This window comes from Psychrobacter fulvigenes (assembly GCF_904846155.1).
In the GTDB taxonomy this organism is placed as follows: Bacteria; Pseudomonadota; Gammaproteobacteria; order Pseudomonadales; family Moraxellaceae; genus Psychrobacter; species Psychrobacter fulvigenes.
Map to the genome: position 1 here is coordinate 3228836 of NZ_CAJGZP010000001.1, position 175453 is coordinate 3404288.

Annotated in this window: 134 protein-coding genes, 7 tRNA genes, 6 rRNA genes and 4 pseudogenes (1 of these 151 only partly in view); 61 read left to right on the forward strand and 90 right to left on the reverse strand. The window is 44.1% G+C overall.

Going from position 1 to position 175453, the window contains the following annotated elements; genetic code table 11:
- Positions 1-463: the 3' end of a cardiolipin synthase gene (gene cls, locus JMX03_RS13700; protein ID WP_201597452.1), read on the forward strand. Its footprint begins 1070 nt before the window's first position; only the last 463 of its 1533 coding nucleotides appear in the window; its start codon lies beyond the left edge, outside the window; the stop codon is at positions 461-463.
- Here cls and JMX03_RS13705 read toward each other — a convergent pair.
- The 7 genes from JMX03_RS13705 to rsmH form a co-directional block, all read right to left on the reverse strand.
- On the reverse strand, positions 444-1430 hold the full coding sequence (locus JMX03_RS13705) for a putative RNA methyltransferase (RefSeq protein WP_201598158.1): 987 nt from the start codon (positions 1428-1430) through the stop codon (positions 444-446). The genes cls and JMX03_RS13705 overlap by 20 nt on opposite strands.
- A gap of 117 nt (positions 1431-1547) precedes the next feature.
- A complete protein-coding gene (gene mraY / locus JMX03_RS13710; protein ID WP_201597453.1) occupies positions 1548-2666 on the reverse strand; it encodes a phospho-N-acetylmuramoyl-pentapeptide-transferase in 1119 nt (372 codons plus the stop codon).
- Positions 2667-2669: 3 nt separating this feature from the next.
- The gene (locus JMX03_RS13715; protein ID WP_201597454.1) at positions 2670-4121 is read right to left on the reverse strand and encodes a UDP-N-acetylmuramoyl-tripeptide--D-alanyl-D-alanine ligase; all 1452 of its coding nucleotides are present in this window, start codon (positions 4119-4121) and stop codon (positions 2670-2672) included.
- 123 nt (positions 4122-4244) lie between these two features.
- Positions 4245-5912 (reverse strand): UDP-N-acetylmuramoyl-L-alanyl-D-glutamate--2,6-diaminopimelate ligase, encoded by a 1668-nt coding sequence (locus JMX03_RS13720; protein WP_201597455.1) that lies wholly within the window; start codon positions 5910-5912, stop codon positions 4245-4247.
- A gap of 157 nt (positions 5913-6069) precedes the next feature.
- Positions 6070-8178: a penicillin-binding transpeptidase domain-containing protein gene (locus JMX03_RS13725; protein WP_201597456.1), complete on the reverse strand. Its 2109-nt coding sequence runs from the start codon at positions 8176-8178 to the stop codon at positions 6070-6072.
- The gene (ftsL, locus tag JMX03_RS13730; protein WP_201576895.1) at positions 8171-8608 is read right to left on the reverse strand and encodes a cell division protein FtsL; all 438 of its coding nucleotides are present in this window, start codon (positions 8606-8608) and stop codon (positions 8171-8173) included. Before ftsL ends, JMX03_RS13725 begins: the two co-directional genes overlap by 8 nt.
- 201 nt (positions 8609-8809) lie before the next feature.
- Positions 8810-9868: a 16S rRNA (cytosine(1402)-N(4))-methyltransferase RsmH gene (gene rsmH, locus JMX03_RS13735; RefSeq protein WP_201598161.1), complete on the reverse strand. Its 1059-nt coding sequence runs from the start codon at positions 9866-9868 to the stop codon at positions 8810-8812.
- Between the two features lie 383 nt (positions 9869-10251).
- On the opposite strand from rsmH, the gene gltX reads away from it, so the two are divergent.
- Positions 10252-11796 (forward strand): glutamate--tRNA ligase, encoded by a 1545-nt coding sequence (gltX, locus tag JMX03_RS13740; RefSeq protein WP_201597459.1) that lies wholly within the window; start codon positions 10252-10254, stop codon positions 11794-11796.
- A 74-nt stretch (positions 11797-11870) separates the two neighbouring features.
- On the opposite strand, the gene trhA is transcribed toward gltX, so the two are convergent.
- Positions 11871-12497 (reverse strand): PAQR family membrane homeostasis protein TrhA, encoded by a 627-nt coding sequence (gene trhA / locus JMX03_RS13745; protein WP_201597466.1) that lies wholly within the window; start codon positions 12495-12497, stop codon positions 11871-11873.
- A gap of 111 nt (positions 12498-12608) precedes the next feature.
- On the opposite strand from trhA, the gene JMX03_RS13750 reads away from it, so the two are divergent.
- The 3 genes from JMX03_RS13750 (at position 12609) to JMX03_RS13760 (ending at position 14244) form a co-directional block, all read left to right on the forward strand.
- Positions 12609-13490 carry an IS982 family transposase gene (locus JMX03_RS13750; RefSeq protein ID WP_201594757.1) on the forward strand — a complete coding sequence of 294 codons (882 nt, stop codon included), beginning with the start codon at positions 12609-12611 and terminating at the stop codon, positions 13488-13490.
- Between the two features lie 457 nt (positions 13491-13947).
- Positions 13948-14023: transfer RNA gene (locus JMX03_RS13755), tRNA-Ala, on the forward strand.
- A gap of 145 nt (positions 14024-14168) precedes the next feature.
- A tRNA-Glu gene (locus JMX03_RS13760) sits at positions 14169-14244 on the forward strand.
- A gap of 245 nt (positions 14245-14489) precedes the next feature.
- On the opposite strand, the gene JMX03_RS13765 is transcribed toward JMX03_RS13760, so the two are convergent.
- A complete protein-coding gene (locus JMX03_RS13765) occupies positions 14490-15035 on the reverse strand; it encodes a rhodanese-like domain-containing protein (protein WP_265089877.1) in 546 nt (181 codons plus the stop codon).
- A 779-nt stretch (positions 15036-15814) separates the two neighbouring features.
- Here JMX03_RS13765 and JMX03_RS13770 point away from each other — a divergent pair.
- The 5 genes from JMX03_RS13770 (at position 15815) to JMX03_RS13790 (ending at position 19594) form a co-directional block, all read left to right on the forward strand.
- A complete protein-coding gene (locus tag JMX03_RS13770; RefSeq protein WP_201597469.1) occupies positions 15815-17194 on the forward strand; it encodes a solute carrier family 23 protein in 1380 nt (459 codons plus the stop codon).
- A 95-nt stretch (positions 17195-17289) separates the two neighbouring features.
- Complete coding sequence (locus tag JMX03_RS13775; RefSeq protein ID WP_201597471.1) at positions 17290-17943, forward strand: LysE family translocator; 654 nt, start codon at positions 17290-17292, stop codon at positions 17941-17943.
- 221 nt (positions 17944-18164) lie between these two features.
- The gene (locus tag JMX03_RS13780) at positions 18165-18650 is read left to right on the forward strand and encodes a winged helix-turn-helix domain-containing protein (RefSeq protein WP_201594969.1); all 486 of its coding nucleotides are present in this window, start codon (positions 18165-18167) and stop codon (positions 18648-18650) included.
- Positions 18651-18694: 44 nt separating this feature from the next.
- On the forward strand, positions 18695-19201 hold the full coding sequence (locus JMX03_RS13785; RefSeq protein ID WP_201597472.1) for an IS630 family transposase: 507 nt from the start codon (positions 18695-18697) through the stop codon (positions 19199-19201).
- 42 nt (positions 19202-19243) lie between these two features.
- Complete coding sequence (locus JMX03_RS13790; RefSeq protein ID WP_201597473.1) at positions 19244-19594, forward strand: glutaredoxin family protein; 351 nt, start codon at positions 19244-19246, stop codon at positions 19592-19594.
- A gap of 10 nt (positions 19595-19604) precedes the next feature.
- On the opposite strand, the gene JMX03_RS13795 is transcribed toward JMX03_RS13790, so the two are convergent.
- The gene (locus JMX03_RS13795) at positions 19605-20339 is read right to left on the reverse strand and encodes a Fic family protein (protein ID WP_201597474.1); all 735 of its coding nucleotides are present in this window, start codon (positions 20337-20339) and stop codon (positions 19605-19607) included.
- 8 nt (positions 20340-20347) lie between these two features.
- Positions 20348-20728 carry a Fic/DOC family N-terminal domain-containing protein gene (locus JMX03_RS15210; RefSeq protein ID WP_201597475.1) on the reverse strand — a complete coding sequence of 127 codons (381 nt, stop codon included), beginning with the start codon at positions 20726-20728 and terminating at the stop codon, positions 20348-20350.
- A 313-nt stretch (positions 20729-21041) separates the two neighbouring features.
- Between JMX03_RS15210 and JMX03_RS13805 the strand changes: the two genes are divergently transcribed.
- A complete protein-coding gene (locus JMX03_RS13805; RefSeq protein ID WP_201597476.1) occupies positions 21042-24056 on the forward strand; it encodes an HD domain-containing protein in 3015 nt (1004 codons plus the stop codon).
- A 382-nt stretch (positions 24057-24438) separates the two neighbouring features.
- On the opposite strand, the gene acnA is transcribed toward JMX03_RS13805, so the two are convergent.
- The gene (acnA, locus tag JMX03_RS13810; protein WP_201597477.1) at positions 24439-27246 is read right to left on the reverse strand and encodes an aconitate hydratase AcnA; all 2808 of its coding nucleotides are present in this window, start codon (positions 27244-27246) and stop codon (positions 24439-24441) included.
- A 410-nt stretch (positions 27247-27656) separates the two neighbouring features.
- Positions 27657-28664 (reverse strand): DUF3025 domain-containing protein, encoded by a 1008-nt coding sequence (locus JMX03_RS13815; RefSeq protein WP_201597478.1) that lies wholly within the window; start codon positions 28662-28664, stop codon positions 27657-27659.
- Between the two features lie 257 nt (positions 28665-28921).
- On the opposite strand from JMX03_RS13815, the gene JMX03_RS13820 reads away from it, so the two are divergent.
- Together JMX03_RS13820 and JMX03_RS13825 are read left to right on the forward strand one after the other, a co-directional pair.
- Positions 28922-29638, forward strand: a complete 717-nt coding sequence (locus tag JMX03_RS13820; RefSeq protein ID WP_201597480.1) for a metal-dependent hydrolase — start codon at positions 28922-28924, stop codon at positions 29636-29638.
- 45 nt (positions 29639-29683) lie between these two features.
- A complete protein-coding gene (locus JMX03_RS13825) occupies positions 29684-30265 on the forward strand; it encodes a YchJ family protein (protein ID WP_201597481.1) in 582 nt (193 codons plus the stop codon).
- Positions 30266-30269: 4 nt separating this feature from the next.
- On the opposite strand, the gene JMX03_RS13830 is transcribed toward JMX03_RS13825, so the two are convergent.
- From JMX03_RS13830 to JMX03_RS13840, 3 genes are all read right to left on the reverse strand, one after another.
- A complete protein-coding gene (locus JMX03_RS13830; RefSeq protein ID WP_201576866.1) occupies positions 30270-31166 on the reverse strand; it encodes a class II glutamine amidotransferase in 897 nt (298 codons plus the stop codon).
- Positions 31167-31239: 73 nt separating this feature from the next.
- Positions 31240-31548, reverse strand: coding sequence for a putative signal transducing protein (locus tag JMX03_RS13835; RefSeq protein WP_227695827.1), 309 nt, complete (start codon positions 31546-31548; stop codon positions 31240-31242).
- 53 nt (positions 31549-31601) lie between these two features.
- On the reverse strand, positions 31602-32795 hold the full coding sequence (locus tag JMX03_RS13840) for a homoserine kinase (RefSeq protein WP_201597483.1): 1194 nt from the start codon (positions 32793-32795) through the stop codon (positions 31602-31604).
- A 178-nt stretch (positions 32796-32973) separates the two neighbouring features.
- On the opposite strand from JMX03_RS13840, the gene hisF reads away from it, so the two are divergent.
- The 7 genes from hisF to glmS all read left to right on the forward strand — a co-directional run bounded on the left by hisF (position 32974) and on the right by glmS (position 40631).
- A complete protein-coding gene (gene hisF / locus JMX03_RS13845; protein WP_201597484.1) occupies positions 32974-33756 on the forward strand; it encodes an imidazole glycerol phosphate synthase subunit HisF in 783 nt (260 codons plus the stop codon).
- 135 nt (positions 33757-33891) lie between these two features.
- Positions 33892-34428: a 6,7-dimethyl-8-ribityllumazine synthase gene (gene ribH / locus JMX03_RS13850; RefSeq protein ID WP_201576863.1), complete on the forward strand. Its 537-nt coding sequence runs from the start codon at positions 33892-33894 to the stop codon at positions 34426-34428.
- A 218-nt stretch (positions 34429-34646) separates the two neighbouring features.
- Positions 34647-35447, forward strand: coding sequence for a transcription antitermination factor NusB (gene nusB, locus JMX03_RS13855; RefSeq protein WP_227695829.1), 801 nt, complete (start codon positions 34647-34649; stop codon positions 35445-35447).
- Positions 35448-35449: 2 nt separating this feature from the next.
- Positions 35450-36526, forward strand: coding sequence for a thiamine-phosphate kinase (gene thiL / locus JMX03_RS13860; protein ID WP_201597486.1), 1077 nt, complete (start codon positions 35450-35452; stop codon positions 36524-36526).
- Positions 36527-36529: 3 nt separating this feature from the next.
- A complete protein-coding gene (locus tag JMX03_RS13865) occupies positions 36530-37111 on the forward strand; it encodes a phosphatidylglycerophosphatase A family protein (protein WP_201597488.1) in 582 nt (193 codons plus the stop codon).
- A 134-nt stretch (positions 37112-37245) separates the two neighbouring features.
- Positions 37246-38628 (forward strand): bifunctional UDP-N-acetylglucosamine diphosphorylase/glucosamine-1-phosphate N-acetyltransferase GlmU, encoded by a 1383-nt coding sequence (gene glmU, locus JMX03_RS13870; protein WP_201597490.1) that lies wholly within the window; start codon positions 37246-37248, stop codon positions 38626-38628.
- 149 nt (positions 38629-38777) lie between these two features.
- Positions 38778-40631 (forward strand): glutamine--fructose-6-phosphate transaminase (isomerizing), encoded by a 1854-nt coding sequence (glmS, locus tag JMX03_RS13875; protein WP_201597492.1) that lies wholly within the window; start codon positions 38778-38780, stop codon positions 40629-40631.
- Between the two features lie 169 nt (positions 40632-40800).
- On the opposite strand, the gene JMX03_RS13880 is transcribed toward glmS, so the two are convergent.
- The 4 genes and pseudogenes from JMX03_RS13880 to JMX03_RS15060 form a co-directional block, all read right to left on the reverse strand.
- Complete coding sequence (locus JMX03_RS13880; protein ID WP_201597496.1) at positions 40801-41415, reverse strand: YceI family protein; 615 nt, start codon at positions 41413-41415, stop codon at positions 40801-40803.
- A gap of 114 nt (positions 41416-41529) precedes the next feature.
- Complete coding sequence (locus JMX03_RS13885) at positions 41530-44640, reverse strand: efflux RND transporter permease subunit (RefSeq protein ID WP_201597497.1); 3111 nt, start codon at positions 44638-44640, stop codon at positions 41530-41532.
- Positions 44637-45965 carry an efflux RND transporter periplasmic adaptor subunit gene (locus JMX03_RS13890; protein ID WP_201597498.1) on the reverse strand — a complete coding sequence of 443 codons (1329 nt, stop codon included), beginning with the start codon at positions 45963-45965 and terminating at the stop codon, positions 44637-44639. Before JMX03_RS13890 ends, JMX03_RS13885 begins: the two co-directional genes overlap by 4 nt.
- 318 nt (positions 45966-46283) lie before the next feature.
- Positions 46284-47633: pseudogene (locus tag JMX03_RS15060) on the reverse strand (NAD(P)/FAD-dependent oxidoreductase).
- Positions 47634-47930: 297 nt separating this feature from the next.
- Here JMX03_RS15060 and JMX03_RS13905 point away from each other — a divergent pair.
- Positions 47931-48095 carry a hypothetical protein gene (locus JMX03_RS13905; protein ID WP_201597504.1) on the forward strand — a complete coding sequence of 55 codons (165 nt, stop codon included), beginning with the start codon at positions 47931-47933 and terminating at the stop codon, positions 48093-48095.
- Positions 48096-48189: 94 nt separating this feature from the next.
- Here the strand turns inward: JMX03_RS13905 and recG are convergent, their stop codons facing one another.
- Positions 48190-50565 carry an ATP-dependent DNA helicase RecG gene (gene recG, locus JMX03_RS13910; RefSeq protein ID WP_227695836.1) on the reverse strand — a complete coding sequence of 792 codons (2376 nt, stop codon included), beginning with the start codon at positions 50563-50565 and terminating at the stop codon, positions 48190-48192.
- A gap of 267 nt (positions 50566-50832) precedes the next feature.
- Between recG and JMX03_RS13915 the strand changes: the two genes are divergently transcribed.
- The gene (locus JMX03_RS13915) at positions 50833-51825 is read left to right on the forward strand and encodes a patatin-like phospholipase family protein (protein ID WP_201597505.1); all 993 of its coding nucleotides are present in this window, start codon (positions 50833-50835) and stop codon (positions 51823-51825) included.
- A 358-nt stretch (positions 51826-52183) separates the two neighbouring features.
- Here the strand turns inward: JMX03_RS13915 and JMX03_RS13920 are convergent, their stop codons facing one another.
- Entirely contained in the window at positions 52184-52777 is a 594-nt protein-coding gene (locus JMX03_RS13920; RefSeq protein ID WP_201597506.1) for a hypothetical protein, read from the reverse strand.
- 436 nt (positions 52778-53213) lie between these two features.
- Here JMX03_RS13920 and argA point away from each other — a divergent pair, with 436 nt between their 5' ends.
- A complete protein-coding gene (argA, locus tag JMX03_RS13925; protein WP_201597509.1) occupies positions 53214-54536 on the forward strand; it encodes an amino-acid N-acetyltransferase in 1323 nt (440 codons plus the stop codon).
- 122 nt (positions 54537-54658) lie between these two features.
- On the opposite strand, the gene JMX03_RS13930 is transcribed toward argA, so the two are convergent.
- Complete coding sequence (locus JMX03_RS13930) at positions 54659-55390, reverse strand: FKBP-type peptidyl-prolyl cis-trans isomerase (protein ID WP_201576834.1); 732 nt, start codon at positions 55388-55390, stop codon at positions 54659-54661.
- Between the two features lie 436 nt (positions 55391-55826).
- Here JMX03_RS13930 and JMX03_RS13935 point away from each other — a divergent pair, with 436 nt between their 5' ends.
- Positions 55827-57482: a mechanosensitive ion channel gene (locus tag JMX03_RS13935; protein WP_201597510.1), complete on the forward strand. Its 1656-nt coding sequence runs from the start codon at positions 55827-55829 to the stop codon at positions 57480-57482.
- A gap of 92 nt (positions 57483-57574) precedes the next feature.
- On the opposite strand, the gene JMX03_RS13940 is transcribed toward JMX03_RS13935, so the two are convergent.
- A complete protein-coding gene (locus JMX03_RS13940; RefSeq protein ID WP_201597511.1) occupies positions 57575-57796 on the reverse strand; it encodes a hypothetical protein in 222 nt (73 codons plus the stop codon).
- Between the two features lie 16 nt (positions 57797-57812).
- Entirely contained in the window at positions 57813-59042 is a 1230-nt protein-coding gene (locus JMX03_RS13945) for a hypothetical protein (RefSeq protein ID WP_201597512.1), read from the reverse strand.
- A 317-nt stretch (positions 59043-59359) separates the two neighbouring features.
- On the opposite strand from JMX03_RS13945, the gene JMX03_RS13950 reads away from it, so the two are divergent.
- Complete coding sequence (locus JMX03_RS13950; protein ID WP_201597513.1) at positions 59360-60028, forward strand: SDR family NAD(P)-dependent oxidoreductase; 669 nt, start codon at positions 59360-59362, stop codon at positions 60026-60028.
- 130 nt (positions 60029-60158) lie between these two features.
- Here the strand turns inward: JMX03_RS13950 and JMX03_RS13955 are convergent, their stop codons facing one another.
- The 3 genes from JMX03_RS13955 to JMX03_RS13965 form a co-directional block, all read right to left on the reverse strand.
- Entirely contained in the window at positions 60159-60845 is a 687-nt protein-coding gene (locus JMX03_RS13955) for a lysophospholipid acyltransferase family protein (RefSeq protein WP_201597514.1), read from the reverse strand.
- A gap of 158 nt (positions 60846-61003) precedes the next feature.
- A complete protein-coding gene (gene parE, locus JMX03_RS13960) occupies positions 61004-62893 on the reverse strand; it encodes a DNA topoisomerase IV subunit B (protein WP_201597516.1) in 1890 nt (629 codons plus the stop codon).
- A gap of 155 nt (positions 62894-63048) precedes the next feature.
- Entirely contained in the window at positions 63049-63696 is a 648-nt protein-coding gene (locus tag JMX03_RS13965; RefSeq protein WP_201597518.1) for a YqiA/YcfP family alpha/beta fold hydrolase, read from the reverse strand.
- A gap of 188 nt (positions 63697-63884) precedes the next feature.
- Between JMX03_RS13965 and JMX03_RS13970 the strand changes: the two genes are divergently transcribed.
- Both JMX03_RS13970 and JMX03_RS13975 read left to right on the forward strand, forming a co-directional pair.
- A complete protein-coding gene (locus JMX03_RS13970) occupies positions 63885-64145 on the forward strand; it encodes a DUF1289 domain-containing protein (RefSeq protein ID WP_201576816.1) in 261 nt (86 codons plus the stop codon).
- 165 nt (positions 64146-64310) lie between these two features.
- A complete protein-coding gene (locus JMX03_RS13975; protein ID WP_201597520.1) occupies positions 64311-65204 on the forward strand; it encodes a pirin family protein in 894 nt (297 codons plus the stop codon).
- Positions 65205-65325: 121 nt separating this feature from the next.
- Here JMX03_RS13975 and JMX03_RS13980 read toward each other — a convergent pair whose 3' ends face one another.
- The 12 genes from JMX03_RS13980 to JMX03_RS14035 form a co-directional block, all read right to left on the reverse strand.
- Positions 65326-66150, reverse strand: coding sequence for a Shedu immune nuclease family protein (locus tag JMX03_RS13980; RefSeq protein ID WP_201597530.1), 825 nt, complete (start codon positions 66148-66150; stop codon positions 65326-65328).
- Positions 66151-66317: 167 nt separating this feature from the next.
- On the reverse strand, positions 66318-67148 hold the full coding sequence (locus JMX03_RS13985; protein ID WP_201597532.1) for a TIR domain-containing protein: 831 nt from the start codon (positions 67146-67148) through the stop codon (positions 66318-66320).
- Positions 67149-67274: 126 nt separating this feature from the next.
- Positions 67275-67389: ribosomal RNA gene (rrf, locus tag JMX03_RS13990) — 5S ribosomal RNA — on the reverse strand.
- Between the two features lie 116 nt (positions 67390-67505).
- A 23S ribosomal RNA gene (locus tag JMX03_RS13995) occupies positions 67506-70357 on the reverse strand.
- Between the two features lie 355 nt (positions 70358-70712).
- Positions 70713-70788 (reverse strand) — tRNA-Ala (locus JMX03_RS14000).
- 7 nt (positions 70789-70795) lie between these two features.
- Positions 70796-70872, reverse strand: a tRNA-Ile gene (locus tag JMX03_RS14005).
- Positions 70873-71030: 158 nt separating this feature from the next.
- Positions 71031-72569 (reverse strand): 16S ribosomal RNA (locus tag JMX03_RS14010).
- A gap of 991 nt (positions 72570-73560) precedes the next feature.
- Positions 73561-73675: ribosomal RNA gene (gene rrf, locus JMX03_RS14015) — 5S ribosomal RNA — on the reverse strand.
- 116 nt (positions 73676-73791) lie between these two features.
- Positions 73792-76644, reverse strand: a 23S ribosomal RNA gene (locus tag JMX03_RS14020).
- 354 nt (positions 76645-76998) lie between these two features.
- Positions 76999-77074, reverse strand: a tRNA-Ala gene (locus tag JMX03_RS14025).
- A 7-nt stretch (positions 77075-77081) separates the two neighbouring features.
- A tRNA-Ile gene (locus tag JMX03_RS14030) sits at positions 77082-77158 on the reverse strand.
- Positions 77159-77317: 159 nt separating this feature from the next.
- A 16S ribosomal RNA gene (locus tag JMX03_RS14035) occupies positions 77318-78853 on the reverse strand.
- Together the 16S, 23S and 5S rRNA genes with 4 tRNA genes alongside form the textbook arrangement of a ribosomal RNA operon.
- Positions 78854-79964: 1111 nt before the next feature.
- Between JMX03_RS14035 and thrS the strand changes: the two genes are divergently transcribed.
- The 4 genes from thrS to rnr all read left to right on the forward strand — a co-directional run bounded on the left by thrS (position 79965) and on the right by rnr (position 86403).
- Positions 79965-81899, forward strand: a complete 1935-nt coding sequence (thrS, locus tag JMX03_RS14040; protein WP_201597534.1) for a threonine--tRNA ligase — start codon at positions 79965-79967, stop codon at positions 81897-81899.
- A gap of 23 nt (positions 81900-81922) precedes the next feature.
- A complete protein-coding gene (gene infC / locus JMX03_RS14045) occupies positions 81923-82426 on the forward strand; it encodes a translation initiation factor IF-3 (RefSeq protein ID WP_201576801.1) in 504 nt (167 codons plus the stop codon).
- A gap of 327 nt (positions 82427-82753) precedes the next feature.
- Positions 82754-83998, forward strand: coding sequence for a toxic anion resistance protein (locus tag JMX03_RS14050; RefSeq protein WP_201576799.1), 1245 nt, complete (start codon positions 82754-82756; stop codon positions 83996-83998).
- A gap of 146 nt (positions 83999-84144) precedes the next feature.
- Complete coding sequence (rnr, locus tag JMX03_RS14055; protein WP_201597542.1) at positions 84145-86403, forward strand: ribonuclease R; 2259 nt, start codon at positions 84145-84147, stop codon at positions 86401-86403.
- A gap of 89 nt (positions 86404-86492) precedes the next feature.
- On the opposite strand, the gene JMX03_RS14060 is transcribed toward rnr, so the two are convergent.
- From JMX03_RS14060 to hisA, 3 genes and pseudogenes are all read right to left on the reverse strand, one after another.
- Positions 86493-86786: a hypothetical protein gene (locus tag JMX03_RS14060; protein WP_201597544.1), complete on the reverse strand. Its 294-nt coding sequence runs from the start codon at positions 86784-86786 to the stop codon at positions 86493-86495.
- Positions 86787-86852: 66 nt separating this feature from the next.
- Positions 86853-88532, reverse strand: a pseudogene (locus tag JMX03_RS14065) (mechanosensitive ion channel domain-containing protein).
- Between the two features lie 118 nt (positions 88533-88650).
- The gene (gene hisA, locus JMX03_RS14070) at positions 88651-89388 is read right to left on the reverse strand and encodes a 1-(5-phosphoribosyl)-5-[(5-phosphoribosylamino)methylideneamino]imidazole-4-carboxamide isomerase (RefSeq protein ID WP_201576777.1); all 738 of its coding nucleotides are present in this window, start codon (positions 89386-89388) and stop codon (positions 88651-88653) included.
- Between the two features lie 707 nt (positions 89389-90095).
- On the opposite strand from hisA, the gene JMX03_RS14075 reads away from it, so the two are divergent.
- The 15 genes from JMX03_RS14075 (at position 90096) to JMX03_RS14145 (ending at position 107979) form a co-directional block, all read left to right on the forward strand.
- Positions 90096-91448, forward strand: coding sequence for a Na(+)-translocating NADH-quinone reductase subunit A (locus JMX03_RS14075; RefSeq protein WP_201576776.1), 1353 nt, complete (start codon positions 90096-90098; stop codon positions 91446-91448).
- Between the two features lie 5 nt (positions 91449-91453).
- A complete protein-coding gene (locus JMX03_RS14080) occupies positions 91454-92689 on the forward strand; it encodes an NADH:ubiquinone reductase (Na(+)-transporting) subunit B (RefSeq protein WP_201576774.1) in 1236 nt (411 codons plus the stop codon).
- Positions 92670-93548: a Na(+)-translocating NADH-quinone reductase subunit C gene (locus JMX03_RS14085; RefSeq protein WP_201597546.1), complete on the forward strand. Its 879-nt coding sequence runs from the start codon at positions 92670-92672 to the stop codon at positions 93546-93548. The genes JMX03_RS14080 and JMX03_RS14085 overlap by 20 nt, the downstream gene beginning before the upstream one ends.
- Before the next feature lies 1 nt (position 93549).
- Positions 93550-94221, forward strand: coding sequence for an NADH:ubiquinone reductase (Na(+)-transporting) subunit D (locus JMX03_RS14090; protein ID WP_201576766.1), 672 nt, complete (start codon positions 93550-93552; stop codon positions 94219-94221).
- Positions 94221-94829: an NADH:ubiquinone reductase (Na(+)-transporting) subunit E gene (nqrE, locus tag JMX03_RS14095; RefSeq protein ID WP_201576763.1), complete on the forward strand. Its 609-nt coding sequence runs from the start codon at positions 94221-94223 to the stop codon at positions 94827-94829. The genes JMX03_RS14090 and nqrE overlap by 1 nt, the downstream gene beginning before the upstream one ends.
- Positions 94830-94992: 163 nt before the next feature.
- Positions 94993-96228, forward strand: a complete 1236-nt coding sequence (gene nqrF, locus JMX03_RS14100) for an NADH:ubiquinone reductase (Na(+)-transporting) subunit F (RefSeq protein ID WP_201576759.1) — start codon at positions 94993-94995, stop codon at positions 96226-96228.
- Positions 96229-96525: 297 nt separating this feature from the next.
- Entirely contained in the window at positions 96526-97326 is an 801-nt protein-coding gene (locus JMX03_RS14105; RefSeq protein WP_201597554.1) for an SDR family NAD(P)-dependent oxidoreductase, read from the forward strand.
- 120 nt (positions 97327-97446) lie between these two features.
- Positions 97447-98577 (forward strand): FAD:protein FMN transferase, encoded by a 1131-nt coding sequence (locus JMX03_RS14110; protein WP_201597556.1) that lies wholly within the window; start codon positions 97447-97449, stop codon positions 98575-98577.
- Positions 98578-98911: 334 nt separating this feature from the next.
- Complete coding sequence (gene nhaD, locus JMX03_RS14115; RefSeq protein WP_201597560.1) at positions 98912-100414, forward strand: sodium:proton antiporter NhaD; 1503 nt, start codon at positions 98912-98914, stop codon at positions 100412-100414.
- 120 nt (positions 100415-100534) lie between these two features.
- Positions 100535-100780 carry a (Na+)-NQR maturation NqrM gene (gene nqrM / locus JMX03_RS14120; protein ID WP_201597567.1) on the forward strand — a complete coding sequence of 82 codons (246 nt, stop codon included), beginning with the start codon at positions 100535-100537 and terminating at the stop codon, positions 100778-100780.
- A gap of 348 nt (positions 100781-101128) precedes the next feature.
- Complete coding sequence (locus JMX03_RS14125) at positions 101129-102385, forward strand: MFS transporter (RefSeq protein WP_201597568.1); 1257 nt, start codon at positions 101129-101131, stop codon at positions 102383-102385.
- A gap of 111 nt (positions 102386-102496) precedes the next feature.
- Positions 102497-103546, forward strand: coding sequence for an alpha/beta hydrolase (locus tag JMX03_RS14130; RefSeq protein ID WP_201597569.1), 1050 nt, complete (start codon positions 102497-102499; stop codon positions 103544-103546).
- A gap of 141 nt (positions 103547-103687) precedes the next feature.
- Complete coding sequence (locus JMX03_RS14135) at positions 103688-104512, forward strand: arylesterase (protein WP_201597570.1); 825 nt, start codon at positions 103688-103690, stop codon at positions 104510-104512.
- Positions 104513-104581: 69 nt separating this feature from the next.
- Positions 104582-105307 (forward strand): ABC transporter ATP-binding protein, encoded by a 726-nt coding sequence (locus JMX03_RS14140; protein ID WP_201597571.1) that lies wholly within the window; start codon positions 104582-104584, stop codon positions 105305-105307.
- Positions 105307-107979, forward strand: coding sequence for an ABC transporter permease (locus JMX03_RS14145; RefSeq protein ID WP_201597572.1), 2673 nt, complete (start codon positions 105307-105309; stop codon positions 107977-107979). The genes JMX03_RS14140 and JMX03_RS14145 overlap by 1 nt, the downstream gene beginning before the upstream one ends.
- A gap of 229 nt (positions 107980-108208) precedes the next feature.
- Here the strand turns inward: JMX03_RS14145 and JMX03_RS14150 are convergent, their stop codons facing one another.
- The 4 genes from JMX03_RS14150 to JMX03_RS14165 all read right to left on the reverse strand — a co-directional run bounded on the left by JMX03_RS14150 (position 108209) and on the right by JMX03_RS14165 (position 111970).
- Entirely contained in the window at positions 108209-108883 is a 675-nt protein-coding gene (locus tag JMX03_RS14150; RefSeq protein WP_201597573.1) for a hypothetical protein, read from the reverse strand.
- On the reverse strand, positions 108876-109307 hold the full coding sequence (locus JMX03_RS14155; protein WP_201597575.1) for a hypothetical protein: 432 nt from the start codon (positions 109305-109307) through the stop codon (positions 108876-108878). The genes JMX03_RS14150 and JMX03_RS14155 overlap by 8 nt, the downstream gene beginning before the upstream one ends.
- Positions 109308-109325: 18 nt before the next feature.
- Complete coding sequence (locus JMX03_RS14160) at positions 109326-110381, reverse strand: hypothetical protein (RefSeq protein ID WP_201597576.1); 1056 nt, start codon at positions 110379-110381, stop codon at positions 109326-109328.
- A 641-nt stretch (positions 110382-111022) separates the two neighbouring features.
- Positions 111023-111970, reverse strand: coding sequence for an NAD(P)-dependent oxidoreductase (locus JMX03_RS14165; protein ID WP_201597577.1), 948 nt, complete (start codon positions 111968-111970; stop codon positions 111023-111025).
- Positions 111971-112182: 212 nt separating this feature from the next.
- On the opposite strand from JMX03_RS14165, the gene JMX03_RS14170 reads away from it, so the two are divergent.
- Positions 112183-113529, forward strand: a complete 1347-nt coding sequence (locus JMX03_RS14170; RefSeq protein WP_201597578.1) for a valine--pyruvate transaminase — start codon at positions 112183-112185, stop codon at positions 113527-113529.
- A 218-nt stretch (positions 113530-113747) separates the two neighbouring features.
- On the opposite strand, the gene JMX03_RS14175 is transcribed toward JMX03_RS14170, so the two are convergent.
- The 10 genes from JMX03_RS14175 to JMX03_RS14220 all read right to left on the reverse strand — a co-directional run bounded on the left by JMX03_RS14175 (position 113748) and on the right by JMX03_RS14220 (position 122485).
- Positions 113748-114962, reverse strand: coding sequence for an IS256 family transposase (locus tag JMX03_RS14175; RefSeq protein ID WP_201597579.1), 1215 nt, complete (start codon positions 114960-114962; stop codon positions 113748-113750).
- An 81-nt stretch (positions 114963-115043) separates the two neighbouring features.
- Positions 115044-115433, reverse strand: a complete 390-nt coding sequence (locus tag JMX03_RS14180) for a hypothetical protein (protein WP_201597580.1) — start codon at positions 115431-115433, stop codon at positions 115044-115046.
- Between the two features lie 198 nt (positions 115434-115631).
- Complete coding sequence (locus JMX03_RS14185) at positions 115632-116897, reverse strand: RidA family protein (RefSeq protein ID WP_201597581.1); 1266 nt, start codon at positions 116895-116897, stop codon at positions 115632-115634.
- Positions 116898-117115: 218 nt separating this feature from the next.
- Positions 117116-117754: an urease accessory protein UreG gene (gene ureG / locus JMX03_RS14190; RefSeq protein WP_201597582.1), complete on the reverse strand. Its 639-nt coding sequence runs from the start codon at positions 117752-117754 to the stop codon at positions 117116-117118.
- Positions 117755-117803: 49 nt separating this feature from the next.
- Positions 117804-118529, reverse strand: a complete 726-nt coding sequence (locus JMX03_RS14195; protein WP_265090486.1) for an urease accessory protein UreF — start codon at positions 118527-118529, stop codon at positions 117804-117806.
- Positions 118501-119034 carry an urease accessory protein UreE gene (ureE, locus tag JMX03_RS14200; RefSeq protein WP_201597584.1) on the reverse strand — a complete coding sequence of 178 codons (534 nt, stop codon included), beginning with the start codon at positions 119032-119034 and terminating at the stop codon, positions 118501-118503. The genes JMX03_RS14195 and ureE overlap by 29 nt, the downstream gene beginning before the upstream one ends.
- Before the next feature lie 21 nt (positions 119035-119055).
- The gene (ureC, locus tag JMX03_RS14205) at positions 119056-120759 is read right to left on the reverse strand and encodes an urease subunit alpha (protein ID WP_201597585.1); all 1704 of its coding nucleotides are present in this window, start codon (positions 120757-120759) and stop codon (positions 119056-119058) included.
- The gene (locus JMX03_RS14210; RefSeq protein WP_201597587.1) at positions 120759-121091 is read right to left on the reverse strand and encodes an urease subunit beta; all 333 of its coding nucleotides are present in this window, start codon (positions 121089-121091) and stop codon (positions 120759-120761) included. The genes ureC and JMX03_RS14210 overlap by 1 nt, the downstream gene beginning before the upstream one ends.
- Before the next feature lie 11 nt (positions 121092-121102).
- A complete protein-coding gene (gene ureA / locus JMX03_RS14215; protein WP_201586177.1) occupies positions 121103-121405 on the reverse strand; it encodes an urease subunit gamma in 303 nt (100 codons plus the stop codon).
- A 153-nt stretch (positions 121406-121558) separates the two neighbouring features.
- On the reverse strand, positions 121559-122485 hold the full coding sequence (locus JMX03_RS14220) for an urease accessory protein UreD (protein WP_201597589.1): 927 nt from the start codon (positions 122483-122485) through the stop codon (positions 121559-121561).
- A 599-nt stretch (positions 122486-123084) separates the two neighbouring features.
- Between JMX03_RS14220 and JMX03_RS14225 the strand changes: the two genes are divergently transcribed.
- Positions 123085-124137, forward strand: a complete 1053-nt coding sequence (locus JMX03_RS14225) for a DMT family transporter (RefSeq protein WP_201597591.1) — start codon at positions 123085-123087, stop codon at positions 124135-124137.
- Positions 124138-124264: 127 nt separating this feature from the next.
- On the opposite strand, the gene hisH is transcribed toward JMX03_RS14225, so the two are convergent.
- Positions 124265-124900, reverse strand: a complete 636-nt coding sequence (hisH, locus tag JMX03_RS14230; RefSeq protein ID WP_201597593.1) for an imidazole glycerol phosphate synthase subunit HisH — start codon at positions 124898-124900, stop codon at positions 124265-124267.
- A gap of 153 nt (positions 124901-125053) precedes the next feature.
- Positions 125054-125680, reverse strand: a complete 627-nt coding sequence (gene hisB, locus JMX03_RS14235) for an imidazoleglycerol-phosphate dehydratase HisB (RefSeq protein ID WP_201597596.1) — start codon at positions 125678-125680, stop codon at positions 125054-125056.
- A 369-nt stretch (positions 125681-126049) separates the two neighbouring features.
- Between hisB and JMX03_RS14240 the strand changes: the two genes are divergently transcribed.
- Together JMX03_RS14240 and JMX03_RS14245 are read left to right on the forward strand one after the other, a co-directional pair.
- Entirely contained in the window at positions 126050-126472 is a 423-nt protein-coding gene (locus JMX03_RS14240; protein WP_201597602.1) for an acetyl-CoA sensor PanZ family protein, read from the forward strand.
- A gap of 132 nt (positions 126473-126604) precedes the next feature.
- Positions 126605-126680, forward strand: a tRNA-Phe gene (locus JMX03_RS14245).
- A 166-nt stretch (positions 126681-126846) separates the two neighbouring features.
- Here the strand turns inward: JMX03_RS14245 and JMX03_RS14250 are convergent.
- Positions 126847-127221 (reverse strand): hypothetical protein, encoded by a 375-nt coding sequence (locus JMX03_RS14250; RefSeq protein ID WP_201597604.1) that lies wholly within the window; start codon positions 127219-127221, stop codon positions 126847-126849.
- Between the two features lie 194 nt (positions 127222-127415).
- Here JMX03_RS14250 and JMX03_RS14255 point away from each other — a divergent pair, with 194 nt between their 5' ends.
- From JMX03_RS14255 to JMX03_RS14280, 6 genes are all read left to right on the forward strand, one after another.
- Positions 127416-127916, forward strand: coding sequence for a DUF4385 domain-containing protein (locus tag JMX03_RS14255; RefSeq protein ID WP_201597606.1), 501 nt, complete (start codon positions 127416-127418; stop codon positions 127914-127916).
- Between the two features lie 140 nt (positions 127917-128056).
- Entirely contained in the window at positions 128057-128734 is a 678-nt protein-coding gene (locus JMX03_RS14260) for a phosphoglycolate phosphatase (RefSeq protein ID WP_201597608.1), read from the forward strand.
- A 184-nt stretch (positions 128735-128918) separates the two neighbouring features.
- The gene (locus tag JMX03_RS14265) at positions 128919-130628 is read left to right on the forward strand and encodes a formate--tetrahydrofolate ligase (protein ID WP_201597610.1); all 1710 of its coding nucleotides are present in this window, start codon (positions 128919-128921) and stop codon (positions 130626-130628) included.
- Between the two features lie 930 nt (positions 130629-131558).
- Positions 131559-132983 carry a cytochrome c gene (locus JMX03_RS14270; protein ID WP_201597612.1) on the forward strand — a complete coding sequence of 475 codons (1425 nt, stop codon included), beginning with the start codon at positions 131559-131561 and terminating at the stop codon, positions 132981-132983.
- A 194-nt stretch (positions 132984-133177) separates the two neighbouring features.
- A complete protein-coding gene (locus JMX03_RS14275; protein WP_201597614.1) occupies positions 133178-134779 on the forward strand; it encodes a flavin monoamine oxidase family protein in 1602 nt (533 codons plus the stop codon).
- A gap of 90 nt (positions 134780-134869) precedes the next feature.
- A complete protein-coding gene (locus tag JMX03_RS14280; protein WP_227695838.1) occupies positions 134870-135514 on the forward strand; it encodes a c-type cytochrome in 645 nt (214 codons plus the stop codon).
- Between the two features lie 42 nt (positions 135515-135556).
- Here the strand turns inward: JMX03_RS14280 and JMX03_RS14285 are convergent, their stop codons facing one another.
- Positions 135557-137125 (reverse strand): YifB family Mg chelatase-like AAA ATPase, encoded by a 1569-nt coding sequence (locus JMX03_RS14285; protein ID WP_201597621.1) that lies wholly within the window; start codon positions 137123-137125, stop codon positions 135557-135559.
- A gap of 151 nt (positions 137126-137276) precedes the next feature.
- On the opposite strand from JMX03_RS14285, the gene JMX03_RS14290 reads away from it, so the two are divergent.
- Both JMX03_RS14290 and hemN read left to right on the forward strand, forming a co-directional pair.
- The gene (locus tag JMX03_RS14290) at positions 137277-138227 is read left to right on the forward strand and encodes an arylamine N-acetyltransferase family protein (RefSeq protein WP_201597623.1); all 951 of its coding nucleotides are present in this window, start codon (positions 137277-137279) and stop codon (positions 138225-138227) included.
- A gap of 196 nt (positions 138228-138423) precedes the next feature.
- Positions 138424-139947 carry an oxygen-independent coproporphyrinogen III oxidase gene (gene hemN / locus JMX03_RS14295; RefSeq protein WP_201597625.1) on the forward strand — a complete coding sequence of 508 codons (1524 nt, stop codon included), beginning with the start codon at positions 138424-138426 and terminating at the stop codon, positions 139945-139947.
- 240 nt (positions 139948-140187) lie between these two features.
- On the opposite strand, the gene JMX03_RS14300 is transcribed toward hemN, so the two are convergent.
- From JMX03_RS14300 to grpE, 7 genes and pseudogenes are all read right to left on the reverse strand, one after another.
- Complete coding sequence (locus JMX03_RS14300) at positions 140188-141570, reverse strand: esterase-like activity of phytase family protein (protein ID WP_201597628.1); 1383 nt, start codon at positions 141568-141570, stop codon at positions 140188-140190.
- Between the two features lie 163 nt (positions 141571-141733).
- Positions 141734-142594 (reverse strand): SPFH domain-containing protein, encoded by an 861-nt coding sequence (locus JMX03_RS14305; protein WP_201577690.1) that lies wholly within the window; start codon positions 142592-142594, stop codon positions 141734-141736.
- A gap of 312 nt (positions 142595-142906) precedes the next feature.
- Positions 142907-143362, reverse strand: a pseudogene (locus JMX03_RS14310) (NfeD family protein); the annotation flags it as partial.
- Positions 143363-143561: 199 nt separating this feature from the next.
- Positions 143562-144113 carry a porin family protein gene (locus JMX03_RS14315; RefSeq protein ID WP_201597630.1) on the reverse strand — a complete coding sequence of 184 codons (552 nt, stop codon included), beginning with the start codon at positions 144111-144113 and terminating at the stop codon, positions 143562-143564.
- Between the two features lie 217 nt (positions 144114-144330).
- Entirely contained in the window at positions 144331-144864 is a 534-nt protein-coding gene (locus JMX03_RS14320; RefSeq protein ID WP_201597632.1) for a porin family protein, read from the reverse strand.
- A gap of 380 nt (positions 144865-145244) precedes the next feature.
- A complete protein-coding gene (dnaK, locus tag JMX03_RS14325) occupies positions 145245-147185 on the reverse strand; it encodes a molecular chaperone DnaK (protein ID WP_201576564.1) in 1941 nt (646 codons plus the stop codon).
- Positions 147186-147439: 254 nt separating this feature from the next.
- Positions 147440-148045, reverse strand: a complete 606-nt coding sequence (gene grpE / locus JMX03_RS14330) for a nucleotide exchange factor GrpE (RefSeq protein WP_201576552.1) — start codon at positions 148043-148045, stop codon at positions 147440-147442.
- Positions 148046-148541: 496 nt separating this feature from the next.
- Here grpE and JMX03_RS14335 point away from each other — a divergent pair, with 496 nt between their 5' ends.
- Positions 148542-149969, forward strand: coding sequence for an alpha/beta hydrolase (locus tag JMX03_RS14335; protein WP_201576550.1), 1428 nt, complete (start codon positions 148542-148544; stop codon positions 149967-149969).
- A gap of 232 nt (positions 149970-150201) precedes the next feature.
- On the forward strand, positions 150202-150384 hold the full coding sequence (locus JMX03_RS14340) for a hypothetical protein (RefSeq protein ID WP_201597634.1): 183 nt from the start codon (positions 150202-150204) through the stop codon (positions 150382-150384).
- Between the two features lie 142 nt (positions 150385-150526).
- Here the strand turns inward: JMX03_RS14340 and JMX03_RS14345 are convergent, their stop codons facing one another.
- The 12 genes from JMX03_RS14345 to fmt form a co-directional block, all read right to left on the reverse strand.
- Complete coding sequence (locus JMX03_RS14345) at positions 150527-151600, reverse strand: metallophosphoesterase (protein WP_201597636.1); 1074 nt, start codon at positions 151598-151600, stop codon at positions 150527-150529.
- Positions 151601-151849: 249 nt separating this feature from the next.
- The gene (locus JMX03_RS14350; RefSeq protein WP_201597638.1) at positions 151850-152857 is read right to left on the reverse strand and encodes a TIGR01777 family oxidoreductase; all 1008 of its coding nucleotides are present in this window, start codon (positions 152855-152857) and stop codon (positions 151850-151852) included.
- A 40-nt stretch (positions 152858-152897) separates the two neighbouring features.
- Positions 152898-153086 (reverse strand): hypothetical protein, encoded by a 189-nt coding sequence (locus tag JMX03_RS14355; RefSeq protein ID WP_201597640.1) that lies wholly within the window; start codon positions 153084-153086, stop codon positions 152898-152900.
- A gap of 143 nt (positions 153087-153229) precedes the next feature.
- On the reverse strand, positions 153230-153595 hold the full coding sequence (locus tag JMX03_RS15215) for a fatty acid desaturase (protein WP_265090487.1): 366 nt from the start codon (positions 153593-153595) through the stop codon (positions 153230-153232).
- Positions 153577-154212, reverse strand: a complete 636-nt coding sequence (locus JMX03_RS15220) for a hypothetical protein (RefSeq protein WP_265090488.1) — start codon at positions 154210-154212, stop codon at positions 153577-153579. Before JMX03_RS15220 ends, JMX03_RS15215 begins: the two co-directional genes overlap by 19 nt.
- A gap of 124 nt (positions 154213-154336) precedes the next feature.
- Positions 154337-154858, reverse strand: coding sequence for a GbsR/MarR family transcriptional regulator (locus JMX03_RS14365; RefSeq protein WP_201576537.1), 522 nt, complete (start codon positions 154856-154858; stop codon positions 154337-154339).
- A 122-nt stretch (positions 154859-154980) separates the two neighbouring features.
- Positions 154981-155610 carry an L-threonylcarbamoyladenylate synthase gene (locus JMX03_RS14370; protein ID WP_201597646.1) on the reverse strand — a complete coding sequence of 210 codons (630 nt, stop codon included), beginning with the start codon at positions 155608-155610 and terminating at the stop codon, positions 154981-154983.
- A 156-nt stretch (positions 155611-155766) separates the two neighbouring features.
- Complete coding sequence (gene dprA, locus JMX03_RS14375; protein ID WP_201597649.1) at positions 155767-156999, reverse strand: DNA-processing protein DprA; 1233 nt, start codon at positions 156997-156999, stop codon at positions 155767-155769.
- 53 nt (positions 157000-157052) lie between these two features.
- Positions 157053-158150, reverse strand: coding sequence for a LysM peptidoglycan-binding domain-containing protein (locus tag JMX03_RS14380; protein ID WP_201576529.1), 1098 nt, complete (start codon positions 158148-158150; stop codon positions 157053-157055).
- 267 nt (positions 158151-158417) lie between these two features.
- The gene (gene thrC, locus JMX03_RS14385) at positions 158418-159833 is read right to left on the reverse strand and encodes a threonine synthase (RefSeq protein WP_201597650.1); all 1416 of its coding nucleotides are present in this window, start codon (positions 159831-159833) and stop codon (positions 158418-158420) included.
- 82 nt (positions 159834-159915) lie between these two features.
- Positions 159916-161421, reverse strand: coding sequence for a transcription antitermination factor NusB (locus JMX03_RS14390; protein WP_227695939.1), 1506 nt, complete (start codon positions 161419-161421; stop codon positions 159916-159918).
- A 119-nt stretch (positions 161422-161540) separates the two neighbouring features.
- Positions 161541-162638: a methionyl-tRNA formyltransferase gene (fmt, locus tag JMX03_RS14395; RefSeq protein ID WP_201597652.1), complete on the reverse strand. Its 1098-nt coding sequence runs from the start codon at positions 162636-162638 to the stop codon at positions 161541-161543.
- Between the two features lie 595 nt (positions 162639-163233).
- On the opposite strand from fmt, the gene JMX03_RS14400 reads away from it, so the two are divergent.
- Positions 163234-166029 carry a response regulator gene (locus JMX03_RS14400; protein ID WP_201597653.1) on the forward strand — a complete coding sequence of 932 codons (2796 nt, stop codon included), beginning with the start codon at positions 163234-163236 and terminating at the stop codon, positions 166027-166029.
- 68 nt (positions 166030-166097) lie between these two features.
- Here the strand turns inward: JMX03_RS14400 and JMX03_RS14405 are convergent, their stop codons facing one another.
- From JMX03_RS14405 to rpmH, 10 genes and pseudogenes are all read right to left on the reverse strand, one after another.
- Positions 166098-166772: a riboflavin synthase gene (locus JMX03_RS14405; RefSeq protein WP_201597654.1), complete on the reverse strand. Its 675-nt coding sequence runs from the start codon at positions 166770-166772 to the stop codon at positions 166098-166100.
- A gap of 419 nt (positions 166773-167191) precedes the next feature.
- A complete protein-coding gene (ribD, locus tag JMX03_RS14410) occupies positions 167192-168247 on the reverse strand; it encodes a bifunctional diaminohydroxyphosphoribosylaminopyrimidine deaminase/5-amino-6-(5-phosphoribosylamino)uracil reductase RibD (protein ID WP_201597656.1) in 1056 nt (351 codons plus the stop codon).
- Positions 168248-168290: 43 nt separating this feature from the next.
- Entirely contained in the window at positions 168291-168749 is a 459-nt protein-coding gene (nrdR, locus tag JMX03_RS14415) for a transcriptional regulator NrdR (protein ID WP_201576512.1), read from the reverse strand.
- A gap of 81 nt (positions 168750-168830) precedes the next feature.
- On the reverse strand, positions 168831-170219 hold the full coding sequence (mnmE, locus tag JMX03_RS14420; protein ID WP_201598186.1) for a tRNA uridine-5-carboxymethylaminomethyl(34) synthesis GTPase MnmE: 1389 nt from the start codon (positions 170217-170219) through the stop codon (positions 168831-168833).
- A gap of 245 nt (positions 170220-170464) precedes the next feature.
- The gene (locus JMX03_RS14425) at positions 170465-171394 is read right to left on the reverse strand and encodes an IS3 family transposase (RefSeq protein WP_201598189.1); all 930 of its coding nucleotides are present in this window, start codon (positions 171392-171394) and stop codon (positions 170465-170467) included.
- On the reverse strand, positions 171298-171813 hold the full coding sequence (locus JMX03_RS14430; protein ID WP_201597658.1) for a helix-turn-helix domain-containing protein: 516 nt from the start codon (positions 171811-171813) through the stop codon (positions 171298-171300). Before JMX03_RS14430 ends, JMX03_RS14425 begins: the two co-directional genes overlap by 97 nt.
- 87 nt (positions 171814-171900) lie before the next feature.
- Positions 171901-173583, reverse strand: coding sequence for a membrane protein insertase YidC (gene yidC, locus JMX03_RS14435; RefSeq protein ID WP_201597659.1), 1683 nt, complete (start codon positions 173581-173583; stop codon positions 171901-171903).
- Between the two features lie 202 nt (positions 173584-173785).
- Complete coding sequence (yidD, locus tag JMX03_RS14440) at positions 173786-174151, reverse strand: membrane protein insertion efficiency factor YidD (RefSeq protein ID WP_201598191.1); 366 nt, start codon at positions 174149-174151, stop codon at positions 173786-173788.
- Between the two features lie 18 nt (positions 174152-174169).
- Positions 174170-174523, reverse strand: a pseudogene (rnpA, locus tag JMX03_RS14445) (ribonuclease P protein component); the annotation flags it as partial.
- A gap of 189 nt (positions 174524-174712) precedes the next feature.
- Positions 174713-174847: a 50S ribosomal protein L34 gene (gene rpmH, locus JMX03_RS14450; protein WP_007394757.1), complete on the reverse strand. Its 135-nt coding sequence runs from the start codon at positions 174845-174847 to the stop codon at positions 174713-174715.
- Between the last annotated feature and the right edge of the window lie 606 nt (positions 174848-175453).

Consider the following 175453-nt stretch of genomic DNA (forward strand, 5'->3'; position numbering starts at 1 on the left):
TCAGCGCACCTTGATTATCTCGACCCCCTACTTTGTCCCCGATTACTCTTTAGTCAGCATCCTATGTGCCACTGCTTATCGCGGTGTAGAGGTGACGATGATTTTCCCCAAGCACAATGATTCTTTCGTCGTCGCCGCCACCAGCCACAGCTTCTATTGGCAATTACTTGAAGCAGGGATAAAAATTTATGAGTATAAGCCAGGCTTGCTTCACGCCAAGACCTTGACCGTCGATGGAGAGATTGGTCTCATTGGCTCAACCAATTTAGACTTGCGTAGTTTTGATTTAAATTATGAAAACAACGTGGTTTTTAGCGATGAAGCGCTGACTGCCAAAATTGTTGAGCGCCAATACCAGTACATCGCAGACTCTGAACAAATATTATTTGAACAGGTAAAAAACTGGCCGTTATCCTATCGGATTTGGAATAATATCGTCGCTACTATGGGGCCGATACTGTAGGACGCGTTTTTTGCAAAATATAAACCACAAATTTGGCTTCGGTGTCAAAGGCTTGCGTCTTAGCTGTTGCCAGTAATGCTTGACGCTTCTCACTACGCGCACGATACGCATAAGGGGTCATGGTCAATAAATCAGCGAGAACATCTGCCGACAGCGATAACGCCGTGTTGATGTAATGTGTTCCTATTAGCGTAAAATACGGCGCTAGCTCGTGCAAAAACTTATCAGAGTCGTGCTCACGGACACTATCAAATAACGCCTCGCGTATGGTTGTTAAATGCCCGACATCAGGCTTAGCAATGAGTAAATAACCCTCATCTTGCAGAGCTTTTGCAAAGGCTTCTGGCAATATCGGACTAAAGATACTGCTAATACCTGCCATGCTATGCGGCGCTAGTGGCAAATTGGCAGCACTGGTCACTAGTGGATAAATAGCGGCCATTTTATTTGGCGTATTGTTTTGTGTGCCTTTTTGCTCATCGCTTTGCTGATACCACAGTCTATTTGCCGTTTTACTCACCTTAGCCAGACTGGCAACGGCGGGCTTACTGATATCAGCAGCGACTAAGACATCCATCCCCGTTTGCGCCATCGCCTGCGTGTAATAGCCCTCGCCGCAGCCAATATCCAGCCAGTTGACGGATGTTTTATTCTGCTCAATTTTTGGTTCAGTAATGAGATTATCTTGCGCCAGCAGCTGTGCCATTTGCTGACAGATGAATACCTGTAGTGGCTCATAATATCCTGCATTTAAAAACCGTTGACGCGCATCGATAGACGCTTGGCTGTCACCGGGGGCTTTAGACTTTTTTTGTTGCACTGGCAGTAGATTGACATAGCCCTGACGTGCCACATCAAATGGATGCAAGGTTTGCTTGGGGCTCAGGCTACCGTCACAGCGCCACGTATCTGCAGCGGGTGTTAATGGTGACTGACAAAGTGGGCAAATAAATAAGGTCACTGGTATCTCGAAATCATACAAATATGGCTAGCATCTTAGCAAATTTTGCTATGCATAAGTGACAAAAAAGCCATCCCTGATGCTTCAGAAATGGCTTTTCATATACTGTCGAATATTTGCAGCTTAACGCAGTTTTAAAGTCATCAAACCTAATACCACCAGTACAATGGCAATAATCCAAAAACGCACCACCACTTGGGTTTCTTTCCAGCCAATTTCTTCAAAGTGATGATGTAATGGCGCCATGCGGAACACACGTTTTTTGCGCAGTTTATAGGAGCCGACTTGTAGTATTACTGACACGGCTTCGGCAACGAACAGACCACCCATGATCGCAAAAGCAATCTCTTGGCGTGACATCACCGCAATCGTACCCAGCATCGCGCCCAGTGCCAATGCCCCTACATCCCCCATGAATACCTGTGCAGGATGAGCGTTGAACCATAAAAAGCCCAGACCAGCGCCTATCATCGAGCCACAAACAATAATCACCTCAGAATTATAGGGGATATAAGGAACCGATAAATACTCTGAGAATCGTATGTCACCTGATACATAGGCCATCGCTCCCAAGCCTGCAGCAACTAAAACTACTGGCAAGATAGCCAAACCGTCCAAGCCATCCGTTAAGTTGACCGCATTAGAAGCGCCATTAATCACAAAATAGGTGAAGACAATAAAAGCAATGCCAAAAGGCACAGCGGAGAATGGAATAATCCAGTTCTTAAAGACGGGCAATAATAAATCCTGCATCTCACGGGTCGTACTGATATCCGGCTGCTGAGTGGCAATATAATATAAAGAAACGCCTACGAATAGGGCGCCCATTGACAGCCAAAAGTACTTTTTGCGGGCGATCAAACCTGTAGGGTTTTTATGTTTGATTTTGAGCCAATCATCAGCCCAGCCAACCGCTCCAAAGATGACCATCACTACCAGCAAAATCCAAACGTAGGGATTATTCAAGCGCGCCCATAATAAGGTGGACACGCCAATGGAGGTCAAAATCAACACCCCACCCATGGTAGGTGTACCTGTTTTAATCAGGTGCGACTGTGGTCCATCGTTGCGTATAGCCTGACCATACTTGAGTGTACGCAAATGCCGTATAACACGGCCACCAAACAGCAAGCTGAACCCAAGCGCGGTGATAACGGCCAATAGCGCCCGCAGTGTCAACGAAGAAACCGCAGTAAACGGCGTATAATACTGGCCAAGCCAGCCAAACAACCAAACTAACACCGCTTACTCCTTTATTAGCGCATCAATAAGTGTTTCCATTTCCATGGAACGAGAGCCTTTAAACAACACAGTACAAGGCTGAGCTTGCTGCTCCTGCAAATATGGCTGCAAGTACTGCAAGAGACTGCTCTTATCATCAAATGCATGTGCACTAATGCCGCCGATTTCGTCCGCGCCAGCCACGCTATATTTGGCATACTCACCTACACAGAGCAGCACATTGATACCTGCTGCTGCAATGGTACGACCGAGACTTTGATGCTCACTGATAGCCGCCTCACCAAGCTCAGCGATGTCACCGAGCACCATTACTTGCGTACCCGTCTGCGCCGCCAATACTTTGGCAGCTGCACGTACGGAGTGCGGGTTGGCATTATAAGTATCATCGATCAAACGGTGCATACCTAGCAGCTGACTGTTCAGGCGACCCTTGGCAGGGCGCGAGTTTTCGAGACCGATGACGATATCAGCGATATCGATCTTTAGGGCATGAGCACAGGCCGCAGCGGCAAGCGCATTATTGACATTATGCTCACCTGCCAATGGTAGATTGATATCCTGAACCTGACCGCCGACATGCAATTTAAACTCACTGCGCTCAGGCTCAACATCGAGGTGGCTGGCGCTGACATCAGTATTGCCAAAACCAATCACTTGTGAGGTATATTTTTCAGCGATACGGCGTAACTGGTTGGCATAGTCATCTTTATCAGGAACAATCGCAAATTGCGTATCACTTAAGGCATGATAAATCTCTGCTTTGGTTTGGCAAATACCATCACGGCTACCAAACTCACCCAAATGCGCTGTACCAATATTTAAAATACAAGCCACATCAGGACGGACAATCTCAGTGGTATAAGCAATCTCACCGATATGATTGGCTCCAAGCTCTAATATCGCATAACGATGATGGTCTGATAACTCAAGCAGCATCATCGGTACGCCCAAGTCGTTGTTCAAATTGCCGCGAGTGATTAGCGTTGGTGCAAGGCGACCAAAGATACTACCTAGCATCTCTTTACAAGTGGTCTTGCCACTAGAGCCAGTAATGGCAATCACGGTCAAGTCTTGATGTTGCTGGCGACGAAAAGCGGCCAGTTGACCCAATGCCAAACGGGTATCATTGACGATCAGCTGCGGGATTTTATTAGCAATGGAAGTAGTAATCGGACGCGAGACAATAGCAGCAATCGCACCTTTTTCTGCAGCGACATCGATATAATCATGTCCATCAAAATTATCGCCACTTAATGCCAAAAAGATATCGCCGGCTTTGATGGTGCGGGTATCGGTGGTGATACGCTTACTGGTGACGTTAGCGTCTGTCTTCGTTGGCGCTGTTGGTGCAGAGTGCCAGCGGCTCTCAAGCGTCGCTGTTGCCGCGAGCAAATTATCTGCTTGCCAGACATAAAGCCCTTGCGACTGGCTGCTGTTATCATTATCAGCTGTCATAGTTTTTACCTTGTATGGTGACTTGCTTATCTTTTGCTTATCGCATGTTGTCTGCTGTCATCATCTTTCTATTTATAGAAAATAAAACAGACAAAAAAGTAAATTTTGCACTCAACTTATTAGCTAAATACGTCCTGCTTGCTGCAGTGCTTGCTGCAAGATAATACTGTCGTCAAAATCATGACGCACGCCATGAATCTCTTGATAAGTCTCGTGACCTTTACCCGCGATGACGACGATATCATCAGCACTGGCATGACTTACCGCGTATGCAATCGCTGTTTGGCGTGCAGGTTCGATATGGGTGCGTTGATACTGCTCGTCATCCATGCCAACCTGCATGTCTTGCAGGATGGCATTTGGATCTTCACTGCGTGGATTGTCGGCGGTCAGTATGACTTGATCAGCACCTGCTAGCCCTGCTTGTGCCATTAACGGACGTTTGCCAGCATCACGATCACCGCCGCAGCCAAATACCGCCCATAGCTGCCCATGACAATGGGTTCTAAGGCTGTCTAATACTTGACTCAAGGCATCAGGCGTATGCGCATAGTCAACGATAAAGCAGCCATCATTTGATGGCACCCGCTGCATACGGCCAATAGCGCCTTGTAGTTGTGGCACTAAAGTCGCAATACGCTCAAGACTTATACCTAAAGCAACTGCCGCCGCAATCGCAGCGAGCAAATTGGCCACATTAAAACGCCCTAATAAAGGGCTGACAATATTTATCTGATTAAGCGATTTATTGGCAAATTGATTATCTTCAAGCTGAGTTTCTGCTTGACTGTGCAAGCTGATGTCTACCCCTTCTAAGCTTGGCGTAATAGCAGAGGCAACAAAGCTGGCATCTTTTGAGGCATACAAACTGTAGGTGAAAACAATCAAACCGCTCGCCTGAGCAGTCTCTAACATTATCTGAGCATGTTCATCATCGATATTGATAATGGCGTGAGTCAATGTCGGGAAATGACGCTTATCAAACAGTTTTGCCTTGGCAGCGGCATACTCTGCCATATCAGCATGATAGTCCAAATGATCACGGCTCAAATTGGTATAAATAGCTACCTTGACTGGCACACCCTGCAAGCGCTGCTGATCCAGACCATGGGAGCTGGCTTCAAGCGCAAGTACTTCAGCACCCTCAGCGCCCATCTGATACAAGAACTGCTGCACTGCCAGTGCGTCACCCGTGGTATGACTGGCTTGTACGAGCGCACCCAGCTTACCGTTGCCCGCTGTCCCCATCACTGCACTACTCATGCCTGCCAGCTGGGTTAATTGCGCCACCAGCTGACTGATTGTGGTTTTGCCATTAGTACCAGTAACGGCAACGACCGTCGGCAGTGCGACAGGCTGCTGAGATTGCAGACAAGCTTGAATCAGCTCACCTAAAAAATCACGGATATCGGGCACATAAATGACAGGACAAGGCAGCGCTGCCAATTGCTGCTGTGCGCTGGGCTGAGTGTCATCAAGTTGACGATCACTGCTACTAAACAACGCCAGTGGATCAATTTCTGCTAAGATAAATGCCGCTGTTTTAGCGGCCTGTGACACGTATTCACGGCTTTTTTGACAGTTTTTTGACTGGCTTTGTAACAGTACAAACACATCATTAGTCGCGACTTGGCGACTGTCTAAACGTATGTTACTAAAAGCGATATTGGTAATATCACTTGGATTCTCTAAGCCTTTGACCATCTGTGACAACTGTAGACCTAACGCATCACCACGACTGCTCTCCATGAGCTGTTGCAAAGTAACGGCGTGCTGTGATGATGTGGTCATAAGTAAATCCTAAACGGTGAAAAAATTAAAATTATTATTAGCGTCTGTTAAGTATTTATAAATATCGACAACAACCAATACAGCTAAGAAATCAGTCAATACTGATTCAATCAGTGTTTATAAATGATAAACACTGACATACCCGTTCTATTGTTAATTATTCAGTTTGTAGCGGCTTATCTAGGGGCACATTATACAGACGTAAGGCTTCTTTCATAACATTATGAAAGACTGGCGCGACCGTCAAACCTGCATAAATCTGACCACGAGGGTCTTCGATGAGCATCACACCCACCAGTCTAGGGTTCGACGCTGGTGCCATACCCGCAAAAACGTTACGATACTGATCAGTATAATAGCCACCGTCAGGATTCACTCGGCGTGAAGTACCCGTCTTACCTGCCACGCGATAGCCATCGATAGCCGCAGCTCTGGCTGTACCACCTTGCACTGTCACCGCCTCAAGCATCTTCACAATCGACATCGCTTGCTCGTGCTCCATAATACGCTTACTGGGTGGCTTCTCACCATCCTTGATAAGCGTTAAGGGATGCATCACCCCGCCCGAAGCCAATGCTGCATAAGCTTGAGCGACCTGTGCCAACGTCACTTGTAGACCATAACCATAACTCACGGTTGCCCGCCTAGCCGTTTCTTTTTCTTTTGGCGTCACTACCAATCCACTGCCCTCGCCTGGGAACTGTAGAGGGGTTTTTGCGCCAAAGCCAAACTGCTTTTGCATATTGGTGATCGCATCGGGCGGTAGCGACAGCGCAATCTTGGTCGAGGCGACGTTACTGGACTTCTGTAGTAGCGTGGCCATATTAATCATGCCTAGATTATTATGGTCACGAATCGTATAGCCACGGACGCGAATAGAGCCAGGGTTGGTATCAATTAAAGAGTTGGCAGTATATTTACCAGAATCCAAGGCCGCCGCTACTGTAAACGGCTTCATCACTGAACCAGGCTCAAACACATCAAGTAGCGCACGATTACGCTGGTTTTCACCCGTCATCTCATTGAGGTTGTTTGAGTTAAAGGACGGCCAAGTCGATAGGGCTAGCACCTCACCAGTCAGTACATCAACGACTATTCCGCTCGACCAGCGCGCTTTTTGTAAGCGACCTGCTTTTTCAAGCTCTTTATATAGTAAGTACTGCAACCGCGAGTCAATCGTCAACGCGACATCTTGACCAGCAATTTCTGGCTCAAGCTGTTTGATTTCTTTTAGGCTATTTTGCCGAGCATCTTTTAGCACCAAAACTTTACCGTCATAGCCGGCCAGCACTTTTTCGTACTGACGCTCAATGCCAGCGCGACCTTCATAGCCACCTTCAGGATCATTGGCGTTTTGCCCCATAAACCCTAACAATTGCGAGTTTGGTTGTGGCTGTGGATAATAACGCTGAAAGAAGTTTCTCTCATAAACGCCAGGGAAATTGAGCGAGCTGACACCTTGGGCAATTTCTGGCTGCACTTTATTAAGTAGCGGCAGATAGTGTGACCCTGCACCTGATGGTAACGCCGCCTTCACGGCTTCCTCATCCGTCACATCGACGCTAGCATCGATACCAGCTGCTTGTTGTAACTTATCCACTGGTATGTTGGCCGCCGCCGCCAGACGAGTCAGATCCATATTCTCCAAGCGCTCTTTTACCCGCGCTTGTAGTTGTGGCTGATTCGGATTTTCGACTTGTATGCGTCTTAGCTCATAGTACTCACGCGCATAGTCATGCGGGCTGAATGACACAGTGGACAGTGGCGCACTGATGGCAAGCGGCAGCTGATTACGATCCGTAATCATGCCGCGATAGGATGCCTGCGTGCGCACACTGGTGATGAGCTCATCCCCTTTTTCTTGATAAAACTGCGCATTTAGCACTTGTATGTAATAGGCACGGCCTATTAACAAACCTAATATGATCAGCGCAATCGCCCAAATGGTAATAAAGCGACCTTTATCATCTTCAAACCCACCACGTGATGAGGCACCAGAAGCCTTGGTAAAAATCACTTTCTTGCGATTCTTGACACTGGTATATGCCCCTTGAGTCTTATTCTTTTTTAGACGGCCGAGCAGCTTGGCACGATTACTTGCAGTGCCTTTTTTCGCTTTGGGATTGGCTTTCGTGTTTGTAGAGGTGGTATCTGACTTAGCAGTGCTGGCAGGGCGTAAAGGCTTGATAACCTTGCCACTGGCTGACTTTTTGCTGGTATTTTTGGCTGAGCCTTTGCCAGACTTAGTCGGTTTTTTATCACTCATTGCCAGCCTCCACTACTTCAGAAGTTGCAGCAGGTGGCATGGCTTCAATTGCCGCGACAGGAGCCGCCGCACCCGGTTGGATAATGAGCTTGTCTTTTAGCGTCGGTGAATACATGCCCAATTCAGAGACCGCTCGGCTAGCGATTTGCGGGGTGGCACTAAAGGTTTGCTGTTCAATTAACAAACGTTGGTGTTCTACTTGCAGCTTGCGTTCTTGCTTTTTCATATCTTGCAACGTTCTATAGTCTTGATGGTATTGTTGAACGTCTTTGGCAGTCTGAATACCGCTCCACACAATGGCGCCTGCTAGCAGCAGCAATACCACCACATAAATGTTCACCACACTAAAGCGGTGCACGAACAACTCGCCGATATCGGTATTGTTTGATGAAGCGGCACGACGGTTGGTGGGTTTGTCAGATATTGCCATGACGATCTCAAAAAAGTGAACTTAAATATAAAAGATGGGTGAGGTTACGTTTATGCTCATCATTACCATCAACAAAGGATAACTCTAATACCTGACTTATCACAAAGACTAAAAATACAGATGAAAACCAACCGATTAGCCTAACAGATAATGTTTACAGCTTTTTAACAGTTGCGTAATTATTACAGCGTTTATGACACATCATGACTCTACGACAGGCTGATAGCTGACATCCGTACGCGTCGCTGTGCGTAACCAAGCGCTGCGCGAACGTGGATTATGGCTGACCTCAGCTTTGCTCGGTGCAATCCGTTTTGGCTTGCTAAAATAGCGTGGGCGCTGTGGCGGCATCGGCAAATTCTCGTCTTCTGGATACTGCCCTTTACTATGACGCTGCAAAAACTGCTTGATACGGCGGTCTTCTAATGAGTGAAAGCTAATGACTGCCAGCTGTCCGCCCGACTTTAAAATCGGAATGCTTTGTGCTAAAAAGTCATCGACATCGCCAAGCTCATTATTGATAAAAATACGCATGGCCTGAAAGCTCTGGGTCGCTGGATGCTTGCCTTTTTGCCATTTCGGATGCGCTACCTTTATCACTTCTGCCAACTCAAGCGTGGATTCGTAGCTATCCATCTGCTTGATGGCACGGGCAATGCGCCGACTATGACGCTCTTCACCAAATTCATAGAGCACATTGGCCAAGGTTTCGTCATCGACTTGTTCAAGCCACTCAGCGACAGACTGGCCGCGGCTGGTATCCATACGCATGTCGACAGCGCCATCACGCATAAAGCTAAAGCCGCGGCTGCCATCGTCAATTTGCGGTGATGAGATACCCAAATCTGCCATCAAACCATCAACCTGATGAATGCCCATAGCGGCTAAGCTATCGGTCAATGTCGCAAAGCTGTCATGAACCACTGTGACGCGATTATCGATACTTGCCAGTTCATGAGCGACGGCAATGGCGGTTGGGTCTTTATCAAAGACGATCAATTGTGCATCATCGGCTAATTGCGATAATAATAATCTGCTGTGACCACCGCGCCCAAAGGTGGCGTCGACGTAGATGCCACTTACTTTTAGGCTGTTCTCATCTTCTACATTGTCTTTTTGCTTAGGTAGCGCTTTGACGCCCAGCACCGCTGCGACAGTCTCCTCTAGCAGCACAGCGTCATGCACAAAGCTCAATTCGTCAGCCCTAGTACCTTCCTGACTCGTTTCCTTAGCAATGGCGTGAGCAGAGGCTTCACCCATAGAAGAAGAAAGTGTCAACGATTCAGAGGTATCGGCGGCAGAAGAAGAGCTAACGTTAGATTTTGACTTAGATTTCGATAGGGACACAAACAACTCAATAAATGACGACCAACAAGGCCAGTAATAGTAAAAAATCAGATAAAAATAAACAAGTTATGATTTGCCTAGCATTATTATCGCAAGGATACACTGGTAGTCAAGCGCTAGAAGGGCTTTTCGTTAAAAATATCCCATCTCTCTGTTATACTAGCGATATATTTTACGCTATTTTTCTATATAAACGGCTATTGTTTCATCTGTATTTTTTATTCAAACCTCTGATTAACATTTATCATTGCTTTTTTCACTGCCCTATTCATTAACGACAACATTCTGAGATTTTTATGATACAAACATCAACTCAATCTACGACTGCTACTAGCGAAAAACGTCCTGTGCGTACTCGTATCGCCCCGTCACCGACTGGATTTCCGCATGTCGGCACGGCTTATATCGCACTGTTTAATTTGGCCTTCGCACAATCGCACGGCGGCGAGTTTATTTTGCGTATCGAAGATACCGATCAATCGCGCTCAACTGAGCAGTCAGAACAAATGATTTTGGATGCCCTGCGCTGGGTCGGTCTTGACTGGGCAGAGGGTCCTGATGTTGGTGGCCCTCATGCACCTTATCGTCAGAGTGAACGTAGCGACATTTACAAAAAACACGCTGAGCAGCTAGTAGAAAGCGACCATGCGTTTCGCTGTTTTTGTACCAGCGAAGAGCTGGATGCCATGCGTGCTGAGCAAATGGCCAATGGCGAAACCCCACGCTATGATGGTCGCTGCGCTCACCTACCTCCAGAAAAAACTGAGCAACTCATCGCTGCAGGCAAGCCACATGTGATTCGGATGCGCGTGCCAACCGAAGGCATCTGTCTGGTACATGACATGCTTCGCGGCACCGTTGAGATTCCTTGGTCACAAGTCGATATGCAGGTGCTGCTCAAGACTGACGGTCTGCCAACCTACCATCTGGCCAACGTCGTCGATGACCATTTGATGGAAATCACTCACGTCATGCGCGGTGAAGAGTGGCTCAACTCTGCGCCGAAGCATCAACTGCTTTATGAGTATTTTGGTTGGGAGATGCCTGTCCTCTGTCACATGCCACTACTGCGTAATCCAGACAAATCCAAACTGTCGAAACGTAAAAACCCCACCTCGATCACTTACTATCGTGATGCAGGCGTGCTTCCAGAAGCATTGCTCAACTATCTGGGTCGTATGGGCTACTCAATGCCTGATGAAGCTGAAAAGTTCACTTTGGATGAGATGATCGCAAGCTTTGACATTCAGCGTGTGTCACTTGGCGGCCCGATCTTTGATATCGAAAAGCTTAACTGGCTCAATTCGGAATGGTTGCGCGCCCTCACGCCTGAAGAGCTGAAGAACAAAATCCTTGCTTGGGCCAATGATAGCGACAAGCTCACGGCTATCGCTGCGGCTATCCAGCCTCGTATTGAGCTACTCTCAGATGCGGTCAATTGGAGCGGTTTTTATTTCCAAAACCTACCTGATATCACTGCTGAGAGCTTTGCTCATAAATCGCTTACTCCTGAGCAAATCATAGAGATGCTGCAACTGGCGCTATGGCAGCTAGAGACCTTACCTACTTGGTCTGAACAAAACATCTATGCCACGCTAAAAGGTCTTGCTGCCCATCTTGATATCAAAATGCGTGACTTTATGGCGCCTTTCTTCGTCGCCATTGCTGGTAGCACCTCATCGACACCAGTCATGAACTCTATGTGGATTATCGGCGCTGATATGACCCTGATTCGCTTGCGTCATGGCATTGAGGTACTTGGCGGCTTGGGTAAAAAGAAGTTGAAAAAGCTTGAAAAGCAAGCGGCAGAGTTGCCAGATTTTTTGGCTGATGGTGAATAAGCTTATTAAACAGCTTGCATAAAGATACGATTAACGTGGGTGGCGCAATAGCAAAACCCACATTTTTTTATGGCTTAAACCACATAATTTAATACCATTAAATAATGACAAACAGCCCCAGCTAAGACAAATAAATGCCAAATAACATGGTTATAAGGTATTTTTTCGATAGCATAAAAAACGATACCCACCGTATAAAACAGCCCACCAGCAGCTAGGTATAGCAAACCATTAAAAGGTACTGCCTCTTTTAGCGCCGAAAAATCTATGACAATCAGCCAGCCCATGACGAGATACAGTAAGGTCGAAAAAACCTCAAACCTTCCGGTAAAAAACAGCTTCATGATGGTACCCACTGCCGCGATAGTCCAAACCGCAATGAGCAAAAACACCCCATTACCATCTAATAGATTTATCACCAATACGGGCGTATAAGTTCCTGCTATTAATAGATAAATACTGACATGATCTAAAACTCTGAGTTTTTGTTTTAGACGTTGGTTGGTCACCCAGTGATACATTGCCGACGCTGTGAATAATAAAATAATAGATGAGCCATAAACCAAAATGCCAACTTGACTAAATTTTGTCTTATAGCTGTCTTTTAGCAAAAGCAGAACGAGACCGATTGCGCCTAAAAAAGCACCAATGGTATGAGTCAAGGTATTAAGACGCTCTTCTGACAAAGTTTGTGTATGCATAATCTACTTAACCCCAGTTCGGGATAAGGGCTCAAAAAAAAGATAAAAAAAGAAGTCCGAAGTTGCTAAAGTAAGTTTACCAAGACCACTTAAGCAAAAAGGACTTCTTACATGGACAACCTAACCGAACTATACTGCCATATTGACGACTTTTATCAGCAATTCAAACCTGAGTTTGACGCTCATTTAATCGCAACGGGACACCAAAGGTTAAGAGCATGCCAGATAAGTGTAGCAGAGATTATGACCATCTTGGTACTGTTTCATCAACTGCGGTATCGACAGTTTAAGGCGTTTTACTACCACCATATGCTTGGCATGATGAAACGGGAGTTTCCAAATCTGCCGAGCTACTCGCGATTTATAGAGCTTGTGCCGCGCAGTATCATGCCACTGTGCAGCTACTTGCAAAGCATGATGGGCGACTGTACGGGTATCAGCTATATTGATTCAACCAAGATAGCAGTTTGTCATAACAAGCGTATCTACCGTCATAAAGTCTTTAAGGGACTTGCAACCCGAGGCAAAAGCAGCATGGGCTGGTTCTATGGCTTTAAGCTGCACGCCATTATCAATCATAAGGGCGAGCTTGTATCTGTTAAAGTCACTGCGGGTAATACGGATGACAGAGTGCCTGTTAAGGATATGGCAACGCCTGTGTTTGGCAAGGTGTTTGGGGATAGAGGCTATATCAGTAAAGCCCTAAACGAGTGGCTCACAAAACACAGTGATACCACGTTGATAACCAAACTTCGGCGTAATATGAAACCCCAATTACTTGAGCCTATGGATGAGGCACTACTCAATCATCGCTCTTTGGTTGAAACGGTGTTTGGAGAGCTTAAAAACTTGTGCCAAATTGAACACTCACGCCATCGTAGTGTCACGGGGTTTATCACAAACTTGCTGTCAGGTTTAATTGCTTATTGCTGGTTTCCCTATAAACCCACCATCAAAAATATGCCTCAGCAGGGACAGGTAGCAACATTGTAAATAGTATCAATGAGTTACAATGTGGCTTATCCCGAACTGGGGTTACTTAGACCACTGTTATATGATTTAAAATAATCGAATCTTAATGCAGTCACGTAGGCTGTACGGAATGCACCTCCCAATAAAAACCACTCTAAACCTTCAAACACTTCTTTGATCAACTCATCATATCACCTCTCCGACTTGCTAGATACGTGCTCTCATTCACCTACTGACGAAAACCTCAATGACGACAGTTTACTGAGTTTTGCACCCACTCAAGCCTAAGCAAATTGTCAGAATATCGTTTTGAGCGTAAGCAATTCTTATCCTAAATACCTTTAAGGCACCTTCAAAATACTATAAAAAAGAGTAAATCCTTAACTTCTAGGTACTTTTCAGCACATTTATGAACTCTTTTTGAAATAGTTGTTGACAACACTGCCAGTCTTCCCTAAAATGTGCTCACTCTTAGCGAGGGGCTATAGCTCAGTTGGTAGAGCACTTGCATGGCATGCAAGGGGTCAACGGTTCGACTCCGTTTAGCTCCACCATACTATTTATAACGAAGCTCAGCACTGCTGAAACTTGATATAAATACTCGCTAGTAGGACGATATCAGCACCTAGGCAAGGCTTTTTATAAGCACTCTGATATTGTGAAGTACCGTTGTAGCCATTTGGTTATGACACTCTATGCGTCCCCATCGTCTAGAGGCCTAGGACACCGCCCTTTCACGGCGGTAACGGGGGTTCGAATCCCCCTGGGGACGCCACTATTCGGCGTCACTTATTAGCACTTTTGCTTAGCACCTTTTAAGCATCGGGTTAGACTAATAAGCGCACACTAAAAAACCCAGTCATCATACGGTGACTGGGTTTTTTTATGTCTGTTATCTTTTAAATCAAAAGCTGAACAGCTGCTGTTAGCGATTCGTTAGCAGCTTTTAGTTAGCGAAGTGGGCTACGCTGTCGCTAACCCACCTTTATATCTCAATACCATTTAAAGTATCTAAAAAGCTTACGGCTTATTGATCTTACTCGGATTAATCTTCGATGACCAAGGCAATCCAGAATTCTGCCAACCGTTCTTCAGACGAAACCCTTCTCTCTCACCGTCTTCAATCTTATCCCCTTGAAAACCATGATCGATATACTTCACGTTGGTAAATCCTTGGCTTAACAGATAGTCAGCGCTGGGCTTGCCGCGAGCAGAACCCGAGCGGCACATAGTAACGATGAGATCATCTTTGCCCAAACCTTTAGCCTTGAGTGCTTTTTCAACCTCGCTGGCAAAGTCTGGATTACTGGGCATGGCAAAGACAGCTTTTTCCTCATTGAACTGAGTGCGATCAACGCTCTTAAACGGGATGTTGATATCTACCGCATCGGTAAATCCGACAAACATGATCTCTACAGGGTCTCTGACATCAACGAATAATACCTCGTCAGCATCTTCTTGCACCATGTTCCAAACCGCTTGTGGGGTGACAGATAGTGCATCTTTAGCAATAGCATGAGAGGTCAGACCAAACATGATGAGTAATGACAATATAATGGCTTTCACTTTTTTCTCCATAGAACGCGGCAGTTTATTCAGCAATGTTAACCATATCTTATGACGATTAAAGCCATGATGCAATGAATACGGCAGTTAGGGTTCGGCCTGGTTATATAGTCGACCCACTACAAAATAAGTAAAGTACTACTGGGATGAATTTTTTGCAGCCTCTGGAGTGGCGAAGCCGCACAGCAAGCAAAGAAAATTTATACCAGTAGCACGCCGTAAAAGCTGTACTCTTTTTATTTAGAATTCACTATAAAAGTAGTGGTAAAGATGAGCGAAACTACAGTCAAATGAGAAAAATAGCTGTTTATTATGAAATAAAGTTTGGTATAAGCGGCAGGAGCCAACCTCAGACACTACCTAAAGCGTGGGCAGACTCATAAAACCCTAGCAAACTACTGATAAATAGTAACCTATCTCATTTATCTTTACTTTTTGCCAATTACTCGTTATTTAGACTGTCAACATTATTGCATTCTTTATTTTTACCACGTATCATACTCCGACCAAAAAATCTAAAACCAATGCCAGCATTTGATCTTATTGAATCAGCTCATATTGAGCTTTCGATATGCCCTAATTGCGATGCTTTTTATTGGCTCCACCTTGCCTCTCTTTATATCACCTTAATTTAACGTCATTTAAACGTTGTTCGCCAACTGCAAAACCCCTATTATCATATTCTCATGGTTTAAAGTTATCATGATTTAAAAGCAATAACTTCTACTCTAGACCAATATTGTTTATATCGAAAAACTCACTTAAAAGGACTTAAGACGATGGCTATCGTTCGTAAATACGGTGAAGAACAGCCTTATTGGCCTGCCGGCCCGTTCAAAATACGCCTGCCCTTTGTGCATTACCGCTGGGAAATCCCTGAGATGATTCAGGGGCTGTTCATGTTCGTGGTCAGCCTTGGTATGATTCCCTTGTTAGAGCAGTATCTGGGCATGCCATATGATGCTGCACTGGCGTTTTGTGTGGTCGCAGGGCTGATGTATCTATTGCCATCACTGCTTGGTGTACCACTGGTACCTGGCTGGATTACGCCCGCTATTCCTGTGGTGCTTTTATATCTGCAAGCGTTTGAACCTGGACCCCAAGCGGTACAAGCCATGTTTGTACTACAAATTGAGGTATTCTTAATTTTTATTGTGTTGGGTCTGACTGGGTTTGGTAATCGTCTGGTGAGTTTTATTCCCAACTCTCTAAAAGCCGGTATCATCATTGGTGCAGGTATCGCCGCCTTGATGGGTGAAATCAAAGTCGGTGGCCGTGTTGAAGCCACGCCAGTCTCCCTGATTATCGGGGCGATTATCTCCGCTTATGTGCTGTTCTCAGTTTCTTTTAAAGATAAAATTCAGAACAACCGCCTTGCCAAGATGTTCGCCAATCTAGGTATGATCTCAGGTATGTTAATCGCGATGGTCATCGGTTGGATCATCGGTGAATATCCTTTGCCCAATATTGAATGGGGCATCACTCAGCCAAACTTTGGTTTGATGACTGACTACCTCATCTTTAACGTCGGTATGCCTGATATTAGCGTGTTCTTATTGGCCTTTCCTACAGCGATGATCGCTTATGTCATTGCCTTTGGTGATATCTTGGTGGGTAAAGCGCTGAGCGAACGGGTCGATAGTATCCGCCCTGACGAAAAAATCGAGACCAATATCACTCGTATCCACGTGGTCACAGGTATCCGTAATGGCGTGCATGCGCTATTTGCACCTTGGCCAGGGCTGGCTGGGCCTATTTGGACCGCCGCTCATGCCACGCTTGCGGAGCGCTATGCGCTAGGGCGTAAAGCGATGGATTCTATCTATAGTGGTGGCGGCACTTTCTGGTGGACAGGTCTGATTGCTATATTTATGCTGCCATTGGTCACGCTGTTTAAGCCTGTGTTGCCTATTGCGCTGTCATTGACGCTATTGCTGACGGCTTATATTTGTATTATGGTGGGTATCGAACAGCTCAAAAACTCTGCTGAGCGCGGGGTTGCTGGTATCGTAGCGGTCACTTTAGCCATGCCAGCAGCACAATCGACCATCTATGCAATTGTCATCGGTATCGTGCTCTACGTTTTGCTCGAACGACCAAGCTCAGAGCAGAGAAAAAAGGCACAAGAAGCCTCTCTGACCAAAAGCAATCTGGAATAGATCACTAAAGACTGTTGCAATTAAGCTGGTACTGGCCGGGCATTTTGTTCCGCTGATACCAGCTTTTGTAGAACATCACTGACAAGGTGTTATTTATGTTTGGCATCGAAAACTATATAGGGTTTATCATAGACGCTATTTTGCTGAATCTGACGCCCGGCACAGATAGCATCTATATCATCACTCGAAGCATCTCTCAGGGACAGCAAGCGGGGCTTTACTCTGTACTTGGTATTACCTCTGGGATCTTAGTGCATACTTTATTGGCAGCGTTAGGACTGTCAGTATTACTCGCCAACTCACCAACAGCATTTATGATCGTCAAATATCTCGGTGCCAGCTATCTATGCTATCTGGGTTTCAAAATGCTAACGAGTAAACAGCAGCCTTTGCTGGCTAATAATTTGGCTGAGAATGAGACGTTAGCGACTGCCAAACTTACGAACCACTGGCAAATATATAAGCAAGGCGTACTGACCAATGTGTTTAACCCCAAAGTCGCCTTATTTTTCTTAGCCTTCTTTCCGCAGTTTATTGATACCCATTATGCTTATAGCATGCTGTCATTTTTAGTCTTAGGGCTGTCTTTTGCTACCACGGGCTTTATTTGGTGCTTATGTTTGGCACTATTGGCGGCAAGGTTTAGTGAAAAACTTAGAGCTCATCCAACTTTTGAGACGGTTTTGAATAGGTTTAGCGGTGTGATATTTATCGGCTTAGGTATTAAACTTTTGACTGAAAAAGGTTAACAGGCTGCAAACTACCAAGTGCATTTTTATGTCTCTCTACTCTGGCTGGATATCCCGTGACTTTGATTTAACCTCATACCAATACTGGCTACTGAGTATGAGGACATAGCGATTAGACTTCACGTCGTGACCCTACTATACTCGTCGTCAACATAATCTTGAAACATAAGCTTGAAACGCAAGAGTAATACCAAACCCAAAATATATAGTATAATCCACTTATGACTATACCAATACATAACCTAGAAGACCATGACTTTGGCAAACACTCAAAGACTGAGCGCAATCCCAGAGCCCGACTACGCCTGCTCATCTTATACCAATATAGTATAGGCAAAGCCACCAACGATATTGCCAAAGACCTCTGCATACATCCTGAAACTGCCAGATGGACATTGAAGCGATATTATGAACGAGGACTTGAAAGTCTCTACGATCGTCATCGTCGAGGTCGTCGCAGCAAATTGGCAGAAGCAGACACAGCCGCTTTTAAAGCCATGATAGTCTCTGAACAAGAAAAGCGCGCTGGCGGTCGTCTAACCGGCAAAGACATTCAGCAATTGGCTAAAGAACACTACAACGCTCACTACACCGTTAACGGTATCTACGAGCTACTCAAGCGTATTGATATGAGTTGGATAAGTGCTCGTAGTCAGCATCCAAAAGCCGACCCACAAGCTCAAGACGCTTTTAAAAAAACTTTATAGCACAGGTTAAGGCGTCACTGCCTACTGATGTGAGCCTAGATCAAGTGGACATCTGGTTTCAAGATGAAACTCGAATAGGACAACAAGGCTCATTGACCAGAGTTTGGCATTACCGCGGTGGGCGACCTCGACTGATCAAGCAGCAACAGTTTCATTCCGCTTATCTGTTTGGTGCCTTTTGTCCAGCGACAAAGAAGGCTGTCGGCTTAGTACTGCCTTTCGTTAATAAACACACCATGTTATTGCATATGCAAGAGATTAGTAAAGCCGTTCCAAAAGGACGTCATGCGGTGGTGGTGATGGACGGCGCATTATGGCATCAACCAAGCTTGAATCAGGCTAATGTCACTATGCTTAAACTACCGCCTTATTCACCTGAGCTTAATCCCTCTGAGAGGGTATGGCAGTACCTTAAGCAAAATGAGCTATCTAATCGTTGTTATGACAGTTATGAGGCTATTGTCGATGCCGCATGCTTGGCTTGGAATAATCTACTTAAACAGCCACAAAGGATTCGGTCTTTAACTACTCGTACCTGGGCGCAACTTTAATTGTTGGGTTTGGTATAAAAAACAGGGCTGAATAGGTGTGACATGAGGTTTGTAAAAGTATTTTCGTTCGTACTCGGCGCTATTGTGCTCATTAGTAGTGTCTATCTTATAAACGCCAGTACTGTCACTCCAGACTCCGTCGCCTGTGACGCCTCGAATGACAATGATATTGTACTATACGGTGCTGTCTGGTGTCCTTATTGCGAACAGACCAGACAATTACTCGCCTCGCACAATGTCGACTACTGTGAGTACGATATCGAACGCTCTGCTGAAGGTTATAGACAATATGAAAGTCTGGGTGGTGGCGGTGTGCCTCTAATGCTGTTTAATGGTGAAGTGATCCGCGGCTATAATAAACCTGAAATTGAGTGGCAGATTCAAAATCAGTGACTGTGCTTGCTTAAACCCGTACCAACTCCATCAATGGTTCAAAGGAATAAAGCGTAGAAGTCCTACCAGCGCCTTCTTCGACCACTTGCAAAATTTTACTTTCTTCTAAAACCTTACTGAATCTAGCTGCCGTAGAGGTAGGAATACCACTTTTACTGGTAAAGCTACTGTTCCTAAAGACAGGATTAGTAAAAATAAATTCTAGCGCATTTAACGACCATTTTGAGGACAGTAAGTCGCTAAACTCTCTTTTCATAGTCTCATACAGCTGACCAATCTGTTCAGCGATTTCTAGATTGTTGGTGGCTTGTTCTTTAACTGCCTCTAAGAAAAATATGCACCAATTATCCCAATTGCCAGTCTCTGAGACTTCTCGCATCAAATCAATATATCTATCTTTGTTTTCTTCAAAATAACCACTGATATAAAAATGCGGCGCAGAAATCGTCTGTGCTGACCATAATATTAAGGTAATCAACATTCTACCAATTCTACCGTTACCGTCTTGAAAAGGATGCAAAGCTTCGAACTCTAAATGACTGACGGCCGTTTTTAGCAGTATGGGTGAAGAGTCGTTATTAATATAGTCAAACAAATCATCCAAGCCACTTTGTAGCTTTTCAGGACTAATCGGTACAAACAAGATACTTTTTTTCGAGCGGTCAGCCAGATAGTTTTGCTCACTTTTGAACTGACCGGGCGATTTTTTTGCACCTCTACCCTTTGATAATAGCTGCTGGTGCATGGTTTTTATCAAAGATTTGCTGAGTGATAACCATCACTCATTGCCTGCTGTACGTTTTTTAGGGTGCGTTGATAAAGAATAGTTTCAATAATATCACTACGAACCTGCGCCGAATGCCCTTTTCCATCACCATAGTCTGCCTCGTACTGCATAATCTCATCTAGGGTACTGATGGTGCCTTCCATACGTGAAGAGATGACCGCTTCTTGATTGCGCAATGGCGCAAGTAAAATCTCGCTGTTGTGCATGCTTTTGAGCATTTGGTCAAAGCGAGAAATCGCTTCAGTCGCGCCTATCATAGCGTCCATAATGACTTGATAATCGATAGATTGAGGGGGAAAGCCGCCATAATGATAATGTACAGCGTGTTCCAAATTGAAATCGGTCATATTTACTTGCCTTGTCTCTCAAAATGAGCATTCTTTGATTCACAAGTTGTATTGTGGCTGGTATTTGAGAGACAAACAAGCTTGTCTCTCATAAATAACGGAAAGTGAGAGGCAAATAGGTTTGTTTCCTAGAGTAAGAGACTAAATGGACTATTACTTATATTTGGTATCTTTGGAGAGACAATGTGGTACTTTCAGTTTAATATAGTTGTTGGAATAAAATTTGCACTAGGTCTTTACCCTAGAGTATTTTTAAAAACTTATTTGATTGAATCACAATACAAATAAATATGTTTATAAACGGATATTAAGTATGAGCACCCAACTAATTAAACATCTCGAAAATAAAGCTGTAGAAGATTCCAATACGTCAATTTTACTTGCACAATGGAGCTTTGACGAGAAATTAGTTAGTAAATCATTAGAGAATATTGCTGGATATTTTCCACATTTTAGTAGTCACAACTCTTCTCATTCAAAGCAAATACTGATAAACATTGAAAGACTTTTAGGCAAAAACTTAAAACTACTGAGTGCTACTGATACATGGCTTATTCTCGAATCCGCATATTGGCACGATATAGGTATGCTATTCGATGCTAAAGAAGCGATTGCAGTAACAGAATCAGATGAATTTAAAGAGTTTGTCGAATCATTGGCGAACGATAAATCTACTGACTTAAATGAGTTCGCATCTAACTATTCAGAAAAAGGTTGGAAAATAGCATTAAGTAACTATGAACACCCTCAAATAGGTATTGAGCAGTACCGCCAAATGATAGCTGAATGGTTTAGGAGACATCATCAGGCAAATTCACAAAAAATTGTTAGAGATCCTTTCAATGAGTTAGGTATTAGCTCTCCACGCACTGAGCTCTTTCCGAATAGAATATATACTTATTTAGGTCAAATTTGTCTTGCACATGGAACAAGCTTTCAACGTGTTATGACAGAACTACCTTTTAGACAAACAGGTCTAGGTACGGAAAACTGTCATCCGCGCTTTGTAGCTTGTTTATTACGTCTAGGAGATATATTTGATATTGATGATAATCGCTTCTGTCCAGTTATGGCAAAACAAGTTTATGACACTCCTTCTTTGAGTCAGGCACATTTTGATAAACATAAATCTATCAGAGAGTTTCAGTTAGATAATCAAACTGTCAGCATTACTGCTGAGTGCAATAATGAAAGCGCCTATATTGAAACACAGTTATGGTTTGGTTGGATAAAAGAAGAGCTCCAAGACCAGATGTCTCAATGGAAGAATATAGTTCCTCATAGAAACTTTGGTTTATTACCGACGGTTGAAAAGCTAACGGTTGAAATGACAAACACTAAAAAGCTAATCAATGATAAGCCAATGAAATTTAGCATTGATGAGAAAAATGCTATTGAATTATTACAAGGTAAGAATCTGTACGACGATAAAACAAATATTTTTCGTGAACTCATTCAAAATGCAGTAGACGCTACTTTATTAAGAGCGTGGATTGAGCATGGTGAAATCAGCGAAACTAAAACGATACAGTCACACATGCATCCTTTTCATGAGACTGTTCAAAAAACTCTTTCAAACTACCCTATCGAAGTTGACTTAGCAAAACTATCCGATTGTGAAGACAGCCAATTCAGTATTTGGGAGTTTTCAGTATTAGATAAAGGGCTAGGTATAAGCCTTCAAGATTTACAATACATGCAACAAATAGCAGGTTCAAGTCGTAATATTGAAAAACGTAGAATTATTAAAACAATGCCTTTGTGGATGAGACCGTCAGGTGAGTTTGGTATTGGTATGCATAGTGCTTTTTTACTAATGGAAGGTTTACCTGATATAGATAAAAAAATTGTCTTAGAGACTAAAAGTAAGAAGGATAATAAATTATACAAAATTGAACTGACATCTCCATTAACGAAGCAGAGTGGATTCTGTTTCATTGAAGAGCTACCAGATGATATGAGTAAGGATTATGGAACTAAATTGACTGTTAAGGTTTCATTATCTAAGCATAGGTATCATTTAAGCAACTTTGGGTTTGAGGTTCACGATAAATTTGATAGGCTAAAGGGTTCTATTGCAGATTACGTTAATGCACATTATTACATCGAAAAGATATCTAACTCCATAGCTAGACAGACACCAGTTCTTGTTAAATTACATAGAAGGTGGAGTGAATTCCATAATAATGATCTTGAGAATGACTTTCGAATATGGGATGAAAAAAGAAATCTATACATTAAACTTGAGACTCATTCTGATGGAGTTGCATTGACTGACCTGCAAACCGATACCTATGGTTTATTCCGTGGTCAGAAGGTTGAATCTATGAACGTCTACTTTCTTCCTAGTTCGATTGATTACTACGGTTTTAATGCTAAAGAAGCACTTCAAATTGATAGAAATAAGTGGCAAAGACAGTTCATATTAAAGCTTATTGACGAAGGGTATTTTCGTAGTTTGTTTAAATATATTGTCGATGAGAAGACTGATTTGATTGAGGATAAGTTTTATGATAAAAAAGTGATTAGTGCCTACAATAGGATGCTTGGATTTAGAAGTGAAAAGTATAAAGATAATGATTCATGGAGAGATCTTAAATTTTTTAACGATAAAAACACATTATTTGGGAGAAAGGTAAAAGATAAGAATAGTTTCAACAAACTAATCTCTCTTGAAAAAGTAGTTATTCAATTTGACAAAACACATAGTATCTTTAATGGTAAAGACAAACCTAAGGCAAAAGAATTATTAACGACTGTAAATGAGAACAATTTTTTTCTAAGAGCATTTATTCAAGAGTGGTACGCTCTTGGTGGTTATCATAAAGTAATAGAAGGCCATAATAAGCTAAAAATGAAGTTTAATAGATCTAAAAATGATGAGTTTGATAATACCTTATTATTTTATTTAGAAGGGTTATTACATAAATCAAAAAGAATCTTTCTTGCTCCAGAAAAGTTGGATAGTATTGATAAGCTAAGACCATTCAAAGAGCTAATTTGCTCTAGCGATATTCATAAAAACTATTTTGGAACAGATGATAAAGAAACTACTGAATCACTATTAATTCCTTTTTTTTCCTTTAAGAATAATGACCTAGTAGTTATCACACTTGAATCATTAGATATGATTATTGATGCTGTTTGGATCGAAAAAAAGAAGCAAGATAAGGAGGTTAAGAAGGAATATATTAGTAAGCTTTATCAGGATCTAGCTATTATCTTAGACGAGACAATGCAAAATAGTAACGACTGGAAAGAAGCAAGAGAAAGAAGTAAAGAATTTAGTAGTTTCGATAGTTCTATACTATCTAAGTATGATAAATAAACTTGCATTTTATAAATGTTGTCTTCAACTGTGAAGTTCACCTAGCTTGTCATGTTTTATCTTGTTATAGGTGCGCCAAGCCGCACCATTATATATAAACTCATCTAAGCCACGATAAATATCAGCAAGAACACAATCTCACCGCTAGCCCTGATTGCAGCGGATATCCTGGCGGACTAGGCGAGTTGCGGGCGCTTGGTTTTGAGACGATATCGAGGCAACAGGAACGGCTCAAACCGTAGCGCCCGCCTCGCCTAGACTGGCAGATAGTAGCAAAAAGCAGGATAAGCTCCTAAAAAACCATTCAAAAACTACCACCCACAAAAAAGCCCAGTCACCACGACTGGGCTTTCTCTAATGCTAAACTAACGCTAATCAAGCATTACGCTGCGTCTTTGCTATCCGCTGCCAGCTGACGCAGTACATAGTGCAATACACCGCCATGACGCACGTATTCGCGCTCTTTTGGCGTCTGCAGACCAACATTCACTTCAAACACTTCCTCTGAACCATCAGCACGAGTAGCAGTCACTTTGGCAGTTTTGCTCTCGCCATTATCAAGCCCTGTAATGCTAATGACTTCTGAACCATCAAGCTTGTAAGTATCTGCGTTTTCACCATCTTTAAAGGTCAATGGCAACACGCCCATACCGACTAGGTTTGAACGGTGAATACGCTCGAACGAAGTTGTCAGTACTGCTTTTACGCCAAGCAAAATCGTACCTTTCGCTGCCCAGTCACGGCTAGAGCCAGAACCATACTCTGCACCGCCAAGTACTACTAGGGGACGCTTATCTTCTTTATACTTCATTGCCGCATCATAGATGGCCATTTCTTCGCCGTCTTGTAGCGTGGCTTTGTCGTCTTTGAAGTAATACGTATAACCACCCTCTTTGCCATCCATCATAGTATTTTTGATACGGATGTTGGCAAAGGTACCGCGAGTCATGACCGCGTCATTACCACGGCGTGAGCCATAACTGTTAAAGTCGGCTTCCATTACACCGCGCTCTTGCAAGTACTTGCCAGCAGGCGATTCGGCATCGATGTTACCCGCCGGTGAGATGTGGTCAGTAGTGATTGAATCACCGAATAGACCTAGGATACGCGCGCCTTCGATATCTAGGATACCTTCTGGCTCCATGGTCATATCATCAAAGAACGGTGGGTTCTTGATATAAGTAGACTCTTCGCTCCACGGATACAACTGGCTATCTGCTGAGCTAATGGCATTCCACGCTTTACTACCGTCAAACACTTCGCCGTAGTTTTTGCGGAACATTTCAGCATCGATGTTATTGGCAATCAGCTCATTAATCTCAGCTGACGTTGGCCAGATGTCTTTTAAGAAGACATCATTACCTTCTAAATCTTGACCTAGTGGATGGGTCGTCAAGTCAATATCGACCGTCCCTGCTAGTGCATAAGCGACAACCAGTGGTGGTGAAGCTAAATAGCTGGCTTTCACATGTGAGTGAATACGACCTTCAAAGTTACGGTTACCTGATAGTACGGCTGCGGCAACCAAGTCATTGTCTTCGATAGCCTCTTCAATCGCATCTAATAGCGGACCTGAGTTACCGATACAAGTAGTACAACCATAACCAACCAGATAGAAACCTACTTTTTCAAGTTCATCCATTAGCTGAGACTTTTCGAGATAATCAGTCACAACTTTTGAGCCTGGTGCAAGAGAGGTTTTGACCCATGGCTTAGCTGTCAACCCTTTAGCCGCTGCTTTTTTAGCGACTAGGCCTGCACCAATCATAACGGCAGGGTTTGAAGTATTGGTACAAGAGGTAATCGCTGCGATCACAACAGAACCATCACGCAGTTTATACTCTTCATCTTCAATTTTGATAGTACATGAGGTGCTACCATCCGCGCAGAACGGATTCGGTTTGGCTGCTAGCTTTTCAGCTTGCTCTTGCTTACCGCCTTCTTCATCAAAACGCACTTTGGCATCTTCTTCGACTTTACGGCCTTTGGTCATCTCTTTTAGAGTATCGCCAAATTTTTCGTGCATATCAGATAGGTTGATACGCTGCTGCGGTAGGTTAGGACCAGCAAGCGCAGGTTGCACTGTACTGAGATCTAGATGCAAGTTGCTTGAGTAAGTCGCTGGCTGAGTATCGGCATCATGCCACATACCTTGTGCCTTGGCGTACTTCTCAACCAATTCGATCTGATTCTCATCACGACCTGATAGACGTAGATAATCAATCGCCATTTGGTCAATGGGGAAAATACCACAAGTTGCGCCATATTCTGGTGACATATTGGCAATCGTCGCTCGATCCGCCAGTGGCATTTGATGTAAGCCTTCGCCGTAAAATTCGACGAACTTACCAACCACGCCATGCTTACGCAACATCTCAACCACACGTAATACTAAGTCAGTTGCCGTGACGCCTTCAGACAGCTCGCCCGTCATCTCAAAGCCGACGACTTGTGGAATGAGCATCGAAGAAGGTTGGCCTAGCATTGCTGCTTCGGCTTCAATACCGCCCACACCCCAACCAAGCACACCGATACCATTAATCATCGTGGTGTGACTATCAGTACCAAAAACAGTATCTGGATAAGCAGTCAGCTCGCCATCGACTTCTGCTGCCATGACGACGCGTGCTAAATACTCTAGGTTAACTTGATGCACGATACCAGTAGCGGGTGGTACGACCACGAAGTTTTCAAAGGCATGCTTGCCCCAATGCAAGAATTCATAACGCTCATTGTTGCGTTTAAATTCAATTTTTTCGTTCAAATCAAGCGAGTCTTCACGCCCGTACACATCGACCTGTACTGAATGGTCAACGACCAATTCACTTGGGATAAAGGGGTTGATTTGCTCAGCTTTACCGCCAAGCTTAACAACCGCATCACGCATCGCTGCCAAATCGACGACTGATGGTACACCGGTAAAATCCTGCAATACCACGCGCGCTGGCATAAAGGCGATTTCTTTTGAAGCCTCTGCTGCTGCATCCCAGTTGGCAACCGCTTCGATATGGTTTTTGCCAACAGACTGGCCGCCATCTTCGTTACGTAATAGGTTCTCTAATACGACCTTCATACAAAACGGTAGCGTATTGATGTTGTCATAAGTCTCAGCAAGTTTGGGCAGACTATAGTAGGCATGCTCCTTGCCGTCGACCGAAATGGTGTCTTTTACATTAAAAATATCACTCATGGGTGGCTTCCTTATCTATTGTTATATGGATTTATGGTTTTATTATTGCTTAAAACCGTTATAAAATTTTATGATAGGTGGCTAGTTGGACTAAAAATAACTGAAATAAAAAATGGTTGAATAAGCAATTTAATGAACTCAACCACTTTTGATTGAATAGTATATGTTTGGTATATAGCGGCTATTTATTTTTAATAGCACTTTCTTACTACTGCGCTATATACCTGCTTTATATCTTTTATATCTGTGCCGATGTTCAATAAGTTCTAGTAGAACCATAAGCATATCCCTGCTTATGAACATTAGCACCTACTACCATAACAAATTACCCTACACTTGTTAACACTAACTGGTTAACAAATCGTGGCACAATCGTAACCGAAACATATATTTAGAGGTGTATGAAGCAACTACGCCTGCCGACGGCGGCCACTCCTAAAAACATAACTGTCGTCATAAAACTCAGGATTGGCATTGGCTGCCCAAAAGTGCGGCACGCCCAATATAGGTAATGGCGCAAGTTTGCGCGGTGTCACCTCATCCTGTGACAATAGCTCATCCATGTGCGCGGCCACTCTATCATCTAAATATATCATGCGCTCAGACAATGATAAGGCAAAGAAATCTTGCGAGACGTTGATAACGATACTGTGCGCGCACAGAGGCTTGCGCGGTTGTATGAGTTGCTCTAGCAATGCATGACCAAAAATATAGACCGCAGCCTGAGACTGCTTACTAACTTGTGTTGGATTGTCCCACTTATCACGTGGCACAACCAAGCTTGCCTGCCAATCAAAATCAATTAACGCCTCACCAATGCTAGGATCTGCGGTCACTAATATCGCACCGTTTTCGTCAAATACCGTAATAGTGTCGCGTACTCTGCCACGCGTCTCTCCTACGCCCTGTCTTGCAATCTCGAGCATATGATAGTAATTGAGCAAGGCTTTGGTCTTGGGAAACGTCAACCAGATGCTACCGTTAAATAAGTCGTGCAAGTTATCACGCGTCGGAATGTTGCCAGTCGTAGCGATAAAACCCTCATAAGCCTCACCCTCTGGCAACGCATTTTGCGAGACAAAGGTAAGCGTATGCGCTCGATTATCATGTGCAGGTTTGGTGCTCGGCAATGTGTCTTGCAGAGCTGCGCTTTGCTGCTTTAACGCGGTATTTAAAGTATCAGCAATGATGTCAGCTTGTTTGTGGTCATTCGCTGAAGTGTCTACTCGCTGATTCAAAGCACTCAGTTGCTTTATAATTTCACTCAAATAGTTTAGCTGACTTAAATGACATAGCCACGGTGCTTGCCAATCGATATCAGCAAAGCTTGAGTCCAGAGCATCTGTTATAGAAGTGGGCATAGTGGGCGTGGCTGAATGTGACGGTTGGCTGTCTTTGAATACGGAAATAGACGTCATATAAAGGCTCTCTATTGTGCGGATAGTGATGAGTATGAAAGATAGCATCATGGTATCATAGGCCGCTTTTTTACTGCTTATAAGCGGCAGTGTGCGCTGATGATATAGTTGATACACTTTAAAAATGACATAGCGCTACTGGTATAAATTTTACTTGCGTGCTGCGTCCCCAGAGGCTGCGCAAAATTCATCCCAGTAGCACGTTTAGACTTATAACAATTTTATTTTAAATTGACTATATTTTATGATGAGTTTTTATGGCAAATTTTAACACCCACTTAAACGGTGCATTCATCGTAAGTGGTACGCTTGGCTTGACGGTTTATAAAGCGGGTTTCATCGATGACGCAGGATTTTTGATGTGCGTGGCGCTTGGCACCATAGGCGGTCTATTACCTGATCTTGACTCAGACAACTCTACGCCCATCAAAATTGGCTTCAATGTGGCCTCTTTTGTTTTTGCCTTTGCACTGGTGATGCATTGGCGCAGTGAGCTGAGTTTATTGGCTTTGATAGCGCTCTGGCTAGCAGGCTACGGTTTTATGCGTTATGTGGTTTTTTATATTTTTACCAATATGACTGTGCATCGCGGTGTCATCCACTCTGTGCCTTATATGGCGATACTGGGGCTAGGTCTCACCTGCTTAAGCTATTATGGTTTAGAGTATTCGCTCACTACCAGTTGGTTTTATGGGCTGTTTTTATTTGGCGGTGCGATGGTACACTTAGCATTGGATGAGCTATATAGCGTTAACTTGTCAGGCATGAGAATGAAGCGCTCATCGGGCACGGCAATGAAGTTTTATAAGCACAAAGACCGTTGGTGGTATCTGCTACTCTATGTGATACTTGTATTATTGGTTTATTTTGCACCGCCCTTTGAGCCGTTTTGGCAACAGCTAAGTAACCCTGCCCCATGGGCAAAGCTAAAACTTGGCCTATGGCCAGAAATGATAAAAAACATGCTGTATTGAAATTTATAAAGCCGCTAAAAATATAAATGATAATGCGAGTAAATAATGTCAATTCCTGTACAAATCTGCCCGTGCCAAATCAATCCATCACCAGACTTTACAAGCTCAGCGCTGGCTTATAAAGACTGCTGCCAGCCCTACCATGATGGTCTACTGAATAAAGAAGCTGATAAAGCTGACTGTAAACATGAATATTCTGCTGAGCGTCTGATGCGCACGCGCTACAGTGCGTTTGTCTTGGTCATTCCAGAATATATCGTCAAGACTACCCTGCCCGCACAGCAAAGCTTGCTCGATATCAAGGCGATTGAAGCGTGGGCAAAAGAGACGGATTGGGCAGGACTCCAAATCGTAGCGCACACGCCAAAGCTGGGTAAGCGTCATGCGCAGGTTGAATTTAAGGCTTATTTTAATAGCCCTGATAGTACAGCTGACAACTTGCAAGCGCACCATGAGCTATCGGCTTTTGTAAAAGTAGCGGATAAGACTACTGACAAGAAAAGTGAGCATTATGAGAATTGGTACTTTCTTGACCCGACGGTAGCGATGAACGTGACGCAGAAACAGCCCTGTATTTGTGGTTCAGGTGAGAAGTTTAAACGCTGTTGTGGGGTTTATTTACCATAACCCATTAAACACTCGCCCCAACTGCTCTCGCTATCGCAATCCCTTCATCGATGGTTAAGAACTTACGCTGGCTTGGACTGTCTTTATAGAGTATTTCACCGTCTTGAAAGATTAAGCATTCATTGACAGCCAACTGTTGCCACTCCTCGTTTTCAGTCAAAGGTACGGTGACCAAAATCGTCACCTTATCAGTGTCTGTCGTCACATCACCAAAGTTAATCACTAAATCATCATCCGCCAGTTTTGCTTCACCAAATGGTGCTTGGCGTGTGAGATAAAACAACAAACTACCAGCATAGGCCAGCTGCCAACGACCATTCGATATTAGGCAATTAAATAACCCATTAGCAGATAAATAACGACATTGGGTGGTCAGAAAGTTAAACAACGTTTGATCGTCAGGGCGTGATTTAAAAGTGCTTTTCAGCCGATTTACTAAATAGCAAAACGCCATTTCAGAGTCGGTATTACCGACTGGCTGACAATGTGAGGCATTACCATTATCTTGCAGGCGCTGACAGCGTTTAATAAACTCGCTATTCATCTGGCCGTTATGCGCAAATACCCACTGCTCGCCCCACACTTCACGGACGAAAGGATGGGTATTGGCCAAGCAGTTTTGCCCTTGTGTGGCTTTGCGAATGTGAGCAATGACGTTCATCGCTTTGATCGGATAGCTGTTGACCAAATCAGCGACTGGCGATAAATGGCTCGGGTGGTTGTCATGAAATAAGCGCAATCCCGTTGAGGCATGTGCCGACTCGCATTCGCTGCGCTCAAAAAACGCAATGCCAAAGCCATCTTCATGGCTATCGGTCAGACCACCACGCTTGCGAAAGCCTGCAAAGCTAAAACCAATATCAGTTGGGACATTACAGTTCATTCCTAAAAGTTGACACATTTACGCTTTTCCGCCTTTATCACTTTGATTGTTTTAGCTATCTCGATTGTCACTACTGTTACTATTAATGACTTTAACTGTCTTGCGTACCACGATTGATCTGCGCATCCGCTGTATTAATACCCAGATCTGCATCGCTCATATTATCTAGCAGCGTTTCTGCCGTAGTATCCGTATCGATATTATCTAAGATCCGCTGTGCTTGCGCCAAATCCTCATCTTGCACCCAAAGTACGATGCCAGAGTTCATACCTGGGATGGCACTTAATGCTTGCAGGGAGACGGTGATGCCATTATTACGCAGCAGATTGGCGTGCAGCTCACCTTGGATATTGGTGTCATAGCGTGCCAGTTTGTGCCAGTTGTCGACTTGATTGGTCATGAGATCACCTTTGAGGTTTTGGTACAGTTTTGATGCAGGAGTAACGAAATAACTTATGCCAACTGATCCAGCTTATATTTTTTGATTACAAACTCGCCATCAGATTTTAGATTATCACGTGCTTGCTCAGCTTGCATGGAACTGCTAAACACGCCTACTATCTGATTAGCAGCGTTATCCATATTAGCAGGATTAGTCTCTAGTAGTACAAAAACAGTGTGTTGTGTTTTTTCGACATGGGACCAATGATAAGCAGCCAGACGTTTCATCAAATCAGGGTTTTTGACCATGATATTGTCGCCAGTGCGACCTTCAGTGCGGTTGTAATGAATGACGTTCAGACGTAACAGCCAAAAAATCACAGCGGCTTTTGCTAGCATAACAGGTAACGCGCGTTTTTCATTATCAGTCAGCGCTTTTTTGGACTCGTAACCTTGTAAAAAAGCCGTCATTTTTTCACGGTCAAAGTGAACTCTTTCATCTTGCTCTGCATCGCCCCACGTGGTACAAAAATCATTGATAGTAATGGCAATATCCATCACATAATGCTCGACGCTGACTTCGGTAAAGTCCAATAATCCAGTGAGTTTCTCATGCCCTTTGGTCAAATCCCATAAGGTGTTGTCTGCAAACATATCCAAATGACACAAGCCTTTTGGTAGATCAGCAAGTGATAGATCACTGTAAGACTGCCAGATATCACTCATTAGTTTGGCTTCATCACCTGGCATGAATTGCATCTCACGATCACGCACTTCTGTCCATGGATACAAAGGCACACCGTATTGCTCGCTTGGCTGCAGTGCTTGCAGGGTCTCATGCAGCATCGCTAGAGCGGCACCAATATCATGACACATCGCTTGCGTGGTTTGCTGCGGATGCGCGCCTGCCAGACACGGCACGAGCGTGATACCTTTGTTTTCATAATGGATGACGTAGCGTTTTTCGGTTTTAACAGCTTCTGATTCGTTAGCCTCTGAGTCAATAATAGCCAGTGGCGCGGCTACAGGGAGTTTGCCATCTAATTGATTGAGAATAACCGCCATCTTTTCGACATCGGCAGGTGGACGCTCCTCATATAAGGTAAACACATAAGAATGCTCGCCCTCTTTATCGTCAGTTGTCTGAATAAACCAGTTAGAGTTTTTGATACCTTGGGTAATAGGAATAGCGCGGGCGAAAGACACACCAAAACGTTGGCAAAAGCTGGCAAACTGATCATCGGTTAACTGGGTATAGACAGACATGACATCTCACTTAAAACAAGTAAATAGAGGTGAATTTAGATAGTAATGGTAATAATGACACCACATACAAGCAAACTTTAACAAAAAGCGTATTAATCTTGCGAAAACCTGCCTGATATGGTGGTGATTTTGCTAGACTAGCGCCTATAAATGAATTGATTATAAGGTGAAAGCCCCTATGTTAGCAAAGCGTATCATCCCTTGTTTGGACGTGGATAATGGTCGAGTGGTAAAAGGCGTACAGTTTGTCGATATCAAAGACGCTGGCGACCCTGTCGAAGTAGCGCAGCGCTACAACGAACAAGGTGCCGATGAGATTACTTTTTTGGACATTACAGCGACTAGTGATGAGCGTGACACCACTTATCATACCGTTGAGCGTATGGCAGAGACCGTGTTTGTCCCATTAACAGTGGGTGGCGGTGTACGTAAATCAGCCGATATTCGTAACCTGCTGAACGCTGGCGCAGATAAAGTAGCGATCAACTCAGCGGCGGTCTTTACGCCTGAGTTTGTCGGTGAAGCGGCGCAAAAGTTTGGCAACCAATGTATCGTCGTTGCGATCGATGCCAAGCGTGTCGCTGATATTGAGATTGATGGCATTGTCATACCGCGCTGGGAGATTTTCACTCACGGTGGACGTAAGCCAACTGGCATCGATGCGGTTGCTTGGGCCATCAAAATGGCCGAGCTGGGCGCTGGCGAATTATTGGTCACCTCGATGGATGGTGATGGCACCAAAAAAGGCTATGACTTGGCCTTGATGCAACAGATTACTAGCCAAGTAAATGTGCCTGTCATCGCCTCTGGTGGGGTGGGAAACTTACAGCATTTGGCTGACGGTGTCCTCAAAGGTGGCGCCGATGCCGTGCTTGCAGCCAGTATTTTTCATTTTGGTGAGTATACCGTTCAGGAAGCCAAAGAATACATGGCAGCGCAAGGAATACAGATGCGCCTGTGACACCTTTGTAAGCTACAAATACATCAAAAAAATGCTATCATAGTCAACTACTTACTTTTAGTTCATTGAGCTATTAAGCATTTAATAATTACTGGCATTTAAATCAATAAATTTTTCAAAAAACAGGATATCTTTATGTCGAACTTACAACAGCAGCGCAATGACATTACCCATATTGATGGCAATCTACACCAAAACGAAGATGCGCGCATTGGTATCGTCGTTGGTCGTTTCAATGGTTTTGTCGTCGAGTCATTGGTAGATGGCGCTATCGATGCGCTACTACGTCATGGCGTATTGGGCAGCAACATTACGGTCATTCGTGTGCCTGGTGCGTTTGAGCTACCACTGGTTGCCCAGCGCGCTGCTGAGTCTGATCGCTTTGACGCCATCATTGCTTTGGGCGCTATCATCCGTGGTAGCACGCCGCATTTCGACTTCGTCGCAAGCGAGTCAGCAAAAGGCTTAAGCAATGTCGCTACTGACTATAATATCCCTGTTGCGAACGGCGTCATCACAACTGATAGCATCGAACAAGCGATTGAGCGTTCTGGTACCAAAGCGGGTAATAAAGGCTCTGAAGCTGCCATGGTCGTGCTTGAAATGCTGGCTGTTTTATCACAGCTAGACATTGATGATGACTACGATAGTGATAATAGCGATGATGCTTAATCAAAACGTTATTTTATAGATTAGTTAAGCGTTCATTGGCGCTGTGGTTTCGATAATTTTTTTTAAATAACCACAGCGTCAATATTATTAGTAGTGCTATAAAGCTGGTAGTATTGCTACAAAGCTGAGCTGCAAAATCCGACTGTCAAAGCCGTCAGTCGATGACTATTTAACATACTTTATGCTATTTTTAATTAAAAACTAGGTATTGACCCCCTATGACTGACCAACTCAAGCGCGCCATTAGCGCTGCGAAAACTGCACAAAGTAATACTGCCACTACAGATCAGGCCAGTAACGGTGCGGAACAACAAAACTTCGAGATGAGTGAGTCTTCTTATAAGACCAGTCACACCGCTGTGCGTAAAGCAAGACGCTTTGCGATGCAAGGCCTATACGAATGGCTTGTTACGGATCATCGTTTTGACAAAGACGGCAAGCTAGGCTGGAAGGCCAATGCACCACATGATATCGCCGCGCGTACCCGTGCAACCAATGCCATGCATACCGTACACATCGGCTACTATCACGAAATGATGCGTGATATCCCAGAGCAGATCGAAGCGCTAGATGCTCTGATCAGCCAACATTTGGATCGCGAAATCGATAAGCTCGATACCGTTGAGCACGCCATCTTACTGATTGGTGCTTATGAGCTACAAAACCGTCTTGAGATTCCTTATAAAGTAGTACTTGATGAAGCCATGAAGCTGAATAATCACTTCGGTGCGACAGACGCTCATAAGCTGATTAACGCTGTGCTTGACAGAATGGCTGTTGAGCTACGTGATGCGGAAGTACAAGCCGATACTAAGGCCAATCTACGCACCTCACAAAAAGCAGCGGCCAAGTCAGCAGAAGCCATAAAAGAAAAAGGCCTTGCCAAAGAAGAGACTGCAGCTGCAGACAGTAAGCCAGCGAAGCCACGTATTAGTGCCAATAAGACTAACGTTAAACGCGACCGCGCCAACAAAGTCGGTGCCGATGCTCCTAACACTGATAGCAAAAGCCAAGACTAATCATGAATGAATTTGAGCTGATTGAGCAAGTATTCTTACAATTACAAGCCGAGCATTCTCCAGCTGCTGGTATTGAAAAGAGCATTGGTGATGATGCAGCAGTGATAAACCTGCCTGCAGGTTCACGCTTGGTCAGCTGTATTGATACCTTGGTTCAAGGTCGACACTTTAGTGCCGATTGGGATGAAGTCCATAAACTGGCATTTTCAATTGGTTATAAAGCCGTAGCGGTCAATGTCTCAGACCTTGCCGCGATGGGTGCGACGCCGCACAGTATTCTGTTGGCGTTAGCATTACCTGAACGTCTTGCCCATAAACAATGGCTCACAGAATTTTCCAAAGGCATATTTCACACCTGCCAACTGTTTGGCGTGACGCTTATCGGCGGTGATACCACCCGCAATGATACCTTGGTGCTCAGCATCAGCGCTCAAGGAATATTGGCCGCAGACACCCCAGCAGTCTACCGTTCAGGAGCACAAGTCGGTGACAAAGTCTATGTATCAGGCACATTGGGTGATGCTAGTTATGCGTTGCAACATCCTGATAATGCTATCGGTAAAGAGCTAGCACACCGCCTACACACGCCGACCCCGCGTATTGCACTAGGTGCAGCGTTGGCAGAGATTGGCGCAACTGCGATGATAGATATCTCTGATGGTCTCTATCAAGACCTTGGACATATCTGTCAACAAAGCAGCGTTGGTATGCAAATTAGTCTTGAGCATCTACCTAGCAGCAAAGCACTCGCAAGCGTTGATTTAGCAGAGCGCTTATTATGTCAATTGGCTGGCGGTGATGATTACGAGCTAGCATTTACCTTGCCTGCTGATATTGAGCTCCCTATTAATAGCAGCAATACTCCTGTCACCTGTATCGGTGAAGTCATTGCGCCAGCAAGCAACCTAACAAACAGTGATTTTGCAAACAGTCCAGTAAGCAATACAGTTACTGCTGCCAATATCTCCAAAACCTTGCTTCCTGAATTATGGTATCAAGGACAGCGAGTAACAGTATCTCATCCAGCGCCATTTTCCACATGGCCAAATCTTACTGGTTACCAACATTTTGCAGGCTAGCCCATGACTGACCATGACTTATCTAAGCCCGATATCCGTAAAGCTAATGACTGCCCGCCTCTACCAGCAAATGCCAGTATGCTTGATCGTGTGGTGTATTGGCTAGGTATTGGTTTGGGCAGTGGCTTGCCCCGCCGTGCACCTGGCACTTGGGGCACTGTTGGTGGATTCATCGTCGCCATACCGCTGATGAGCTTAGGTTTTGTACCTTTTTTAATCATCACTCTCTTATCCTGCCTCATTGGCATCTGGATATGCGGTCGCACTTCCGAGTTGATGCAAACCCATGATGACCCACATATCGTCTGGGATGAGTGGGCGGGTATCTGGATTACCTTGTTACCATTTTCTTATATGAGTGTGACGACAGACACCTTTTGGCAAGATATTTCACAAAGTTTGTCTATCATTGCGCTTATCCTCGCCTTTATACTGTTCCGGTTTTTTGACATTATTAAGCCACCACCGATTGGTTGGGTCGACAAGAGAGTCGCAGGCGGTCTGGGTATTATGCTCGATGATATCATCGCTGGAGTTATGGCAGCGGCCGTATGGCTTGTCATCATGCTAGGTATACTGCTCTAAATAACTGCGTTTTGATCAAGCTATCTTAAGGCGATAATTGTAAGGTCAGTAAATATTCACCTAAAAGAATATGGACTTTCCCGACATTTGCGCTATAATAAAATTATATTTGTTACATTTAACATAGGGCTTTTATGACATCTTCCCTTTCTGTAATTATTCTTGCTGCCGGAAAAGGCACGCGTATGCAGTCTGCTAAGCCAAAAGTCTTACAAACATTAGCAGGCAAACCTTTACTCGGTCACGTGCTAGACACTTGTGACAACTTGACCGTAGCGAAAACCATTGTGGTACATGGCTTCGGCGGTGAGCAAGTACAAACAGCAATGAATAGCCAGTATGCGCATCTACCGATTACGTGGGTTGCACAGACTGAACAGCTAGGAACGGGGCATGCCGTCAAAGTCACCCTAGAGCAACTTCCAAAAGACGGGCAAAGTCTTATTTTATACGGTGATGTGCCATTAGTCAGCCGTCAGACCTTAGCCACGCTACAGACCGCCAATACTGATGGCATGTCAATGCTGACACTAACGGTGGATAATCCGTTTGGACTTGGCCGTATCAAACGTGATGCTGCAGGTAATGTCCAAGCAATCGTCGAGCAAAAAGATGCCAGTGCCGATGAGCAGCAAATTCAAGAGATTAATAGTGGTATTTATTGCGTCGATAATGCCTTATTACATAAATACTTGCCAAAGCTATCAAATGATAATGCACAGCAAGAATACTATCTGACTGATATCGTCAAATTGGCAGTCGCTGACGGTGTTAGCATTGCTGCCATTGAACCTGAGCATGCCTTTGAGATTGAAGGCGTTAATAACCGCCAACAGCTGGCAAGTTTAGAGCGCACTTGGCAAAGTAAGTTAGTCGCCGATTTACAAGAAGCGGGCGTTCAGTTTGCCGACCCTACTCGCGTCGATATTCGTGGTACGTTGACCGCAGGTCAGGACGTGTTTATAGATGTCGGTGTGGTATTTGAAGGCGACTGCACCTTAGGTGACAATGTCTATATCGAAGCGGGCTGCGTGATCAAAAATGCCCAGATTGGCAATGCTTGCCATATTAAACCCTACTGTGTGATTGATCGCGCTGAAGTCGGTGCTGGGGTTGATATTGGTCCTTTTGCGCATTTGCGCCCTGAGACCATATTATCTGATAATACCAAAGTAGGTAATTTTGTAGAAATTAAGAAATCAACCATCGGTCATGGCAGCAAGGTCAATCATCTAAGCTATGTTGGCGATTCAACCGTAGGCACCAATGTCAATATCGGTGCAGGCGTCATTACCTGTAATTATGACGGGGCAAATAAATCGCAAACAGTTATTAAAGACAATGTGTTTGTCGGCTCTAACTCTAGCCTAGTTGCACCAGTAACGATCGGTGACGCTGCCACAGTAGCCGCAGGCTCTGTGATTACCAATGACGTTGATAATAATGCGTTGGCTCTGGGCCGTGCTCGTCAAGTACAAAAAGCAGATTTCCAGCGTCCGACCAAAAACTCAAAATAGTCAGATCGTTACCAATAGTGTTTGAATAAATAGAAGCAGTGCGGCAAATTTTGTGGTGCTGCTTCATCTCATTTTTGTTACTTATTAAACAGACATCGAAGCATTGATACATTAAAAGATACATTAAAAACCAAATTTAAGGAATAACTATGTGCGGAATTGTAGGCGCAGTTGCTGAGCGTAATATCGCTAATATCTTACTTGAAGGCTTAAAGCGCCTCGAATACCGCGGTTATGATTCCGCTGGTTTGACTGTCATTCGTGATGGTGAACTGCGCCGTGAGCGCCAAGTGGGTAAAGTACAAGAATTGGTTGATGCCGTCGCTAACGATCCAGAAAACTTTAACGGCCATATCGGTATTGCCCATACACGCTGGGCGACCCATGGTGAGCCTGCACAGCGCAACGCTCATCCGCACGTCTCAGGTAAAATCGCCGTCGTACATAATGGCATTGTCGAAAACTATGCTGAGCTCAAGGAAGATTTGGTCGCAAAAGGCTATGAGTTTACCTCACAGACCGACACTGAAGTAGTCGCGCATCTGATCCATGATATCTATAAAGACAAGTCTGACCTGCTAGAAGCCGTACGTGCCGTCACTCCATTGTTACATGGTGCATTCGCCCTTGGAATTATCCATATTGATAGCCCAGAAGAATTGATTACTGTTCGTTTAGGCTCTCCTTTGGTCATTGGTGTGGGTATTGGTGAGAACTTTATTGCCTCAGATCAGTTGGCGCTATTGCCAGTGACCAATCGCTTTATGTATCTAGAAGAAGGTGACATTGCCAAGATAACCCGCGATAGTATTCAGGTTTATGCCGACGGTGTCGAGGTAAATCGCGCTATCAATGAGATTGATGCTGCGCAGTTCAGTGCTGACAAAGGTGAGTTTAAGCATTATATGCTCAAAGAGATTTATGAGCAGCCTGATGCGGTCGCTCGTACTATCGAGATGGCTATCGATAGCGGCGCAACCTCAAAGTCGCCTAAATTACGTGCTGAATTTTTGCATCGCCATGAAGCCCAGCTTGCAAGCATTCGTCATATACAAGTCATCGCATGTGGTACCAGCTATCATGCTGGTCTGGTCGCCAAATATTGGTTTGAAAGTCTGACGCGCCTGCCGTGTTCAGTTGAAATCGCTAATGAATTTCGCTATCGTAATCCCGTTGTCGTTGATAACTCGCTAGTGATTTGTATCTCACAGTCTGGCGAGACGGCTGATACCCTCTCTGCGCTGCGTGAGATTCAACGAAATAAGCCAACAGGGCTAGTGACATTAGCAATATGTAACGTGCCAACCTCATCCTTAGTGCGCGAAACAGATGTATCTATACCAACGCTTGCAGGCCCTGAGATTGGTGTGGCATCTACCAAAGCCTTTACCACTCAGTTAGTCGCACTCATGCTGTTATTACTGAAAGTGGGCGTCGTACAACAACGTATCGATGATGAGCGTTTGGCATACTTGTTAGAGAACCTACAAAAGCTACCTGGCCAGCTGAATGCCAGTTTAAAACTTGATGCTCCTATTAAGGCGATGAGCGAAAGCTTTGAGCACAAGACCAGTTGCTTATTCCTAGGTCGCGGTTTGCAATTTCCAATCGCTCTAGAAGGTGCACTTAAACTTAAAGAAGTCTCTTACATTCATGCAGAAGGCTACGCAGCAGGCGAGCTTAAGCATGGCCCGTTAGCATTGGTTGACAAGGACATGCCCATCGTCGTTCTTGCACCCAAGGACAGCATGTTCGATAAGCTCAAAGCCAATATGCAAGAAGTTCATGCCCGTCATGGTGAGCTGTTCGTATTCGCTAGTGATGCCAGTCAAATGGTTGAAGAAGATCGCTTGCACATAGTGTATGTCCCTGAGGTCTGCGAAACGCTAGCCCCTATTCTATATAGTGTGCCCATACAGCTATTATCCTATCATGTAGCAGTCATGCGTGGCACAGACGTTGACCAGCCGCGTAACTTGGCAAAGAGCGTCACGGTCGAATAGGTTTATCGTTCGTGGAAAATGACAATGTGTGCGAGTAATAAAGCCTCATCATATTGGACATAAAAACAACCCCTGCTATTGTTAAACTAATAGCAGGGGTTTTTATGTTTAAAAAACTTAACTTAACCATCAAACCCGATGCATCGGTAAGCTTAACTTGTGCCTCGATCTACTGCTTCGCCGCTTCAATCTGGATATCTAAGCTGACATCTTTGGTGATGCCAAGTAAAGTATATTTGCTAATCCCCCACTGCGTACGATCTATCGTGGTGGTGAAGTCGCCACCGCAGACTGGCTTTTTCAGCATAATATTAAAGTAACAATTAAATTTGGTAGCCGTGAGACTGACGGGATGTGTCTCACCATTTAGAGTTAAATTGCCATCAACTTTTGTGACTTGCGAGCCTGATTTTGCATCGCCAAAGTGCCACTTAGTTGATTGAAAGTAAGCCAATGGGAACTGTTCTACATCAAAGAAGTCCGGGCTTTTTAAGGTCAAATCAAAAGCTTTATTTCCTGTATTGATAGAATTCATTGGAATGACTAATGAAACGTCACCTGTCTGTGCTTTTGGATCATACTCTATTTGCCCTGTGATGTTATAAAATCCGCCCGTATTGGTAGAGGTATTAAAGTGATCAATGGCGAAGCGCACGTTAGCATGGGTGGGGTCAATGTGGTAGGTAGCCGCATGACTGCTCATCATAGCGCACATAGATAATAGCAAGGCGCCCAGAGACTTACGATAAGAAGGCACTAGTTGCGAAAATGAAAGCTGACTCATGATTATATTCCTTTGTGGGTAATGCTTAATGGCATTTAGCGATCATATTACTTGTCATAACATCAGCTTCAAATACACCCGTACTGCTGACTTACTATTTATATCGTCAATCCACTATAGCTCATCAACAGTTGGACTGTCTTCATCTTTACCATGCGGGATCAGCCACTTAGCAAACCAAGCCGACAGGTCATCCATGAGAGTATAAACAACTGGAATCACCACCAAGCTTAATAAAGTAGAGGTCACTAGCCCGCCGAGGACAGCCGCTGCCATCGGCCGGCGGAAGGTAGGATCAGCCTCACCCCAACCAAATATCAATGGCAACATGCCAGCACCCATCGCGATACTCGTCATAATGATAGGACGTGCACGCTTGCGGCAGGCATCAATGATTGCCTCAAAACGCTCAAGGCCACGGCGCTGGGCTATCAGTGCATAATCCACCAGCAAGATAGAGTTTTTGGTGGCGATACCCATCAGCATAATAAAGCCAATCATCGACGGCATCGATAAGCTGCTGCCCGTAATGACCAGTCCCACAAACGCCCCGCCTATCGATAGCGGCAATGCCATCAGAATCGTGAAGGGCTGCAATAAACGCCCGAATAATAGAATCAGCACGCCTAAGATACAAACGATACCCACCGACATGGCGATGACAAAGCCACTAAATAGCTCAGCCATATTCTCTGCCTGACCTTGGTCAATCACCGTAATCGAAGTCGGCAAATTCTGCATGGTCGGGGTGTTTTTGACTGCCTGTACCAAGTCGCCAAGCTCTCCATCTTCAGGCTGTACAGTGATACTAATCGCCCGCTCGCGATCTAGTCGGCTGATTTGGGCAGGACCTGTACCAAAGCTTAGGTCTGCCACCTCACCGACACGTACTCCTTGTCCTGCAGGTCGCGCACTAGGAACATACAAGCCTTCTAACTGACTGACGTTTTGCTTGGCAATATCAGGCAAGCGCACCACAATCGGAATCTGCCGCGTGTCTAAATTCAGCTTAGATAAGCGCTGCTCATAATCACCCACTGTGGCGATACGTAAAGTAGCAGCGATGTCTTGGGTGGTGACACCTTTGTCTGCCATGGCTAACCGATCAGGAGTGACTGTCAGTTCTTGCCGCGGTAGGCTACGATCACTGGTGACTGCGCCAACGCCAGGCAATGCGCGTATGTCTGTCATAATCTGTTGCACAGTCTGCTCTAGCACTTGTGGACTGGTACTGGTCAAGGAGAAGTTATATCCAGTCTCACCGCCAACTGCGAGACCAATGGTAAAGCGCGCGCCCGGTATTTCTGACAATATGGCGCTAATGCGTTTTTCTATGTCCTGCTTGGAGGCGCGCTCGGCTCTTGGTGTCAGCACAATATCTAAGCTACCGATATTTTTTGCCATATTACCACTACCGCTAGCGTTCGGCCCCATAGCCGCTTGCGCTTGCCCTACCGTGGTAAAAGTACTCTCAACTTCTGGCATTTCTGAGATTCGCGCATCTGCTAGTGCGACTACGCGCTCGGTATCTTCAAGCTCAACATCAGGTGTCAGCTCAACCGCGACTCGTGTCTGATTCACATCGTCATCAGGAATAAAGGCAGTCGGTAGCAGCTTCACCAATGCAAGTGATGCTATAAACAACGCCACCGTTGCCGCCATCGTCAACCAACGCTTATGCAGCGTCCATGATACGACTTTGAGATACCACGACATAACCTTGCTTTGTTTTTCAACTTGCTTTTTTTCAGGGCGCAACACATAGGCTGCCATCATGGGCGTAATCAGACGCGCGACCATCAATGAGGCAAATATCGCCAAAGCAGCCGTCCAGCCAAACTGCCGAAAGAACTGTCCAACGATACCGCCCATAAAGGCCGTGGGCAAAAACACTGCAATCAAGGTAAAGGTAGTCGCAACAACCGCTAACCCAATCTCTTCCGCTGCCTCCATTGCCGCCTCGTACGGCGTTTTTCCCATACGCAGATGGCGCATGATGTTTTCGACTTCAACGATGGCATCATCGACCAGTACCCCAATGACTAAAGACAAGGCCAATAACGAGATAATATTGAGACTGAAGTCAAACAGATACATCCCCAAAAAGGTAGGAATAATTGATAATGGCAGCGCCACAGCAGTCACAATGGTCGCGCGAATATTGCGTAAAAATAAGAAAACTACCACGACAGCTAAAATACCGCCTTCAATCAGCATACGCAGTGACGCTTGATAGTCATCGGCGACTGGCGTGGCTCTATCGTAGGCTTTATTGATAGTGATATTGCCCATATCTGCACTCAGCTGTGCGAGCGCCTCATCGGTACGCACCATTACTTCAACTTCACTGGCACCGCGCGAGCGGGTGATATCAAAAGCCACAACGGTTTGCCCATCGAGCTTGGCAACAGAGCTTATATCAGCAGGACCATCTGTCACTTCGGCCATACGCCCTAGCGCTTGCGTGCCACCAGTCGGTACGGCAATCTGCAATTCATTCAGCTCATCGGCACGCTCAACTGCTCCTAGTACACGGATGGTTTGCGTGGTCTTGCCGACTTCAGCTTCTCCGCCTGAGCTGTCTTGCTGAATGCCTGCGATCTGCTGCGACAGCTGAATAATAGAAAACTGCAAGCCACTTAAGGCAATGGGGTCGGCTGCGACAGTAATCTCACGCTCAAGACCACCGATTCGGCTGATTGAGCCAACACCTTGGATATCAGATAAACGCTTGGTAATGGTGTCATCGACGAACCATGATAAGTCCTCAACACTCATATTATCAGCCGAGACCGTATAGGTAACGATAGGAAATCCTGAGGTTGAGACCTTGGTAATGATGGGCTCATTAACCGCTGCTGGCAAGTCTCCACGCACCTCGCCGACGGCTGAGCGCACATCATCAACCGCTTCTTGAATGTCTTTATCCAATATAAATTCAGTCGATATAGTCGCTACGCCTGTCTGTAGGCTACTGCGAATATGCTTGATACCGTTGATACTGGTGAGCTGGTTTTCAATCTTTTTGGCAACGTCGTTTTCAAGCTGGGCAGGTGCTGCACCTGGTAAGGTCACTGTGACCACCACCGCAGGCAAATCAATGTCAGGAAACTGCTGCACCTTCATTTGCAAAAAACCGTACACACCGCCCATCGTCAACAGCACAAACAGTAAAATCGCGACCAATGGGTTCCTAATCGAATAAGACGACACATTAAAATTCATGATTGCGCCTGCGCTGTATTGGTTGCTGTGTTGACATTTTCATTGAGTCCATCAACAATCCGCACCAAATCGCCATCATTCAAAAAGCTGCCGCCTTGCTTGACCAGTCTACTGTCAGCAGGTAATGGCTCAGTAAGCGCCACGCTGTCACCGATGCGCTCTCCCAACGTCACGCGCTGCTGCTGGATACGCCCAAGCGTTTTAGCATTTTGTGTTTTCACGTCTGTCACTAGCATCAAATAATCATAACCATCATTACTGACGATGGCGCTATTGGGCACCGTTTGCATGCTTGCGCTGCCCAGCATAAACTCGCCCGTTTGATACATGCCAGCACGTACCGCTGGATTGGCAGCTAAGCTCACATAAATAGTGATTTGGCGATTGTTATCTGCGGTTGGCGCGATGCGGCTTACTTGTCCCATCACTGATTGATCTCTTGGTAAGCTGACCTGCACTGGCGTACCTATAGTCACGTCACCGATGAGTTTGGGATCGATATCTGCACGCCATTCCAAAACACCGTTCTTAATAATGGTAAATAGTGGCTCACCGCCCGAAACCATACCGACCTCAACCATCTTGTCACTGATAATCCCACTGACTGGCGCGACAACTTTGGCGTTTTCAAGATTTAGCTGCTGATTGCTCAAGCGAGCTTTTGACGCTTGTAGCGAGGCTCTAGCACGCAGCTCTGAGGTGCGATAACGATCAGCTTCTTGTTTGCTGATAGCGTCGATATCGAGTAGCGGCAGTACACGTGCCGCATCAGCACTGGCATTGGCAAGTGTGGCCTCAGCTTCTGCCACGTCTGCTTGTGCTTGTACCACTTGCTGCTCCATAGCATCCGTATCAAATACCGCTAGTACTTGACCCGCTTTGACCCGATCGCCCTCTTCAACCAAGATGCGCTCAATGGCAACCCCATTGACTTTGGCACTGACATTCGCGGTGTCTTTGGCACTGATTGTCCCATCCGCCGTTAGCATGTTGCCGATACTCTCTTGGCTAGGCATGACTGTCTCAACTGACAATACGGCTTGCTCGCTAGCAGTGCTATCCGTAGCTACATTATTACTCTGTGCACCCGAAGATACTGCTTTTACCTCAGCATCCGTACTTCCACCCCAATATCTGCCTAGCAATACACCAATCACCAGCACCGCTGCCAATGCTGGTAAAAACCATACAGGAAACTTTGACGATGGCTGACTAGCAGGCACCTCTGTCTGACGATAAGGTGGCAGTTCAGACTCAGGTATCGGCTCTGGCGGCATAGGCGGCTGAACCGCTTGCTTATCGTTAGGGTCTTGAAAGTCACTCATAGTCAGTCTCTGTAAATACGCGCATTAATAAAAATTTTATTCTTTAAGGGTTGGAAGTGGTTACAACTAGACTGGCAAAAAAACCAATCGATATTATTATTCTTTTTAGTATTTTATAGTATCGCAACGAGCGGTCAATCATTAGTTACTCTGAAAAGGTGGCCTGTATCGGTCAAACTATTTGAATGCAAAGGGTTGTGAATGTAGAAGGTTGTGAGTACCAATGAATCATAGGTAGGTTCTGCTGCCCCTCTAAAATTTGCAGATCATCATTTATCAAGTAGCCATTTATCAGGCCGCCATTTCCAAGCAGATACCCTATAAACCACGCTCTTCAAATTTGTCTACTAAGGTCAATGCCCCAGTCAACGCCTTTGCACTACACCAGCTTAATACATCCCCTGGCAGACGAATCGCTTTTCTATTGACGATCCAAAAGTCAGTCAGATCACTATTTTGCTCACTGAGTAATTGCGCGATTAACTTACCATTTAAGTGAGTTAAAGAGACGCCATGACCTATACAGCCGCAGGTATAAATGATCTTGTCAGAGTTTAGATAGCCAATCTCTGGGGTCATATCTAAGTTAACTGAAGTCGGACCGCCCCATTTATAAGCGATTTTGACCTCCTGTAATTGCGGATAAATCCACTTAAGATGATCTTCACAGTGCTGCCACGCTTTTGGATTGCTATCTTTATCCATATTCTTGCCATAAGCCGCATCGACGCGCCCGCCTCCCATCGTGATGCGTCCATCTGCTGTCGGCCTAAAATAATGCACCAGTTGCCTATTGTCTTCAAACGCTTGTCTCTTATGCCAGCCAATAGAGTCCCATTGCTCTTGAGTCAGAGGTTCCGTGACCACTTGATACGTCCAAACAGGAAGTTACTGGTTTTTTAGGCTGACTCCAGGCACGTTGCGTGAATAGCCATTGGTACCAATGACCAGCTTTTCACTGGTGATACTGCCCTTGGGTGTCGTTACTTTGATGCTTCTGGATTCTTGGATGTCTGTGGCAGGTGTCGTTTCATAGATATCGACGCCTATCTGCAAACAGATTCTTTTTAATTCTCGCACCTGTTTGCAAGGGTTTAGTAGACCCGTCTGTGTTTCATACATGCCTGCGAGGAACTTATCGGTTTTAAATTCTTGAGCCAGCGCCTCTTTTTTGCACCATGACATATCGCTATCTAGACCTAACTTTTGAAACAACTCATAGGTCTTGCTCAGTCTTTTGGCTTGCCTATCAGAATAGGCGACTCGAAACATACCAGTATGCTGATAATCAGATTGAAGGTCATGCTCTTGCACCAGTTGCTGTACATGATCTACCGCTTTCAGCATATATTGATGCGCTTGGATGGTTTTTTGCTCACCCCATCGCAGCACTGTTGTCTCAGGCTCGAGACCGAATAGCTTCATACTAAAGCCACCGTTGCGTCCACTAGCACCGTAGCCGATTATCGCCGCTTCGATGACAACGACCGTCGCATTAGGATTGATTTTCTTAAACTCATAAGCCGTACTCAGACCACTAAAACCACCACCGATAATACACACATCAGCCGTTATGTCAGTTGTAAGCGCAGGATTAGGATCGTACTGACCATAATCTTTTAACCAAAAAGATTTGTCTTCATACATCGTTTGGTCGTTGACGGTCATGATCTACTCCTGTTTATCTAAATAAGGGCGTGCGTTTCGGGCTTGTCATTAATTAAATGATGAGAGTAGAAGTGAGCGGCTTGAGACAGTAGATATGGATAGCTGTCATTCATTTTACATACGCCCTACAGTAAAATCTTGTGTTCTGCTAACAATCTGCTAGTATTTATTAATAACGTTATTAAATCCATGACATAATCATGGTAATATCATTATTAAGTCAAGTAGCTTTGATTCTATACTGATGTTAAGACGCTGAATACCCAGCACTTTAAATCATAAATCAAGGAGTCCATCATGGCTAATAAAGAGAAAGTAAAAGACCTTAAAAAAGATATCAAAGACACTGAAGCAAAGATTGATAAGCAAAAGAAAAAGCTTAAAGACCTTAAGAAAGAGCTAAAAAAGGCAAAAAAAGAAAAGCCTGAGAAAAAAACCAAGAGCGAAAAGAAAGATAAATAAGATTTTCTTCTGAACCTTTCTTTGAAGATACCTATTTCTAGACAAAAAAGAGGATGGCACTTGCTGTCCTCTTTTTTATTTACCTCACTCTCTTTTAAGCATTGGTATAGCGACTGGCCTCAGGCATCCAGCGATGTATCAGTTGGCTGACATCGGCTTTACGCGTGGGGTCTGCAATTAAATGCTTCGCCAAACGCTGCGCAATGGCAAACAGCTCTTCATCACGAATGAGATCAGCCAAATAATAGCCCACATTACCCGTTTGCCGTTTGCCAAGTAATTCACCTGGACCACGCAGCTCTAAGTCTTTTTGGGCAATGACGAAACCATCGGTGCTATCGCGTAATACATTTAAACGCTCAGTGCCAGTTTCCGACAACGGCTTTTGGTATAACAATACACAATAGCTTTTGGTCGAGCCGCGACCAACGCGCCCACGCAACTGATGTAACTGCGACAGACCCAAGCGTTCAGCATTTTCGATGACCATTAATGATGCGTTTGGTACATCAACTCCGACTTCTATGACCGTTGTCGCAATCAACAAATCAAGATTACCCGCTTTGAACTCCAACATGATGGCTTGCTTATCAGCGGACTTCATCTTGCCATGTACCAGCCCAATGCGAATATCCAAACGCTCATTTAAGTCTTCATAAGTGGCCTCAGCGGCTTGCGCATCGAGTACGCTCGACTCTTCTACTAGCGAACAAACCCAATACGCCTGCCTACCCGCCTCACAATTGATCGCAATGCGTTCTATCACTTCATCACGGCGGTTGCGATCAATTGTCACCGTAGTAATTGGCGTCCGTCCTGGTGGCAACTCGTCAATGATAGAGGTATCCATATCGCCGTAAACACTCATCGCTAGCGTACGCGGAATCGGGGTCGCAGTCATGATCAGCTGATGCGGCGTACTATTGGCCACGCCTTTATTGGTCAAAGCCATGCGCTGCTCAACGCCAAACCGATGTTGCTCATCAATGATGACCAGTCCTAACTTGGCAAACTGCACTTGCTCCTGAAACAGCGCATGAGTACCGACGACCACTTGCACCGTATTCTCACTCACGGCCTCTAACGCTTCGCGGCGCTGCTTTGCCGTTTGCTTACCTGCCAGCCAGCCCACACCAATACCCAATGGCTCAAACCACTGCTTAAAGTTTAATAAATGCTGCTCGGCTAGTATCTCAGTCGGTGCCATAACGGCTACTTGCCAGCCACTATCAAGCGCATAGCCCGCTGCGCCTGCTGCGACTAGAGTCTTACCTGTGCCCACATCGCCTTGCACTAGTCTTAGCATTGGGATAGAAGTCGCCATATCAGCCGTAATATCTTTCATCACTCTTTTTTGTGCACCCGTGAGGTCAAAAGGCAATGCCGAAAATAGCTTATCAGCCAATGGACTTTGGGTGGCACATTTGGGCGCTTTATGCTGATGTAATTGCTGACGGCGATATAACAGACTGAGCTGATGCGCGGTCAACTCTTCGATGATAAGACGCTGACAGGCAGCATGCGTACGGGCGCTTAATTGAGTGAGTAGTTTATATTGCTGTCCAGCATCGGTATAAGTAGGTGGTGTATGCAGTAATACTAAGGCTTCAAATATCGTCAAGTTATAGACATTATTATTGGCCGTTTTCGCAGCGACTGTATTGATATTATGGTTTGCCTCACTGCTTGTATTGTATGCAGTGCTACTGGCTTTATTGACACTATGACCAATCGTGTTGTCAGGTACACTACGCGCCAGAGTTGAGAATATATCTTCCGAATATTCTGGCTCTGCTACCAATGATGCAGTCGGCTCAAACGGTGCCAATGGCAAGTCCGCTACTACAGCAAAATCCTCTGGCGTAAATAGTGTCATCGGCAGACCTTGACTGCGGACGGTTTGCAATGCCAATTTAATCAAGGTGCGTAGCTTATTCTGGTGCAAGCCTTTGACGCTCGGATAGATTGGCTGCAGACCCGTATCAGTCATAACTGTATTATCAGTGATAATTTGATATTCAGGATGATGCATCTGCTTACCGTAACGGCTGACTTTTACCTCGCCAAACAACTGTAGCCGTGTACCCAGATTCATGGTCTGCGCAAGACCACGATACACCTTGAAGAAGCGCAATGAGATCGTGCCAGTATCATCATCGACAATCACTGTCATACCGCTGCGCTTGGTATCGACGTGTACTATCCGCCCAGTGATTAACGCGGCTTGCCCATGACCGACATCGGCTATCGATACCAGTCGGCTACGATCTTCGTAATCACGTGGCAAATGCAGCAGCAAATCAAATATTCGTTTGATATTTAATTGTGCCAACTGCTCTGCGACTTTTGGTCCGACACCCGCTAGCGCCGTCACTGGCATATCGAGTGCCGAAACTGGCAGCTCAGAGCGCAAATGATCTGCTAAAGGCGCTGAAAAAGTGGTTGAAGTTTGGTTAACCGATATTGGCATCAAAGATCCTAACGATATTATTTTTAAATTCTGTATGGTTGAATACTTTATAGTTAGTTGTTTTTCTTAAAGCCTAATCATTAAACCATATCCAAACAGTATAATAATCAACAAACTATGAAAATAGTGAACTTATATCATTATAACTGACAACACCATTGATTATGCTAAGCTATTTATCAGGTTTTTTTGATTATTCGACCATGGCACTGATGCTAGCTTCCATGGCACTGATGCTAGCTTATGGCGATTTTATAAGGTCTTTTTATGTCCGCTTCTGTCTCTGTCTACAAATATCATCATAATTTTGCACGACTACGTATTAGCCTGCTAAGCACATTGGGGCTGTGTATTAGCGCTTGTAGCACTCTGACCCCAGCAGCGCCAAAGCCTGTGATAGAAACACCTAGTGTGGCCTTGGTATTGGGCGGCGGCGGCGCCAAAGGCTTTGCTCATGTTGGTGTCATTAAGACGTTAGAAGAAAATGGCATTAAGCCAACTTTGGTCGTTGGCACTAGCGTCGGTAGTTTAGTCGGCAGCCTATACGCCAGTGGTTACAATCCACAGCAGCTTGAACAATTAGCATTGAACACCCCTGATAGCGAGTTGACAGACTTTGTCTTCTCCAACCAAGGCTTTATCGAAGGTATCAAACTCAAAAACTTCATTAACGCAAAAGTCGGTGGACGCGCAATAGAAGACTTTCCGATGCGCTTTGCAGCGGTCGCGGCAGAGAAGCAGACGTTAAAAAAGGCGGTTTTTACCACTGGTAATGCAGGGCTTGCGGTACAAGCGTCATCTAGCGTGCCTAATATTTTCATCGCGCCGCGCATTCCTGAAAAAGTGGGCAAAAAATATATTGATGGCGGTGTGGTCAGCCTAGTCCCTGTCGATAGCGCTCGTGACTTAGGTGCGGATATTGTCATTGCTGTCGACGTGACTGCGCCTTCACCAAGCACAAAGAGCAAGACCAACAATATCTTGCCTGCTATTACCTCATTAAGTAGCTTTTGGGCATTGCTTGAAAACAACCTAGCCTCTAACGCCACTCTTGCAGCCACCAACCACAGCTCATCCATGCGTCATGAGCGGGAGCGTGCTGATATTGTCATTACTCCCGATGTCGCTCACATCAGCTCAATAGACACCAGTCAGAGTAGCATACTTATCTCCGCTGGCTCGCAAGCCACTGCCCCACAAATTAACGCTATTAAGCAGCTGATTAAAGAAAAATCTAACAGTAAATACGCCACACTTTGACAACGTCTATACAGCGTCTATAATCAATTGAAAATAAAACTGTTATAGATTGAGATGCGCTACTGGTATAAATTTTACTTGCGTGCTGCGTTCCCAGAGGCTGCGCAAAATTCATTCCAGTAGCGCTATGTCATTTCTAAAGTGTATTAACTATACAACCAACTCTCGCACATCCTAAATCGTGCTAAAAAAAGCACCACAATCATCAATTGCAGTGCTTTTTTTATATTACTTAACTATCCAGTATGAGTGTTATACCATTTCCAAAAACGAGAGCAACGCGGAAAACTTGCGCAAGTACTACACCTAGTAGGCTTAGCAAGTTTGACAATGTTAATCGCATTTTGGGGGGTTGGTATTATTTCACTTTTGCACGGTATTTAACCACTACCGTATCATTTAGACCCACGCCTTCTAGATCCCAACGTACCGCTGTGTAATGCTTTAGATCAACTTCTTGCAGCTGGTTGTCCACTCGCGTACGTAATGGCATCCGCGCAAAGGTATTGCCATCGACACTACCATAGGGAAAGTCAGGAGACACAGCGCGCAGCAGCTCAACCTGCTCAGGGATGGTCAAAGTGACCGTCATCTTGCGTACTCGATCAGGGTTGGTGTTGGTAAAAAACCCTTGATATTCTAAGACATTGCCCGATTGCAGGCGCGTCTTATCAGTAACAGGTACTAATAGCTCCTGTCCATTTGCATCAACGCTGATCAAAGAAGCCGTAATTTTGGTATTAATGGCTTGTGCGCTTGAGCCATTACTTGCAGCACTATCATTAGGCGATTGCATGGTAGTCGCGTTATCAAGCGCAGGCTCTGGCGTGGGTAGCATCGCTGTAGCTTGCGTTACCGCCATCGCACCGACAAGCGTACCGGCAACGACGTGAAACAAACGATGACCGGCCCAAGCGGTGAACGGATTGGCTAACTGGTTGCTTTTTTTCATGGTATTCATTATTCCTAGTTGATATACCGATAAATCGGTGCTGGTCAAATTATGATTTCAAAAACAAGAGGCTTTCTATTAATAGGAGCTTAAGGCTAACAACTATAGCTGATTCGATTTAAAAGAGGATAAAAGCAACCAAGTGTAGATGTATACGTGATACTTCATAAGGTTGAGGTTGTCACTCTTTAATAGTTGATTGACTATATCATAACGCTGTTTACCCTTAAGACAATAGCACTTAGCATAGCAAAAAGCCTTTAGTGGTACACTAACCCAGTGTTGAGGTTGTGTATATAAAAATCTCTGTAAACCCCTATCAATATCGCTAAAATAAAAGATAGCCCATACTGGCGTTTTTTGCTATGGTAAATCCTTAGCGACAGGCTTTTTTTATCGCCTCCCTTTTACTATTCCGACTACTACTGCTCCTACTATGACTACTAGCGCCATGCCACAGATCAACCCTGAATACGTCCATTGGTTCCGTAACTCTGCACCTTACATTAACACTCATCGCGGCAAGACATTCGTGATTATGTTTGGTGGAGAGGCGGTCAATCATCCAAATTTCAGCACCCTTATCCATGACTTTGCCTTGTTGCACAGCTTGGGTATCAAGCTGGTGCTGGTACATGGTGCGCGCCCACAGATTGAAAAAAACCTTCAAGAAATAGGCGTCACCTCGCCGCTACATCAAGACATTCGCGTCACTCCGCGTGAGGCCATGCCCTCTATTTTGCAAGCAGTTGGCGCTATTCGTCTGCAAATCGAAGCTCAGCTATCAATGGGCTTGGCCAATTCGCCTATGTACGGCTCACGTATCGATGCTATTTCTGGCAATTTTGTGACGGCACGCCCCTATGGCATCCGTGACGGCGTTGATTATCAGATGACTGGTGAAGTGCGCTCAATAGACGTCGATGCTATAAAAAACAACTTGCTCCATGACCATATTGTCATATTAGGCTCCATGGGTTACTCAGCTACTGGTGAAGTCTTTAACTTGTTGGGCGAGGATGTTGCCCTTAGTGCAGCAGTAGCACTTGGCGCTGACAAGCTGATTTTATTAGGCGAAGAAGCAGGTATTAATGATGGTGACCGCTTATTGCGTGAAATGATTCCAAATGAAGTCGATCGCTTCTTACGTGACCGCGACTTAAACAGTGAGATTAATTACTTTTTGCACTGTGCCAGTAATGCTTGCCGTCAAGGCGTTCATCGTACCCACATTATCTCTTATGCCAAAAACGGCGCGCTGTTAGAAGAGCTGTTTACTCGTGATGGTTCTGGCACCTTGATCAGTCATGATCCTTACGAAGAAATCCGCCATGCAAATATTGATGATGTGGTCGGTCTCACTGAAATACTCGCCCCTCTTGAAGAGCAGGGAATCTTAGTAGCACGTTCACGAGAACGCCTAGAGCAAGAAATTGACAACTATAGCGTCATTGAACGTGACGGGATGATTTTGGGCTGCGCCGCATTATATCCATTAGACGATGACTCCGCAGAAGTCGCTTGTGTCGCCGTACACTCTGAGTACCGTAACGGTAGCCGCGGCAACGACTTGCTTGCCTTTTTAGAGCAGCAAGCACGGAGTCACGGATTGCATAAACTGTTTGTATTGACCACGCGTACTGCGCACTGGTTTGTCGAGCATGGATTTGTTGAGGTCGATGCCAATGCCCTACCTGCATCACGCCGAGAGAAATACGATAACAGTCGTAACTCAAAAGTCTTTCAAAAAACTCTTTAGCTGTCACAGCTAGTGGTAGCTATTCACAGATACGCTATGTAAAAAAAGCCCTCAGTTTTGGACTGAGGGCTTTTTCATTGTGTGTCATTAACGCTTAGTACAGCTTTATTTTACTGCCAGTTTTATTTTACTGATAGCAGCTCAACGGTAAAGATTAGCGTGCTGTTTGGCTCGATACCCGCATTACCTGCTTCGCCATAAGCGATGTCTGCTGGGATATAGAACTCGTATTTACCGCCCTCTTTCATCAACTGTAGACCTTCTGTCCAGCCTGCGATGACTTGGTTCAATGGGAACTCGATAGGCTCACCGCGCTCATAAGAGCTGTCGAATACCGTACCATCAATCAGCTTACCTTCGTAGTTGACTTCAACGATGTCCGTCGCTTTTGGTGATTTACCAGTACCCGCTTCTAACACTTTATACTGTAAGCCTGTATCAGTGACTTGCACGCCTTCTTTTTTAGCGTTTTCTGCTAAGAATGCTTCGCCTTTAGCTTTATTATCTTCGGCTTTGGTCTGCATATCTTGTACAAACTTCTCTTCTTGCTCTTGTTGATAGGTCATGAGCACTTCTTCCATCTGTTCTTGGGTCAAAGCAGACTCTTTGCCTTCATAGCCATCGCGGAAGCCTTGTTCAAAAGTATCAAGATTTAAGTCTTGTACGGCCTCTTTATTACCTTCTGCCATCATAAAGCCTAGGCTATAGCCTACTTTTTCTGTCGCTGAGCTTTGCTCAGTAACCGAAACGCTTTTTGCAGCGCTTTCTTGATTGCCATTATTGGTACTACAGCCTGTCACTAATAGCATAGCACTGGCTAGCGCACTGATGGTTAAAGTGGTGATTTTTTTCATAGAATACTCTCAAGTTGAAAAACGAGTGGTAAAAACATTTTCATGGTTTGATTTGGTTGCCATCATAACAAATACTGGTTTTAGGAGCCACGATTACGAAAAAATTATCCGTTCAATGTACAGTCTTTGTTAATATTTATCTCTAAAATAACAACTTATCACACAATTATAGCGTGAGGTTAAGCTTTCTATCTTTAACTACACTATTATATCAGTTAAGCTAAATCGTTATGTGTGGTAAGCAACTGGTAGGTTCTTGAGCATAAACCTTTATTTCATAAGCAAATTTTATATTTGCACTACCTATAAACCTTTACTTACTACATGAGCGATCTATTGCAATTACAACAACATTATTTTTAAATAGTCATGTGTATGCTGTTTTGTGAACACATCATATCTCACCACTGTCACATGATACTTAGAGGAGCATAAGATGAATCCAATGTTTGCATCTTTCAATGGCTACCTTGGTGGACCTATCGGTTCCATCATTGGAGCCATTTTGATTTTCGTCATCGGTTGGCTGGTCGCGCTTGGTATTGCAGCGCTTGTACGCAATGTATTGGCCAAGGTCAATCTCAATCAGCGCATGAACTCGTCAACGGGTAAAAGTTACGACCTAGAGGGTATTATTTCTAAAGTTATCTTCTGGTTTATCTTTATTATTGCCATTTCAGGCGCGCTGACCCAGTTAAACTTAAACTCTATTTCAGCACCGTTTGCCAATATGGTGAACCAAGTACTGGTATTTATTCCTAACCTCATCGGCGCTATCGCTGTTGGTGTCATCGGTTGGGTCATTGCTACTGTCGCACGTACTGCGCTTAACACTGCCTTATCAAAAACCTCAATGGATGAACGCTTAAGCGCACAAGCTGGCGTCAAACCTATGAGTAACACGATTGCTGATATGGTTTATTGGTTCATCTTATTGGTTGTATTGACGATGGTTCTAGGTCAATTAGAGCTTGATGGTTTATTCGCACCACTAAGCAATATGGTTGATAAAATATTTAGCTTTATCCCTAACATTCTTATTGCTGGTGTGGTCTTTGTGGTGGGTTATATCATCGCCAAAGTCGTACGCGGCATCGTTACCAACTTAGTTTCTACCTTTGATGTGCAGTCACTTGCTACAAAAGCTGGCGTAAGTGAGCAAAACAGCTTACCTAATATCGCAGGTTCTTTAGCATTTTTAGTAGTCATTATTCCAACGACTATCGCTGCATTGAATGCTCTAAAAATTGAAGTCATCGCACGTCCTGCAACCAACATGCTCAATAAAATCATGGAAGCACTGCCAAACATCTTTATGGCAGCAGCTATCTTGGTTGTGACTTTCTATGTAGTACGTATGATTGCTAACATCATCAAAGGCTTGATCGAAAACACTCAGATCAATCAATTGCCTGCCAAAGTTGGCCTACAAGAAACCATGGGCGATAAGAGAGTCTCTGACCTAGTTGGTTATGCGATTATCTTCTTCGCAATGTTATTTGCCTCTATCGCAGCTGCTGATCTATTAGGTTTTGAACCTATCTCAGCCATCATCACGATGTTCATTGCTTTTGGTGCCAACATCATTTTAGGCGCGATTATCCTATTCATTGGTTTTTGGCTTGCCAATATCATTGCTGGTGTCGTTGAGCGCTCTGAACAAGGCTCACAGTTCCTAGCAAACATCGTACGTGTACTGATCATGGGCTTAGTACTTGCCATGGGTCTAAAGGCGATGGGTATTGCTGATTCTATTGTTAACCTAGCATTTGGTCTAACATTGGGTGCAGTAGCCGTTGCATTCGCTCTATCATTTGGTCTTGGTGGTCAAGAAGCAGCAGCACGCTTCCTACGTAAGATGCAAGATAAGATGGATAAAGAACAAACTGAAGCAAAAGCAAAGCCTGCGCTTGAGCCTAGCTCAACGACCAAAGACAAAGTCGCTGATTCAGTTCGTGATAATACACCTGCCGCTACCAGCACAACGACTAGCGACTTGCGTACAGACACAGTCGATACCAATAAAATAGGTACTGACGCTGTAGATATTACTCATGTCGAAAATAGTGACGACAATAACGGCTTAAACTAAGTCTTAATCAGTAAGCTATTCGCAATAAAAAGACAGCCTAGGCTGTCTTTTTTTTTGCGATATATTTCAGACTTCATATCAGATATAGCTCTTTATTCATCGTCACGAGATGGCACTTTTATATTCATCTGCATACCTTCTAATGTGTGCTGTATTGGCGTCTTAGTAGAGAGCGACCTATGAGAAACACTCTTTTGAGCAGATGCTTTAGTCTGACGGCTTTGCTGTTGACGCATTCTCTGTAGCTGCTTAGTGAGTTGACGCTCTTTTTGACTCATTGGAGACACAGGCTGAATCCACAAATCAATATCCATATAAGTGTCAGCCGCATCAGATACAAACTCTATGCCCAATACGATCACATGATGTAGCTCTGCTAGCGGTAAGCGTGTGGCGACATCTTGTGCCTGCCACCTTCTGTAAATTAGGCTGAATGGCAGCTTTACTCTGTTGTCCATCAGCGGTCTTGCCATAGAATATCAACACATAGTGCCGGCCCAGACTTTCATAAGAGTGCTGATGAACCACATAGCCACTCTCTCTCATCGCATGCGACTGCTTAGGATACATATACAGGGTACGAACCAGTTCATGACGTGAAAATAACGACTCGTCTAACAACTGCTGTTGCCACTGAGATCTGAGCCTCGCTGTTTCACTCACTTCTTCTTGTATAGGCTTTGTGGCTGCCAAATCAACCATCTGCATACTGAGCTGTGACCATAATTTTGCAGCCTGCAGCCTATGTTCATGATACATCTGCGTCGTCGCATTTTTACGCTCTTGCGCAAGACTCATCGTAACCAGAGCAGAGTTTGGCTCATCCTGAATACCATATTTAATCAATGCATTGTCTACAGTGATAGCCTGTGAAAATAAATCAGCACTGCCCATAAAGCGTTTGATGAGCTCGTCTTCGGTATCAAATCTGGACATGCCCGTAATAGATGATTGCCTTATTTCTGTTAAGTGATATCTCAAAAATCGCCAAATGTCACTGGGAGTCTGAGCAGTCGCAACAAGCATCTGCCAGTCTTGCCAACTAAATACCTGTAGCACCTGTGTGTCATCGTTGATATCCAATACCAACTCTTCCATAAAGTAGCCTGCGCCGAAGCTATGTGGCATGGATGTCATCTGCAGTGCTGCGCTTTTTTGCTCATACGCTTTTTCAGCATCGCCTTTCTCCTCGCTACCGCAAGCAATAGCTAAGGTTTCATCTATCAGCTGGATATCGAGTATGAGCACTTCAGCGGTATCAAAATCGCTTTCTTTATTTCTTTGCAAACCATGTTTCTGCCAAGCTAATGCAGACTTGAGAGCAGAGACACGCGCTGCTTCGATATCATCACTAGTAGCAGCAGCGGACAAATATATTGTCAGCTCTAGCAATTGCAGTTTGCCTAATGGCAATATATAAAAGCACTGCTGAGAGGTGTGCGGAATATCTAGCGCAAGCGGTGCGGGTAAGTCGATTTCTGGCGCATCTACTTGTAAATAATAGCTAAGCTCATTATTAGTAGCTGTCAGATCAGGTGATGTAATACTAGAATCGGGCACAATACAAGCCTCTTATTATTAGCTAGATATCAGTAGGTATTGGTTTTTATTAAAGCATAAACAAAAAGATTTACGCGGGTATAAGTAGCCACATATGTACCTATGTAGATACTTGTAAGCGCGGCCATAATAAAAGACCACCAGACACAAGCGCTTTCCTGTCGCTTTCAGAGCTTTGACTTGCTATGATGAAAGAAAGAGGTAGCAGCATGGTTCAGGCTTTATAACATAAAAACTGCTTGAAACCATATTCGAAGCCATGCTGATTAGACTTACCATACATACTTATAATCTTATGATAGCAAGGATTGAATGTCATGAAACGTTTTAATGATAAAGCCGTTATTATCACTGGTGCAGATTCAGATATTGGTCGTACAACTGCGATTAGGCTCGCCAGAGAAGGCGCTAATTGTGTACTTGTCGGCATCAATCATGACATCTTAGAGTATATCTATGAAGACCTGCCACAGGATACTACATGGATAAATACAGGTAATCACCTTACCGTAACCAGCGATGTCAATGAACCAGTCCAAATTGCAGGATTGATAAAGCATGTGCTGGATAAGTATGAACGTATTGACGTGATGGTAAATATAGATACTGAAGTCGGTATTCACCAGTCTGTCATTCCAGAACTGATAAAAACGAAAGGTAATATCGTCAATGTATCAACGCTAACGGATATGCCAAATGATTGGAGTATAGAAGCCTACAATGCGGAACAAGACAGCTTGACGGGCATCACCAAAGCACTGGCTTTAGAAAACGCCCCAAAGGGTGTACGTATCAATGCAGTCGTTGCTGGTTTAGTTACAACGGATAACAGTCACAACCCTTTTGTGACCCACTGCCCGCTTGGAAAAACAGCAACACCTGCTAACGTGACAGACGCTGTTTTGTTTTTGGCAAGTGATGATGCGGCAATGATCACTGGCATTAGCCTACCTGTCGATGGCGGAGTTAGCGCTTTAAGAAGTTAGTGCTTTTAAAAGCTAACCAGACTCTATAAGCCACAGATAAAAACCCCCTAACATTTTAATGTGAGGGGGTTTTTAATTATGAATACATTAACTACTGTCTCAGCGAAAGTTGTTATGAATTAATCAAACATCAATCAAGCAGTTTATTCACATCCTGTAGTGGCTGCGATAGACGTTCAGGATATCTTGGGACAACACCTCGGTAATGAGCATATATTTTCGGTAAATCAACCTCAATATCGCCACTAGGATATACCAACGGCATAAAATGTATCTCTCTGGTTTTGTAGTCCATTGCTACCGGCAGTATAGGCACCCCAGCGCCAACGGCTAAATAATAAAAGCCCGTTCGCCATTTTTCAGTATACTCACGCGTCCCTTCTGGTGACAGCCCTAAAAACAACGGATTTCCTGTCTTGAATTTATCAATACTGGCTTGCAATACTGAGCCTTTGTTACCACGATCAATAGGAATAATACCTATCCAGCGCAGTAGCTGAGCAAACACTGGTATTTTAAATAAAGTATGTTTGCCCATGATACTGATCTTTAAGTCTAGCGCAAACAAGCTAGGAATAGCATAAATACCATCAATATTGGAAGTATGCGGCAGCGCCAAAACGACTGCTTGCGAAATATTTGGAATTTCTCCAACCGTACGCCAACCAGATGCCTTTAACAAAGCCGACGCCACAGTGGGAGCCAGTTTATTACCACGTTTTGGTACTAGGTTACCTAAATCTTTTTTCTGAAGCTTAGGAAGCTTAGATGGAAATTTAGACGATAGCTTAGAGGATTTGGTAGTTTTGGATGTCATAACGGCACCGCATAATAATTAAAGGTATCGGTATCATAACATTAACCTAGCGCCACTAGACCCACTTTTGCAGCCTTTTATAAGGTTATGATTCGTCCACAGGTTATAAACCAAGATAGCAATATCAACACATATGACCTGCTGTTATTAACCAGCACTCATAAAGGAATATCTGCCAAGTTACCTTTGCTCTCAAGCCACGACTTGCGATCAGCAGCGCGTTTTTTGGCCAGTAGCATATCCATCACGCTATTGGTCAATACCATATCGTCCATATCGAGCTGCACCAGACGACGTGTATCACGGTTCATGGTAGTCTCACGTAGCTGCTCTGCACTCATCTCACCCAAGCCCTTAAAGCGAGTGATTTGCGCTTTTTTATTACCAGGAACGCCCGCTAAAATATGTTCAAGCTCAGGCTCATCTAAGGCATAATGCACCTCACGACCCACATCCACGCGGTACAATGGCGGCATCGCCACAAATAAATGTCCAGCATCCACGAGTGCTGGGAAATGCTTGACGAACAAAGCACAGATGAGGGTCGCAATATGCAGACCATCAGAGTCAGCATCCGCCAAAATACATATTTTATCGTAGCGCAGCTCAGACAAATCATCAGAAGCAGGGTCAACACCGATAGCGATGGCGATATCATGAATTTCTTGGCTAGATAGCACCGTATCGGAGGATACTTCCCACGTATTTAGAATCTTACCACGTAGCGGTAGTATCGCTTGATAATGACGATCACGCGCTTGTTTCGCACTACCGCCAGCAGAGTCCCCTTCTACTAAAAACAACTCTGCGCCATCACGCAAATTACCACGACAATCAGCCAACTTACCTGGTAATGCAGGACCTTGCGTGATTTTTTTTCGTGCCACTTTTTTGGCAGATTTTAATCGACGACCCGCTTTATTGATCGCCAGCTCTGCAATTTGGGTACCTATATCTGCGTGCTGATTTAACCACAAGCTAAAGGCATCTTTGGCCAAAGTCTGCACCGCTCCAGCAGCTTCTCGGCTAGATAAACGCTCTTTGGTTTGTCCAGAAAACTGCGGCTCTGAAAACTTAAGCGACAAGATATAGTTCACCCCATCCCAGACATCTTCTGCCGTCAGCTTGACGCTACGTGGCAATAAATTATGGATATCACAAAACTCGCGTAACGCCTCTAAGATGCCCGTGCGCAAGCCATTGACGTGCGTACCACCTTGAGCAGTCGGAATCAGGTTTACATAGCTTTCTTGAATAGGCGTGCCACCTTCAGGTAACCAAGATAAGGCAAAAGTAATACCTGCACGCTCACCATCTTTGGCATCATGATTGTAATAAAAGGGTTCGGGCGGCAAAGTTTCAAGCCCATCGAGCTGCTCTGTTAAATACTCAACGACCCCATCAGTGAACTGCCATACAACCTTTTCATTATGGATGTCATCAACAAACTCAATGATCAGCCCTGCTGCCAATACCGCCTTGGCTTTTAGATTGTGCTTGAGCTGCTTGATATTAAACTTAGGCGTATCAAAGAAGCTGCTATCCGCCCAAAAGCGCACTCTCGTACCACGCTTACGCTTGTTTGAGCTGACGGACTCCGTCAACGGTGTCACGGGTGCGCCATTTTCAAGCACCATATCAAACTGGGTACCATCTCGCCACACGGTGACTTCAACTCGCGTTGAGAGCGCGTTAACGACTGAGATACCAACTCCATGCAGACCGCCTGAAACTTGATAATTTGATGTCGAAAACTTACCGCCAGCATGCAAGCGCGTCAATATGATCTCAATACCAGATTGATTAAATTCAGGGTGAATATCGGTTGGCATACCGCGACCATCGTCTTCTACGGACAACGAGCCGTCTTCGTGCAATTGCACCTTAATAGTTTTTGCATAACCAGCCAGTGCTTCATCAACTGAGTTATCAATCACCTCTTGTGCCAAATGGTTAGGACGTGTGGTATCGGTATACATACCTGGGCGACGACGAACTGGCTCAAGTCCTTCTAAAACTTCTAACGATTGCGCATTATATTGACTCACAAATGCATCCTTGAATATTTACGTACAATTAAATCTATTAAACCATTATAACGAAAAACAGCGACGTTGACGTTAATAGTCAGTCGCTTACGTCATCTAATGTCGTTTATTACCGTTTCTTTATATAGCAGTTTTTATGCCTGTTTTATATAAACCTAAAGCAACTGCCGTAGCATATCAATCACCATCGGTAATTGCTCGCCGAAGTCACTAAATCGATGATCGCCCTCTGCTTGTAAAATCACCTTAGCGCCATGTTGTTGATAGAACTTGGCAGATAAATTAGGATCAAGCAACTCATCGCCTTCTTTAATTAGTACAGCGATTTTATTAGGATAATTAACAGCTGCTAGCTGATGCTCTGCAAACCACTGCAAATCTGAATAAGTGATATTCCAACCACCTGCTGTCGTATAAAGAACCTTGTTTGTGGATACTTCATTCCTGTCATTGCGAGCTAATATCGACTCATCAGCAAAACGCTGCAAAGTAACATGCGGCTGAGTACTAGGATTTAATAATAACGCTGGGCAGTCTATATGATTGCTAACTAAGGTAGAAAAATAACCACCCAATGAACTGCCTACCAATACCATATTTGAGGTTTCAAGCTGCGCATCATCATTATTATTTAAACTTTCGATTAATGACAGTATTTGCCTGAAAACCTGATCAGGTGTCTTATTTAAATCAGGGCGCACTACATTGATATCAGGATGATACTGCTGACAATAGTTTTCTAACAATATCCCTTTGGTAGAGTTAGCACCACTGTCTAACCCATGAATATAAATAATGTTCACCTATTATCTCACTTATTAATTTTGTTATGATTGCTATATATAGACGATAAGCGCTAAGCATAGCACTGGCTCAGCAAAAACAGTAATAATTATATGGCACACTATTATTCAGTATTTGCGACATAATAGTATTGTGACAATAATATGATGCAAGTCCAAGGAATGACGAGAGTAGCGATGGAGCCGCCATGAATCAACAGTTTGAGCTGTTCGAGATTGCCAATCCATGTATTGGTGTCTGCCAAAGCAATAAAAGAGGCTATTGCTTTGGCTGCTTACGCAGTCGCCCTGAGCGTCAGTTATGGCATAACATGACTACAGAGCAGCGTCGTGAGGTGCTACGGCTAGTCTCTGGTCGCAGGCAACGTATCGAGCAGATGAGACAACGTAAAGGCGAGCAGTTAGGATTTGATTTTGAAGAAGTAGTGGAAACAGGTGAGCTATTTTAATAGATAAAGGAAAGACTTAACTTCTGATTAATAAGTACTAGTATCAATGTAAATTTACTACACAATCCCCTATTGAAATTTATATCTCCACCCTCAAAATAGTTAACTGAAGATTGATAAAACAAAACTGTTATCAACTATTGTTAAAAAAAGCAGGAGAGAATAATGAATGACAACATAGCGAATAGCGTAAAAGATAAAGTCACCCAATCACGTCAAGTGCAAGAGCTGTATGCTGGGGTAGATACCCAAGACGGCGCGGGTGTTAAGCTCACTCGCGTACTCACGCAGCAGCTACAAAAACGCCTCGACCCGTATTTGATGTTGGATAACTTTAAAAGCGATAATCCAGATGATTATATCGCCGGTTTCCCTAATCACCCGCATCGCGGCTTTGAAACCATTACCTATATGATTACTGGCCGTATGCGTCATCGCGACAGTGCTGGTAACGAAGGGTTATTACAAAATGGCGGGGTACAGTGGATGACCGCTGCTAGCGGTGTCATTCATTCAGAGCTGCCTGAACAAGAAGACGGAGAGATGGAAGGTTTCCAACTTTGGCTCAATCTACCTGCCAAAGATAAAATGAATGACCCTTGGTATAAAGACTTCCAGAGTGATGACTTGCCTAAATACACAACAGAAGACGGCGTAGATGTTACTGTCATTGCGGGTACGTCCCATGGCGTAGAAGGTGCAGTGACGCGCGAAATCACTGAGCCGACTTATTTGGATATCCATCTACCAGCAGGGTCTAGCTTTAGTCAGGCCATTCCAGCCGACCACAATGCGTTTGCCTTTGTGTATCGCGGTAAAGTGGATATTGAAGGTCGAGAAGTGCCGACTAAGACCATGGCTATTCTCGCAAATAACGCTGATACTGATGGCGTCACTATCACAGCCGATAGTAGTGAGGATACCAAAGTGATTTTCATTACGGGTCGGCCACTACGCGAGCCGATTGTGCAATACGGTCCTTTTGTGATGAACAGTCAGCAAGAAATCATGCAAGCGGTCACTGATTTCCAAAGTGGTAAGTTTGGTGAAGGGGCTTAGTTTATTAGATACTTTACTGGATGTTAAAGCCCGTATTAGTTCGCTAATATGGGCTTTTTTTTGTGGGAAAGATTATGAATATTGGTTTGAACTACAAGTCAGGCATGTCAGACAGACTCTTTTATTTTCTTTTTTTACTAAAGTGTGCCATAGTATACTTACCATTAACAGCTAGTGAATTGCCTTTTTCCCACTCCTCTATTTCATAACCTTTTGACCTAAAGTACTCTTTTTCTTCTAAAGTCAGTATAAAGTCATCTTTACTAACGTAGCTGAACAGCATTGTTGATTCTGTATGAATATATTTAAACTGCATTTTATTCTTTGATAAGGAAATTATATTCTTTTTATATCTTTCTGAATGCCTGTAATAATTAAGAAGCGTGTCGTAAGTCATAATATCAATACCAGTTTCTTTCCGAAGACGAGCTAATACCCTCATTCTTTCAGGTGAGCTATTCTTTTCTTCAGATCGTCCAATTACTAGCTGATAATTAAACTCAACTGGGTTTCTTCTCATGAGAAAAGGATGAAAAATAGGCTCAAGTCTACGGAGTACTTCAGCTTTATTATCTTCTACGAAAACTTGCCACGACCTAACTTGAGCAATGGCTTTATTAAACTCAGAGGAAGTATCAACTTGCTTCTTATTATTTGTAAAGAGTTTCTTATCTGGAATTTCTAACTCAACGAAAGTTACTATCCATGTATCGGAACTCTTTGTTAAATAGACATAATCAGTTTCCAAAGATGTATCTAAAGGAAATTTTGATATTACTACACCAAAATGAAGATGATGATTCAATAGATTAGGTGTAGGAATTAATTCTGGATTTTTTTCTAGAAATTCATGTATTATTAACTCTTTTTTCTTACCCGTAGGAGGAGGTGAATCTAAAATATCTATAAAATCCTTTTCTAGCTTTTCGTCAAAATCTAAAGTCATAAGAAGTTTTGCCTTAGAAAATATTATTAAGCTAACTAATATATTATGAAAATTTGAATATTTTACACTGCACTATATTCAAGTCTGATTTGATTATTAATTCAAGCTTGTCTTAATTTTTATAAGAATTTAATTGAAACTCAGTAATCAGTAGCAACTTACTAGTATTAAAATGGAACATTATCAGGGAGATTATCCACTGGCTTAGATATTTTAGATTGAAGAACTTCTTCATTGCTTAGAAGCTCATCTACACCTAGCTCAGTAATTGAGTATGCATAAAAATCGTAACCATCTTGATGATCTGTTTCTATAGACTTACTTATTAGCCCCATACGTTCCAGCTTAATAAGTGATAATTGAATAACTGATTCATCCACTCCACGGAAATTATTAAATATTCTATGAAACGGTAAACCAATCGGATCAGCAACGTAACTTTGAAGGCAAGTTGCTAAGAATTTATAATCTTGCTCTTTTAATTTGTAATTTGATGGATTAGCAATAATTGCTCTTGATTCAGAAAGACTAGAGCGATTTAAAATACTTAAACGAGCAGCTTCCGTTTTGATTAATGAGCAAGCTCTATTAGTTGCAGAAACTAAATCACCATCTGAACGGTTAGCATCATAGTCAGCAGGAGTCACACCTAATAAGTCTGTTGGTAGATGTATATCTATATCACGAGGCTTAAGAATAAAAGAACGTTCCTTTCCAATAGCACCAACGAATAGACCAAGTTCAAATATTACATTGTCTCTAACTATATGTTGTTTTTCCTCTCTAATTACAGCTACATCATCTGGCGCAAAAATAAACAGTGCAAAGTCGACAGTAGAGGACTTCTCAACTAAATCTTCGATAGTTGAAGATGAGAGTTTAAACGTACCACCTGTCCAAATAGTAACCTCAAACTGATGATCTAGATTCACATTAACGGCTTCAGCAATTGGGATACTTTCAACTGAAGAAGCAATAAATAATCGTGGTTTTCTCAACTTATGACCTCCATACTTTATATAGTAACAATACAGTAAGTATAGCAACGAAAGCTGAGTAATGGATAGGAAGCCACATAAAAAAAGCCCCCTCAACAATATTGAGGGGGCTTTTTAGGAATAGAGAGCTGACGATGACCTACTCTCACATGGCCGGAGCCACACTACCATCGGCGCTATGATGTTTCACTTCTGAGTTCGAGAAGGGATCAGGTGGTTCCATCATGCTATTGTCGTCAGCAAAGGGGGTTAGATATGAGTCTGTTGTTTTATGTGACTTATCACACTACTTGACTGAATCAAGCAATAGGTGATATCGAAATAATTAGACTTGTATACAAACCACTTGGGTGTTGTATGGTCAAGCCAAACGAGCAATTAGTACAGGTTAGCTACACGCATCGCTGCGCTTCCACACCCTGCCTATCAACGTCCTAGTCTTGAACGGCTCTTTAGGGAAATCTTATCTTGAGGTAGGCTTCCCGCTTAGATGCTTTCAGCGGTTATCCCATCCGAACGTAGCTACCGGGCAATGCCATTGGCATGACAACCCGAACACCAGTGGTTCGTCCACTCTGGTCCTCTCGTACTAGGAGCAGCTCCTCTCAAATTTCCAACGCCCACGGTAGATAGGGACCGAACTGTCTCACGACGTTCTAAACCCAGCTCGCGTACCTCTTTAAATGGCGAACAGCCATACCCTTAGGACCTGCTTCAGCCCTAGGATGAGATGAGCCGACATCGAGGTGCCAAACACCGCCGTCGATATGAACTCTTGGGCGGTATCAGCCTGTTATCCCCAGAGTACCTTTTATCCGTTGAGCGATGGCCCTTCCATACAGAACCACCGGATCACTAAGACCTACTTTCGTACCTGCTCGACTTGTGGGTCTCGCAGTTAAGCGCGCTTTTGCCTTTATACTCTACGACCGATTTCCGACCGTTCTGAGCGCACCTTCGTACTCCTCCGTTACTCTTTAGGAGGAGACCGCCCCAGTCAAACTACCCACCATACATTGTCCTCGGTATTGTTATACCTGAGTTAGAACCCCAACATGACCAGGGTGGTATTTCAAGATTGGCTCCACCGAGACTAGCGTCTCGGCTTCAAAGCCTCCCACCTATCCTGCACAAGTCAGGTCAAAGTTCAATGTAAAGCTGTAGTAAAGGTTCACGGGGTCTTTCCGTCTAGCCGCGGGTACACAGCATCTTCACTGCGATTTCGATTTCACTGAGTCTCTGCTGGAGACAGCGCTGCCATCATTATGTCATTCGTGCAGGTCGGAACTTACCCGACAAGGAATTTCGCTACCTTAGGACCGTTATAGTTACGGCCGCCGTTTACTGGGGCTTCGATCAAGAGCTTCGCTTACGCTAACCCCATCAATTAACCTTCCAGCACCGGGCAGACATCACACCCTATACGTCCACTTTCGTGTTTGCAGAGTGCTGTGTTTTTAATAAACAGTTGCAGCAGCCTGGTATCTGCGACTGCCAATAGCTTACGGAGCAAGTCCTTCACCATCAGCAGCGTACCTTCTCCCGAAGTTACGGTACCATTTTGCCTAGTTCCTTCAGCAGAGTTCTCTCAAGCGCCTTGGTATTCTCTACCTGATCACCTGTGTCGGTTTAGGGTACGATTCGTTTATGACTATCGCTTAGAAGCTTTTCCTGGAAGCATGGTATTTGCCACTTCGCTGTACAAGTACAGCTTGCTATCAGATCTCGGTATGAAATAGCCGGATTTACCTAAGCTATAAACCTACATCCTTCCACCTGGACAACCATCGCCAGGCTGGCATAACCTTCTCCGTCCCTCCATCGCATCATAAACAAGTATCGGAATATTAACCGATTTCCCATCGACTACGCCTTTCGGCCTCGCCTTAGGGGTCGACTCACCCAGCCCCGATTAACGTTGGACTGGAACCCTTGATCTTCCGGCGTGCGAGCTTTTCACTCGCATTATCGTTACTCACGTCAGCATTCGCTCTTGTGATACCTCCAGCATGCCTTACGACACACCTTCACAGGCTTACACAACGCTCCCCTACCACTTGAAAACAAATTCAAATCCGCAGCTTCGGCTCCTAGTTTGAGCCCCGTTACATCTTCCGCGCGGGCCGACTCGACTAGTGAGCTATTACGCTTTCTTTAAAGGATGGCTGCTTCTAAGCCAACCTCCTAGCTGTCTATGCCTTCCCACCTCGTTTCCCACTTAACTAGGAATTTGGGGCCTTAGCTGGCGGTCTGGGTTGTTTCCCTCTCCACAATGGACGTTAGCACCCACTGTGTGTCTCCCGGATATCACTCATCGGTATTCGGAGTTTGCATCGGTTTGGTAAGTCGGTATGACCCCCTAGCCGAAACAGTGCTCTACCCCCAATGGTGTTCGTCCGAGGCGCTACCTAAATAGCTTTCGGGGAGAACCAGCTATCACCGAGTTTGATTAGCCTTTCACCCCTATCCACAAGTCATCCCCTGGCTTTTCAACGACAGTGGGTTCGGTCCTCCGGTGCCTGTTACGGCACTTTCAACCTGCTCATGGATAGATCACTCGGTTTCGGGTCTATACCCTGCAACTAGACGCCCTATTAAGACTCGGTTTCCCTACGGCTCCCTAAATGGTTAACCTTGCTACAGAATATAAGTCGCTGACCCATTATACAAAAGGTACGCGGTCACCACGCAAGGTGGCTCCCACTGCTTGTACGCACACGGTTTCAGGTTCTATTTCACTCCCCACAGGGGTTCTTTTCGCCTTTCCCTCACGGTACTGGTTCACTATCGGTCAGTCAGGAGTATTTAGCCTTGGAGGATGGTCCCCCATCTTCAAACAGGATTTCTCGTGCCCCGCTCTACTTAATATGTTAACGCTAATGTTTCGAATACAGGACTATCACCTACTATGGTCAGCTTTCCCACGCTGTTCTTCTACATTAGCATTAATCGGCTTCTCCCCGTTCGCTCGCCGCTACTAGGGAATCTCAATTGATGTCTCTTCCTAAGGGTACTGAGATGTTTCACTTCCCCTCGTTCGCTTCTTGTACAAGTACAAGATACCTACCTTATGGTAAGTGGGTTTCCCCATTCAGAAATCTCCGGATCACAGGATATTGCCGCCTCCCCGAAAGCTTATCGCAGGCTGTCACGTCTTTCATCGCCTCTGACTGCCAAGGCATCCACCATGTGCGCTTAATTACTTGACCATACAACCCCAAGTAGTCTTACTCTTAAAGAGTTTGATTACTAAGTGTTGTCTGTCGTAATTATAACGATATCACCTATGTTTACGCTTGATTCAGTTCTCTTTACTTTTTTAATAACTCACTACTGGGATAACAACTGATGTCGTTAAGTAGTGAGTTATTAAGGTTAATGACGACACGTGAACATGTCATCACTAACCCAGACTCATATCTATGTTTTTAAATAGTCTCTGTGCTCTCGTCAAGTCACAGATTCTGTATAAAACAGAAAGAAGTAATCAATGCCGTCTCGGCTGAATCACTTGTTTCTATTTATACGTATTTAAATATTCTATCTAAAGCATGTCGTTTATAGTGGTGGAGCCAAACGGAGTCGAACCGTTGACCTCCTGCGTGCAAGGCAGGCGCTCTACCAACTGAGCTATGGCCCCATATATATGGTGGGTCTAAGTGGACTTGAACCACTGACCCCCGCGTTATCAACACGGTGCTCTAACCAGCTGAGCTACAGACCCTGAGAAGCGTGTAAAAAAAGCACTGCTTTTTAGCTTCGCAAGGAGAATCCTTTAAATAGGATTCTCTATAAGCTTGGCTAGCAGTACCTTACATACTAAGCTAATAAACTAAACTAAAGAACAACTTGTTGTGAATTCTTGCTGACCGAATGCGTCTATAAGGAGGTGATCCAGCCGCAGGTTCCCCTACGGCTACCTTGTTACGACTTCACCCCAGTCATCAACCACACCGTGGTGATCGCCTCCCCGAAGGTTAGGCTAACCACTTCTGGTGCAATCAACTCCCATGGTGTGACGGGCGGTGTGTACAAGGCCCGGAACGTATTCACCGCGGCATTCTGATCCGCGATTACTAGCGATTCCTACTTCATGGAGTCGAGTTGCAGACTCCAATCCGGACTACGATAGGCTTTAAAAGATTCGCATCACATCGCTGTGTAGCTGCCCTCTGTACCTACCATTGTAGCACGTGTGTAGCCCTGGTCGTAAGGGCCATGATGACTTGACGTCGTCCCCGCCTTCCTCCAGTTTGTCACTGGCAGTATCCCTAGAGTTCCCGGCTTAACCCGCTGGTAACTAAGGAAAGGGGTTGCGCTCGTTGCGGGACTTAACCCAACATCTCACGACACGAGCTGACGACAGCCATGCAGCACCTGTATTCTAATTCCCGAAGGCACTCCCGCATCTCTGCAGGATTCTAGATATGTCAAGACCAGGTAAGGTTCTTCGCGTTGCATCGAATTAAACCACATGCTCCACCGCTTGTGCGGGCCCCCGTCAATTCATTTGAGTTTTAACCTTGCGGCCGTACTCCCCAGGCGGTCTACTTATTGCGTTAGCTGCGTCACTAAGTCCTCAAGGGACCCAACGACTAGTAGACATCGTTTACGGCGTGGACTACCAGGGTATCTAATCCTGTTTGCTACCCACGCTTTCGAGCCTCAGTGTCAGTATGATGCCAGGAAGCTGCCTTCGCCATCGGTATTCCTCCAGATCTCTACGCATTTCACCGCTACACCTGGAATTCTACTTCCCTCTCACCTACTCTAGCTCAACAGTATCAGATGCAGTTCCCAGGTTAAGCCCGGGATTTCACATCTGACTTATCAAGCCACCTACGCTCGCTTTACGCCCAGTAATTCCGATTAACGCTTGCACCCTCTGTATTACCGCGGCTGCTGGCACAGAGTTAGCCGGTGCTTATTCTGCAGCTAATGTCATCGTCTAGGGGTATTAACCCTAGAGTCTTCTTCACTGCTTAAAGTGCTTTACAACCAAAAGGCCTTCTTCACACACGCGGCATGGCTGGATCAGGGTTGCCCCCATTGTCCAATATTCCCCACTGCTGCCTCCCGTAGGAGTCCGGGCCGTGTCTCAGTCCCGGTGTGGCTGATCATCCTCTCAGACCAGCTACAGATCGTCGCCATGGTAGGCCTTTACCCCACCATCTAGCTAATCCGACTTAGGCTCATCTAATAGCGAGAGCAGTAAACTGCCCCCTTTCTCCCGTAGGTCGTATGCGGTATTAATTCGAGTTTCCCCGAGCTATCCCCCACTACTAGGTAGATTCCTAAGTATTACTCACCCGTCCGCCGCTCGTCAGCGAGAGAAGCAAGCTTCTCCTGTTACCGCTCGACTTGCATGTGTTAAGCCTGCCGCCAGCGTTCAATCTGAGCCATGATCAAACTCTTCAGTTTAATCATGCTTGAAGTCTTCACTATAAATAGTAAGATGACTCCTACTCTTGGCCCATTCTTTTCTGGCTCGTCTCTCTAAATTATGTTCGTAATGAATTAACTTTGAGTTTTCTTGCCTTAAAGAATGATAATTTTTATAGTTATATGTCCCTAGATAAACGAGGTCTCACAACTTTATTTTATAGCATTCTGTGTCAGCAAAAATTCACACAAGTTGTTCTCTAGTTATGCTTTTAAATAGTGTCAAGCTACTGTCGTCCAGTAGTTGATTATATAGGGTATTGCTTTCACTAGTCGTTTTAACCTTGTTGGTTAATCCTAACTAGCGAGCCGACTATCATATCATAAAGATTAGGTTTGTCAAGCTTTTTTATAATTTGTTTCAATAAGTTAGCCAGGTTTGTTATATGTAAATTCACATATAAGTTAATCCGGTTCATCTTAATGAGCTGCGTATTATAGACGCTTTATTACTTAAGTCAAGGGGTAATTTTATTTAGTTTAAAGGTTTCTTGTTCAACTACTTAAGCAGTTGGCTTGAACTTTTAGACTAATATCCGGTTTATTAGAATGATAAACCATTCTTCAATCCCGCTTCCCTTTCGACTGGGTGGCATTATACGCGCTTTTAATAGGGGTCAAGCTAATACTAGCTTTTATTTTTTATATACTATAACTGATTGAAATAGCTCATTTTCATAAACCCCAATAAAGCAGATCTATTCTTGAGATATACAATGAAAGTATTATTTAATTTGGATACAAGACTATCCAGCTAAACAGTTAAAGAAAAATGACAACTAAGATTGGTCTTCTTAGACTGAGATTACATCAACTATAGGAGAAGGTAAGTAAAAAGGTATCTTTAAATCTACTCAGCAGTGGAATGCCAATGCTGGGTATTTGATATAAATCAGAACCTTCTAAATTATAATCTCGCGCATAAAAAAAGCCCCCACAACAATGTTGCGGGGGCTTTTTAGGAATAGAGAGCTGACGATGACCTACTCTCACATGGCCGGAGCCACACTACCATCGGCGCTATGATGTTTCACTTCTGAGTTCGAGAAGGGATCAGGTGGTTCCATCATGCTATTGTCGTCAGCAAAGGGGGTTAGATATGAGTCTGTTGTTTTATGTGACTTATCACACTACTTGACTGAATCAAGCAATAGGTGATATCGAAATAATTAGACTTGTATACAAACCACTTGGGTGTTGTATGGTCAAGCCAAACGAGCAATTAGTACAGGTTAGCTACACGCATCGCTGCGCTTCCACACCCTGCCTATCAACGTCCTAGTCTTGAACGGCTCTTTAGGGAAATCTTATCTTGAGGTAGGCTTCCCGCTTAGATGCTTTCAGCGGTTATCCCATCCGAACGTAGCTACCGGGCAATGCCATTGGCATGACAACCCGAACACCAGTGGTTCGTCCACTCTGGTCCTCTCGTACTAGGAGCAGCTCCTCTCAAATTTCCAACGCCCACGGTAGATAGGGACCGAACTGTCTCACGACGTTCTAAACCCAGCTCGCGTACCTCTTTAAATGGCGAACAGCCATACCCTTAGGACCTGCTTCAGCCCTAGGATGAGATGAGCCGACATCGAGGTGCCAAACACCGCCGTCGATATGAACTCTTGGGCGGTATCAGCCTGTTATCCCCAGAGTACCTTTTATCCGTTGAGCGATGGCCCTTCCATACAGAACCACCGGATCACTAAGACCTACTTTCGTACCTGCTCGACTTGTGGGTCTCGCAGTTAAGCGCGCTTTTGCCTTTATACTCTATGAACGATTTCCGACCGTTCTGAGCGCACCTTCGTACTCCTCCGTTACTCTTTAGGAGGAGACCGCCCCAGTCAAACTACCCACCATACATTGTCCTCGGTACTGTTATACCTGAGTTAGAACCCCGACATGACCAGGGTGGTATTTCAAGATTGGCTCCACAAACACTAGCGTGTCTGCTTCAAAGCCTCCCACCTATCCTGCACAAGTCAGGTCAAAGTTCAATGTAAAGCTGTAGTAAAGGTTCACGGGGTCTTTCCGTCTAGCCGCGGGTACACAGCATCTTCACTGCGATTTCGATTTCACTGAGTCTCTGCTGGAGACAGCGCTGCCATCATTATGTCATTCGTGCAGGTCGGAACTTACCCGACAAGGAATTTCGCTACCTTAGGACCGTTATAGTTACGGCCGCCGTTTACTGGGGCTTCGATCAAGAGCTTCGCTTACGCTAACCCCATCAATTAACCTTCCAGCACCGGGCAGACATCACACCCTATACGTCCACTTTCGTGTTTGCAGAGTGCTGTGTTTTTAATAAACAGTTGCAGCAGCCTGGTATCTGCGACTGCCAATAGCTTACGGAGCAAGTCCTTCACCATCAGCAGCGTACCTTCTCCCGAAGTTACGGTACCATTTTGCCTAGTTCCTTCAGCAGAGTTCTCTCAAGCGCCTTGGTATTCTCTACCTGATCACCTGTGTCGGTTTAGGGTACGATTCGTTTATGACTATCGCTTAGAAGCTTTTCCTGGAAGCATGGTATTTGCCACTTCGCTGTACAAGTACAGCTTGCTATCAGATCTCGGTATGAAATAGCCCGGATTTACCTAAGCTATAAACCTACATCCTTCCACCTGGACAACCATCGCCAGGCTGGCATAACCTTCTCCGTCCCTCCATCGCATCATAAACAAGTATCGGAATATTAACCGATTTCCCATCGACTACGCCTTTCGGCCTCGCCTTAGGGGTCGACTCACCCAGCCCCGATTAACGTTGGACTGGAACCCTTGATCTTCCGGCGTGCGAGCTTTTCACTCGCATTATCGTTACTCACGTCAGCATTCGCTCTTGTGATACCTCCAGCATGCCTTACGACACACCTTCACAGGCTTACACAACGCTCCCCTACCACTTGAAAACAAATTCAAATCCGCAGCTTCGGCTCCTAGTTTGAGCCCCGTTACATCTTCCGCGCGGGCCGACTCGACTAGTGAGCTATTACGCTTTCTTTAAAGGATGGCTGCTTCTAAGCCAACCTCCTAGCTGTCTATGCCTTCCCACCTCGTTTCCCACTTAACTAGGAATTTGGGGCCTTAGCTGGCGGTCTGGGTTGTTTCCCTCTCCACAATGGACGTTAGCACCCACTGTGTGTCTCCCGGATATCACTCATCGGTATTCGGAGTTTGCATCGGTTTGGTAAGTCGGTATGACCCCCTAGCCGAAACAGTGCTCTACCCCCAATGGTGTTCGTCCGAGGCGCTACCTAAATAGCTTTCGGGGAGAACCAGCTATCACCGAGTTTGATTAGCCTTTCACCCCTATCCACAAGTCATCCCCTGGCTTTTCAACGACAGTGGGTTCGGTCCTCCGGTGCCTGTTACGGCACTTTCAACCTGCTCATGGATAGATCACTCGGTTTCGGGTCTATACCCTGCAACTAGACGCCCTATTAAGACTCGGTTTCCCTACGGCTCCCTAAATGGTTAACCTTGCTACAGAATATAAGTCGCTGACCCATTATACAAAGGTACGCGGTCACCACGCAAGGTGGCTCCCACTGCTTGTACGCACACGGTTTCAGGTTCTATTTCACTCCCCTCACAGGGGTTCTTTTCGCCTTTCCCTCACGGTACTGGTTCACTATCGGTCAGTCAGGAGTATTTAGCCTTGGAGGATGGTCCCCCATCTTCAAACAGGATTTCTCGTGCCCCGCTCTACTTAATATGTTAACGCTAATGTTTCGAATACAGGACTATCACCTACTATGGTCAGCTTTCCCACGCTGTTCTTCTACATTAGCATTAATCGGCTTCTCCCCGTTCGCTCGCCGCTACTAGGGAATCTCAATTGATGTCTCTTCCTAAGGGTACTGAGATGTTTCACTTCCCCTCGTTCGCTTCTTGTACAAGTACAAGATACCTACCTTATGGTAAGTGGGTTTCCCCATTCAGAAATCTCCGGATCACAGGATATTGCCGCCTCCCCGAAGCTTATCGCAGGCTGTCACGTCTTTCATCGCCTCTGACTGCCAAGGCATCCACCATGTGCGCTTAATTACTTGACCATACAACCCCAAGTAGTCTTACTCTTAAAGAGTTTGATTACTAAGTGTTGTCTGTCGTAATTATAACGATATCACCTATGTTTACGCTTGATTCAGTTCTCTTTACTTTTTAATAACTCACTACTGGGATAACAACTGATGTCGTTAAGTAGTGAGTTATTAAGGTTAATGACGACACGTGAACATGTCATCACTAACCCAGACTCATATCTATGTTTTTAAATAGTCTCTGTGCTCTCGTCAAGTCACAGATTCTGTATAAAACAGAAAGAAGTAATCAATGCCGTCTCGGCTGAATCACTTGTTTCTATTTATACGTATTTAAATATTCTATCTAAAGCATGTCGTTTATAGTGGTGGAGCCAAACGGAGTCGAACCGTTGACCTCCTGCGTGCAAGGCAGGCGCTCTACCAACTGAGCTATGGCCCCATATATATGGTGGGTCTAAGTGGACTTGAACCACTGACCCCCGCGTTATCAACACGGTGCTCTAACCAGCTGAGCTACAGACCCTGAGAAGCGTGTAAAAAAAGCACTGCTTTTTTAGCTTCGCAAGGAGAATCCTTTAAATAGGATTCTCTATAAGCTTGGCTAGCAGTACCTTACATACTAAGCTAATAAACTAAACTAAAGAACAACTTGTTGTGAATTCTTGCTGACCGAATGCGTCTATAAGGAGGTGATCCAGCCGCAGGTTCCCCTACGGCTACCTTGTTACGACTTCACCCCAGTCATCAACCACACCGTGGTGATCGCCTCCCGAAGGTTAGGCTAACCACTTCTGGTGCAATCAACTCCCATGGTGTGACGGGCGGTGTGTACAAGGCCCGGAACGTATTCACCGCGGCATTCTGATCCGCGATTACTAGCGATTCCTACTTCATGGAGTCGAGTTGCAGACTCCAATCCGGACTACGATAGGCTTTAAAAGATTCGCATCACATCGCTGTGTAGCTGCCCTCTGTACCTACCATTGTAGCACGTGTGTAGCCCTGGTCGTAAGGGCCATGATGACTTGACGTCGTCCCCGCCTTCCTCCAGTTTGTCACTGGCAGTATCCCTAGAGTTCCCGGCTTAACCCGCTGGTAACTAAGGAAAGGGGTTGCGCTCGTTGCGGGACTTAACCCAACATCTCACGACACGAGCTGACGACAGCCATGCAGCACCTGTATTCTAATTCCCGAAGGCACTCCCGCATCTCTGCAGGATTCTAGATATGTCAAGACCAGGTAAGGTTCTTCGCGTTGCATCGAATTAAACCACATGCTCCACCGCTTGTGCGGGCCCCCGTCAATTCATTTGAGTTTTAACCTTGCGGCCGTACTCCCCAGGCGGTCTACTTATTGCGTTAGCTGCGTCACTAAGTCCTCAAGGGACCCAACGACTAGTAGACATCGTTTACGGCGTGGACTACCAGGGTATCTAATCCTGTTTGCTACCCACGCTTTCGAGCCTCAGTGTCAGTATGATGCCAGGAAGCTGCCTTCGCCATCGGTATTCCTCCAGATCTCTACGCATTTCACCGCTACACCTGGAATTCTACTTCCCTCTCACCTACTCTAGCTCAACAGTATCAGATGCAGTTCCCAGGTTAAGCCCGGGATTTCACATCTGACTTATCAAGCCACCTACGCTCGCTTTACGCCCAGTAATTCCGATTAACGCTTGCACCCTCTGTATTACCGCGGCTGCTGGCACAGAGTTAGCCGGTGCTTATTCTGCAGCTAATGTCATCGTCTAGGGGTATTAACCCTAGAGTCTTCTTCACTGCTTAAAGTGCTTTACAACCAAAAGGCCTTCTTCACACACGCGGCATGGCTGGATCAGGGTTGCCCCCATTGTCCAATATTCCCCACTGCTGCCTCCCGTAGGAGTCCGGGCCGTGTCTCAGTCCCGGTGTGGCTGATCATCCTCTCAGACCAGCTACAGATCGTCGCCATGGTAGGCCTTTACCCCACCATCTAGCTAATCCGACTTAGGCTCATCTAATAGCGAGAGCAGTAAACTGCCCCCTTTCTCCCGTAGGTCGTATGCGGTATTAATTCGAGTTTCCCCGAGCTATCCCCCACTACTAGGTAGATTCCTAAGTATTACTCACCCGTCCGCCGCTCGTCAGCGAGAAGCAAGCTTCTCCTGTTACCGCTCGACTTGCATGTGTTAAGCCTGCCGCCAGCGTTCAATCTGAGCCATGATCAAACTCTTCAGTTTAATCTTGCTTGAAGTCTTCACTATAAATAGTAAGATGACTCCTAATCTTGGCTCATTCTTTTCTGGCTCGTCGCTCTAAATTATGTTCGTAATGAATTAACTTTGAGTTTTCTTGCTTTAAAGAATGATAATTTTTATAGTTATAAGTCCCCAGATAAACGAGGTCTCACAACTTTATTTTTTAGCATTCTGTGTCAGCAAAAATCCACACAAGTTGTTCTTTAGTTATGCTTTTAAATAGTGTCAAGCTACTGTCGTCCAGTAGTTGATTATATAGGGTATTGCTTTCACTAGTCGTTTTAACCTTGTTGGTTAATCCTAACTAGCGAGCCGACTATCATATCACAATGGATTGGGTTGTCAAGCTGTTATTTTATTTAACTTCAACAGGTTAGACGGTTATTAGCTTTCGCTTCTATCACTGCCTTGTCCTGATGAGCTGCGTATTATAGACGTTCTACAGCAGGTGTCAAGCACTTCCATCAAGTTATTTGAATTTAATTGCTAACACCCCTATATAGGACTTCTTACTTAATTGATACTAAAACCTTTTTATACAGATTAGGCTTATTATCTTTATTTCTATTACTTTCATCTCTGGCTCTCTCACTATATTATTAGATGTCATTATTATTAGATGTCATTGCCAATAGTTATTTAGTTGTATTCTATATAGCCTGATTTGCGTTAGCCTGTTATTAAAGCTTTATAGGCTTATTGATTACTATTGAATCATACCTTACTAAGACAGTCGGCGCCGAAGACTGCCATATGTTTTAATAATGATAAAAGCAACTGTATACGCTACCCCTTGCTATCTGGTGTATATAGAAGGTTTTTGCTATAATATACGCTTTTATTGCATTACTTACTCGCACGGTCAGTTAACTGTATTTAAAGGTCAGGCTGCTGCGGTTTAAACTGCAACGACTGGTCTACTGCAGCGGTTTGTCCATTATAGTAGCGCGGGATACAGATTAAGCGTATTTAAGGGATGTATATATCACAACATATCACGATTCTTGGATATAAAATTGATGCGATCTTACAGTCATATGATTGATAGTTGCAATCATCACTGCCAACGGATCCAAAAACAGGTGAATAAATTATGGTAGCGATTACTTTACCCGATGGTAGCGTAAAAGAGTTCGAAGGCAATACCACAGTTGTGGAAGTGGCGCAAAGTATCGGGGCAGGTTTGGCTAAGGCGACTGTCGCTGGGCGTGTAGATGGGCGCTTGGTAGATGCTTCTGATCCTATCACTGCTGATGCAAAAGTCGAAATCGTAACCCCTAGAGATGCTGATGGTGTCGATATTATTCGCCATTCATGTGCGCACTTACTCGGTCACGCCGTCAAACAGCTGTATCCTGATGTCAAAATGGTCATTGGACCTGTCATTGATGAAGGCTTTTATTACGACATCTATAGTGAGACGCCATTTACGCCTGAGCACATGGAAAAGATCGAAAAGCGTATGATGGAGTTGATTAAACAAGACTACGATGTCATCAAAAAAATGACACCTCGTGATGAGGTGATTGAGATTTTTAAGGCACGCGGCGAAGATTACAAAATCAAATTAATCAATGATATGCCTGAAGAGAAACAATTAGGACTTTATTATCATCAAGAATATGTCGATATGTGTCGTGGCCCGCATGTGCCCAATACGCGTTTCTTGAAAGTGTTTAAACTGACTAAGATGTCAGGTGCTTATTGGCGCGGCGATGCCAAGAATGAACAGTTACAACGTATCTATGGTACAGCATGGGCGGATAAAAAAGATTTAAAAGCCTATATTAAGCGTATTGAAGAAGCGGAAAAACGTGACCATCGTAAGATTGGTCGTGCATTAGATTTGTTTCATATGCAAGAGCAAGCGCCAGGTATGGTGTTTTGGCACGCTAATGGTTGGACGATTTATCAAGTGCTTGAGCAATATATGCGCAAAGTGCAGTATGATAATGGCTACGAAGAAATTAAGACGCCGCAAATCGTTGACCGTAGCCTGTGGGAGCGCTCAGGGCATTGGGGTAACTACGGCGCTAATATGTTTACCACGTCGAGTGAAAACCGTGATTACGCGGTAAAACCAATGAACTGTCCTTGTCACGTGCAAGTGTTTAATCAAGGCCTAAAGTCTTATCGTGAGTTGCCATTACGCATGGCAGAGTTTGGCTCGTGTCATCGTAACGAGCCATCAGGCTCATTACATGGTTTGATGCGCGTACGCGGTTTTACGCAAGATGATGCGCATATCTTTTGTACGCAGGCCCAGATTCAGCAAGAAGTCGCTGACTTTATTAAACTTACCTTAGCTGTCTATGAAGACTTTGGCTTTGAAAATATTGAGATGAAGCTGTCCACTCGTCCTGAAACGCGTGTCGGTAGCGATGAGTCTTGGGATTTTGCTGAAAAAGCGTTGGCTGACGCGCTTGATAGCTCAGGGCTTGAGTGGGAATACTTGCCAGGTGAAGGCGCGTTTTATGGCCCGAAGATTGAGTTTAGTCTCAAAGACAGTTTAGGTCGTGTTTGGCAGTGTGGTACTATTCAGGTCGACCCCAATATGCCTGAGCGTTTGGATGCTGAGTTTGTCAATGAGCAAAATGAGCGTGAAACGCCTATCATGCTGCACCGTGCTATATTAGGCTCGTTTGAACGCTTTATCGGCATATTGATTGAGCATTATGCGGGTTGGATGCCAGTATGGCTTGCGCCGCAACAAGTTGTGGTGATGAACATCACTGACAAACAAGCGGAAACCTGCGAAAATGTCGTTAGTGAACTAAAAAATGCAGGTCTGCGGGCTATTAGTGACTTGCGTAACGAAAAGATTGGATTTAAGATACGAGAGAAAACATTAGAACGTATCCCCTATATGCTAGTATTAGGGGATAAAGAAGTTGAATCAGGCAGCGTCAACGTCCGAACCCGCGAAGGTGAAAACCTAGGCGTGATGAGTGTTTCTGAATTTATTACATTAGTACAGACAGCCGTCGCCGAAAAAGGCCGACAGAATCAAAAAACAGATGAGGAGTAATACCTATTAAACAGTCAAACCGTTTGAACATCAACGAAGATATCAGCGTCAAAGAAGTCCGTCTTGTTAAAGAAGACGGCGAACAAATGGGCGTAGTCGATATCGATACCGCGATGAAAGCGGCACGTGATGACAATTTAGATTTGGTCGAACTAGTTCCTGATGCCAAACCGCCAGTATGTAAGATCATGGATTACAAACGTTACCTCTATGATCAAAAGCAAAAAGCAAAAGAAGCTAAGAAAAACCAAAAGCAGACCCAGCTTAAAGAGATGAAACTGCGTCCTAGTACTGATGAAGCGGATTACCAGGTCAAACTGCGTAAAATTGTCAGCTTCTTAGAAGATCAGGACAAAGTGAAAATCAGTATCCGCTTCCGTGGTCGCGAGATGGCACACCAAGAACTTGGTCGCAAACAGCTCGAACGCATCATTGAAGATACCGCTGAGATCTCAAACGTCGAACAACATCCAAAAATGGAAGGTCGACAAATGGGCATGCTGCTAGGGCCTACTAAGAAAAGATAGTAAAGTTGGATAGCGTACTGTTACCTAGCATAAATATCTAAGTTTTTGACCATCAATATGCTGCGGGATATTGGTGGTTTTTTGGTATTGGGATACTCATAAACAGAAAGAGTATCATGCTATACCCTACTGGTTTGTAAACACTGATGAGATAAACAACCTTTTATAAGAAATATTCTCTAACTGTATTTTACAAAATCCATCTTCACGACTTAGTCATTACACGGTAGTCTAAAGGGCTATGCTATTTAGCAATGTATCTAATACAACGATAACGAATACCTATAAGCAAACATACTTCTTATCTCAGTTATTACAGGAAATTTTATGCAAGAATTGACGCCACCAGAAAACGCTACTAACCCTAGTATCTCTTTGACCCCACCTGCACCCGTGAAAGAAGTACAGAAAAGTGAAGCGGATCAGATGGTTTCCTTGGATAAAAGCCAGATTCCAGAACTGGATGCGAAGGTTGATGCTTTCGTTGACCATGTCCTTACCAACTCTGTTCATAGTCCTGAGTTTCAACAAAACGTGCAGTCCATTCATAACTTGGGCACCAAAGAGATACGTGAATCAGCGCAAGTATCTAACCGCATGCTAGAGCTACCAGCTAAAAGCTTGAACGATAGCTTGTTTGATAACTCGCCTATTGCTAAGTCGCTTACTGAGCTGCGCGGTATCGTAGAGGACTTAGACCCGAGTAAAAAAGAGCTGACCAGCTCACGTAAATTATTTGGCCTCATACCCTTTGGTAATAAAGTACAAGATTACTTCCGCCAATATGAATCAGCACAGTCGCATATCAATGCCGTGGTCACTAGCCTTTATAATGGTAAGGACGAACTGCTTAAAGACAATGCCATGATTGAGCAAGAAAAAGTCAATATGTGGGAGTTGATGCAGTCTATTCGTCAATACATCTATGTTGGTAAAAAAATAGATGAACAGCTTGAGCAAAAAGTCTATGCAATAGAAGCAACTGACCCAGAAAAAGCGCGCATTATTAAAGAAGAGATGTTGTTTTATGTGCGTCAAAAAAACACTGACTTTTTAACGCAATTAGCAGTGAACGTGCAGGGTTATCTGGCACTTGATACCATTCGTAAAAATAACTTAGAGTTGATCAAAGGGGTGGATCGCGCTACCACCACTACGATATCGGCACTACGTACGGCCGTTGTCGTTGCTCAAGCGATGACCAATCAAAAGCTGGTACTTGACCAAATCACTGCGCTGAACAAGACAACCAGCAGTCTGATTGAGTCAACTTCTGCCATGCTCAAACGCCAATCAGGTGAGATCCATGAGCAAGCAACCAGCAGCACTATTGAGCTTGATAAGCTACAAAATGCCTTCAATAATGTCTATGATACGATGGATATGATCAGCAACTACAAGATTGAAGCACTAGAAAACATGAAACAGACGGTAAATACTTTGACCACCGAAGTCGATAAAGCCCAAAAATACTTAGATAAATCGAACCAAACTACAGTGCTTGAAGTGTCAAAAGAACTGGATAGTAAAAAGATTACAGATAAATCGAGTACCACTGATATCGACATCTAACGTATGTCGCTATGAAGTAAAAACAGCGACAAACGCCTATCCATGATACGAGTGACATAAGTTATTGCTTCGTCACTCGTGTTAACCCTCGTGGTTCGTGTTAAGATGTCCCCTATTAATAATTTTAAAAACAGATACGGTATTTTATGACTTGGAATGATCCAAACGCCTCGGCTGAAGCACAAAGATATGTCAACCCCATCCCTAGCCGTGAGCTTATATTGCGCACGATTACAGAATATGGCGAAGCGACACATCAGCAGCTGGCAAAAGCTTTCAATATTGATGATTCAGATCAAATCGAAGCCTTAGCCAATCGCCTAAAGGCGATGGTACGTGATGGCCAGATTAACCGCGAAGGGCGTCCTTCTCGCTTTCGTGCAGTGACGCAACAAGATGTCGTCAGCGGCACAGTCTCTGCCCATGCAAAAGGCTTTGGTTTTGTGGTATTGGCTGATATGCCAGACTTGTTTTTGCATGAAAAGCAAATGCGCTGGGTCTTCAATGGTGATAAGGTAAATGCTGTCGGTACTTCGATAGACAGCCGTGGCCGTACCGAAGGGCGTATCGTTGAAATTACTGAGCGTCATCAAGATCAGTTCATTGGTACTCTAGCTCGTGATGAAGAAGGATATTGTGTTGAGCTTGGTAGCCCAAATAATCATCAGCCCATTACCGTTACTGACGAAAACGTACAAGCATTTGAAGCGAAGCAAGGTGCTCCCGTCAAGGTAGATGTCATCGATTGGCCCAATCAGCATGAGTTTGCAACTGGAAAAATCACTGAAGTACTTAGTGATGAAAACGATCGTGAACTTATTATTGAAACAACGCTACTCAATTATGATATTCCATCTGAGTTTAGCGAAGCGGCACTGAAGCAAGCCAATGACTATAGAGAACCGAGCAAAAAAGATCTAAAAGGTCGTAAAGACTTACGTGATGTTGCATTGATTACTATCGATGGTGAAGACGCACGTGACTTTGACGATGCGGTATTTGCAGAGAAGCGCGCTGGTGGTAACTACCGTGTGCTAGTGGCCATTGCGGATGTCAGCCATTATGTGACACCCAACTCTCCGCTTGATCAAGACGCTTATGAGCGCGGCACCTCTGTGTACTTCCCGCATCGTGTCATTCCGATGCTCCCTGAAGTTCTGTCCAATGGACTGTGCTCACTGAACCCTTCGGTTGATCGCCTATGTATGGTGGCTGACATTAAGGTATCTCGCGCCGGTAACGTCACAGGCTATGAGTTCTATCCTGCAGTGATACATTCACAAGCACGCTTGACCTATACGCAGGTGAATAGTTATCTTGAAAACCCAAAAGATGACATTGTTCCAAAATCATTGACAGAAAACAAAGACGTCAAAAAATCTGTCGATACCCTATATCAGCTGTATGAGCTGCTCGTCAAAAAGCGTGAACAACGTCATGCGATGGAGTTTGAGACGGTTGAGACTTATATTAAGTTCAACGAAAAGGGTGGCATCGCTGCTATCTTGCCACGTACTCGCGGTGACGCACAGAAGCTTATCGAAGAGTGTATGCTACTGGCGAATACCTGCGCGGCGAATTTTACCCTGAAAAACGAGCTACCAGTCTTATATCGTAACCATGATAAGCCTGATGGTGAAAAATCAATGCGTATTCACGAATATGCAAAGAACTTTGGTTTACCCTTTCCAGAGGAGAATCCAACGCAAGCCGATTATCAGCGGATTATCGAAGCGACTAAAGACAGACCCGACGCCATTAGTATTCATAGCATGCTGCTACGTTCAATGATGCAGGCTAATTATTCACCAGATAACATCGGTCACTTTGGCTTAGCCTATGATGAATATAGCCACTTTACGTCGCCTATTCGCCGCTATCCTGATCTGATGTTACACCGTGCAATTAAAGCAAAAGTCACAAATAGCCAGCAACCTGTTATGGACTTCTCTTTGGATGGTGCAGGTACACAAACTTCAGATACCGAGCGCCGCGCCGAAAAAGCCTCGCGCTATGTAGAGTCTTGGCTCAAATGTCATTATATGAAAGACCATGTAGGCGAAGAGTTCAATGGTGTGATCACTACTGTGACAAGTTTTGGACTGTTTGTGACCTTAACCGACTTATACATTGACGGTCTGGTGCACATCTCAAACGTTGGTGACGACTTCTTTGTTTATGATGAAAAGCAGCAGCAACTGATCGGTAAAGATAAAAACTCATTATTTGGACTTGGTGACTTGGTAAAAGTAAAAGTCGCTGGCGTGAATATGGATTTACTACAGATCGACTTCGATTTGACAGCCAAATTAAAATCCAGTGAAATGAATCAATCTGAGCCCGGGTCGAGCGCACCGAAGAAAAAACGTCGCCGCAGTAACAGTAATGGTAAAAAAAGCTCATAAACTATTGAATCATAAATTGAACCATAAAAAGGGGCTAAAGTTAACTTTAGCCCCTTTTTTGTGTGTCAGGTTTCATCATACTGCTTTATTTACTGTGTACTATCCACTTGTTCAAAACGTGCGCTATCGGCTTGTTGAGCGTTATTAATCTGTGTAGTTGCCTTGTCTATAATGGCTTTTGGCTGCTCCCCTAGAGGTTTTGCTGCCCCATCTGACGGATTATTTGAGAAGCTATCAGAATCGCTAGTCGTAGATTGCGCTGATGCGTTACTGCTAGCGATAGCCTGTCTGTTATTCTTATGAAGATTGCCATTGATGACATTAAAAGCCAGCAACATGACAATACCTATCAAGGCGATGATAACTAAGTTTTTTGCTTGCATGCTGATTCTCTTGTGACGTTAGGTTTGTCACTTAAGCCTGCATTTTTTATGCCTAAAGCTCATACCTTACTCTTGTGGGCTATTGCTATTCAATAAATCCGTCTCATCAGAGCCTTCTGCAATTTCTTGTTCGACCTTTTCCATGAGCTTGGCATCAGGACGGGCATCAAACATTTCTTCAGCATCTTGTCCCTGTAGTATCTGCTTGGCACGTGCTTTGGCTTGCTTTTTATCCTCATCATCGACGTCACTATCTTTATCATGAGCTTTGTAAGTAGCGTTGGAATCAGTTGTTGGCGTGACCGTCATATCAGAACCAGCGCCCTAACCGCCTTGAATATGCTCAAAGGCTTCTTCTAACTTATTATTAAAACGCAAGCGATAAATCGGTTCTGGTAGGCTAAATCCTGTATTTTCTAAAGCATGTTTGGTTTCACGAATAGTGATGCTACGTGCTTTAGAAAAGTCTGCTTCTGATTGATCAACCCAAACTTGAAACTCAAGCACTATATTGGAATCACCGACATTAGTAATGACAGCATTGGCTTTGGGCTTGTCCAAAACAAACTCTAAGGTACAAATCGCATCAAGCCCGACCTTAATAGCGGCCAGTGGGTCATCATTCGCATCCACCCCTAGCTCAAAGGTAAAGCGACGTTCGGGATTTTTGGTGTAGTTCAAAATAATGCCTTTAAAGACCTCAGCATTAGGAATGCGCAACTGATTACCATCTAGTGTCATCAAGATAGTTGCGCGTGAAGTCAAACGTACCACTATCCCTTCATGTTCATTAATCTTTACATGATCACGAGCACGAAAGGGTTGGCGAATACTGAGCATAAGAGAAGCAATATAGTTTTCAATAGAGTCTTTTACAGCAAAACCAACGGCAATACCGATGACCCCTGCACCGCCTAGCAGTGTGCCTAAGATGGTCTCTGCACCTATCAAACTGAGCGCTAATATCAACCCAAAAATAATAAAAATGACTTTGATGGTTTGTGATAGCAGCTCGGCCACAAAAGGATTGGGCGTCAAGCGCTGCCAGATTTCTTGGCGCTTGGACAGCCAACTACCGAACCAAGCTACCAAACCAAATAAGACAATACCGACCAATAGTAAAGGTAAGGCTTTAACCAAATTTGTCAGCTGGTTTTTCAGCCCTTGATAAACGGTTGAGACGTTGTCCTGTACATCAAGCGTACGAACAATATTATCCTCAACCGTCACGACATCCGTTAGGCGGTTGGTAAGATTAATGGCTTGTTGGGCTTTTTTTTCATTTGGGGTTTCACCCGTCAAAGTCACCACACCTTGGGTCACGCTGACATTGACTGCCTGCAAACCATCAATCTCGGAAAAAATCCCGCTGATACGTTGACGAATGTCATTGTCTTTTTGTAGCGTTGGTTTGGTTTCAATTTGGGCGTTGTTGGTGCTCTCACCGCTAATCACTGGCGCCGGCTCTATGGGTGCTGGTTCTATCGGTGCAAGATCCGCAGGTTCTGTACTATCCGTTTCTGTACTGTCTACAGTAGTGCTCTCTCCTGCGTCTATTACTGGCTCTTTGACCTCTACGCTTGCTGAAGTGCTGTCGTTAACGTCTAGTGCAGCAGCGCTATCAATGATCTCTTCACCAGCTGCGTGAGCAGGTAAAACATAAAAGATGCTCATGACTACTAGCAGCAGTTGACTCAAAGCCAGCAAACGCCCACGTGTGGATAGTTGGTCAAAAAAAGCCAGCATTAACATCCTTGAATAAAATATTGTTTTAATAAAGTTTTTGTTAACAGTCGTCTATGCCATCAACATAGACGAACATATTGACAATAGTCGTTCACGCATTGATTATCTAAACACAGGATTAACTGTCTAAATAACTTTGCGCCTCGCCAAGATCCAACGTGCCTTCATAGATGGCGCGTCCAGTAATAATCCCTTCAAGGCAATCACCATAAGGTTTTAGTAATTCAATATCTTGCATGTCTGTCACCCCACCTGATGCGATAACTGGCAGGCCGCCTTCACGTGCTAGGTTTACTGTCTGCTCGACGTTGACGCCTTGCATCATGCCATCACGAGCAATATCGGTATAAACAATGGAAGAGACACCAACATCAGCGAAGCGTTTTGCAAGCTCTGTTGCCTTGGTATCGGTAACATTTGCCCAACCATGAGTCGCCACCAAACCGTCTTTTGCATCTATGCCAACGATGATATGTCCAGCAAATTCACGGCAGGCTTCAGCAACAAACTCAGGATCTTCAACCGCTTTGGTACCGATAATAATATAAGTAAGGCCAGCAGTAATGTACTGCTCAATAGTATTTAGATTGCGCACGCCGCCACCCAATTGAATCGGCAGCTTCGGATAAGCTTTGGCGATGTCATGCACCACGCGCTTATGCACAGGCACACCTTCAAACGCACCGTTGAGATCAACCAAATGTAATCGACGCGCACCCTCTTTTACCCAACGTGCCGCCATGGCTACTGGATCATCAGAGAATACCGTATCGTCTTCCATTCGGCCTTGTTTCAAGCGTACACATTTACCATCTTTTAGATCAATAGCAGGAATAATTACAGGTGCAGCACACATACAGCACTCCTTATAAAATACTTTTAATAGCGGAAATAAAACAGAAACAACAATTATCAAGAATTACCATTTATAAGTTACATATAAACCAACTCTGTTTTAAGGTAAAAAACAACTTAAGTTTGCCCTCAAGACTAGGCATGATACCAATTCACACATAACTATGCAGTGATTATTACCAGTTTCAGTCACTGATATCGGAACAACCATTGGATAAATTCAATTAGTAACTGGCAATTTTAGGTTAATTTAGCGTATAATCCTAGGTAAATTTGTATTTGTTTCTGAGTCTTAACAATCATGTATCAAAATCTGTAGCCTATTTATAAATAGACAGGTAAATGATATTTGGTGGTTAAGATACGACAAGTTTTAGATTTTCTATAAAAAGGTATGGTAAGGCTGTTTATATTAAGGTTAATAGCGTTAAGTGTTAGCTTTGATTGGACAACTCTATTATGCATCTTGGTAGCCAGTCGCCACTTTGGTCATTCGAATAAGACATTAACGTGTTGTTAAGGAGTCTAAGGTCAGCGTTAATACTCTTAGTAGCAGTCAATCTTAAGCATAGTGTTGTAAGGGCTTCATCACAGTTTTGCCACAGGCTACTGATGATGCGAGGTTTTGAGCACCGCTGCCGTTGATACTGCCGTTGTACCAAACAGGACGTCTGGTATCGTTTTAGACTATGGACTAAGTTTTCGCTTATGATTACCATCAAAAAAGGTTTGGATTTGCCCATCGCAGGTGAGCCCTCCCGCGAGATATCAGAGCACAGACCCGCACATGTGGCAGTTGTTGGCTACGATTACGTGGGCATGAAGCCCACGATGAATGTCAAAGAAGGTGACATCGTAGCAAAAGGTCAGCCCGTTTTTGAAGACAAAAAACGAGTCGGCGTTATTTATACTGCTCCTGCTGCTGGTAAAGTCATCGCTGTTAATCGTGGTGAGCGCCGTGTGTTTGAGAGTCTCGTGATTGAGGTTGACCCAAACGGTGAAGAAATTGAGTTTCAGCGCTATGACTCCCAGCAACTTGCTGACTTAGACGCTGAAGCTGTTGAAACCCAACTGATCGCCTCTGGTGAATGGACTGCTTTTCGTACCCGTCCTTATAGCCGCTCTCCCGAAATCGGTGCTCGTCCGCATGCTATCTTTGTCACCGCCATGGATACCAATCCATTAGCGTTTGACCCGATGCTGCTAATCAACGACAAAATACAAGCATTCAATGACGGTCTAGCTGTCTTATCAACACTGAGTCCTAAGACCTTTGTTTGTCATTATGGTGATGCTAAGCCAACACCAGCACCGCATACAGCCGCTAACAATGTGACTGAATACCATAGCTTTTCGGGTAAGCACCCAGCTGGTCTTGCCGGTACGCATGTGCACTTCTTGCATCCAATCAGTCGCGGCGTTACCGTCTGGACAGTTGGTTATCAAGATGTGATCGCTATCGGCAAGCTGTTTACGACCGGTCGCCTGTATACAGAGCGTATGGTTAGCTTAGCAGGTCCTGCCGTCAATAAACCGCATTTGGTTGTTACCGAGCGTGGTGCTGACGTCACTACATTGACCAAAGGCCAATTAGCTGCTGGCGAGAACCGTATTATCTCAGGCTCCGTACTGTCTGGTCGCAGACTATATGACAATGTAGCATATCTTGGTCGCTTTCATAATCAGATCAGTGTGTTGCCTGAAGGCCGTGAGCGCCCAGCGTTTCACTTCTTTACACCAGGTGCAAACCGCTTCTCTAAGCTTCCTATCTATATCTCACAGTTTTTTGGTGGCAAAAAATACAACTTTACCACGACCAGTAACGGCTCACCACGAGCGATGGTACCTATTGGGGTTTATGAAGAGGTCATGCCGCAAGATTATCTGCCGACGCAACTTTTACGTGCACTTATCGTAGAGGATATCGTCTCTGCAGTAGAGTTAGGCGTACTTGAATTAGACGAAGAAGATGTCGCACTATGCACCTTCGTTTCTCCTGGCAAATATGAATTCGGTGATATTTTGCGTGATAACTTAACGCGCATTGAGCTGGAGGGCTAACCACGATGAAATTTTTACACAATATGTTCGATCGTATGGAGCCGTCTTTCACCAAAGGTGGCAAACACGAAAAATACTATGCCATCTTTGAGATGTTTGACACTTTTTTGCGTCAACCAGGCTCAACGACTTATGCATCTTCGCACGTACGTGACGGTATTGACCTTAAACGTATTATGATTACCGTATGGCTATGTACTTTCCCAGCGATGTTTTGGGGTATGTACAACGTCGGTCATCAAGCATTGACCGCCATCGCTCAATTGGGTCTACAACCTGAGGGCTGGCGTACCATCATCACTGGCATGGCAGGCTATAACCCAGACAGTATCTGGGCAAGCTTTGTCTACGGAGCAATGCAGTTCTTACCGATATACCTTGTGACCTTTGCGGTAGGTATCTTATGTGAGATTATATTTGCCGTGGTTCGTGGGCATGAAGTAAACGAAGGTTTCTTTGTGACCTCTGTACTGTATGCGCTATGTCTACCACCAGATATTCCTTTATGGCAAGTTGCCTTAGGTATCATCTTCGGTGTCGTCGTAGCAAAAGAAGTATTCGGCGGTACGGGTAAAAACTTCCTTAACCCTGCCCTATCAGGTCGGGCGTTCTTATACTTTGCGTATCCAGCATATATGTCTGGTGACTCTGTATGGACGGCAGTCGATGGTTTCTCAGGTGCGACACCGCTTGGCCTCGCGGCACTTGGTGTAGTTCCTCAAGATTTCGTCGACGTCTATGGTAATGCCATCACTTGGAGTGATGCATTCTTAGGTAATATGCAAGGCAGTATCGGTGAAGTCTCGACGCTTGCCATTCTAATCGGTGCGGTGTTCTTACTATGGACGCGCATTGCATCATGGCGCATTATGGCAGGTTGTGTGGTCGGTCTGATTGCCACTTCTTTACTATTCAATATGATCGGCTCAGAAGACAACCTCATGATGAGTCTGCCGTTTTATTGGCATTTGGTCATCGGTGGTTTTGCCTTTGGTGCCGTCTTTATGGCAACCGATCCAGTCTCGGCAGCACATACCAATAAAGGCCGTTGGGCTTATGGTATCTTGATTGGGTTTATGACAGTCTTAATTCGCGTCGTCAACCCAGCCTTCCCAGAAGGTATTATGCTTGCCATTCTATTTGCTAACTTATTTGCTCCATTGTTTGACTACTTTGTGACTCAAGCAAATATCAAACGCCAAACAGCACGGAGGGTTCGCTATGTCCAAGCCCAAAAGTAATAATGCAAAAACCATCAGCGTAGCCTTGACGCTATGCTTGGTGTGTTCCGTATTGGTCTCAGCTGTCGCCGTCGGTCTCAAGCCGGCACAAGTTGAAAACGCGCGCTTGGACCGTAATAAGAACATCTTAGTAGCCGCTGGTATGTTTGATCCTGCATCTGATACCGCTACTGACGTTGCTGAACGCTTTAAAGATTTTGACGTCGAGATTGTTGACTTAAATCAAGGCAACTACTTAGATGATGACCAGCTGTTAGATGTTGGTATTCCTGATCGCAATGCTTATGACGCCAGTCAAGCGACTAAGAATCAAGCATTAAGCGAAGACTTAGGTAACAACGACCCTGCTGGTATTGGCCGTGTACCTAAGTACGCCAAAGTCTATGTCAAAAGCGATGATGCTGGTCAACCTGAAATGGTGGTACTACCAATCCAAGGCTACGGCTTATGGGGTACTATCTATGGTTTCTTAACCCTTGAAAGCGACATGAATACCATCAAAGGTATCAGTTTTTATGAGCATAAAGAAACTCCAGGCCTTGGCGCTCGTATCGAAGAGCCAGAGTGGCGCGCCAAATGGAGTGGTATCCACTCTTATGATGAAAATGGTGATGTTGCCACTGGTGTCTCTAAAGCTGGTACACCAAGAGACAACTGGGTCGACGGAATCAGTGGCGCGACGCTAACTGGTCGCGGCGTCAGCAACATGATTCAGTTCTGGTTGGGTGAGCAAGGTTATAAACCTTATTTAGACGCTCTACGTGAAGAGAGTGGTCAAACTATTGATAATGCTGACGTACAAGCTGCGCAATCGACAACCGAGCTGGCAGCACCAGTAGCAAACGGCAAGGAGGCATAACATGGCTGACACTAAAAGTATCTTAACCTCGCCAATCTTTGATAATAACCCTATTGCTTTGCAGATCCTAGGTATCTGTTCAGCCTTGGCGGTAACCACCAGTGTGTCCAATGCGTTGGTCATGTGTGTGGCATTGACATTGGTAACGGCTTTTTCAAGCTTCTTTATCTCTATCATTCGTAAGCAGATTCCATCAAGTATCCGTATTATCGTACAAATGACCATCATTGCCTCATTGGTTATCTTGGTCGATCAGGTGCTAAAAGCGGTCGCTTATGATGTGAGTAAGGGTCTATCAGTATTCGTTGGTTTGATCATCACCAACTGTATCGTCATGGGTCGTGCAGAAGCATTTGCCATGAGCAACCCACCTGTACCAAGCTTTTTAGATGGTATCGGTAACGGTCTTGGCTACTCTGCAGTGCTATTGTTTGTTGCTACTATCCGCGAGCTATTAGGCGCTGGTACTTGGCTTGGCATTACCATTTTGCAGCCAGTCACTGACGGCGGTTGGTATTTGCCAAACGGTCTATTATTACTGCCACCTTCGGCGTTCTTTATTATCGGTTTGTTCATTGCCATTATTCGTATCTGGAAACCAGAACAGGTGGAAGAAGCTGATTTTGTGATGAAGCCGCAGTCTAAAGGCATGGCACATGGAGGCGGTCACTAATGGGACACTATATTAGTTTATTTATAACCTCAGTCTTTATTGAGAACATGGCACTGGCCTACTTCCTAGGCATGTGTACCTTTTTGGCAGTATCAAAAAAGGTATCAACGGCTATTGGTCTTGGCGTCGCTGTTATCGTGGTCATGGTCATTACTGTGCCATTAAACAATTTACTGTTTCAGTTCATCCTAAAAGACGGCGCACTAGCATGGGCAGGCTTTCCTGATATCGACCTCAGCTTCTTAGGTTTGCTAAGTTATATTGGTCTGATTGCTGCAACCGTACAGATCTTAGAGATGTTCTTGGACAAGTTTGTTCCAGCTTTATACAACGCACTTGGCGTGTTTTTGCCACTGATCACTGTAAACTGTGCCATTTTAGGTGGCGTACTGTTTATGGTTGAGCGTGACTATAACTTTAGTGAGTCTGTGGTATATGGCGTAGGTGCAGGTTTTGGTTGGGCAATTGCTATCACCGCATTGGCTGGTATTCGTGAAAAGTTAAAGTACTCAGACATCCCAGCACCGCTGCGTGGTCTTGGTATTACCTTTATCACAGTTGGCCTTATGTCGCTCGGCTTTATGTCGTTCGGTGGTATGTCCATTTAGACCGCTAGGCTTAGCGTTGTTGGTTGATAGAACGATTAACGACCTAAGCCTAAGACCCCATTTAGCTATTTGACCTATTTAACTCATTTATTCGGTAGGCGTTCGGGTACAGCAATAAATTAATGCCCCCGCACCCCTACCCCATAGATTAAGGATACATATCATGGATTATGCTACGGCGATTGGTGGCGTTGCTATGTTTACCTTGATCATCATGGGCTTGGTTGCCATTATTTTGGCGGCACGCTCAAGACTGGTCAGTTCAGGCGACGTTACAATACGTATCAATGATGATCCCGAAAATGATGTAGTGACACCAGCAGGTGGTAAGCTGCTACAAACCCTTGCTAGTGAAGGTATCTTTTTATCTTCCGCTTGCGGTGGTGGTGGTACCTGTGCTCAGTGTCGCTGCCGCGTTATTGAAGGTGGTGGCTCTATCTTGCCCACCGAAGAAGGCTATTTTACGCAAGGTGAGATTCGCGACCATATGCGCTTGGCTTGTCAGGTACCTGTAAAGCAAGACATGCAAATCGAGATCGATCCTGAGTTCTTTGATGTACAAAAATGGGAGTGTGAGGTTATCTCTAATGATAACGTTGCAACCTTCATCAAAGAGTTGGTGCTAAAAATTCCAGATGGCGAGGAAGTTAACTTCCGTGCTGGTGGTTATGTACAGTTAGAAGCGCCACCGCATGAAGTGCATTATAAAGATTTTGACATTCCCGAAGAGTATCGTGAGGATTGGAACAACTTCGGTTTATTTGATTTGGTTTCAAAAGTGGACGAAGAGGTCATTCGTGCCTATTCGATGGCCAATTATCCTGAAGAAAAAGGCTTGATCAAATTTAATATTCGTATTGCAACTCCGCCACCTCGTGGTCCTAAAGGTATACCACCAGGACAAATGTCGTCATGGACGTTCAACTTAAAACCTGGCGATAAAGTGACGGTATCAGGCCCTTATGGTGAGTTCTTTGCCAAAGATACGGATGCTGAGATGATCTTTGTCGGAGGCGGTGCAGGTATGGCACCAATGCGCTCACATATCTTTGACCAACTCAAACGCTTGCACTCTAAGCGTAAGATCAGCTTCTGGTACGGTGCACGCTCTATTCGTGAGATGTTCTATGTTGAGGATTATGATCAACTAGCAGAAGAATTTGATAACTTTGAGTGGCATGTGGCCTTGTCCGATCCTTTACCCGAAGACAACTGGGAAGGTCCGACTGGCTTTATCCACAACGTGTTACTCGAAAACTACCTGAAAGATCATCCAAACCCAGAAGATTGCGAGTATTACATGTGTGGGCCACCGATGATGAACGCGGCGGTAATCGACATGTTGCACAGTTTGGGTGTCGAGGACGAAAACATCATGCTTGATGACTTCGGCGGTTAAAGCTAAGCAAACATATCAAAATGATAATTTATGTTAAATTAAGAGCCTCTATTGAGGCTCTTTTTTATGGGCTAAATTTAATCACTATCAAAATGATGTCTTAAGGCGCGTCTTCAATTCAATCGAAGGATACCTAAACGGGCTAAAAATGGCTAAATCTAGCCAAACAGCGTTAAATAGCTAGGTAATATCCCGATATTATCTGCGCTCTTTTCCTTGTTTGACGGCAATTTATCTCATTTTTATCTCCATTTTTAAAATGAGGACACGCCCTAGTGATAACAAGAAAGGACTCTTATGAAAACCAAGTATAAAGATTTAACTATTTGGATAACTGGTGCGTCCAGTGGTATCGGTGCAGCGTTAGCCATTGCCTTTGCCAAACGAGGCGCAAGGATTATCCTAAGTGGCCGTAATGAAGAAAAACTAGAAGCGGTTAAAAAACGCTGTAAACGCGCCAACAAACATATCATTGTGCCTTTTGACATCAGCGATGCCAACCAAGCAACAGCAGCTTACTTGTCGGTCAAAAAACAAGCAGGGAAAATAGATTGGCTGATTAATAATGCGGGTGTCAGTCAACGCTCGCTTATCATGGAAACCACCGAGGAAGTCGAGCGTCGAATAATGGAGATAGATTACTTTGCACAAACGCGTCTGACCCGATTGGTATTGCCAGATATGCTCGCTCAAGGTAGCGGGAAAATAGTGATGATATCCAGCGTAGCAGGCCTTTTAGGTACTCAATATCGCGGTGCTTACGGCGCTGCCAAAGCCGCCATTCATATGTGGGCAAACAGTCTGCGTGCTGAACTGCACGATCAAGGAATAGAAGTCGCGACTGTATTCCCAGGATTTATTCAAACCAATATCTCTATCAATGCCTTGACAGGAGATGGTAGCATGCAAGGCACCATGGATGACGCCACCAACAAAGGCTTAAACGCTAGCGCATTTGCTAAGCAAGTCGTCAAAGCACTGACAAAAGGTGAAGAATATATTATTGTCGCAGGCAGCAAAGAAAAACTGGCGACAAGAGTCAATCGAATATCACCACCAAAACTGTATAAACTCATCCGTGAGTCACAAGTAAAATAAAAAACCGCTCTTTATATGAGTTTGGCTCTACTTTATGGCTATTAGTGGCAAGAGGTGTAAAATAGGCCAACTCATTTGCATTTGCACTTACACTCACCTTTATCTGATATCAAAGAGCTTATGAAAAACTTAATACCCCTCTCGTCTCTCCATAAATCTAATAATACCGCCCTATTTAGTGTCATCAGCATTGGCGCTGCTTTGAGCCTCAGTGCTTGCCAGCAAACGCCTGGTTATAACTATTTAAGCGGCGAGACCATGGGTACCAGCTACCATATCAGCTATCAGCTGCCAGAGGATATCGATGAGGCAGACATTCAAGCAGCGATTGATGAGCGGCTGCAACAAATCAATGACAGCATGTCGACCTATCAAAGCGACTCTACCATCTCAAAATTCAACCAATTGGCTAAAAATACACCGATCGTTATTGACGCGGATTTTAGCCATGTCCTAGACGTCTCTCGAACAGTGTATCAACAGTCTAGTGGCGCGTTTGATCCGACAGTGATGCCGCTCATTGATGTTTGGGGCTTTGGTAGCACCATGACCGTTGATCGTTTACAAAGCCCGCCAAGCGCTGTACAAATTGCGCAAGCAAAGGCTTTGGTAGACTTTGACAGCGTGGTGCAAGAAGAAAAAGAACTGTATAAAACCAAAGATGGCGTGGAATTAGACTTTTCTGCCGTAGCTAAAGGTTACGGCGTCGATGTCATCGCTGATGTACTTAGAGATAACTATCAAATCCGCAACTATATGGTTGAGATTGGCGGTGAGATTGCGACCTCTGGTGTCAATGGTCAACAACAACCGTGGCAGATTGCGATTGATGCGCCTATCCAAGGAAGCACTGTAAGTGAGCGTCAAACCATCTCAGCTATCCGTCAGCCGATGAAAAATAGTAATCAGATGTATCTAGCAACGTCTGGAAACTATCGTAATTCGGTGCTCTTAGAAGGCAAACGTTATAGCCACACAATCGACCCAACCTCTGGCGAGCCTATCGCTGGCGGCGCGCCTTCGGTAACGGTCGCTGCCGACTCGGTAGCACTTGCCGATGCTTGGGCAACGGCGCTCACAGCCATGCCTTATAGCAAAGCATTAAGCGTCGCTAAAGAGCAAAACTTAGCGGCACTATTTGTCGTCTTGGCTGATGGTGTCAAACCAGACGCACCTGCTGACACACTAGAGGACTGGCAGGTAGTACAGACACCTGCGATGAAGGCCTTACGTGCTGATCAGGTTGATTAGAGGTTGTATAGTCAATCAACTATAGTGAGTCCTAGATAAAAAGAGTACAGCTTTTACGGCGTGCTACTGGTATAAATTTTCTTTGCTTGCTGTGCGACTTCGTCACTCCAGAGGCTGCATAAAATTCATCCCAGTAGCACTGTATTTAGAATTCACCAATAGACACTGCTGATTTCTAAACTTAGCGTGATTCATGATGTTTGATGATACCCATGTATTATTTCATGAGTAGTTCCTACAGTCATCCTACTGGCTGTCTTAATATTTGTAACTGACGTACAATATAGCCGTTTAAATAACTGTTGTCACCGTGTTCTTACACTAAGGATATCCAATGATCTATTCATTGATGGCGGTAGTTTTTGTCTTGGGCTATATAGCTATTGCTCTAGAACATAACCTCCATGTCGATAAAGCCGCCTCTGCCCTATTAACGGCAGTTATCGTCTGGACATTGCTCGTGATTGGATCAGAGACGTTACTTACCAATCAACTCACCGATGGTCTTAGCGCCACCGCTCTCTTAAATACTGAGCTTCGTCATCACTTATCAGAGATTGCAGAAATTTTGTTTTTCTTGATGGGTGCTATGGTCATCGTTGAGTTGGTTGATGCGCATGATGGTTTTGCAGCCATTACCAACCGCATTCATACGACCAATGCAGTCGCTTTGATATGGACAATTGGCACACTTACTTTCTTTTTCTCCGCACTTTTAGATAACTTAACCACCACCATTGTCATGGTCTCACTGCTACGCAAGCTAGTAGCAAGTAAGCAAATGCGCTTGTGGTTTGTCGGTACGGTCGTCGTATGTGCTAACGCTGGCGGTGCTTGGTCACCGATTGGCGACGTGACCACCACCATGCTGTGGATTGGTAATCAAATCACTGCCAGCCACATCATTGTTAATTTAATCGTTCCAAGCTTGGTCGCTGCTATTGTGCCACTCTTGATACTGACGTTTATGTTCCGAGGTAAAGAGGTACACAGACCAAAACCTGCGAAAGCCCCTATTGAGTCCTCAAACGTCAACTATCTTGGCGAGTACACGGTCGCCTCCGCTATGGCGATAAACGGTATAGAAGAGAAGCAAGTAAAGCTCCTTGAGGCCTACTCAAATGGAGAAAGCAGTGCAGCAGAACCCAATCCGCTTGATGCTGTGACGCCAAAGATGCGTATCAGCATCTTGGCATTGGGTCTTGGCGCACTGGCCTTTGTCCCTGTGTTCAAAACCTTGACCCAGCTGCCCCCTTATATGGGTATTTTATTCGGTGTTGGGGTACTTTGGGTGTTTACTGAGCTGGTGCATCGTCATGATCAATGGCATGTCAAACAGCAAATGACGGTCGTTGGCGTCCTTACCCGAGTCGACATGTCTAGTATTTTGTTCTTTTTAGGCATTTTGTTGGCAGTCTCTGCACTCGCCACCGCTGGTCACTTGATCGATATGGCGACATGGCTCGATGATACCTTTGGCAACTTATATGTTATCAACATATTAATCGGTCTGTTGTCATCATTGGTAGATAACGTGCCACTGGTAGCAGGTGCGATGAAAATGTATCCACTACTCACCGACTCTGCGTTGGCAGGACTGACTGGTGATGAGCTGGCACGACAAAGCATGTTCTTACAAGACGGTGCATTTTGGCACTTCTTGGCTTACTGTGCAGGTGTTGGCGGTAGCTGCTTAATCATTGGTTCAGCAGCGGGTGTAGCAGCTATGGGTATGGAGAAAATATCATTTATGTGGTATCTCAAACATATCAGCGCTCTGGCACTTGTGGGTTACTTGGCAGGTGCTGCTACCTATATCGCTATGCATGTTATGTAAACTTGTAACAGCTTTGTTTAGCTAGACATTATCTAGACCAAGCAACTATGGTAGAATAGAGGGATAAATCCAATAACAGTCTGCAGTAAATAGTAGGCTGAATAAGTCGAGGATCCCTCTATGCTTAGCCAACTACTTCCTATGCTCGCTATTACCTTTACCGTATTCGTATTGTTCTTTGTCTTTATGGGTATCGGTTATATGGTCAAAAAAAAGCCACTTAGAGGCTCTTGTGGTGGCGTTGCCAAATTGATGGGCGATGAAAACTGCTCGTTTTGCGGGAATGATCCTAATAAATGCGACTCTATCATCTCTGAACAACAAGAAAACGCGCTAAAAGCGGCACAGTTGGGCAAGTCTGTATAAACGCCTCGCTTGTTACCATTCTCTGGTAATGTGTACTTACTCTCTCTTCTTATAATAGCGTCAAATCCTTTTAATACCTTAAAAGTGACTGGCGCTATTTTAAATTGCACAATCCCATTCTTTTAAAGCAAATACCCATTTACTATGCTGACTCTATCTAATAGAGTGGTAAGCTTAGTACTTGACTGGTGTTCTGCCAGTATATTCCTAATGCTGATTCATTCTGTCAGTCACCATCTAGGTGAGATTTCTTTGGTGTTATTTCATAAGCGGTGGTTAGAGTCTGGTCTATTCAGCGCTTGTTAATGACGTATCTTTTTTTAATCTAACTCTAATAGTCGTGCTGCTATGTCTACCCCCTCTAATATGCAATCTCAGTCTCACTCAAATACCGCAAAGCCATTTAAGCTGCCCTCTGAAAAGTTTACTTTTTGGTTGGTACTGTGCGCCATCATCTTGCTGGCGACCAATATGCGTGCGCCTATCGTCGCGCTCGGTTCCATTGCCCCTGTTGTGCAAGAGGCGCTAAATATCTCTGAGACTCAAATCGGTTGGTTAGGTGCAGTGCCGATGTTAGGCTTTGCGGTAGGGTCGTTTATCTCGCCTGCTATTGGCAAGCGTTTTGGGCTTGAGAATACATTGATTGCGATGATTGCACTGCTCACTTTAGGTATGGTAGTGCGTTCAGTCATTCCGACTTGGATTGGGTTTTTGAGTGGTACGATAATTCTTACCTTAGCCATCGGATTTGCCAATACGCTAGCGGCGCCAGTGATCAAGCAGCGCACACCCAATCACATTCCTCTCATTACCGGCTTATTTAGTCTCACGATGACGGTGAGCGCTGGAGTCGTCGCTGGTGTGGTGCTACCACTGTCTGAGTATGTGGGCTGGCAATGGGCGCTTGGTGGTTGGTCAATCTTGGGGTTTTTTGCCATTGTTATTTGGGTGCTTTTGCGTTTGCGCTTGGGTTCATCCAATCATCAACCCGTCACTTTAATACCTCAGGGTTCATCTGATATATCCATTTGGCGCAACGCCTTTGCCTGGCAAATCGCTATTTTTATGGGTCTTCAATCTTTGCTATTTTATACTGTCGCCAGTTTCTTACCCTCTATTTGGGTTAGCAAAGGGCTTTCGGCGGTGAAAGCGGGGCAAATGAACGCAGTATTCCAGTTTATGGCACCAGTCGCTATTTTAAGTTTAACGTGGCTCATTAATCGTGGCCGCCCTATTCAAGCCTTAGCCATATTGGCAGCGGTTTTAAATGTAATAGGCATATTTGGGGTCAGCTACCTGTCGCCTGACTTGGCTTGGTTGTGGTCAGCATTTATGGGTATGGGTTGCTCGGCGATTTTTACCTTAAGTATGATGCTGTTTTCTATGCGTACTTATACGCCCAATCAATCAAGTGAGCTGTCGGGTATGGCACAAACTGTGGGTTATTTGATTGCGTTTTTCGGCCCACTCGGTACGGGTTGGCTACATGAAGCGACAGACAGTTGGGACTTACCATTATTAATCATGCTGGTATTAATGATTACTAATGTGGTCTTTGCTTGGATGATCAGCCGTCCAGTGATGGTCGATGGTCGTCCTGCTTAGCTTAAGATGTGTTTGATATATCAGTCGCTAGCAGCAGTCACTAGTAATACTGATTTGTGATTTGTCATTTATCAGACACGCTCGAATACTTATAAACTCAAAGGAATGAAGATGAGTCACTCTACCCAGCAAAATAAAACTGATACTGAAAGCCAAGTTGAGCTATTACCCGCTGTTGCTAACTATCTACAAGTATTAAATGAGCAGGTGCTACCCACATTTATACAAACAGGCAGTGTTCCAAATGCCATTAATGCCAGAGAGGGTTTGGCAAATTTAACCCATACCTTTGTCACTGAGACAGTGGATATGGCGCTAATAGTCGATGACATCATTGACTGTGATGCACCAACTGGCGATGCTTATGATGTACCAGTACGCCTTTTTTATCCCAGCTTGCCGTCAGATGCAGCAAACCAAACTGAGTTAACGCCACTACCCGTGATGTTGTATTTTCATGGTGGCGGTGGTACCGCGGGCAGCGTCTCTGTTTACCATCAAATCTTATGCCGTATGGCAAAGCATACAGGGCACATTATTATTGCGCCAGAATACCGCCTTGCACCAGAAAACCCTTATCCTTACGCCCAAAACGATGCTTGTACTACTTTACTTGGATTAAATAAACTACTGACCAGACGTAAAATTAGTGCGGCAGGGAGAGTTGTTGTAGCAGGAGACAGTCATGGTGGAGCTTTGGTGACTAACCTGCTACGCGACCCTAGAATAATAGAGTCAGGCGTAATAAATGATATCAGCGCGCAAGTACTGATATATCCAAGTGTTGACTTTACCATGAGCTGCCCTTCTATTAATAAATACGCCAATGGTTATTTGCTCAGTCGAGCGCGTATCGGCTGGTATTTTGATCAGTATTTTCAGCACGGTGAAGACAGACAGTCAAAATCTGCTCTATTTGCCAGTCGAGATGAGCTGGCACATCAGCCACCCGCGCTTATTATCAATGCAGCGGTTGATCCTTTATATGATGAAGGCGTCGCCTATGCCGCCAAACTTAGCGAAGCTGGCGTTGATACGCAGCACATGACTTTTGATAAGGTCATTCATGCTTATCTAAATATGGAAAATCTCAATCCTGACATTTGCCAGCAAACTTATCAGACTATAAGTGAGTTTTTGGGTAGCAAAAGTTCTGAATAACGCTAACCAATCTTCGACAGCCAGCCGTTATCAAAATTGTTAAGGTGTTTGATAGTTTGGTCATAGTATCAACTACTTGTGAATATCAAGCCCGCCCTAATATAAAGCACATACTGCCAATAAATATGTAACGGAACCACTATGTCATTGCCTTTAACAAAGCCTTATTTATCCAAATTTTCATCAAAGAAACTTAGCTTAGCGCTACTAACTAGCTTAGCACTGATGGCCTGTAGTCCAGCTGCTGATACTGATACTGATACTGATTCTAATGCTGACGCGAACGACCCTGTCGTAGATGCGCCTCAAGTAGAAGTAATTAATAATGCTACTAATGAAGTTTCACGTGAAACAAGTACTGAGCAAGAGAATGTCGTAGCGATTGAGCAACCTATTACTATTTTGGCGCTTGGCGATTCCTTGACCGAAGGCTTGGGCGTCGACCCTGATGACAACTACCCTGCGCAACTAGAAGCCAAGTTAAAACAGATGGGTTATACCAATGTCAAAGTGGTCAATTCAGGTCTCAGCGGTGAAACCAGTACTGGGCTTGTCAATCGTTTGGACTGGGTGGCGCAAACTCAGCCTGATATCACTATTTTGACCATTGGCGCAAACGACGCCATGCGTGGTATCGATGTGGCAACGGTTGAAGCCAATATCCGTACGGCAGTTAAGCATCTGCAAGATAATGGTAGCGAGGTTATCTTGGGCGGTATGCAGATTTATGAGAATTTGGGTTCTGACTATGTGCAGTCGTTTGCAGCGATATATCCTCGCGTCGCTAAAGATATGGATTTGACTTTGATTCCTTTTTTCTTGGATAAAGTAGGCGGTGACCCTGAGCTAAATCAAGCCGATGCCATTCATCCAACCAAAGATGGCTATACCATTATCGTTAATGATAATATTTTGCCAATCTTAACGCCTGAACTTGAAGCCTTTGTAGAGAGCGAAAACAACTGATTTGACTGACTTAATAACACCTAACAAGCCAGCGCAAATAACTGACCATACGTCAACTGAGACCCTGTAATGACCTTATCAAATTCGACTGCACCAACATCAAAACCAGAATCTACATCAAATTCTACACAGCAAGCTCTATTAACTGCCTCGCATCTCAATAAAACCGTCCAAGTCGGTGAGCAATCGCTGTCTATTATCAAAGATGTCAGTATTCATATCGATGCTGGCGAGTTTGTGGTCATTATGGGTAAGTCAGGCTCGGGTAAGTCCACCTTGTTAGGACTATTAGCAGCGCTCGATTATCCAGATAGTGGTTCGGTTCAGCTGGCTGATAAAACCTTAAGCGCCCTTGATGAAGATGCGCTTGCCGCCATTCGTCAGCGTGAAATGGGCTTTGTCTTTCAGTCGTTTCACCTACTGCCAACATTGACAGTCGCGGAAAACATTGCCTTTCCACTCGATATTGCTCGGCGTCCAGACAAAGCGCGAGTGGATGAATTGATCGAAGCCGTTGATTTGGGTCACAGACGCAACAGCCTGCCCAATCAGCTATCAGGCGGTGAACAGCAACGCACAGCCGTCGCACGGGCTTTGGTTTCGCGTCCCAAAATCGTCTTCGCTGATGAGCCCACAGGCAACTTGGATGAGCAAAACGCCGATCAAGTCATGAATCTGCTATTGGATTTACGCCAGCAAACTGGCTCAGCCCTCGTCGTCGTGACTCACGATCCTGCGCTTGCTGAGATGGCAGATCGAGTCATTACCATGCATGATGGCCGGATTTTATCTTAATGAATAATAAGTTAACAGACAACAAATCAGCGACTAGCAGCCCCACGTCCGTTACTGAAAACGCTGACACTATGGATAAAGAGTCAAATTATTCTGGTGGCATGATAAGCCAGCTATTTACTCGCAATCTAGGCTCGCAAGCATTGAGTCGCAGCTGGTGGCGACGCTGGGTTCATCCGGTGTTGTTTTTATTAACGCTCACGCTATCGCTTGCCACCTACCTGACCCTCGACTCTATCCAGCAGTCTGTTGATAGCTATATCACTGACAATCAGCGCGCGCTGGTCGGTGGCGACTTGATCTTAAACAGTAAGCAAGCGTTTCCAAGCGAGATATTAACGCAAGTAGAAACGGTCGCTGAGACTCAAGTCGTTTATGATTATCAGTTTAATGCGATGGTGGTCAATGATGAGCAAACGCTGCTTGCCCGCGTCAAAGCCGTCTCCCCTGCTTATCCGTTATATGGAGAGGTCGAGCTCGCTTCAGGGCTGCCGCTTTGGGAACAGCTGACTGTAGATAATGTGGTCGTCGCACCCGAAGTACTCAAAAGCTTAAACGCTGACATCGGTGATCGCATCACCATTGGCGAGGCGCAGTTTACGATCAGTGATGTACTGACGAAAGAACCTGACCGTCCATTGACCGCCTTTGGCTTTGGCGGGCGGGTCATGATGCAAGAGGACGCGTTAGAAGCGACAAATCTGTTGGGTCAGCGTAGCCGCATCAATTATCGTATTGAGCTGGCAGGTGATAGCGAGTCAATGGCAGCGCAGCAGACGCAGCTTGAGCAAATATTAGAAGGCTATCCTGACATTGAGCTTTCTGATGCCGACTCTGCCGATACTTCAGTCTCTCGTATCTCTGATAATGTGTTGATGTTTTTGAAGCTATTGGTCATCGCCGTATTGCTGCTATCTGCAGTGGCAATGTATGGAGTCATCACGGCCTTTGTCACCAAGCAGCAATCTAATAATGCGATTCGTCTGGCATTGGGCGAGCCGATTGGTGAGATCAAAGTCAGCTATTATCGCCTATTAATGACCACCTCCATCATTGCCTGTGTAGCGGCAGTGGTGCTCAGTCTTGCACTGCTGAAAATTGGTCAGCCTTATCTATCCGCTATCTTGCCTGCCGATATTGGCCTAGCCATCAATCCGCTTAGTATTATCAAGACCATTATCATTGCTTTAATATTGACCTTGCTCATCACCCAGCGTGGTCTTAGTAGCCTTGATGATACCAAGCCTGCAACCTTACTCAATCAAGGTACTAGCCAACAATCGCAACACCTGCCTTGGTATCGACGCCTACCGCTCCTATGGTATGGACTGATGCTCATAGGACTGTATGCGTTTTTTGCCTATGAAGTCGGTTCGTTAAAACTGGGTGCACAGATACTGCTCGGTTTAATTGGTTTCGTGGCAATATTTTGGCTATTGGCACGGGTTTGGCTATGGCTACTGACCAAGTTGGCGACCAATACCAATGTCAGTTGGATGCAGCGTATTGCCATTCATAATCTGGCGCGCAAAGGCAATCAATCCGCGCTGTTCTTTGTCACCCTATCGCTGTCAGTCGCTGTCCTCACGCTCATTACCACGCTCAATCACAGCATCAATGCGCAGTTTATCAACGCTTATCCTGATGATGCGCCCAATTTATTTTTATTAGATGTGCAGAGTGACCAGCACGATGAGATTAACACCATCATTGGTGCGCCAGTAAGCTACTATCCTGTGATTCGCGCACGCGTGGTGACCGCTAATGGGGTACCTGCGCAAGATATCGAAGTCGCCGATGGCTTTGATGATCCGACGCGCGTCTTTAATTTAAGCTATGCCGATACGGTGATGGATACCGAGTTCATCACTGATGCGGTAGTAGATGACCAGCTTTACGCGCCTATTGCCGATCAAGATGGCCTTCAATCAACGCGGTCATCAGCACTGCAACAAGTACAGCCGCTCTCTATTTTGGACACCGCCGCAGGCATGCTAGGTGTCGGCATGGGCGATGAAATTCGCTTTAATATACAAGGTATTGAGCTGACAGGACAGATTACCAGTATCCGTTCACGTTTTGAGCGCGGGCCGAGTCCTTTCTTTTATTTCTTATTTGAGCCGTCGGTATTATCGAACGCCCCGCAAATCCAATTTGCCACCGCCCACGTACTAGCAGATGAGATTCCAGATCTGCAAGGTGAGTTGGTACGCCAGTTCCCCGCAGTGACTACTATCGATGGTACGGCAATCGCTCAGCAAATCCAAGAGTTGGTGGTACAAATGAGCCGCTTGGTCTATGTCTTCACGCTACTGGCATTGCTGACGGGTGTCATGGTATTGATTAGCTCGCTCCTCTCTACCTCGCAAGATCGTATGCAAGAAAGCGCCTCTTTTCGCCTACTCGGCATGCAAAAGCGCGATTTATATATGCTCAATATCTTGGAGCTTGGGGTGCTTGGTATTAGTGCCGCGACATTTGCGGTTATTATCGCTAGTGTGGGCGCATGGGCTGCGATTACCCAATGGTTTGACTTACGCTATAGTGTGCCGTGGACGAGCTTAGGCATTGGCGGTGTAGCTTTGGTCGCCTTGTTATTTGGTATTGCTATTATTTATGTAAGATTGGTGATTGGACGTGGGATTATGGCAAGGGTAAGGGCTATGATTTAGAAAGTGTCGTTTAAATTTTGGTAAAGGTTGATGGCGGGTTAGTTGCTGTAGCGGAAACCTGCTATTCGCTATTATCTGCCAGTCTAGGCAAGGCGGTCGTTACCGTTTGAGCCGTTCCTGTTACCTCGAGACCATCTCAAAACGATACGTCCGCAACTCGCCTAGCCCGTCAGGATAACCGCTACTCTCAGGGCTAAACCACGTCTCCAATTGACTATAAAGAGCAAGTTCATTCTAATGGATCGTGTCTAAAATCAATTATTACATGGCGTACAGTATATTCTAATCCTGAGGATGGATGCTCATGATAACTATAGAAAACTAATTGTTTTTCAGTACAGTCTTCAACTCTCAATGCTGGGGGAAGTATTGTAGGTAACCCTTCATCATTAATAATATTAAGGTCAGGTTTCAATAAGTAGTTTTTCCAATCATCTAACATTTTTTTAGCTTTCTTTTTTTTGTCTTTAACATAAATCATCATACCACCAGAAGTTTTAAAATCTCTTCCAGTAGAATATCGATGAATAAGCTGTTTCATACCTTTATCTAGATTTCCATTCCCACTTCTAATTTTTCCCTCACCTATCCACTCATATTCTTCATAATCAGTAGAAACTACTATATCAGCATTGCCGTTAACATATTTACTGTGATTTGCTACCCAGCCTCTCGCATCTAACATATCACATATATATAAATTTATTAGATCTTCACCTTTTTGAGAGTTATCTTTTAAACCTTGAAGGTACTTATCTTTTGATTGAGATAGCTTATCTATAGTACGATCAATATCATGATACAAAAGGGTTAAGAACTCTTGATAACTGGTTGGATCTCTCCTGTATGACAACTGACGAATAGCCCTATTGGATAGAGAAGGATTAGATAAACTGCTATTCATTCACTTTCTCCACAAACCGTTTAGATGGAGAAAAATAAGTTATAACTTGTTTTCCAAACTCTTCTTCATTTAGTATATTACCTACGAATGGGTTATAAAGTTCACCATTTCTCATATCTTCAATAAATTCTTCTCTGTTGGTGATAGATTGAAAAGAACGTGTTCTTGGCTCTAACGCTTCAAATTGTTGTTCTAATACATTAATACTTCTTCTAGTTAAATAGAACACAGCCTCATAAAACACTTCATCATTAACCTTAGGACTGACACGATACAAATCAATAAATGTTAAGTGAGGCTTTTTTGTAGGTCCTACTGAAACATGTTCTATTATAGCCAAGCAGACTTCAGCCATATCTTTATCGATATTGCTTAGATTAGAATATACTTTAGTTTTTAATTCATTCACAAAAGTTGTGTTCACTTTAAGAGTCCAGTTAAGTTAAATTAACTTACCTAATATAAAGTTAAGATCATCAATACTGCGCGTTCCATATATATAAGCTTCATATAGATGTGAACCATTCTGTGTATTTATAGCCTGATAAGAACTTTTTAATGATGTATCTAAATTTTTATTGTCAAAGTAATAACGCATACTTATTCTATAAGGTGTAATATCATTTCCCAGTAGCTTACCATCAACTTTTTCGTTTCGAACGGCCTTTGTTCCTTCATCATGATATGTTGCGTCTCGCAAGTCTTTTTGATGACCTTTTAATCTTTCATTATGTGTAGTTCCATGTGGTGTCATAAAGACTATTTCAGTAACACCATTTTTACCAGTTTTTTCATCATACAGCTCTTGGATTTTAGGGAAAAAGTCACAGGCATTCGTCAAAGTTACACCAATATTTTTTCTAATATAATTATTAAAGTTAATATAAGCTAAGTTTAAGTCACTTCTACTTAATACACTTGCGAGATCCATAGCGACAACAATATAGTTATTTTCAGTATCACAAATTACTAAATCGTAACAAGCTAGTGGGATTTTCTTTATACCAATCAACTGTTGATAGTCTTCTGAAATACTTTCTACTAAGTCATTTGGGTCAAGAATATCACGAACACTAATCTCTCTAACAATTGAGAACTGAAATAATGATACAGAATCAGATAACTTAACCTCTTTTATAGGATGGTATTCCGTCTCATTTTCGGGACACGTACTCAAATTAGTTTTAAAGAACTCTGATAGCTTTCCAACAGTTTCTTCTACGTTAACTTCATAATAAACCGATATCAACTTATCATCAAAGAATACATGTGACTTTAGTAGCTTCTCAAGCTCTTTCTTCAATTTCGAAAGCTTTTGTAAATCAAACTCACTATTCAGCTTAGTTTTCAACCCTTCTCCGTTTCGGGCACTCAGACTATTTTTTACACTCCTGAATGTGGCTTGTAACTCTGGAAGAGGAATTTTTCTATCAAGAGCCCAGTCTACATGCTTTGCTATATCCTCTCGTATCTCATTAATGTCAGCGTTTTCATTCATAAATTAACCCTTCAACTTTTATTTTAGAGACGTCTAGTTACTAGTTAAAAGCTTAATGAAGTTTTTTAAATCGAGTTAATTTCTGAAATTCTACCGACTACAACATTGTTAGTAAGCATACTATAACTGTGAAAACTAAACTATATTTAAAGACTATTTAAGCAAACTAAGCGTCATTGACTGTCGTCATACTTTCCAACTTTAGTAGACTAAAATAGTATAGGTAATCATAACTTAGTTACAGTTATTTTTCACCTTATATTAGGAATAGCTATTGTGATTTTTCTTAATAGTTCATGCTATATGATTATATTAAGAGAATTTTACAAGTCTACCCTATGCTAGACCCTACACCTACTGATTCTTTGCTCAGTTATCAATAGTCATCTTATGGAGCGGTTTAGCCCTGATTGAAGCGGTAGCTTGGTGGGCTGTGGCGCTTACAGCACCTTGCTAACCAGAAAATCATAGATTTTCTCTTGCGTTGGGGCAAAGCAGTGCTTTGCTTTATCCCGCCTCAGGTCGCTCGGACGTTGGAACGCTACTGTGTTTAGGTGCTGTGCGCCGCAGTCTGCCAACTACAAGCAAAAAGCAGGATTAGCTCCAAAACCCTCTCAATTCACATCTCAGCTATATTAATCCTAACTATTTTCAATAAATTCATTGATTTGACGAGTGATTATCTTCCATAGTTTGACTTGCGAGGCTCGGCTGCCTGCACCCATATGCGGGGTTAGAATGATGCGAGGATGACCTTCATTGGCAAGCTGGACTATTGGATCATTTTCGCCAGCAGGTTCTTGTTCAAATACGTCGGTAGCATAGCCGAGTATTTGCTCCTGTTTGACTGCGCCAGCTAAGGCCTCGCTATCGACAATCTTGCCACGTGCGACGTTGACCAGTAGTGGTTTTTTGCTCATTTTACTTAGAGTATCTTGGTTAATGAGATGTTTTGTTTCCTCGGTGAGTGGGCAATGTATGGTGATGACATCGGACTTGCTCAGGACGGTTTCAAAGTCGGTGTAGTCGTCATTACGGGGCTTGCGACCTTGGCGCTCTGCCCATAGGACGTTCATATCATAGGCTTTGGCAAGCTTAGTAATCCGCTTACCAATGTCACCGATACCAATCATACCGATGGTTAAGCCCTCAAGGTCAATGGCCTCAGCATCGATGATGTCGGCTAGCCCCTTCTCCTTCCATTCGCCACTTTTAACTTTGTTGTGATAACGGATACTGGCACGCATGGCGCTGAGTAGTAGCATCATGGTGTGCTCGGCGACGGTGGCGCTGGCAAAATCTGGTGCGTTGAGGAGCTTGACGTCGTGGTCTTCGCAGGCTTGTTTGTCAATGTGGTTGGAGCCGACAGAGAGGAGTTGAATGAGCTTGAGATTGGGTAGCGCCTCAATCACTTCACGCTCGATACGTAGGGAGCCGTTAATCATGATGTCGGCATCTCGACAGCGCTCAATGATGGTTTGATTGTCTTGTGGGGTTTCTTCAAAGGTGACGTAGTCGGTTATTTTTTTGGGGGTAGGTCGCTCTAGGCCGGTAGCAAATCTTTTTTCATCGAGTAATACGGCTTTCATGAGGTACTCCTTTTTTAGTAATAGCTCTTTTATTTAGCACTTACTATATAAGGCTTGCGGCTGACGATGTGTTAGCGTTTGTTAGAAATCGGACAAGCTCTTGTATATTCAGGTCTACACCAAGCAAGGTTGTTTACTCACCTTGTCCCCCTCATTTGCTATAATGGCGCCACTTTATCAATTAATAACCTCCTACACCTCACGGTAACCTTATGAAATTCTCAAAATTTGGTCAAAAGTTCACCCAAACCACTGGCATCTCACAATTGATGGACGATCTGGGCGATGCACTAAAAAGCGATCAGCCGGTCAATATGCTCGGCGGTGGTAATCCTGCCAAAATTGATGCGGTGAACGAGTTGTTTTTGCAGACTTACCAAGCGCTTGGCCATGACAGTAACGCTAGTGATCCTGATAGTAGCGCCATTATTAGTATGGCGAATTATTCCAATCCGCAAGGTGATGCTGAATTTATTGATGCCTTAGTTGGCTTTTTTAACCGTCATTATGATTGGAACTTGAGCGCGGAAAATATCGCCCTGACCAATGGCTCGCAAAATGCTTTTTTCTTCTTGTTTAATCTGTTCGGCGGGGCCTTCAGTGATAATAAGCTTGATGAGCATGGTCAAGATAAAGACAGCCAGTCTGTAGACAAATCCATCTTGCTACCGCTTGCCCCTGAATACATTGGCTATAGCGACGTGCACATCGATGGTCAACATTTCATGGCAGTCCTGCCGCATATCGATGAAGTCACTCATGATGGCGAAGAAGGCTTCTTTAAATATCGGGTGGATTTTGAGGCATTAGAGAACTTGCCTGCGCTCAAAGAAGGTCGCATCGGTGCCATTTGCTGTTCGCGCCCGACTAACCCAACGGGCAACGTGTTGACCGATGATGAAATGGCACACTTAGCCGAGATTGCCAAGCGCTATGATGTGCCGCTGATTATCGATAATGCTTACGGTATGCCCTTCCCTAATATCATTTATTCAGACGCGCATCTGACGTGGGATGACAATACGATTCTTTGCTTTAGTCTCTCCAAGATTGGCTTGCCAGGCGTGCGCACTGGCATCATCGTCGCGGCTCCTGAAGTGATCGCAGCGGTCAGCGCCATGAATGCGGTAGTCAATCTAGCTCCTACCCGCTTTGGTGCTGCCATTGCCAAACCATTGGTGCAGAATGACCGTATCAAGCAGCTATCGGACAATGACATCAAGCCGTTTTATCAGCAGCAAGCAAAACTGGCTGTGAGACTTTTGAAAGAAGCATTGGGTGATTATCCATTGATGATTCATAAGCCAGAGGGCGCTATATTCTTCTGGCTGTGGTTTAAAGACTTGCCGATTACCACGCTTGAGCTATACGAGCGTCTCAAAGAAAAAGGCACGCTCATCGTACCAAGTCAGTTCTTCTTCCCTGGTGTTGATATTAGCGATTATCAGCATGCGCATGAATGTATTCGCATGAGTATCGCCGCGGATGAGCAGACGCTCACTGATGGTATTGCAGTGATTGGAGAAGTGGTAAGAGCGCTTTATGATGAGGCTAAGTAAAAAGTCTTAGAAACTTTAATCGTAAAAAAAGCTAATGTTATAGTTGATACACTGTCAAACCGATACAGTGCTACTGGGATAAATTTTATGCAGCCTCTGGAGTGCGAAGCGCACAGCAAGCAAGAAAAATTTGTACCAGTAGCAAGGCAATGTAAACGTATCGATTTTATTTCGAATTGACTATAACGAGCCCATCCCAGATTCTGTGTAACTGCCCTTTAGATTAAATGCTTACTAATACGGTCATCAAACATAATCATAAAGCGATTCAAAGCAGACGTCCAGTTACGGATTGGCATCGACCACTTTTTGGATGCCTGCTGAGTTGCTAAGTACACCACCTTGAATGCTGCCTGATCGGAGGGAAACACCTTACGCTTATTCACCGCTGTTCGAATGACACTATTTAGCGACCCTATCGCATTGGTGGTGTAAATGACTTTTCTGATGTCTTTAGGGTTCTCAAAGAACACCGTTAAGCCCTCCCAGTTATTGCGCCACGACTTAACTACGTGCGGGTATTGTGTACCCCAAGTCTCATCGAACCTCTCAAGGTTAGCTTTTGCAAGCTCTATAGTATTAGCATCGTAGATGGCTTTTAAATCAGCGGCTACCGCCCTTTTATCCGTCCACGGTACGAACTTCATTGAATAGCGCACCATATGCACGATACACAGCTGAACCTTGGCTTTGGGGTAAACGGTGTTGATGGCATCAGGAAAGCCCTTTAGACCGTCAACACAAGCGATTAAGATGTCTTGTACCCCACGGTTTTGTAGCTCAGTGAGAACGCCTAGCCAGAACTTAGCGCCTTCATTCTCTGAGAGCCACATGCCAAGCAGCTCTTTTTTACCATCAAGTCCCACACCCAGCGCCAAATAGATCGCCTTGTTGATGATCTGCTTGTCTTGACGTATCTTCACAACGATGCAGTCCAAATAGACGATAGGATAAACACTACTCAGCGGCCGGTTCTGCCAAGCGGTGATGTCCTCTAATATGTTGTCCGTGACTCTTGAAACCAAGCTGCTTGAAATGTCAACATCGTAGAGCTTTTTGATACTCTCTACAATCTCGGTGGTGGTTTGACCTTTGGCGTAAAGGAATATGATCTTGTCATCAAGGCCACTAATACGGGTTTGATGCTTACGCACTAAGGCAGGTTCAAAAGCGCCATCACGGTCTCTTGGGGTGGATATCTCAAGATCGCCTGTGTCACTGCGGACGGTCTTTTTAGTGTGCCCGTTGCGCTTATTAGGTTTATCCGCCTTCTCATGTTTGGGATAGCCAAGATGGTCTTCCATCTCGGCTTCAAGAGCGGTGTCGATAAACGACTGCATGAGCTGCTTCTGAAAGTCTTTGATGTCATCGAAGCTGTTCATACTACCAGCCATTTGCTCGGCCAGTTTCTTGATATCGGATTGGTTAGTCATTGCTTATTCTCCTGTTAGGGGATTATAAGCAGTTACACACTTTTTAGGAAACTCCCACTATAACAGTAAAAAACGGACTCATTAATAGTCCGTTTTTTTATGACGTGTGATCACTGATTTGGGTTTATTGGTGGTCTGAAAAATGGTCGTCCATTTATGAAGCGCATGAAGTACATAAGGCAGCAGGCACGTATTAATCAAATCATGCAAGCTTGCCTTTATATCTACGCTACTTAATGCCAAAAACCCTCTCGGTCTAATGATATGGCGGTTGTCCAAATACTCTCCCAATAGAGCAATGCCCGTCACCACGACTAAAGCCATGAATGACCTGATGCTTTGCTTTTTAATAATTGGTAGTAGCAGAATCAGGCACAGCACATAGACCCCGACGCCGACATAGATATGCAGAGCATCTTTGGCCAGTCCAGTTATCTCAATGACATTTATTTTGAAGGTATGGAAATCCACTACTCTCTCTCAAGCTTGTAGTTTGTTAGGTCAGTCATTATTCTTAGAGTTGATAGCAGTAAAAAGGGACAATATGATAACCTTGATAGGCTATCGTATTGTCCCTTTTTTGTCTAACTTATCTGTTCAGCTATTAGAAATATAAAAACTGGCTCATGTGTCATTTAATCAAGTTTTCTTGTCAAACTTACCTAGTTATTATACTGCTGGTGGCGTACCTTCAGCGTTTGATAGTACAGCATCAATCTGTACCAGTGCATCCATGGGAATGGCTGATACACCAATGACCGTTCTGGCAGGTAGATCACTATTAAAAAAGGTTTTATAAACCTCATTTATCGCATCGATATCTTTGATGTCTTTGAGCTGGATAGTGACCTTTACGATATCGTCCATCACGTGATCGATACTTTCTACAATGGCTTTGATATTTTTCAGGCACTGCTCTGCCTGTGCTTTCACATCACCTGCAACAGTTTCACCAGTTTTGGCGTCAATAGGCAATTGAGCTGAGAGGTGATTGTAATGAGAGAATGCGACAGTCTGTGTTGATAACGAACTCTTTGGCGCATTATCTGTATTGTTGGCTTTTATGACGATGCCATGTCTGTCTTCGATCTCTTGTGGCGGCGTACCATCTCCGTGCGATACAACGGCATCAACCTGTACCAATGCATCCATAGGTAAGCCTGATGCTACTGTGACTGTGCGTGCAGGAACATAACCCACCGTTCTAGCGATAGCCGAGTCTGGAAAGAAAGTGCTGTAGACTTCATTCACCGTATCGATATCCGAGAGGTTTATCAGGGAGATATTGATTTTAACAATATCATCAAAAGGTACATCAATACTCTCTAAGATGGCTTTGATATTTGTTAGGCATTGCTGCATTTGCTCTTTGATACCACCCGCAACTATTGCATCTGTTTTTGGATCAATCGGTAATTGCGCTGAGATATTATTATAGTGAGAAAAAGCGACCGTTTGTGTCGATGCGGGGTTGTTAGGGGCATTATCTGTATTACTTTCTACTTTTACCAAGTCGCATGGCTCTTGCGGATGCGTGCCCTCACCGTTTGAGATGATGGCATCCATTTGTACCAAGGCGTCATCCATCGGCAGTGCTGCCACGGCGACGACGGTACGCGTAGGCAAATAGCCTTGGAAGAATGCAGCATAAATCTTATCCACAGCTTCAAGGTCTGCGATATTTTTTAGAAATATATTAATTTTGATGACATCGTTCATGGTATGGTCGATGCTTTCTACGATGGCTTTGATATTATCTAAGCACTGTGTTGCTTGCGCTTTTATGTCATTTGCCACCACCTCTTTTGTATCAGGTCTTACAGGCAGCTGCGCTGAGATATTATTGTAATGAGAAAATGCGACTGTTTGGGTCGATAGTGAACTTTTTGGGGCACTGTCCGTGTTTCTTGATACTTTTATAATAGTGTCACTCATGTCATCTGATTCCTTGTTTGATAGTATTTTGTATGGGTATTAATGTATTCCCTGACACCCAACTTCATTTTTTAGCTTGTGCAATACTTATAATGCCTAAAAATACGCCTGTCTTAACCTGCTTTAAAATAAAGATACCTTGAACTCAAAAAGCCGCAGGGGTATCCGTGCGGCTTTTTGAGTATAGATTACTAAGAGATTTACGTTGTTAGTAGCTACTAAGCTTTGGCCGCCAGTTTTTCTGGGCGACGCTCAGGCAACATGCCTTTATCTAAGATAAAGCTGATAATTTCTTCAACGCCTACACCGTCATACAAGTTGGTGAAGATAAAGGGACGCTCGCCGCGCATTTTTTTGGAGTCGCGCTCCATCACATCAAGTGAGGCATGCACATACTCAGCGATGTCGATTTTATTGATAATCAACAAGTCTGACTTAGTAATACCTGGGCCACCTTTACGAGGTATCTTGTCACCAGCAGCGACGTCGATGACGTATAAAGTTAAGTCAGAAAGCTCTGGACTAAAGGTAGCGGCCAAGTTATCACCACCAGACTCTACCAATACCAGCTCTAGATCTGGATGACGCTTTTGTAGCTCATCAATCGCCGCTAAGTTCATAGAGGCATCTTCGCGAATAGCGGTATGCGGGCAACCGCCAGTTTCTACGCCAAGAATACGGTCAGCAGGCAATGCATCGTGCTTTAATAAAAAATCAGCATCTTCACGCGTATAAATATCGTTGGTGACAACAGCAATTTCATAATGGTCTTTTAGAGCACTACATAACTGACGTAATAGAGCCGTTTTACCAGAGCCAACTGGTCCACCAACGCCTACTCGTAAACAATGTTTCATGGATAATCTTCCTTATATAAAATCTAAGCTGTTATAAAATTAAAAGCCATTAGCTTCGGAACAGTCTTGAATACTGGGTTTCATGTTGCGCACTACCAAGCGCCAAACTAGGCATAATTGGCCCTAGCTCCTCGTCATCGAGCATGAGCGCAGTATCAACGGCAGCCACCAATTGTGGACGCAGTTGCTCGTTTAGACGTTGCGCGGCAGTATGCCCTAGTGGCAAAGCCTTGCACGCTGCGGCGAGCTGGTTTTCGAGCCAAGCCCACGCAAAGCCCAGTAGGCTTTGACGTATAGGTATATGACGCTGATAGGCAGCCCAAGCAAACACGGTGACATAACCAGGCTCGTCTGGCAATTGCGCATGCCCTTGTCCTGCTTTTGGCTCCAAGTCCAAACTAGTAAGCAAACGCACCAACGCCAGCCCTAGTCGGATATCTTCATCACCAAGCTCGGAGGTCTCACGATTGGCATGAATCCACTCATTCCAATAGGCAATACTCTCACTATCACTATTTGCCCAGCCAGTGTGCAGCCGTGCTAATACGGGTAGCTCACAGCGCGTCAAGCCATCAGCAAGCACGCCTTCTAGCCATTCGCCAAGCTCTTGCTCGTTATTTACCCAACCCAGCTCAAACGCACTCTCTAAACCCTGTGACCAAGCGAATGCACCGATTGGCAAGGCAGGACTAATCAATTGCATTAGTCCAAGCAATGCCAGATCGCTAACTGTACTTGCCTGCTCATTAGTGTGCATGGTTGTGATCGTCATCATGGGAGTGTCCGTGGTCGTGTGAGTGATCGTGGCCATGTGAGTGCTCACGACCAGCCTGTGCATAGGCACCTGATTCTGGATCAAATGGTGCTTCATGATGGGTCAAAGTTGCCCCCAACAATTCCGCCAGCTCCTCTAACACATAATCTGGTGGAAACCGTACCCAATGACGACCGTCTGCATCCATCCCCAAAGCAAGCGTTACGTGACGGTTACCTAAGTGGTAGCACAGTCGCCCTAATGGTAGACCATCTTCGATATACGCTGTCGTTACTGGCTCATCAGCAGCACAGACCTGAATCACTTCACCGCTATTGGCTTGCAATAAATCGCCATGACGTAATACAGGACCACGGTCAAGGAACAAACCCACGTCGCGATCGTTATCAGTGGTTGCCTTGAGGCGACCACGTATACGTAGCTCATAAGGCAGGGTCAAGGTGTCATACACCTCGACCTGACCTGCCTGAGCACTGCTATCTATTCTCTGTGTTAATTCAAGCATATTTATATCCTTGCAGACAATTTAAAACAAATGATAACGCTGTGCTAATGGTAATTCAGCCATAGGCTCACAAGTGAGTAACACCCCATCGGCATAAGCTTCATAGGTCTGCGGATCTACGTTGATGTCAGGGCAAGCGGTATTAAGCTTCATATCTTTTTTGCCCATCTTACGGATGTTCTTACAAGGAACAAGCTTACTCTTCAGACCGAGCTTCTCTTCCAGCCCTGTGTTTTCAGCAGCTTGGCTGATAAAGGTCACGCGAGTGGCTGCAGCAGCGCGGCCATACGCACCGAACATACGGCGGAAATGTACTGGCTGCGGGGTTGAGATAGCGGCGTTTGGATCGCCCATCTCAGCACCTGCGATCATGCCGCCTTTAATAACCAGTTGTGGTTTGACCCCAAAGAACGCCGTTTTCCATAAGACTAAATCTGCCATTTTGCCCACTTCAACAGAGCCAATCACATGCGAAACACCATGTGCAATAGCGGGGTTGATGGTGTATTTAGCAATATAGCGCTTGGCACGGAAGTTATCAGCACCGCGCTCTTCGTCTTCTGGCAATAGACCGCGCTGAACTTTCATCTTATGCGCTGTCTGCCAGGTACGACATACAACTTCACCAATACGCCCCATCGCTTGCGAGTCAGATGACATGATTGCCATGACTCCCATATCATGAAGCAAGTCTTCTGCGGCGATGGTTTCGCGGCGAATACGGGAGTCTGCAAAAGCGACGTCTTCTGGGATATTAGGATCGAGCGCGTGACACTCCATCAACATATCTAAGTGCTCATCAACCGTGTTGACAGTATAGGGACGTGTCGGGTTGGTTGACGCTGGCAGCACATTAGGCAGACCTGAGATAGCAATAATATCTGGTGCGTGACCACCACCTGCGCCTTCTGTGTGGAAGGTGTGGATACAACGACCTTTCATAGCGGCGATAGTATCTTGCAAGAAACCTGATTCGTTTAGCGTATCAGAGTGCAGCGCAATTTGAATATCATACTTATCAGCCACGGTTAGAGCATTGTCGATGATAGCAGGGGTAGCGCCCCAATCTTCATGAATTTTCAGACCAAAAGCACCCGCTTTGATTTGCTGCTCTAAGGCTTCTGGTGTACTGGCACTGCCTTTACCAAATATACCAATATTCATCGGCATATCATCTACAGCCTGCATCATTTTACCGATGTACCATGGGCCTGGTGTGCTAGTGGTTGCCAAAGTACCTGTCGCAGGACCAGTACCGCCACCGATCATAGTGGTTGTACCACTCATTAGCGCTTCATCGACTTGCTGCGGACAGATAAAGTGAATATGGGTGTCGACACAGCCGGCGGTCAGGATTCTATCTTCACCAGATATAATCTCAGTGCCAGGTCCAATAATGATCTCAACGCCTGGCTGAGTATCTGGGTTACCAGCTTGACCGATGGCAGCGATATATCCATCTTTTATACCCACATCGGCTTTGATGATACCTGACCAATCGAGGATAATAACGTTGGTAATGACAGTATCCATGACTTCTTCATCACAGCGCTGGCTCTGAGCCATACCATCACGAATGGACTTACCACCACCAAATACCACTTCTTCACCATAATGAGTGAGATCATCTTCTACTTCGATCCACAGTTCAGTGTCCCCTAAACGAATTCTGTCCCCTGTGGTTGGGCCGTATAATTCGGAATAAGCTTGACGAGTAATTTTCATTATTTTGCTCCTGAATCTGAATTCTGATCTAACGATCCCATCACGTCACCACGGAAGCCATAAACACGGCGCAAGCCTGAAAACTCAATCAAGTTTACCTCACGGCTCTGACCGGGTTCAAAACGTGTTGCGGTACCAGACGGAATCGCCAAGCGATAACCGTAGGTTTTTTCACGATCAAAATCTAAAGCATTATTGGTTTCATAGAAGTGGTAGTGTGAGCCTATTTGTATCGGTCTATCACCTGTATTAGAGACGTGTACGCTGATAGTAGGTCTGCCTTCACACAGCTCAATGTCACCACTTTTTATTTGATATTCACCGGGAATCATGACAAATCTCCTTAAACGATTGGGTTATTAACAGTGACCAATTTGGTACCGTCAGGGAAAGTGACTTCGACCTGAACACTATCAATCATGTCAGCAACGCCATCCATGACGTCGTCACGGGTCAGAATTTCACGACCAGCGCCCATCAAATCCGCTACGGTACGGCCTTCGCGCGCGCCTTCCATCAAAGCGCAACTGATATAGGCTATCGCTTCTGGATGGTTTAACTTAAGGCCTTTTTCTTTACGGCGCTCTGCCACTAAACCTGCTGTAAATATGAGTAACTTATCTTTGTCTCTAGGTGTTAATTTCATCACTGGCTCCTTATTATGAATATTAGTTATGAATATTAGTTTTGAAAGCTAATACCAAAGCTTGTAGCTTCGGTATGTAGAAGTAGTCGTTGATTGAGTAGATGCTTTATATAAACAAATACTTATTGCAAACAGATACTTCAATTAAATTATTTAAGTCAACCAAATCCGAGGTGTGGTGGCCTCATGTCCAGTTAGTAAAGGTCTGATAATGTTGCGTGCTTGCTCAAACAGCTGCCACGCTTCATTACGCTCATTACCAATATAACGTAATAACAATACTTCGCGGCGGTAAGTCACAGCCCAGTTTTTGCTAGCAGGCAAATGCTCTCGCAGTGCCAAGATAGTCGCATCTGGATCATTCAGTCCCACAGTCCATAAAGTAGCATGCACCGTCGCTCCGCCTTGCCCCCACTTTCCTAAGAATCGAGGATGGTTGGGATCTATAGTCTGACGCTCAAGCCATAGAGGTCGGCCATTGCGAGTCAGCTCAAAGCGCTGCTCCAGATGTCCTTTTATAAAAGGTAGGTTACTAGCAGGACGACCAAGGCAGAGAACCTCCCAGCCCAAACATTTAGCATTATCACCCAGCTCAATCTTAAATATCTGCTCGCCGCGTGAGCCATCAAAAGCCAGAGACTCTTGAGGTACCCACTCCAGCGTGCCGCCATCAGCGACGGTCAAATGAGTAATTTGATGCCATTTGACATCATTTCTATCCGCTTTGTAGAGCTTATTGGCCGCAGGCGTGGTCACCAAAGCATGAGCGCCTTTGTCCACAGTGACGTCTATTATCAGCTCATCACCACTGACCAAGCCGCCAGGGGGATGCAAGGTATACACATGACAGCAGCCATCGCGTCCCTCTGGATAAAAAGGTCTTTGAACACGTAGAGGCCCGTAATGACGTGCCGTCTTCATGCGGGTGATATTGGTGTCACCTTCAGCACGCGTATCAAACCCTAAAGTCAAAGAAGCTGCCCAGTGGCGCTTGGCATCAAAGTAGTGTCCAGAATATGGTGTTTCTTTTTTTTCTATTCTTGTAGGCGAACTCGTAGGCGAAATAGTCGTAGTCGTCATTTAACAAATACCTTTTTTATAAACCCAGACGCAAATATAAGCAGTCAAACTGATGTAAAAATCAAAATCTATCTCTATAAGACTCTAGTAAACATTATTTTTTTATTTTTAACTAAAAACCATAAGGCAAAAATACAAAAAACAGTGATAAATACTGTCTTGCAATAATATTTATCAGATTTTTTCCATAAAATCCCACAAAACGTCAAGACTCAAAGCGGCAGCGCTATATATTTATCTTACCTATATCCTACCTGAGAGTAGGGAAATAGTATAGCTTAAAATTAACTTGTGCACTAATTTTTAGAATACGGATTTAAACCATTGATTTTAAACAACTTAATATTAAAAATAAATATTCTCTCTCAATAAAAAACTATATATTTTTGATTTACCTCTAACTCATAACTTGAATTATTCTAAAGCATATTTAAGAGTATCGTTAAGATTAGTAACTAGATGTATACAATACTTTTAAAAAAGTACATAATATTTATATCCACAATAATATTCATGAATTAAAAAATTCATGAATCTCACACTCATGAAGTCCACCCTAGTGGAGCACTTATTCATGAACATTATTCTAGAGGTGCGCTATGTCAGAGTCCGTTCAATCTCCTGAAGTTGTTGAAGACAAGCCGCTCAAGCCCGTACTTGCTTATACCTTCATTATGCTTGGAATCTTTGCTTTGGCCTTTTCTGCCATCATGGTAAAGGAAGCTAACTTTGAGCCAGTTACTAACGCTTTTCTGCGTTGTCTGTTGGGCTTTATCACTTTGATCCCTTTTGGTATTTGGGAAGTTAAAAAGAAAAGAATGCTTAGTAAGAACGGAATCTTTCTAGCAATCGCAGCAGGTATCTTTCTCGGTATTGATATGACCGCTTGGAACTACGCCATCTTCTTTATTGGCGCTGGTATCTCCTCAGTGCTATTAAACCTACAAATTATTGTCATGCCATTACTAGCCATGACCTTTGACAGGTTTGTACCGAAAAAGAGCTTTTGGGTATTGGTACCTATCATGATCATTGGTATTGTTATGGCCGGTGGTATCTTCGATGGGGATCCTGTAGAAGGCCCAACGACGATTTGGGGCTATCCAATCGCTTATGTAGGTACCGCTTTAGGTGTCCTCTCTGGTATCTGTTATGGTATCTATCTATATACCAGTAGAAAGTCTGGTACGCTGAACGCTGGTCTTTATATCCAGCCGCTTATGTGGGTGTTTTTGGCACAGCTTATTCCCCAAGGCTTTACCATGCTGTTTTTATCAACTGAAGGCTGGAACGTCGCTCAGGGTGTACTAGTTAATGGTAAGCTGCCAATGGATGCTGGTACGGCCATGACAGGTGATATGATCACCGCTGCGAACTGGTGGTGGATGGTTGCGCTAGCCGTCATTGGTCATGCGATGGCTTGGGTTTTTGTACAGATAGGTTCGGTAAACTTAGATCCTACTGTCGTAGCTGGACTATTGCTATTAAGCCCGATCACTACGGTACTTGTGGCACCCTATACCAGTGGCGAGTCGATCTCAATGATTCAAGGTATCGGTGTGGTCGTTGTACTAGCAGCAGTTGCTTATCAGAACGGTCTACATACCGCGCTTATGAACAAGCTACAAGGGACGAAAAAACCGCTGAGATAGCTAGCTGAGGAGCTAACTTTCCGCTCGTAAAATAGATGATTGATAAAAAGCCAGATAACTGAGTTATCTGGCTTTTTTTGAGCTATAAGATTGGTTTTTCTATCATTCAAATATAAAACTAAAACACTTAAATATCCCACTCTACAAAGTTCTTCAACAGCTGCAAGCCTGCGGTGTGGCTCTTTTCTGGATGGAACTGGGTGGCAAATAAATTGTCTTTAATAACACTGGCACAAAACGGCTGACCATAATCACAAACAGCAGCCACTTGCGAGCGATCGGCAGGCGCGCAGTAATAGCTGTGCACGAAGTAAAAGTGCGCATTGTCCTCAATACCATTCCATAAGGGATGATCAAAATCCATACCGCTAATGGTATTCCAACCCATATGCGGCACCTTGATGGTCGCGCCTTGCTCGTCTTTCCATGTAGGATCAAACGCCTCTACAGTACCATCTAAGATACCAAGACAGTCTGTGCCATCATTCTCAGCGGACTGCTCGAATAGCGCCTGCATGCCAACACAGATGGCCATGACAGGCTTATTAAACACAGCATGGCGTACGACCTCATCAATGCCAGCCTCCGTCATACCAATCATACAATCGCGCATCGCACCGACGCCAGGGAAGACAATTTTGTCCGCTGCCGCGACAACCTTTGGATCATTGGTGATAGAAACTTCCGCACCTACCGCTGATAATGCTTTGCTAGCAGAGTGCAAATTGCCCATGCCATAGTCTAATAGTGCAACTTTTGTCATTAATTGGTTCTCATTGTTGAGTCGTTTTAATATATATAATCTCGTGTTTTTGCTAAGGTGTAAACAAGATTTTGCTACAAGTCAGCCAAGCGCAAGGCTTTATGAGTAATACGCCAAGCTTGGCTGACACCGCAGACTAGCTTTAGCTGTACCTTAGAAAGCTTCTTTGGTCGAAGGTAAGGTATTCAGTGCACGCTCATCATATTCACACGCCATACGCAGCGCACGTGCAAAGGCTTTAAAGGTAGATTCGATTTGATGATGGCTGTTTTTGCCTTTTAGATTGTCTAAATGTATGGTCATCCATGAATGGTTGACAAAACCAAAGAAGAACTCGCTAAACAAATCGACATCAAAAGTACCCACGTGTGAGCGGGTAAAAGGAATGTCCATATGCAGGCCGGGACGACCTGAGAGATCGACTACCGCACGGGTTAGCGACTCATCGAGTGGCGCGTAAAAATGACCATAACGACGAATGCCTTTTTTCTCACCCAGCGCTTTTGCAAAAGCTTGTCCAAGCGTAATACCGGTATCTTCAACGCTGTGGTGATCGTCAATATAAGTGTCGCCCGTACACTTGATGTCTAAGTCAAACAAACCGTGACGCTTGATTTGATCAATCATATGGTCTAAAAATGGTACACCAGTATCTACTACGCCTTGACCCGTACCATCAAGGTTTACGGTGCATTTAACTTGTGTCTCAGCAGTATTACGCTCAACAGTCGCGGTACGTGCTGGGCGACCATATAGGTTTAGGTTTGAATCAGTTGTCATGGCTACTCTCTATAAGTTAAAAGCAAACAATAAATAGGCCTAATAATAAGCCTGACGTGTTCCAAATATGAGAACGATAAAATATCACTAAATAAGCTCATAGCTATAATAGATAGCTAAAAAATAGATACTGTCTTTCTTATCCTAAATAGCTACAAGGATGATATAAGTCTGTATGGTTAATTTTTATAGCGGATGGACTATAAATCACTACCCTCATCATAGCAAACCCCAACAACTACTGCCACGACCAAGGCATAAACCAAGCACAAAATCATCGCATTCTGCTAAAATAATGTGTTCAATATTATCAATCATGGCCGCGCCTGCCCTACTATCCTGCGCTATATCATATTATAGGAACCGACTATGCCTTTAGAAGCGATTGCCATCAACAGCTTGGACGCTCCACTGATCAAAAAGCCTGCGCGCGAAAATGAGCTGTCTGAGCGTCTGCATGCCTTGTATGATAGTGATGATACGCAGCCTAGTGGCGCAGAAGTATTAAACATCGTCGAGCAAGGCTTTAAGCGTGGTCAGACACTCTACGTCGGGATGTTTAATGACAAGCCTATTGCCGCAGTGGCCTGCTTTGATGATGGCCAAACCAATGCCAAACGCTTGCAATATCTCACCGTGCATCGCGAAAATCGTAAACGTGCTATCGACGCCAAGTTCATCAAGCTGGTCTATGATGCCGAGGTCAAAAAAGGCGTGCGTGAGTTTGTCCCTGTCGATGCGGATATTCACCGTATCATGAGCGAGTATGAGCTGCTGCGTGTCAAAGATTAATGATATTTATTTGACTCATGCAAAAGCTTTATCAAGCTCTAATAAATTATTTTTGAGTTTTTATAGCAGATAATGCAAAAACTTCTTGACAGCAGGGCGTATATTTAGTTTAATAGCGTCCTCAACGAAGACGGCTCGATAGCTCAGTAGGTAGAGCAACGGATTGAAAATCCGTGTGTCGGCAGTTCGATCCTGCCTCGAGCCACCATTCGTTTATAGAATTCTAAAAAACCCTAAACATCGCTGTTTGGGGTTTTTTTATGCTTAAATTTTATGACCTTTTTTATGGTAAGTGATATAACCAGCCTATAATGAGACTTTAGGAAATGAGACTTTAAGAATAAAATCGATTCGTCGATAACTATCAGCAGGAGTTACTCCTGATACAGTCGACCGCGCAATAGTAGATTACAACGCTCACGCGAATCCAAATCATAAATCGTCGCGCGATAGTCGATACCGTGACGCCCTTCAAAAAATATCACCCGATCGCCCACTGCCAAAAAACAAGACGTACGCGCATCATAGATAAAACCATCAATCACAAATGCCAAGTCACGATCTATCTCTCGTACCGTATAGGTCTCACCTTGCGGAATCAAACGCTCAAACCATGCGCTATGAGCGACATTGGTAGTTAGGACACTTGTGAATAGCAGCGCTGACATCATAAGCATGCTTTTTAATGACATCGTAAAATCCGAGCCAGCTAAGCTGACTTTATTTATGTTATTTTTATTACCTGCCATGACCTTTACCTGCTCAGACCTGCCCAATAATGAATTCTACTAATGATTCTTCTCATGCTAAACGCTTACTGTCACGGTTGCATAACATTTTTGTGCTGTTTTTTAGCCAGCTGCGCTCAGTATACTCGATAGCAATGAGAATGATAAATAAGACAGCTGAATACTAGAAACATGATTACTAATAGGGATAAGCGATGAGAGAGTTTGATTATGATTTGGATTATAAAAACCTAGACTTGCGGGCGCAGCCTGAGCTATACCGTGTCGGTCGCGGTGAACAAGGAGTGTTATTAGTGGAGCCTTATAAGTCTGAGATCTTGCCGCACTGGCGCTTTGCCACTCCCGATATTGCGACAAAAAGCAGCGAGACTATTTATCAGATGTTTTTAGATTATCTGGCTACTGATGACTTCGTCGGTGCTGATATGGCGCGCAAGTTTATTCAAATGGGCTATACTCGCGCCCGCCGTTATGCCAATCATAAAGGCGGCAAAAAGTATAAAGGACCAGTGCCTGATGATAAAAAAGGTCAAAGCGGTGCCCATGGTCGTGAAGAATTACCACGGCAAGAGGAAGATCCGATTAAAGCAGAATCTGCCCGTATTTTTAAGCAAAAATGGGATCTGTGCCGCGAAAATGAAACCTATTTAAAGATGAAAAAGGAGCATCGTGAGCGCTATAAAGAGGTTGAGTAGCATATATTGAAAGTCAGATATTAAAAACATTAGTAACAGTTAGCTTTGACAGTTTGCTGTGCTATGGTAATGCTGTTAACTACTTAATACTAAACGAACGCTTTAAAAAAAATAAATTACTGCTCTGGTAGCGAGGGAAAATGAATAAGCAACTTTTAATTTTTGATTTCGATGGGACACTGATTGATAGTGTGCCAGATTTGGCTGATGCCACTAACGCAATGCTAACCACACTTGGCAAAGACACCTACCCTCTCGATACCATACGTAATTGGGTAGGCAATGGCTCAAGGATGTTGGTCGAGCGCGCGTTGGTGGGCAAGATAGAAGTACTGGAGGATGAGTTAACGGTCGAGGAAACCGAGCATGCCGAGCAAGTGTTTTTTGATGCCTATAAAAACCTTAGTGACAGCAAAACTGTTGCCTATCCAAATGTCGATAGTGGCTTGCGGTATTTAAAAGAAGCGGGTTACACTTTGGCGCTAGTCACCAATAAACCCATACGCTTTGTACCCAAAATACTAGAGAGTTTCGGCTGGACGTCTTTGTTTGATATGGTCTTAGGCGGCGACAGCTTGACCACAAAAAAGCCTGATCCCGCGCCATTGCTACATGTCTGCGATAAGCTTGGTGTTATGCAAGACAAAGCGGTCATGATTGGTGATTCAAGAAACGATATATTAGCGGGACAAAACGCTAAGATAGATACGCTTGGACTGTCTTATGGTTATAATTATGGGCAAGACATTCGCGACCTGAACCCTACCGCAGCGTTTGATGACTTTGCTACATTGGTCAAATATCTTTTGAAAGATTAGGGTCTGTTGAACACACTTAAAACACTAAGCAGTTAATCCTTTAACTTATAGTCAAGGAGTTTTAAAATCGCTACAAGGCGACCGACCGCAGATAGTACACTAAGTACATCTAGGGCGGGTAACACCGTAGCGGTTTAAAAGTGCTCCGACTATACATACCTCTAACCCGTAACGAGACCTTGATATGCCCGTACCTAGCGACATAGCCATCGCCCAAAACGTTACTCTACAACCCATCAACGACATTGCAAAAAAACTTGGTTTATCAGCTACTCATATCGAACCTTACGGACATTATAAGGCAAAAATAAATCCAGACGATGTGTTTGCCATGCCAGCTAAGGCAAAGCAGAGCAAGTTGATATTGGTCACTGCCATTAATCCGACACCCGCTGGCGAAGGTAAAACCACGGTCACTATCGGCCTAGCGGATGCACTAAACCGTATTCATCAGCAGCAAAACAGTGGTGAAAAAACGGTGGTTGCCATACGCGAGCCGTCCATCGGCCCAGTATTTGGAGTCAAAGGCGGTGCCGCTGGTGGCGGTTACGCGCAAGTACTGCCCATGGAGGATATCAACCTGCACTTTACCGGTGACTTTCATGCCATCGGCGCGGCCAATAACCTACTAGCCGCGATGCTAGACAATCATATTTATCAAGGTAACGAGCTAAATATCGATCCAAAGCAAGTGTTTTGGCGTCGTGCGGTAGATATGAATGATCGGCAACTGCGCAACATTATCAGCGGCATTGGCAAAACCACAGACGGTGTGATGCGTGAAGATGGCTTTGATATCACCGTCGCCTCTGAAGTGATGGCTATCTTTTGCTTAGCGACAGATTTGAATGATTTGAAACAGCGTTTGGGCAATATCTTGGTCGCCTTTAGCAAAGACAAACAGCCAATTTATGCCAAAGACCTCAATGCTCATGGGGCAATGGCAGTACTGTTGAAAGAAGCCATCAAACCCAACCTTGTACAGACGATCGAGGGCACGCCTGCCATTGTCCACGGCGGCCCATTTGCCAATATTGCCCATGGCTGCAACTCCGTTATTGCAACCCGCGTTGCCATGCATTTGGCAGATTACACCCTTACTGAGGCGGGCTTTGGTGCTGACCTTGGTGCGCAGAAATTTTGCGATATCAAATGCCGCTTATCAGGATTGACGCCAGATGCGGCCGTTATCGTCGCCACCATCAGAGCGTTGAAATACAATGGTGGGGTCGCTAAAGACGAGCTAACGACTGAGAACTTGCCAGCACTTGAGCAAGGTCTGCCAAATCTGATGAAGCATATCAAAAACATGCAGGAAGTGTATGGGCTACCCGTAGTCGTCGCCATTAACCAGTTTGTCAGTGATACTGACGCTGAGGTTGAGTTGGTGCGACAAGCCTGCCTAGAAAAAGGCGTAGAAGTCGCGCTGACACAAGTATGGGAAAAAGGCGGCGCTGGCGGTGAAGACTTAGCACACGCTTTAATTAAGCTGCTTGATGATAGCAGCCATCAGCCCAACCAATTTCGTTTGGCTTATGACAGTGACAACAGTATTGCTTATAAGATTCGCACGATTGCACAGCGAATCTATGGCGCCGATGATATCGATATCAGTAGCTTGGCCGAGGCTAAAATACGCCGCCTAGAAGAATTAAATCTCGACAAGATGCCCATCTGTATCGCCAAAACCCAGTATTCGCTCACTGATGATGCCAAACGACTTGGCCGGCCTACTGGCTTTGATATTCATGTACGCGATATCAGCATCTCATCTGGTGCAGGGTTTATCGTGGTGATTTGCGGCCCAATCATGAAAATGCCTGGCCTACCCAAACGTCCTTCAGCGGAGCATATTGATTTAGACGATGCTGGCAATATTACTGGGCTGTTTTAATTTCAGTAATTTCTTTTTAAAGCTTGTATTAAACACCTTATACCAAAAGCCCTTCTAACTTTTAGAGGGGCTTTTTTATGGAAACACTCTAAGACTTAACACTCAAATATAACGAGTACGCCGAAACTCAGCCTTACTAATACTAATTTCCAGTTTTAATATTGCATTGTCTCAAATTTTATGAATTGAGCTATTCAGCACTTCAGATGACATTTAACTTTGTATGTTTTGTGTACCTTTAAACTCTCAAATAAGGTCAACAGAAATCATTTAATACTGAATACTATCCATATAACCCTTAGATTAAAACTTAAAAAAAACCAACCAAAAACCCTAAATTATTGATATTAAATCGGTTTTAACGATACTTTTAATGATTGTATCTTTATATGTAATAACTTTTCTTTATTTTATAACCTCTCTGTAGGACGTTTTAACTTTTGTAAATATATGCATCTAATAAGTTAATAATTAAGCAATAGTAGCGAAATAGTTTTATCTTAGGAAAGGTGAACATAAGTTGCTTGATACTTGAACGCAGAATTTATTATAGATAGGTCGTTAGAAGTTCTCACTGTCTTGATAAATTCAGTCATTTGCTAAACATTTAGTAACTGCTCATCGCGCAATAATAAAACAGCCAATAACCATATAACATAATTCATCAAATACATAAGTCACCATACGTATATTGATATCTTACAAAATTAGAGTGCATCAACAATACTCACAGTAATCAAATTATGATTATGCCCACATTTTGTACGCTAAGGATGGTGTACACAGGAGAATACCCTCCCTGCCATTCTTAATATTATCACCTGACTGTATGACCTGATAAAAACCACTGTTTCATGTTTAGTTGATACTTTGCACTTTTATTAATATTTAGTTTTGTCAGCCACTATATGCCAGCTATATGAGGATATTATGAAGCCACTTTCTGTGATGTTGTCGATGCTTGCCATCGGTATCACCTCTAGCGCCGCGATGGCTCAAGCGACCAGCTTACCTAACGTTAGCCCAGCCAATAGTGATTTGGCCAACCGCGGTGCTTATATCGCGCGTGCAGCCGATTGTATGGCATGTCACGGTGAGGACTATACGGGCGGCACTGCCATCGAAACCCCAATGGGCGGTATCTATGCCACTAATATCACCCCATCCAAACGCTACGGCATCGGCAACTATAGCGAAGCCGATCTAAAAAAGGCACTACAAAAAGGTCGTGCGCCCAGTCACATGCTCTATCCTGCAATGCCTTATCCGTCTTATAGTGGGATGACTGATGAAGATATTAGTGCACTATTTGCCTACTTGCAGACAGTACCTGTCTATGATCAGGCTCCTGATTATAAGACTGACCTGCCCTTTCCCTTTAACATTCGTACACTCATGCTGGGCTGGAACGTGCTCAATATTCCTTCTTCCACTAACCGTGAAGGGCTTACTGAAGTACAGCAGCGCGGTGAATACTTAGTCAATAATCTGGGGCATTGCGGCACTTGTCACACGCCGCGCAATGCTACCATGGGCTTCGATAAAAGCAAATATCTGGCAGGGGCACAGCTTGGCCATTGGTATGCACCAAATATCACTCCAGATGCGCTTAGTGGTATCGGCAGTTGGAGTGAGCAAGATATTGTCACTTATCTACGCACAGGTGAGCTCGACCAACGCGCCTTTGCTGGCGGCCCTATGGGTGAAGCAGTTGCACACAGTACCCGCTACCTAAAGAATGAAGACTTAGGAGCCATTGCCTCTTACCTAAAAGCAGTACCTGCCATTCAGACCGATGATAAGGTCACTGCAGTCGATGCGTCACGTCTACCAAGTCCGATAGACGAGTCAATTACCCATGATCTTGTCGCTCAAAAAGACTATCTGGCCGAGGCTAAAGCAGAGGTAGCAAATGGTAGTAACTCACCTGAAGCATTATATTTGGCTACCTGCGCAAGCTGTCATGGTGTTGACGGCTACGGTCAACCTGATGCTCAATACTCACCCATTGTTGGTCTCAGCAGTATCCGCCGTGAAAGGCCTGATGCACTCGTCAATATGATTGTCCACGGTGTGGAAGGCAGTACCAATACCTCACCTATCATGCCAGGGTTTTCCGATGATCTAAACAGTGAGCAAATTGCCAGTATCGCTAACTATGTACGCGTTAACTTTGGAGGACTGACCAGCAGCAATGTAAAAGCTGCCGATGTCGACCGTATAGCAGCAGGCGAGGATCAAAGACCATTCTTGATTAAATATGCAGGTTTTCTAGCAATATTAGGCATCCTTGTCGCCATTATCGTCATTATATTTATTATACGCGCAATCATACGCTCTAGACGTCATCGCTAGTTTGAGTTTTTTAATCAAACAGCAAGGCTATTAACGATATAAAAGCGTTCGAAACGCTGATGACAAGACATGAATGAAGGGCAAAAAGGTAAGGCACTAAAGCTTGGCTTGTAAAACGACTCTATAAGCTAAGCCTATAATAAAAGTAAGCATCTACCAACATGCGCGAACGTCATACTATAAAGGACACCATCATGAAAGACATGCTTCAATCACCCACACGGCGCCAATTGCTCTCGATGATCGGTAAAACAGCGGGCGCAACTGCAATGTATCAGGCAATGACCACACTAGGATTTGCCTCGGAGTCTACTTTTGAAGAATCTATGGAGCTTGAAGGCGCACCTCCAGGAGCAAGTATTGTGATCCTCGGTGCAGGTCTTGGTGGCCTGACTGCCGCCTATGAGCTGCGCAAAGCAGGCTACGATGTCAAAGTTCTTGAGTATCAAAATCGCGGCGGCGGCCGCTGTTGGTCTCTAAATGGTGGTGAAAAATATACTGAGCTTGGCGGCGAAGAGGTCACTTGCGACTTTGAAGAAGGTAACTATCTAAATGGTGGGCCATGGCGCTTGCCAAGCCATCATTATGCCGTGTTTCACTATTGCAAAAAGTTCGGCGTAGAGCTGCAACCCTTTATCCAAACCAACGACCGCGCTTACTTGCATCGTACAGACCATTTTAATGGTGTGCCGCAGCGCTTGGGCGATGTCAAAAACGACATACGTGGTCACGTATCAGAGCTGTTATCAAAGTCTGTAAACGTAGGCGGTCTAGATCGTTCAGTCAATAGTGAGGATAAAGAAAAGTTGCTCGAAGGCTTGCGAGGTTGGGGCGTACTCGATAAAGACTATCGCTATAGATCTAGCCATGCAACCACTAAGCATCGCGGCTTTAGTGTCTTTCCAGGTGGTGGTTTGATGCCAAATGAGACACCCTCAAAGACCCTACCGATGAGTGAGATTTTGAGCTCAGGTATGTGGGCAGATATCTACGGTGAGCATACTACTTACAGTCATCAGCCTACGATGTTTCAGCCTGTCGGTGGTATGGAAAAAATCGGTGAGGCATTCACGCGTGAATGCGCTGATATGATTGAGTTCAATGCCAAGGTTACTAAGATCCATCAAGATGATAGCGGGGTCACAGTTGATTATGTCGATAGTAATAATCCAGAAGGGCCAACTAAGACCGTACGTGCCGACTGGTGTATCTGCAATATCCCACTGACGGTATTGACCCAGATTGACATCAACGTCTCAAAGCCTATGAAACAGGCAATGGCGGCAGTGCCTTATGACACTTCCTATAAAGTAGGACTAGAGTTCAACCGTCGTTTTTGGGAAGAGGACGAATGGATCTATGGCGGTGTCACTTATACCGATATGCCTATCAGACAGATCTCTTATCCATCAGGCAATATGTTTAAAGATGGCACAGGCGTATTACTAGGTGCTTACGGCTTCGGCGCCACTTCTTATAAGTTTAATACGCTGACGCCGCAAGAGCGTATCAATGTAGCGCTTGCTTACGGTAAATATATCCACCCACAGTATCCAAAAGAGTTCCGCTCGGGGACTTCGGTAGTATGGCATCGTATCCCTTGGACCTTGGGCTGCTATGGCATTTGGAGTGATTCCAGTCGGAAGCAGCATTACGATACACTCTGCAGTATCGATAACCGTATCGTGCTGACAGGCGAACACTGCTCACACATTCCTGCTTGGTTAGAAGGCGCTATTTTGTCTGGTTTAGACACAGCCAATCGCCTACATAAAAAAGCTAAAATGCTTGGTTAACTTTTATCAGTTAACGCAATCGCAGCTTACAACACTGTGGTTTAGCTAATAATGTGGTTCAACTTATAACGATAAAATTCAGAGGCAATCATGGACAATACAATCATGGAAAGCATGAAATCCAACGCATTTGCTATCATGTTGCTAAGCCTAGGCTGCGGTGCTGCATTATCAGGTTGTAGCCAACGTGCAGGTGACGTCGAGACAGTGGCAAGCAAACAAGAGCAAGAGACAGCGCAAGCGGTTGACTATCAAGAGAGCCGTAATTCGGGTGCTTGGGGCGGTGTCTATATGACCCGTGAAGAGCTCAAAGCACCCAAAGTCAATATCGTTGACGACAGCTCACTCCCAAGTATGGAAAACGATCCAAGTATTGCAGAATGGGAAGCCAAGTTCGAAGGCACCAATGCCTTTGTCACGACCGACGGCAAAAAACTATACCATGACTCATGCGCCGGCTGTCATATGCATGAGGGTGAAGGTGCATTTGGAGCAGGGTACTATCCGCCCCTAGCCAACAACAGTAAGATGGAATCTAAGTACTACACCATCAATATCTTGATCAATGGTTTCCGTGGTATGCCATCATTCCATACCATGATGAATGATGAGCAGATGGCGGCTGTTACTGAATATGTGATGAATGAGCTCAATGATTATAAAGAGACAGTCACTGCTGAAGATGTAGAAAAGCTAAGGCATGCCAATCCGCCAGGTGTAGATCCAAGTGTCTAATACGATCGGTATTATTACGGTATAGCGGAGGTATGAATAGTATTATTTGCTGCGATAGCTAAGTGCTTCAGACACATGAGCGCTGGTAATATCAATACTATCAGCAAGATCGGCAATCGTGCGTGCGACTCGTAATACTCGATGATAGCCACGCGCAGATAAGTTCAAGCGCTGCTGCGCCATCTGTAATAACTGCTGCTCGCCCTCTCCTAGCTTTATAAACTGATCAAGCTCGCTCGGATTGAGCTCATTGTTGACCTTTTTTTGCCGTGACATTTGTCGCTTATGTGCCTCTGCCACCCGAGTGCGTACTTGCTGAGACGTCTCGCCAGCCTGACTATTTTGCAAATCTGCAATAGGGAGCGCTGGTACCGTAATATGTAGATCAATCCGATCAAGCAGCGGCCCTGATAGTTTGTCTTGATAGCGTTTTATTTGCTCAGGACGACAGCGACAGCGCCCTGATCCATCACCATCATAGCCACAAGGGCAAGGATTCATCGCCGCCACCAATTGAAAGTTCGCTGGAAATGTCATCTGCGAGTTGGCACGGCTAATGGTTATTTGCTTGGCCTCAAGCGGCTGACGCAATACCTCTAATACCGTACGGTCAAACTCAGGTAATTCATCGAGAAACAAAACGCCCTTATTTGCAAGGGTAATCTCACCAGGTTTGGGGCGTGAACCCCCACCAACCAAAGCCACGGCTGATATGGTGTGATGGACTTGTCTGAATGGCCGTGTTCCATAGTCATAATCGCTGTCTGCCACCGAGTAGGTACTGGCAACCTCTAACGCGTCCTCGTCACTTAAATCAGGCAGGATAGTCGGTAGCCGCGATGCCATCAATGTCTTCCCCGAACCCGGTGGCCCTGTAAATAATAGTGAATGACCACCAGCAGCAGCAATCTCTAAGGCGCGCCTAGCATGATGCTGACCTTTAACATCCGCTAAATCTACTTTGTAACCCGCGTGCTGTTGTACTGGACTGGGCGTGACAGTCTCCAAACACTCATAAGTCCCGCTTGGGTCTGCTAGCGATTGTAAATGGTCACAAACTGCTTTTAGACTTTGAGCGCCCAATACCTCTACTCCCTCGACACGGCTGGCTTCCGCACCATTATCTATCGGTACGATTAACTGTACTGTTTGTCCTTGCTCACTCAGTTGTTGGTCATTGTTTTTTGACGCTTGCACTACCTTTGACGCCAATGCCTCTGCTTTTATCGCTCGAGCGACAGCCAGGCTTCCAGTCACTTGCCGCAGGTTGCCATTTAGCGCAAGCTCACCGATAAACTCAAACCCTGACAGTACTTCTGGCTCTAGTTGACCACTGGCTGCCAAGATGCCAATGGCAATAGGCAAGTCTAGCCTTGCGCCATCTTTTGGCAGGTCTGCCGGGGCCAAGTTAATCGTTAAGCGGCGATTGGGAAACTGGAAACCTGAATTAAGAATCGCTGAGCGCACTCTGTCTTTACTCTCGCGTACAGCAGCTTCGGGTAAACCCACAATGGTAAGCGCTGGCAAGCCTTGTGACAGATGCACCTCAATAATAACCTTTGGCGCGTGCAGGCCAACGACCGAACGCGTATAGACTTGGGCAAACGACATGAGCGTTTCCTAATAGAGGGAATATTGATAATAGAGCATTCATTAACTGTGCGCAAATAGTGTGCTTTATTATTTAGAATAAAAATAGATCTTGAATGGTAAAATTAAAATATAAGGCAGTCGATTCAAATATAAAAGCCTAGGAGTATCCATGAGCGACATTAATTATAAGTATTATCTTAAACAGTTGGGATTTACAGAGTCGGAGATTAATCAATCGATTACTCCTGATTTAGATACCCTAAAACGTTTACAGTTGGCACATTTAACGCAGTATCCTTTTCAGAGCGTGACCACTATTTTGGATAGACCAGTGGACTTAGAAGAGGAGACAATCTATGACAAGTTAGTTGTGCGACGTTTAGGCGGATATTGTTATGAGCTCAATGGTTTATTTTTAGCGCTGCTACGCCATTTAGGTTATGAGGCGCGTGTCATTACTGGCATCGTTATTATAAACAATCAACTCGAGCCGCGTAACGCTCGCACTCATATGGCTTTGATGGTGACTGTTAATGAACAAAACTATTTGGTTGATGTGGGTTTCGGTGGTCTAGTGCCCAGTGCACCTTTACTATTTACCTATAATCAAGATAACTACAAAGCTGATACTCAAAAGGACAATGATCAACTCGAGCCACAAATACAAACTACGCCGCATGGCCGCTATAAAATCATTAAAGATGATAGCTTCGATAATCAATCTGAGAACCCGATACTACCTCATGCCCAAGTAAATTATGAGCGCTATATCTTATGCTGCGAAGTTAAGTCTGAATGGCAGATGCTCTATGTTTTTGACCTATTACCGCAAATCCAAATGGATATGATTGTCGGTAGTTGGTATATCTCCACTTATCCGAAATCGCCTTTCAAAACTAGGCTCATGGCTTCAAGACTTGATAAAGACGGTAGAAGGCACACGTTATTGAATGATAAATATCAGTGTCATCAGCTGGGCAAACCCAGTCAAAGCACTATTCTAAAAGACCTAAATGAAGTATTGACGCAGCTAAAGGAAGTGTTTTGGATAGATATCGCTGATAAGCTAACTCCAAATGAGCAGCGAAAACTGCAGCATTTTTTGGAAAACAATCAATAAATAGTCCCTATATAAAACCCACCAGCCACCACAATACTAACAAGGATTTGCTATACTAAACCCTATCTATTCAACCATCACTTATTACCAATTAGACGATAAAGACTTAGTTATTAATACCAACAATAACAAGTGTTTAGTAACATTTATCTCATGGGCGTTTAAAATAGTAAGATGGTAATATCAGGAGTACCGTATGACTGAATACTCAGAAAGTCTAATCAATGAGCAGCAACCCACCACCGTCCGTCCTGTTGTTGAGCCCAACAATCCTTACGCGAGTACTCGCGGTAGCTTAGCTAGTAAGCAGCTACCTACTTTTGATGAAGCGATTATCAATAAATACAACCGTTCGGGACCACGCTATACTTCCTACCCGACCGCTTTAGAATTCTCAGAGATACCTGATGGTCTTGAGACAAAAATCCTTCAAGATCGCGAAGCCCGTGCACCGCTATCTTTGTATTTTCACATCCCCTTCTGTCGTCATCTTTGCTACTACTGCGCCTGCAATAAAATTATCACCAAAAAGAACAGCGACTCAGGTGACTACTTGCAGTATTTAATGGCTGAGATTAAGCATAAGCGTCGCTTATTAGCGGTGCCAGATGATAGTGATAAACCACTCGTTAAGCAGCTACATTTAGGCGGCGGGACGCCAACCTTCCTAAGTGATGAAGAGATGGTACAACTGTGGGAGTTTTTGCAGACTCAATTTGAGTTTTTACCTGAAGACGAAGGTGACTACTCTATCGAGATCGACCCACGTGAGCTAGGTGATAATACCCTAAAGACTCTACGAGAGCTTGGCTTTAACCGAGTCAGCTTAGGGGTGCAAGATTTAGACGAGACCGTACAAATCGCAGTCAATCGCGTGTATTCAGCGGAGCTTATTGAAAACGTACTCAACGAGGCACGTGACTTAGGTTTTCATTCTATTAATCTTGATCTAATTTATGGCCTGCCGCATCAGACACCTGTGACCTTAGATAAAACGGTACGCCGCATCATCGAGATGTCACCAGATCGCTTGTCAGTATTCAACTACGCGCATTTGCCAGAGCGCTTTAAAGCCCAACGCCAAATCAAAGATGAAGACTTGCCAGATCCAGCGGCTAAGCTCACCATGCTTGGTAATACCATCAATACGCTGAGCGAAGCGGGTTATCAATATATCGGTATCGACCACTTTGCCAAGCCTGATGACGAGTTGGCTGTCGCACAGCGCGAAGGCAAGCTGCATCGCAACTTCCAAGGGTACACCATTATGGGCGACTGTGATTTGCTGGGGTTTGGCGTTTCATCCATCAGTCAAATTGCCAATGCCAATACCCGCTATATCCTACAAAACGATACGGACCTACAAGCTTACCAAGCCAATATAGATGCTGCACAGAGCAATCCTGCTGTCATGCCTGCGGTAAAAGTTATCAAAACCTCTATCAAAGATCGCTTGCGTGAATATGTGATTATGAATTTACTCTGTCACGACTATATCGACTTTAAAGACGTCAACCAAAAATTCGGTATCGATGCCATCACTTACTTTATTGAGGAAATTCAACAGCTTGGTGCCATGCAAGAAGACAAGCTTATCGATATGGATGCTGCTGGTATTCGGGTATTACCGAAAGGTCGCCTGCTTGGTCGTAACGTAGCCATGGTATTTGATGAATATCTTGATAAAAAGCATAAGAACCGCTTTTCCAAGGTCATTTAAGGCCTCTTCATTCCGCTATTAATGATAGAGAAAGACCTCAATTCAAAACTGAGGTCTTTTTTGTTGTTTATGATAAAGGTGGTTATTTAAATTAAGTCAATCTAGTCTACCGTCGTTCCTCTATAAAGACATACAGTGCTACTGGAGTAAGTTTTACGCAGCCTCTGTCTGCGTAAGCACAGCACGCAAGGAAAATTTATACCAGTAGCACGTTATAATAATGATACTTTTTATTTAGGATTAATTATATTCAGTAGGCATGACGATATATAGCCTATTGGCATCCTCTATGGTTTTTTCACTATCCAGATATTTTTGCTCAACGGTACTTTTCGAATTGATAATCGTTGAGTCTGTCAGCGCAAAATCATCATCATTGAGTAGCCCAAGTGAGCCATCTTGACGCAACCATAGACCTTCTAGTTTGTCATGTGGATAGTCTAATGCCGCGAGAACATCGACTACCAAAGATTTTTTAACTGGTTTAATACTTATGCTTTCAAATACTTGCCAATTGTCTTCACTCTCTGCAATGAGCTGCTCTAGCGTTTGTCCGTCGATAGTCAAGCCTACTGTATCGTCTGGCTTGATAATATCTGTGCTAGCAATCGTCTCAATACTAGTAGCATCAACGATATTAATTTTATAGATAAGTTTTTGCGCAGAGCTATCCTGTAGCGGAAACTTACGGTCATGCTCAATCACATAAAACTCATAACTGTTGAGCGCAACAATGCCCGATGTCACGTGCTGCGCTTTATCAAGACGATACAAATATTGCGCTATGTGACCCGAATCCAAATTGATAGTGACTATCCGCACCAAACTAGAGATACGCCCTGACTTATCAGGATTATCCATAGAGGACTCCATAATACCGACCAGCGTCGTCTGGTCAGGAGTGATGCTTAACGCTTCCATTCCGCGATTGGCACGACGCTTAGCAAACTCTGGCGGTAACAAAATCTGCTTACCATCAATGACCACGTTATTGCGCTCATCACTTGCAAACGGATTGATACGTGCAATCTCTACCCCGTCCGCATCATAATGAACCAAGTGCGGCCCATACTCATCACTGATCCAAAAACTGCCATCTTTGAGTACAGCAAGGCCTTCAGGATCCAGACCATTGATATCCGTTCTGATGGGGTTACTCACCTCATCAAAAGGTAGGTTTGGATTCACAGTCATCGGCTGTCCATCGACATCGTAAGGGACTTCATTGGTTCCGCCCAACGCTTTTGGATTTGGTAATCCAGAAATAGGCTTGCCGCTGCTGTCTTTAAGCAGTATCTCTTTAATCTTGGTAATACTTCCGTCGGCTTGTAGCTCAAACAGCCCAATGCGCGGGGTATAATCAGGTACCAAAAACTGCTTACCCTTACCTGCAATGCCCTCAAAATCAGCATTGGGGCCACGATCGGTCAGCACATAAAACTGATTGGCATTGGTTGGATGTGCCGCTGCATCTGAGCCAAAGCCGCCGCCTCGAATCTCAAGCTTCCTCTCAGGATAAGCAGCATTGGTGTGCGAGTCATCAAGCACGACATAAGGTAATGGACTGCCTTGTACAAACTCATCTATATTGATGAGTTCTGTATTCACATCTTGCTTGGTCATTTTTGCATTCCTTAAACAGTTTTTATTATTAAAATAACAACACCTGCTACCGATTGAAGAAAAATTTTAACTAATTACAACTCAAAAAAATAGCCAGCGCATAATAAGCTAACTGACTATTTTTAGGCGTTCTTTGTCTTAGATATGGTTAAAACATGACTGGTTAAACTTTTAGTTTATCACCAACCATACCTTTTACCGTACTTAGTATATCAGCAGGTAATACCACCATTTTTGAGTTATCAGACTCAGCTAACTGACGAATCGACTTGATATACTGCTCACCAAGCAAGTAGACAATCGGCATTTCTTCATCGCCCATAGCAGCGGTAATAAGACGAATAGACTCTTCAGACCCTTTGGCCAGTACGACTTGCGCTTCAGCATCGCGGCGTGAGGCCTCCAAGCGCCCATCTGCTTCCAAGATAGCAGCCTGCTTTTGACCATCGGCACGTGTCACTGTCGCACGGCGGAGACGCTCTGCCGCTGCCTGCTCTTCCATCGACGCCTGCATGGTTTGTGAAGGATTAATATCTTGAATCTCTACTGTTTTAAGGGTAATACCCCAATCGGCAATATCTTCTGAAATCGCATGTTTAAGCAAGGCTTTAATTTCATCACGGCTAGATAAGGCATTATCTAAATCCATCTCACCAATGATAGAACGCAATGAAGTCTGCACCAAATTACGAATACCATACTCATAATCCTCAATACCATAAACCGCTTTATCAGGGCGCACGATATTAATATAAGCAACGGCGTTGGCAATAATAACCACGTTATCACGAGTAATGACTTCTTGTGAGGGGATATCAAGGACGATATCTTTAGTCGTTACTTTATAGGCAATCCTATCAACAAAAGGAATAATAATACTAAATCCAGGCTCTAAAGTTTGTTGATACTTACCTAGCCGCTGAACCACCCATTTGTAGCCTTGCGGCACGATACATACGCCTTTGTATACCGTAAAGACGACTAGCGCAGCCAATACCAGCATAACGATACTAAGGCCATTCATGCTATTGATAATACTATTCATAAAGCTCTCTCCTTGCGCCATTGCTCTGAATAGTGCAGCAATGTCTCATTTTTTGATCTCTACTAATCCATTGTATGATTGTACTGTAAATAGCTCCTACGAATGGTTATGCTAAGTAACGACTTCAGCCTATCAATTGTCTGTAAACTTCTTATTCAGGCGAGCTCTATCAAGGTTTTCTTTATTAAGGCTCAGCTTACTTTGCTCAACTTTACGACGATTCATTTCATTGGATCTTAACTCATTGATATTGGGCCGACTAGCAACGACAGGTGCTGCAATACGTTTGGTAGGCGCTACCACTAGCTCATTACCAGTAATATCAGTCACCACCACTCGATCACCTACTTCCACAGTTTCATCAATAGTACGACAATCCCATTCATCTGCGCCCACTATAGGCACATTGAAACGTACACGCCCAGAGATACCGTCTTGCGGCTTAACGACAATCATACCTGTCTCTCCGATGATTACAGTACCGCCCAGTCCAGCCTTTGTACGATCTACCGATAGTGGTTTGATATATTTGACCCAAGCAAACATAAATACTACGGATAGAGCTAACCAGATAATGACTTGTGCAAATAAAGGGATAGGTAATAACCAAGCTAAGGCAGCAACGATAACCGCAGCAGCGCCAAACCAAAGGCTAGCAAAGGTCGGAATAAAAATCTCAGCAATCATCAATAAAAAACCCAGTACGAGCCAATGCCAAGGCTCAATCATCCAAATAGTCTCAATCATTGCCATACCCTCCTCTGCATTCCTACCTTTTAATGTACCACAATTTGGTTATAGATATTGTCTTAAAAATCAATAATATAACCTATTATTATCCTAGTAGAGATATAATTGAAACTATTATCTAAAAAAATTAAACGCACAAAAAAACGACCGCCTAAGCGATCGTTTTATCATAGCTAATAAGCCGTATTTCAGAGACTTAAAACTTTAAATGAGCACCTAGAGTAAGTAGTTTGGCATCAACATCGCTGTCCATTATGCCGTACTCTGCTTCAACATTAAAACTAGGGTTAACTGCATAACCCAAGCCTATGCCACCTGCGATACCTTTTTCACTAGTCGATAGTGACCTTCCATCAGTTAAATTAATATCCACTTCAGTCTTCGCAAGACCTAGTTTACCTTTGGCGTATAGTGCGGTATTAGCAAAAGCGTAACGATAAGTGCCATAAACACCATAAGTCTTGGCATCAATATCACCTTTGATACCATCAGCGCTGATATCAGCATCATCAGAACCGACGTATTCAACTTCCATACCAAAGTTATTATCAAAATAGAGACCTGCATAGACTCCATAAGCTGTTGGATCATCGACATTCGCATCATCAACATCCAAACTAAATTGACCAGCCTTGATACCCACGTATGGCTGAGTGGTATAACTCCCATAGGTCATAGCTGCTTGTGCGCTCACACTTACTAATGAGGCAGTTGCTAAAACTATCAAAGACTTCTGTAAAATATTCATACACCCTCCTAATCAAACAAATAGTTAACTAAAGAAACTGAGCATTTATTTTTTATATAAAATATCGCTCAAACTGTCATTAAAACTTTAACATCAGTAAACAGTTTCTATCATACATTCTTTAATCAAAATATATTAGTTTTTATAGAGAGTTTTTAGCAAAAAAACGACCGCCTAAGCGATCGTTTTTATATTTAATAAGTTACTAACTAGATATTTAGAACTTTAAGTGTGCACCAACAGTCCATAGATCTGCATCGCTACCCAACTTGTCATATTCAGCTTCGACACTGAAATCTGAGTTCACTGCATAACCTAGACCAATACCACCAGCAATACTGGTATCTTTGTCTGAGATGTTACTAAGTGGAACAGTACTAGAAGCTTTCACTTCAGTTCTGGCAACACCTAATTTACCTTTAGCATATAGAGCAGTGTTCGGGAAAGTATAACGGTAAGTACCATAAGCGCCATAAGTCTTGGCATCTACGTCACCATTATAATAATCCGCATCGTCTGAACCTAAGTACTCAACTTCCATACCAAAGTTAGGATCGAAGTTATAACCAGCATAGACACCATAAGCTGTTGGCTTGTCTGCACCATTAAGGTCTAAGTCAAACTGACCAGCTTTGATACCTACGTACGGCTGACCAACATAACCACTACCGTAAGAGACAGCTGCTTGTGCGCCTACGCTAACTAAAGAACCTACTGCTAGTGCTAATAAAGTTTTTTGTAAAGTTTTCATTATTATCTCCTTAAAACGAATTTTGACAAACAAGTTATTTATTTATTACTACTGACTAAAAGTAGCCACATCGCCTTGTTTGCTAACGATGAATATATAGTAACAAAGTATTTCGAACGCTGTGTCAGTGTTTAATAGTGCGACAGTTAAGTTTTGCAAGCGTATGTCAGCAACTGGGTTACAAAGGCCTAGATATGAAATATCTTGTTACAAACCTAGCTTTATGCTTCATTTTATGTCCACTTTTATCATTCAATGAACTGAGACAGTATCAGCACTCTCATATACCTATTGTGATATAGAGCTTTATATCACAATAAAAAGCGCACTCCATAGAGTGCGCTTTTCCTTAAGCTATGTTCACAATCAGCAGTTAATGCTTATTTTTTGTCTTCATCAACTTCAGTAAACTCGGCATCAACGACATCATCGTCAGCTTGGCTGCTATCTGCTGCATCCGCACCTTGTTGGAACTGATTTGGATCCATACCTTCAGCGCCTGCACCGCTATCAGCGTAGATCTTTTGGCTGACCGGTAAGAATGCGTTGTCCAACGCTTCAAGCTTGGCTTTGATATCGTCGTGATCATCTTCTTTGGTAGCCGCTTCAAGCTCAGAGATGGCTGTTTCTACTGTCGATTTTTCATCTTCAGTCACTTTATCTTCAGCTTCTTTCAGTGCTTTTTGTACCGCATGGATACGACCATCTGCTTCGTTACGCACTTGTGCTAAGTTCGCAAACTTCTCATCTTCAGCGGCGTTCGCTTCAGCGTCGCGTACCATTTGCTCGACTTCTTCATCCGACAAGCCGGAGTCTGCTTTAATCTGGATACTCTGTGCTTTACCAGTACCTTTATCAGTCGCTGAAATGTTCATGATACCGTCAGCGTTGATATCAAAGGTCACTTCGATTTGTGGCAGACCACGTGGTGCTGGTGGAATATCGGTTAAATCAAAACGGCCAAGCTGTTTGTTTTGGTTAGCGATTTTACGCTCACCTTGATAGACCTGAATCGTTACTGCTGGCTGGTTATCTTCTGCCGTAGAGAACACTTGTGATTTCTTAGTAGGAATCATGGTGTTTTTCTCAATGATTGGCGTCATCACACCACCCATTGTTTCGATACCAAGCGTCAGTGGCGTTACGTCAAGTAGTAATACGTCGGTTTTGTCGCCAGACAATACTGCACCTTGAATCGCTGCACCCGCTGCTACTGCTTCATCAGGGTTAACGTCTTTACGTGGCTCTTGACCGAAGAACTCTTGTACTTTCTGTTGTACAAGTGGCATACGCGTCTGACCACCAACTAAGATAACGTCATCGATGTCAGCATTTTTAAGGCCAGCATCTTCTAGTGCAATCTTACAAGGACCCATCGTGCGTTGTACCAACTCTTCCGTCAGGCTCTCTAGCTTTGAGCGGCTGATGGTTATGACTAAATGCTTAGGACCACTGCTGTCAGCAGTAATATATGGTAAGTTCACTTCAGTGCTTTGGGCACTTGATAGCTCAATCTTCGCTTTTTCAGCAGCCTCTTTTAGACGCTGCATCGCTAGTGAGTCACCTTTTAAGTTGACGTCTTGTTCTTTTTTGAACTCATTGACTAGATAGTCAATCAAAGCTGAGTCAAAGTCTTCACCACCAAGGAAAGTGTCACCGTTGGTTGATAATACTTCAAACTGCTGCTCGCCATCGACGTCAGCGATTTCGATGATTGATACGTCAAAAGTACCACCACCTAAGTCATAGACAGCAACCGTGCTATCGCCTTGCTTTTTATCCATACCATAAGCGAGTGCGGCGGCTGTTGGTTCGTTGATAATACGTTTTACATCAAGACCAGCAATTTTACCCGCATCTTTCGTTGCTTGACGCTGTGAGTCGTTAAAGTAAGCAGGGACAGTAATGACCGCTTCAGTAACGCTTTCACCTAAGTAGTCTTCTGCTGTTTTTTTCATTTTTGTTAAGATGTCAGCAGAAATCTGTGGCGGCGCTAACTTCTTACCGTTTACTTCGACCCAAGCATCACCATTATCGGCTTTAACGATTTTGTATGGCACCATACCGATGTCTTTTTGTACGACCTTGTCATCAAAGCGACGACCGATCAGACGTTTGATCGCAAACAAAGTGTTATTTGGGTTGGTGACTGCTTGACGTTTGGCTGATTGGCCAACCAGTGTCTCGTCATCTTTATAAGCGACGATAGAGGGTGTGGTACGTGTACCTTCCGCGTTTTCGATAATTTTAACGCTATCACCTTCCATTACCGCAACACATGAGTTAGTTGTACCTAAATCAATACCAATAACTTTACCCATAATTTATTACTCCAAATCTATTTTGATACGTAAATGTTTAATATTAGTGGCTAACCAGCAGCACTGGTTAAGTTGTCCATCCGCGATAGAGCTGATTATTCGAAGTTTTTAATAACAGTCTATAAGCGGTTACTTGTTGCTTTATATCGGTTTGCATCTATAACTTTTCAAGTCAATATCGATGCAAAAACCTGCCTTTGTGTGTATTTTTGTGAATATCCTTAGCTTTAATAAGGTTTAGCGCCTCTGATACCCTACTGTCCGACACGTACCATAGCAGGGCGCAGTAAGCGACCATTTAGGCTATAGCCTTTTTGCAATACCGTACCGACCGTATCTGCTGGAGCGTCGGTATCAATACCTACCGCTTCATGAAAATCAGCGTTAAACTTCTCATCTTGTGGATCGATGACTTCTACGCCATTCTTATTCAAGACATCCAGTAATGCTTTATGAGTCAACTTCACCCCTTCAGCAACTGGATCTGTATCGTCAGCGTTTTCAATAGCGCGCTCTAAATTATCGACGACCTCTAACAACTCTTTGGCAAATTTTTGCAAAGCAAATTTTTTGCTTTTATCTGCTTCTTGTTCCATACGCTTTTGCGCATTGTAGGCTTCTGCATTGGCACGAGCAGTGGTCTCGCGGGCTTGCTTGACTTCGCCCTCTAGCTCTGCGATACGCGCGTTGAAAGCATCAATATCGATCTCGTTTTCAATGGTCGTGTTCTCTTCTGAGTTATTTTGTGGATCAAACTCATTCAGCGTTTCTGCTAATACGCTGTCTTCACGCTCGATATTACTTTGTGCAGCCTTTGGGTTTTCTACGTCATGTTCGTGATTAGGGACTTGCTCGCTCATGATAGCTCCTTATGATTTTAATAAAATAATAGGTTTTTAATAATTTGACGAACGTTTAATGATTTTGGATACACTCTCATTGGATGCCAACTTATTTGGCTCAATCATGTCTTTGTCACAACAGTATCTAATAGCTGATTGATAAAGGTCATGAGTCTAAATTTCAAGCCTAAAGCATAGGTATTTTTTATTGACAATATAAGTCGTACAAACTTTGGCAAGTGTTTTGCAGTAATTTGATAAGTAGTTTGTAGTAGATAGAGAGTCGTCTCTCTTTAAGCACAGTTCTAAGTACAGTAAATAGTTTTGGATGCTAACGATACCCACAAAAAACCTCAGCCATTCCTGATGCTTTACTATTACTATCTAAATGATTACTAAATAAAACTTAAAATCATTGTTTTTGCCTTATTATCGCTTTAAATAATATAACTTAAGCTAAAGTAACAGCTGGTTGATTACAGCCAATACTGACAATAATTTTATGAGAGGTTTTATGCCAAGCTTACCAGTAGCATCGTTTGAGACCTTGCTCGACAAAGCGGTAAAGACATTCAAATTTACCTCTTTGGGTCAAGTAGCAAGCGATAAGCAAGAAAGTAGCACTGATGACAACCCCTTATCAGTCAAACAAATACTGCTCAACCACAATCCATTAACAAGTTATCAGCAGCATACACTGCATTATGTGATGAAAGGTTTTGGCTACCTGCCAACACCCTTATTAGAAAGCTTAATTAGGTATTTGAAAGGTCCCATCTCAAAGCAGTATTTGCATGTTGATGCGCACCTACGCTTGATACTCGCGGTGAATAGCAAGCTAAAAAGACCTTTGCAACTGACAGAAATGGCTGAGCTGCGCAAAAAATTTGCGGCCGATGCGGTTGCAATGCAAGCGCCAAAAGTATGGCGAGAAAATACCACCCATATATTAAGCAAAGCGAGGTGTTCTACTAAAAAGAACAGCACTGCCGTAAGTTGGCAAGACAAAACCATCGCCAATGCTGACGAGGATGAAATGACTGTGCGTTGCTATCAAGCAAGCGCTAGCCATACAGACGCTCGCTCTATAAACGCACAAAATCAAAATCCTGACGAGATAGTAATGTTGTTCTTTCATGGTGGTGGGTTTTGTATCGGTGATATTGATACGCATCATGAGTTTTGTCATACCGTCTGTGCGCAAACTGGCTGGGCAGTCGTTAGTGTGGACTATCGCTTAGCACCAGAACACCCTTCTCCAGCAGCACTACGAGACTGCATCAGCGCTTACGCTTGGTTGGCTGAAAACTGCCAGGCTCTTGGCGCATCGTCATCTCGTATCGTCCTAGCTGGTGATAGCGCTGGCGGCGGTTTATCAACTTTGATTGCGCAGCAAGTGATCACACCAACGAAGAGCGCGTGGTCAGACTTGGGTTTGGATGGTCAAAAGACATTCAATCTATTAAAGGATTTGCCCCATCCACTTGCACAAATGCCTTTATACCCAGTGACCGATGTCGAAAATGACTATCCAAGTTGGGAGTTGTATGGTGAAGGCCTACTACTAGACCACGCAGACGTGGCAGTATTTGATGCTGCCTGTTTGGAGAATAGCCCATTACCTCGCCAGCATATTCTTAACTCGCCAATGCTTGGTGATAACAGCCAAGTATGTCCCACCTACGTGGTGGCTGCCGAGTTAGATGTCCTGCGTGACGAAGCGTTTGCCTATGCAAAACAGCTGCGCAGTCATGATATTGAAGTCAAAACCCATACTGTGCTTGGTGCACCGCATGGCTTTGTTAACTTAATGAGCGTGCATAAGAGACTAGGCTATGAAACCAGATACATTATTGATGGGTTTAACCGCTTTATAAAACAGTTAATTCAAAAAGAAAAAAGTGATTTATCGTCATCAGCAACGTGCGTATGTATGGAATAAGTATGACTGAGAAGATTATGCTCAACGCTATAGCTCGCACTGATAAAACTTTGGAGCCGACTCACTCTAGAAATAACGTAATACTGAAGGGACAAAGTCGCTTATTTACAGATATGCTGTCTTTTGCTACCTTTATGAGTTCATCAAGAGACGTATTAATACTGAGCAATCAACTATTAAAATGTCTATATAAAAAAGTGCTTATTAACCAAAAAACTTACTGGAGAAACCAATGCCACAAACAACCTACCAAGCTCAAGTCACTAGCAAGGATGCTGCTGATAAATTAGTTGCTGATACTGAGAACCTACAAGGCGTAAAGTGGGTCAATGTCAATATAGATAAAGGCACTATCGTCGTCACTCATGGCGAAGATTATGATGAATCAGCATTTAAATCAGCAGCTAGTATCTAATCCTTACTTTTTGAAGTCTATTCCTCATTCTGCAAAAATCACTGACACTACAGGTCTTTTTTGACAGCTCGGTGATTTTCTAAATAAACACATCTATTACTTTAATCTATATATCTAATGTGCAACTGCACAGGCTGTCTCTTTAGTCGGCTTGCTGCAGAGTAATTATCCATACCTCAGAGCGCGTGCCCAATCTAAAGGGCACAGGGCCAAACCCATATCCTGATGTCACCAAAAACTGTGTGTCTTCTATGTTTTTGGTACCATGCGCTAATGGTTTGAACCATTTCATCAGTGTCGTTAGTGGGAATATCTGTCCGCCATGCGTATGTCCAGATAGATGCAAATCGATTGGCAAAGGGCTTATCTCTTTTATATTGTCAGGACGATGCTCTAAAAATATAACTGGTTTGTCTGTGTCTACTTGAGTTAATAGTTCCTCCGCTGTCAAGCGTGTAAGGTCAACATCGTCCGAGCGTCCAACCAGCCATACCGAACCATCTAGCAGCACACTCTCGCTATCAAGCGCTTTGATACCAGCCTTTTCGATAGCACGCGCTATCTGCTCATCATAACCCTGATAATCGTGATTGCCCAAGGTAGCATAGACGCCAAGCGGTGCTTTTAGTTTCGATAGTTGCTCATGCATGTTGGTATTGTCATAGGCGATGGTAGTGTCATTCATAATGTCGCCAGCGATAACCACCACATCAGGATGTTGGGCATCGATTAAGGTAACCATCTTCTGTATCTGCCGATTACCAAACCACCGACCCAAATGGGTATCCGATACTAAGGCTATTTTCAGGGGTTGTGGCATGGGCTTATCTGTCGTCACCGTCAGATTATGTACCACTGGCGAGTAGGCATTGAATACAGCTAAGCCAACAATCCCCATATACACAACGACAGCAAACGAACGTACAAGCTTGGGAGGTAGGGCTCGCTGAAATAGCTTTCTATAAATCAGCCACCCAATAGCGACTATAAAAACAGCATAAAGCATAAACCCTTGCAAGATGCTAATCACTAAATAAACATGAAAACGCTCATACCAATACTCAGTCAGTCCGTAAACCAATGCCACATTATTAATAACAAAAATAGCCAAGATGAGCGCAACTTTACTGAAAGTACGACTTGGTTGAATGAACCACCAAACAATAACACTGGTCATGATGACTAGTATTTGAGTAAAAACGATAAAAAACCACATAATAAGGTCTGATCAAATAAAGATATGGCTATCTTACGCCAAAACCCTTATACGCTAAAGATAGGGAGATTGATTTCATAAAAACTCCATAATCTTTGGATGCACCATAGTTATTTTGCAGTTTTATTTATCTCAAAAACACAGTAAAAGTTTCAAATAAACTATTAAAAGCAAATTAACCCGCTAATATTGTTTCATGTGAAACAACATTGGCTTTTCCTACTTTTGCTTTTCCTACTTTTGCTTTTCCTACTTTTGCTTTTCTAACGCCTGCTGCAATGTTAGATGCTTAAACTCATAACCCGCATCAAGTAAGGCTTGCGGTAATACCTTTTGCCCATCAATTAATAAGGTCGACATCTCACCAAATATTAGCTTAAGAAAAAAGCTTGGCAAGCTAAAAAAAGTCGGACGATTTAGCCATGACCCAAGCTCCTTGGTAAAAGTATGATTGGTCACAGGATTGGGCGCAGTGAGATTATATACTAGCGCGGCTGTATCATTTGTTGTCTGCAAGCTGTTGTCATTGGTCGTTAGGCTATTTGAAGTTGAGTCAGTAACTTGTTTGGTATCAGTACTCTGAATGTGAGACTTGCCAGCAAGATGCTTCTCAATGATAAAGATAGCCGCCCCTACCCAGTCCTCACGGCTGACCCAGCTCATGATTTGTTTGCCATCGCCTAACTGTCCGCCAACGCCCATCTTAAATGGCAGTAGCAATTTACCAATCATCCCGCCATCAGGATGGATAACGACGCCAGTACGCACGATAGCCACTGGTACGCCATATTCGGTTGCTTTTAGGGCCAATTGCTCCCACTCATCACAAAGCTTGTGAGAGAAGTCCGTCTCATACCCACTACTTTCGGTCAGTGGTTTATCACCTTGGGCACCATACCAACCAATCGCTGAACCACTGACCAAAAGTTTTGGCTTGGTGCTGCTGCGCGCGATGAACTCAAGTAGCGACTCTGTTGGCTTCACGCGACTAGCGAGCAGTTGCTCTTTACGCGCATCGCTCCAACGCTTATCAGCAATGCCAGCACCTGCTAGATTTAAAACCACATCAAAGCTTTTATCAGTCTTTGCAAGCTCATCATAGGTCATCATACTGACACCATCAGGATGCGCTTGGCTGCTATCGCGAGTCAGCCAAGTAATGTGCAGCTCTCTATTCTGCGCACGGTAGCGTGTCATTAACTCACGACTAAACGCACTACCCAAAAATCCTGAACCACCGCTAATGAGAATATTCATGCCCTGCTCCCTATACTTGTTATTTATCATTTATTTAAAGTTAACTCTTTATAACCATCGTCTTCCTTTTTGGCAGTGATATCAAAACGACTTTTACATACTTTTGGTAAAGCAATGCAGCTGGCAATAACAGCTGCACAATCAGCCCACTAATAACACTGCCAAGTCCTGCAAATAAAATAATCACTTGTAGGTAAGGATATGCCTCAACCCTTTTATTCATTTTCATTATATTTATCCTATAACCGTTAGTCGTTAACTTAGTATAAATAGTGTCTTGGTAGTGCTCATGAATTTGCCATGGATAATTGATGAGTATTTATCTAGCACCTTCTCTTAATTTCAATAAAGCTTACGCAATTGCTAATTCCACTACGCAAAGCGTTTACGGATAGGGCACTCACCATCATCGTTACTATGATGATATCTGTCTTTTATTTTATTCCAGAGGTTCTTTATAAAGCTTATAAGCTCACTCATACGTGGCAATACTTGTTGGTTGGTCAGGTGTGGTGCTGCCGCATCTAATCGCTTGGCAAGCTCAGGTAAATGGTTGGATGGTACCGCGGGGAAAAGATGATGCTCTACGTGGTACAGTAAGTTAAAAGTCAGTATATTGACCAATTTATTACGCTCAGTACGGGCGACGGTCTCATCACAATCATGGTGCACGCCCCAGACCGCAATGATTCCGACACTCACGTTGGCAAGCGTCATCGTCAGTATGTGATAAACCAACACTTGCGCCAGCAGTGCAGCAGTGCAGCAGTGCAGCAGTGCAGCAGTGCAGCAGTAGGAGCATTCACTATGCTAAGGCCGATTGCAGCCATAACGACCAAAATAATTGAAGCAAACTCTAGCCAAGCTAGGCGTCGATTGCGACGGCTGCTTAGACGTAGCCCTTGACGATAGATATCAAGTCGATAAGTCACGCCTCCTAACAGTGCTTGCCACCATGATAGTTTCGCCAGACCACCTTCTATGTCACTGTCACCCAATGGATTGCGGTGATGCTCCATGTGAGTGGCTCGAATACTGTGTAAGCCAGTCATCAATAACACACTAAGTAACAATAATATGCCCGTGGTCGTATGTTTACTGGTGCCTAAACTATGGTGATAACCGTCGTGAGCTTGGCGAAAGGCTGCAGCAAAAAAGAAATAAGAAGCGCCGCATGCCAACACATACCAAGACTGGCTAGCAAACCACCATGACAACAACAAAAACGGATAGGGCAAAATCACATTGTAAGCAATCTGACCGCGACTCAATTGGTGCAAATCTTGCCATTCTAATGAGCTCAAAGCATGTTTGATCGCTGTACTCTTATTACTCTGTATTTTATTCGCTTTCATTTTACAAATCCTTTTGTTGTAGCTGCTAATAAAAAGAGCTTATATAAGTGCCATTATTTACATTAATTTCTGTCAAAACAGAAATTAATGCTGAAATTTTTTATTGTTAAGTACTTTTATAATGCTACTGTCCTAATACCTTTTTAATACTAGCGCCAAGCTTGAGTATCTTTTTAAGCGCGCTTGTCGGTAATCTAAGCATCTCAGAAGACCAAGTAGTGACTGTCTCAACGAATTCTTGAGTCTCGCGGATACGAGCCTTTACTTCGCTATTTTCATGTTCAAACTCAGGACTCTCCATCAGCTCCTGTAAGAACTGTACTGTTGGCGCGAGCTCTCGCTTTTGTCGTTCGACGACGATAATACGTGCCAGCTCCCAAACATCGGTATTGGTCGTAAAGTGATCACGACGATCGCCTAGTATCGAAACCTTTTGTATCAAGCCCCAATGCTGCAATTCCTTAATGCTGTTTGAGACATTAGAGCGTGCTACCCCTAGGGTATGGGTAATTTCTTCGGCGTTTAGAGGCTTACCAATAATATAAAGTAATGCATGAATCTGCGACATGGTGCGATTGACACCCCACTGCGAGCCCATTTCGCCCCAATGTAAGATAAATTTTTCGGTCACAGGATTTAGTTTCATGATTGATGTGTACTCGCTATTTTCAGGTTTTTATGACGTTATTCGTTCATACTGCGCTATTCTTTAATTTCTGTCAAGACTGAAATCAAGGAATAAAAGTACTTCAAATTTATTTATTTTCATTAGCGGATGACTTTGCCTGTCATAGCGTCACAGATTTGGCTTGGTAAGGTATAACCCAAGGTTTCAGCTTGTAAGTAGCGGATTTGCTCGCCGAAATAGGCATAGGCTTCATCGAACGTACTAGCAGGCGGATGACCTGATGGGTTACAACTGGTAGAGACCAATAGTCCAAATGGATTGTGGCTACTGACCATCTGTTGACACAGCTGACGGATGATTGGGTGAGCAATGACTCTAACCGCGACCGTCTGATACTGACCAGTTATCCAAGGAGGAATGGTTGTAGCAAGTGTGCTCGGAATGGGCAGTAGCCAAGTATGCGCTTGCCGATATTGTAGATCATCAGTATGACTATCTGTCTGCCAGCTGTTAATGACTTGTTGACGCTGAGCATCATCTAAAGCGTCTAATAAAGGCGCTAAACGCTCTGCACTGTCGGTAATGACAATCATGCCTTTGCTTTGCGGACGCTGCTTGATATCCAAAATACGCTGAACGGCCGCTTGGTCATAAGCATCACAGCCAATACCCCAGACGCTTTCGGTTGGATAAGCGAGTAGCTCCCCTTTACTGAGCCATTTAGCAGCTTGAATGACAGAGTCAGTAATAAGTGGTGCAGATTGGTTCATGGTTTGAATATTTCAGAAGGATAGAAGATAGGTACTTATAATAACACAGGATACAAAAAGACTAGGATAGCGGAAGTTGAAAACTGCCAAAATTGCATACAGCTCAAAAGCTGAGAAGTTACCAAAAAAAGATTTGAAGGTAGGAGAAGCATGGCTTTAGACGCGTAAATAACGCCCGCCTTGCACGCTGATAATGCCCAGTAACTCAAGCTCCATCAACTGTCCAATAAGTTGCGGCGCTGCAAGTTCAGTAGCAACCAACAGCGCATCCAAATCCTGTCCATGCCAATCCAGCTGCTCATAAACAACTGCTAAATGCTCAGGTATGACGACAGTACTGGGAGAGGGCTTGACATTAGGCGATGTCGATTGATGAGCCGCTGTGATAGAGCCACTGTCTGCCCCTATAGCACTAGGTATCTGATCGCTATTTGAGGCGGACATATCTGTTGCTTTGTATGCATAACGCTCATAACCCAACTGACCATTAACATCTTCTAGTACTTGCTGAGGATGGTAAATCAAGGTCGCGCCTTCACGTATTAAATGATGGCAACCTTCAGCATTACTATTGTCAATGTGACTGGGAATCGCAAAGACTTGTTTACCTTGCTCGGATGTCAAGCGCGCGGTGATCAGCGAACCGCTTTTGATAGTCGCTTCGGTCACAATCGTCGCTAAGCTCAGTCCTGCGACTAAACGATTGCGGCGCGGAAAGGTATGCTTATGCGGCTGAGTATGCGGCAATAGCTCGCTGATGATACAGCCACCTTGGTCGATAATTTGCGCAAATAATTGGTCATGATGATTGGGATAATACACATCAATACCTGTACCCATGACGCCGATAGTACGTCCTTGATATTCAGCATCAGCCTGAGCCAATGCCCCTAGATGTGCACGCTTATCCACACCCATCGCAAGGCCACTGGTGATGACATAACCTGCTTGCGCTAAATACTGCGCCATATCAAAAGTCGTCTTTTGCGCATGCGCTGTGGGCTTGCGGCTACCAACAATAGCGATTTGCGCTTGATGCAAGCGGGCGCTATTACCTCGATAAAACAGTAGTGGCGGCGGATCATAAATCTGTAGCAGCTGCATAGGATAATCAGCTTGATCGGCAAACAGCAGACTATAGCGTCCCTCTGTGAGTGCCTGTTGAATTTTGTCAATGTTGGCTTGTGTTTGTTCTGGCTGCTCGTGGCGTTTTAGGTGCGTAGCATGAATACCCAACTGCCGCCATGCTTCCAATTTGGCTTGCCAAGCAAGCTGCGCATCGCCAAAAGTACTGATGAGTTTATGATAAGCAGACAGTGACGCATTCACCTCATACCATAGCGCCAGTATGGCGCGCTGTTCAACGGATAGAGGAGGTGATTTTGACATCGTGTTTTTGCTCGTATTGGCTGACTCGTCTTATTTGAATGGTCAACAGACCCTTATAAATATGGGGGTGGCAACAGCTGGTCGCCGACATTCAACGGTAGCTCTGAGCTTAAGACATATGCGTAACTGATGTTATCAAAAGTATTAAATACCATTACCATGCCAGACTCTTCACTTGGCAAACGTACCGGCGTGTCATTATCCTTAGTATCGCGTACTAAAGGGCCTTTTTGATAAACAGTTAACACGTCACCAGGCTTAGCGCCTTGTGCACTACCTAAGTTGATAGCAACCACACTGCCCTTCGCCGCTGAGCTGATGGAGTCCATGACACGGACGATGAGGCCGCCACGATTGACCGTTGCAGGCTCAGGATAAAATACTGGTGGGATAGCATTGTCTAGCTCTACAAATACACGATCACCTTCACGTACTTCTTTGCCGTATGAGTCAGTGAGTTGCACACTGCTCACACCGTTTTCTTCGACGCTAGTAACCATTCCAGTTGCCACTTGCGTGACCTCTAAACCAATTACGTCTTGCGTCTTGGGGTCAACGTATCTCTCACCTTCACGGTATACACCATAACGCTGACCGACGATAAGCGGCACGCCTTTGGTATAAATTTTGTCGCCACTGGCGGTGATTAGGTTGCGTTTTTTGGATGCCAGTACATAAGGGGTGGTATTAAAGTCTTCTGGATTAACGATGATGGTCTTATCTAACCAATGCTGGATAGCCGATCTTGGAATGGCTGGAATACTATTGGCTGTCGAAGTAATCGTCACCGTGCTGGCAACCACGTCACCAGTCAGCTGCTTTTCGACACCTGCACATCCTTCTCCTGTATCGACACCGATCAAGGTCTTGCCTTGAATGATACACATGATGAGAATGTCATTTGGATAAATAAGGTGCGGGTTTTTGATCTGCTTATTGGTCGCCCATATCTCTTTCCAACGCCACGGACTCTCTAGATAACGTCCAGATATATCCCATAAAGTATCGCCTTTTTTGACGATATAGCGATTGGGTGCATCCGCTTTTACAGTGGGTGCTGGGTTATTGGCATAGGCAGTCGTCAGCAACATTGTGCTACTTAAAGCAGTGATGAGCAGCGCTTTTGCTATAGAGTTAAGGCTCATTTTCATTGGTATATCCACAAAGTGTCATATATATCGCGGGCGATGCTTCAGTGAAGCTGAAGCGGATCGCGTCCCAAAAACATCTGGCGCAGATGTAATCAACTGTCACCATTATAAAGTTTACAATTATATGCACCATAGCACAATATGAGACATTTTTTTACAAAATCATAACCTTTATCGTCAAAATAGCTGCTTTAGCGACTGCTTAAACTTTGTGAATGTTCAATACATCTTCATTTAAATCCAGTAACTGACTTATGCCAGACGACACTAATTGGCAGTGACATGCTGACGGATTTGTTCAGCAACCAATGCTGCCTGATTGTCCAAAACCACAACATGCTGTGGTAAACCCTCTAAGCCTTCGGTATGTGCTGGACGGGCAATATCTATTTGACCAATCGCCTCAACAATCGTCTCTGCAAATTTGACTGGCAAGGCAGTCTCAGCACAAATGATCACCTCGCCCTCTCGCTGCAACTCCTTGGCAACTTTGATACCGTCAGCCGTATGCGGATCAACCAACTCACCATGCTGCTCATAGAGTGCTTTGATGGTCTGCAAGCGATCGGCATGAGTAGACTTACCTGCTGCAAAACCGTAGCGTGAATTAACAGTTTCCATCGAATCAGACAAATCAAAGCCTTGACCAGCCTTCACCCCTTCAAATAACTCATGGACTCGCGTACTGTCTTTATCCAACAAGAGATAGACAAAGCGCTCAAAGTTCGAAGCCTTTGAGATGTCCATTGAAGGGCTAGACGTCACATAGGTTTTTTCTGTGGGGCGTGGCTGATAAGTGCCTGTATTAAAAAAGTCATTTAACACATCATTTTCATTGGTGGCGACGATGAGTCGACCTATCGGCAGTCCCATCTCACGGGCGATATGGCCGGCGCAAATATTACCAAAGTTCCCTGACGGTACACTGAAGCTAACTTGCTCATCATTGCTGCTGGTCACCGCAAAGTAGGCTTCGAAGTAGTAGACAATCTGCGCGAGGATACGACCCCAGTTAATGGAGTTTACTGTACCTAAATTATAAGCAGCTTTGAACTCAGCATCTTGTTGCAGCGCTTTAACGATGTCCTGACAGTCATCAAACATACCTTCGATGGCGATATTATGAATATTTTTATCCGTCAAGCTATACATCTGCGCACGTTGAAACTCGCTCATCTTGCCATGCGGTGATAGCATAAAGACTTCGATGTTTTCTTTACCGCGTAGGGCATATTCGGCGGCGCTACCTGTGTCGCCACTAGTCGCACCAATAATAGTGATACGAGCGTCTTTTTTCTTTAACACATACTCAAAGGCATTGCCCAAGAACTGCATCGCCACATCTTTAAATGCCAGCGTCGGACCATTTGATAATCCTAAAATATAGAGGTTGTCTTCAAGCTTACGCACAGGGACAATCTCTGCGCTGCCAAACACCTCAGCGGTATAAGTGCGCTCAATGATATCTTGCAAATCAGCGACTGGAATATCAGTAGCAAAGCGCTGCATAATCGCTAATGCTAACTCTGGATAGCTAAGCGTACGCCATTCATCAAGCGTAGCACTATCAATATGCGGGTATTGCTCGGGCAGCATCAAACCGCCATCTGGCGCTAGTCCCATCAAGAGTACATCGCTAAAGTCCATCGGTGCTGTCTGACCACGGGTACTGATATATTTCATAGTGTTTCCCTACCTAAATGGTGTTTTTCAATACTTAACTTGCTTATATTCAGTCTAAAAAATTGGATGAATGCTCTATTATCTAGTTAGCCGTTTTCTGTAGCAACGCATAATAAAACCCATCACCGCCATCGCTATCCATTGGTAGACACTGACGACCAATCTCTTGCGCCATACCCCAATTGCAGGCTTCGGTAAATTCGATGGCAGTAGCATCAGTATGACGCGTGATAAAGTCCTGCATTTGGAAGACGTTTTCTTGCTTTAAGATAGAGCAAGTTACATACAGCAGATAGCCACCGACTTTTAGCTGTGGCCATAAGTTATCTAAAATTTGAACTTGCAGTAGTGCTGTTTGTTCAACGTCTTCTTCGTTACGCAATAAGCTAATATCAGGATGACGACGAATCACGCCAGTGGCAGTACAGGGTGAATCTAAAAGGATAGCGTCAAAAACTGCTTGCTCTGGAGCTGATTTTTGCTTCGATGCTTGCCATGTCGTGGCATCAGCGCAGACAACATTCAGCTCGATATTTTTATTCTCAGTCTGCTCTAAATCTGACTGCTGCAAATTCAGGCGCTGCAAGTTTTCATGAATACGAGTGATACGCGGCGCTTCATTATCGATGGCTGTTAGCTTAATAATGGAATCTTCAGCTTTCACTTCTGCCTGTTGCTCAGCTTCTGATTGTTTCACATGAAACAATGATGATTTATCTGTCGTTAATAGCTCTAACCAGTGCGCAAGCTTGCCACCAGGGGCAGCGCAGGCATCTAATAAGTGTAATTCATTATCAATATCGTCAGTCTTTATTTTATGGCTGAGTGCCATCTGAATCAGTGGTGCCGCAAGTTGGGCGTGCAGATCTTGCACACTTGCTACCCCTGTAGCAAACTCTGGTAAAAAGCTCACCGCCGTACTCTGCTGCAGCCTTAATGCTTGAGTGGTTATTGCCGCACTAGTGGGCTCAGTCTGATTGGGTAACTGCAATTCGCTCGATAACTCAATCAGCTCAGCGCTGATATCTGCCTCTGTTAATAGCTGATGATAATCATCAATAGCGCTCACGCTGGTATTTACGCGCAAAAACATCGGTGCTGGTTGACGTAAGCCTTGAGTCAATGCTGAATACTCCGCACCCCAATCTTGCTTGAGCTGATGCGCGAGCCAGTTGGGCAGGCTGTGATTTTTGTCACATTTTTTACGGAACTTGTTGGTATTTTTTACGACCTTTCGCAGGATTGCGTTGACAAGACCAGAGGCCCTTGCAAACTCAATCTCTTTTGCCGCCTCTACCGTCTCATGAATCGCTGCATGATCTGCGACCTCTAGATAGAGCAGCTGAACCAAGCCCACTTGTATAGTGGTACGGACTTCTATCTCATCGATAGGATTGTCAGCCAAGCTATCAAGCAGACGATCCAAAGCATACCATTGACGCAACGTAGTGAGTAGCAGCGCGTGCGCAAAGCCTTTATCACCTTCATGTAAGCTATTCAGCAGTGGATCTAATACGCTTGCCAGTGACTTACCTTGCTGAATAGCAAGCAAGGTGCGAATCACACGCGCACGCATACTGCCTGTCATCTTCAGATTGCTAGAAGGTTTATTCTTATTGTTTCTACTGTTGGTGCTTTTAGACGCAGTTGCGTTATGTCTCATTGGTCTTCATTTCCTATACGCATTGGAGCGTCTGCATTGATTGATTAATTGGATTCAGGGCCAAATTGGTCGCCATCGTTGAGCTGATTGCCGTGACAAACTTGCTCGGCGCTCACCAGCTTGCTACCTGCAAATTGTAATTGAGTGATTCTCAGAGTACTGGCTTTAGTATTAATATCAGTATCACGATCAGCGGCTTTACCGCAAGCCACCAGAATGGCTTTACGTCCGACGCTAATGACTTTCCCAGCTGGTTCTGCGGTTGTCTGCGACGGATTCACTGGCAAGCTTTCTAGTATTTTGACACGGGCGCCATTCAAAAAAGTATAAGCGCCAGGCCAAGGGGTCAGACCGCGAATTTGACGCTCAATAATGATGGCAGACTGCGTCCAGTCAATTTCACCCTCAGTTTTCACCAGCTTTTCGGCATAATTAGCGTCATTATCATCTTGTACAATCGCTTGTGCTTGATAGCTTGGTAAGTCTTTCAGGACGGTGCTGATAGCAGTTGCGCCTAGAGCAGCCAATTTATCATGTAGACTCGCTGCTGTATCGTCATCGGTGATAGCACAGCTTACTTTGTACAGCATATCACCAGTATCTAGACCCTTATCCATCTGCATGATGGTGATGCCAGTCTCGCTATCTCCTGCCAACAGCGCACGATGAATCGGTGCGGCACCGCGCCAACGCGGTAATAAGGAGGCATGAATATTTAGGCAACCATAGGTCGGTGTCGTCAACACACCGATAGGTAGGATAAGCCCATAGGCTGCAACGATCATGACATCAGGCTGATAGCTTGCTAAGGTTTGTCTAGCTGCTACCCCTTCCTCACTAGATTTTTTAAAGGTAGCAGGCTGCTCGACAGGAATATGATGGGTGAGCGCTACCTGCTTGACTGCTGACGCCGATAGCTTCTGTCCACGACCTGCTTTACGATCAGGCTGCGTATACACTGCGACAATGTCTATATTAAGCTGCTCTTGCTGAGCAACCAAAGACTCAAGACTAGAAGCTGCAAACTCAGGTGTGCCTGCAAATATGACACGCAACCGGTCGCTGGCTGACTTAATATTGTCAGGACTTTGAGTAGTATTATTAGAAACGACGTTATCGGATGTAGAAGCAATTGTGGTCATAGCACCATACTAAATTATTAGATTATTAATCGTCACATTATAGGTGAGTTTAGGACGTTGCGCCATGATTGTGATGCAGACTGAGACTTAGAATCGATAACACAGAGAAATGATCCGATATTCAACTATCAAGCAACGCTTATGACAGGGTAAACATGCAAAAAACAGGCGCTTAAAAAACAGCCACTCGAAATCCACGGTCAAATAAAGGCACGATAATTGCGTGTTATTCTATATAATTATATAGAGTTTAGTGCTCAACGACGACTAGGGCGCACAAAATTTGTTATTATAAAATAATCACTGCATCAGTTTAAAACCTTTAGTCTAAGTATTTAGAAGCCACTAACGATAAGAGCAAACGCAGCAGAACGGGTAACATCAGACAATAATAAGTGAAAAATAAAATCAATAGCTCAATGAGCTTGTGCTATTCATATAAAGCTTTCTTGCATACCGTTAGCAAGCGCGCTGCAATGCTACAAAAACTCATCTCATCAGCACCGTATTTTTAAAGTGCTTTTACTACCTGAGATTATCATATCTTACGGTAGCACCGCACTCCACTGTCATGCAGGCATAGGCTTATATCCACATGCAACAGTTTCAGTCATTAAGACGCTTGCTTTTTTTCTATACTCTGACGCTACTGATCATGTTGGCTTTGTATTATGCCATGTTGTATTTGACACTCAAAGATGACAGTCAGCGATATAGCCAAGTTACTTTTAGCACTTTAAAATATGAAGTTACTGAGTTTGTGGTACCAACGAATCTAGATATTGAAAGTATCTTAACAGGCCCATTGTTTCAGGATATTAGTTATCAGCTGATTTTTATGATGCCCTCAGGTCAAACCTACGTTCATCGTCAGACACGACCTGATGAACCCAAGTTTACCAACATAACGTTTCCGACTATTCGCGCATTACCAATCAATGATAATAGCTCATACGAGCTCAACAACAGTACTTTAACTGGAAAAATCACCCTTGATACTGGTCATCAGCTTTATGTGACACTGCGTCATCAACCTCTGAATATCAACTGGGTATCTTATCAATATTGGTTGCCACTCATGGCGGCTATGATGCTACTTACTCTCGCTTTATTTTATCTATTCAGACGCAATAGCAGCTGGCAATTATTACTAGAATATACTGAGACACTCACAGACACAGCCAAAGAATCTTATACTCCGCCGCTACTGCTAAAAACAAAAACCTCTCATGAGTTCCTACGCTTGGGCCATGCACTTAGCCGTGTGCATTATCAGCTTCACAACCATCATCGACGTATAAAAACGCTCACTCACCGTTTAGAACGTTTGGTCGATCAAGCGCCGCTACCAATGCTAATGATTGTACGTCAAGGTCAGATCAGTTTTTTTAACCAGCGCTTTGAGCAAGTTTTTACGACCACCTTTCAGCGCGGTGCCGATTACAGCTTAACGGACTTTGTGACTGGTAGTGACAAAGCAACCCAACAGATACTACAAAAACTGTCAACGCAGCGCGTCACTCGTACCTTGTTGGTGTATGGATTAGAAGACAATCAGGCCTATCATTTGCATATCACGCCGTGGTTAGGAGACCATGGACAAGTACATGGGTTTACCGCAATACTAAATAATGTGGAGCAACTTGTCAGTCAGGCTCATGACTTAGACATCAAAAACCAGCAATTACAGATGCAAATAAAGGAGTTTAATAAGCTCAGATCTATTATCGGTCATGAGCTACGGACACCGCTGAATGCCATTATCGGCACATTGGACTTGATAGAGACTTATCAGCTGCCCCCAAAACAAAAAGAAATACTCGACACTCTGACCCAGTCTAGTCACTCTATGCTGGCAATGCTCAATGATATGTTGGACATGGCAAAAATAAAAGCCAACAAAGCAGATGTCGTTGCTGAATCTACTGATATTTTTAAGATTGGTCAACATATCAGTGACTTGATGGTCGGTAGCGCACAGCGGCAAGAAATCAGTCTCATGTATTTTTTTGCTCCTGACTGCCCACGCTATATCAATACTGACAGTAATCGTCTAAGGCAAATCCTGCTGAACTTGTTGGACAATGCCGTGAAATTTACCTCTTCAGGCTATGTAGCTTTGACCGTTGAGCCTATCACCCATGAGCAGATGCAACGTATCAATAAGTGTAAACAAGAGCGCGCCTTAACGAATGAGGCGCATGCTCAAAAGCTGATATTTGATAATGACATCTCAAATAAACCTTCTAAGATAAGCCCACAGCACCAATGGATCCGCTTTAGCGTTGAAGATACAGGAATTGGGATCTCAGAGTGTGATCAGCACAAGCTATTTTCTTACTTTAATCAAGCCAATATAAAAATAAGCCAAGACTATGGCGGTACAGGGCTGGGGCTTGCCATATCCAACAGCTTTGCACAACTATTAGGAGGGTTTATTCACCTTGAGAGCGATACTGATAAGGGCAGTACTTTTAGTCTTTATCTGCCTTGTCTAGCCCCAAGTTATCAGCCGGTATATCACTTTCATAGCAGCCTGACCAATATCCATTTGATTACTATCGTCAAACAAGACCTCTGTGCTCGTTTTATAACGCGGTTAGGGGAATACTTATCTCTACCTGTGAGTGCTTATACCTGTTTGGATAGTGCCAATCAGCAGTTGCAGTTGCTAGGCCAGTCAAAGCAAAACAAACAAAATCTAAAACCTGTCATTCTTTTAGACTATGAGTGCTATGAAGCCATCACTGATAACACTAGCCGTGCTGATTTTCTAAGTAACTTACAAGAGACAGACTCTTTAGCGAAGATACTGTTTAGCATAAAACCCGAGCGCAGTATCCCTATCGACTTGTTTGATCGGTTCGATGGTTTTTTGAGTAAGCCTTTAGATATCGCATTATTATTATCCGAGCTGATACGCATAACGCAGCCTCCTATCTGCATCCAAAAGCCAGAAACTGTCGCTAATAATAACAATAATGAAGAAAAGCCTGCTATAGAAGATACTGCTGAACCATCGCCATCTAGGTTGATTTTGGTGGTGGAAGACAACCTAACCAACCAAAAAATTACCTGCAAACTATTAAGCAAGTTTGGTTATGAGAGTATGGTGGCAAGTAATGGTCAGCAAGCACTTGAGATTTTAGATATCCAGCGACAAAAAATCGACTTGATTTTAATGGATTGTCGCATGCCTGTCATGGATGGACTGCAAGCCACCCAAATAATACGCGCCCAGGGCAATGACATCCCTATCGTCGCCTTAACTGCTAATAATGCGGAAGAGGATTTTGAGGCTTGCCGCCAAGCAGGTATGAATGAGTGTTTGACCAAACCTATCAATAAAGACAAGCTACAAGAGGTGCTGCAAAGCCTAATAACTGCTTAGGCTCTACTTCTATTAGCCAACATATTTTTTGGTAAGAATATTTACTTGATAGAGGTTTTTTATAACAGCTACTTCATAAAACCATTATCTGCTAAAAAAGCTTCAGTAATAGTGCTTTGCGGGCTTGGCGCATTCATCTCACCAGTTTGCGATTTGTTTAATAAACGCTCTAAATAGCGCGCAACGATATCAACCTCTATATTTACTTTACTGCCTACTAGCCAATGCTTAGCGATATTGGTTACTTGCGCAGTGTGCGGAATGATATTTAAAGAAACAATATTGTCACGTACAAGGTTGGTCGTCAGACTGATCCCATCGACCGTGATAGAGCCTTTGGTCGCTGTATAGTGTGCCAGCTCCTCTGGTATCTCAATCTCGATATAAATAGAGCGTGCATCTTGTTGCAGCTTACTAACAACCCCTACTCCATCAACGTGACCAGCGACGATATGACCACCAAAACGTGTGGTTGGTAACATGGCTTTTTCTAAATTGACAATATGACCTATTTTGAGATCTTCTAGCGCGGTACGAGCGATGGTCTCACGTGAAACATCAACTGCATAATAATTAGAACCAAACTCTACCACCGTCAAACAGATACCATTAGAAGCAATTGAGTCTCCTAGCTTTACGTCACTAAAATCCAGATCGTTTGCTTCAATGACCAGGCGAATGTCACCACCAACTGGTTGCATGGCTTTGACATACACAACACTTTCTATAATTCCTGTAAACATATAGACCTCATATCATTATTGTATTGTGGTTAGAGCTGTAGAAACAGCCTATTGTAATTTATTAGAGCATACTTGAATCGGTTTTGACTAAGCGTGGGCTAGTTTTGCGCTTATTGTGGGATAAGTTGTGGATAAGTAACGACAAATCAACCAATAGGTTATAAAAAACTTGAATTTAATCAAGTTATCCACAGGATGATGTTATTTAATTACAACTCAATCAATACTAGAAAAACACCTCAAGCTGTTGATTTATATAACTATACCTTCAAGACACTATATAAAATGCAGTTTTTAAGTTTCATGTGAAACAAAGTTATGCACAGTTTCATGTGAAACATCTATTGTCGGTATTTACTTATCCACATCTAGTATAGTTTTAATAGAAACTGTGGATAAACTGTTCATAAACAACTGGTTTATAAAGGCTGTAAAGTTAGCTTAAGATCAGACCCGACCTGCTCATGACTACGAATATCAAAACGCAGCTGCTGAGCTAAAGATAAGGGGTTGAACTCAACCATCGGTCGCGCTTGTGCTCCTAATAAACAGGGCGCTTGATAGACAATCAATTCATCTACCAGTTGTTGGCTTAAGAAACTGCCTGCGACGTTAGCACCAGCTTCTACCAATACGTCATAGCATTGATGCTCTTTAACTAAGACCTTTAGTAAGGTAATCAAGTCATCTTCGCGCCAATAAATCGTATCTGCTTGGCGGCATAACTGATAATCAGCTTGCAGATTGTGCTCTAAGCGCTGACGTCTATCGAGCACTACTATCAGCGGGGCTGGAACTTGTTCAGGTGGTATACCTAATTGGTTCGAGCGTACATTAAGCTGTGGATTGTCAGCAATAATAGTTTCACTGCCCGTAATGATTGCGCCACTTTGTGCGCGTAATTTCTGGACATCTTCGCGGGCAGCTGCTGAGGTAATCCATTTTGACTCACCAGATGCCATAGCCGTACGACCGTCAAGACTGGTGGCAATCTTAAGACGCACATAAGGCATTTGAGTACGCATCGCCTTTAAAAACCCGCGGTTTAGTACTTCTGCTTGCTCTGTTAGTACACCAACTTTAACCTGAACCCCAGCTTGTTCCAATAGACTCACGCCGCGTCCCGCCACTTGTGGATTAGGATCAAGACCCGCAATCACCACACGTTTCACACCCGCCTCAACAAGGGCAAGCGCGCAAGGTGGAGTACGCCCCGTATGACTACAAGGCTCCAAGGTTACATAAGCAGTAGCCCCCACTGCCCGCACACTAGCATCCTTGAGCGCAAATACTTCAGCATGAGGCTCACCAGCTTTGGGATGAAACCCTTGACCAACAATCTCTCGTCCTTGAACGATGACGCAGCCTACTGCTGGGTTTGGCCTAGTGGTATATAGGCCTTGCTTAGCCTGTTCGATAGCAAGCATCATAAAGTAGCGGTCTTGAGCATCTTGCGCGTGATTTTGGATCGACATAAGAATAGGCTTTATTTATGAGAGGAATGAATAAAAAGCGAGATTATTTTTCATTTGGGCGAATATTGGCGAGCTCTTGCTGAAAAGCATCAATATCTTGAAAATCACGGTAAACACTGGCAAAGCGTACATAGGCGACATCATCTAACGTCTTCAGCTCACTCATGATAATCTCACCCAAGACTTTACTGCTAATCTCACGCTCACCCATTTGTCTAACGCGTTTCTCAATACGGCTGATCATCGCTTCTTGCTCATCAATAGTAATAGGACGCTTCTGTAAGGGTAACAAAATCGAACGGCGTAGTTTTTCATTGTCATAAGGCTCAATCTTGCCGCTAGACTTGATAATCCGCGGCATGACGACTTCTACCATCTCAAAGGTCGTAAAGCGTTCCTGACAACTACTACATGAGCGGCGGCGACGCACTTGTGCACCTTCCGCAGCAAGACGCGAATCAATAACCTTGGTTTCTGATGCGTTACAATACGGGCAGTGCATAGTATTTTCCTTATTTTACTGTTGAGAGCGAGAACAGTCATCCGAGAGCAAACAGTCATCACTCATTAATTAATTAATTAATTATTTACCAATACAAAAACTGCCAAATATCTTGCCAAGTAAGTCATCAGCACTGAACTCACCAGTAATTTCACCCAAACTATGCTGAGCTTGGCGCAAGCTTTCAGCAACCAGCTCCCCTGCTGTAAATACCGTTAATTGCTCATGTGCTTCCGCTAAATACTCAGCCGTCCGCCTAAGCGCATCTAAGTGCCGTGTACGCGCAATGAGGCTATTTTCTGGTGGATGAAACCCTACTTTAGCACACAAGGTTTCGACTAACGTATCAATACCCGCACCTGTTTCACATGAAACATTGACTTGTTCATAGCCGCGATTCTCTATTTCAATTTGCAAAGCAGTGGTCATTTTTTTACTACCATCATCGCTTAATAAGTCGCTTTTGTTAGCTATAATCAATAGACGCTTGGCCTCTGGCAGTTTACCAAATAGCTGCTCTGCAAGCTGCAACGGGGTGCTTTCTTCTTCAAGGTCACGGGTGACATCATAGACCATCAGCAGCATATCGGCCTGTGTAATGGCGGTACGTGCACGCTCAATTCCTATACGCTCTACGGTATCTTCTGTATCACGCAGACCTGCCGTATCGGTGAGATGCAGTGTTAGACCATTAAGCACCACAGTCTCTTGCAGCGTATCACGAGTGGTACCTGCTACATCAGTGACAATCGCGCGCTCTTGGCCTGCAAGGCGATTGAGTAGGCTCGACTTACCTGCATTAGGCCTACCGGCTAACACCACGTGAATACCGTCGCGTAAGAGTTGACCCTGTTTTGCCGTTGCTAGGACTTGCTGTATCTTAGCTTGTGTTTGCTCAAGCTTGTCTTGAATTACCTCATCAGATAAGAAATCCACGTCTTCTTCATCAGGGAAATCAATCGCGGCTTCAACATGCAAACGCAGATGAATGAGTTGTTCTAATAATTGATTAATCTTTTGTGAAAACTCACCACTCAATGAGCGAATAGCACTACTAGCAGCAGCGGCACTGGTCGCATCAATGGCATCAGCGATGGCTTCTGCTTGCACAAGATCTAATTTATCATTATCAAAAGCACGATACGAGAACTCCCCCGCACTGGCTTGTTTTGCGCCTAATTCAAATACCCGCGCTAACAGCTGGTTTTGCAGAATGATGCCACCATGTCCTTGTAGCTCGATCACATCTTCGCCAGTGAATGAATGCGGAGCTTTGAAGTACAGCACCAATCCTTCATCGATGACCGTACCATCAGCCTGATAGAAACGGCAAAAACTGGCCATACGCGGGGTAAAAGCCGTCTTGCCTGTGAGCTGACAAGCAATCTCATAAGCCCGCCTACCTGATAAACGTACAATACCGACGCCACCACGTCCGAGCGGTGTGGCAATAGCAGCAATCGTGGCCAATCCAGATAAGTCAGGCTTTTCAGATGAATCAGGTACGGCTAGCGCCCTCTCTAAAGAATCCACAGTTACTCTCAATAGCTAAAAGCTCCATTATAGACGGCTATGCTCAGGCTGACAAAGCAAACTTTAGATAGCAGTACTTTGCTATCTTCATTAGACGGTTTTACTATGATTATCAAAAAATTGTGAGTATGGAGCGTATAAAAAAACCACCGCTTTGAACTGACCCCCTAAACTTGGACGGTTTAAGTTTGTATCAAGGACTGAGTTCTGTATTTCACAGGGCTCAGTCCTTTTAGTTTCATCTGAATTCTCTCATGATTATAGTAGTGAATATACTCATGAATCTGTTGCTCTAAAGCCTCAACGGTTCTTGGTTTCTCAATATAAATCGTCTCACACTTCAGCGTACCGAAGAACCCTTCCATCAATGCATTGTCTAAGCAACTCCCCTTACGGCTCATACTTTGCTTAATATGATTCGCTTTAAGCGACTTTGCAAACGGCTTCATCTGATAATGCCAGCCTTGATCTGAATGTAATGTTAGCTGCTCCTTGCGCTTTTTAGGTATGTCTTTAAGTGCACTATCTAGCATCTGCTTCACCAAGTCATACACGGGTCGTCTTGAGAGCGTATAACTGATGATTTCATTGTTATAGCAATCTAATATTGGAGACAGATACAACTTATCCTCGCCCACTTTAAACTCAGTAATGTCAGTAAACCAACGACGATTAGGCGCACCTGCTCTGAACCTGCGCTTGACTCTATTCTTAGCTATGACGCCGCACTGTCCTTTGTAGGATCGATACTTCTGTCGTCTGATTCTAGCAGTCAGCTTAAGCTCACTCATAAGCCGTGCAATCAGTTTATGGTTGTGAATTAGGCCCTCATTCTTAAGCGCTTGGGTAATTCGCCGGTAGCCATACCGACCTTTATGATGATGGTAGATATCCCTGATACGCTGCTTGAGATCAGCGTATTTATCTTCACTCCAAAGCTGTGCTCTATGATAGTAGAAACTACTCCTTGCAAGCTTTGCTATGGTGAGTAAGTCAGATAACGAGTGCTTTAGTCTTAATCCTTCGATGAGCCTTGCTTTTTGACAGCTTGTTCCTTTTCCCGAAGCAAGGCATCGAGCTTTTTTAGATAGGCGTTCTCCGCACGCAGATATTGCAGTTCACGTTTGAGCTCTGCTGGGGTCTTTTCATCATCGGGTTTGTCTGTGATAGGAGATGTCACGGTGCTGCTACCTTTATGTTTAGAAGTTAGTCCAGACATACCGTAGAGCCGATAAGCTTTATGCCAATGACTGATAAGAGCTGGTGAGCTGATATTGAATGTCAGCGCCGTCTCAGATTGACTTAATCCTTGCGTCAGCATGGTGGTTAGTACTTGATGTTTAAAGTCGCTACTGTATTTAGCTTTACTGGTTTTAGGTTTGATGGCGTCTATACCGCCATGTTGATACTGCTGAACCCACTTAGATACCATCTTGTTATCAAGTCCAAACTTCTCACCTGTCGCACTGCTACTATGTCCTTCTTTGTAGTATGCAATGACTTTGATCTTAAAGTCTAGATCGTAACGCATAAAAACACCCCCAAAAGTTGTGTCCAACTTATGGGGGTCAGTTCACTTGCGCGATGGTTTTTGTTGTTTACAAGCGTCGTTTAATTATCAATCAAGGACTTTAACAGTACGTTGTTTTTGCTCTTCTTCTACTTTTTTATTGACAACATACTGATGCGTCATACTGAATAAGTTGTTCACCGTCCAGTACAATACCAGACCTGCTGGGAAAAACAGCATGAAAGCGGTAAAGATAATCGGTAAAAACTTCATAACTTTTGCTTGCATTGGATCAGTTGGCTGTGGATTTAGCTGTTGCTGTACAAACATCGACGCACCCATTAGTAAAGGCAGTATAAACCAAGGATCCATTGCCGATAAATCCTGAATCCATAAGATCCATGGAGCGTGACGCAGCTCAACACTCTCGACCAACACCCAGTACAAGGCTAAGAAAATCGGCATCTGCATCAATATCGGCAAACACCCTGCCATTGGATTGACTTTTTCTTCTTTGTAAATGCTCATCATTTCTTGCGACATCTTCATGCGATCGTCGCCGTGTTCTTCTTTTAGCGCAGCTAATCTTGGCGCGATAGCGCGCATTTTTGCCATCGAATAGTAGCTCTTGTTCGAGAACCACATAAGAGCTATCTTGACCAAGATGGTTAGAGCAATGATTGACCAACCCCAGTTACCAATAATATTCTGAATACCATCAAGTATGGCAAATAAGATTTTTGATATTGGCCATAACAAACCATAATCAACAGTCTGGTTGAGACCTACTGCGACCTCATTGAGCTCAGACTGTACTTTTGGTCCTGCATACAAGGTCGCGTTTAAGGTCGCTTGTTTGTTAGCGCCAACATTGACAGGTTGGCTGTTGAAACCAATAAAGTAATCACCGCCAGTTTCACGGCTAAAAAACTTACCAGTGAAGTTCTCAGGTGTCCATGCAGATACAAAATAGTGCTGTACTACCCCAACCCAACCTTTATCACTGGTCAGTTTCAATTCATCACTACTGAAGTTACCAAATTTCAGCTTATTGTATGGATCATCAGGTGTACCCCAAGCGCCACCCAAGTAGGTTGCCATACTTAGCGCACCTTTATCAGACATACCTGGATCTTTACTATCATCACGCTTTAGCTGCGCAAACATCTGCCCTTGCCACGGCTGTGCAGAAGCGTTTTGAATTTGATAGCTAATATCAATGGGGTATTTATCTTGAGTAAAGGTAAAGGTCTTGGTGATTTTTACGCCATCTTTTTGATAAGTTAGCGGCACTGATAACGTTTGCTGACCATCTTGCATCTTATAGTTGGTAGCAGCATAACTGTAGTTAGCGCGACCTTCCGCAGTATCAATACCGTCTTTACCAATCAGACCAGACTGAGCCACATAAACACGATTGCTATTGTTTTCTAGCAGCACAAAAGGCTCATCGCTATCCAATGTAGCGTCATACTGCTTCAACGCTGCATAAACAATATCGCCGCCTTCTGGATTGATCTTGATGTCATAGCGATTGGTCGTAACCGTAATAAGACTTGCATCCTTCGTAGGCGCCGTCGTCGCAATATCAGCATCCACAGGTAACGTCTGTACAGGAATATCACCTACCGCACCAGTCGTAGATGGAATATCAGCACCTATTGAAGTTGCAACCTCAGGCGTCGTGTCTACAGCTGGCGCATCGGCATAATCATCTCGCCATGCCAAAATCAGCAGATAAGCGGTGATTAACATCGCAATGATGATCATCACCCGAAATATCTTTTGCATAAACCTTTCCTAGAGTGAAAATTTGGGGCATGTGTCATGACCATAACATTGCAGCAGCATGTGCAACTACCAACGCTATCGTGAGTCATTTACATAAAATGTGCATCATTTTACTAAAAATTCGCCTTAAATGATACTAACAGTGTGGATAACTTGTGGGTAACTTAGCAGTCGCCGTATAAGAAACCAACGACGATGAGTTTTATCTTAACCTCATCAAGTGATTGAGACGTGAAACATAGCTGTTGTTATCTCGGTAAACACCTAATCCTTGAACGTCTACATTACCTAATGATAAATAATGATAACTATAATCAGCTAAAGGTAGGGGCACAAAATCAATGCCATGCCCTCCTAAAGGGTGACAACGACTTATACGTTTTACTAACAGCCAGCTACCTGCCCAAACGCCATGCCAAGCTAATGCTTGTTTACCATAATTAGAACAAGTCGGATAATATCGACAACGAGCAGGAAGTATTGGGCTTATTGTATTTTGATAGAATACAATAAAAAAATTAAATAAATTATAGAAAAAATTATTTAATAATATTTTAAAAATTTTCATTTTATTTTTTTCTAATTTTTTAAAGATATTGTTTATTTGATTTTTTAATTCCTCCTTGCTTAAAAAATCAATAGGCTTTTTAACAATAAAAACAATATCCTTGTTTTCTAATGCAGATGACTGTAGACGAAAGCGTTCACGTATTTGACGTTTGACTAAGTTTCGAGCGACAGCAGTAGGTACTTTACGTTTGGTGATAGCCATACCGACACGTGCTTGCTGTTGATCATTAGTACGTATAAAGGCCATTAAATGGCTTTGGTGTAACTTGCGCTCAGGTGCATCAAACACCTCACGGAAAGCAGCAGGCGTCAGTAGGCGTTGCTCTTTAGTGAAGCGGAAGGTGGGTGTAGCTGAGAGAGTATCTGGCATAAGAATACCTAAATGTGAACTTATATTAACTTTATAATAAAAAGACAAAATACAGAGACAAAAAAAGCGCCGATGTAGGCGCTTTTGATATATGGTTCTGTGTCAGTTATTGTTCAATAGCTACTGTTTTTTATAGATAAAATAGATACTCAACAAGTACTATGAACCATAGTCATCATAATATACTGATTACACAGTAAGACGATGACGGCCTTTAGCGCGACGACGTGCTAAAACCTGACGGCCTTTTTTAGTTGCCATACGAGCACGGAAACCGTGAGTACGTTTACGCTTGATCACGCTTGGTTGGAATGTACGTTTCATAACTCACCTATCAAATAATGGACTAAATTCGTAATAACGGAGGATTATACCATTGCTTCATATCATGGTCAATAAACTAATTTGGCCTATATTCAAATGAATGAGTCCTTTGATAGTTTAAGTCGCTTTTTTGAACACTCGTTTTGTCAAAACCTCTGTTTGTAACTCTAGTTCCCCTGACCAAATAAATTGATTTATAGATTCAATTTTTAAAAGTTATCCACAGCTTACCTCGAGCTCTATAATAATTAACTATTAATATATATATAAGTATTGTTGTTATTGGGCACTGTTATTTCTGAGGATAAGTCTGTTTTCTTGATAACTATCAATATATTAGACTATGGGTAATCCTGTGGATAACCTGTGGGTGGAATATGGATAACTGACTCTATTGAGTTGTCCACAAAACTATCCACAGTCTTGTCCACAAAAAACAGGATGTTATCCACAGGCTATATGTGTTAGATTAGCCCCTAGTTTGATATGTGGTTTGAAGACGCTCTGGGCTATAAGTTCTCTAATAATAATTAGAACTCATATTGAGTGTCGTATGGCTTATAGCGTTGAGGTTTTTTTTCTTAGATTAAAGGGTTAGTACTTTTC

Coding starts and splice junctions, on each gene's coding strand:
- JMX03_RS13715 (WP_201597454.1), bottom strand. CDS start 4,121: ATGACAGCTGATAATGATAACAGCAGCCAGTCGCAAGGGCTTTATGTC.
- JMX03_RS13720 (WP_201597455.1), bottom strand. CDS start 5,912: ATGACCACATCATCACAGCACGCCGTTACTTTGCAACAGCTCATGGAG.
- JMX03_RS13725 (WP_201597456.1), bottom strand. CDS start 8,178: ATGAGTGATAAAAAACCGACTAAGTCTGGCAAAGGCTCAGCCAAAAAT.
- ftsL (WP_201576895.1), bottom strand. CDS start 8,608: ATGGCAATATCTGACAAACCCACCAACCGTCGTGCCGCTTCATCAAAC.
- rsmH (WP_201598161.1), bottom strand. CDS start 9,868: ATGGGTGAAGCCTCTGCTCACGCCATTGCTAAGGAAACGAGTCAGGAA.
- gltX (WP_201597459.1), top strand. CDS start 10,252: ATGATACAAACATCAACTCAATCTACGACTGCTACTAGCGAAAAACGT.
- trhA (WP_201597466.1), bottom strand. CDS start 12,497: ATGCATACACAAACTTTGTCAGAAGAGCGTCTTAATACCTTGACTCAT.
- JMX03_RS13750 (WP_201594757.1), top strand. CDS start 12,609: ATGGACAACCTAACCGAACTATACTGCCATATTGACGACTTTTATCAG.
- JMX03_RS13770 (WP_201597469.1), top strand. CDS start 15,815: ATGGCTATCGTTCGTAAATACGGTGAAGAACAGCCTTATTGGCCTGCC.
- JMX03_RS13775 (WP_201597471.1), top strand. CDS start 17,290: ATGTTTGGCATCGAAAACTATATAGGGTTTATCATAGACGCTATTTTG.
- JMX03_RS13780 (WP_201594969.1), top strand. CDS start 18,165: ATGACTATACCAATACATAACCTAGAAGACCATGACTTTGGCAAACAC.
- JMX03_RS13790 (WP_201597473.1), top strand. CDS start 19,244: ATGAGGTTTGTAAAAGTATTTTCGTTCGTACTCGGCGCTATTGTGCTC.
- JMX03_RS13795 (WP_201597474.1), bottom strand. CDS start 20,339: ATGCACCAGCAGCTATTATCAAAGGGTAGAGGTGCAAAAAAATCGCCC.
- JMX03_RS15210 (WP_201597475.1), bottom strand. CDS start 20,728: ATGACCGATTTCAATTTGGAACACGCTGTACATTATCATTATGGCGGC.
- JMX03_RS13805 (WP_201597476.1), top strand. CDS start 21,042: ATGAGCACCCAACTAATTAAACATCTCGAAAATAAAGCTGTAGAAGAT.
- acnA (WP_201597477.1), bottom strand. CDS start 27,246: ATGAGTGATATTTTTAATGTAAAAGACACCATTTCGGTCGACGGCAAG.
- JMX03_RS13815 (WP_201597478.1), bottom strand. CDS start 28,664: ATGACGTCTATTTCCGTATTCAAAGACAGCCAACCGTCACATTCAGCC.
- JMX03_RS13820 (WP_201597480.1), top strand. CDS start 28,922: ATGGCAAATTTTAACACCCACTTAAACGGTGCATTCATCGTAAGTGGT.
- JMX03_RS13825 (WP_201597481.1), top strand. CDS start 29,684: ATGTCAATTCCTGTACAAATCTGCCCGTGCCAAATCAATCCATCACCA.
- JMX03_RS13830 (WP_201576866.1), bottom strand. CDS start 31,166: ATGTGTCAACTTTTAGGAATGAACTGTAATGTCCCAACTGATATTGGT.
- JMX03_RS13835 (WP_227695827.1), bottom strand. CDS start 31,548: ATGACCAATCAAGTCGACAACTGGCACAAACTGGCACGCTATGACACC.
- JMX03_RS13840 (WP_201597483.1), bottom strand. CDS start 32,795: ATGTCTGTCTATACCCAGTTAACCGATGATCAGTTTGCCAGCTTTTGC.
- hisF (WP_201597484.1), top strand. CDS start 32,974: ATGTTAGCAAAGCGTATCATCCCTTGTTTGGACGTGGATAATGGTCGA.
- ribH (WP_201576863.1), top strand. CDS start 33,892: ATGTCGAACTTACAACAGCAGCGCAATGACATTACCCATATTGATGGC.
- nusB (WP_227695829.1), top strand. CDS start 34,647: ATGACTGACCAACTCAAGCGCGCCATTAGCGCTGCGAAAACTGCACAA.
- thiL (WP_201597486.1), top strand. CDS start 35,450: ATGAATGAATTTGAGCTGATTGAGCAAGTATTCTTACAATTACAAGCC.
- JMX03_RS13865 (WP_201597488.1), top strand. CDS start 36,530: ATGACTGACCATGACTTATCTAAGCCCGATATCCGTAAAGCTAATGAC.
- glmU (WP_201597490.1), top strand. CDS start 37,246: ATGACATCTTCCCTTTCTGTAATTATTCTTGCTGCCGGAAAAGGCACG.
- glmS (WP_201597492.1), top strand. CDS start 38,778: ATGTGCGGAATTGTAGGCGCAGTTGCTGAGCGTAATATCGCTAATATC.
- JMX03_RS13880 (WP_201597496.1), bottom strand. CDS start 41,415: ATGAGTCAGCTTTCATTTTCGCAACTAGTGCCTTCTTATCGTAAGTCT.
- JMX03_RS13885 (WP_201597497.1), bottom strand. CDS start 44,640: ATGAATTTTAATGTGTCGTCTTATTCGATTAGGAACCCATTGGTCGCG.
- JMX03_RS13890 (WP_201597498.1), bottom strand. CDS start 45,965: ATGAGTGACTTTCAAGACCCTAACGATAAGCAAGCGGTTCAGCCGCCT.
- JMX03_RS13905 (WP_201597504.1), top strand. CDS start 47,931: ATGGCTAATAAAGAGAAAGTAAAAGACCTTAAAAAAGATATCAAAGAC.
- recG (WP_227695836.1), bottom strand. CDS start 50,565: ATGCCAATATCGGTTAACCAAACTTCAACCACTTTTTCAGCGCCTTTA.
- JMX03_RS13915 (WP_201597505.1), top strand. CDS start 50,833: ATGTCCGCTTCTGTCTCTGTCTACAAATATCATCATAATTTTGCACGA.
- JMX03_RS13920 (WP_201597506.1), bottom strand. CDS start 52,777: ATGAAAAAAAGCAACCAGTTAGCCAATCCGTTCACCGCTTGGGCCGGT.
- argA (WP_201597509.1), top strand. CDS start 53,214: ATGACTACTAGCGCCATGCCACAGATCAACCCTGAATACGTCCATTGG.
- JMX03_RS13930 (WP_201576834.1), bottom strand. CDS start 55,390: ATGAAAAAAATCACCACTTTAACCATCAGTGCGCTAGCCAGTGCTATG.
- JMX03_RS13935 (WP_201597510.1), top strand. CDS start 55,827: ATGAATCCAATGTTTGCATCTTTCAATGGCTACCTTGGTGGACCTATC.
- JMX03_RS13940 (WP_201597511.1), bottom strand. CDS start 57,796: ATGGATATTGATTTGTGGATTCAGCCTGTGTCTCCAATGAGTCAAAAA.
- JMX03_RS13950 (WP_201597513.1), top strand. CDS start 59,360: ATGAAACGTTTTAATGATAAAGCCGTTATTATCACTGGTGCAGATTCA.
- JMX03_RS13955 (WP_201597514.1), bottom strand. CDS start 60,845: ATGACATCCAAAACTACCAAATCCTCTAAGCTATCGTCTAAATTTCCA.
- JMX03_RS13970 (WP_201576816.1), top strand. CDS start 63,885: ATGAATCAACAGTTTGAGCTGTTCGAGATTGCCAATCCATGTATTGGT.
- JMX03_RS13975 (WP_201597520.1), top strand. CDS start 64,311: ATGAATGACAACATAGCGAATAGCGTAAAAGATAAAGTCACCCAATCA.
- JMX03_RS13980 (WP_201597530.1), bottom strand. CDS start 66,150: ATGACTTTAGATTTTGACGAAAAGCTAGAAAAGGATTTTATAGATATT.
- thrS (WP_201597534.1), top strand. CDS start 79,965: ATGGTAGCGATTACTTTACCCGATGGTAGCGTAAAAGAGTTCGAAGGC.
- JMX03_RS14050 (WP_201576799.1), top strand. CDS start 82,754: ATGCAAGAATTGACGCCACCAGAAAACGCTACTAACCCTAGTATCTCT.
- rnr (WP_201597542.1), top strand. CDS start 84,145: ATGACTTGGAATGATCCAAACGCCTCGGCTGAAGCACAAAGATATGTC.
- JMX03_RS14060 (WP_201597544.1), bottom strand. CDS start 86,786: ATGCAAGCAAAAAACTTAGTTATCATCGCCTTGATAGGTATTGTCATG.
- hisA (WP_201576777.1), bottom strand. CDS start 89,388: ATGTGTGCTGCACCTGTAATTATTCCTGCTATTGATCTAAAAGATGGT.
- JMX03_RS14075 (WP_201576776.1), top strand. CDS start 90,096: ATGATTACCATCAAAAAAGGTTTGGATTTGCCCATCGCAGGTGAGCCC.
- JMX03_RS14080 (WP_201576774.1), top strand. CDS start 91,454: ATGAAATTTTTACACAATATGTTCGATCGTATGGAGCCGTCTTTCACC.
- JMX03_RS14085 (WP_201597546.1), top strand. CDS start 92,670: ATGTCCAAGCCCAAAAGTAATAATGCAAAAACCATCAGCGTAGCCTTG.
- JMX03_RS14090 (WP_201576766.1), top strand. CDS start 93,550: ATGGCTGACACTAAAAGTATCTTAACCTCGCCAATCTTTGATAATAAC.
- nqrE (WP_201576763.1), top strand. CDS start 94,221: ATGGGACACTATATTAGTTTATTTATAACCTCAGTCTTTATTGAGAAC.
- nqrF (WP_201576759.1), top strand. CDS start 94,993: ATGGATTATGCTACGGCGATTGGTGGCGTTGCTATGTTTACCTTGATC.
- JMX03_RS14105 (WP_201597554.1), top strand. CDS start 96,526: ATGAAAACCAAGTATAAAGATTTAACTATTTGGATAACTGGTGCGTCC.
- JMX03_RS14110 (WP_201597556.1), top strand. CDS start 97,447: ATGAAAAACTTAATACCCCTCTCGTCTCTCCATAAATCTAATAATACC.
- nhaD (WP_201597560.1), top strand. CDS start 98,912: ATGATCTATTCATTGATGGCGGTAGTTTTTGTCTTGGGCTATATAGCT.
- nqrM (WP_201597567.1), top strand. CDS start 100,535: ATGCTTAGCCAACTACTTCCTATGCTCGCTATTACCTTTACCGTATTC.
- JMX03_RS14125 (WP_201597568.1), top strand. CDS start 101,129: ATGTCTACCCCCTCTAATATGCAATCTCAGTCTCACTCAAATACCGCA.
- JMX03_RS14130 (WP_201597569.1), top strand. CDS start 102,497: ATGAGTCACTCTACCCAGCAAAATAAAACTGATACTGAAAGCCAAGTT.
- JMX03_RS14135 (WP_201597570.1), top strand. CDS start 103,688: ATGTCATTGCCTTTAACAAAGCCTTATTTATCCAAATTTTCATCAAAG.
- JMX03_RS14140 (WP_201597571.1), top strand. CDS start 104,582: ATGACCTTATCAAATTCGACTGCACCAACATCAAAACCAGAATCTACA.
- JMX03_RS14145 (WP_201597572.1), top strand. CDS start 105,307: ATGAATAATAAGTTAACAGACAACAAATCAGCGACTAGCAGCCCCACG.
- JMX03_RS14150 (WP_201597573.1), bottom strand. CDS start 108,883: ATGAATAGCAGTTTATCTAATCCTTCTCTATCCAATAGGGCTATTCGT.
- JMX03_RS14160 (WP_201597576.1), bottom strand. CDS start 110,381: ATGAATGAAAACGCTGACATTAATGAGATACGAGAGGATATAGCAAAG.
- JMX03_RS14165 (WP_201597577.1), bottom strand. CDS start 111,970: ATGAAAGCCGTATTACTCGATGAAAAAAGATTTGCTACCGGCCTAGAG.
- JMX03_RS14170 (WP_201597578.1), top strand. CDS start 112,183: ATGAAATTCTCAAAATTTGGTCAAAAGTTCACCCAAACCACTGGCATC.
- JMX03_RS14175 (WP_201597579.1), bottom strand. CDS start 114,962: ATGACTAACCAATCCGATATCAAGAAACTGGCCGAGCAAATGGCTGGT.
- JMX03_RS14185 (WP_201597581.1), bottom strand. CDS start 116,897: ATGAGTGACACTATTATAAAAGTATCAAGAAACACGGACAGTGCCCCA.
- ureG (WP_201597582.1), bottom strand. CDS start 117,754: ATGAAACATTGTTTACGAGTAGGCGTTGGTGGACCAGTTGGCTCTGGT.
- JMX03_RS14195 (WP_265090486.1), bottom strand. CDS start 118,529: ATGATGACGATCACAACCATGCACACTAATGAGCAGGCAAGTACAGTT.
- ureE (WP_201597584.1), bottom strand. CDS start 119,034: ATGCTTGAATTAACACAGAGAATAGATAGCAGTGCTCAGGCAGGTCAG.
- ureC (WP_201597585.1), bottom strand. CDS start 120,759: ATGAAAATTACTCGTCAAGCTTATTCCGAATTATACGGCCCAACCACA.
- JMX03_RS14210 (WP_201597587.1), bottom strand. CDS start 121,091: ATGATTCCCGGTGAATATCAAATAAAAAGTGGTGACATTGAGCTGTGT.
- ureA (WP_201586177.1), bottom strand. CDS start 121,405: ATGAAATTAACACCTAGAGACAAAGATAAGTTACTCATATTTACAGCA.
- JMX03_RS14220 (WP_201597589.1), bottom strand. CDS start 122,485: ATGACGACTACGACTATTTCGCCTACGAGTTCGCCTACAAGAATAGAA.
- JMX03_RS14225 (WP_201597591.1), top strand. CDS start 123,085: ATGTCAGAGTCCGTTCAATCTCCTGAAGTTGTTGAAGACAAGCCGCTC.
- hisH (WP_201597593.1), bottom strand. CDS start 124,900: ATGACAAAAGTTGCACTATTAGACTATGGCATGGGCAATTTGCACTCT.
- hisB (WP_201597596.1), bottom strand. CDS start 125,680: ATGACAACTGATTCAAACCTAAACCTATATGGTCGCCCAGCACGTACC.
- JMX03_RS14240 (WP_201597602.1), top strand. CDS start 126,050: ATGCCTTTAGAAGCGATTGCCATCAACAGCTTGGACGCTCCACTGATC.
- JMX03_RS14250 (WP_201597604.1), bottom strand. CDS start 127,221: ATGGCAGGTAATAAAAATAACATAAATAAAGTCAGCTTAGCTGGCTCG.
- JMX03_RS14255 (WP_201597606.1), top strand. CDS start 127,416: ATGAGAGAGTTTGATTATGATTTGGATTATAAAAACCTAGACTTGCGG.
- JMX03_RS14260 (WP_201597608.1), top strand. CDS start 128,057: ATGAATAAGCAACTTTTAATTTTTGATTTCGATGGGACACTGATTGAT.
- JMX03_RS14265 (WP_201597610.1), top strand. CDS start 128,919: ATGCCCGTACCTAGCGACATAGCCATCGCCCAAAACGTTACTCTACAA.
- JMX03_RS14270 (WP_201597612.1), top strand. CDS start 131,559: ATGAAGCCACTTTCTGTGATGTTGTCGATGCTTGCCATCGGTATCACC.
- JMX03_RS14275 (WP_201597614.1), top strand. CDS start 133,178: ATGAAAGACATGCTTCAATCACCCACACGGCGCCAATTGCTCTCGATG.
- JMX03_RS14280 (WP_227695838.1), top strand. CDS start 134,870: ATGGACAATACAATCATGGAAAGCATGAAATCCAACGCATTTGCTATC.
- JMX03_RS14285 (WP_201597621.1), bottom strand. CDS start 137,125: ATGTCGTTTGCCCAAGTCTATACGCGTTCGGTCGTTGGCCTGCACGCG.
- JMX03_RS14290 (WP_201597623.1), top strand. CDS start 137,277: ATGAGCGACATTAATTATAAGTATTATCTTAAACAGTTGGGATTTACA.
- hemN (WP_201597625.1), top strand. CDS start 138,424: ATGACTGAATACTCAGAAAGTCTAATCAATGAGCAGCAACCCACCACC.
- JMX03_RS14300 (WP_201597628.1), bottom strand. CDS start 141,570: ATGACCAAGCAAGATGTGAATACAGAACTCATCAATATAGATGAGTTT.
- JMX03_RS14305 (WP_201577690.1), bottom strand. CDS start 142,594: ATGAATGGCCTTAGTATCGTTATGCTGGTATTGGCTGCGCTAGTCGTC.
- JMX03_RS14315 (WP_201597630.1), bottom strand. CDS start 144,113: ATGAATATTTTACAGAAGTCTTTGATAGTTTTAGCAACTGCCTCATTA.
- JMX03_RS14320 (WP_201597632.1), bottom strand. CDS start 144,864: ATGAAAACTTTACAAAAAACTTTATTAGCACTAGCAGTAGGTTCTTTA.
- dnaK (WP_201576564.1), bottom strand. CDS start 147,185: ATGGGTAAAGTTATTGGTATTGATTTAGGTACAACTAACTCATGTGTT.
- grpE (WP_201576552.1), bottom strand. CDS start 148,045: ATGAGCGAGCAAGTCCCTAATCACGAACATGACGTAGAAAACCCAAAG.
- JMX03_RS14335 (WP_201576550.1), top strand. CDS start 148,542: ATGCCAAGCTTACCAGTAGCATCGTTTGAGACCTTGCTCGACAAAGCG.
- JMX03_RS14340 (WP_201597634.1), top strand. CDS start 150,202: ATGCCACAAACAACCTACCAAGCTCAAGTCACTAGCAAGGATGCTGCT.
- JMX03_RS14345 (WP_201597636.1), bottom strand. CDS start 151,600: ATGTGGTTTTTTATCGTTTTTACTCAAATACTAGTCATCATGACCAGT.
- JMX03_RS14350 (WP_201597638.1), bottom strand. CDS start 152,857: ATGAATATTCTCATTAGCGGTGGTTCAGGATTTTTGGGTAGTGCGTTT.
- JMX03_RS14355 (WP_201597640.1), bottom strand. CDS start 153,086: ATGAAAATGAATAAAAGGGTTGAGGCATATCCTTACCTACAAGTGATT.
- JMX03_RS15220 (WP_265090488.1), bottom strand. CDS start 154,212: ATGAAAGCGAATAAAATACAGAGTAATAAGAGTACAGCGATCAAACAT.
- JMX03_RS14365 (WP_201576537.1), bottom strand. CDS start 154,858: ATGAAACTAAATCCTGTGACCGAAAAATTTATCTTACATTGGGGCGAA.
- JMX03_RS14370 (WP_201597646.1), bottom strand. CDS start 155,610: ATGAACCAATCTGCACCACTTATTACTGACTCTGTCATTCAAGCTGCT.
- dprA (WP_201597649.1), bottom strand. CDS start 156,999: ATGTCAAAATCACCTCCTCTATCCGTTGAACAGCGCGCCATACTGGCG.
- JMX03_RS14380 (WP_201576529.1), bottom strand. CDS start 158,150: ATGAAAATGAGCCTTAACTCTATAGCAAAAGCGCTGCTCATCACTGCT.
- thrC (WP_201597650.1), bottom strand. CDS start 159,833: ATGAAATATATCAGTACCCGTGGTCAGACAGCACCGATGGACTTTAGC.
- JMX03_RS14390 (WP_227695939.1), bottom strand. CDS start 161,421: ATGACAGGCAGTATGCGTGCGCGTGTGATTCGCACCTTGCTTGCTATT.
- fmt (WP_201597652.1), bottom strand. CDS start 162,638: ATGACCACAATTGCTTCTACATCCGATAACGTCGTTTCTAATAATACT.
- JMX03_RS14400 (WP_201597653.1), top strand. CDS start 163,234: ATGCAACAGTTTCAGTCATTAAGACGCTTGCTTTTTTTCTATACTCTG.
- JMX03_RS14405 (WP_201597654.1), bottom strand. CDS start 166,772: ATGTTTACAGGAATTATAGAAAGTGTTGTGTATGTCAAAGCCATGCAA.
- ribD (WP_201597656.1), bottom strand. CDS start 168,247: ATGTCGATCCAAAATCACGCGCAAGATGCTCAAGACCGCTACTTTATG.
- nrdR (WP_201576512.1), bottom strand. CDS start 168,749: ATGCACTGCCCGTATTGTAACGCATCAGAAACCAAGGTTATTGATTCG.
- JMX03_RS14430 (WP_201597658.1), bottom strand. CDS start 171,813: ATGCGTTACGATCTAGACTTTAAGATCAAAGTCATTGCATACTACAAA.
- yidC (WP_201597659.1), bottom strand. CDS start 173,583: ATGCAAAAGATATTTCGGGTGATGATCATCATTGCGATGTTAATCACC.
- yidD (WP_201598191.1), bottom strand. CDS start 174,151: ATGAAAATTTTTAAAATATTATTAAATAATTTTTTCTATAATTTATTT.
- rpmH (WP_007394757.1), bottom strand. CDS start 174,847: ATGAAACGTACATTCCAACCAAGCGTGATCAAGCGTAAACGTACTCAC.